The following is a 228,194-nucleotide window of genomic DNA, read 5'->3' as shown; positions in this document are numbered from 1 at the left end:
CCCAGCAACAGTCACCGTTCAATCGCCTGCACAAGCCCAAGGCCGGCGGGGTGGCCTTTGTGCTGGCGGCGATGGGTGAACAGCTGGACGCGATTCTCGATGTGACGGTGGTTTACCCGCAGCAGAAGATTCCGGGGTTCTGGGACTTGATCAGCGGCAATGTGCCGAGGGTCATCATCGATATCCAGACCCGCGAACTCGACCCGGCGCTGTGGCAGGGCGATTACGAAAACGATCCGCTGTTTCGTGAAAAAACCCAGAACTGGGTCAACCAGCTCTGGATCGAAAAGGATCAGCGCATCGACGCCCTGCGCGCCGGGCGCCGCTGAATCAACTGCCGGTGCCGGCACCCCAGATCCCGCCCAGGCTGCTCAGCAGCGAACCGCCGACGCCCTGCTGGCCGAGGTATTGCAGGAGCACCGGGGTAAACAGGCCGATCATGCCGCTGTCCATGCCCAGGGCGCTGAAGGCGTTGTTCAGGTCGTTGGTGTTCTTGACGTTACCCAAGGCATTGCCCAGTCCTGCAGCTTTGCCGCTGGAGCCGAGCAGACCGGCCAGTGCACCCAACTCACCGCCGCCCGAGAGCATGTCGATGCCCGGTACGCTTTTGGCCAGTTCCGAGTAGTCTGTCGGACTCAACTGGTTCTTCGCCAGCCCCAGCATCGCCCCGGCGCCGCCGATGGCTTGTTGTGGCGTGATGTTCAATTCACTGAGGGTGCTTAGCAGGTCGGCTGTCTGCGGCGCCGGTGCGGCAGTCGCGGTCGCGTCACCGCCCTTCATGCCCGAAATCGCATTGGCCGCGTCGTTCAGGCTGAACTGTGCAAAGGCCGGGCTGGCGGACAGTGCCAACAGCGAAGCCAGTGCAATACCGCGTGAAATCTTCATCCAGACATCCTCTTGTGCCATGAAACCATCCGAAAACCGGCGGTAAAACTCCCGATTCGACCGGGCATCCTCAATCATGTTCCTTGCCGCGCATCCGTTTTTACACAGGCCACGTATAAGAAACGTGAATCCCTGGATGCCACACGATGAATGGCACGACCGGGCAGCCGGTTGGAAAAGATATCCAAACAAAAACGGCGACCCGAAGGTCGCCGTTTTGTTTGGCCTGCAGTCTTACGCCGCGCTGAACATCTTGTGCGGATCGATCACAAACTTCTTCGGCACGCCGGCATCGAACTCGCCATAGCCCTGCGGCGCCTGATCCAGGCTGATCACCTGAACACCCACCACTTCGGCGATGTTGATGCGGTCCCACATGATCGCCTGCATCAACTGGCGGTTGTACTTCATCACCGGGGTCTGGCCGGTGTGGAAGCTGTGGGATTTGGCCCAGCCCAGACCGAAGCGGATGCTCAGGCTGCCCATTTTCGCGGCAGCGTCGACGGCGCCCGGGTCTTCGGTCACGTAGAGGCCGGGGATGCCGATCTTGCCTGCCACACGCACCACGCCCATCAGCGAGTTGAGCACGGTGGCCGGGGCTTCGTGTTTCACGCCGTCATGGCCATGGCCACGGGCTTCGAAGCCTACGGCGTCGATGGCGCAATCCACTTCCGGTTCGCCCAGCAGTGCGGCGATCTGTTCGTGCAGCGGGGTATCGAGTGACAGGTCGGCGATTTCGAAACCCTGCGCCTTGGCGTGGGCCAGGCGAACGGTGTTGACGTCACCGATGATCACCACCGCCGCACCCAGCAGGCGAGCGGATGCGGCCGCCGCCAGACCGACCGGACCGGCACCGGCGATGTACACGGTGCTACCCGGGCCGACACCAGCGGTCACTGCGCCATGATAGCCGGTCGGCAGGATGTCGGAGAGGCAGGTCAGGTCGCGGATTTTCTCCATGGCCCGGTCGCGATCCGGGAGTTTCAGCAGGTTGAAGTCGGCGTACGGCACCATGGCGTATTCGGCCTGGCCACCGGTCCAGTCGCCCATGTCGACATAACCATAAGCACCGCCCGGACGCGCCGGGTTGACGCTCAGGCAGACACCGGTGTGCATTTCTTTGCAGGAACGGCAGCGCCCGCAAGCCACGTTGAACGGTACGGACACCAGGTCGCCGATATTCAGGTTCTCGACGTCGCTGCCCTTCTCGATCACTTCACCGGTGATCTCATGGCCCAGCACCAGGCCGGTTTGCGCCGTGGTACGCCCGCGCACCATGTGCTGGTCGGAACCACAGATGTTGGTGGATACCACACGCAGGATGACAGCGTGTTCAATCTTCCTGCCGCGCGGGTCCTGCATTTTCGGATAGTCAATACTCTGCACTTCGACCTTGCCAGCGCCGAGATACACCACACCACGATTGCCAGACATGCTTTCACCTCGCTGTTGTTTTTATGGAACCGCGTTGCCCAGGCAGGCAGCGCGTTAAGTACTCGGGTTATTGCCTGTGTGTCTTGTGTTGTCTGTTATGCCGCCATCACGAGCAGGCTCGCTCCCACAGTTGATCTTTGGTGTGAATGAGATTTGTGTGCTGACACAAATCCCTTGTGGGAGCGAGCCTGCTCGCGAAAGCTATCTAGAGAACGACTGTTCTGTTCGCGTTCAAAAACACGCGTCTTTCAATGTGATACCCCACCGCCCGCGCCAGCGTCAGCCCTTCGATATCCCGCCCCTTGGCGATCAGGTCTTCCGGGTAATGGCTGTGGTCCACCGCCTCCACGCCCTGGGCAATGATCGGGCCTTCATCCAGGTCGTTGTTGATGTAATGCGCGGTGGCACCCACCAGTTTCACGCCCTTGTTGTAGGCCTGGTGATAGGGCTTGGCGCCCTTGAACCCGGGCAGTAGGGAGTGGTGAATGTTGATCGCCTTGCCATCGAGCTTGCGGCACAGCTCCGGCGACAGCACTTGCATGTAGCGCGCAAGGATCACCAGTTCCGCACCGGACTCTTCAATGACCTGCCATACCTGACGTTCCTGGGACGGCTTGTCGTTCGGATCCAGCGGGAAGTGGTAGTACGGAATCTGGTGCCAGTCGGCCAGTGGCTTGAGGTCCGGATGGTTGGAGACCACGGCGGCGACGTCCATCGACAACTGGCCGATGCGCTGGCGATAGAGCAAATCGTTGAGGCAGTGATCGGCCTTGGAGACCATGATCACCACTTTCGGCCGATAGTTCGGCGCGGTCAGTTCGAAGATCATGCCGAAGGCTTCACCGCGCTCGGCCAGGCCCGCGCGGAACGACTGCTCGTCGAAACCGTCAGGCTGGCGGAATTCCACACGAATGAAAAAACGGCCCGAGAGCCGGTCATCGAAGGAATGGTGCTCGGTGACGTAGCAGCCCTGCTCGAACAGAAAGCGGGTCACCGCGTCCACGGTGCCGAGCACGCTGGGGCAGTCGGCGGTCAGAATCCATGTGTCTGGGGCGCGGCTCATAGTGCGGTGACTCCTGTTCGAAAATACCTACGCGACTGCGAAGACCTGTGGCGAGGGAGCTTGCTCCCGCTGGGTTGCGAAGCGACCCCAAAATCGCATTCCTTCAGGAAGAATGCGGACTCAGGTTTACGACTGCTTCGCAGCTGAGCGGGACGGTGCGGCGATCCGACAAGCTCCCTCGCCACAAAAGCAGTCATGACACGACACTGAGTTACGCCTGTACGCTCAGGCCATACTCGGCAGAAGCATCCTGCAACCACAGCCACCAGTAATCCGAGAAGCTGCGACGAATAAGCAGTTCCCAGGTGTCTTCGGCGGTGTGACGGATCATCAGTTGCGACTTGGCGAATACCGTGCCGACGGCTTTGCCCACCGGGAAGTTGTTCGGGTGCACGTCGTAGCTGGTGGACTTCATCAGCACCTGGCGTACGTTCGGGCCGCTCAGTTCGAGGAGTTGCTGGCCGCCGCTGACGTTGACGATTGCAATGTGCAAATCGCCCAGCGCTTTGCGCAGTTTTTGCTCAGCGGCAAGTTCCTCACCGGTCGGCACAATCAGCAGCCACTCATCCGGCCCCATCCATTGCAGGCTGGTTTCACCTTTGACGATGACGGTCAGCGCACCCGGCAATTCGATGCCGAGGGCCTTGTGCACACCGGCGGCAAACGCGGCATCGTGGCCATCGCCCCGGATGGTCAGGTGGCCGAGGAGTTTTTTCTCACGCACGGTCACGCCGGCGTTCTTGCGGCCCTTGCCCACCAGGCTGGCGAGGTCGGCGTGATGCAGCGACGACTCGGCCTTGGCCCCGGAGGTTGGGCGTTGTTGGTAAACATTGGCTGCGGTCATAAAGCACCTTTCCTGAATTCTGTTGGTTCCGGCCTTGTGGTGGCTGCACTACCGCCTTCGCGAGCAAGGCGAATCGTCGCACCGCCGCTCCCACATTTGACCGCATTCCCCTGTGGGAGCGGGCTTGCTCGCGAATGGGCCGACTCGGTGTCATTGCCCACTCACAAGCCTTGAAGCCATCAAACGTTCTGGCGTTCGCCCTTCGGATCGAAGAACACCGAAGAAACGATTTCCGCCTCGATCACGCTGCCGTCGGCCAGCGGAGCGAACACTCGCTCGCCCATCCGCTGCAACCCGCCCTTGACCACGCCCATGGCGAACGAATAGCCCAGGGAGTTGTGCAGGTAACTGGAAGTCACGTGACCAACCATGGTCATCGGGATGGCTTGCTTGGTGTTGAACACCAGTTGCGCGCCTTCCGGCAGCCATTTGTTCGGATCGATCGGCTTCAGGCCAACCAGCTGTTTGCGCTGATCACGCACACAGTCTTCACGGTTCATGCCACGCCAGCCGATCCACGAGAACGGTTTGGTGCGACCGACACACCAGCCCATATTCAGGTCGTCCGGGGTCATCGAGCTGTCAGTGTCCTGACCGACGATGATGAAGCCCTTCTCGGCCCGCAGCACGTGCATGGTTTCAGTGCCGTACGGGGTCAGGTTGTACTTCTTGCCGGCATCGACGATTTTTTCCAGCACACCCATGGCGTAGTCGGCTTGCACGTTGACTTCGTACGACAGTTCACCGGTAAACGAAATCCGGAATACCCGCGCCGGCACACCACCCACCAGACCTTCTTTCCAGGTCATGAACGGGAAGGCTTCGTTGCTCAGATCGATGTCGGTGACTTCAGCGAGCAGCTTGCGGCTGTTCGGCCCGGACAGGGTCATGGTCGCCCAGTGGTCGGTGACGGAGGTGAAGTACACCTTCATGTCCGGCCATTCGGTCTGGTGGTACAGCTCCAGCCACTGAAGCACGCGAGCCGCGCCGCCAGTGGTGGTGGTCATGACGAAATGGTTGTCGGCCAGGCAAGCCGTCACGCCGTCGTCGAAGACCATGCCGTCTTCTTTGCACATCAGGCCGTAACGCGCCTTGCCCACATCGAGCTTGGTCCAGGCGTTGGTGTAGACGCGGTTGAGGAACTCACGCGTATCCGGGCCCTGGATGTCGATTTTGCCGAGGGTCGAAGCATCCAGCAGGCCGACGCTGTCGCGCACAGCTTTGCATTCGCGCTTCACGGCGGCATGCAGGTCTTCACCGGATTTAGGGAAGTACCATGGACGTTTCCACTGGCCCACGTCTTCGAACTCGGCGCCGTTTTTCAGGTGCCATTGATGCAGTGCGGTGTAACGCACTGGCTCGAAGATGTGCCCACAGTGGCGACCGGCTACGGCGCCGAAAGTCACCGGCGTGTAGTTCGGGCGGAACATGGTGGTGCCCATCTGCGGGATGGTCACGTTCAGCGAGCGGGCAGCGATGGCCAGGCCGTTGACGTTACCGAGCTTGCCCTGATCGGTGCCGAAGCCCAGCGCGGTGTAACGCTTGACGTGCTCGACCGACTCGAAGCCCTCGCGGGTCGCCAGTTCGATGGCGGCGGCGGTGACGTCGTTTTGCAGGTCGACGAATTGCTTCGGCGCCCGTGCGGTGTTCTTTTCATGGGGCACCTGGAACAGCGCCAGGGTCGGCTCTTCGAGACGGCTCAGGGCTTTGGGCAGCACGCCTTCAACCGACTGGAAGCCAGCTTCGGCAGCAGCGCGAACGCCACCTTCAAAACCGTCGGCCAGGGAATCGCCGAGGCCGTAGACGCCGTTGATGCCACCGACGCACACGCGTTTCTGCGGTGCTTCGCCCGGTACGAAACCGAGGATGTCTTCGCGCCAGGTCGGCTTGCCGCCCAAGTGCGAAGCCAGGTGAACCACCGGGCTGTAGCCGCCGGAGCTGGCCACCACGTCGCATTCAAGCCATTCGCCTGGGCTGGTCACCGTGTGGGCTTTGACATCGATGGCGGCCACACGGGCAGCGGTCACGCGTTTGCTGCCACGGGCCTCGATCACGGCGCTGCCGGTGAGGATACGGATGCCTTTGGCACGGGCTTCTTCCACCAGCGCACCACGCGGATTGCTGCGGGCGTCGGCGATGGCCACCACTTGCAGGCTGGCATCGAGCCAATCCAGGGCAACGCGGTAGGCGTGGTCGTTGTTGGTCGACAGCACCAGCTTCTTGCCCGGTGCCACGCCGTAACGACGCACATAAGTCGAGATGGCGCCGGCGAGCATGTTGCCCGGCACGTCGTTGTTGCCGTAGACCAGTGGACGCTCGTGAGCGCCGGTTGCCAGTACCACGCGATTGGCGCGGACCCGGTGAATGCGCTGACGCACCTGGCCAATCGGTGCGCGGTCGCCGAGGTGATCGGTCAGGCGCTCGTGAATGGTCAGGAAGTTGTGGTCGTGGTAGCCGTTTACTGTGGCGCGCGGCAACAGCAGCACGTCCGGGGTGTTCTTCAGCTCGTCGATGACGCTGGCCACCCACTCCATCGCAGGCTTGCCGTCGAGGCTTTCGCGGGAGTCGAGCAAGCTGCCGCCGAACTCTTCCTGTTCGTCAGCCAGAATTACACGGGCACCGCTGCGCGCAGCGGCCAGTGCAGCGGCCAGACCTGCAGGGCCGGCACCGACGATCAGCACGTCGCAGTGCTGGTTCATGTAGTCGTAGGTGTCCGGATCGTTCTCGGTCGGCGAGCGGCCAAGGCCGGCAGCCTTGCGGATGTACTTCTCGTAGGTCATCCAGAACGATTGCGGGTACATGAAAGTTTTGTAGTAGAAGCCCGGTGGCATCAGCTTGCCGCCGACCTTGCCGAGAATCCCCATCATGTCGTTGTTCACGCTCGGCCAGCCGTTGGTGCTGGTGGCGACCAGGCCCTGATACAGCGCCTGTTGCGTGGCGCGCACGTTCGGGATCTGCGTGGCTTCGGTGGCGCCGATCTGCAGCACCGCGTTCGGCTCTTCAGCGCCCGCAGCGAAGATGCCGCGCGGACGGGAATACTTGAAACTGCGACCGATGATATCGACGCCGTTGGCCAGCAGTGCAGCGGCCAGGGAATCGCCTTCGAAGCCTTTGTAGTTCTGGCCGTTGAAGGTGAAGGTCAAGACTTTGTTGCGGTCGATCCGTCCGCCATTGGACAGGCGATTGATCTGGCTCATACCTTCTCTCCCAGAGCCGTGCTGGCCGCTTTCGGGCTATCGGTCTTGTCGGTGAATTGTGGCTTGGTGCCGATCTTGTAGGTTTCGAGAATCTCGTAGGTCACGGTGTCGCGGGTGACGTTGAAGTACTGACGGCAACCGGCGACGTGATCCCACAGCTCGTGGTGCAGACCGCGCGGGTTATCGCGGAAGAACATGTAGTCGCCCCACTCCTCGTCGGTGCAGGTGTTCGGATCCAGTGGACGCGGGATGTGCGCCTGGCCGGATGCATGGAATTCCTCTTCGGAGCGCAGTTCGCCGCAGTGAGGACAGAAGATATGCAACATGGGGATTTCTCCTGTTAGTGGGCAACCGCAGCAGCGCCGTGTTCATCGATCAACGCACCGTTGTGGAAACGGTCGATGGAGAAAGGTGCGGCCAGTGGGTGCATTTCACCCTTGGCCAGGCTCGCAGCAAACACGTTGCCCGAGCCAGGTGTAGCCTTGAAGCCACCGGTGCCCCAACCGCAGTTGAAGAACATGTTCGGTACCGGGGTTTTCGAAATGATCGGGCAGGCATCCGGCGTGGTGTCGACGATGCCGCCCCACTGACGGTTCATGCGTACGCGCGACAGCACCGGGAACATCTCGACGATGGCCTGGATGGTGTGCTCGATCACCGGGTACGAACCACGCTGGCCATAGCCGTTGTAGCCGTCGATACCGGCGCCGATCACCAGGTCGCCCTTGTCGGACTGGCTGATGTAACCGTGTACGGCGTTGGACATGATCACGCTGTCGATAATCGGTTTGATCGGCTCGGACACCAGCGCTTGCAGCGGGTGGGATTCGATCGGCAGGCGGAAACCGGCGAGCTTGGCCATGTGCCCGGAGTTACCGGCGGTCACTACGCCGACGCGCTTGGCGCCGATGAAGCCCTTGTTGGTTTCAACGCCGATGCACACGCCGTTTTCCTTGCGGAAACCGATCACTTCGGTCTGCTGGATCAGGTCCACGCCGAGGGCGTCAGCGGCCCGGGCAAAGCCCCAGGCCACGGCATCGTGACGGGCCACGCCGCCGCGACGCTGGACGGTGGCACCCATCACCGGGTAGCGGGTGTTCTTGGAGCAGTCGAGGTACGGAATCTCGTCGGCAACCTGCTTGGCATCGAGCAGTTCACCGTCCACGCCGTTGAGGCGGTTGGCGCTGACCCGACGCTCGGAATCACGGATGTCCTGCAGGGTGTGGCACAGGTTGTAGACGCCGCGCTGGGAGAACATCACGTTGTAGTTCAGGTCCTGGGACAGGCCTTCCCACAGTTTCATCGCGTGTTCGTACAGGTGCGCCGATTCGTCCCACAGGTAGTTGGAACGAACGATGGTGGTGTTGCGCGCGGTGTTACCGCCGCCCAGCCAGCCTTTCTCGACCACGGCCACGTTGGTGATGCCGTGTTCCTTGGCCAGGTAGTAGGCCGTTGCGAGACCATGCCCGCCACCACCGACGATGACCACGTCGTAGACCTTTTTAGGGGTCGGCGTGCGCCACATTTTCTGCCAGTTTTCATGATGGCTGAGAGAGTGTTTGAAGAGGCCGAAGCCCGAGTAGCGTTGCATAGTCATTTACTCCAAAACCGCACTCAGCGATAAACCGGGAAGTCCGCGCACAGGGCTGCCACTTGCCCGGCGACATTGGCCTCGACATCGGCGTCGCCGAGGTTGTCGAGGATGTCGCAGATCCAGCCGGCCAGCGTGACGCACTGGGTCACCTTGAAGCCGCGCGTGGTGACCGCCGGGGTGCCGATGCGCAGGCCGGAGGTCACGAACGGCGACTGTGGATCGTTCGGGACAGCGTTCTTGTTCACAGTGATGTGGGCGCGACCGAGGGCGGCATCCGCCTCTTTGCCGGTCAGACCCTGACGGATCAGGCTGACCAGGAACAGGTGGTTGTCGGTACCGCCGGACACTACATCGTAGCCGCGTTTGATAAACACGCCGGCCATGGCCTGGGCGTTGTCGATCACTTGTTGCTGGTAAACCTTGAAGCCAGGCTCCAGCGCTTCCTTGAAGCACACTGCCTTACCGGCGATCACGTGCATCAGCGGGCCGCCCTGGGCACCCGGGAAAACTGCCGCGTTGAGCTTCTTCTCGATTTCTTCGTTGGACTTGGCCAGGATCAGGCCGCCACGCGGACCGCGCAGGGTCTTGTGGGTAGTGGTGGTGACCACATCGGCGTAAGGCAGCGGGTTCGGGTACAGGCCGGCAGCGACCAGACCGGCAACGTGGGCCATGTCGACGAACAGCAGGGCACCGACCTTGTCGGCGATCTGGCGGAAGCGCGGGAAGTCGAGGGTCTTGGAGTAGGCCGAGAAGCCGGCGACGATCATCTTCGGCTTGCACTCGACGGCCAGGCGCTCGACTTCGTCGTAATCGATCAGACCGGTTTTGGTGTCGATACCGTACTGCACGGCGTTGTACAGCTTGCCCGAGGACGACACTTTGGCGCCGTGGGTCAGGTGACCGCCGTGGGCCAGGCTCATGCCGAGGATGGTGTCGCCGGCTTGCAGCAGGGCCAGGTATACGGCGCTATTGGCTGAGGAACCGGAGTGCGGCTGCACGTTGGCGTAATCGGCGCCGAACAGTTGCTTGGCGCGCTCGATGGCCAGCGCCTCAACCTTGTCGACGTGCTCGCAACCGCCATAGTAGCGCTTGCCCGGATAGCCTTCGGCGTATTTGTTGGTCAGGCCGCTGCCTTGCGCTTCCATCACGCGCTTGCTGGTGTAGTTCTCCGACGCGATCAGCTCGATGTGATCTTCCTGACGTTGCTCCTCGGCATTCATCGCCGCCAGCAGTGCATCGTCGTAACCCTGGATCTGGTCTTGCTTGCTGAACATCGCGTCTCTCCCAGCGGCGGCGGTGCGCCATTCGTCTCGGTGAGGCACTGGTTTTTCGGCAGTGCCCTTTGAATGCGATGGTATGACTGGCTTGGAGTCGTCAAATGCCTATGGACGCCACGCAAAGGTGCGTTTACGACATGGCGGGAAATGGCTGGGCTGAGGATATCTCTGTGGCGAGGGGGCTTGCCCCCGTTCGGCTGCGAAGCAGTCGCAAATCCGGCAGGCGTGGTGTACCTGAAAAAAACGCTGTTTCAGCATTCGGGGCCGCTACGCAGCCCAACGGGGGCAAGCCCCCTCGCCACAAAAGCAGAGTCAGGCAATGAGTTGGCGCAGGGCTAGCAACAACAGGAAATGCACCGGATACAGCGCATACGCCCAGCGCCGCATCGGCGGTGGTTTTACGCCTGTTGCATGTCGCAACAAGAACAGCCCGAGCCATGGCGCAATCAGGCACGTGACCATGGCCGGAATCGCCGCGACATTGCCCAGGCGAGCCGCGTAATACAGCACCTGCCACTGATTGCCCGCCAGGCACACCAACCCCGCCATCAGCGCGAAGTACCAGGGCCGTTGCAGTACCAGCAGCATCGCCAGCGGTAACAGAACGCCAAAGAAACCGAACATCAATCGCTGGGAGAAAAACCCTGCCAGCAGCACCGCGCCCACCGCCAACAGGCGCGACACAAGCACCGGCTGCTGCCAGCCACGAACCACCAGCAAGCCCAGGGCAAGGGTGGGCAGCACGTTCAAGGTGTCCGGATTGGGAATGTACATCCGGTAAGGAATTTCACTCACCGCGCTAAACAGCAACAACCAGCCCAGATAGCGCCATTGGCCGCCGGTCGTCGTCCGCACGCGCGCCAGATTGGCCGCCATCGCCAGGCAGAACCACGGAAACGCCAAACGCCCCGGCACATACAACAGATCGGCGGAATAACCGACATATCGCAGGTGATCGATCACCATGCAGAGCAGCGCCAGCCACTTGAGCAGATCCAGTGCCCCGTCGCGCTGCTTTAAGTGCATAGTCACGTGCATAATTGCCCTTCGACTGTGTATGTTCCTGACAGCGACATCCTGTGCGCTCCACCTGACGATCTTGGGTACAGTGCGCACCCTCATTGACCACGGGACGCTTCACCATAGGCATCTCGACCACGGAAGCAGGCCATGACCGACAAGAGCCAACAATTCGCCAGCGACAACTATTCCGGCATCTGCCCTGAAGCCTGGGCGGCCATGGAACAGGCCAACCACGGCCACCAGCGCGCATACGGCGACGACGAGTGGACCGCCCGCGCGTCCGATGATTTCCGCAAACTGTTTGCAACCGACTGCGAAGTGTTTTTCGCCTTCAACGGCACCGCCGCCAACTCGCTGGCGCTGTCGTCGCTGTGCCAGAGTTACCACAGCGTGATCTGCTCGGAAACCGCCCACGTCGAAACCGACGAATGCGGCGCACCGGAATTCTTCTCCAACGGCTCCAAACTGCTGATCGCCCGCACTGAAAACGGCAAGCTGACCCCGGAATCGATCCGCGAGGTCGCGCTCAAGCGCCAGGACATCCACTACCCGAAACCTCGCGTCGTGACCCTGACCCAGGCCACCGAAGTCGGCAGCGTCTACACCCCGGACGAAATCCGCGCCATCAGCGCCACCTGCAAAGAGCTGGGCTTGAACCTGCACATGGACGGCGCACGGTTCTCCAACGCCTGCGCCTTCCTCGGCTGCACCCCGGCTGACCTGACCTGGAAGGCCGGCGTCGACGTGCTGTGCTTTGGCGGCACGAAAAACGGCATGGCCGTGGGCGAGGCGATCCTGTTCTTCAACCAAAAACTGGCTGAAGACTTCGACTACCGCTGCAAGCAGGCCGGGCAACTGGCATCGAAGATGCGCTTTCTGTCAGCACCCTGGGTCGGCATCCTGAAAAACGACACCTGGCTCAAATACGCCCGCCACGCTAACCACTGCGCGCAATTGCTGGCCGAACTGGTCAGCGACATTCCCGGCGTGGAACTGATGTTCCCGGTACAGGCCAACGGCGTGTTCCTGCAACTGTCGGAACCGGCCATCGCCGCACTGACCGCCAAGGGCTGGCGCTTCTACACCTTCATCGGCAACGGCGGCGCACGCTTCATGTGCTCGTGGGACACCGAGGAAGAGCGGGTGCGTGAATTGGCGAAAGATATTCGTGAAGTGATGAGCGCCTGAATCTGGCACCAGCAGCGGCAGGCGCATCCGGATTGCGTCGCGCCGCTCATCAGAACTGTTATTTCTGACAGTTCAACTACTCTGCAATGCTGGCGTATCGTCGGAACACCTGAAAAGGTTACGCAGTCTTTCAGGAACAAGGCCCGTCGAACATTCGGCGCAAACGCTGTTCCAGTAGAGAGCGATCAAAATGAACGATCAATCACAGGGTGTGCTTCTGACAAGTACTGCTACAGAAGTTGAAAGAGATGAATTTTTAAAGATTGTGAACATCGGCGACACAATTAAACATCACGACAATTCAGAATCCATTGTTGTAAAAAAGGTTTTCGTGCAACAGATGTCAAATAATTACAAAATCGAGGTCTCCTCAGAAAGGCCGTAAATTATCGCTCCAATGCTCCGCGTCAAAGCCCTCTAGACGCGGAGCCCATCAAACGTCTTCTACAGTAGACCCCTCCGTTTCACCTTACCCACTACAACACTTCGCGGATCCCGAAACGACCTCCGCCAAAGGGTGAAGGTCACTTTTGTCCGCTCGCGCCATCAGGCTTCGTCTACATTCTCTGTCGAGCTCGTCCGCTCATATAACAACAATCAGGAGCGTGTACATGTCATTGCAAGGCAAAACCCTGTTCATCACCGGCGCCAGCCGCGGTATTGGCCGCGAGATCGCGCTGCGGGCCGCACGCGATGGGGCCAACATTGTGATCGCCGCCAAAAGTGCCGAACCCCACCCCAAGCTGCCAGGCACGATTTTCAGCGTGGCCCAGGAAGTGGAAGCCGCGGGCGGCAAGGCTTTGGCCTTGCAGGTAGATGTACGTGAGGAGGATACCGTCCGTGAGGCGCTGGCCCAGGCCAACGAACATTTCGGCAGCATTGATGCACTGATCAACAACGCCGGGGCGATCAAGCTGACCGGGGTCCAGCACCTTGAACTCAAGCGCTTTGACCTGATGCACCAGATCAACACCCGCGCCGTATTGCTGTGCAGCCAGGCTGCGTTGCCGTACCTGAAGAAGTCCAGCGGCCACATCCTCAACCTGTCCCCGCCGTTGAACCTGGCCACCAAGTGGTTCGCCCAGTACAGCCCCTACACCGTCACCAAGTACGGCATGAGCATGCTGACCCTGGGCATGAGTGAGGAATTCAAGAACTATGGCATCAGCGTCAACTCGCTGTGGCCACAGACGATGATCGCCACCGCTGCCATCGAGTTTCAGCTGGGGTCGAGGGAATCGTTCAAGCATGCGCGCCTGCCTGCGATCATGGCCGATGCCGCGCATGTGATTCTGATCAGCGCAAACCGCAGCTTGACCGGGCGTTTGCTGATTGATGAGGAGATACTGCGGGAAAGCGGTGTGACGGAGTTCGAACACTATCGGTTCGCGCCCGACAGCAGCGACAAGCTGATGACGGATCTGTTTGTGGATTGAAACACCAATCATTGTAGGAGCGGGCTTGCCCGCGAAAGCGTCAGGTCAATCGACATCTTTGCGTCTGACATACCGCTTTCGCGAGCAAGCTCGCTCCTACAAGGGATCCCGAATCAATATTCGATCCGCACATCGCCTTTCGGCACGCTGCAGCACGACAGAATGAACCCATCCGCTTCGTCTTCTTCAGTGATCCCGCCGTTGTGATCCATCTCCACTTCACCACCCAGCTTCAACACCTTGCACGTCCCACAAATCCCCATGCCGCAGGCTTTGGGAATCATCAGGCCGACCTTGGCCGCCGCTGCATGCACGGTCTCACCCGGGGCCACGCGGATGCTCTTGCCGGAGGTGGTGAATTCCACTTGATGCAAATCCGCGGCGTCGACTTCCGGTGCCTCGGCCGCTTGTTCGGCGTGTTCCACGGCGTCAGCGCGCGCCTCTGGCGGGGTCGCACCGAAGGATTCTTCGTGATAACGCGACATGTCGAAGCCAGCGGCTTCCAGCAAGCGCTTGACCGCATTCATATACGGTGTCGGGCCGCAGCAGAATACTTCGCGCTCAAGGAAGTCAGGCGCCATCAATTCAAGCATTCTGTGGTTCAGGTAACCGCGATAACCGGCCCAGGGCTCACCCATACCGTGCTTCTCGCAGATCAGGTGCAGGCTGAAGTTGTCGATCCGCGACGCCATGTGTTCCAGCTCACGGTGGTAAATGATGTCTTTAGGCGAACGGGCGCTGTGGATAAACACCATGTCGACATTGCCGTTGGTGTCGTAGAACCAGCGCGCCATGGACATGACCGGCGTGATACCAACGCCGCCGCTTAAGTAGAGTACCTTCGGCGCGGTGAAGTCCATGGCATTGAACAGCCCGACCGGCCCGTGCACTGCCAGCTCCTGGCCTTCGTGCAGGGTGTCGTGCAGCCAATTGGACACCTTGCCGCCCGGCACACGCTTGATGGTCACCGAAAAGCTGTACGGCACCGATGGTGAGCTGGAAATGGTGTACGAACGCATGATCGGCTGGCCTTCAATCTCCAGCTCCAGGGTGACAAACTGCCCCGGTTTGAAGAAAAACAGGATCGGCTGGTCGGCCATGAAGCAAAAGGTGCGCACATCCCAGGTTTCCTGGATGACTTTGACGCAACGGACGATGTGTCGACCATTGGCCCAGGTCTGGGTGGTTACCGGATTCAGGAAACTATTGGACATGCTGATCTCCACGGCCGACTGTCGGCCTTCATGTTGGCGATTCTGCGTATAGCGCGAACCACCCATTTACCTATCTGCGACATTGACATGCTTATCGCGACCAGCCCCCAACGACCGGGGCTTGCGCGTCGGGAACAGATTGCACCATGTCGCCCATGGATAAGGTTCTGGCCAGCGCCGGCCCCACACTCGCCCCATACCAAGACACAACCATTACACCTTGCGTAGCAACCCTGATCAGCCACTTTCGCCGGCCACACAGAATGGCCTTGAGGATTAAATGATGGACGTCACTACTACCCTGAGCCTGGGCGATCCGCTGGAACCCGCACGCAAGGCCACCGCACAGATGCTGCAAGAGCGCGAGCGCACGTTCTCGCTGCCGCAGCCGTTTTACTCCGACGAGCGCCTGTTTGATATCGACATGCAGGAAATCTTTCAGAAAGAGTGGTTGATCGCCGGCATGACCTGCGAAATCCCTACCAAGGGCAACTACCTGACCCTGCAGATCGGCAAGAACCCGATCATCGTGATCCGTGGCGCCGAAGGCGTGGTGCATGCGTTCCACAACGTCTGCCGCCACCGTGGCTCGCGCCTGTGCACCAGCGACAAGGGCAAGGTCGCCAAGCTGGTTTGCCACTACCACCAGTGGACCTACGAACTCGACGGCCGCCTGCTATTCGCCGGCACCGAAATGGGCGCCGACTTCGACATGAAAGAGTACGGCCTCAAGCCGGTGAACGTGAAGACCGCCGGCGGCTACATCTTCATCAGCCTGGCGGAAAACCCGCCGGCCATCGATGACTTCCTGTCGACGCTCAACCACTACATGGAACCGTACGACATGGAGAACACCAAGGTGGCGGTGCAAACCACCTTGATGGAAAAGGCCAACTGGAAACTGGTGCTGGAAAACAACCGCGAGTGCTACCACTGCAACGCGTCGCACCCGGAACTGCTGAAAACCCTGCTGGAGTGGGACGACGTCACCGACCCGCGCGCCGACCAGGCCTTCAAGGACCACGTAGCCGCCTCCGCCGCTGCCTGGGAAGCCGAGAAGATCCCTTACGCCCACGCCAGCTTCGGCCTGCGTAACCGCATCGTGCGCATGCCGCTGCTCAAGGGCACCGTGTCGATGACCATGGACGGCAAGCAGGGCTGCGCCAAGCTGATGGGCCGCATCCAGAACCCGGACCTGGGCTCGATGCGCATCCTGCACCTGCCGCACTCCTGGAACCACTGCATGGGCGACCACATCATCGTGTTCACCGTGTGGCCGATCAGCGCCCAGGAAACCATGGTCACCACCAAATGGATCGTGCACAAGGACGCGGTCGAAGGCGTGGACTACGACGTGGAGCGCATGCGCCAGGTCTGGGACGCCACCAACGACCAGGACCGTCGCCTGGCCGAAGAGAACCAGCGCGGCATCAACTCCACCGCGTACCAGCCTGGTCCGTACTCCAAGACCTATGAGTTCGGCGTGGTGAACTTCGTGGACTGGTACAGCGAGCGTCTGCTGAGCAACCTGGGGGCCGAGCCTGCGCCGTACCTCAAGGGTGTCCCGGTTAGCGGCTAAACATCAAAAGCATCGCGAGCAGGCTCGCTCCTACAGTGGATCGGTGGTGTACACAAACTCTGTGAACGACACCAATCGAATGTAGGAGAGAGCCTGCTCGCGATGGCGCCCTCAGCATCAACACAGTCCTCACGGTAATTCCTCTCCCTATTAGAACTGTACGAAATATGACCTATCTCGTTCAGGCCTATGCCCGCCGCACCTCCCAGCCTTCCGCGAACAAGTTATCCACACCTCCACCCACAGCTATTGGGGACAACTGTGGAAAGACCGCAAAATTTCTCCACAAAACCCAAAGAAAAATCGTGACTTATCCAGAAGCATGCTTCCACGAGCGGTCTGATCATTTTTTGATCAGAAGCCTGAAAGGCACGGACTGCGTAGCTTTCAGAGGATGGCGAACACCTTATCCACAGAAGCGCCAACAGACTTTGGGGTTAACTTCGAAGACACTGTGGAAAACCGCTATAACCCGCAAGAAACCGGTGTTTGCGTGGAATTCTACGGCTCACAACCATCAATTGATCATTTTTTGATCGCAACCATGAAAGCCGCTGTTTATAAGGCCTACAGCCGAAAGCAAACATCTTATCCACAGAAGCGCCAACAGAGATTGGGGGCAAGTCTGCCCCCACAGCAGCACTTATCCCGTTGAAAAAGCTTGGAAAAACCACGGACAGGACTGGTTGTTTTTTGACCTAAGGCTTGCAGGGCCTGATTTATATGGGGTGTAGCGATGGGCGAACATGTTATCCACAGAACAACCAACAGGGATTGTGGGTAAACACCGAAGTTGTTCAGATTTTATTGAGACATGAGCGACCTGAATCCAGATCCAGGTTCAATTCAAAGTCTTTGAACGCGTGCCATCCGAGCAATATCGACGGGACGTATTGCCCGCCGATCAGCGACGGCGGGATGGTAAAGCCCGGGTAGTATTTGTAGGTGACCGCCATGGTGTTGCCTTGCAGGGCCAATACGCCGTCGAAGCGTTGGAAGCGTTTGTTGTTGCCGGTGTAAACGTTCGAGCCTCCCGGTGTCAGCGCCTGCACAACGCTGACTTGCCTGCCGGGCGACGAGGCCGTCAAGTAGTCGACATTTCCGGTATCGATGATGGCCTGCGTTGCCCGGCGATCCAGCTGTGCGGCCACCACCAACCGTTGATTGAGATCCAGGCGGCTAATGGCAATCGGCGCATCACAGCGTGTGGCCGGCGGCGGATTCAGCTCCAGTGTTCTGCTGGTGATCTTCAAGCGCCCCAGCTTGCTGATCAGATCCAGCCCCAACAGATTGTCCCGGTCGCTGACAAAGACCAGGACATTCCTGAACTCGCGGGTGCCGACTTTCAGCGACCCGAGAACTCCCAGCCTCGCGGCCAAGCCTTTTTCGCCATAAAACGTGCTATAGCGATAAAAAGCATCGGGCAACAACCTGATGCCCATCTGTTTCGCAGTGTCGATGTTGACCCGGGTTTGCGGTGCACCCGTGTCCAGAACAAAACGCGCCGAGACACCATTGGCCGCGCCGACCTCGATAAATGGCAGCACTTGTTCAGCGTTGTAGAAGTCGTCGGCATACGGATAGAGCGGCAGCACCTCATACCGCGTCGAACCGTTGACCGTGAAATCGCCGGTCGCCGCCAGGACAGCCAGTGATTTGCTGCCAAACGTGGAGAACAGCGGCTTCAGATCGGCGCTGGCCGCAATCGCCCGGGCATGCCTGGCCTTGATCGCCAGGTAGTACTCGGGGATTTGATTGGCGGCCTTGGCTTCGAGCAATCTGGCGAAGACCGTCACCGAGCAGCTGAGGTGTCTGTCGGCATCCAGTACCTTGTCGCACTGTTGCCGCAGTTGCGCCAGGGACGCGTTGCGGCCTTGTTCGGAGTCTATCCAGCGGTAAAAATCCTGATCAGCCTCGGACGCCTTTGTCTGGGCGGCAGAGATCAAGCCTGTGGATAACCACATGGCCGATGCACAGAGCGCCAGAAGAGCGAAAGTCTTCATATTCAGGCCAGTCATAAAAACAGGGTTTTATGAGTCAGCGCTGAATGTCTGAAAGCTCCCGAAAACGTGCCGCACCCTTGATCAGCGCATGGAAAACATTAGCTCACCGGGCTGACGGGTGTGGTGCGGGACGAAGAGATCCTGTGGGAGCGAGCTTGCTCGCGATGACGGAGTATCAGTCAACATCAATGCCGCCTGATACCACGCTTTCGCGAACAAGCCGCCCCCACAGTGTTTGTTATCGAACCACACCTTCTTCAATCAGCAATTTGAGGATGGCCTCGGCCCCGGCTTGCGCCGTCACGCCCTTGAGTACCTGCCCGCCTCCACCACTGGCCTTGGCCGTCGCGGCTTTCATGCGGTCGGCACCGCTCTTGGCCTTGATCACCTTCAGACGCTTTGGCCGTGGCTTGGCCGGTTGCAGGGTGGCGACCGCGAGCAATTCATCGTCGATGACCTCGACGTCCTGCGCTTGCAGCACGCCGCGCCGGGCCGGGCCGTAAGCGCTCTGCCGAGGCTTGGGTGCAGCGTTATCCACCGTCGCCAGAAACGGCAGGCGTACCTTCAGCCGACGACGTTGACCGCGGGGCAAGGCTTGCAGCACCAGCGCCGAACCGCCATCGATGGACTCGACCTGCGCGAGCCCCACCACCAGCGGCCAGCCCAGGCTTTCGGCCAGCAGGAAGGGCAACATGCCCGAGCCTTCACCGGTTTCCGCCTGGCTACCGGTCAACACCACCTGCGCCCCGGCATCGCGCAAATAGTCGGTCAGCGCCGGTAGCGCGTCGGCGCCTTGCGGTTGTTCCAGCACATGCAGTTGCTCAAGCCCCATGCCCAGGTAAGCGCGCAATGCAGGCTCGGAAATGTCGCCGGCATGCAGCACCTGCAAGTTATCCCCAGCCAATTGCAGGCCCAGTTCAACCGCCCGCGCATCCTGCTCCGCGCGACGCGGCCGACCGGATGTCGGGTGGGCGCCGATGGACACCAGGCTGATGATTTTCGTGCTCATAACCCTTTCCTTCCCTTAAGCCGCATCGCGCTTGGCGTCGTTGCGGTAAGCCTCTACCGCCTCGATCAAGGCTTGAAGAATCTCCGCGCTCTCGCCGATCACCGAGAGGTCTGCGCGCTTGATCATGTCGCAGCCAGGGTCGAGGTTGATCGCCACCACCTTGTCGCAGGCACCAATGCCTTGCAGGTGCTGGATCGCCCCGGAAATCCCCACCGCCACATAGACCCGTGCAGTGACCCAGGTGCCGGACGCGCCGACCTGGCGGTCGCGGGCCATGAAGCCGTCGTCCACCGCCACCCGCGATGCGCCTTCGGTCGCGCCGAGGGCTTCGGCGGTCCTGTGGAAAAGTCCCCAGTCCTTGACCCCGTTGCCACCGGAGAAAATGAACTCGGCTTCGGCCATTGGAATTGCCGCCGGATCGACGGCCACCGCGCCCAGATCTTCGATCCGCGACAGGCTGCGCGCCACAGTTGTGGATAACTCCACGGCCAAGGCTTCGTGACGGGTTTCGCTGACCGGTTCGGCGCACTCGACTGCCGCCAGAATCAATCGCGCCAGCGGACGGGCAAGGTCTTGCAGACCCGCGCCAGCACGGCCGATGCACTCCTGATCCTTGACCTGCCAGACCCGCGTGGCCGGGCGCTCGCCCAGTGCCGCAGCAAAACGTCGGCCGAGTTCGCCACCGCCACTGCGGCTGTCCGGCAGTAACCAGTGACGCGGGCTGAACTGGTTATCCACAGCCCGCAGGCCCTGGACCCGTTGCTCCGGTGCATAACCGTTGAATTCTTCACCTTCCAGCACCAGCAGACGGTCGACACCCGCCGTGGCGAAAGCGTTTTCCTTGTGTTCACCGAACACCACGGCCAGCACCGCGCCGTCCTTGCCGGCCAGTTGATGGGCCAGGCCCAGCAGGTCGCGGTCGTGACTGCTCAAGCGACCGCCGACCATGTCCGGCACCACGCTGATGTAAAACGCCGGCGCGGCCACTTGATGCAGCGGCAATTGCACTTCGACGGCGGCCGAGCGTTTGGTCGCCCCGCCCTGCTGGGCGCCGCTGCGGTCGATGCGTTTGATGCCGTTGGGACCAATGAAACCGATGCCATGGGGATTCTTGCGAATGACGCCGTTAGGCCCCATCCAGCTGTGCTGCGCCGGCTGCATGGCTGCGTGCAGCGGGTGCAGACGGTTGCGGGCAATCCATTCGGCCCGCGGGTCGCGGCGGATAATGTCGCTCATCAGTGGGCCTCCGCTGGTTCACGTTGGGCCGGCGTAGAGGGTTTGGAGGCGGCTTCTTCCAGCAACGCGTCGGCCACCAGCTCGGCAATGTCCTTGATCATCGGCCGGGGTTCGACCACGCCTTCGAGCATCGCGGTGCATTGTGGGCAACCCACGGCCACCAGTTCGGCGCCGGTTTCGCGGATGTCTTCCATGCGCATGTCGGGAATGCGTTGCTTGCCGGGAATGTCGGTGATCGGCGCGCCGCCACCACCGCCGCAGCAGCGCGAGCGGAAGCCGGAACGTTGCATCTCTTTCACTTCGATCCCGAGGGCGCGCAACACCTGACGCGGCGCCTCGTATTCGCCGTTGTAGCGACCGAGGTAGCACGGATCGTGGTAGGTCACGCTGTCGCCTTTGTGCTGTCCGAGATTGAGTGCGCCAGCATCGATGATTTCCGCCATGTAGGTGCTGTGGTGCTGCACCAGGTAGTTGCCATCGAAAGCGCCATACTCGTTTTTCAGCACGTGGAAACTGTGCGGATCGCAGGTGACGATGCGGTTGAAACTGTATTTGGCCAGAGTCTGGATGTTGCGCTTGGCCAACAGCTGGAAGGTCGCTTCGTCGCCCAGGCGCCGAGCCACGTCACCGCTGTCGCGTTCTTCGAGGCCGAGCACGGCGAAGTCGATTTTCGCCGCCTTGAGCACTTTGACGAAGGCGCGCAGGGTGCGCTGGTTGCGCATGTCGAAGGCGCCGTCGCCGACCCAGAACAGCACGTCGGTGGATTTCTTTTCGCTGAGCAGGTTGAGGTTCAGGTCAGCCGCCCAGTTCATCCGCCCGCCCGGCGCGAAGCCGCCCGGGTTGTCGGTAGCGATCAGGTTTTCCAGGACTTCGGCACCCTTGTTCGGGGTCGCGCCTTTTTCCAGGGTCAGATGACGGCGCATGTCGACGATGGCATCGACGTGCTCGATCATCATCGGGCATTCCTCGACGCAGGCACGGCAGGTGGTGCACGACCACAGGGTCTCGGCATCCACCAGACCGTTGACGATCGGCTGATGCGGATTACCGGCGTGTTCACCGATGGGTTTGCCTGGGTACGGGCTGCCGGCGAACTTGGCGTCGGTGCCACCGGCCAGGCCGACGACCATGTCCTGAATCAGTTTTTTCGGGTTCAGCGGCTGGCCGGCAGCGAAGGCCGGGCACGCTGCTTCGCATTTACCGCACTGCACGCAGGCGTCGAAGCCGAGCAATTGGTTCCAGGTGAAATCCTTGGGTTTTTCCACGCCTAGTGGCGCGGTCGGGTCGCTCAAGTCTAGAGGCTTGAGGCCCGTGGAACGACCGCCACCGAAGCGCTCGGCGCGACGGTGCCAGGCCAGGTGCAGCGCACCGGCGAAGGCGTGCTTCATCGGCCCGCCCCAGGTCATGCCGAAGAACAGCTCCGACACGCCCCACAACACGCCAACCCCGAGAACCGCCGCCAACAGCCAGCCACCGAAGTTTTCCGGGAGGATCCCGGCCACCGGCAGGGTCAACAGGAAGAACGAGGCCGAGAACGCCAGCAGGCTTTTCGGCAGGCGCATCCACGGGCCTTTCGACAGACGCGACGGTGGGTTGCGTCGACGCAGGTAAACAAAGATCGCGCCAACGAACATCACTGCCGTCATCAGCAGCAGCGCATAGCCGAGGAAGCGGTTATGCAGGCCGAAACCATGCACCAGAATCGCCAGCACGATGGACGCCACCGCACCGCCGGCCGTGGCGACGTGGGTGTTGGCAATGTATTTGTCCCGCGCGACCACATGGTGCAAGTCGACCATGTAGCGCTTGGGCATGGCGAACAGGCCGCCGATCAGGTCGACTTTCGAAGCCCGGCCCCGGCGCCACATGGCCACCCGCCGCAACGCGCCCAGGACACCAAGGCCCAGGGCTGCGAACAACAGGATTGGAAGAAGGGTGTTCAACATGGTGAAGCTCCCAAAGACCTCGGGTCTTGCAAGGGTTCATGTGCTTGCCGTTAAAGGCCTGACACCGACCTGTGGCGAGGGGGCTTGCCCCCGTTCGGCTGCGAAGCAGTCGTAAATCGGTCAAATGCATTTTTTACTGACAGACCGCATTGACTGATTTTGGGGCCGCTTCGCAGCCCAACGGGGGCAAGCCCCCTCGCCACAGTGATGGTGGTGATACTGTTAGAAATCCTTGCACAACCGCAGCGCGTCGTAGATCGCGGCGTGTGTATTACGCTGAGCCACGCAATCGCCGATACGGAACAGCAAGTAGCCGTCGCCCGTGGTGCTCAACGATGGTTGCGGCTTGATCGCGAACAAGGCTTCGATGTCCATCTGGCCTTTGTTGCGCGAGCCTTCCTTCAACGCGTAGTAGATTTCTTCGTCCGGACGCACGCCGTTTTCCACCACCACCTGGTCGACCACCCGCTCCTCTTTGGCGCCGGTGTATTCGTTTTCCAGCACCGCCACCAGCTTGTCGCCTTCGCGGTAGACCTTCTCCAGCATCATGTCGCCGGTCATGATCACTTCTTTGGGGTACATGCTGCGGTAGTAAGTCGGGAACGACGTACCGCCGATGGCCACGCCCGGTTTGATGTCGTCGGTGACGATCTCGACCTGGCTGCCCTTGTCGGCGAGGAAGTCGGCCGTCGACATCCCGGTGAACTCGCAGATGGTGTCGTAGACCAGCACGTTCTTGCCCGGCGCAACCTTACCGTCAAGGATGTCCCAGCTGCTGACCACCAGGCCTTCAGCCGCGCCCCAGTGTTCGTTCTGCTCCAGGAACGGATGACCGCCGACGGCGAGTACCACCACGTCCGGACGCAGGTCGAGAATGGTCGCCGCATCCGCCGCCACGCCCAGGCGCAGATCGACTTTCAAGCGCGCCAGTTCCAGTTGGAACCAGCGGGTGATACCGGCGATCTGATCCCGCTGTGGAGCTTTCGACGCGGTAGTGATCTGCCCACCGATGAATTCTTTCTTCTCAAACAGGGTCACGTCGTGGCCACGTTCGGCCGACACGCGAGCCGCTTCCATCCCGGCAGGACCGGCACCGACCACCACGACTTTGCGCTTCACACCGGTCGATTTCTCGATGATGTGCGGCACGCCCATGTATTCACGGGAAGTCGCGGCGTTCTGGATGCACAAGACGTCCAGGCCCTGGTACTGACGGTCGATGCAGTAGTTGGCGCCGACACACTGTTTGATCTGGTCGACCTGGCCCATTTTGATCTTGGCGATCAAATGCGGGTCAGCGATGTGGGCGCGGGTCATGCCGACCATGTCGACGTAGCCGCCCTCCAGAATACGGGTCGCCTGGTTCGGGTCCTTGATGTTCTGCGCGTGCAGCACAGGTGCCTTGACCACTTCCTTGATACCGGCCGCCAGATGCAGGAACGGCTCCGGTGGATAACTCATGTTGGGGATAACGTTGGCCAGGGTGTTGTGGGTGTCGCAACCCGAGCCGACCACACCGATGAAGTCGATCATGCCGGTGTCGTCGTAGTACTTGGCGATCTGCTTCATGTCCTCATGGGACAAGCCATCCGGGTGGAATTCATCACCGCACAGACGGATGCCGACGCAGAAGTCCGGACCCACTTCCTTGCGCACAGCCTTGATCACTTCCAGGCCGAAACGCATGCGGTTCTCGAAGCTGCCGCCCCATTCGTCGGTACGCTTGTTGACCCGCGGGCTCCAGAACTGGTCGATCATGTGCTGGTGCACGGCCGACAATTCGACGCCGTCCAGGCCACCGGCCTTGGCCCGCGCCGCAGCACTGGCGTAGTTGCCGATCACCCGCCAGATTTCTTCCGGCTCGATGGTCTTGCAGGTCGCACGGTGCACCGGCTCACGGATGCCCGACGGCGACAGCAGGGTTGGCCAGTGCTCGCCGTCCCAACGGGAACGACGGCCCATGTGGGTAATCTGGATCATGATCTTGGCGCCATGCTTGTGCATGGCATCGGCCAGGTTCTGGAAGTGCGGAATGATCCGGTCGTCCGCCAGGTTCACCGACTTCCACCAGCCTTGCGGGCTGTCGATGGCCACGCTGGAGGAGCCGCCGCAAATCGCCAGGCCGATCCCGCCCTTGGCTTTCTCTTCGTAATACTTGACGTACCGGTCGGTGGTCATGCCGCCGTCGGTGGCATAGACCTCAGCGTGCGCGGTGCTGAGCACGCGGTTGCGGATGGTCAGTTTGCCAATTTGAATTGGCTGGAACATTGCTTCGAAAGCCATGGCGGGTTCCTCGACTTACAACGGCTTGACGGTGAACAAGCCGTCTTCGTGGCCCTCTTCGGAGCCACCGTAGACTTGTTCGGCCACGGTGCGGATCTTGCTGCCGCGAGCGGCGAGGATCTGGTCCATGGCCCCTGCAAACCAGCCGGTGAACATGTAGTCGACCTTGCGCCCGACCTTGCCGTACACATAGACGAATGCCGAGTGTTCGAGCTTGACGCTGGCGGTGCCTTTGTCGAGGTCGATGTCCTGGATCTTGAACAGGCCCCAGCCGCGCTGCGACAGGCGCTTCATGTAGTGCTCGAACACCGCGACGCCTTCCAGGCCGTGGCATTCGGCTTCTTTTTCACACCAGTGCCAGGCGGACTTGTAGCCGGCCTTGTAGAGGATTTCGGCGTAGGCTTCAGCGCCCAGCACTTCCTCGATGCCCATGTGGTTGTTGACGAAGAAATGCCGTGGCACATACAGCATCGGCAGGGCGTCGGAGGTCCAGACACCGGTTTCGCTGTCGACTTCGATTGGCAATTGCGGGGCGATCTTGGCCATGGAAACTTAACTCCAGAAAATTCGTTGTGTTGCCCGCTGCACGGACGGCAGCGGGAAATGATTCAGAAGTGCGGCGGCTTATTCGCCCCAGACATCTTTCAAGACGTTCACCCAGTTCTCGCCCATGATCTTGCGTACCACACGCTCGGAGTGGCCGCGCTTGAGCAGGGTCTCGGTCAGGTTCGGGAACTCGCCCACGGTGCGGATGCCCAGCGGGTTGATGATCTTGCCGAAGCTGGTCAGACGGCGGGCGTAGCCCTTGTCGTGGGTCAGGTATTCGAAGAAGTCCTGGCCATGGCCCTGGGTGAAGTCGGTGCCGATGCCAATGGCGTCTTCGCCGACGATGTTCATTACGTACTCGATGGCTTCGGCGTAGTCGTCGATGGTCGAATCGATGCCCTTGGCCAGGAACGGCGCGAACATGGTCACGCCGACAAAGCCGCCGTGGTCGGCAATGAACTTGAGTTCTTCATCGGACTTGTTGCGCGGGTGCTCCTTGAGCCCCGACGGCAGGCAGTGGGAGTAGCAGACCGGCTTCTTCGATTCGAGGATGACTTCTTCGGAAGTCTTGGAGCCGACGTGGGACAGGTCGCACATCACGCCAGCCCGGTTCATCTCGGCAACGATTTCGCGACCGAAGCCCGACAGGCCGCCGTCACGCTCGTAGCAACCGGTGCCCACCAGGTTCTGGGTGTTGTAGCACATCTGCACGATACCGACGCCAAGCTGCTTGAAGACTTCGACATAGCCGATCTGGTCTTCAAAGGCGTGGGCATTCTGGAAGCCGAAAAGGATGCCGGTCTTGCCCTGCTCCTTGGCTTTACGGATGTCGGCGGTGGTGCGGACCGGAATCACCAGGTCGCTGTTCTCGCGGATCAGCTTCTGGCTCGCGGCGATGTTGTTAACGGTGGCCTGAAAGCCCTCCCACACCGACACGGTGCAGTTGGCCGCGGTCAAACCGCCCTTGTGCATGTCTTCGAACAGTTCACGGTTCCACTTGGCAATAATCAGCCCGTCGATAACGATGCTGTCGGCGTGCAATTCGGCTGGGCTCATCAGGCTGTCCCCTTATTAGCGATTCATGCGCCGAATCGTCTGCCGGCGCTTTGGGGCCAGCATATGCCTAGGTGCCTAAGCAGCCGGGTGCAAAAACGACAGGGGAATTGCCGAAAGCGTCAATCCGCGACAAAGGGTCGTCGCCAGGCACAATCACCGACCTGTTCAAGGCCTTCGGCTTGGGCCAGAATTCGCCGAATCAATGGAATAGAGCGGCGACCTGAATGAAATCCATCCTTCTGGCTTTGGCACTGATTGCGACCGGCGTACACGCAGCCGAGGTGTCCGACGACAACCCGTGCGACAAAGTCGAAAACGACGTCCAGACCCTGGAATGCTCGGTCTTCAGCAAAACCACCGCCGAAGACCTGCTCAAGGAAAACCTCCAGGGCCTGACCGAGCGCATGCAGTCGCAGTACGGCAAAAACCCGTCGCAACTGGCCGACATCACCGCCAAACTCAAGGCCGCCCAACAGCAATGGCTGAAGACCCGCGACGCAGACTGCGCCGTCGAAGCCTTCCCGGCCACCTCTGGCAGCAAGGCATTCACCATTGCCCAGAACGATTGCATTGCGCGAATGAGCGACGAGCGGTCGGAGTTTTTGGAGTCGATTGGGCAGGAATAGTCCTGAATGTCCCGCTGAAAGCTGGCACTACCACCAGCTTCCAATCGCCAAAAAACCCTTTTCCTACAAAGCACTCTGATCTGACCTACAGCTCCTGTCCAAGGCCGCTGCTCTGCGGACTTTTCACGCAACATGCCGACAAATGTTGTTGATGGCCAACCATAAAAATATAAGTAAATATTCGCAAATCTTATAAAAGACTTATATTATTCCATGAACAGCATTCACTGGACTCGAAAGGCCGTTAAGCAACTCTTGAGATTGCATTCCGTTCACCAAATTCAGGTTCGTGATGCCATCACGGCGCTCGCTGACATGCCTGACGTGAGTCAGGTCAAGGCACTCGTTGGTCATGACTTCGCTTATCGACTGCGCGTCGGTAACTACAGGGTCATGTTCAACTGGGATGGCGCGATCAAAGTGGTCAGTATTCAAGAGGTCAAAAAACGCGATGAACGCACCTACTGACGTTCAAATCATCAACGACGAAAACGGCAACCCCGCATTCGTGGTCATCCCCTATGCGCAATATGTCGCGCAAAGGATTGAGCCAGACCTGATCCCCCACGAGGTGGTCAGCCGTATCGTCGATGGAGCCACGCCCATCCGCGCCTGGCGCGAACACTTGAACCTTACCCAGGATGAAGTGGCCAAACGCATGGGTATTTCTCAACCCGCATTCGCCCAACAGGAAACAGTCGCCAAGCCCCGTAAAGCCACTCGCGAAAAAATCGCCTCGGCATTTGGCATCACCGCCAGTCAACTCGAGCTGTAAGCTGCATGCCATCAGCCAGTAAAGGGATTCAACATGAAAGTCTGCGGCATCGAAATCAAAGGCAGCGAAGCGATCATCGCCCTCGCCTCACTCGACTGCCTGGCGCTCGGCCACGTGGCCCTGGCCACCAAGAAAATCGCCTTGGACGATGACGACGAAGCCGCCAACGTCAAAGTGTTCGCCGCTCAGGTCGCTTCGTTTGTCCGTGAGAATTCCATCGACCGCATTGCGATCAAGAAGCGCAGCAAGAAAGGCGAGTTCGCTGGCGGGCCGACCACGTTCAAGATCGAAGGGGTTTTCCAGTTGCTGGAGAATTGCGAGGTGACCTTGCTGTCGCCGCAGACCATCAATGCCCAGGCCAAGAAGCACAATTTTGAGCTGCCGGGGACGCTGAACAAGTATCAGCATGAGGCGTTCAAGGCGGCGTGTTCGGCTTTGATGAAGAAGTAAGCAGATTCAAAAAGATCCATCCGGCGCCAGATCCACGCTGGCGCCCTTTTGTACCTTCCCCCACCGCTGCTCTTAAACAGACACAACCCTGTCATTTATGAGAGTTAGCAGGCTAAAAACCAAGCGCATACATTGGAACTTTCCTTAAGCGCTCGACAATCACATGACCGACCTCCTGCAGACCAACATTCACCATGCCACCCCAACCCTGATGGCACAGGACCCGCGCCGCCAGTCGATTCGTAGCGTGGCCTACTACCGGGCCCACCTGGAACAAACGCCTGAACCGCATATCAATCGCCAGGCTTACAACCCGAACGGGCACCTGAGCGCCGGCTGGGACCCACGACTATGGCCAACGCAAGGCCAGCCTAATCTGACCATGGTGTACGGCCTCTCCGGCGAGCCATTACTGAACAGCAGCGTTGATGCCGGCTGGAGAGCAAGACTGCCGGGGGCCAGAGGCGAGATTCGATTCGAGTGGGATGGTCGACAAAATCAACGTCAGATCGAGTACGACAACCTGTTACGCCCGATCGCCATCTCAGAGCAAGCTGTCAACGCTGCCTCTGCCACGACTGAGCGGATGGTCTATGCCGATAGCCACGCCGAGTACAGCTCACATAATCAGTGCGGACGCCTGATTCGCCACGACGACACGGCTGGCTGCCTGCATCTCAATGAATACAGCCTTGCGGGCACCCGGCTAAGCGAATCCCGGCAATTCATGAACGACCTGTCAGTTGCCAGTTGGCCAGAGCGCTTGACTGACCGCGACAGCAAACTCGAAGCCGAAAGTGAAACCACCCAATGGCGCTTCAACACCCTGGGCGACCTGTTGACCCAGACCGATGCACGGGAGAACCAAAGACAATTGGGCTATGACGTCGCAGGCCAGCTCACACAGGTAATCCTCAAACGCAGACATCTGCCGGTCAAAACGCTACTCAGGAACAGGCGCTACAGCGTCAGTGGTCAGATCAAACAAGAAATCGCGGGTAATGGTGTGACGACAACCCGCCGTTATGACGTTCAAAGCGATCGCCTGTTGCAACTCACCGCAAGTCGTCCAGGCCATGCGCTCCAGGACCTTGCCTACACCTACGATCCTGTCGGCAATATCACCCGGATCCGGGACTCGGCCACAGCTATACGCTACTTCAGGAACCAGCGTACTGACCCCGCCAACCACTATCGATATGACACGCTTTCTCAATTGGTAGAGGCAAGCGGTCGCGAATCCGTTGCCGCGAGCCAGGGTCCCTTAACGCGCCCGTCGCAATCGACAGTGACAAGTAGCTACAAACAGACATTCTCATATGATCCCGCAGGAAATCTACAAACCCTCGTCCATGAAGGTCTTCGAGGTTACACCCGTGAGATGGTGACCAAGTCTTCAAGTAACCGCAGCTTGCCCAAACCGCCGGCAGGTGAGCCGGACTTCATCAGGAGCTTCGACAGCAACGGCAACTTGCTGGTCCTGTCACCCGGCTCACAGGCCATGCATTGGGATAGCCGCAACCAATTGAGCCAGGTCATCCAAGTCATCAGAGATGGGGTACCGAATGACGATGAATGCAATCGCTACGATGCTCACGGCCAGCGGCTACGCAAGGTGCTCCATCGCAAAGCAAAATCTGTGACCTTGGCCAGCGAAGTACGTTATCTGCCCGGGCTGGAGATCCATTACAACGGTCGCGAAGAAGTACGGTATGTCGTGAATGTTGACGCTGGAGATTGCAACGCGCGGGCTTTGCATTGGCACGACGATCCGCCCGAAGGCATTGCCAACGGCCAGATCCGTTACAGCCTGGGCGATCACTTTGGATCCTGCACGCTGGAACTGGACGAGGATGCCGCGCTGATAAGCCAGGAGGGTTACTACGCTTTTGGTGGCACCGCTTGGTGGCTCGCTCGAAGTGACGCCGAGGCCAATTACAAGACAATCAGGTACTCCGGAAAAGAACGGGATGCCACCGGACTTTATTACTATGGACTTCGTTATTACGCACCCTGGTTACAGCGCTGGATCAACCCGGATCCGGCGGGTGACATCGATGGGCTCAACCACTACAGGATGGTTCGAAACAATCCGCTGCGATTCAAGGACAGCCAAGGCCTTGCGCCGGTTGAGCCCGTCAATGAATACGAAAGGAAAATGGTCGCTGCTGGGCAGGCGATACTTTATCGGCGTGCCAACGACTTGCCCGAGGACCAGCGACGCGAATTCCAGAACGACTTTTCAGCCATGGTCGACTTTACAAAAAATGCGATTTCAGCGCTCGCAGGTCCAGATCGGACACCTTCGACTCAAGAAAAATTAAGAAATATTTTCGGCCCCAGCATGGATGAGGAACACCTGAACATCGCGGCAGATGCAGCCAGGAAAAAACTTAAGAAAAACCTTCGTGGTGCATTAAAGGATCAAGCTAAAGGTGTTCGATTTGTCTTTACCGATAACAATCCGCTAAAACCTGAACAGCGGGCGCATTGGGAAAAATCAACGTCTCAAGGGATTAACGCTATCTATTTGAACCTCAATGGCCGTGAACAATCACCACCACTTAACGCTGCGACAATTTTTCACGAGCTCAGCCATGTTCATGCCAAGACAAAAGACTTCTGGTACTTGTTTTCCGACTCATCACCTGGCGATACAGGAGAGATGATTGATGCAAATATCAATGCGGCACTTCGGAGATCTTTAACGATTGCCACAAACGGTCCCGATTTATCAAAAATCAAACAAAAGAGCCGCCATGTAGCGGCGAAGCTCATCGAACGGGAACAAATAGAATCCCGGTCACTAGAAAGTCAGGCATGGAATGCACAAATAGCAATCACCACTCACAACGCTGACAGTCTGACCGCTCTAGCCCTCCAGTTCAGGTCCCCGCAGTTGCACTAAACAACCGGCGCCTCTGTGGGAGGGGGTTGCGGCACATCGGCACCTTGCCGACCGCCAACACTGCGCCGATCCTCCCGCGGACAGCGCTCATACTTCGCCCGATAACTGCGGGTGAAGTACGACGGCGATTCAAACCCGCAGGCAATGCTCACCTCCAGCACGCTCATGTCGGTCTGGCGCAGCAACTGCCGGGCTTTTTCCAGCCTCAGTCGCAGGTAGAAATTGCTCGGCGTGTCGTTCAGGTGCAAACGGAATAAACGCTCCAGCTGCCGCCGCGTCACCTTGATCGATTCCGCCAGTTCCAGCGTGCTCAGGGGCGGTTCGCTGTGCTGTTCCATCTCGCCGATTACGTGCACCAGTTTCTTGTTGCTGATGCCATAGCGCGTGGCGACTTCCATGCGCTGGTGGTCTTTGCGCGGGCGGATGCGGCCGAGCACGAATTGTTCGCTGACCTGGATCGCCAGTTCCGGGCCGTGGGCCTGGGCGATCAGATCCAGCATCAGGTCAATGGAAGCGGTACCGCCGGCGGAGGTGATGCGGCGGCGGTCGATCTCGAACAGCTCCTGGGTGACGCTGAGTTGTGGATAGGATTCCTTGAAGGCGTCGATGGCTTCCCAGTGCAGGGTCAGGCGATGGCCGTCGAGCAGGCCGGCTTCGGCGAGGATGAAACTGCCGGTGTCGATGGCGCCGAGGGTCACGCCTTCGTTGTCCAGGCGGCGCAGCCAGTGTTCCAGCGCCGGGGTGGTGAACTTCAGGGGTTCGAACCCGGCGACCACCAGCAGTGTCGCGCCTTTCTTGAGCGGCTCCAGCGCCGCATCGGCGTTGACCGACATGCCATTACTGGCCAGCACCGCCCCGCCATCGGCGCTCAGCACATGCCAGCGATAGAGCTCGCCGCGAAAGCGATTGGCGACCCGCAACGGCTCGATGGCCGAGATAAATCCGATGGCCGAGAAACCCGGCATCAACAAGAAGTAGAAATCCTGGGACATGGAGCGCACTCGCTTAGCAGGTAACAAGAGGCCAGGTAACGAGAGGGCGGGCAGCGTAGGGATGTTGATACGCCAGTTGCGAGCGGCATTCAAGAGCACAGGTCGCTGCAGTGCAAGAGCTGGTCGCCGCAGTGCGCTTTCATCGGTGCTTTGCTGCGTAACTTGGCATCACCGGCGCATCAGACACCGGAACTCACAATAAACGAACTGCCGAGGAACCTGAGATGAAACGACTGATCAGCAGCTGTGTTCTTGCACTCAGTGGTACCGCTTTGCTGAGCGCCAGTGTCATGGCCGCCGAACCTGCCGCGTGCCAGAACGTGCGCATGGGTGTAGTGAACTGGACCGACGTGATCGCCACCAGTGCCATGACCCAGGTATTGCTCGATGGCCTCGGCTACAGCACCAAACAAACCAGCGCCTCCCAGCAAATCATCTTCGCCGGGATCCGCGACCAGCGTCTGGACCTGTTCCTCGGCTACTGGAACCCGCTGATGACCCAGACCATCACCCCGTTCGTCGACGCCAAACAGGTCAAGGTGCTTGAAGCGCCAAGCCTGCAGGACGCCCGCGCGACCCTCGCCGTGCCGACCTACCTCGCCGACAAGGGCCTGAAAACCTTCGCTGACATCGCCAAATTCGAAAAAGAACTGGGTGGCAAGATCTACGGCATCGAGCCTGGCTCGGGCGCCAACACCCAGATCAAGGCGATGATCTCCAAGAACCAGTTCGGCCTCGGCAAGTTCCAGTTGGTCGAGTCCAGCGAAGCCGGCATGCTCGCTGCCGTGGATCGTGCCGTGCGTCGCAACGAAGCTGTGGTGTTCTTCGGCTGGGCGCCGCACCCGATGAACGTCAACGTGAAAATGGCCTACCTCACCGGCAGTGAAAACGCCCTTGGGCCGGACGAAGGCAAGGCCACGGTGTGGACCGTCACTGCGCCGACATACGCCGAGCAATGCCCGAACATCGGTCGCCTGCTGAGCAACCTGACGTTCACCGCCGAAGACGAGAGTCGGATGATGCAGCCACTGCTGGATCACAAGGACGCTTTCGAGTCGGCCAAACAATGGATCAAGGATCACCCGCAGGACAAAAAGCGCTGGCTTGAAGGCGTCACCACCTTCGATGGCAAACCGGCCGCTGAAAACCTGCAACTGACCAGTAAATAAACCCGATAGAACCACCGACTCGCAGCCCCAACGGGCTGCGAACGGGACCACCACGCCCGGCCAAAACCAAAAACTCGCCTGTAAGGAACTGCCTCATGAACCACGACGTCATCATCACCTGCGCACTCACCGGTGCTGGCGACACGACCGCCAAGAGCCCACACGTGCCGGTCACCCCGAAACAGATCGCCGCTGCCGCCGTGGAAGCCGCCAAGGCCGGCGCCACCGTGGTTCACTGCCATGTGCGTGACCCGCAAACCGGCAAGTTCAGCCGTGACGTGGCGCTGTACCGCGAAGTGATGGAGCGCATCCGCGAGGCGGACGTGGACATCATCGTTAACCTCACCGCCGGCATGGGCGGCGACCTGGAGATCGGTGCCGGCGAGAACCCGATGGAGTTCGGCCCGAATACCGACCTGGTCGGCCCGCTGACCCGCCTGGCCCACGTCGAAGAACTGCTGCCGGAAATCTGCACCCTCGACTGCGGCACCCTGAACTTCGGCGACGGCGACACCATTTACGTCTCCACCCCGGCGCAACTGCGTGCCGGTGCCAAACGCATTCAAGAGTTGGGCGTTAAAGCCGAGCTGGAAATCTTCGACACCGGCCACCTGTGGTTCGCCAAGCAGATGATCAAGGAAGGCCTGCTCGACAACCCGTTGTTCCAGCTGTGCCTGGGCATCCCGTGGGGCGCGCCGGCGGACACCACCACCATGAAAGCCATGGTCGACAACCTGCCGGCGGACGCGGTCTGGGCCGGCTTCGGTATCGGTCGCATGCAGATGCCGATGGCGGCGCAAGCGGTGTTGCTCGGCGGCAACGTGCGGGTCGGGCTGGAAGACAACCTGTGGCTGGACAAGGGCGTGCTGGCGACCAACGGCCAACTGGTCGAGCGCGCCGGCGAAATCCTCAGCCGCCTCGGCGCCCGCGTCCTGACCCCTGCTGAAGGCCGGGCAAAAATGGGCCTGACCAAGCGCGGTTGACCCTTACACACTTTCCCCCTGTGGGAGCGAGCCTGCTCGCGATAGCGGTTTACCTGCCTCAATTGATGCATCGGATGTACCGACGCCATCGCGAGCAGGCTCGCTCCCACAGTTTTTTCCGAGCCAAATTCAGGAAGTCGCCATGAGCTTTATCACCGAAATCAAAACCTTCGCAGCGCTGGGCAGTGGTGTCATCGGCAGCGGTTGGGTGTCCCGTGCCCTCGCCCATGGTCTGGATGTAGTGGCCTGGGACCCGGCCCCCGGCGCCGAAGCCGCCTTGCGCAAACGCGTCGCCAATGCCTGGGGCGCGCTGGAGAAACAAGGCCTGGCGCCGGGTGCATCGCAGGATCGCCTGCGTTTTGTCGCGACCATCGAAGAGTGCGTGCGCGATGCCGATTTCATCCAGGAAAGCGCCCCGGAGCGACTGGAGCTGAAACTGGACCTGCACAGCAAAATCAGCGCCGCAGCCAAGCCCAATGCCTTGATCGGTTCCAGCACCTCCGGCCTGCTGCCGAGCGAGTTCTACGAGAGTGCCACGCACCCTGAGCGTTGCGTGGTCGGTCACCCGTTCAACCCGGTTTACCTACTGCCGTTGGTGGAAGTGGTCGGCGGCAAAAACACCGCCCCTGAAGCGGTGCAAGCGGCCATGAAGGTCTATGAATCCCTGGGGATGCGCCCGCTGCACGTGCGCAAGGAAGTGCCGGGTTTCATCGCCGACCGCCTGCTCGAAGCGCTGTGGCGTGAGGCGCTGCACCTGGTCAACGACGGCGTGGCGACCACCGGCGAAATCGACGATGCAATCCGTTTCGGCGCCGGCTTGCGCTGGTCGTTCATGGGCACCTTCCTGACCTACACCCTGGCCGGTGGCGATGCCGGCATGCGCCACTTCATGGCGCAGTTCGGCCCGGCATTGCAATTGCCGTGGACCTACCTGCCGGCGCCGGAGCTGACCGACAAGCTGATCGACGACGTGGTCGATGGCACCAGCGATCAACTGGGCAAACACAGCATTTCGGCGCTGGAGCGCTATCGTGATGATTGCCTGCTGGCAGTGCTGGAGGCGGTGAAGACCACCAAAGAGAAGCATGGGATGGCCTTCAGCGAGTAATCAGTCAGCAGGCCCGGCCCCTTCGCGAGCAGGCTCGCTCCCACAGCTTATGCGCGGTCCTTGTGGGAGCGAGCCTGCTCGCGAAAGCGGCAGTCCAGTCACTCTAAAAATTGGATCAAAACCATGCCCACCCTCACCACCTACCAAACCACCATCATCCCCGACTGGGTCGACTACAACGGCCACCTGCGCGACGCCTTCTACCTGCTGATTTTCAGCTACGCCACCGATGCCCTGATGGATCGCCTGGGCCTGGACAGCAACAGCCGCGACGCCAGCGGCAACTCACTGTTCACCCTCGAACTGCACCTGAACTACCTGCACGAAGTGAAGCTCGACGCCCAAGTCGAAGTGCACACCCAAATCATTGCCCACGACAGCAAGCGCGTGCACCTCTATCACAGCCTGCATCTGGTCGGTGATGCCCAGGAACTTGCTGGCAACGAACAGATGCTGCTGCACGTGGATCTCGCCGGGCCGCGTTCGGCGCCGTTCAGCGAACAGTCCTTGAGCCGGCTGCAAGCCATCGTCGCCGAACAGGCGGACCTGCCAACGCCCGACTACATTGGCCGAGTGATCGCATTACCCCCAAAAAAATAACAAGGAGATCGCCATGAACACCGCCGCAGCATTTGCCGACTTTCGTACCTATCCGTTGATCAGCGCGCTGACTGGCGTGCAGACCCTGGCGGACCGTGTTCTCGTGAAATGGGCCGACAATCGCGTCAGCCCTTTCCACCATCAATGGCTGCGGGATAACTGCCCGTGCCCGCAGTGCGTCTACACCGTGACCCGCGAGCAAGTGCTGGAAATCGTCGATGTGGCTCAAGATCTGATGCCCGATAACGCCAGTATCGACGGCGATGGCTGTTTGTCGGTTGATTGGCAGGACGGCCACTCAAGCCGTTTCGACCCTGGCTGGCTGCGCGCCCATGCCTATGACGACGAATCCCGCGCCGAGCGTCAGGCACGCAAGCCTAAAGCCAGGCTCTGGCACAGCGATTTGCAGTTGCCGGTGTTCGAGTATCAAGCGCTGATGAACGACTCCGATGCCTTGTTGCAATGGTTGTTGGCGGTGCGAGATGTCGGATTGACCCAGGTCCGTGGCGTGCCTACCGAGCCCGGTTCCCTGAAGCTGATCGCCCAACGGATTTCCTTCATCCGCGAGAGCAATTTCGGCGTGCTGTTCAACGTGCAATCCAAGGCCGACGCCGACAGCAACGCCTACACCGCCTTCAACCTGCCACTGCACAGCGATTTGCCGACCCGGGAGCTGCAACCGGGGCTGCAGTTTTTGCATTGCCTGGTCAATGACGCCGAGGGTGGCGAGAGCATTTTTGTCGATGGTTTTGCCATTGCCGACGCCTTGCGCCGGGAAGATCCGGAGGCTTTCAAAAGCCTCTGCGAAATCCCCGTGGAGTTTCGCAACAAGGACCGTCACAGCGACTACCGCTGCCTGGCACCGATCATTGCCCTGGATGCGTTGGGGCAGGTGTCGGAAATCCGCATGGCGAACTTTTTGCGCGGACCGTTCGATGCCTCGGTGGAGCAGATGCCCAAGCTGTATCAGGCCTACCGGCGCTTTATCGCGATGACCCGCGAGCCTCGATTCAGGTTGATGCAGCGGCTCAATCCCGGTGAGCTGTGGTGCTTCGACAACCGCCGCACCCTGCATGCCCGCAACGCCTTCGACCCCACCACAGGCGCCCGGCATTTCCAGGGCTGCTATGTCGACCGGGATGAGTTGTTGTCGCGGATTCTGGTGTTACAGCGCTAGACCGCGTCATCGTTCTTCGCGAGCAAGCCCGCTCCCACATTCGATCGCATTCCTCTGGGAGAACTCGCTCAACTGTGGGAGCGGGCTTGCTCGCGAAGGCGGTATATCAATCAACACAAAACCCACTGAATCACAGACAAAAAAAGCCCCGATCAAGCCGTGACAGGATCGAGGCAGAGGGTACTGTTGAGGAGCTGCCGTGCGAGGGTGACCAAACCTTCGTGAAGCGAGCTGAGTCCAGTGTGCCCACTCCCCCGCGGGCCAGGTTAGCCGAAAACGACATGTTCATAACCAATTGAGCCATTGCGACAATTCGTCCTTGCCGACACCCGGCACCCCTACCAGAATCGAACCACGACACCGTTCCCTGAAGAAGGATTGCGTCATGATGCACGCCGATTTGATAGACCAGGAAGACCTGTTGGGCCAGCTCAAGTCGTTGGGGTTCAACGTGCCCAGTGGAGCCACCGCCGAGCAGGCTTGCGAGTGCGTGGTAAGGGGCTTGGACGATGCCCGGGCGTATGAACTTCGCAAGATGGTCAAGGAGATGTACACCAGTAGCGCGACGATCCTGCCAGCAGTGCGCCAGGCCATCGACAAACAATTGCTGCCGGCGTTGTCGGAGTACCAGCAAAGCCATCGCACTTGAGCGTTTGCTAGAGTGTCGGCCTGTTTGGCAACTGCGAGCAAACGCTGATGTTTCGAATCCAACACTGCCAGTCCAGCGAACAAGCGGGCTGGCTGCTTTTGCGTCAGGCCCTCTGGCCGGATGCTTCCGAACAGGAGCATCGGGATGAGATCGGCCACCAGCTGAGCGAGCCGCAACGCTACATCAACTTCATTGCTTACGACTGTCGGGAGCAACCCGTTGGATTGGTCGAAGCCTCATTGCGTCGCGACTACGTAAATGGCACCGACAACTCTCCGGTGGTGTTCCTGGAAGGTATCTACGTAGTGCCCCAGCAGCGCCGCCAAGGCTTGGCCGCACAGCTAATCGACATTGTGGCGCAATGGGGACGAGAACAGGGCTGCGTACAAATGGCCTCCGACACCGAGCTCGACAATCTGCTGAGCCAGAAGACGCACAAGGCGCTCGGTTTCGAGGAAACCGAGCGCGTCGTATTTTTCAAACGCCAGCTCTGACTAGAGCCTTACACTGGCAAACGTCGACTCATTGCGCGCCTGGCTCAGCGCCGACAACGGCCCGGACAACGGTGACAGCACCAGCGCTTGCGGCAAAGGCATCATCGCCACTTGTTGGGTGGTGTTGGACCCTACGCGTTCGTCACGCGGCGGAATGCCGAAGTATTCGCGGTAGCACTTGGAGAAGTGCGGCGTGGACACGAAGCCACAGACCGACGCCACTTCGATGATCGACATCGGCGTTTGCTTGAGCAGCTGGCGCGCGCGGATCAAGCGCAGCTTCAGGTAGTAACGCGACGGCGAACAGTGCAAGTATTTCTGGAACAACCGCTCGAGCTGACGACGGGACACCGCGACATACACCGCCAGTTCGTCGAGGTCGATCGGCTCTTCGAGGTTGGCTTCCATCAACGCGACGATTTCCTGCAACTTCGGCTGGTTGGTGCCGAGCATGTGCTTGAGCGGCACACGCTGGTGATCCTGCTCGTTGCGGATGCGCTCGTAGACGAACATTTCCGAAATGGCCGCCGACAGCTCACGGCCGTGATCGCGGCTGATCAAGTGCAGCATCATGTCCAGCGGCGCGGTACCGCCGGAGCTGGTGAACCGGTTACGGTCGAGGGTGAACAAGCGGGTGCTCATCGCTACACGCGGGAAAGCTTCCTGCATCGCCGCCAGGCATTCCCAGTGCACGCTGCAATCAAAACCGTCGAGCAGGCCGGCGCAGGCCAGGGCCCAACTGCCGGTGCACACCGCGCCGAGGCGGCGGGACTGGCGGGCCTGGCTTTGCAGCCATGACACGTGTTCGCGGGTAACAGTGCGCTGGATGCCGATGCCGCCGCACACGATGACGGTGTCCATTGGCGGGGCTTTGTGCATGGAGGCGTCGGGGGTGATCTGCAGGCCGTCACTGGCCCAGACCTGGCCGCCATCGACGGTGAGGGTGGTCCAGCGATACAGCTCGCGACCGGACAACTGGTTGGCCATGCGCAGGGGTTCCACTGCGGAGGCCAGAGAAATCAGCGTGAAATTGTCCAGCAGCAGAAAGCCGATGGATTGAGGCGCACGGTTCTGGGGTTGGGCCCCGGAGTTGAACGTCGTCATCGCGGTATCTCCTCACACAAAGCGGGTGATGGCCTCAGGCGGAGGCTCTTTTTATTGCCATCGTTCTCGCGTGGGAGACGGGCTTTGTAATGACAGAGCAATTGCCATGCCTAAATTTGAATGCGCGTTCAATAACTCCTAAAAACGACGTCGGAATGTGTCTATATATGTCTTGCAAGGCGTGGGGATTTAAATGGCCATCAGGACTGGCAAGCACCCCGGCCCACAAGCTGTGAGCAATTCGGTAGCACTTGTGGGAACGGCGTTGCGCCGCGATGGAAAAGAGTGTCACCGCAGGCACGGGTGACGGGCGGTCGAAGGCTGGTTGGCTCTCGATCAGTGGCAAGACAATTTATCTGTGAGCGACGCGCTAAAAGGTGGCGCGTTTTCGAGCTGGTGTTCACTTAGCGCGCAGTTTTGACTGGTCTGGCGCTATCGCGAGCAGGCTCGCTCCCACATTTGGAATGCGCTCCACCTGTGGGAGCGAGCCTGATCGCGAAGAATGCGACTCGGTACTACTGACTCAACACTCCACCGCACTCACCGCCAACCCACCCCGCGATGTCTCCTTATATTTGTCATGCATGTCGGCACCGGTATCGCGCATGGTGCGGATCACCCGATCCAGCGAAATAAAGTGCTGGCCATCACCGCGCAATGCCATTTGCGCAGCGTTGATCGCTTTCACCGCGGCAATCGCGTTGCGCTCGATGCACGGCACCTGGACCAGCCCACCCACCGGGTCGCAGGTCAGGCCGAGGTTGTGTTCCAGACCGATCTCCGCCGCGTTGCACAGTTGCTCTGGTGTAGCACCAAGGATTTCCGCCAGCCCGGCCGCCGCCATGGCGCAGGCCGAACCTACTTCGCCCTGGCAACCGACTTCGGCACCGGAGATCGAGGCGTTCTTCTTGCACAGGATTCCCACTGACGCCGCGCCGAGGAAGTAGTCGACGACATTGGCGTCGGTCACGACCTCGCTGAATTTCATGAAGTAGTGCAGCACCGCCGGAATGATCCCCGCCGCGCCGTTGGTCGGTGCCGTAACCATGCGCCCGCCGGCGGCGTTTTCTTCGTTGACCGCCAGGGCGAACAGGTTGACCCATTCCATGGCGCTCAAGGTCGAGCCGATCACGTTGGGTTTGTTCAGCTCCTGCAGGCTGCGATGCAGTTTCGCCGCACGCCGGCGCACGTTCAGCCCGCCGGGCAGGATGCCTTCGTGTTTCAGGCCCTGTTCAACGCAATCCTGCATGGCGCGCCAGAGCTTCATCAGGCCGCTGCGGATTTCGTCCTCGCTGCGCCACACCCTCTCGTTAGCCATCATTAACTCAGCCACGCGCAGCTTGTGTTTTTTGCACAGTTCCAGCAGCTCGGCCGCACTGGAAAAGTCATATGGCAACACAGTGCGGTCGAGGTCGACGACACCGCTGGAGGCCTGAGCCTCATCGACGACAAAACCGCCGCCGACCGAATAGTAGGTGTCGCGATACAACTCGCCGTCATCACCCTCGACAATCAGGGTCATGGCGTTGGGATGGAATGGCAGGTTCTCATCGATCAGGCGCATGTCCCGGGCCCAGATGAAGGGCACCGGCAAGCGACCGTCGAGCAGCAGCGTATCGGTCTCACGCAGGGTGGCGATACGAATGCCGATTTGCGACGGATCGATCGCATCCGGCCACTCGCCCATCAGGCCCATGATCACGGCATTGTCGCTGCCGTGGCCGATACCGGTGGCCGACAACGAGCCGAACAGCTGGACTTCGACACGCCGCACCTGCTCCAGCAATCCGCGCTCGCGCAAGCCCTGCACGAACAACGCCGCCGCCCGCATGGGCCCCACGGTGTGAGAACTGGAAGGGCCGATGCCGATTTTGAACAGGTCGAAAACACTGATAGCCATTACTGCCGAACTCCTGAATGGGCCCACTGCGCACGCAAAAACGCACGGTGACGGAGCTGCTACGCTCAAGCTGCAATCCGCCGAGATGACCGCATCATCAAGCTTTTATCCAGTTGTTCGACGTCTCTAACCGACGCACTCATGCCCACCAGCGCCGCGTGTCTTTTACGCCGTGTTTTCACCGTTTTTTTGCGGTTCAGAGGGGGAAAACGGGCTGAAAAAATCTGTAAACGACGTCACCGACACTGGATGCGACCATCCCTGTACTGGATACGACGCACCCTGTAGGCGTCAGATTTTCACTGGTACATGATCATATCGACTCGATTGCAAGGCGCAGTGGTAGAGCTGTCTCCAGAACGCCATCCAACCGCAACCTATAAGTGCGGTGGTCCAGTCGGAACACTGCCAAAAAAAACACCAAGGAGTCCATCCATGAAAGGTTCCCCGTCGTTGTTGTTGGCCGCCATGCTTAGTCTGCCGGTTCTGGCGCAAGCCGCAGAACCGGCGCAGTGCAGCACCGTAAACTTCTCCGATGTCGGCTGGACCGACATCACCGCGACAACCGCGACTACCAGCGTCGTGCTCAACGCCCTCGGCTACAAGACCAAGACCACCATGATTTCCGTGCCTGTGACCTACAAGTCCCTGGCCGACGGCAAGAACATGGACGTGTTCCTGGGCAACTGGATGCCGACCATGGAAAACGACATCAAGGCCTATCGCGATGCCGGCACCGTGGAAACCGTGCGTACCAACCTCAAGGGCGCCAAGTACACCCTCGCCGTCCCTCAAGCGCTGTACGACAAGGGGCTGCATGACTTCGCCGACATCGCCAAATTCAAGAAAGAGCTCGACGGCAAGATCTACGGCATCGAACCTGGCAACGACGGCAATCGTCTGATCCAGAGCATGATCGACAAGGATGCCTTCGGCCTGAAGACCGCCGGTTTCAAAGTCGTCGAATCCTCCGAAGCAGGCATGCTGTCGCAGGTCGACCGCGCGCAGAAACGCGACACCGCCGTGGTGTTCCTCGGCTGGGCGCCGCACCCGATGAACAAGCGTTTCAAAATTCAATACCTGACCGGTGGTGATGACTTCTTCGGCCCGGACTTCGGTGCCGCCACCGTGGCGACCAACACCCGCAAGGGCTATGCGCAGGAATGCAGCAACGTCGGCCAGTTGCTCAAGAACCTGGAGTTCACCGTCGACATGGAAAGCTCGCTGATGGGCAACATCCTGGACGACAAGATGAAGCCTGACGCGGCTGCCAAGGCCTGGCTGAAAAACAATCCACAGGTGCTCGATACCTGGCTCGCTGGCGTGACCACCATTGACGGTAAACCAGGCCTGGAGGCCGTGAAAGCCAAACTGGCCAAGTAATCGCTTATGCCGGGCGGCCTCGGCCGTCCGGGCTGTTTATTTCCTTGCATGCGGACGTTCACTACCATGCTGATTGATCAGAAAATCCCTTTAGGCCAGTACATCGCGAGCTTCGTTGAATGGTTGACGCAACACGGCGCCAGCACCTTCGACGCAATCGCCGTGACACTGGAAACGATGATCCACGGCGTGACGTTTGCGCTGACCTGGTTCAACCCGCTGGCACTGATCGGCCTAATCGCACTACTGGCACACTTCATTCAACGCAAATGGGGTCTGACCGCGTTTGTCGTTGCCTCCTTTCTGCTGATCCTCAATCTGGGGTACTGGCAGGAAACCATGGAAACCCTCGCCCAGGTGCTGTTCGCCACCCTGGTCTGCGTGGTCATCGGCGTGCCGCTGGGCATCGTCGCCGCGCACAAGCCGATGTTCTATACTTTAATGCGTCCGGTACTCGATCTGATGCAGACCGTACCGACCTTCGTGTACCTCATTCCTACCCTCACCCTCTTCGGGCTGGGTGTGGTCCCGGGCCTGATCTCCACGGTGGTGTTCGCGATTGCCGCGCCTATCCGCCTGACCTACCTGGGTATCCGCGATGTTCCGGAAGAATTGATGGACGCAGGCAAAGCCTTTGGCTGCTCGCGACGTCAGCTGCTCTCGCGAATCGAACTGCCCCACGCCATGCCAAGCATCGCGGCCGGTATCACCCAGTGCATCATGCTGTCCCTTTCGATGGTGGTGATTGCGGCACTGGTGGGCGCCGATGGCCTGGGCAAACCGGTGGTCAACGCACTGAACACTGCTGATATCGCCCTGGGCTTCGAAGCAGGCCTGGCGATCGTACTGCTGGCGATCATGCTCGACCGTATCTGCAAACAACCCGACGCCAAAGTAGGGGGTGACGCATGAGCATTATTCGCTTCGAGAACGTTGACGTTATCTTCTCCAAGGATCCACGCGAGGCGCTCAAGCTGCTGGATCAAGGCATGACCCGTAACGAGATCCTGAAAAAGACCGGGCAGATCGTGGGGGTCGAAAAGGCCAGCCTGGATATCGAAAAAGGTGAAATCTGCGTACTGATGGGCCTGTCCGGCTCCGGCAAGTCCAGCCTGCTGCGCTGCATCAACGGCCTCAACACCGTCAGTCGCGGCAAGCTGTTCGTCGAGCACGAAGGCAAGCAGATCGACATTGCCTCGTGTACGCCGGCAGAACTGAAAATGATGCGCACCAAGCGCATCGCGATGGTGTTCCAGAAGTTCGCCCTGATGCCCTGGTTGACCGTTCGCGAAAACATCAGCTTCGGCCTGGAAATGCAGGGTCGTCCCGAGAAAGAACGCCGCAAGCTGGTGGACGACAAGCTTGAGCTGGTGGGCCTGACCCAGTGGCGCAACAAGAAACCCAACGAGCTGTCCGGTGGTATGCAACAACGCGTGGGCCTGGCCCGTGCCCTGGCGATGGACGCCGACATTCTGCTGATGGACGAACCGTTCTCGGCACTCGACCCGCTGATCCGCCAGGGCTTGCAGGACGAGCTGCTGGAACTGCAACGCAAGTTGCACAAGACCATCGTCTTCGTGAGCCACGACCTTGATGAAGCGCTGAAACTCGGCAGTCGTATCGCGATCATGAAAGACGGCCGGATCATCCAGTACAGCAAGCCGGAAGAAATCGTCCTCAACCCGGCGGACGACTACGTGCGGACCTTCGTAGCCCACACCAACCCGCTGAACGTGCTGTGCGGCCGCAGCCTGATGCGCAGCCTGGACAACTGCAAACGCATCAACGGTTCGGTATGCCTGGATCCAGGTGGCGATTCGTGGCTGGACCTGGCCGAGGGCAACACCATCAAGGGCGCTCGCCAGAACGGGTCTGCGCTGGACTTGCAGAACTGGGTACCGGGTCAGGCCGTTGAAGGCCTGGGTCGTCGACCAACCCTGGTGGACTCGAACATCGGCATGCGCGATGCGCTGCAGATTCGTTATCAGACCGGCAACAAACTGGTGCTGCACGATAACAACCATGTGGTGGGGATTCTTGGCGACAGCGAGCTGTATCACGCACTGCTCGGCAAGAACCTGGGGTAAGGCAACAGATGCAAAAACGCCGCGAGAGAATCGCGGCGTTTTTGTTAGTGCAGATATAAGACTTGGAATACTGACAACTGTGGCGAGGGAGCTTGCTCCCGTTCGGCTGCGAAGCAGTCGTAGATCCGGATAGTGCGTTCTGCCTGAACTACCGCAGTCTCTGGTTTTGGGGCCGCTTCGCAGCCCAACGGGAGCAAGCTCCCTCGCCACATAAGATCTGCGGTGCAACTGACGCCACCGCAGACCTCACAACTCAGCTATAAACCCGGCCAAGGAGCTGCCGATGGCTTTCAAACTGATCGAGCACGTCACGGGTGATCTGATCCTGGGTGAAACCCATCAAGTCGTAGTCCTGGCTGCCGTTGTGCAGGTACACCTCGGCGCGATAGAAACGCTGACGCGCTTCATCGGCCCGCACCTCATCGATCTGCGCCGACTCGGTCGGCGTGGCCAGGTAGCCATCCAGGCTCACTTCGTAGACGAAAGGGTTGCCCTCTTCCATCTCCACCCGTACGCCCATGCAACGCTTGGACTTGCCCAGCAGCGTCTGCACTTGCAGGCCTTGAGCACGCATTTGCGCCGTCGCATCTTCCAGCGCCGGGCTCACGTGCTTGTCCATGAAGCGCTGCACCACCGACTGGCTTGGTTGCAGGTCCAGTTGGGTCAAGCGCTCACTGAAACCACGACGACCGCGTGCCGCCAGTTCCGCTTGCTCCTGTTCGATCTGCACGTCCTGGCGCATGGCCTTGTGCAAGCCGAACATGAAGAACACCAGCACCACCGAGAACGGCAGGCCGGCCAGCACCACCATGGTTTGCATGGCTTCGAAGTTGCCGGCAAACAGCAGGCCGATGGTCACCAGGGTGATCACTGCCGACCAGAAGATCCGCAGCCAGTGCGGCGCGTCTTCGTCGACGTTGCCGCCCTTGCACGAAAGGTTGGCCATCATCACCGCGCCGGAGTCCGCCGGGGTCAGGAACAGCACGAAACCGACAAAGATCGACACGCCGATCACAACCTTCGACGCCGGGTAATGCTCAAGCAACTGGTAGATCGCCATGGACGGCTGTTCCAGCGCCGTCTTCCCGAGCGCCACCGCCCCATGGTTCATCACCAGGTCCAAAGCCGAGTTACCGAAGATCGACAACCACGCCAGGGTGAAGCCCAGCGGAATCAGGAGCACGCCGGCCACCAGCTCACGCACGGTGCGACCACGGGAAATACGCGCGATGAACATGCCCACGAATGGCGCCCAGGAAATCCACCAGGCCCAGTAGAACAGGGTCCACAGGCCCAGCCAGCGGTCGGACTTCTCGCTGTCGCCTTCGTACACATACAGATCGAAAGTCTTCAGCACCACGCCGTTCAGGTAGTCACCGACGTTCTGTACGAAGCCGTTGAGCAGGTGCAAGGTCGGGCCGAACAACAGGACGAAAATCAGCAGGCCGCTGAACAGCACGATGTTGAGGTTGGACAAACGACGGATGCCGTTTTCCACGCCCGACACAGCGGCGATGGTCGCCACGGTGCTCATCACGATGATCACGATCAGCAGGTTGGTGTTGCTGTGCTCCATGCCGAACAGGTTTTCCAGCCCCGACGACACTTGCAGCGAACCGATCCCCAGGTTCGTCACCAGCCCCAGCAGGGTGACGAACATGCCGAAGCCGTCCACCGCATGCCCGGCCGCGCCCTTGACCCAACGCTCGCCCACCAGCGGATACAACGCCGAACGCAACGCCAGCGGCTGGTTATGCCGGTAGGCAAAGTACGCCACGGCCAACCCCACCAGCGCATAGATCGCCCAGCCATGCAGGCCCCAGTGCAGGAACGTCAGCTGCACCGCCTGACGGGCGGCAAGGTTGCTGGCGGATACGCCTTCCGGCGGGTTGAAGTAGTGGTCCAGCGGCTCGGACGCGCCGAAGTACAGCAGCGAAATGCCGATACCCGACGAGAACAGCATCCCCGCCCAAGCGCCGTAGCTGAAGTCCGGGGTGTCGTCCTTGCTGCCCAGTTTCAGTTTGCCGTAGGACGAAAACGCCAGGCCGACGACAAAAATCAGGTAGGCGGCAATCACCACCATGTAGTACCAGCCGAAGCTGCGGGACAACCAGGCTTGCGCCGTACCCAGCATTCTGCCGGCCTCTTGCGGGGCGATGATCAGAATGGCGGTCAACAACAGAATCAACGCGGTAGAGGTGTAGAACACCCAACCGTTGACCGTCACCTTCTCGGGTGGGGTCTTTATTAGCGAGGCAGAACTCATGGCACAGATGCTCCGGGCAGTGCGAGAGAAGAACGCAAGACAAACGAGTTACCCGACCAATCGGTTAGTGGGCAGCCGACCGGCGGGTGATATAAAGACAGCCCGAAAAAAGCCCGAAACCCCTGGAGCGCCGCAGCGCGTAGGTTTCGAGCAGTTTCGGAAGTCGTTTTTTCCGCAGCTACATGTAGGAAAAATCTGTAGGCAGCGACGATTTGTCGCAGATCTTATTCTTTGTTGATTGAACGTTCAATCAAAACAAAATAGACTGGCCTTCAACCCGGTAGCCGTTCCACGCCCACCGGAAGGCCTAAGGAGATGTGCAAGATGCCCAAGGTCGGTATGCAACCCATCCGCCGCCAGCAATTGATCGAAGCCACTTTGCAGGCAGTCGATCAAGTCGGAATGGGAGACGCCAGCATTGCGCTGATCGCCCGTTTGGCCGGTGTCTCGAATGGCATCATCAGTCACTACTTTCAGGACAAGAACGGCCTGATTGCCGCCACCATGGGGTACCTGATGACCGTCCTCAGCGAGAACGTCACCCTGCGCCGACAGGCGCTGACAGATGGCAGCCCGCGGGCACATCTGCAGGTGATCATCGAGGGCAACTTCGACGCCAGCCAGGTCAATGGCCCGGCAATGAAAACCTGGCTGGCCTTCTGGGCCACCAGCATGCACCAGCCGTCTTTGCACAGGTTGCAGCGGATCAACGATCACCGCCTGTATTCCAACCTGTGCTGCCAGTTCCGCCGCGTGCTGCCGCTCAATGATGCGCGCAGTGCCGCCCGAGGCCTGGCAGCGTTGATCGACGGCTTGTGGTTGCGCGGTGCGCTGTCGGGAGACGCTTTCGACACCGGGCAGGCGCAACAGATTGCTTACGAATACATGGATACCCAACTGGCCAAGCGGGTGAGTTAGAGCACACATAAACGCTCAACCACCGAACCGCGCCAGCCACTTAATGCTCTTGCGAGGACTTTATGGCCCGTTTCGAACTGCAAAAACTCTACATCGATGGCGCGTACAGCGACGCCAGCAGCGACGCCACTTTCGAAGCCATCAACCCGGCTAACGGTGAAGTCCTCGCAAAAGTGCAACGTGCGACCAAGGAAGACGTCGAACGCGCCGTCGTCAGCGCCGAAAAGGGCCAGAAGATCTGGGCCGCCATGACCGCCATGGAGCGTTCGCGCATCCTGCGTCGCGCCGTGGAAATCCTGCGTGAGCGCAACGACGAACTGGCCGCCCTGGAAACCCTGGACACCGGCAAGGCCTACTCCGAAACCCGCTACGTCGACATCGTCACCGGCGCCGACGTGCTGGAGTACTACGCAGGCTTGGTACCGGCCATCGAAGGCGAGCAGATCCCGCTGCGCACCACTTCGTTCGTCTACACCCGTCGCGAGCCGCTGGGCGTCGTGGCCGGTATCGGCGCGTGGAACTACCCGATCCAGATCGCCCTGTGGAAATCCGCGCCAGCCCTGGCGGCCGGTAACGCGATGATCTTCAAGCCAAGTGAAGTCACCTCGCTGACCACCCTGAAACTGGCCGAGATCTACACCGAAGCCGGCGTGCCAAACGGCGTGTTCAACGTCCTGACCGGCAGCGGCCGTGAAGTCGGCACCTGGCTGACCGAACACCCGCGCATCGAGAAAGTCTCGTTCACCGGCGGCACCGACACCGGCAAGAAAGTCATGGCCAGCGCTTCGAGCTCTTCGCTCAAGGACGTGACCATGGAACTGGGCGGCAAGTCGCCGCTGATCATCTGCGACGACGCCGACCTCGATCGCGCTGCCGACACCGCGATGATGGCCAACTTCTACAGCTCCGGTCAGGTTTGCACCAACGGCACTCGCGTGTTCGTACCGGCTCACCTGAAGGCCGCTTTCGAAGCCAAGATCGCTGAGCGCGTTGCACGCATCCGCATCGGCAACCCGCAAGACGAAAACACCAACTTCGGTCCGCTGGTCAGCTTTGCGCACATGGAAAGCGTGCTGGGCTACATCGCCAAGGGCAAGGAAGAAGGTGCCCGCCTGCTGTGTGGCGGTGAGCGCCTGACCGACGGCGAATTCGCCAAGGGTGCGTTCGTGGCGCCGACCGTGTTCACCGACTGCACCGACGACATGACCATCGTCCGCGAAGAAATCTTTGGCCCGGTGATGGCGATCCTGTCCTACGAAACCGAAGAAGAAGTGATCCGTCGCGCCAACGACACCGACTTCGGCCTGGCCGCCGGTATCGTCACCAAGGACCTGAACCGCGCCCACCGCGTGATCCATCAACTGGAAGCCGGTATCTGCTGGATCAACGCCTGGGGCGAGTCCGACGCGAAGATGCCGGTTGGCGGCTACAAGCAGTCGGGTGTCGGCCGTGAGAACGGGATCAGCTCGCTGAACAACTTCACCCGCATCAAATCGGTACAGGTCGAGCTGGGCGAGTACGTCTCAGTATTCTGAGAAGCCTCTAGCGGCAAGCTTCAAGCTGCAAGTTAAAAGCAGTTTGGTTTGCCGCCCCCCCTTCTTCTATGCACCGCTCGCTGCTCTTACTCGCAGCTTGAAGCTTGCAGCTTGAATCCCCCCGGAGGGCCTATGTCCCAAGAATTCGACTACATCATCATCGGTGCCGGCTCGGCCGGTAACACCCTGGCGACCCGTCTGACCGAAGACGCAGGCGTCACCGTCCTGTTGCTCGAAGCGGGCGGCCCGGACTACCGTTTCGACTTCCGCACGCAGATGCCGGCCGCTTTGGCGTTCCCGCTGCAAGGCCGTCGCTACAACTGGGCCTACGAAACCGATCCTGAGCCACACATGGACGGTCGTCGCATGGAATGCGGGCGCGGCAAGGGCCTGGGCGGTTCCTCGCTGATCAACGGCATGTGCTACATCCGCGGCAACGCCATGGACTACGACGGCTGGGCGAAACTGCCAGGCCTTGAGGACTGGTCGTACCTCGACTGCCTGCCGTATTTCCGTAAAGCGGAAACCCGCGACATCGGCCCGAATGACTACCACGGTGGCGAAGGTCCGGTCAGCGTGACCACGCCGAAAGCCGGCAACAACCCGCTGTTCCACGCCATGGTTGAAGCCGGCGTGCAGGCCGGTTACCCGCGCACAGAAGACTTGAACGGCTACCAGCAGGAAGGCTTCGGCCCCATGGACCGCACCGTGACGCCGAAGGGCCGTCGTGCCTCCACCGCCCGCGGTTACCTGGACGTGGCCAAGAAGCGCTCGACCCTGACCATCGTCACCCACGCCCTGACTGACAAGATCCTGTTCGAAGGCAAGCGTGCGGTCGGTGTGCGTTACCTGGTCGGCGCTGCCGAAGAGCGTGTTGAAGTCAAAGCGCGCAAGGAAGTGCTGCTGTGCTCCGGCGCCATCGCTTCGCCGCAGATCCTGCAACGTTCCGGCGTCGGCCCGGCCGAGCTGCTGAACAAGCTCGACATTCCGGTGGTCCACAACCTGCCGGGCGTCGGTGAAAACCTGCAGGATCACCTTGAGCTGTACCTGCAATATGCTTGCACCCAACCGGTCTCGCTGTACCCGTCGCTGCTCTGGTACAACCAGCCGGCCATCGGTGCCGAGTGGCTGTTCAACGGCACCGGCATCGGCGCCAGCAACCAGTTCGAAGCCGGCGGTTTCATCCGTACCCGTCCGGAATTCGAATGGCCGAACATCCAGTACCACTTCCTGCCGGTGGCGATTAACTACAACGGCAGCAACGGCGTGAAAGAGCACGGCTTCCAGGCGCACATGGGCTCCATGCGTTCGCCAAGCCGCGGGCGCATCCAGGCCAAGTCCAAGGACCCGCGCCAGCACCCGAGCATCCTGTTCAACTACATGGCCACCGAACAGGACTGGCAGGAATTCCGCGACGGCATCCGCCTGACCCGTGAAATCATGCAGCAGCCTGCACTGGACGCCTTCCGTGGTCGCGAAATCAGCCCGGGTATCGACGTGCAGAGCGACGCGCAACTGGACAAGTTCATCCGCGAACACGCGGAAACCGCGTTCCATCCGTCCTGCTCGTGCAAGATGGGCACCGACAAGATGGCTGTGGTCGATGGCGAAGGTCGCGTGCATGGCATGCAAGGCCTGCGGGTGGTCGATGCGTCGATCATGCCGATCATCACCACCGGCAACCTCAACGCACCAACGATCATGATGGCCGAGAAAATCGCCGACAAGATCCGTGGCCGCAAGCCGTTGCCGCGTAGCACTGCCACTTACTATGTGGCGGGTGAAGCGCCGGTGAAGGGCAAGCCGGTGCGGGAAGTGAGCCAGATCGCTTAACAACCGTTACACCGCGGTGCGGCCTTCGTCGGAACGCCGCCCGGAGCAAGCCCGCTCCCACACTTGATCTCCAGTGGACACAGATTTTGTGAACACCCGGGATTAAATGTGTGCGGGCTTGCTCGCGAAGGGGCCCTGTCAGCCACCACCCCTCCCAAAGTATCCACCGCTCTAGACCGCTCCATCCTTGATCCCTCCCCCCTTGCAGGCCTAATCTAGCGCCACGCAATCGTTTCACCCCTCCCCTCGCAGCACCGCTCCACCGCCACTCCATACCCAGGAGGTTCACGAATGTTCGATTTCTACCCCCAGCTCAAGCAGCGCTTCGCTGCCTTGCGCACGGGTGCCGAATTCTTTTCCCTGCGTTATGTGCGCGAATCCGGGCAGTACCTGTCGGTGCGCAAGAACGTCGCCGAACCGCCAAGCCTGAGCCGAGACGAAGGGGCGATGCTGACCGTACGGGTCAATGGCGTCGAGGCCTATGCGGCCACCAACGATCTGTCGCAACAAGGCCTGCAGGCCGCCCTCGAACGCGCCGAACTCCAGGCCCGTCGACTCAAGCCCCACGCCTTGCTGGACCTGCGCGAGCAGGCTGTTTCCAGCGACCGCGCCGATTACTTTTCGCCCAACCTCGACCAGGCCTTCCCGTCCCTGAGCGACTGCTTCCAACTGCTTGGCACCGAGTCGGCCGCCGTGCCCAAGGACGAGCGCCTGGTGAACTGGCAGGTCAGCCTCGGCATCACCCACGCCGAGCAGATCTACCTCAACAGCGCCGGAGCCGAACTGCGCCAGGCCCAACGTTTTGTGTACCCTGGCCTGGACGTCACGGCCTACGACGGTAACGACAGCCAGACCCGCAGCCTTGGCCGCGAGAACTTCGGCCAGCAAGGCGCGGCGGACGTCATCAGCCGCTGCGGCCTGATCGGTGCCGGTGCCCAGGTGGCCGATCAGGCCCTGCAATTGCTCCTGGCGCCAAACACCCCGCAAGGCAAGCGCGACCTGCTGCTGATGCCCGACCAGATGATGCTGCAAATCCACGAGTCCATCGGCCATCCGCTGGAGCTGGACCGCATCCTCGGCGACGAGCGCAATTACGCGGGCACCAGTTTCGTCAAAGCCAGTGATTTCGGCCGTCTGCAATACGGTTCCGGCCTGCTCAACGTGACCTTCGACCCGGACATCCCCGAGGAGCTCGCCAGCTACGGCCATGACGACGACGGCACGCCCGCCAGCAAGCAGTTCCTGATCCGCGAAGGCCTGCTGCTACGTCCGCTGGGCGGTGCGTTGTCGCAATTCCGTGCCGGCATGGACGGCGTCGCCAACAGCCGCGCCTGCGGCTGGAACCGCCCGCCGATCGACCGCATGGCCAACCTCAACATCGAGCCAGGCGATCAGTCCATCGAACAGTTGATCGGCAGTATCGAACACGGAGTGCTGATGTCGACCAACCGTTCCTGGTCGATCGACGATGCGCGCAATAAATTCCAGTTCGGCTGCGAATGGGGCCAACTGATCGAAAACGGCGAACTCAAGGGCGTGGTGAAGAATCCCAATTACAGGGGCATCTCAGCGCAGTTCTGGAAGAGCCTCAGCGCCGTCGGCGATGCCAGTACCTTCAGGGTCCTCGGCACACCGAACTGCGGCAAGGGCGAACCGAACCAGGTGATCCGCGTCGGCCACGCGTCACCGGCCTGCGTGTTCAGCAACATTGATGTATTCGGAGGAGACGCCTGATGAATCCTTCAAACAGTCAGTCCACGTCGTTCAGGGCGCTGGTCAACAGCCTTCGTGCAGCGCTTCACGAGCCCGAGCAGTTCACCCTCAGCTACGCCGCCGAATCGTCGGCCTTCGTGCGTTTCAACCACGCCAAGGTGCGTCAGGCCGGTCAGGTGCAGCAGGCGAGCATCGGCCTGAAACTGATCAACGAAGGCCGCCATGCCGACCTGCACATCACCCTGGCCGGCGATCCGCAGGTGGATGCGCAGCGCCTGAGCGAAGGCCTGCAACAGTTGCGCGAAACCCTGCCGCTGCTGCCTCCGGACCCGTACCTGTTGCTCAACCACAACGGCTGGCAGAGCAACAACGTGCAGTCGCATCCGCTGCCGGACACCGAACAGGTGGTCGCACAAATCACCCAGGCCGCCGAAGGCCTGGATCTTGTCGGCTTCTACGCTGCCGGCCCGATCAGTCGTGGCTTTGCCAGTTCTTCGGGCGCCTTCGGTTGGCATCAGGCCAACAGTTTCAATTTTGACTTCAGCCTGTTCCACGAGAACGGCCAGGCCGTGAAAGCCAGCTACGCCGGGCACGACTGGAACAGCGAAGGCTTTGCCAGACGCTTCCAGCAAGCCCGCGAGCAGCTTGAGCTTTTGGGCCGGCCGCTGCGCACTTTGCCGCCCGGCCAGTACCGCGCCTACCTGGCACCGGCGGCGCTGGAAGAAATCATGGGCATGCTGTGTTGGGGTGGATTCTCGGCACAGTCGATTGCCAGCAAAAGCAGCCCGCTGCAGAAGCTCTACGGTGGCGACAGCGCGTTCAGCCCGCTGGTCTCGCTGGATGAAAAAGTCAGCGGCTCGCTGAGCCCGGCATTTTCCGATGAGGGTTATCCACGCAGCGATCTGGGGTTGATCGTCGATGGCAAGGCCGGGGCACAGCTGGTCAGCTCGCGCAGCGCCGCGGAATACGGTTTGACCGCCAATGGCGCCAGCGGCGGTGAATCGCCGAGCGCGCTGAACATGAAAGCCGGGGCATTGCCTGACGCGGACATCCTCAAGCAACTGGGCACGGGGCTGTACATCAGCAACCTGTGGTACCTGAACTTCTCGGATCAACCGGCCGCACGCCTGACCGGCATGACCCGGTTTGCCACGTTCTGGGTCGAGAACGGCGAGATTCAGGCACCGGTCAGCACCATGCGTTTTGATGACAGCGCTTTCAGCCTGCTCGGTTCGCAACTGGAAGCGTTGACCGAGGAGCGGGAGTTGTTGTTGTCGGCGAGTACCTACAGCCAGCGGGCGACGGCTTCGGCGTTGTTGCCGGGGGCATTGGTCAGCCGATTGACCCTGACGCTGTAAACACAAGTCTCAAGAGCACAGCAAACCTGTGGGAGCGGGCTTGCTCGCGAATGCAATCTTTCAGCTGATCTATTTGGTGACTGATACACCGCCTTCGCGAGCAAGCCCGCTCCCACATGAATCTCGACCCGCCATGACCTTGCATTAACTTCATCAATCTAGAGGTCCCATGCCCAACCGCCCACCTCTCGACGCTGTAACAGCCCGCTGGATACCGTGGGTTGTCGCCATTGCCTTCTTCATGCAGTCCCTCGACGGGACGATTCTCAACACTGCCCTGCCGGCCATGGCCCGCGACCTGGCCGAAGACCCATTGCGCATGCAGGGCGTGATCATCGCCTACATGCTCACCGTCGCGTTGCTGATTCCCGCTTCGGGCTGGATCGCCGATCGCTTCGGCACCCGGAAAATCTTCTTCAGTGCGATTTTGCTGTTCAGCCTCGGCTCGCTGCTCTGCGCATTGTCGAGCAGCCTGAGCATGCTGATCGGCGCCCGGGTGATCCAGGGCCTGGGCGGCGCGTTGATGTTGCCGGTCGGGCGGCTGGTGGTGTTGCGCGCCTACCCGCGTTCAGAGCTGGTGCGGATCATGGGCTTCATCACCATTCCCGGGCTGCTCGGCCCCTTGATCGGCCCGACCATGGGCGGCTGGATGGTGCAATACCTGACCTGGCACTGGATCTTCCTGATCAACCTGCCGGTGGGGCTGGTCGGTTGCTACGCCGTGTGGAAATACATCCCGGACCTGCGTGGAACCGAACGCACGCGTTTCGATAGCCTGGGCTTCGTGCTGTTCGGCGCGGCGATGATTCTGATCACCATCGCCATGGAAGGCTTGGGCGAATTGCACCTGCCGCACCTGCGGGTGATGTTGTTGCTGTTCGGTGGCATGGCGTGCCTGGCGGCGTACTGGCTACGCGCCGGTCACATCGAGAACCCGTTGTTTGCGCCGTCGCTATTCAAGACCCGGACCTTTGCCGTGGGCATTCTCGGCAACCTGTTCGCCCGCCTCGGCAGCGGCGCCCTGCCGTTCCTCGTGCCATTGCTGCTGCAAGTGGCGCTGGGCTATTCGCCGTCCCAGGCCGGGATGAGCATGCTGCCACTGGCGGCGGCGGCGATGATCGCCAAGTGGGTGGCGCGGCCGCTGATCGAACGTCTGGGTTACCGCATCGTGCTCACCGGCAATACCCTGGCGCTGGGGATCATGCTGGCGAGCATGGGCCTGGTCAGCGAGCAGACGCCGTACTGGCTGTTGCTGTGCCTGCTGGCGATCCTTGGCGCGATCAACTCCTTGCAGTTCACCGCGATGAACACCGTGACCCTGATCGACCTCGATGACGCCAGCGCCAGTAGCGGCAACAGCCTGCTGTCGGTGGTCGCGCAATTGTCCCTGAGCCTGGGGGTTGCGTGTGCCGGTGCATTGCTCGGTGGCTTTACGGCGGAGATTGGCAATGATGGCGTGGACACGGTTCTGGGGGCATTCCAATTGACCTTCGTGACCGTAGGAATCATGGCGATGCTGGCCGCTACGATCTTCTCGCAACTGTCAAAAAATGACGGACGGCGAGTTAAGCGTCCGGAAGAACACATAGAGCCTTAGGGCGAATGGCCACCGGACTGGTACACTGCGCGACATTTTGTTTTGCAGGCCAGTCCCGTGACCACCATCGCCACCGAATTTAATACTTTGCCGCTGTCCGCCGCCATGCTGGCTAACCTCGACTCCCTCGGTTATGCCCAGATGACGCCGATCCAGGCGCAAAGCTTGCCGGTGATCCTCAAGGGGATGGACCTGATCGCCCAGGCCAAGACCGGCAGCGGCAAGACCGCCGCCTTCGGCATCGGCCTGCTGAATCCGATCAATCCGCGTTACTTTGGTTGCCAGGCGCTGATCCTGTGCCCGACCCGCGAACTGGCTGACCAGGTCGCCAAGGAAATCCGTCGCCTGGCCCGTGCCGAAGACAACATCAAGGTCCTGACCCTGTGTGGCGGCGTGTCCCTCGGCCCGCAGATCGCTTCGCTGGAACACGGCGCGCACATCATCGTCGGCACCCCTGGACGCATCCAGCAGCACCTGCGCAAGGGTTCGCTGGTACTCCACGGCCTCAACACGCTGATTCTCGACGAAGCCGACCGTATGCTCGACATGGGCTTCTACGATTCCATCGAAGAAATCATCATGCAGGCCCCGGAACGTCGCCAGACCCTGCTGTTCTCCGCCACCTACCCGGTAGGCATCAAGCAGTTGGCCTCGAAGTTCATGCGCAACCCGCAGCAAGTGAAGGCCGAGGCGTTCCACGACGACACGCAGATCGAGCAGCGCTTCTACGAGATTTCCCCGGATGACCGCATGAGTGCGGTGACCAAGGTGCTTGGCCACTTCCGCCCGGCCTCCTGCGTGGCTTTCTGCTACACCAAGCAGCAGGTTCAGGAAACCGTCGACCACCTGACCACCAAAGGCATTTCCGCCGTCGGCCTGCACGGCGATCTGGAACAGCGTGACCGCGACCAGGTGCTGGCGATGTTCGCCAACCGCAGCACTTCGGTGCTGGTGGCGACCGACGTCGCAGCACGCGGCCTCGATATCGATTCCCTGGACATGGTGATCAACGTCGAATTGGCCCGTGATTCGGAAATCCACATTCACCGCGTTGGTCGTACTGGCCGTGCCGGTGAGAAAGGCCTCGCCATCAGCCTGGTGGCGCCGTCCGAAGCGCAGCGCGCCCAGGCTATCGAGCAATTGCAGAAGACACCACTGACCTGGGACCAGGTGGACAACCTCACCTCCAAGGGTGGTGGCCCGCTGTTGCCGCAGATGAGCACCCTGTGCATCGCTGCCGGCCGTAAGGACAAGGTTCGTCCGGGCGACATTCTTGGCGCACTGACCGGTGACGCCGGCATCCCCGGTGCCCAGGTCGGCAAAATCGCGATTTTCGACTTCCAGGCCTATGTGGCCGTGGAGCGCGGCGTTGCCAAGCAGGCCTTGCAGCGCTTGAACGACGGCAAGATCAAAGGCCGTTCGTTGCGCGTTCGCATTTTGTAAGCGATCTTCGACCCAACGAAGATCCCCCTGTGGGAGCGGGCTTGCTCGCGAAAGCGGCTTATCAGTCGACATTGATGTTGAATGTGATGGCCCTTTCGCGAGCAAGCCCGCTCCCACATTGGTTTTGTGGTGATACATCAAGAGGACACCGTTTTGCGCTCTACCGAAGTCGTGATCATTGGCGCTGGCGCCGCAGGGTTGATGTGTGCACTGACCGCCGCCGGGCGTGGGCGCAAAGTGTTGTTGCTCGACCATGCCAACAAGGCCGGCAAGAAAATCCTGATGTCGGGCGGTGGCCGCTGCAATTTCACCAACATGTACACAGAACCGAGCAATTTCCTCTCGCAGAATGCACACTTCTGCAAATCCGCCCTGGCTCGTTACACCCAGTGGGATTTCATCGGCATGGTGGCCAAGCACGGCGTGCCATATCACGAGAAAAAACTCGGCCAGCTGTTCTGCGATAACAAATCCAGCGACATCCTGGAAATGCTGCTCAACGAGTGCGATCAGGTCGGCGTCAGCCTGCACCTGGACACCTCGATCCAGACCATCGAGAAGCTTGAGAAAGGCTATTTGCTGGACACCACGCTCGACCAGATAACGTGCGAATCGCTGGTGATCGCCACCGGCGGCCTGTCGATCCCGACCCTGGGCGCCACCGGTTTCGGTTACCAGGTGGCCAGGCAGTTTGGCCACGAGCTACTGCCGACCCGCGCCGGCCTGGTGCCATTCACCATCACCGATCAGCTCAAGGCCTTGTGCACTGAGCTGTCCGGTACGTCGGTGGATTGCCTGGTGAGCTGCAACGACCAGAGCTTCCGCGAGAACATCCTGTTCACCCACCGCGGCCTCAGCGGTCCGGCGATTTTGCAGATTTCGTCGTTCTGGGAGTCCGGCGATACCGTCGAGATCAACCTGCTGCCGGATCACGACGTGCCGGACTGGCTGCAACAGCAGCAAGCCGAACGTCCCAACAGCGAGCTGAAAACCCTGCTCGGTGAAATCTTCACCAAGAAAATGGCCAACCTGCTGGCGGACAACTGGTTCGTCTCCAAACCGATGAAGCAGTACACCCACGCGGAACTGGCCGATATCGCGGAGAAACTGGCGAGCTGGAAAGTCGTGCCCGCCGGCACCGAAGGCTATCGCACCGCCGAGGTGACCCTGGGCGGCATCAACACCAATGAAGTGTCGTCCAAGACCATGGAATCGCTGAAAAGCCCGGGGCTGTACTTCATAGGTGAAGTGCTGGATGTGACCGGACATCTGGGCGGGTTCAATTTCCAGTGGGCGTGGGCTTCCGGTTACGCCGCCGCGCAGTACGTCTGATAAACACAAATCAAAATGTGGGAGCGGGCTTGCTCGCGAAGGGGCCATAACACTCAACATCAATGTTGATTGAAAGGACGCTTTCGCGAGCAAGTCGGATCGCCGCACCGCCGCTCCCACATTGGATCTGTGATGATTTGCAGATTGTATTCGCACAAGGAAGGAACAGATTTTGCTGTCTGATGTGATCGACGCCATTGCGTCGGCGTCATTAGTGGCTCAATTTAGCGTCATTGCCTCGGAAGGCCTTCGCATTTCATGTCATCGACTTCGTTCCGCCAGTCTCTGCGTCGCCTTTGGGCGCTGGATAAATTCAGCTACAGCGTGCGGGTATTCATTGCCCTGACCGGCACCATGGCGCTGTGTTGGTATCAGGATGAAATGGGCCTGCTGATCCCGTTGTTCCTGGGGATTATCGCCAGTGCCCTGGCCGAAACCGACGACAGTTGGCAGGGCCGTATCAACGCGCTGGCCGTGACGCTGGTGTGTTTCGCGGTTGCCGCCCTGTCTGTCGAACTGCTCTTCCCCTACCCCTCGCTGTTTATCATCGCCTTCGCCCTGGCCGCGTTCTGCCTGACCATGCTTGGCGCCCTCGGCGAGCGCTACGGCGCGATTGCCTCGGCGACGCTGATTCTGTCGGTCTACACCATGATCGGCGTGGACCAGCGTGGCGGCGCGGTCACCGATGTCTGGCACGAGCCGTTGCTGCTGGTGGCCGGTGCTGCCTGGTACGGGTTGCTGTCGGTGTTATGGCAGGCGCTGTTTTCCAATCAGCCGGTGCAGCAGAGCCTGGCGCGCCTGTTCCGCGAGCTGGGCTTTTACCTGAAGCTCAAATCCTCGCTGTTCGAGCCGATCCGGCAGATGGACGTGGAGGCGCGGCGCCTGGAATTGGCCCAGCAGAACGGCCGGGTAGTGGCGGCATTGAACGCCGCCAAGGAGATCATCCTGCACCGGGTCGGCAACGGTCGCCCGGGGTCGAAAGTCAGCCGCTACCTCAAGCTGTACTTCCTCGCCCAGGACATCCACGAACGCGCTAGCTCATCGCACTACCCGTATAACGCCCTGGCCGACGCCTTCTTCCACAGCGACGTACTGTTCCGCTGCCAACGCCTGTTGCGCCAGCAAGGCAAGGCCTGCCGGGCCCTGGCCGAGTCGATCCAGATGCGCCAGCCGTTCACCTATGACGCCAGTTTCGCCGAGGCCCTGAGCGACCTCGATGCCTCTCTCGAACACCTGCGCATCCAGAGCAACCCGGCCTGGCGCGGTTTGCTGCGTTCACTGCGGGCACTGGCGGCCAACCTCGGCACTCTCGACCGCTTGCTCAGCGATGCCAGTAACCCCGACGCCCTGGCCGACGCCACCGACAGCAGCCTGCTCGACCGTTCGCCGCGCAGCCTCAAGGACGTGTGGCTTCGCTTGCGCACGCAGCTGACGCCGACCTCGCTGCTGTTCCGCCATGCCCTGCGATTGCCCCTGGCCTTGAGCATCGGCTACGCCATGGTGCATTTGATTCACCCGTCCCAAGGCTACTGGATCATTCTCACTACGCTGTTCGTCTGCCAACCGAACTACGGCGCCACCCGCCGCAAACTTGGTCAACGAATCATCGGCACCGCCATCGGCCTGACCCTGGCCTGGGCGCTGTTCGACCTGTTCCCGAACCCGCTGATCCAGTCGTGTTTCGCTATTGCCGCCGGCGTGGTGTTCTTTACCAACCGCACCACCCGCTACACCCTGGCGACGGCGGCAATCACCTTGATGGTGCTGTTCTGCTTCAACCAGGTGGGCGACGGGTACGGACTGTTCCTGCCACGGTTGTTCGATACCTTGCTCGGCAGCCTCATTGCCGGGCTGGCGGTGTTCCTGTTCCTGCCGGACTGGCAGGGCCGACGCCTGAACAAAGTGCTGGCCAACACCCTGGCCTGCAACAGCATTTACTTGCGTCAGATCATGCAGCAATACGCGGCAGGCAAAAGCGACGACCTGGCTTACCGCCTGGCCCGCCGCAACGCGCACAACGCCGACGCGGCGCTGTCGACCACGCTGGCCAACATGCTGATGGAGCCGGGACACTTTCGTAAGGAAGCGGATGTGGGCTTCCGCTTCCTGGTGCTGTCGCACACGCTGCTCAGTTACCTGTCGGGCCTGGGCGCGCACCGGGAAACCCAACTGCCGGCGGACGTGCGCGAGCATTTGATCGATGGGGCCGGGGTGAAACTGGCCGCCAGTATCGACGAGATCGCCCAAGGGCTGGCGAGCAAGTCTTCGATTGCGATTCAGAGCGATGAAGAAGAAGCACTGGCCAATGAACTGGAACAGATGCCTGATGAAATCGATGAGGGGCAGCGGTTGGTGCAGACGCAACTGGCGTTGATTTGTCGGCAGTTGGGGCCGTTGCGGACGTTGGCGGCGCATCTCATCAAGGACACCAGTGAAGATTGAGATCTCTTGTGTCTGGGCGGGCCCCTTCGCGGGCAAGCCCGCTCCCACAAGAAACTTCGCCGCGCCAAAGATCAACTTATAGCTTGATGCTTGCGGCTTGAAGCTGCCCCTCTACATCCCATGCTGCCTCATCAACTTGTCATAACTCCCGTCCGCCTTCATCGCCGCGATCTCGCGGTCGAAACCGGCGACGATCCGTGCATGCTCGGGATTCTTCAGGCTGACCATAATATGCAGGCTGTTCTCGCTTAATGGTTTGGGCAGGAATTCCACGGCGTTTCGCACCTTGGGTGACTCACGGGCCAGGTAGTAGCGGGCGACGAATTCATCTTCCAGCGTCAGCTTGACCCGGTCGGCCGCGAGCATGCGCACCGCCATGGCGAAACTGTGTACAGGGATTTTCTGCAACGAGTCGTCGTTGTCGAACGCGGGCGAATACGCGTATCCACGCACGATAGCGATCGGATAAGTGTGCAATTGCTGCAGGTTATTGAATTCGATGGGCTCGTCTTTGCGCTTGAGAAAGCGCACGCGATTGAGCAGGTACTCGCCGGAGAACTGGCCAAGCCTGGTCCGCTCCTCGGTGTACCAGGCGTTGACCAGCACGTCGTATCGGCCCTCACCCAATCCCATCAAGGCCCGTGCCCAGGGCACCTGCTCGAACTCACTGGCATAGCCGGCCCTGGCGAGCGCGGTACTGACAATGTCCGTGGCCAAACCACCATTGACGAGCGTGGCGTCGGTAAAGGGCGGCCAGGCATCAGCGACCAACCGCAGTTTTTCTGCCGCCGCTCCCTGAACCAGCAACAGCAATCCAATCAAGGCCAAAGCTCGATGCAATCGCGGCATGCTAGAAAATCCTTAGCGGGCGGGTTGCCCGACGTGTTTTCAGCCAAAACCCCAAGGCCCCTGTACCGGCAAGACCCGGGTACTCAACATTAGCTCATCGACGCCACAGCACAGCGCTTCGATCCAGATTACACAAAGAAGACATCTGCGCGAGAAATGAATGATGGCATTTTGGCCTTTGTCACAGATTCTTCCACCATAAAGACTTCTGACGTGAGTGCGCTTAGTATCGGAACGACGTTTTCAGGGAATCAAAACATGACAGTCGATTGGATCTGCAAACACCACAGCGACCTGGGCAAGGAGCAGCTGTACGCCATTTTGCAGTTGCGTGCAGAAGTGTTCGTCGTCGAGCAGCAATGCGCTTATCAAGACGTGGATGGCCAGGACCTGGAAGGTGACACTTGCCACTTGATGGCCTGGGACGGCAATCAACTGGTGGCCTATCTGCGGCTGCTCGACCCGGAACTGCAAGGCGGGGACGTAGTGATCGGTCGGGTGATCATTGCTCCACACGCACGAGGCGCCGGGCTTGGACATGAGTTGATGGACCAGGCGTTGAAACAGATTGAAGAACGCTGGCCGGAAACGCCGATCTACCTCTCGGCCCAGACGCATTTGCAGGGGTATTACGGGCGGTACGGGTTTGTCGTGACGGGCGAGGAGTTTGTCGAGGATGGCATTCCACACATCGGGATGCGTCGTTCCTGAAGCCCCTTTCGCGAGCAGGCTCGCTCCCACACTGGATTGCGTTCACAACCAAAATCAACCGTGGGAGCGAGCCTGCTCGCGAAGGCGTCAGCTCAGTCACCACTGGCGTCAGGGATACTCCAGCACCGCCTTGATCTGCCGCAGATTACGCTCGATCCACCCGCGATCAATCGCCCCCCACTCGCGAATCCGATAGCGCCCCGCATGGTTGCGCGCGCCCTCTTCCTGCTCGAACTCACAAATGATATCCAGATCCGCCAACGCCGCGATGGTGTCCTGTGCCGTGCGCCGGGGCATGCCGGTGACCTCGGTCAGCGCCGGGACACTGCTGGCCAGCCCGCTGTCGATCAGGTACGCCACGTACAACCGACGATAGAAGCTGCTCTTGGTCTTGCTCACGTCCATCCACACACTCCTTGTTGCGATTCTCGGCGGCGATAGCTATTGCATGTCCCGCCACGTCAGGTATACCCGCACATCAAACTCCACCTGGTGATAACCCGGCAGCATGTGTTCGCACAGTTTGTAGAATGCCTTGTTGTGGTCCGATTCCTTGAAGTGCGCCAGTTCATGCACCACGATCATTTTCAGGAACTCGCAAGGCGCTTCCTTGAACAGCGACGCGATGCGGATTTCCTTCTTGGACTTGAGTTTGCCGCCCTGCACCCGGGAAATCGTGGTGTGCAGGCCAAGGGCACGGTGGGTCAGGTCCAGGCGGTTGTCGAACAGCACCTTGTCGATGGCCGGGGCATTACGCAGGAATTCCTGCTTGAGGTCCAGGGCATAGGTGTACAGCGCCTTGTCGCTCTGCACCCCGTGCTTTTGCGGGTAACGCTGGCTCAGGTAATCGCCCAGCCGACCGTCGGCGATCAGCTGGCGCACCTGATCCTGCAAGGTAGCGGGATAAGCCTGGAGATATTTCAACACGGTCATCGGGGCGGCAATACAGGTCACTAAAAGGTCGCCAGTGTAGCGAATTCAGCGGGGCAGCGCGCTCCAGTCAAACGGCTGGACAAAGACCCCGGTGTCTTCGGCCATCATCGGCCGGGCCACCAGAAAACCTTGCACATATTCACAGCCATTGGCTTGCAGCCATTCAAACTGCGCGGCGGTTTCCACCCCTTCGGCAATCACCAGCATCCCGAACTGTTTGCACAGGTCGATCACACTGCGCACCAGCGCCGCATCCCGTACCGACTCTGGCAACCGGGCAATCAAATGGCGATCGATCTTGAGGGTATCCAGCTCCAGGTCGCGCAAGTGCGTCAGGGAGCAGGGGCCGGCCCCGAAGTCATCCAATGCCACTCGTACGCCCAGATTGTGCAGCAGGCGCAATTGCTTGCGGGTTTCTTCGGGGTTGAGCATCAAGGCCTCTTCCGTGACCTCGACTTCCAGATGACGCGGTTGCAAGCCATGGCGCTCCAGCACCTGGCGCAACTCGGTGACCAGGTTGGGCATGCCGAACTGCGTACTGCTCAAGCTGACGCCGAGCACCAGGTCCTCGGTAAACAGAGCCCCCCAGGCTTTGCGTTGCCCGATGCCGCGATGGTAAATCCAGCTGCCCAGGCGACTGATCAACCGCACCTCCTCCAGCAATGGCAAAAACAGCCCCGGGGGGACATCGCCAACGCTCGGATGCTGCCAGCGCAACAGGGCCTCGAAGCCACGAGTCCGCCCGTCGACAATCGCAACCTGAGGCTGATACACCAGATTGAATTCCCGGTTCTCGATGGCCGTGCGCACACTTTCTTCCAGCATCAGTCGCGAGCGCGCCCGACCGTTCATTTCATGATCGTAGAAGCGATATTGCTGGCGGCCGGCACGCTTGGCTTCGTACATGGCGATGTCGGCCGCCCGCAGCATCCCGTCGAGGTTGGCGCCACAATCAGGGAACGTGGCGATGCCGATGCTGGCACCCAGGGCGATATCGAAGCCGTCGATCTGCTGACAGATCGACACTCGCTCGATGAGCTTCTCGGCAATCTTCGCCGCCTGCTCGGGGAACTCCAGATCCAGCAACGCAATGAATTCGTCGCCGCCCATCCGCGCCAGAATGTCGAAGGGCCGCAGGCAAGCCTTCAACTGTTCGCAGACCCAGCGCAGCACCCGATCGCCGGCATCGTGCCCGAGCGAATCATTGACTCGCTTGAAGCCGTCGAGGTCCAGGTACATCAAGACCCAGGAACTGTCGGAACGCTCACCGCGCAACAGCAGGTTCTCTACGGTCTGGTAGAGCCCCCGGCGGTTGAGCAATCCGGTCAGCGGATCGGTGACCGCCTGAAACTCCAGTTGCTGATGCAGATGGCGCACCACCGACATGTCCAGCACGGTCACTACCATCGCCTGTTGCTCGGCGGGCAATGGCGCGCAGGACAAGGCCACCGGTACCTGCTGGCCGGGCGCCGTTCGTAGCAGGGCATCGTGCAGGCGCAGGGTTTCACCGCGTTTGTATCCGGCCAGCAACTCGGAATCGGCCCAGATCGGGATATGCGGTTTTTGCAGGTAGTCCACAAACTCCTTGCCTTGCAGTTCCTGCACCGTGGCATTGAGCAAGCGTGACATCGCCGGATTGGCAAAACGAATCAGACCGTCCTCACCCAATACCAGAATGCCTTCGGCAGCGTTATCCAGCACCGACGCATTAAAGGCACGAGCGGCTTCCAGATCATGACTCAGGCGCTGCAAGACTCGGCGGTTACGCTGGTGTTCGAGTAACGCCTGGACCTTGGGCGTGAAGACCTGTGGATCGAACGGCTTGAACAGGTAATCCACCGCACCACTGGCATAACCCTTGATCACGGCGTCCCGGGACTGTTCGTTGGCGGCCAGGAAAATGATCGGCGTGAGACGGGTCCGCTGGCTACCGCGCATCAGGCGCGCCACTTCATAGCCGTCCATGCCCGGCATCTGCACATCCAGCAGCACCAGGTCGATGTCGTGTTCAAGTAACAAGCCGAGGGCCTCGAAACCCGAGGCGGCAGTAATGACCCGCCAGTCCTGGCGCTGTAACAACGCGCGCATGCTGATCAGGTTTTCAGGGTAATCGTCGACGACTAAAAGGGTCGAGCCGCCTTCTACTGGCGTGGGTTGCGCGCATTCCATGCTGCCTCTCTAATTGCGGGGGTGTCAGGCCGGCTTCTCGTGAAAACCGGACAAATACGGTGCCATCACTCTAGACCCGGTTCTGCAAAAGCAGAAGGTGTCAGTAAGCCATCATATAATCATTGTGTCTTTTTACCGACTAGCGGTCGATGGTTCAGTTCCATGAAAACCGGGAAGATGGCATCTTAGACAGGATGTTGACGTCAACCACCCGTCAGACAAGCGTTAACAAAATATCCCGCTACGCTTATAAAGGCCGCCCCAAAGGTGCGGTCTAGAGCTTCTGGCACGCCCGTTCAGCATGAATCGAGTGGAAGAACCGACATGATCGATCTCGCAAGCTGGAACCTCAGCGTTCCCGTTGGCAACCCGCCGTACACCGTCGAAACCGCCAAACTGGTGGATGGCTTCAAGGATCAATACTTCCACTCCGACACCGGCACGTTGTTTTTCTGGACGCCCGTGACCGGCTCCCGTACCGAAAACGCGATTTACCCACGCACCGAATTGCGTGAAACCTACAGCAACGGCACGTTGAAAAACTGGTACTACCCCGACGCTGACAACTCCCTGCATGCGACCCTTTCGGTCAGCCAGGTACCCAGCTCGGGCAAGATCGTCATTGGCCAGATCCACGCCTATAACAGCCAGAAGCCCATGGTGAAGGTCGAGTATCAATACAAAACCTACAGCTCGACCGGCAACATCGTCGCCAAAGTCCGCATGCACCCCGACGACACCCCCCGAGTCATCACCATCGCCACCGGCGTGAAACTCAATCAGGAATTCTCCTACCTCATCCACCTCAGCCCCGGCGGTGCATTGGGCATCAGTGCGGCGGGCTATCAGTGGAATACCGATATCAGCGCGATGTGGCGTGATAAGCCGCTGTACTTCAAGGCCGGCGTCTATGTGCAGGACAACACGGGGTACACAAGCGAAGGCGGGGAAGTGACGTTCAGCAAGCTGGATATTGATCACAATCAATAGCCCGAACCCTTTGTGGCGAGGGAGCTTGCTCCCGCTGGGCCGGTCCGCGTTCGGGCGAAGCAGCCCCAACGCCGAAGGCGAGAGCTTCGCTCTCGAACGGGAGCAAGCTCCCTCGCTACAAAAGCCCGCGTCATATATTTCTCTCGCCCACAAAAAACCCGCCTCTCGGCGGGTTTTTCATCAAGGCAGTTTAACGCTCAGGCTTAGTTGACCTTGGCGTTCAACTCACCTTTCAGGTAACGCTGATACATGCCTTCCAGCGAGATCGCCTTGATCTTCGAAGCGTTGCCGGCAGTGCCGAAGGCTTCGTAGCGAGCGATACACACGTCGCGCATGGCTGTGACTGTGGCGCCGAAGAATTTACGTGGGTCGAACTCGCTCGGGTTGGTAGCCATCAGGCGACGCATTGCGCCAGTGGATGCCAGGCGCAGGTCGGTGTCGATGTTGACCTTGCGCACGCCGTGCTTGATGCCTTCGACGATTTCTTCAACCGGTACGCCGTAGGTTTCCTTGATGTCGCCGCCGTACTGGTTGATGATCGCCAGCCACTCTTGCGGAACCGAAGACGAACCGTGCATCACCAGGTGAGTGTTCGGAATGCGCTTGTGGATCTCTTTGATGCGGTCGATGGCCAGCACGTCGCCGGTAGGCGGTTTGGTGAACTTGTACGCGCCGTGGCTGGTACCGATGGCGATTGCCAGGGCATCAACCTGAGTGCGTTTTACGAAGTCAGCGGCTTCTTCCGGGTCGGTCAGCATCTGGCTGTGATCCAGAACGCCTTCGGCGCCGATGCCGTCTTCTTCACCGGCCATGCCGGTTTCCAGCGAACCCAGGCAGCCCAGTTCGCCTTCTACCGAAACGCCGCAGGCGTGAGCCATGGCCACGGTTTGTTGGGTAACACGCACGTTGTAGTCGTAGTCGGTCGGGGTCTTGCCGTCTTCGCCCAGGGAACCGTCCATCATCACCGAGCTGAAACCCAGTTGAATGGAGCGCTGGCAGACGTCAGGGCTGGTGCCGTGGTCCTGGTGCATGCACACCGGGATGTGCGGGAATTCTTCGATGGCTGCCAGGATCAGGTGACGCAGGAACGGTGCGCCGGCGTATTTGCGAGCACCGGCCGAAGCCTGGACGATCACCGGGGAGTCAGTCTTGTCAGCGGCTTCCATGATGGCGCGCATCTGCTCAAGGTTGTTGACGTTGAAGGCTGGAACGCCGTAGCCGAACTCGGCTGCGTGGTCCAGCATCTGGCGCATGCTGATAAGTGCCATTGTGTATATCTCTCCCGGTTGAGGGTCGTTAATCGTGCCAGCCTGCCGTAGCGGCGGCGGCTATTCAAGTTTTTGCAGATCGGGGGTTGGCCCGGACTGCGGATTCGGGTGTTGCAAAAATCTCAAGAACTACACAGAACCACTGTGGGAGCGGGCTTGCTCGCGAATGCGGTTTCACATTCAACAGTGATGCAAGCTGATCAACCGCTTTCGCGAGCAAGCCCGCTCCCACATTTTGACCTCTGCGTATCAGATAAATCGTGTTACTGCGCTTTACAACCGCGGCCGATCAAATCATTGGTGGCGACCCAGTAAACCAGGCCTTCCTCACCTTTTATGTGAAACGCCAGCATGTCATTGCTGTACAGCGAACCTGATGCACCCGGTTCCTGCTTCAAGCGGTAGACCTGATCGGCACCACCCAGGCGCACGTCGACTTCCCTGCGGCTGTCGTCGGTGTAGCGCCACAGCACCTTGGCCTGGCTGTCGCAGGTCCAGGTGGTCCAGTTATCCACAGGCGCGGACGACTGGAACAGGTTCAACTGAGCACAACCCGCCAACAACGCCAATGCCGCAACTGCGATAAAACCTTTCATCCGTGCCCCTCGACTGACGGCGCACGCCGCCAGCCCTGAGTAATGAGTCAGACCCGTCAAGGGCAGCCATGTTCCTTGGCGGGTGCCTGGGTCTCGTATTTGTCCAGGCCTTCCGGCCCGGAACGCTTGTTGAGCACCGGGTTGGTTTCGGCCTGCCAGTCAGCCTGGTAGCAGCCTTTGTCCGACTCGGACGGCGCAGATTCCGGGGTGGCCTTCGGGTTACTCCCGCACGCCACCAACGAACCTGCGACGATCAACAGCGCTAACGTCTTGACCATTTCAACACTCCCTTGCCTGGTCAAACGGGCGACCCTCAGGCCTTGGCCCGACTTTCCAGGACTTCAACGGCTGGCAGGACCTTGCCTTCGACGAATTCGAGGAACGCGCCACCGCCGGTAGAAATGTAGGAGATCTGCTCGGCAACGCCATATTTGTCGATGGCCGCCAGAGTGTCGCCGCCGCCAGCGATGGAGAACGCCGCGCTGTCCGCGATGGCCTGGGCCAGCACTTTGGTACCGTTACCGAACTGATCGAATTCGAACACGCCGACCGGACCGTTCCACAGGATGGTTTGCGACGACTTCAGCAGCTCGGCGAAATTCGCCGCGGTCTGCGGGCCGATGTCCAGGATCATGTCGTCGGCAGCGACGTCAGCGATCAGCTTGACGGTCGCGGCGGCGCTTTCAGCGAATTCCTTGGCAACCACCACGTCCACTGGCAGCGGTACGCTGACCTTGGCGGCGATGGCGCGAGCGGTGTCCAGCAGGTCTGGCTCGTACAGGGATTTACCGACCGGGTGACCGGCCGCCGCCAGGAAGGTGTTGGCAATACCGCCGCCAACGATCAACTGGTTGCAGATCTGGCTCAGGCTGTTCAGCACGTCGAGTTTGGTCGACACCTTGGAGCCGGCGACAATGGCCGCCATTGGCTGGGCCGGGGCGCCCAGGGCTTTGCCCAGTGCGTCCAGTTCAGCGGCCAGCAGCGGGCCGGCAGCAGCGACTTTGGCGAACTTGGCCACGCCGTGGGTCGAACCCTCGGCACGGTGAGCGGTGCCGAAGGCGTCCATCACGAACACGTCGCACAGGGCGGCGTATTGCTGGGCCAGTTCGTCAGCGTTCTTTTTCTCGCCTTTGTTGAAGCGCACGTTTTCGAACAGCACGATGTCGCCCGCTTTCACGTCAACACCGCCCAGGTAATCGGCCACCAGCGGCACTTCACGCCCCAGAGCCTTGCTCAGGTAGTCGGCGACTGGCTGGAGGCTGTTCTCGGCCGAGAACTCGCCTTCGGTCGGACGGCCAAGGTGCGAGCAGACCATCACGGCCGCGCCTTTTTCCAGGGCCAGCTTGATGGTCGGCAGCGAGGCCAGGATACGCGCATCGCTGGTGACAACACCGTCCTTGACTGGGACGTTGAGGTCTTCGCGGATCAATACGCGCTTACCTTGCAGATCGAGGTCGGACATCTTCAACACGGTCATGGGTCGCACTTCCTACGGTTTTTTTGAAATTGCTGTTTGCAGATAGTGTTCTGCAACGTCCAGCATTCGGTTGGCAAAACCCCATTCGTTGTCGAACCAGGCCAGGATGTTCACCAGCCGAGGGCCGGAAACGCGGGTCTGACTGGCATCGACGATGGCCGAATGTGGGTCATGGTTGAAATCACAGCTTGCGTGGGGTAGCTCGGTATAGGCCAGCAGGCCTTTGAGCGGGCCGCTGGTGGCGGCTTCGCGCAGGATCCGGTTGACCTCGGTGGCGTCGGTCGCTGTGGCGGTCTGCATCGTGATATCGAGGCAGGACACGTTGACCGTCGGCACCCGCACGGCTTTGGCCTGAATTCGCCCGGCAAGTTCCGGCAACAGGCGCTCGATACCTCGCGCCAGACCGGTGGACACCGGAATCACCGACTGGAACGCCGAACGGGTGCGGCGCAGGTCTTCGTGGTGATAGGCATCGATGACCGGCTGATCGTTCATCGCCGAATGAATGGTGGTGATCGACACGTAGTCCAGGCCAATGGCCTGATTCAGCAGGCGCAACAGCGGCACGCCGCAGTTGGTGGTGCAGGACGCGTTGGACACCAGCAACTCGTCACCGGTCAGGCAATCCTGGTTCACGCCATAGACGATGGTTGCGTCGACGTCCGTCTCGCTGGCCATCGGCTGGGAAAACAGTACACGCGGGGCGCCGGCGTCGAGGAAACGCTGGCCGTCTTCGCGGGTGTGGTAAGCGCCGGAGCACTCCAGCACCAGATCGACGCCCAGGGACGCCCAATCGATGCCTTCGGGGGTGGCACTGCGCAGGACCTTCACGCAGTCGCCATTGATATGCAGACAATCGCCGTCGACCTTCACTTCACCGGGGAACCGGCCATGGGTGGAGTCGAAGCGTGTCAGGTATTCGATGCTGGCCATGTCCGCCAGATCGTTGATCGCGACAATCTCGAACCCAGCCTTGTCGCCTCGCTCGAACAACGCACGCAAGACGCAACGACCAATCCGGCCGTAGCCGTTGAGTGCAACTTTGTAGGGACGCGGTTGAGGCATGGGGTTCTCGATTACCGTGGTGAATCCATCAGTTTTGTGTCGTTTGAACCGACGCTATCGCGAGCAGGCTCGCTCCTACATGGGCGATGTAGAACCCTGTAGGAGCGAGCCTGCTCGCGAAGGCATCAGCCAAGACAACATCACTGTCGGACTTAGTCTTCCAGCAGCTCTTCAGCCTGACCCAGGATGTTTTCCAGGGTGAAGCCGAACTCTTCGAACAAGGCCGACGCAGGCGCCGACTCGCCGTAGGTGGTCATGCCGATCACGCGGCCTTCCAGGCCCACGTACTTGTACCAGTAGTCCGCATGGGAAGCCTCGATGGCGATACGGGCGCTGACCTGCAACGGCAGGACCGATTGCTTGTAGCCGGCTTCCTGGGCATCGAACACGCTGGTGCATGGCATGGAAACCACGCGAACCTTGCGGCCTTGCTCGGTCAGTTTGTCGAAGGCTTGAACAGCCAGGCCGACTTCCGAACCGGTAGCGATCAGGATCAGCTCAGGCTCGCCCGCGCAGTCCTTGAGCACATAGCCACCACGGCTGATGTCGGCGATCTGGCCGGCATCACGGGTTTGGTGCTGCAGGTTCTGACGCGAGAAGATCAGGGCCGAAGGACCGTCCTTGCGCTCCAGCGCGTACTTCCAGCTAACCGCCGATTCAACGGCGTCGGCTGGGCGCCAGGTGTCGAGGTTCGGCGTGCAGCGCAGGCTGGCCAGTTGCTCGATTGGCTGGTGAGTCGGGCCGTCTTCGCCCAGACCGATGGAGTCGTGGGTGTAGACGTGGATCACACGCTGCTTCATCAGGGCTGACATGCGCACCGCGTTGCGCGCGTATTCCATGAACATCAGGAAGGTCGCGCCGTAAGGCACCAGGCCGCCGTGCAGGGCAACGCCGTTCATGATCGCGGTCATGCCGAACTCGCGCACGCCGTAATACATGTAGTTGCCGCTGGCGTCTTCGGCGGTGACGCCTTTGCAACCTTTCCACAGGGTCAGGTTGGAACCGGCCAGGTCAGCCGAACCGCCGAGGAACTCAGGCAGTAACGGGCCGAATGCGTTCAGGGCATTCTGACTGGCTTTACGGCTGGCAATGGTTTCGCCCTTGGCGGCCACTTCGGCGATGTAGGCCGAGGCTTTTTCCGAGAAGTCAGCCGGCAGATCGCCGCTCAGACGACGTACCAGTTCGCTGGCTTCGGCAGGGAATGCTGCGGAGTAGGCAGCGAAACGCTGATCCCACTCGGCTTCCACGGCGCGACCGGTTTCCTTGGCGTCCCACTCGGCGTAGATATCGGCCGGGATTTCGAACGGGCCGTGATTCCATTTCAGCGCCGCACGGGTCAGGGCGATTTCCGCGTCACCCAGCGGGGCGCCGTGGCAGTCTTCCTTGCCTTGCTTGTTCGGCGAACCGAAGCCGATGGTGGTCTTGCAGCAGATCAGGGTTGGCTGCGCGCTCTTGCGGGCCGTCTCGATCGCAGTCTTGATCTCTTCCGGGTCGTGACCGTCGACATTGCGGATCACTTGCCAGTTGTAGGACTCAAAACGCTTCGGCGTGTCGTCGGTGAACCAGCCTTCGACTTCGCCATCGATGGAGATGCCGTTGTCATCGTAGAAGGCGATCAGCTTGCCCAGGCCCAGGGTACCGGCCAGGGAAGCGACTTCGTGGGAAATGCCTTCCATCATGCAGCCATCACCCAGGAACACATAGGTGTGGTGGTCGACGATGTTGTGGCCAGGACGGTTGAACTGCGCTGCCATGACTTTTTCAGCCAGGGCAAAACCCACGGCGTTGGCCAGGCCCTGGCCCAGTGGACCGGTGGTGGTTTCCACGCCCGGGGTGTAGCCGAGTTCCGGGTGGCCCGGGGTACGGCTGTGCAGTTGACGGAACTGCTTCAGGTCGTCGATCGACAGGTCGTAGCCGGTCAGGTGCAGCAGCGAGTAGATCAACATCGAGCCATGGCCGTTGGACAGCACGAAGCGGTCACGGTCGGCGAACGATGGATTGCTCGGGTTGTGCTTGAGGTAGTCGCGCCAAAGTACCTCGGCGATATCCGCCATACCCATCGGGGCACCGGGATGGCCGCTGTTGGCTTTTTGCACGGCATCCATGCTGAGGGCACGAATGGCGTTGGCACGCTCACGACGGCTAGGCATCGCTGTTCTCCTGGGGGCTTGAATAAAACGAAACGGAAAAAAGGCGAGCATTTTCCCTCACCGGGACACCTCGGGGCAATGACAGATAGTCATCTGAAGGCGTTTTTCCAATGGATAACGGCGGTTTCGTTTGGTGAAACCTTTCCGCCGCCCGTTTGTTGACTGAAGCTAACGTTAAAAACGTGCCATCTATCGAGCAATATCAAAACTTTTTGATATTGCTCTTGCGATGCCTTCGACCCGTGACTAGACTGCCGGCCTTATGAATTTACGCGTGCCCTCCATTCAACATGACGATTGCGATGAGCTGGCAGCCTTGTGCAAGGCTGGCGGCGATCCCCTGCGGTTGAATGTCTTGCGCGCACTGGCCAACGACTCGTTCGGCGTACTGGAACTGGCACAGATCTTCGGCATCGGCCAGTCAGGCATGAGCCACCACCTCAAGGTACTGGCCCAGGCCGACCTGGTGGCGACGCGCCGCGAAGGCAATGCGATTTTCTACCGTCGCGCCCTGCCCCACACCGAACTGCTGGGCGGAAAATTGCACGCAGCCCTGCTCGAAGAAGTGGACAACCTGACGCTGCCGACTGACGTACAGTCGCGCATCACCCAGGTCCATGGGCAACGGGCGGCCGCCAGCCAGGACTTTTTCTCACGGGTTGCGGAGAAGTTTCGCGCCCAGCAAGACTTGATCGCCGGCCTGCCGCAATACCGCGAAAGCGTGGTGGCCCTGCTCGACAAGCTGAGCTTCGACAAAGACGCCACGGCCATTGAAGTCGGCCCCGGCGATGGTGCATTCCTGCCGGAACTGGCGCGCCGCTTCGCGCAAGTCACGGCGCTGGATAACAGCAGCGCGATGCTCGAACTGGCGCGCCAGGTCTGCGAACGCGACAAGCTGACTAACGTTAGCCTGCAATTGGCCGATGCATTGAACGGCGTCAGCCTCAAGGCCGATTGCGTGGTACTGAACATGGTGCTGCACCATTTTGCCGCGCCGGCCGATGCGCTCAAGCATATGGCCAATTTGCTGCAACCAGGCGGTAGCCTGTTAGTGACAGAGTTATGTAGCCACAACCAGAGTTGGGCCAAGGAGGCCTGCGGTGATCTCTGGTTGGGGTTTGAACAGGACGATCTGGCCCGTTGGGCCACCGCTGCGGGACTCGTTCCCGGGGAAAGCCTCTATGTAGGCTTACGTAATGGTTTCCAGATCCAGGTCCGCCATTTTCAGCGGCCGGCTGGCGACACTCACCATCGGTAATTTCAGGAAAACATCGAGATGAGCGAATACTCCCTTTTCACCTCCGAGTCCGTGTCTGAAGGGCATCCGGACAAAATCGCCGACCAGATTTCTGATGCGGTGCTGGACGCCATCATTGCTGAAGACAAGTTCGCCCGTGTGGCGTGCGAGACTCTGGTGAAAACGGGCGTGGCGATCATCGCCGGCGAAGTCACCACTTCCGCCTGGGTTGACCTGGAGCAGATCGTTCGTGACGTGATCACCAACATCGGCTACACCAGCTCCGACGTTGGCTTCGACGGCGCGACCTGCGGCGTGATGAACATCATCGGCAAGCAGTCCCCGGACATCAACCAAGGTGTCGACCGTGCCAAGCCTGAAGATCAGGGCGCCGGCGACCAGGGCCTGATGTTCGGCTACGCCAGCAATGAAACCGACGTGCTGATGCCAGCACCGATCACCTTCTCGCACCAGCTGGTACAGCGCCAGGCCGAAGCCCGTAAATCCGGCCTGCTGCCTTGGCTGCGTCCGGACGCCAAGTCGCAAGTGACCTGCCGTTACGAAAACGGCAAGGTTGTCGGTATCGATGCTGTCGTTCTGTCGACCCAGCACAACCCGGAAGTGTCGTACAACGACCTGCGCGAAGGCGTGATGGAGCTGATCGTCAAGCACGTGCTGCCTGCCGAACTGCTGAGCAAGGACACCCAGTTCCACATCAACCCGACCGGCCAGTTCATCATTGGCGGCCCGGTGGGTGACTGCGGCCTGACCGGTCGCAAGATCATCGTCGACAGCTACGGCGGCATGGCCCGTCACGGCGGCGGCGCGTTCTCCGGCAAGGATCCATCGAAGGTTGACCGTTCGGCGGCCTACGCCGGTCGTTACGTGGCCAAGAACATCGTTGCCGCCGGCCTGGCCGAGCGCTGCGAGATTCAGGTGTCCTACGCCATCGGCGTTGCCCAGCCGACTTCGATCTCGCTGAACACCTTCGGCACCGGCAAGATCAGTGACGACAAGATCGTCAAACTGGTCCGCGAAGTGTTCGATCTGCGTCCATACGCGATCACCACCATGCTCGACCTGCTGCACCCGATGTATCAGGAAACCGCTGCGTACGGCCACTTCGGTCGCACCCCGGCGACCAAGACCGTTGGTGACGACACCTTCACCACGTTCACCTGGGAAAAAACCGACCGCGCCGACGCTCTGCGTTCTGCTGCCGGCCTGTAAGATTCCCCCGCAACACCCGAAGCCCCGCACGGTTCGCGCCCTGCGGGGCTTTTTATTGGGATTCGCTTTACACCGCGTCGCGGCCTTCGCGGGCTTGCCCGCGAAGAGGCCAGCACAACCACCAGAAATACCCGGCAAAATACCCCCTCTCCGCGCCACCCAATACTGACCTAGCCTTCAAGCACCTCACCGAGCAAGGATGCTCAAGATGCTTCCCGACCTGCGCCTGTTTTTTGCCGCTCTACTGACCTTTACCTGCCTGACCGCCAGTGCCGCCGAGTGCCCGGACTGGCCATCCGAACGCGCCCTGAACGAAGTCGGCAAACTGCAACAGCAAATCGACTACTGGGACGACAGCTATCACCGTCAGGGACGCTCATTGGTTGCCGATGAACTCTACGACCAGTCCCGCGCGCAACTCATCCAATGGCGCCACTGCTTCAACCTGAGCCCGCCCGCAGACCCCTTGCGCACTGCGCGCGGCACGCTGCCCCACCCCATCTCCCACACCGGCCTGGACAAACTGCACGATCGGCCCGCCGTGGAAAAATGGCTGCGTGACCGGGTGGACGTCTGGGTCCAGCCTAAAATCGATGGTGTGGCGGTGACCCTGGTTTACCGCAACGGTCTGTTGGCCCAGGCAATCAGCCGCGGCGACGGCGAGAGCGGTCAGGACTGGACGGTTCCTGCGCGGCAGATTCCGGCCATCCCGCAACGGCTATCGCAGGCCCGGGACTTGATCGTGCAAGGCGAACTGTATTGGCGCCTGACCGATCACGTGCAGGCCCGGGCCGGTAGCCTCAATGCTCGTGCCTCGGTGGCAGGCCTGATGGCGCGCAAGGTGTTGAGCGCCGAACAGGCCGCCGGCATCGGCCTGTTTGTCTGGGACTGGCCCCAAGGGCCGGCGAGCGTGTCCGCACGTGCCGCGGCGCTGACTGCGCTGGGCTTCCCGAGTACCACGGCATACAGCCAGCCCATCGCCTCCGTCGTCGATGCCGAACGCTGGCGCGAATACTGGTATCGCTCCCCCCTGCCCTTTGCCAGCGATGGCGTGGTCCTGCGCCAGAACCAGCGCCCGGCCGCCGAACGCTGGCAGGCCAAGTCACCCTACTGGGCCATCGCCTGGAAATACCCCTTCGCACAGGCACTGGCCGAAGTCCGCCAGGTTCACTTCAGGATCGGCCGGACCGGGCGGATCACCCCGGTTCTTGAACTGACCCCGGTGAAGCTCGATGACCGGCAGATCAAACACGTCAGCGTCAGTTCGTTGCAACGCTGGCAGGCGCTGGACATACGCCCGGGTGATCAGGTCGCCATCAGCCTGGCCGGGCTGACCATTCCCAGGCTCGATAGCGTTGTATTGCGCAGCAGCGTACGCGCCGAATTGAACGTGCCGGTGGCAGAGGACTTTCATTCATTGAGTTGCTGGCAACCGACTCCGGGCTGCGAGAGCCAGTTTCTCGCGCGCCTGACCTGGCTCAGCAGCAAACAGGGCCTGGCGCTGCCCAATGTGGGTCCGGGCACCTGGGAAAAACTTCTTGCAACAGGTCGCCTGAACGGTCTGCTGGATTGGTTGACCCTCGATGCCCAAGAGCTTGCTACCATTGACGGTTTCGGCGAGCGCAGTGCGGCTCGCCTTGCCGACAGTTTCAATCAAGCCCGGCAACGCCCGTTCGCGCACTGGCTGAAAGCCCTGGGATTGCCGCCGACAGGTCAGGCGCATCTCGGCGATGCATGGCAGGCACTGGCGCAGCGAGACCTCGAACAATGGCGGGCCGAGGCCGATATCGGGCCAGGGCGCGCGGCGCAACTGAACGCTTTTTTCCGCGATCCGCAGGTCCTGGCCTTGAGTGAAACGTTACGTGATGCGGGGATTGACGGCTTTTAGCTGTCGGCCCTGCGCCCACCGGGAACCCCAGGGGACCGCTGGGCTCCAACAAGCCATTGCCACACCGGCCCGCTTGCTTTCTTCCATGGAGCTTTTATGAAATTTCTTTCACCGCTCGCCCTGTTGACCCTTTGCAGCGTGCTGGCCACCCCGTTGATGGCGGACGAGGAAGCGCCGGGGCTGACCGGTTGCGCCGCCAAGAAGCAAGGTATCGTCAACCAGATCGAATTGGCCAAGGTCCACGGCAACGCCGACCAGCAGGCAGGCCTGGAAAAGGCCCTGAGCGAAGTAGAAGCGAACTGCACCGACGCCTCGCTGAAGAAGGAACGGGAAAACAAGGTGCTCGACGCCAGGCACGAAGTCAGCAAGCGTCAGGCGGATCTCGACAAGGCCATGAGCAAAGGCGACCCTGACAAAATCAACAAGCGCAAAGACAAACTCGCCGATGCCCGCAAGGAATTGCAGAACGCACTCGATGAGCTGGATAAGTAACGCAGCAGTTTTTTGTGGCGAGGGGGCTTGTCGGACCGCCGCACCGCCCCGTTGGACTGCGAAGCAGTCCCAAAATCGCTGAATCGAACTCAGTCAGATATTCCTGACTGCTCAAACAAACGACGGCTACGTCGTCGAACGGGGCGGTTCGGCGGTCCGACAAGCCCCCTCGCCACAGGTTATGCGTAGCGCCGAATCAATGATCCCGAAACGCCTTATGACACGCACTGCAAGCATCTTCGACTTTCTGCACCGCCGGCCCCAGGTTGCTGGCCTTGTAGGGTTGAACCTGGCTGGCGATCACCAATTCACCGGTGGCGCTTTCAAGGTCACGGGCCATGGACTGGAAGCGCGCCTGCTGCTCCCAGACATCGCTCTTGGCGCTGGTGTGATCTTCTTCGCGGACCTGCGGAAAGTGTTGCCACGGCTCACGGGACAGCGCATCGAGTTTCACCGCGCCTTCGGCGAACTTCGGGCCATCGAACGCAATGCGTCCACGCAACATGCCGCCCAGGTCTTCGCCAGTATTGAGCATCTGCTTGAAAATGGCCTTGCGCTGGCCGAGCGGCGAGTTGGGGTCGATGCCGCCACAAGCGGACAACGTCAGGCAGGCCAGCAATACAACAGAAAGTCTTTTAAGAGTCATGGTGGCTTCAGGTCACGGGAAACGGCGGCCAGTATCCTCGCGTCATCGGCAAAGACCAATAGCCCTATTATCAACAAGGGTTGTTTGAACGCATGGAGCGCTCAGGCAACCGGCAAAGGAATCACTCCATGAACAGCCGTTTCAAGGCATGGCGTCACAGCCTGGCCTGGACCCTGCCGATGGTGGCCCTGCTCGCAGGCTGCACCGGTGGCGACAACCAACAACCGAAAACCCACGCCCTGGCCACCTACTCCAGTGCCACATGGGAAGCGCTGCCGGCGGTGTCCGACAGTGACCTGGTCGCCGGTTTCGGTTCGTGGCGCAGCGCCTGCACCCGACTCAAGGCCGACCCGGTCTGGGGTGGCACCTGCGCCGCGGCTACCAACGTGCCGCAAACCGCCAGCGACATTCGCGGTTTTCTCAAACAGAACCTCGATGTCTATGGTCTGCGCGCCGCCAACGACAGCCCCAACGGCTTGATCACCGGCTACTACGAACCGGTCTATCCCGGGAGCCTGACCCAGACCAGCGCTGCCAGTGTCCCGGTCTATGGCGTGCCCGAGGACATGATCATCGTCGCCCTCGACAGCATTTACCCGGAACTCAAGGGCAAACGCCTGCGCGGTCGACTCGAAGGTCGCGTGCTCAAGCCGTACGACGATGCGGCAGCCATCGAAACCAAAGGGGTCAAGGCGCCGGTCGTGGCCTGGCTGACCGATCCGATGAACCTGCAGTTCCTGCAAATCCAGGGTTCGGGTCGTATCCAGCTCGACAATGGTCGCCAGTTGCGTATTGCCTACGCCGATCAGAACGGCCATCCGTATCGACCGATCGGCCGCTGGCTGGTGGAACAGGGCGAGCTGAAAAAAGAAGACGTGACCATGGGCGCCATCAGCACCTGGGCCAAGGCCAATCCGTCGCGGATTCCCGAACTGCTCGGCAGCAACCCCAGCTATGTGTTCTTCACCCGCAACCCGGACAGCAACGAAGGTCCGCGCGGTTCGCTGAACGTACCGTTGACCGCCGGTTACAGCGCGGCGGTGGATCGCAAGGTGATTCCGCTGGGCAGCCTGTTATGGCTGTCCACCACCAAACCGGACGGCACAGCCCTGGTTCGCCCCGTGGCAGCACAGGACACCGGCGGCGCCATTGCCGGCGAGGTTCGGGCGGATCTGTTCTGGGGCACCGGCGATGCGGCCGGGCAACTGGCCGGGGACATGAAACAGCAGGGGCAGATCTGGATGCTCTGGCCCAAAGGTGCGGCGCTGCCACAAGTACCGCAGGTGGCGGATGCAGAGAAGACAAAACCCTAAACCAGCGGTGGCTGCCAGATAGCTATCGCGAGCAGGCTCGCTCCCACATTGGAACGCACACTCCTGTGTGCGAGCCTGCTCGCGATGAGGCCCGCAAAAACCCTGAAGATTTTTAGACCGACACCACAAAAAAACTCACGATCAACGCCATCCCCACGAACCACACCAGCGACCGCAGCGTCGCCCAGTCCGCCAGGTAGCAAATGATGTAGAGCAGGCGGCTGGTGATGAACAACACCGACAGCACATTGATCGTCACCAGTTCGGCATTGCCTGCCAGGTGCGCTACGATCACTGCCGCAGCGAACGCCGGGGTCACTTCAAAGCTGTTCAGTTGCGCCGCATTCGCGCGCCTGCCCAAGCCTTCCAGCGAATCGAGAAAATCCCGGGGGTCATGGTTGTCTCTCAACCTGAACCCGCCACTGATCTTGGCGACCCACGTACACACATACGGCAGGAAAATCGCGATCAAAATGCACCACAGAGCAACCGTCATAAAGCAGTCCCTTTTTCACGTTTCAGAACAGTCAAAATTTCATGACCAATATACCGATCAGCACCAGCCCACAGGCCAAGAGGCGCGGCCCGCCAAAAGGTTCTTTGAGGTAACGCATACCGAACAGCACCACCAGAATCACACTGATCTCGCGCAGCGCCGCTGCCTCGGCAATCGAACCCAGCTGCATTGCCCACAGCACCAAAGCGTAGCTGAACAACACGCAGAACCCGACGGCCAGACCCAGCCGCCACTGCTCGCGCCAGAACAACATGAACGCGGGTCGTTTGCGCACCAACGCCAACAACGGAAACGGCCAGGCACTGAGCAAGGTGACCCAGATCAGGTAATCCAGTGGATGGGACCAGCGCCGCAATGCCTGCCCGTCGATGTAGGTGTAGCAACCGATGCACAGGCCGATCAGTGCCACCACCGGTAGCATCGACCATGGAAGGCGCGCTCCGCCGCCGCCCTGCCAGAGCAGGCACAGCATGCCGAACGGGATCAGCAGGATTCCGAAGATCTGCTGATGGGTCAGCACCTCCCCGGCAAAGATCAGCGTTAGCGCCAGCACCACCAACGGTGACAGGCCGCGCATCAACGGATAGACCAGCCCGAGGTCGCCGACCCGATAGGCCTGGATCAGCAAATAGCGATAGAGCAATTCGAACGCCGCCGATGCCAGGATCCACGGCCAGATCTCCAGTGGCGGCACGCTCAGGAACGGCAACATCAGCACGACAAAGAGCAGCGCCACGCTGTCCATGCAGGCCACCACCAACAGCCGCTCCGCACTGAACTTGATCAGGGTATTCCACGCCGCATGCAACAGCGCCGCCACCAACACCAACGCCGTCGCAAGCACGGCCTACTCCTTTTGTTGTCTCCACGATCCGGCAAAATCCGCGCAGAGAATTGATTCGCCATATGTCAGTGGCTGTTTATACTGCAAGCGACCACGCCGCACTCAGTTGCGCACAGACTAACTCCTATAAAAATTCTGCCCGGCCCGCTCTCGTCGAGAACGGTCGTCGGCCTGCGTATGCCTGATCACAGCGTCAAGACTACCGACAGAGACCTTGCGCATGCCACTCGCTTTGCTTGCCCTCGCTGTTGCCGCCTTCGGCATCGGCACCACTGAATTCGTCATCATGGGTCTTTTGCCCGATGTCGCCCGCGACCTCGGCGTGAGCATTCCCGATGCCGGATTGCTGATCACCGGCTACGCCCTGGGCGTGGTGTTCGGTGCACCGATCCTCGCGGTCGGCACCGCCAACATGCCGCGCAAGGCCACGCTGTTGGGCATGACGCTGATGTTCATCCTCGGCAATATGCTCTGCGCGCTGGCGCCGAACTACGCCACGTTGATGGCCGCGCGCGTGATCACGGCACTGTGCCATGGCGCATTTTTCGGCATCGGTTCGGTGGTGGCTGCCGGGCTGGTGGCACCCAACAAACGGGCTCAGGCGATTGCCATGATGTTCACCGGCCTGACCCTGGCCAATGTGCTCGGTGTACCGCTGGGCACTGCACTCGGGCAATACGCAGGTTGGCGCTCGACCTTCTGGGCGGTGTCGGTGATCGGGGTACTGGCGGCGATTGCCCAATGGGTCTGGCTGCCGAAAAACATTGCGATGGATAAAGCCAACCTGGCCAGCGAGTTCAAGGTACTGGGCAAGGCCAATGTACTGCTGGCCCTGGGCATGAGTGTGCTGGCCTCGACCAGCCTGTTCAGTGTGTTCACTTACATTGCGCCGATCCTGCAGGACATCACCGGCGTCAGCCCCCACGGCGTCACCCTCATGCTGCTGTTGTTCGGCGTTGGCTTGACCGCCGGCAGCATGCTCGGTGGTCGTCTGGCGGACAGCCGCTTGCTGCCTTCGCTGGTGGGCATGGCGCTGGCGGTGCTGGTGGTGCTGGCGGCATTCACGCAAACCAGTCACTCGATGATCCCGGCTGCGATCACGCTTGTGCTGTGGGGGACTTTCGCCTTTGCACTGTGCCCGATCCTGCAACTGCTGATCATCGATCAGGCCCACGAGGCGCCGAACCTGGGTTCAACCTTGAACCAGAGCGCCTTCAATCTCGGCAACGCCGCCGGGGCATGGATCGGCGGCCTGGTGGTGGCCAGTGGCGCGGACCTGGCGGATTTGCCGTGGACGGGTGCACTGGTCAGTGGGTTGACCGTGTTGACTGCACTGTTCTTCATCTATCGCCAGCGGCGCGGTGCGGCTGCGCTTGATGTGGCGGGCTGAGCATCAACTTGATTGTATGCTCGCGAAGGTGGCGCCACCGATCTCACTGAGTGGCGTCATCATCCTTGAACTGGTCTTTGACGTACTTGATCTCGGTCCGGCCGTGAGGCGCCGGCAAGCCGTCTTCACCGAGGTTTACGAACACCATTTTTTCAACAGTGAGGATGCTCTTGCGGGTGATCTTGTTGCGCACTTCACACGTCAGGGTGATCGAAGTGCGGCCGAACTCGGTCGCCGTGATGCCCAGTTCGATGATGTCGCCCTGGCGCGAGGCGCTGACGAAGTTGATTTCGGAAATGTACTTGGTCACTACGCGCTGATTACCCAACTGGACGATGGCGTAGATCGCCGCCTCTTCGTCGATCCAGCGCAGCAGGCTACCGCCGAACAACGTGCCGTTGGGGTTGAGGTCTTCGGGTTTTACCCATTTGCGGGTGTGGAAATTCATATTCACTCCTGACCATCCTGCCGACTGATGCCCGGCATCATGGCAGAGCCCGGGCTAGAGCTCTATTAGGCTTCGACTATGGTCGCGATTACCGTTCGGACATTGACCGACAGAAACGCTTTGGAAGATCAGCATAGCCCGCTATAATCGCCACCGTTTCAAAACGGTAACCTCTACTTGATACCGTTTTCCCGCCACCTGTCCGAGGGGCGCTGCAGCAGGTTCGACCTGTCAGGCTCGGATGGGGCGTTGCCTGGCCTTCACTGGCTGGACACTAAACGCACAACGGCGCCCATTCGCATACATTACGAATGGAGGCTCTTCATGAGCGCTGTTATCACGCCTGCAGATTTTAACGATTACAAAGTCGCCGACATGTCCCTGGCTGCCTGGGGCCGTCGCGAGACCATCATCGCCGAATCCGAAATGCCAGCCCTGATGGGTCTGCGTCGCAAGTACTCCGAAGAGCAACCGCTCAAGGGCGCGAAGATCCTCGGCTGCATCCACATGACCATTCAGACTGCCGTGCTGATCGAAACCCTGGTTGCCCTGGGTGCCGAAGTGCGCTGGTCGTCCTGCAACATTTTCTCGACTCAGGATCAGGCCGCCGCGTCCATCGCCGCTGCCGGCATCCCGGTTTTCGCCTGGAAAGGTGAAACCGAACAAGAGTACGAGTGGTGCCTGGAGCAGACCATCCTCAAAGATGGCCAGCCATGGGACGCCAACATGATCCTCGACGACGGCGGCGACCTGACCGAGCTGCTGCACAAGAAGTACCCAGCCGTTCTGGACCGCGTCCACGGCGTGACCGAAGAAACCACCACCGGCGTTCACCGCCTGCTGGATATGCTGGCCAAGGGCGAGCTGAAAATCCCGGCCATCAACGTCAACGACTCGGTGACCAAGAGCAAGAACGACAATAAGTACGGCTGCCGTCACAGCCTGAACGATGCGATCAAGCGCGGCACCGACCACCTGCTGTCCGGCAAGCAAGCGCTGGTCATCGGCTACGGCGACGTGGGCAAGGGCTCCGCTCAGTCCCTGCGCCAGGAAGGCATGATCGTCAAGGTTTCCGAAGTCGACCCGATCTGCGCCATGCAAGCCTGCATGGACGGTTTCGAACTGGTTTCGCCGTTCATCGACGGTATCAACAACGGTACTGAAGCAAGCATCGACAAGGCGCTGCTGGGCAAGATCGACCTGATCGTGACCACCACCGGCAACGTCAATGTTTGCGACTCGAACATGCTCAAAGCCCTGAAGAAGCGTGCTGTTGTCTGCAACATCGGTCACTTCGACAACGAAATCGACACCGCTTTCATGCGCAAGAACTGGGCATGGGAAGAAGTGAAGCCGCAGGTTCACAAGATCCACCGTACCGGCGCTGGCGATTTCGATCCGCACAACGACGACTACCTGATCCTGCTGGCCGAAGGCCGTCTGGTTAACCTGGGTAACGCAACCGGCCACCCGAGCCGCATCATGGACGGTTCGTTCGCCAACCAGGTTCTGGCTCAGATCTTCCTGTTCGGCCAGAAGTACGCCGACCTGTCGCCAGCCCAGAAGGCCGAGCGCCTGACTGTTGAAGTACTGCCGAAGAAACTCGACGAAGAAGTGGCCCTGGAAATGGTCCGCGGCTTCGGCGGCGTAGTGACTCAACTGACCAAGACCCAGGCCGACTACATCGGCGTGACCGTCGAAGGTCCGTTCAAGCCGCACGCTTATCGCTACTAAGAGCAGCTGCAAGCTTTGAGCTTCAAGCGGCAAGCACAGGCCAAAAGCCGATCTTGCCGCACGAAGCCCGCAGCTTTGCCCCAATTTGCCAAAACAGTGTCAGGCAGCAAGTTCCAGGCACAAGAGACGAGCGCACCTCCGCTTCTCTTGCAGCTTGTGGCTTGCAGCTTGTAGCTGGAGGTTCCCTCCATGTCCCAAGATCGTCGCTACAGCTTCGAGTTCTTCCCTACGAAGACCGATGCTGGGCAAGAAAAGCTGCTCGCCACTGCTCGCCAGCTGGCCGCCTACAACCCCGATTTTTTCTCCTGCACCTACGGCGCCGGCGGTTCGACCCGTGATCGCACGCTGAACACCGTGTTGCAGCTCGAAAGCGAAGTCAAAATCCCTGCCGCTCCGCACCTGTCCTGCGTGGGCGATAGCAAAGCTGACCTGCGCGGCCTGCTGGCCCAGTACAAGGCCGCCGGCATCAAGCGTATCGTCGCCCTGCGCGGTGACCTGCCTTCGGGCATGGGCATGGCCAGCGGTGAAATGCGCCACGCCAATGACCTGGTTGAATTCATTCGTGAAGAAACCGGTGATCATTTCCACATCGAAGTCGCCGCTTACCCGGAAATGCATCCGCAAGCTCGCAATTTCGAAGACGATGTCGCCAATTTCGTGCGCAAGGCCAACGCTGGCGCCGACAGTGCGATCACCCAGTACTTCTTCAACGCCGACTGCTACTTCTACTTCGTGGAACGCGTGCGGGCGTTGGGCGTGAACATCCCGATCGTACCGGGCATCATGCCGATCACCAACTACAGCAAGCTGGCGCGCTTCTCCGATGCCTGCGGTGCGGAAATCCCGCGCTGGATCCGCAAGCAACTGGAAGCCTACGGTGACGACACCCAGAGCATTCAGCGCTTTGGCGAACAGGTCATCACCGAGATGTGCGAACAACTGCTGCAGGGTGGCGCTCCAGGGCTGCACTTCTACACACTGAACCAGGCTGAAGCGAGCCTGGCGGTGTGGAAAAACCTGAAGTTGCCACGTTGAGGCAGCTACAAGCTGCAAGTTGAAAGCTACAAGCAAGATCAAAGGATCGCATTCTTCGGCAGCTCCTGTAGGAGCTTTCGCAGGCTGCGATCTTTTGCTTTCAACGCACTATTAATGTGCGGCTATCCACGGAGTTAGAGCATCTGCGGTCAGTTTCTGGCTCTTTCCGGTTTCTCGTCGTAATCTCAAGCCCATGCCTTTGATCACGCAGCTAATCGCCGTGCTTGTCTTCACTTGCCTGAGCTTCACCGCCCGAGGCGAGAAGCTGCGCATTGTCACGGAGCCGTGGGCGCCTTATGTGTACGAAGACAACGGCAAATCGCTGGGCCTGGACTACGAAACCACCGCCATTGTCTTCAAGCGCCTGGGCATCGAAGTGGAGTGGCAGTTCCTGCCCTGGAAACGCTGCCTGTCGATGCTTGAATCGGGCCAGGCCGATGGCGCGCTGGACATCTTCCACAGCGACGAACGCGATGCGACCCTGCTCTACCCCAGCGAACCACTGTCTGAAGTCCAGTTCGTGATGTTCTACGCCAATGAACGGCCCCATCCGTTTCGCACCCTCGATGACTTGCAAGGCCTGACCATCGGCACCTCGCCGGGTTACCTGTACAGCAAGGATTTCAGCGATTCGACGCTGTTCACCCGCGAGCCGGCCCCCACCCATGAAGCCAACTTCGGCAAACTGGTACGCGGGCGGATTGACCTGCTGATCACCGACCGCCGGGTCGGCCAGCATCTGCTCGACGAGCTGGGCATCCGCGACAAGATCACCGAAAACCCCACGATCATCAGCCAGCAAAGCCAGTTTCTCGCGGTGCGGCGCAATGCGGGCATGGATCTGCTGGTGCAGCGTTTCGGCGCCGAACTCAAACGCTTCAAGCGCGAGCCCGCCTACGCTGAACTGAGTGCCCGCTACGGCGCGGAACCGGCAGCCAACGTGAAGACTGAAAAGACCACGGCCGCCACGGAAAAAACCGTTGAGCAGCAGGAAAGCGGCGCACAGTGATTGCTCTGTTATACTCCGGCCTTCCCGCCAGGCTCACGCCCGGACGCCCGGAATCGTTAAAGGCATCTCAACCCCGCTACTGCGCAGCTTTCAGCCCGCGCGAGCGCTTGCAGACGAGCCTTCGAGACCCAGCAGGACCGGACGGGATTGCGTCCTCTTAAACGCCATTCGCGCCAGGCAAGACTCCCATTGGGCCAAGCCCTAACTTAAAACAGGATTACTCATGTCCTTTGCTTCCCTCGGTCTCTCCGAGGCTTTAGTCCGCGCCATCGAGGCAGCGGGCTATACCGAGCCTACTCCGGTGCAACAGCGGGCCATTCCCGCCGTGTTGCAAGGTCGCGACCTGATGGTCGCGGCACAGACAGGTACTGGTAAAACCGGCGGTTTCGCCCTTCCGATCCTGGAGCGGTTGTTCCCCAACGGTCACCCGGACAAATCCCAGCGCCACGGCCCGCGCCAGCCGCGCGTACTGGTCCTGACCCCGACTCGCGAACTCGCCGCACAAGTGCATGAAAGCTTCAAGGTCTATGCCCGTGACCTGAAGTTCGTCAGCGCCTGCATCTTCGGCGGTGTCGGCATGAACCCGCAGGTTCAGGCCATGTCTCGTGGCGTAGACGTGCTGGTGGCCTGCCCTGGCCGCCTGCTCGACCTGGCCGGCCAAGGCAGCGTCGACCTGTCCCACGTGGAAATCCTCGTGCTGGACGAAGCCGACCGCATGCTCGACATGGGCTTCGTCCATGACGTGAAAAAGGTCCTGGCCCGTCTGCCGGCCAAACGCCAGAACCTGTTGTTCTCGGCGACCTTCTCCAAGGACATCACCGACCTCGCCGGCAAGCTGCTGCACAACCCGGAACGCATCGAAGTCACGCCGCCGAACACCACGGTCGAGCGGATCGAACAGCGCGTATTCCGCCTGGCCGCCAGCCACAAGCGTTCGTTGCTCGCGCACCTGATCACCGCTGGCGCCTGGGAACAGGTGCTGGTGTTCACCCGCACCAAGCACGGCGCCAACCGCCTGGCCGAGTACCTGGACAAACACGGCCTCACCGCCGTCGCGATCCACGGCAACAAGAGCCAGAACGCCCGCACCAAAGCCTTGGCCGACTTCAAGGCCGGTGAAGTGCGCATCCTGGTCGCCACCGACATCGCCGCTCGCGGCCTGGACATCGACCAGTTGCCTCACGTGGTCAACTTCGAACTGCCGAACGTCGATGAAGACTACGTGCACCGCATCGGCCGTACCGGCCGTGCCGGTCGTTCGGGCGAGGCGATTTCGCTGGTCGCCCCGGACGAAGAAAAACTGCTGAAAAGCATCGAACGCATGACCAAGCAGAAAATCGCCGACGGCGACCTGATGGGCTTCGATGCGAGTGCCGTGGAAGCCGAGAAACCTGAAGTACGCGAGCGTCCGGATATGCGTAACCCGCGCAATCCACGCGGCCCGCGCGGCGACGGCCCGAACGGCAGCGGTGGTGGTGGCGGTCGCAAGGACAAAGGCAAGGACAAGGGCAAGGAAAAACCGGCCGGCGAACGCGGCGAGCGCCCTGCCCGTCAGCAAAAGCCACGTGAAGGTACTCCGGCTCGCGAACAGCGTCCGTCGCAGCCTCCTCGTGCTGCCTCTGATCGTGCCCCGGACGAGTTCCTGGACGACGATATCGATAACTTCGGTAACCGCGTCGACTACGTGCCGCAGCAGAAACCCGCGCAAGGCCGTGGTCGCCGTCCGGGTGCTCCGGCACAAGGCACTGCGGCAGGTTCGGGCGCTCCACGTTCCGGCAAGCCACAAGGTCGCCAGAACGGTCCGCGCAACAGCGATGGCGCCAGCACCGGCACACCACCGGCCAAGCGTAGCGGCCCTCGCAGTGGCGCACCGCGCGACGGCCAGGCCCGCCGCGAAGATTCGCGCAATCGCCGCCCGGCCCGTGACGACCAGCCGCTTTCGGAACCTGCCGTACAGAACCCGCGCGGCCCCGCGCCGAAGATCATGCACAAGGAGTCGAAGGCTGACCGCTTCCCGACACCTGAGCAGCTGGATCAACTGCCAAGCCGCCCTCGTGGTGAGAAACCAGCGCTGCTGACCCGCAATCGCTGAGTTATCGCCGCAATAAAAAACGCCCCTGACCGCAAGATCAGGGGCGTTTTTTTGTGTCAGGCGCGAAAATTACTTCGCTTTCACACCTTCAAACGTCACGTACAGCTCGACCGCATCGGACGCTGGACCCAGGTTTTTTTGCTTGCCGAAATCGGAACGCTTCAGGTTGGTAGTACCTTCGAAACCGGCACGGTAGCCGCCCCATGGATCCTTGCCTTCTCCCAGGAAAGTGGCCTTGACCACGATCGGCTTGGTCACGCCTGCCATGGTCAGATCACCGGCTACGTCAGCAGTGTCTTTGCCAGCAGCATTTTTACCCGTTGGTGTGACGCTGGTGGAAACGAAGGTGGCTTTGGCAAATTTGCTCGAGTTCAGGAGATCATCATCGCCGGATATGTGCTTGTCGCGCTCAGCATTGTTGGTGAAAACGCTGGCGGTGTTCACGTTGAACTCGATCTTGCTGTCTTCAGGCTTGGCAGCGTCGAAGCTGAACTTGCCGTCGATGTCCTTGAAGGTACCGGTGATGAAGCTGTAGCCCAGGTGGCTGATCTTGAAGTTGACGAAGGCGTGCTGGCCTTGTTTGTCGACGGTGTAGTCAGCCGCCATCACGTTGGCGGACAGCAGAGCAGAACCGATTGCCAGAGCGGCGAGAGTCTTTTTCAACATGCTTTTTTTCCTTGGGAGTCGAGGTTGAACTTCAGGCTTTGCGACCCAGCATTCGCTTGAGGGTCACATCACGGTCGATAAAGTGGTGCTTCAATGCTGCCAACGCATGGAGTACGGAAAAAATTACCAGCACCCACGCCAGGTAGAGGTGAATCGCACCGGCGTTATCTGCCTGGTCCGGTAGTCCGGAAATCAGGGCAGGCACTTCGAACCAGTCAAACACCGGAATCCCGGCACCTTCTGCGGTGGAAATCAGGTAACCGGCAATCATCACAGCGAACAGACAGAGATACAGAAAGGCATGGCCGAACATGGCACCCAGACGCGTCATGCGGCTGTAGCTGGCCAGGGTTGGCGGCGGCGGGCTGATGAAACGCCACAACACGCGCAATACCATGACCCCCAGCAGGATCAAACCGATGCTCTTGTGCAGATCCGGCCCTTCCTTGCGCCATGGGTCGTAATAGTCGAGGCCAACCATCCATAGCCCAAGGGCGAACAAACCGAACACGGCCAGTGCCACGCCCCAGTGCATGAAGATGCTGACCCAGCCGTAGCGGGAGGTAGAGTTACGTAGCTGCATTGCCTAGATCCCTGTAAGTGCTGGCCCAAGACTATCGAGTTATCTGTCGAATTAAAGCGGAAAGTTTTACTTTGAAATATCGAGAAATACGGTCAAGAGTCTGAAACAGGCGAATTAAGGAAAGATTAAAGTCGAAAGTGTCAGGAAAAGTGAATACAAACCGAAGAACACCTGTATCAAATGTTTTATTCGATTTTTGCTCCCGGCTTTTTTCAGGCATAAAAAAACGCGGCATTTACGCCGCGTTTTTTTGCTCCCAGGGCTTACTGCGCCTTGGTATCCGTTGCCAGGGTTGCCGCAGGTTTGACTGCCGGCTTCTTCACCGGTTCGGCTTTCTTCACCGGTGCCTTGGCCGGGGCTTTTTTCGCCTCGGTCTTGGCAGCTGGTTTCGCCGGAGCCTTCTTGGCCGGCTCGGCTTTTGCCGGGGTTGCTGGCTTCGGTGCTTCGACCGGAGCCGGTGCAACGGCCGGGGCGGGTGCTGGCACAGGAGCAGGTGCTACCGGCTCAGGTGCCTTGACTGGCTCTGGCTTCTTCTCGTCATCCGAGCCGCCGAACAGGTTGCTGAAGAAATTGCCTTTCTTCGCCACCACCGCACCAGCGCCCACCGCTGCGGCGGCCGGACCCACTTTCGCCGGTTCGAACGACTTGCCCGCCGCCAGGTCTTCAACCTGACTGGCTGCACGTTGACCGGTACGCAGCGCGCCTTCCAGGGTGCCGGGATACAGGGTATCGGTGTGTTCGCCAGCGAAGGTTACGCGCTGAATCGGGCGTTCCCACAGGCGCCAGAACTTGCTGATCTGGCCCGGACCGAAGGCCAGGTAGGCGCCGCCAGTCGACGGGTCGGTGCTGTAGCGACGGATTTCATAACCGGTGAACGAGCCACGCGCCTGTGGATAGAACGTGTGCAGACGGATCAAGACCTGATCGACCATCTGCTTGTCGCCAAATGCCTGCATCACCCGCGCGTTGTCGCCGGACAGGTTGATCACCACGTTGGCACCACCCTTCAGGGCAGGCTCGATCCACAACATGCCCAGGCCGGTGTTGCTGAAGATCTCACCGGACATGCGCGCCTTGGGCTCCCATACCGGCGTCTTGAACTTCAGCATGATCTGGTCGCGCCAGCCGTAGTTGGTGCCCTTGATCGCTGCCAGGTGCTGGGCGTCCAGCGCCGGGGACATCTGGATCTTGTTCAGGGCGCGCAGTGGCACGGCCAGCACCACGTAGTCAGCTTGATAGCTGACGCTGTCGACTTTGACGGTCACGCCATCCTTGTCCTGAATGATCGACGAGACCCGGGAATTGGTCTTGATGGTTTTCAGCTGTTTGACCAGGGCCTGGGCCAGCACCGGGCTGCCACCGACCAGGCGCGAAGCACGCAGGTCACGATCGGAGACGCCGCGGTAAACGCGGCTCTGCTGCGCGAAGTACAGCAGCGACAAGCGCGAAGGTTCGTCGTAGCGGGTACGGATCTGCTGGTTGATCAACTGGCGAGCGGTGGCCGGCAGGTTCTGCTTGTCGAGCCAGCTCGACACGTTCATCTGGTCCAGCGCATGCAGCGTGTTGTTGGCGGCCGGGTTCTGCGGGTCGTCGATCGAGCGCGCCAGATCGTCCACGGTCTTGTCGAAGCGCTTGAGCGCCTCGGCGGTGGCCGGCTGCTTGGTCGCCAGATCGGCGGCAGAGAAATACTCGCCATCGATCAGGTAGCCTGGGGTCCGCACGAATTCAGGGGCTGGCGTGGTGCTCAGCTTGAAGTTCGATACGTACTTGTTCAGCACCGGTTGGACCTTGTCGTTGCCGATCCACTCGCTGGTGGCCATGCCGGAACGGCCGCCCAGGCTTGACTTGGCTTCCAGCAGGGTGACCTGCCAGCCCTTGTTCTGCAGCTCATACGCAGCAGTCAGGCCCGACAGGCCGCCGCCGATCACGATCGCGGTTTTATCCTTGGCCAGCGCAGACACGCTGAACAGCCCCAACATCACCAGCGCACAGGCGCGCAGCCAACCGACAGACATTCAGCGAACTCCGGAATCACACGAGGAAAACAGCAGTTTTTGCGAGCCAGACGGCTCAAGAACCGCGAAGGATACGTCAGCCTTCAGACGCCCGCCAGCAACGTCTATCGGCCTGTACAAAGTAGCTCATTCGACACAATGGGTTGTCCCCACGGCACGCATTGCATAGGCTTGCGCGATTGTTTGTCCGCGCCGGTCACGGACCGCCTCCAGGAGAGTGAAAATGGGCCTGAATAATCAGTGGATGCAACGCGATCTCGCCGTGTTGTGGCATCCCTGCACCCAGATGAAAGATCACGAACAACTGCCGCTGATCCCGATCAAGCGCGGGGAAGGCGTGTGGCTGGAAGACTTCGAAGGCAAGCGCTACCTCGATGCGGTCAGCTCCTGGTGGGTCAATGTGTTCGGCCACGCCAACCCGCGGATCAACCAGCGCATCAAGGACCAGGTCGACCAGCTCGAACATGTGATCCTTGCCGGCTTCAGTCATCAACCGGTGATCGAGTTGTCCGAGCGCCTGGTGATGATGACGCCGGAAGGCCTGACCCGGTGCTTCTACGCCGATAATGGCTCGTCCTGCATCGAAGTCGCGCTGAAAATGAGCTTTCACTACTGGCTCAATCGCGGTCAGCCGAACAAGAAGCGCTTCGTCACCCTGACCAACAGCTACCACGGCGAAACCATGGCGGCGATGTCGGTGGGTGACGTGCCGCTGTTCACCGAGACCTACAAAGCGCTGTTGATGGACACCATCAAGGTGCCGAGCCCGGACTGCTACCTGCGCCCCGAAGGCATGAGCTGGGAAGAGCACTCGCGCAACATGTTCGCGGCCATGGAGCAGACCCTGGCCGAAAACCACGACACGGTCGCGGCGGTGATCGTCGAGCCGCTGATCCAGGGCGCCGGTGGCATGCGCATGTACCACCCGGTGTACCTCAAGCTGCTGCGAGAAGCCTGCGACCGCTACGGCGTGCACCTGATCCACGACGAAATCGCCGTCGGCTTCGGCCGCACCGGGACAATGTTCGCCTGTGAACAGGCCGGCATCCGCCCTGATTTCCTGTGCCTGTCCAAGGCCCTGACCGGCGGCTATCTGCCGCTGGCGGCGTGCATGACCACAGACGACGTCTACAGCGCGTTCTACGACGACTACCCGACCCTGCGCGCCTTCCTGCACTCCCACAGCTACACCGGCAACCCGTTGGCGTGCGCGGCGGCCCTGGCGACCCTGGATATTTTCGAAGAAGACAACGTCATCGAGAACAACAAGGCCCTGGCGCAGCGCATGGCTTCTTCCACCGCGCATCTGGTCGACCACCCGAACGTGTCCGAAGTGCGCCAGACCGGCATGGTACTGGCCATCGAGATGGTCAAGGACAAGGCCAGCAAGGAAGCTTATCCATGGCAGGAACGTCGTGGTCTGAAGGTGTTCCAGCACGCCCTGGAGCGCGGTGCTTTACTGCGTCCATTGGGTAGCGTGGTGTATTTCCTGCCGCCGTATGTGATTACCCCGGAACAGATCGATTTCCTTGCCGAAGTCGCCAGCGAAGGGATCGACATTGCAACCCGTGACAGCGTCAGCGTGGCAGTGCCGAAGGACTTCCACCCGGGGTTCCGTGATCCGGGCTGACAGTCACTGATTACCCTGTGGCGAGGGGGCTTGCCCCCGTTGGGTCGCGTAGCGACCCCAAATCCGGCAACCCGGTTTCCCCGGATCAATCGCATCAGCAGAATTTGCGACTGCTTCGCAGCCGAACGGGGCGGTGCGGCGGTCCGACAAGCCCCCTCGCCACAAAAAGCTACTTCGACACATTTACTATGCCGAACATTAGATTCAGTAGAGACCCAGCATGAGACTGTCCCGCTTCTTTATCGACGCCCCCCTGAGCATCGGCGAGCACGAGTTGCCCGAAGCCCAGGCCCATTACATCAGCCGCGTGCTGCGCATGGCCGAGGGCGATGCGTTGCAGTTGTTCGACGGTTCGGGCCAGGAGTTTCGCGCCAGGCTGGTCGAAGTCGGCAAAAAACGCGTGGTGGTGCTGATCGATGAAAGCTTCGCCGGGCAGGTCGAGTCGCCGCTGCAAATCCATCTCGGCCAGGGCCTGTCCCGAGGCGAGCGCATGGACTGGGCAATTCAGAAAGCCACGGAACTGGGCGTCACTGAAATCACCCCGATCTTCACCGACCGCTGCGAAGTCCGGCTCAAGGACGAGCGCGCCGATAAACGCCTGCTGCACTGGCGCCAGGTGGCGATCAGCGCATGCGAACAGTGCGGGCGCTCGCGAGTGCCGGTGATTCATCCGCCAATGCTGTTGGCCGACTGGCTGAAGCAAACACAAGCCGAGTTGAAACTGGTACTGCACCCGGTGGCCGAACCGTTGGTGAGCCACGCCAAACCTTCAAGTCTGGCATTCCTGATCGGTCCGGAGGGTGGTTTGTCGAACGCCGAAGTCGATCAGGCCAAGGCCAGCGGCTTTCATGCCGCCCGCCTCGGTCCACGGGTGCTGCGCACCGAAACCGCGCCGGTTGTTGCACTGGCGGTGGCCCAGCAACTCTGGGGTGATTTCTAGGCCCCATCGCGAGCCTGCTCGCGATGGCAGCACCCAAGTCTGGCGCTACTGCACCGGATCACTCACCGGTTTGGCAATGATCGCCTTGAGTTCGCTGGTCATCGGGAACTCAAGGTTCAAACCCTTCGGCGGGATCGGCTGCTCGAACCAGCGCTTGTAGATGCCATTGATCTCGCCCGAGCTGTACAGATCCGCCAACGCGCCGTTGACCAGCGCCAGGAACTGCGGATCGTCCTTGCGCACCATGCAGCTGTAGATCTCCCGCGATTGCTCCTCCCCGACCACCACCCACTTGTGCGGGTCATTGGCCTTGGCGCGCTCGCCGTAGAGCAGCGCGTCGTCCATGTAGAACGCCACCGCCCGGCCCGATTGCAGCATCTGGAAGGCTTCGCCGTGGTCCTTGGCGCTGATCACGAACATGTCGATCTTGTGATCGACGTTGTAGCTTTTCAGGAAGCGCTCGTTGGTGGTGCCGGCGGTGGTCACCACGTTCTTGCCGCGCAGGTCGGCGAAGCTCTTGATCCCGCTGTCCTTCGCGGTCAGCAACTGGCCTTTGACGTAGATGAAGCCATAAGAGAACGCCACCTGCTTCTGCCGTTCGGCGGTCACGCCGGTGGAGCCGCACTCCAGGTCCACGGTGCCGTTCTGCACCAGTGGAATGCGGGTCTGCGAGGTCACCAGGTTGTACTTCACCTTCAAGTCCGGCAGCGCCAGTTGCTGCTGGATGCGCTCGACGATCTTGCCCGCCAGATCCACCGAGTAACCCATCGGCTTGCCGCTGTGATCACCCACGTAGGAGAACGGCACCGAAGCATCGCGATAGCCCAGGGTGATGCTGTTGGCGCTGGCGATCTTGCTCAGGGTGCCGGTCAGCGGCGCTTCATTGGCCTGAACCTGACTGCCGAGCAACAGGCCAAGCGTACAAGCGAGCAACGTGATTTTTTGCATTGTTATTCTCCGTTGTGGGTGTTGGTTTATCAGACGCGTGCAGCGATGACGGTGATTTCCACCAGCACCTGCGGACGGGCCAGTTCGGCCTGCACGGTGGTGCGGCTCGGTGCCTGCCCCGGCGATAGCCAGGCCGACCAGACCTCGTTCATCGCGGCGAAATCCTCGGTGATGTTCTTCAGGTAAATGGTCACGCAGAGCAGATGATCCTTGTCGCTGCCCGCCTCGGCCAGCAAGGTATCGATTTTCGCCAGCACTTCGCGGGTCTGGCCGCTGGCATCCAGGGCATCGCCCGGCACCTGCCCGGAGAGAAACACCAGGTCACCAAAGGTCACGGCGCCAGACAGGCGCGGGTTGCTGTGCAGTCGGGTAATGGTCATTGCGGTCTCCTCTTCAGAAATCGGTGTTCAGGCGGCCCGGTGGTTGAAACCGCGCAGGTCGATGGAAGGCCGGCGCTCGCCGATCAGCTCGCTGAGCAAGCGCCCGCTGCCGCATGCCAGGGTGAAACCCAGCGCGCCGTGGCCGAGGTTGAGCCACAGGTTGCGATACGCCGTCGCGCCCAGTAACGGCACGCCGCTGGGGGTGGCCGGGCGCATGCCGGCCCACTCGACAGCTTCGTCATAGGCGCCGGCATTTGGAAAGGTGTCATGGGCATGACGCTTGATCAGCGCCAGGCGCTTGGGGTCCAGCGCAGGGTCGAAGCCGACGATGTCGACCATCGCCGCCACTCGCAATTGCTTGCCGATGCGGGCATAGACGATCTTGCGGTCGTAGTCGGTGATGCTCACATCTGGCGCCCGGTGACCGGCGACGATTGGCACGGTCAGGCTGTAGCCCTTGAGCGGATAAAGCGGCAGTTGCAGCCCGGGAAGCGCCAACAGCGGACTGCGGTGACCGGCGGCGATCACCAGTTGTTCGACCGGTAGCACGTGTTCGCCCAGTTCGATGGCATTGACGCTGCCGTTGCTGTGGCGAATGCCGGTCACCGCTTGCCCAAGACGAAACTCGCAACGGCCGGACGCTTGCAGCCGGGCGGCCAGTTGCTGGCAAAAGCCGTGGCAGTCGCCGACCTCTTCGTCCGGGGTGTAGATCGCCCCGACAAAGGGCGCATCGATCAGCGCCGGTTCCAGTTGCGCGCATTCGGCCGGCGACAACACCTGCTGTTGCTGCGGGTCGGCCAGGCCCTGGCGCGCATGCTCGAAGCTGCTGTTCTGGCGGAAAGTCACCAGTTTGCCATTGCGCCGCCACTGGAATCCCGCCAGTCCATCGTCCTCGCGCCAGGACTTCAAAGTGTCCTGGCTGAACAGCGCCAGGCGCAGCAAGTGCGCGGCGTTCTCGCGGTTGACCGAGCGACGGCAGGCGCCGAGGAACGACGCCATCCAGCGCCACTGGGCCGGGTCGAAGCGCGGGCGCAGCTTCAACGGTGAGTCGCCGCGCAGCATCCAGCCGATGGCTTGCAAAGGCACACCGGCGTCGGCCAGGGGCGCGACATAGCGATAGGACAACTGGCCGCCGTTGGCGAAGCTGGTTTCGCTGCCCAGCGAGTCCCGTGACTCGACCACCGTCACCTCAAAGCCGTCGCGCACCAGCGCATAGGCCGTTGCCAGGCCAATCACGCCGCCACCGATGATGCACACACGCTGAGCCATGTCCGTCCTTAAAACCGTTGTGAAGACGAGATCAAGGTTAGAGCCAGGTGACAGACGTTGAACAATGCATAAAGATGGCAAACCCATAAACAAAGGTTATGGACTTGCCATGCGCCTTCGCCATATCGAGATTTTCCAGGCCATCCGCCAGACCGGTTCGATCAGCGCTGCCGCGCAATTGCTGCACGTCTCGCAGCCGGCGGTGAGCAAGGTGTTGCAGCACGCCGAGCAACAATTGGGTTTCCCGCTGTTCCTGCGGGTACGCGGCAAGTTGCAGGCGACGCCGGAAGCGCTGGAACTGGAGCGCGAAGTGGACAAGGTCAGCGAAAGCCTGCAAGGCGTACGACGCCTGGCGCAGAGCCTGCGTCGCGAGCCTGGCCACAGCCTGCGCATCGGTGCCACCCCGGCGCTGGCCCTGTCATTGCTGCCGCCGGCCATTCACGAATGGACCGGGCGTTACCCGGACATCGCTTGCGAACTCTCCAGCGCCCACAGTCGCGAACTGGTGCAGAACCTGTTGATGCGCGAAGTGGATGTCGCCCTGACCCTGCAACGCCCGGATCACCCGGGGCTCAAGGCCCAGGCGCTGGCGTCCGGCGTGCTGGTGGCGCTGGCGCCGAGTGGTTACTGGCCCCAGGAAGAGGTGGGTAAACCGTTGCCGCTGATGGCGCTGGCGGATGCGCCGCTGATCGGATTATCCAGCGCCGATCCACTGGCCGCGCGGCTCGACAGTTACCTGGAAGCGGTCGAACCGCCGCCTCGGGTACGCATCGCCGTGCAAACCTACTCACTGGCACGGGCGATGGTGGAATCTGGCGCGGGCCTGGCGGTGATCGATCCGTTCACCGCCCTTGGCGCCTCTCCCGCCACCACAACGATCCGCCCTCTGGCACCGCCGCTACCCATCACCCTGTACGCAGTGACCCGCGCCGCCGAACCACCGCCCCACACCTTGAACGACCTGTTGCAGGTATTCAGCCGTCGAGCCCGGGAGCAGCTGGATCGCCTGGTCCCGGTACAGCCTTAAAGGACATAAAAGAAAATCGCCACAAAGTGCAGCAAACTCCCGGCAATCACGAACAGATGCCAGATCCCGTGGGCATGGCGCAGTCGATGATCGAGGGCAAAAAAGATAATCCCGACGGTGTACAGCACCCCGCCCGATGCCAGCCACGCAAACCCGACGCCACCCAGCGCCGCGAGCAGTGGCTTGACCGCCACCAGCACGATCCAGCCCATCACCGCATAAATCACGATCGACAGAATCCGCGCTTCCGAACGCGGCTTGATCTCTTGCAGGATGCCGATCAGCGCCAGCCCCCAGACAATCCCGAACAACGTCCAGCCCCACGGCCCGCGCAGGGTCACCAGGCAAAACGGCGTGTAGCTGCCGGCGATCAACAGATAGATCGAAAAGTGATCGACCTTCTGCATGATCGCTTTCTTGCGCCCGCGCACGCTGTGGTACACGGTCGATGCGCTGTAGAGCACCAGCAAGGTAAAGGCGTAGATCGCCATGCTGACAATCTTCCACGGGCTGCCGTCGAGACTGGCCAGCACAATCAGCCACACCCCGCCGATAAACGCCGCCACAGCCCCGACCAGATGCGTCCAGGCGTTCAGTTTTTCCCCGTGATACATGCGTTGCTTACCTCGCATTTCATTGCCGCAGAGCGCAAGGCTCAGGCTTGGAGCGTAAAAGCGCAATGTTTCTGTACGACGGGCCCGGTGTAATTGGGCACAATCGAGTCATTCCAAAAAGAGTCCGCCCCATGCTGATCGATGAAGAGTTGACCCTGAAAAAACTCGAGGTGTTCCTGGCCTTCATGCGCACCGGCAACCTGGCGCGGGCCGCTGCCGAGTTGCAGACCAGCAACGTCAGCGTGCATCGGGCAATCCATTCCCTGGAAAGCGCCCTGCGCTGCCCCTTGTTCAAGCACGAAGGCCGCAGCCTGACGCCGCTGGAAAGCGCTTATGTGCTGGAGGAGCGGGCGCAGAAGCTGATTCAGGACGTGGTCGAAAGTGTGCGCCTGACCCGCGAAGCCGCCGGGTTCTCGGCCGAACGTTTCAAACTGGGCTCGCTGTATTCACTGACGGTGAAGACCGTGCCGCAACTGATCATGGGTTTGAAGATCCGCCGCAGCGAGCTCAACATCGACCTGATTCTGGGCTCCAATATCGATCTGCTCTACAAGCTCAAGAACATGGAAGTCGATGCGGCCCTGGTGTCGCTGGACGAGAGCGTCAACGATCCGGATTGCGAGCAGATCCCGCTGTTTTCCGACGACATCTTCCTCGCCACACCCGCCGACTCGAAGTTTGCCCAGCGCACCGAAGTCGACCTGGCCGAGGTTCGCGACGAAACCTTCATCACCCTGACCCAGGGCTTCGCTACTCATCAGGACGGCAAGCGGGTATTCGAGCAGGCAGGGTTCGAACCGAAGGTAGCGATGCAGGTCAACGACATCTTCACCCTGCTGAGCATGGTCAGCTCGGGCGTGGGTTATGCGTTGCTGCCGGGGCGGATTGCGGCGGTGTACGAGAACCGGGTGAAGCTGATCCCGTTACAGGAAAAGTACCGGCTGCAGCAGCACATTGGCGTGGTGTTCCTGAAAGCCAAGGAGCGTGATCCGAATCTGCTGGCGTTGCTGGCGGAGTGTCGGATGTATGCCAATCGGCAGGCTTGAAATCGAGTCGCGCCCTTCGCGAGCAAGCCCGCTCCCACATTCGACCGCATTCCAAATGTGGGAGCGGGCTTGCTCGCGAAAGCGTCAGACCCGACAACTCAGCCCCTGAACCTAGCCGACAATCCCGCGAACAATGAAGAACAACAGCGAAGGCCCGAGCAAGCAGCCAAGCCCGGTGTGGAAGGTCGCAGTCAACGCGCCATAAGGCACCAGGCGCCGATCCGTTGCAGCCAAACCGGCGGTCACGCCACTGACCGTCCCGGCCAGCCCACCGAACACCATCGCCGAGCGCGGGTTATCCAGGCCCATCCAGCGCGCCGCCATCGGCGTGCCGACCATCACCAGAATCGCCTTGATCAGGCCGGTGGCAATCGACAGCGCCACCACATCGGAACTGGCGCCAATAGCCGCGCCGGTCACTGGCCCGACGATGTAAGTCACCGCACCGGCGCCAATGGTGGTCATGCTCACCGCATCGCGGTAGCCGAATGCCCAAGCCATACACGCGCCGACAATAAACGGCAGCACCGTGCCCAACAACAGCGCGATCACACCGATCAAGCCGGCCTTTTTCGCTTCCGTGGCCTGCACCTCAAATGCCGTGGCGACGATGGCGAAGTCCCGCAGCATGGCGCCGCCCATCAGCCCAATGCCGGAAAACAGCGTCAAATCCGCTAGGCCTTTTTGCCCGCCGGTCATCGTGCCGCCGACCCAGGCCAGTACCAGGCCGATGACGATGGCAATCGCCGAGCCGTGGATACGCCCGAAGGTCAGGCGTTTGGAGATCACCACTGACACCCACATGATCACGCCGACGAAGGCGAATGCGGTGACCAGACCGTTGTGCTCCAGACCGTTCTTGATGAGATCCCACATATCAGCGACCTCCTGCCGGTGCGCCAACCGGCGTTACATCCACCGGTTCATCGGGCAAGGGTTCGCCTTTGTGGGTCCGGCTGATCAGGGCAATGGTGCAGCCGCAGATCACCACCGAACCGATCGCCGCCAACACCGCCACCGGGCCACCGTGCAGCGCCGTGACTACGTTTTGTTGCGCGGCCATCGCCACCACCACCGGAATGTACATCGCGCCCCAGAAGCCGACGCCCAGCTCGCAATCCTTGGTCATGCCGCCACGCTTGTGCATCCACAACCGTGCGCAGATCAGCAGGATCATCGCGATCCCGACGCCGCCGACGTTTGACTTCACTCCCAGCAACACACCGAGCATGTCACCCATGATCACCCCTGCCAGCGTACAGATCGCCAACAGCGCCACACCGTAAATAATCATTGTTGTAGTCCTCAAAGTGCATTTCGAATGTTGTTTTTGTTGTTCGAAGCCTGGGGGCGCTCTCAATTAGTTTCACCACCGCGCCGGGTTGTGCCTTAAAGCGGGCCAGGCTGCGTTGCAGGCCTTGGAAAGGGAACAACCATTCCCAGCGGCCTGCGCCTTGCCTGGCCCGCTTTAAGGCGACAACGCGGTGGGGAAACTAATTAAGAACGCCCCCTGAGTCGGTTTTAGGAGTGGCGACTTCCCTCCTCACGCATCAGCGCCTGCAAGGTATCGAGCCGGGCACCGTCGAAGGCAATCACGGTGCCCTGCTCGAACACCCGGCGCGCCAGCCCGGTCAGCACCGCACCGGGCGGCAGTTCGATCTGTAGACGCACGCCGCGCTCGTAGGCGCTTTGTACCGTGCCGCGCCAATCGACGATGCGGCACATGTTGAAGGCCAGGTCGTCACGCAAGGCTTCAGGCTTGATCAGCGGACGCGCGCGACTGCCGCTCAGGTAACCGATCTTCGGGGTTTGCAGCGGCACCTTGGCGAAGGCTTCGGCCAACCGTTGTGCAGGCACCTCAAGCAATGGGCAGTGGGACGGCACGCTCACTGCCAGACGCTTGGCCAAGCCAGCCCCGCAACCTTTCGCCAACTCGGCCACCGCTTTCATCGCCGCGTCGCTACCGGCAATCACCACCTGGTTATCGGCGTTGATATTGGCCAGATAAGCCGGCATTTGCGCGCTGTGCACCCGGGCCAGTAATCCTTCCACCGTGGCCAGGTCCAGACCGATGATCGCAGTCATGCCGTAGCCTTGTGGATAAGCCTGCTGCATCAATTCACCGCGCAGGCTGACCAGATGCAACGCATCGCTGAAATCCAAGGCGCCAGCCACCACTGCTGCCGGGTAAGCGCCGATCGACAAGCCGGCCACGTAGTCTGGGGTCATGCCCAGCTGGCGTGAAGCGGCGACACCGGCGATCAGCAGGCAAAGCTGAACCGCCCTCGTCGACTGCAACGCCTCCGCAGAATCCAGCTGCGTCACATCTTCACCGAGCAGGTCGCTCGCCTCGTTCAATGTTTCCCGAGGTAAACGCGCCAGCATCCCGGGTTGTTGCGCGCCCTGGCCGGGGAACACCAGCAAGCGGCTCACGCGGCTTGCTCCTGCAAATTCCACGGGTCGGTAACCAGAGTGGCTTGAATGGCATTTTTCAGCAGGACCCGCGACGAAGTACCGGCCCATTCGCGCAAGGCAACAGCGCCCGACGGTGTCTGCAATTGCAGGTCCACGCGGCACACGGCGGCATCAAGAACGGCCACCAACGCCTGGGCGTCGGCACGACTCAACGGACGTGGCGTACGCAGGATCAGATCGAGGTCGCTGCCCTCGTGCAAAGCGGCAAACCCACAGGCCAACTCGAACCCGGCGCTGCCGCTGACACCCCAGACCCAACCACTGTCATCGAGGTGCGAGCGCAGTTGCGCCAAGGCGCGCAGCGCCGGGAAATCGCGCAGGCCTTGAACATGGCACAGCTCTTCCGGCCGCACCCGCCGCGTGATGGCGGTGACTTCCATCACCGCCGCATATCGCTGTTCGCGCAGCAGCCCGCGCACGCCCACCGCCACCTGCCCCGCCGCGCTCAAGGCGCGACGGACCACCACCGGCTGGCCGGCACTGATCGACGCGATCACCCAGGCAGGCGCATCCGCAGGCAACTGCTGCGGGGTCATGCCCCACAGCAGGTCGTGTGCCAATAGCGTGCTCACCACTGCGCTCTCAGCAATTGGCGAACCTTGCTCGACGCCGCCCGATTGGCCGCCCCCAGGCGACCGCTCAGATCACGGCCAGCGGCGGCCACATCGCCAATCGCCTGATGCAGGCACTCGGTCACCCGCGCCAGATCCGCCGCAGTCGGCTGCTCGATCTGCTCCACCGACAAGGTTTCCCACAGCAGCCCGAGGCTGGCATAGCTGTCGATGTCATAGGCCATCGGTGGCACGCTGGCAGCCAGGGCTTCGAGCTCTTCGACGCTGCGCAAGGTCACCCGCGCCGCCGACACCTTGCCCATGGCGTGCACCATCACCCCCGGATCGCGCAGGGCGATCAAGCGGTTGGCCTGATAGCCGTGGGCCAGAAACGCCCCGGACATTGCCTTGCCCACCAGCAAGCCGATCACCGCATGACCGGCCAGACGGGCACGGGCATAACTGTCCGCCGCAGCGGCCAGCGCCAGATGAATGCCGAGGGCTTCTTCGCGTCGACCGTAAGCCTGGCTCGGCACGTCGACGATGGCGATCAGGGCGCGTTTGCGCGCCTTGTTCTGATCGGCGGCGATGACTTCATCCACGGCCTTGGCCAGGCCCCAGCCTTCGAGCAAACCCACCTCGCCGTTGCGGGCACGGACGAAGCGGTTTTCCGGGTCGGCCACCACCGCGATGAAGCGCACAGGCTGATCGCCCAGCGAACCGTCCGCGACCTTCAGCGAAGCCGGCAAACCTTCGACCGCTTTCGCCCCGGCACTCAAGGCGTTGAACCAGTTCAAGCCTCGCAGGGAATACGAACTCATGGGCGTTCTCCTTGGTACAGATCGCGAACCACAGACGGCTCGATTTGCGGTTCGGCGTCCAGACGCGCCAACCGTTGCAGGAACAGCTCGGCCTGTTGGCTACGTGGTTGCGCCGGCAAACCTAGCTTGAGCAATTCACCCACCTGTTGGCGGATCTGCGCCACATCGTCATCGACATAACGGTCCACCAGACCACTGGCGAAGCGCTGCTCGCCACCGGTCAGGCTCCAGATGAAGGGCCGGTCGCGGGAGTCGTATTCCTCGAGTCCGGCTTCCTGCTCGATCACCTGCGGGCCGTTCAGGCCTAGTCGCGCCTCCTGGGTCACCAACAGATAGCTGCACAACCCCGCGGCAATCGACATGCCGCCAAAGCAACCGACGCTGCCCGCCACCACCCCGACCACGGGTTGGTACTGCTGCAAATCGACAATCGCCGCGTGGATGTCGGCAATTGCCGCCAGGCCGAGGTTGGCTTCCTGCAAGCGTACGCCGCCGGTTTCCAGCAGCAGCACGGCGCGGGTCGGGATGCCGTTGCGATTGTCCTCAGCGGCCAGTTCCAGTGCACCGGCAATTTTTGCTCCGCCGACCTCACCGAGGCTGCCGCCCTGGAACGCACCTTCGATGGCCGCGATCACCACTGGCAAACCATCGAGATTGCCCTTGGCGATCACCACGCCGTCGTCGGCTTGTGGCACCACGCCCTGGCGCGACAGCCACGGCGACATGATCCGTTGAAAGGGGTCGAGCAGTTCGCGGAAGGTGCCGGCGTCGAGCAGGGCCTTGGCCCGTTGCCGCGCACCGAGTTCGACGAAGCTGTGCTTGTTGAGCAGGGATGCGCTGTCAGTCATGGCCGATCTCCTCGAAGCCTTGCTCCAGACGCAGGCGCACCACGCCGGGTGTCGCGCCGAAATCGTGGATATCAATGGCCATCGCCGGCGGCGTCTGGCCGTCGAACATCCGTGCGAACAGATGCTGCCAGCGTTGTTCGCTGCCATTGACCGAGGTCTGCACGTTGATCGTCAGCTTGCCGGCCTGACCCGGTTCGATCAGCACTTCCAGATCGCCAGAGCCGACACAACCCACCAGGGTGCGACCGCGTGGCGGCTGCCCGGCGGGGAATTCAAAGGATAAGGTTTCCATCAAAAAGCTCCCTGGATGAGGCCGTCGCCAGACGCGATACGGTCGATGAACAGGCAGGCTGCGAGCAGGTCGGCAGCGCCGCCGGGCGAGGCATTCAATGCGATGAGTTGTTGGTCCAGCTCATGCAGGCGGCGACGTCCGCCGAGGCTGGCACTGCCACCCGCATCGAGCACCGCCCGGGCGCCCAGTTGCATGGTGTTCAGGCCTTCTTCACCGGCGCGGTAAAGCACACAGGTGTCGGCCAGATTCGTCATGATCGCCAGCAGCGCATCGAGCCGGGCGTTCTGTTCGCCATGACCGTCGGCGCGGCTGCGCAGCAGTTGTGGCAGTGCACGTTGGGTCACCGCCGGAAAACCCAGTTGCGCTTCTTCACGAGCGCCGCGAGCGCCGTAGCGTTGGGCGACTTGCGCACCGTGACTGAGCGGACGTGGCGCAAAACGGTCGTCGAGCAGGGCCAACCGCGCAGCACGTAACGCCACGCTATTGGCGCTGCAGGATTGAGGCTCCAGTGCAGCGGCAGTGATCAACAAGCCCAAGGCCCAGATCGCCCCGCGATGGGTGTTCACCCCGCCGGTGGTGTCGAGCATGGCTTGCTCACCTTCGCGACCGATGCAGCCCACGGCTTCGCGCAGGGGCAAGCCGATCTCGCCGAACTCGATGGCGGCTTCCGCCATTTCCTTAAAGGCCGGCCACAAGGACAGCGCTGAAGCGTGCATCAGCCCCAGGTGCAAATCGGTGTGGGCGCCATTGCCGCGACGATCGACCAGTGCCGGTTTCGGCGACAGATCAGCCTCGTCGATCAGCGCGTCCACCGCCAGGTCCGCCAGCCGTTCGGCCAGGCTCAGGTTCTTGGGTTGCAGGTTAAGTGCGTGCATTACCAGCTCCTGAACTTGGCGGGCGGGTTGTAGAGGCCACCGGACCATTCCACCAGATCGGCCACGCTTTTCGCCGCGAGCAGTTCGCGAGTGGCATCGGTGCGGCGGATGCCGAGGTCTTCGGGCAAGGCGATCAGGCCTTCGCGGCGCATGCGCGCGGTGTCTTTGGGGTTGTGGCGCAGGCCGATGGCGGTCACCCCGGCGACGGCGGCGATCATCGCCTGGCGCTCTTCCAGCGAGCGCGCCTTGTACAGGTAGGCGATGCCTTCTTCGGTCAACAGGTGGGTCACGTCGTCGCCGTAGACCATGATCGGCGCCAATGGCATGCCGCTTTTCTTCGCCACGTCGACCGCATCGAGGGTTTCGACGAAGGTCGGTTTGCCGCCCTCCTGAAAAGTCTCGACCATCTGCACCACGAGCTTTTTGCCACGTTCGAGCATCGGCTCGGCCACATCGGTGTTGCGCATGTCGAGCCAGGCCGGAGTGCCGTGGCGACGACCGCGCGGGTCGTGGCCCATGTTCGGTGCCCCGCCGAAACCGGCCAGGCGCCCGCGCGTCACAGTGGAAGAATGACCGTCGCCATCGACTTGCAGGGTGGCGCCGATGAACAGGTCCACGGCGTATTGCCCGGCCAGTTGGCTGAACATCCGATTGGAACGCAGGGAGCCGTCGCGCCCGGTAAAGAACACATCCGGCCGCGCCGCAATGTAGTTCTCCATCCCCAACTCGGTGCCGAAGCAATGCACGCTTTCGACCCAGCCACTTTCAATCGCCGGGATCAGGGTCGGGTGCGGGTTGAGGGTCCAGTTGCGGCAGATCTTGCCTTTGAGGCCGAGGGACTCGCCGTAGGTCGGCAGGATCAGCTCGATGGCAGCGGTATTGAATCCGATGCCGTGGTTGAGCGACTGCACGTTGTGTTTTTCGTAGATCCCGCGGATCGCCATCATCGCCATCAGCACGTGCACAGGCTTGATGTGCCGAGGGTCGCGGGTGAACAGCGGTTCGATGTAGAACGGCTTGTCGGCCACCACCACGAAGTCGACCCAGGAGGCGGGAATGTCGACGCGTGGCAGGTCGCTGACGTCGTCCACCAACTGGTTGACCTGGACGATGACGATGCCGTCGCTGAAAGCCGCCGGCTCGATGAGTGCCGGGGTGTCTTCGGTGCTCGGCCCGGTGTAGATGTTGCCGGCGCGGTCGGCCATGAAACCGGCCGAAAGCACGACGTTTGGAATCAGGTCCACCACCAGCCGTGCGTAGAGTTCGATGTAGGTGTGGATCGCGCCGATTTCCAGCAGGCCGTCTTCGAGCAACTGACTGATGCGCAGGCTTTGGGTACCGGCGAAAGAGAAGTCGAGTTTGCGGGCGATGCCGCGTTCGAACAGGTCCAGGTGCTCGGAGCGTCCGACGCTGGGCATGATCATGTGCAGGTCATGCAGCTTCGCGGGGTCGGCCTTGGCCAGGGAGCGCGAAAGGAAATCCGCCTGCTTCTGGTTGTTGCCTTCGAGCACCACTCGGTCGCCGGGCAGGATCAGCGCTTCAAGCGCCGCGACGATGTTGTCGGTGGGCAACACCACACCGTCGGCAAGACCTCGCACCAGCTCGAGGCGCCGCTGCTTTTCGCTGCGCCGCCGCGTCCATCGCGAGTCGGGGGATATTGTTGTTGTCATGACCACTCCACGGGTTCGCTGTCGTGGGGTCACCTTAGGAGTGTTGGGTGGGGGTATCAATCAAGCAGAGTGGTGGATCGTTACGCTCAGGTTAATGATCGAGATCTGCGTCGTTCATGCGGGCCTCTTCGCGGGCAAGCCCGCTCCCACAGGGTTTTGTTTTCACCACAGATCAACTGTGGGAGCGGGCTTGCTCGCGAAGGGGCCGGTCAGATCACCGCTGAATCGGGATCAGTTGATTAACCCGGCATCCACCAACAACCCCTCCAGCGCCAACAGATCCGGCACCTTGGCCACCTGCTCGCCCACCTGCACCGCCGCCAGCTCCAGCGAACACAACGGCACATCCACGTAACTCAACTGGCTATCGAGCTTGCAGGAGCGCGGAATCCCCTGCACCAACAACGCGATGAATTTCAGCTCGGGGCGCCCGCCGAGGGCGTTGAGAATGACGATCCGCGCGCGTTCGCCGATGACGATTTTCTGCGCGCATGCGGACTCGAAACTCAACAGCGGAATCTGCCGGTCGCGCCACGTCACCAGGCCCAGGTACCACGGCGGTGTGTCGAGGTCGAACGTCCCCGGCTGCTGGTAATCGATCAGCTCGGCAACGGCGACGTTGGGCAGGATCAGGTTGCGGTCGACCAACGGCAGCAGCAGGCCGGTGAGGTTGCTGGTGCGGTGCTCAAGCATGGGTCTTGCTCCACAAGGCGATGCTTTCGAGCAGCACCGATTCCTGGTACGGCTTGCCAAGGTAGTCGTTGACGCCGATGGCCATGGCGCGGTCGCGATGTTTCTGCCCGGTGCGGGAGGTGATCATGATGATCGGCAGGTGTTGCAGGCGTTCGTCGTTGCGCACCTGGGTCGCGACTTCGAAGCCATCCATGCGCGGCATCTCGATGTCCAGCAGCATCAGGTCGGGCATGTGCTCTTCCAGCAGCAGCATGGCATCGACCCCGTCCTTGGCGGTCAGCACGTTCATGCCGTGGCGTTCGAGCAAGCGGCTGGTGACCTTGCGCACGGTGACCGAGTCGTCGACCACCATCACCAGCAGCGGGCGCTGCGGTTCGGCCTCGATCTCTTGCCCCGCCGGACGTTGGGGTACACGGGCCTGCATGGCGCGGATCGGCGCCAGCAAATCCAGAATCAGCACCACCCGGCCGTCCCCGAGAATCGTCGCCCCGGACACCCCTTGCACCGCCGCAAACTGCGGTCCCAGGCTCTTGACCACGATTTCGCGAGTGCCGGCCATGGCGTCCACCAGCACCGCGATGTGCCGTTCGTTGCACTGCACCAGCAACACCGGCAATGGCAGGCTCTGGCCCAACAGCTTCGGGCGCGGGCTGGTTTTCAGCAGTTCACCCAGGTAGCACAACTCGTAACGTTGGCCGGCGTATTCGTAGGTCGGCGAATCGAATCGGAAATACCCTTCGAGTTCATTGGGCAGGACGCGCACGATGCCGTCGATGGTATTGAGCGGGATCGCGTATTGGTCCTCACCGCACTGCACCATCAACGCCCGGTTGACCGATACGGTAAACGGCAGGCGAATGCGGAAATGCACACCCTGCCCGGGCACCGAGTCGATGCTCATGGTGCCGCCCAGCTGCCGCACCTCTTCGTGCACCACGTCCATGCCGACGCCGCGCCCGGAAATCTGGGTGATTTTTTCGGCGGTGGAAAACCCCGGTTGCAGGATGAACTGCAACACGTCGTGATCACTGATGACGCTGTCCGGGGCGAGCAGGCCTCGCTTGATCGCCTTGCGCCGCACCGCGTCCAGCGGCACACCGGCGCCATCGTCGCGGATGTCGAAAATGATGTCACCCCCTTCGCGCAGCAGATCGAGGGTGATCTTGCCCTTGGCCGGTTTCCCCGCCGCCAGCCGCACTTCGACGGACTCCAGGCCATGGTCGACGGCGTTGCGCAGCATGTGTTCCAGCGGCGCGGCCATGCGTTCGAGAACGTTGCGATCCATCTCGCCTTCGGCGTTATCGACGATGAAATCCACGTCCTTGCCCAGTTCGCTGGACACCTGCCGGACGATGCGCTGCAAACGCGGAAGCATGCGTTCGAACGGCACCATGCGCGTGCGCATCAGGCCTTCCTGCAGTTCGGTATTGATGCGGCCCTGCTGTTGCAGCAGGTTTTCCGTGTCCTGATTGCGTCGTTCGAGGGTTTCCTTGAGGTCGAGCAAGTCAGAGGCCGATTCGAACAGTGCCCGGGACAGTTGCTGCAACTGTGAGTGGCGGTCCATTTCCAGCGGGTCGAATTCCTCGTAGCCCAGGCGTTCGGCGTCGACTTGCTGGCGACTGAGGATTCGCCCCTGGGTCTCGGTATCGAGGCGGCGCAACTGGTCGCGCATCCGCTCGATGGTGGTCTCCATCTCATTCAGGGCGATATGCGCATCGTTGACCTGCTGTTCGATCCGGCCACGGAAGATCGAGGTTTCACCAGCCAGGTTGACCAGATCGTCGAGCAGCTCCGCCGAGACCTTGACCATGTCTGCGCCGGTATCGGACGGCGGCACCAGCGGCTCGGGCTTAGCCGTGGCCGGCGGCGCAACCGGCACGGGTGCTTCCGGCACGGCCGGGTGGCTGAAGTTCTTGATCGCATCGATCAAGCGGTCGGCAGGAGGCATCGGCTCACCGGCGCGGGCCGCATCGAGCATCTGTGCCAGGCGGTCATGGCTGCGCTGCAACAGCGCGAACAACGGCTCCGTCGGTTGCAGCACGCCGGTGGACAGGCCTTCGTAGAGGAACTCCAGTTCATGGGCCAGATCGCCGATCGCGGCGATTTCCACCATGCGCGCGCCACCCTTGAGGGTGTGCAGGTCGCGCAGCAGGGTTTCCACTTCCTGACGACTCGAAGGCTGGGCCTGCCAGCGTTCCAGCGCCGCCCCGGAGCTTTCGATGATGTCGAAACCTTCCTCGAGGAAGATCTCCAGCAATTCCGGATCGTGCGCAACCGAGTCGTTGCCGGTCGCCTGCCGGGCCGCCTCGGCGATACCCGCATGCCCTTGACGGTAGGCTCGGATGGCTTCGATCAGCTCACGGGAATCGCCCAGTGGCCGGTTGAGCTGCAACTGTTCGAGGTACAACGCCAGTCGCTCATGGCTCTGTTGCAGCAGCACCGCCAGTGAATCGCTGAAGGCATAACGACGGTCCACCAGGCCCTGGTAAAGGCTTTCCAGTTCATGGGCCAGATCGCCGACCGGCCCGACCTCGGCCATGCGCGCGCCGCCTTCGAGAGTGTATATATCCCGTTGCAGGGACGACAGCGGCGCGCCGTTGTCCGAGTCGCGCAACCAGCGCTGCAAGGCCTGACCGGCGCTTTCGAGGATATCCACCGCTTCTTCAAGGAAGATCGCAACGATTTCATCGTCCAGCCCTGGCGCCGTCGTACTCTGCTCAAGCTCGGCGGTGGCCGTACCCAATTCGCGGATGCTCAGGCTGCGGCTGCCATCGCTGCGGATCAGGCCCATGGCCGACGGGTCGAGGCTCTCGTCGAGCAATTCGCGCAAGGCCCTGATCCGTTGCGGCTGCGGGCCGACTTCCTGGCCGGCGGCCAGTTCGTCGAGCATGTTGATCAGCGCTTCATGGGCACCCTGTGCCTCATGGAAAAACCGCTCGCTGACCGCGAGGCTGCTTTCTTCCACGGCACCGTACAGGTCGAGCAACGCTTCGCACAGTTCATCCACCGGGTGCAGGTCGGCCAGATGGGCGCCTTCGCCGAGGGTGGTCAATTCGTCCAGCAGCGCGCTGAGCTCCTGACGTTCGCCGGGGTGTTGCTGCCAACGCTGCAGCAGGCTTTCGGCGTCCAGCAGGATGTCCATACCCTGGGCGAGGAAGTTGTTGATCAGTTGCGGATCGCGCTTGATCCGCAGCCCGGAGTTCGGTGTGCTCAGGAGGTTTTCCAGGCGCTCGGCCAGCAGCGCCCTGGCGCGCTCGGTCAAACCCCGGGCACCGGGAATTTCCGCCAGCGGATCGCGTTTGAGCTGGCGTAAGCCGAGGAGGAACAGCCCTTCTGCCTCCAGCAGCAGTTCAACTTCGTCCAGATCCAGCGCGATCAGGTGCGCCTTGTATTCCCGGGCCAGTTGATCCAGCGGTGCGGCCAGTTCGGCAATCGGCAACACACCGGCCATATAGGCGCTGCCCTTGAGGGTGTGCAAGGCGCGCTGCAATTCGTCGCTGGCCTGCAACGGCACATGTTCGGCGGCCTGATCAAGGAAGCGATTGAGGCTGCCCAAGTGGGTTTCGGCCTCTTTGCGGAAGATCTCCAGCAACAGCGGATCGAGGGCCGCGACATCTTGCGTATCCTCATCGGACACCGGTTCATCGCCTTTGGCCAGGGCGTGGGCACGGGCGGCCAACTGATCGACATCGTTGCGCTGACGCTGGGCATTGGCGGCATATTCAGCCACCAGCTCCGGCAGCAGGTGCAGCACATCGCCGATCAGTTGCTGCACCGTGGCGCCCGGCTCCACGCTGTCTTCCAGTACGCGATTGAGCAGGTTTTCCACGGCCCAGGCCAGCTCGCCCAGCACCAGAGCGCGCACCATCCGGCCGCTGCCCTTGAGGGTATGGAAGGCGCGGCGCAACTCACTCAGGGCCGAGCGGTTGTCAGGGTTGACCGACCAGCGCGGCAAGTACTCGCGCAGGATGTCCAGGACTTCGTCGGTTTCTTCGAGGAACACTTCGCGCAGCTCCTCGTCCACCGGCTCTTCGCCTGCGGGCGGCGGCAGCAGGCTGCCCGGGGTGTTCAGCGCGGGCGGGTTCAGAGTCGAAACCGGGCTGGCGAGCACATCGGCCAGGGTCTGGACGATCTGTGGATCATCCAGCTCCTGCATCATCTGCATGACCTGCGCTTCGGTCGGGTTGAGCACATCATCAAGCACTGGCACATGTTGCTCACTGGGAAAAAATCCGAGGCTCACCAGGCTTTTTTCCGCGGCATCGAGCAGGTTTTCACCCTGCGTTTGCGGGTCATCACTGAGGCGCTCGAGGTAGTACTCGATGCTGGTGATCACGTCGGCCAGGCTGTCCAGTTCCTGCCAGCCCGGTTGACCCGGCTCGAGCAACAGGTGCTCGCGGATAAAGTGATTGCAGGTTTCCACCAGGCTCGCCACCCGACTCAGCGGAATCATCGCCAGCGCGCCGCGCACCTGGGTCAGCAAGGCCGGCAGCGCCTGCAAATGCTGGCGGTCCCAATCGGCGTCGATGTAGTCGACGATCATGTCCTTGGCCTGCAGCAAACAGATTCGGGCCTCCTTGATCACGATCTGATGGATCTGCGTCAGGTCGGTGGTCGGCAGGCGGTTGTCGTCCTGGCTCTCCGGCTCCACGGTACCGACCATGCCGGCCAGCGTCGCTTCGACGTACAACAGGGCCCCGGCAACGTCCATGAGGATCGCATCGTTGGGTTCGCGCTGGCCCTGAGCGAGGCTGAGCACCACCGCCAATTGATCGATGATCACCTTGCGCGGCTGGCCGAAGCCCAGCACCGCCAGGGTGTCGGCGATTTGCCGCAGCGGCGCCAGCAGGCTGTCGAGGTCAGAAGTGTGCTGGCGATCGCTGCGCACGAACAGGTCCAGGCGCTCCTTGACCCGCACCAGCTCTTCGCACAGCGCAGCCAGCACCGAGCGCATGGCGTCACGGTCGGGACCGGCCAGCCGCGCGCGTTCTTCATCGACCATCGCACTGTCGGGCAGCGCGTCGTCCAGTGAGTAGCGTTCTTTCATGGTCAGCATCTGCCCGGTGGGATGTTCGGCCTTGGCAATGTAGAACAGCAAACTCTTGAGCAGCTCCGGCGGGGCCGGTTGATTGATGCCGGGCATGCCTTGTTCGAGCAGGCGCTTGAGTTCCTTGTCGGCATCTTTGAACAGGCTGCGCAAGGCCGGGCTGTTGGCGATCGCACCGCCCTGCATGCCTTCGACCAGCGCCGATGCCACCTGCCATAACGGGCTCAGGGGTGCGTTGGCGCACAGTGCTTCGAGGTGGGTGAAGACCTTGGCCAGGTAATCGAGGGTGGTGTCGTGGTCCTGTTCACGCAGGAATCCGACCAGCGCCATTTGCAGCATCTGCCGCAGCTTGCGCAGCACACTGGGCAATTCGGCCGGCTCCAGCTGCGCCAGCGTTTCTGCGTTCAGCGCCGGCAACTCGGGCAATTGCGGGCTGAACAGGCTGGTTTCCGACAGCAGGCTCTCGCCACGGGCGCTGCGCAGATCGTTGATCAGGGGCAACACCACCAGTGGCAAGTCGCGACGCGCGCCTTGCACCCGGTCGAGGTAGATCGGCAGCTGCCCGAGGGCCTGCATCAACAGGTGCAACGCCTCGTCGCGATGGCCAACACGGTTGCCCTGCAAGGCCATGGCAAGTTGTTCCATTTCTTCGGCGAGCAACGCCGCGCCGTAGAACTCGACCATCTGCAAACTGCCATGGACCTGATGGATGCATGCCAGGCAATCATCCAGCGCTTGCGTCGCCTGCGGGTCATCGAGCAGGTTTTCAATCGCGTGATGAGCCTGCTTCAGCGTTTCGGCAATCTCGCCCTTGACCCACTCGAGGGCCACATAGTCGTGCCGATCACCCATAACCACTCCAATCACCATTCAGATACCCATGGGCGGTTCAAGCTTTGTCCACAACCTGCGCCTTGGCATCCGGCAAGGTGAAACCGGACACCGAACGACGCAACTGACTGGCCATTTTCGCCAGGTTGCCGATGCTGTCGGCCGTGGCGGTGGAACCCGACGACGTCTGCGAGGTGATCTGCTGGATCACGTTCATCGTCAGGGAAATCTGACCGGCCGACGACGTCTGCTGTTGCGCGGCATTGGAAATGCTCTGGATCAACGCCGCGAGCGTCTTGGAGACGCCTTCGATTTCTTCCAGGGCCACACCGGCATCCTGCGCCAGACGAGCGCCACGCACCACTTCGGTCGTCGTCTGCTCCATGGAGATGACCGCTTCGTTGGTGTCGGTCTGGATCGCCCGCACCAGGGTTTCGATCTGCCGGGTAGCGGCGGACGAGCGCTCGGCCAGGCGCTGCACTTCATCGGCGACCACGGCGAAACCGCGACCGGCGTCACCGGCCATGGACGCCTGGATGGCTGCGTTGAGGGCAAGGATGTTGGTCTGGTCGGCAATGTCATCGATCAGGCTGACAATGTCGCCGATTTCCTGGGACGACTCGCCCAAGCGCTTGATTCGCTTGGCGGTGTCCTGAATCTGTTCGCGAATGTTGTCCATGCCGTGGATGGTGTTGTGCACCACCTCGTTGCCCTTGTTGGCGATCTCCACCGAGCGTTCGGCAACCGCCGAAGATTCCGCCGCGTTGGCCGACACCTGGTCGATGGACTCGGCCATGTCGTTGATCGCCATCGACGCTTCGGAAATCTGCTGGGCCTGGTGCTCAGACGCCTGCGCCAGGTGCATGGCAGTGGCCTGGGTTTCCTGCACGGCGGCGGCAACCTGGCCGGCAGTGAGGTTGATGGTCGCGACCAGATCGCGCAGTTGGTCGACGGAGTAATTGATCGAGTCGGCGATGGTGCCGGTAAAGTCTTCGGTCACCGAGGCCGTTACCGTTAGGTCGCCATCGGCCAGGTCTTCGATCTCGTCGAGCAGGCGCATGATCGCGTTCTGGTTTCGCTCGTTTTTCTCGGCGGTTTCGCGCAACTGACGATTGGTTTCGCGCACCATCACCATGCCGATCAGGATGATCGAAGCCAGCGCCAACAAGCCCAGCACATAACCGCCAATGGTGTCGGTGGTGCGCCCGCCGACCATGTTTTCGAAACCGCTGGCCAGGTGTGAGGCTTCGTCGAGCAGGGTTTGTGACAGGCTGAAAATGTTCGAGGCCGATTCGCGGACCTTGAACAGTTCCGGCGAGGTTTCGAGGATCTCGTCTACCGAGCCCGAGACGAACTCGAACAGCTCGGAAATTTCCGCGAGTCGCGCACGGGCGTCGCGGTCTTCGACCTGGCTGACCTTGAGCGCCGGGTCGCCCTGGAGCATGCCGTTGAGCACCTTGCCGAACTGAGTTGCGTCACGCCCGAACGCATCGGCGGCCTGCTGTGAATTTTCGTCGCCGGCCAACACCGTGTTGACCGCGCCGAGGATCCGTTCGGCCAGCAGCGATTGGCGCTGGGCCATGGCCACCTGAGCCGCCGGGGCGCCCCGTTGCAGGAGAATCTCGACGACTTTCTCGTACTCGACCTGCAATTGCGGCACAGTTTCGGCCAGGGTCGCGGCGACCTGATGCAGCGACAGTACGGTTTGCTCGCTGGAAAGAATCGCATCGGTGTTTTTCAGCAGGCGTTCCCAGTCCTGTTGCACCGCGCGCATCTCCGGACGCACGGTGGCGGGGGCCGGCGGCAGGCCGGTGGCCGGGTCGCCCTTCTTCAGATAACCCCAGCGCTGGGCAAAATCGTTGCGCGCATCGCTGAGCAACTTGAACGCGGCAGACTTGCCGGCAGCGGCTTCGGTGGCGTTCTTGGCGATTCGCTGGGACAGCACGCGCAGTTCGCCGGCGTGGCCGATGTACTGTTTGTCGTAGATAGCCTGGGTGTTGAGGTACGCGAAGTTGGCGAACAGCAGCATGATGAAGACGATCAGCGCGATGAACAGCACGATAATCTGCGACCGGCTGCGCGACCCTTCCAATGGCTTGCCTGCTTTTGCTTTTATCATCGGTCCTCGCCTGTTAACCCATTTCCGGGCCTGCCCGGGACCCTGTGGGAGCGGGCTTGCTCGCGAAAGCGGTAGATCAGCCAATATCAATGTTGAATGGACTGCCGCCTTCGCGAGCAAGCCCGCTCCCACATTGGATCTCTGTTGTTCCGCTTACACCGCGACGTTCATGAACCCCTGGGACTGCGTCAACGCAAACGGGCTGAACACCTGCCAGCACTGCTCGCGCTGAAACCGGCCTTTGACGAATGCCGCCACCGGCCCCTTCAACTCGTCTGCCGGCACCGGCTCCAGGCTGTCCTGGGCAAAGTGCTGGAGGCCGAAGACTTCATCGACCAGCAACCCGGCAAACACCTCTTCATGTTCCACCACCAACACCCGCCGTTGCCGGCGCGCCGCCGAAAGCTCGTGCCCGAAGAAGCCGCACAAGTCCATGACCGGCAACAAACGCCCGCGCAGGTTGGCGACACCCCTGACCCAGGGCTTGACCCCCGGTAGCTGAGTGGAGCGCGGCTCGTGCAAGACTTCGCTGACTTCGCTCATTGGCGCGACATACCAGTGTTCGCCCAGGCGAAAACCGATGCCGCTCCAGCTGTCCCGCCGGGCCGGCTGGGACGGCAAGTCCGCCGCCAGCAGACGACAGCGCTGGTCGATTTGCAGCAGCAGTTCGAAAGCCGTCAGCGACTCGTTCATAACCTGTCGATCAACCGGCCAGCACGTTGTTCAGGGTCTTGATCAGGGTGTCTTCATCGACCGGCTTGGTCAGGTAGTCCTTGGCGCCCTGGCGCGTGCCCCAGACCTTGTCGGTTTCCTGATCCTTGGTGGTGATGATGATCACCGGGATATGCCCGGTTTCCGGGTCCTTGGTCAACTGGCGGGTCGCCTGGAAGCCGTTGAGGCCGGGCATGACGATGTCCATCAGCACCGCATCGGGCTTTTCCTGGCGGGCCAGGGCCACGCCGTCGGCGCCGTTTTCGGCTTTCAACACTTCATGACCGTGCTTTTCCAGCATGCCGGTCAATTTGTACATTTCGGTCGGCGAGTCATCGACGATCAGAATACGTGCCATGGTCTTCCCCATTTTTGTCGACGCCGGGCCCGATGGCCGAGCGTCACTGTGCGTGTCCTACTGCGGCAAAACGGCGGCGAAGCCAGGAACATGGGCCTGGATCGCATCAAGCAATTCTTCCTTGCTGAACGGCTTGGTCAAAAACTGGTCGGAGCCGACGATGCGCCCCTTTGCCTTGTCGAACAGCCCGTCCTTGGACGACAGCATAATCACTGGCGTGGACTTGAACGCGCTGTTGTTCTTGATCAGGGCGCAAGTCTGATAGCCATCCAGGCGCGGCATCATGATGTCGACAAAGATGATGCCGGGGTGGTTGTCGACAATCTTGGCCAGGGCATCAAAACCATCGATGGCCGTGATGACCTCACAACCCACGTTCTTGAGCAGCGTTTCGGCGGTGCGACGGATCGTCTTCGAATCGTCGATCACCATGACCTTCAAGGCGCTGGGGTGCTGTTCCATAAAATGCTCTACCGTCGCCTTTGCGAAACAAATTGTCCGTTTGCCGGTTAACGCGGCTCGAAACCCTTGATGCTCAAGGGCCGGCACGACATGGCAGCCTTTTTAGCACAGTCTCCAAAACCAATCTATCGGCCGACCCGCAAGGTGGTTTTTCTTGACCGGGAACACACTCAGCGCCACTCTGACGCCACTTTTTTCATACCGATCCGGTAGCCAATTTTCGAGGAAAACCCAATGAGCGTTCGCGTCGGGATTGTCATGGACCCTATCGCCAGCATTTCCTATAAAAAGGATAGCTCGCTGGCCATGCTGCTGGCCGCGCAGAAGCGTGGCTGGGAACTGTTCTATATGGAGCAGCGCGACCTGTATCAGGGTGAAGGCCAGGCCCGGGCGCGGATGCGTCCGCTGCAGGTTTTCGCCAACCCGGAAAAATGGTTCGAACTGGGCGCCGAAAGCGACGCGCTGCTGAGCGATCTGGATGTGATCCTGATGCGCAAGGATCCACCGTTCGACATGGAGTTCGTCTACTCCACCTATTTGCTGGAGCAGGCCGAGCGCGCTGGCGTGCTGGTGGTCAACAAGCCGCAAAGCCTGCGTGACTGCAACGAAAAGCTGTTCGCCACGCTGTTCCCGCAGTGCACTCCGCCGACTATCGTCAGCCGTCGCCCTGACGTGCTGCGCGAATTCGCCGACCATCATGGCGATGTGATACTCAAGCCGCTGGACGGCATGGGCGGTTCTTCGATATTCCGCCACACCGCAGGGCATCCGAACCTGTCGGTGATCCTCGAAACCCTGACCCTGCATGGTCAGCAGCAAATCATGATCCAGGGTTATCTGCCGGCCATCGTCGATGGCGACAAGCGCATCCTGATGATCGACGGCGAGCCCGTGGATTACTGCCTGGCGCGAATTCCCGCGGCGGGCGAAACCCGCGGCAACCTGGCCGCCGGTGGCCGTGGCGAAGCGCGCCCGCTGACCGACAAGGACCGCTGGATCGCCGCGCAAGTCGGCCCGACCCTGCGTGAAAAAGGCCTGTTGTTCGTGGGTCTGGACGTGATCGGCGAGCACCTGACCGAGATCAACGTCACCAGCCCGACCTGCATTCGCGAGATCGATAATGCGTTTGGCACTGACATCGGCGGCATGCTGATGGAGGCCATTGAGAAGCAGCTGCAAGCCGCAAGCCGCAAGCCGCAAGCTTGAAGCTGATCCTCTTACAGCTTGTCGCTTGCAGCTTGAAGCTTGAAGCTAAAAACCAACATTGCGTTATCATGCCGGGCCCGTAAAAACGTGATGTTGGTTTTTGTGCCATGACCCTCCCGTCCGATCTGCCTGCTGAGCTCGCCCACCGTGGCGTGCGCCCGGCTGATCGCCTCGGTTTTACCCTGTTTCTGGCGGTGCTGATCCACCTGGCCTTGCTGTTGGGTGTCGGGTTTGCAGTGGTCGAGCCCAAACAGATCAGTAAAACCCTGGAAATCACCCTCGCCACCTTCAAAAGCGAAAAAAAGCCCGAGAAAGCCGATTTCCTGGCCCAGGAAAATCAGCAAGGCAGCGGCACCCTGGATAAAAAGGCGATTCCCAAGACCACCGAGGTCGCGCCATTCCAGGACAACAAGGTGCAAAAGGTCACGCCACCGCCGGCCGCCAAGCCTGAAATTCAGGAAGCCCCGCCCAAGGCTGCCGTGACCACCGTGGCGCCGAAGCCGAAAAAAGCCACCGCCAAGACCGAAGAGCCCAAGACCGAGGTCAAGTCCCAGGTCCAGGCGCCGACGTTTGACAGTGAGCAGCTGTCCAGCGACATCGCCAGCCTGGAAGCGGAACTGGCCGCCGAACAACAGTTGTACGCCAAGCGTCCACGCATTCACCGCTTGAGCGCGGCCTCGACCATGCGCGACAAGGGCGCCTGGTACAAGGACGAATGGCGCAAGAAAGTCGAGCGCATCGGCAATCTCAACTACCCCGACGAAGCGCGGCGCAAGCAGATCTACGGCAATTTGCGCCTGATGGTCTCGATCAACCGCGACGGTTCGCTGTATGAAGTGCTGGTGCTGGAATCTTCCGGGCAACCGCTGCTGGATCAGGCGGCGCAACGAATCGTCCGGCTGGCCGCGCCGTTTGCACCGTTTACCGGGGATTTGTCGGATATCGACCGGCTGGAGATCATCCGCACCTGGAAGTTTGCCCGTGGTGACAGGCTCTCAAGCAACTGACCACCACAGAACCCCTGTGGGAGCGGGCTTGCTCCGGGCGGCGATCCGACGAAGAGGCCGGTACATTTGGCATAAATGTCGACTGACCTGACGCCTTCACGGGCAAGCCCGCTCCCACAATGATCTGCATTGTCAGGGACAATCGGAGCATTTCCTGTGCATCCCCAGCTTGTCAGTTCGCCCCTCGAACGCCACACTAGCGGTCATGAAAAACGTCAGCCCCAGCTACCTCAAGCATCAATTCCTGATCGCCATGCCGCACATGGCCGACCCGAACTTTGCGCACACCTTGACCTACATCGTCGAGCACACGGCCAATGGCGCCATGGGGCTGGTGGTCAACCGCCCGCAAGATCTGAACCTGGCCGATATCCTTGAGCAATTGCGCCCGGAAATCGAACCGCCAGCGCTCTGCCAGCATGTGCCGATCTTCATCGGTGGCCCGGTGCAGACCGATCGCGGTTTCGTCCTTCACCCCAAGGGTCAGAGCTTCCAGGCGACCGTTGATCTGGAAGACGAGTTGGCCCTTTCGACCTCCCAGGACGTGCTGTTCGCCATCGCTGACGGCGTCGGCCCGGCAAAAAGCCTGATTGCCCTCGGCTATGCCGGTTGGGAAGCCGGGCAGCTTGAAGCCGAACTGGCGCAGAACGCCTGGCTGAACTGCCCGTTCGACGCCGACATCCTGTTCAATACCAGCAGTGAGTTGCGCCTGGAAGCGGCGGCCAAGCACTTGGGCGTCAACCTCAGCCTGTTGACCAGCCAGGCGGGGCACGCCTGATGGCCCTGAAGCTGATTCTGGGTTTTGACTACGGCACCAAACAGATCGGTGTTGCGGTCGGCCAGGTGATTACTGGCCAGGCCCGCGAGCTGTGCACCCTGAAAGCGCAGAACGGCATTCCTGACTGGAATCAGGTCGAAGCCCTCATCAAAGAGTGGAAACCCGATGCCGTGGTGGTCGGCCTGCCGTTGAACATGGACGGTACACCCAGCGACATGTGCGCCCGTGCGGAAAAGTTCGCCCGGCGTCTGAACGGCCGCTTCAACCTGCCCTTTTATACCCACGATGAACGCCTGACCACCTTCGAGGCCAAGGGCGAACGCCTGGCTCGTGGCGGCCAGAAAGGCAGTTACCGCGACAACCCGGTCGATGCCATCGCCGCCGCCCTGCTGCTGCAAGGCTGGCTCGACGAAAACACCGCACTGTTTGAATCCTGAAGAGCCGCTGTGCGTCTCTCTTAGCTACAACCCGAGCCACTTCCCGCACAGGCTGGCTCGGGCCCAAGAAGGAGCAACCATGAGCCTGCCCAATCCCGCCGAACTGATCAGCCAGATGGCGACCCGACTTGACGCCTATCTGGCCAAACGAGGCATCAGCGACCCGCGTTACATCGGCATTCGTACCGGCGGCGTCTGGGTGGCCCAGGCTCTGCTCAAGGAGCTGGGCAGCAATGAGCCCCTCGGCACCCTGGACGTGTCCTTCTACCGCGACGACTTCAGCCAGAACGGCCTGCACCCGCAGGTTCGCCCTTCGGCGCTGCCGTTCGAAATCGAAGGCCAGCACCTGGTGCTGATCGATGACGTATTGATGACCGGCCGCACCATCCGCGCCGCCATGAACGAACTGTTCGACTATGGCCGCCCGGCCAGCGTCACGCTGGTGTGCCTGCTGGACCTGAACGCTGGCGAACTACCGATCCGCCCGAACGTGGTTGGCGCGACCCTGTCGCTGGCGGCCCACGAACGGGTGAAGCTGTCCGGCCCGGAGCTCGCGCTCGAACTGCAAGACCTCGCCCTTTAATTCGCCCTATTGAGAGTCCCCCTTGCGATGACGCCTCTAGAAACCAAGCGCCCGCTGCAGCTCAATGATCAGGGCCAGCTGCGCCATTTCCTCTCGCTCGACGGTTTGCGCCGGGAGCTGTTGACGGAAATCCTCGACACCGCCGACTCCTTCCTCGAAGTCGGCGCCCGGGCCGTGAAGAAAGTCCCGCTGCTGCGCGGCAAGACCGTGTGCAACGTGTTCTTCGAGAACTCGACCCGCACCCGCACCACCTTCGAACTGGCGGCCCAGCGGCTCTCGGCGGACGTGATCACCCTCAACGTGTCCACGTCGTCGGCGAGCAAGGGCGAAACCCTGCTCGACACCCTGCGCAACCTGGAAGCCATGGCCGCCGACATGTTCGTCGTACGCCACGGTGATTCGGGTGCCGCGCACTTCATCGCCGAACATGTTTGCCCACAAGTGGCGATCATCAACGGCGGTGACGGCCGGCACGCGCACCCGACCCAGGGCATGCTCGACATGCTGACCATCCGCCGGCACAAGGGCGGGTTCGAAAACCTTTCGGTGGCCATCGTCGGCGACATCCTGCATTCGCGGGTCGCGCGCTCGAACATGCTGGCCCTGAAAACCCTCGGTTGCCCGGATATCCGCGTGATTGCGCCGAAAACCCTGCTGCCGATCGGCATCGAGCAATACGGCGTGAAGGTCTACACCGACATGACTGAAGGCCTGAAGGACGTCGACGTGGTGATCATGTTGCGACTGCAGCGTGAACGCATGACCGGCGGCCTGTTGCCGAGCGAAGGCGAGTTCTACCGCCTGTTCGGCCTGACCACCGCGCGCCTGGCCGGCGCCAAGCCCGATGCCATCGTGATGCACCCGGGACCGATCAACCGTGGTGTGGAAATCGAGTCGGCGGTGGCCGACGGCCCTCACTCGGTAATCCTCAACCAGGTGACCTACGGGATCGCCATTCGTATGGCCGTGCTGTCCATGGCCATGAGCGGGCAGACTGCCCAGCGCCAACTCGAGCAGGAGAACGCCCAGTGAAGCTCAGCATCCTCGGCGCCCGCGTGATCGATCCGGCCAGCGGCCTGGATCAAGTGACCGATATCCACATCGAAGCCTGCAAAGTCGTCGCCCTTGGCGCGGCGCCAGCCGGCTTTATCGCCGTCGACACGATCGACGCCAAAGGCCTGGTGGCCGCTCCCGGCCTGGTCGACCTCTACGTTGCCCTGCGCGAGCCGGGTTACAGCCGCAAAGGCTCGATTGTCAGCGAAACCCGCGCGGCGGCGGCTGGCGGCGTGACCAGCCTGTGCTGCCCGCCAAAGACCAAACCGGTGCTGGACACCTCGGCGGTGGCCGAACTGATCCTCGACCGCGCCCGTGAGGCCGGCAACACCAAAGTCTTCCCGATTGGCGCCCTGAGCAAAGGCCTGGACGGTGAACAGCTGGCCGAACTCGTGGCACTGCGCGATGCCGGTTGCGTGGCCTTCGGCAATGGCCTGGAGAGCTTCCGCAACACCCGCACCCTGTGCCGGGCACTGGACTACGCAGCGACTTTCGACCTGACGGTGATTTTCAACTCTCAGGATCACGACCTGGCCGAGGGAGGCCTGGCTCACGAAGGCCCGACTGCCAGCTTCCTTGGCCTGCCAGGCATCCCGGAAAGCGCCGAAACCGTCGCCCTGGCCCGGGATCTGCTGCTGGTTGAGCAGACCGGCGTGCGCGCACACTTCAGCCAGCTCACCAGCGCACGCGGCGTAGAGCTGATCGCCCAGGCCCAGGCCCGGGGCCTGAAGGTGACCGCGGATGTCGCCCTGTACCAGCTGATCCTGACCGACGAAGCCCTGATCGGCTTCAGCAGCCTGTATCACGTCCAGCCGCCGCTACGCACCCGCGCCGACCGCGAGGGCCTGCGCGCAGCGGTGAAATCGGGCGTGATCTCGGCCATCTCCAGTCATCACCAACCCCATGAGCGTGACGCCAAACTGGCACCGTTCGGCGCGACCGAGCCGGGCATCAGCAGCGTTGAACTGCTATTGCCACTGGCAATGACCTTGGTTGAAGACGGCTTGCTGGATCTGCCGACACTGCTCAAGCGCCTGAGCGCCGGCCCTGCCGAGGCCTTGCGCCTGCCGGCAGGCAAACTGGCGGTGGGTGGCGCGGCGGACATCGTGCTGTTCGACCCTGCGGCCTCGACCGTGGCGGGTGAAAGCTGGCTGTCGAAGGGCGAAAACTGCCCGTTCATTGGCCACAGCCTGCCGAGCGTGGTGCGTTACACCCTGGTGGATGGGCGGATCAGCCACCAGGCTTAAACCGCGTCGCTCCAATCGCGGGTAAGCCCGCTCCCACAGGATTGAGATGATCCCTGTGGGAGCGGGCTTGCCCCGGGCGGCGTTCCGACGATGGCGTCTTAGAAGGCGCCTCTGTTCTGCGTATTGCGAACAGAGATCTGATCATTAAGCATCCAGACGTCATACAGCCCTCCTCCCCCCTCCTCCGTCATCCACTGCCTCTCCCCTAACAGCACATCCGCATCAAGTACATCTCTACAAGCGATGGCGAATAAACCTATCCAATGAACAGAAATTTCTGACTCATCATCATTTGTGCGAAAAGAACTTCGCAACACACAGAAACATCCTACAAAGTTATTGAATGCGGATTCAACGCCTATCATCTAGCATAAAAACAGCACAAGGAAACATCACTACAAACACCATGAACACAAAGTACTAATAAGGAGCAACACATGAAAAATGGACTTACTCTACCTCCTATCGTGACGAAAGGAACAACGGGGAACTCAGGCGGCTTTACAGTTAATCCTGGGTTTACCTGGGGAACCTATGGGACTGCAGATTGGCAGGGCGCAGGTGAAGCCATCATCACCAACGACGGGCAAACTTACTCTCTGCCACTATGCGATGGCCCCGCCATCTCCTCAGCCGAAATGGACATGTTCCATGATTGGCTCGAAATGAAAAGTGGTATAAAAGCCTTTACTTATGAACTACAAATGGTGGGCAGAGCAATTAACAACGACGCCTTCGGCGCCATTAAAGACCTTTGGAAAATCACGGAGAGTGACAACTACCTACTAAACAACTCTTCGATCGTCACTCATGCCTATTTCAAGAACAAACTTGTAAATTTCAGTCTTGCCGACACCTTCGCAGCGCAACAAAAACTAAGCAACCTAGACGCCCTGATCAAAGTAGCATCGACAAGTCTGTACAACATCAAGTATGAAACACAAACAACCGAGCTATCAGGGGGAACATTTAGTCCTGTCAAAGCATTTGCTCACTACCTGTGGGGAAATGGAGAGAAGCTGCGAGTCGATATAAACAACATAGGCCTCAACGTACAGGCGAATGAAATTCCGCTGCTAGCCAACACCATAGCCAGCACCAGAGAATCCGGAAGGTATTATTTATCTGATCCAAAAGTACCTTACGCCACTGCTGACGACAGCAAAGCCACAGGATATTATCTAGGACGAATAACATTGAAAATTGAAGGAGAATTTACAAGAGAAATAAACGGATCATGGGTTTTTGATGGAACTGCAAAAGCTTATACGGACACATACGACTTTGACAAAAGTAACAGATCAACACTACTCGAAGCTTTAACCACAGCAGGCAGAGCATTCTCAGGAACGAAATATGAAATCGATATAACTGGAGAGCAAAAAATAAGACTAACCGGAACTGGCTTTCGGCCGGACCTGCATTAGATTAGTCTGTTAGGTTTTTAAACTATCTACTGCATTCAGGAAGAGCCGACATGAAGACTCTCTACAAGCACCTAAACTACGTCTACCCAGTGCTTTTAGCGATCACCTCCAGTGTAGCAATATTTATTTTAGCAAATAATTTGAGCACAGGCATTTACAACATAGACCGAGACTCAATTGGAATACCAATAGGTGCAATCCTGATTGCAGGCTTAATATTACTTACACTTCATCTATTGCAAATACTCTTATACAAGAAAGCCCGCACACACCGCACGAACGGAGCCTTAATAAAAGCATCAGCATTTATAGTTGCACTTGCATCACTTGCGATTCTTGCTGACAGCATAAATTACTGGGCTACTCCAAACCACCTCATCATTTCAACCTTATACAGCATCAGTACAATTGCATTTGCAACACTTCAACTTCAACTGCTAAAAGTATTTCAATAGTCATTCACAGGCTATGACTCAAGCAGACGAATAGCAGGATCAGTCACCAGGCGTAACACCCTGTGGCGGGGGGCTTGCCCCCTCGCCACATTTAATCAACGACTCTGCGCATTACGCAGCGACACCTGGTCATTCAACGTCCAGAAGTCATACAGCACCCCAAGAAAGAACAACCCACCCGTCAGCAGGTACAGCAACCCACTGATCCATTTCCCCTGATACATCCGGTGCACACCGAACACCCCGAGAAACGTCAGCAGGATCCACGCCACGTTGTATTCGATGGGGCCCGCGGTAAACCGCAAGTCAGCCTCGCGGTCCATCGCCGGAATCAGGAAAAGGTCGATCAGCCAACCGATCCCCAGCAAGCCGAAGGTGAAGAACCAGATAGTCCCGGTCACCGGCTTGCCGTAATAGAAGCGGTGAGCGCCGGTGAAACCGAAAATCCACAGCAGGTAACCGATCACTTTACTGTGGGTGTCTTGCTGCTGGACAGCCTGTTGATAGGGGTTCATGAATGACCTCGATTCACACGATAGATAAATATTCTTTAATTCTTTGTGACTTTTTTACAGGCATCCGACGTATGGCAAATGCTACCTTCACTCCCGTCAAAGCCTTGTAACACCGGACTCCTGTCCGACAATTGCGCCATTTTGCCGCTTTTTTGCCACCATTGCCCCCCGGATTGAATCGACCAACGGCCTCGGAGGCAGCAAAAAAGCTGTTATAAAGTTGCGCGCTAACTTATTAAGAGCCTTGCCTAATGCGTTCATTTTTCAAGACATGGCTAACCATTTGCCTTTTGATGCCACTGGCCGCCCACGCCACCAATCGTGAGCAACGTCTTCCAAACGTTAATGGTTACACCCCAAAATCCCATGCCTCTGCTCCTTCGAGCAAAGACAAAAAATCCGCTAAATATGCTCCAAGCCTGGCCAGCGACAAAAGCGGCCTGGTTCCACCGATGGGCACCAAGGAAAGCAGCGACGTGCTGAGCCGCGCCGTGAACGTCCTTGGCACTCCTTATCGTTGGGGCGGCAGCAGCCCAAGCAAAGGTTTCGATTGCAGCGGCCTGGTGAAATACGCGTTCAACGACACCACGTTCGACCTGCCACGCACCTCCAACGCCATGGCCAGCGGTCATGGGGAGAAAGTCGATCGCGACGACCTGAAGCCGGGCGACCTGATTTTCTTCAACATCAAAAGCCGTCGGGTCAATCACGTTGCCATTTACCTGGGCAACGACCGTTTCATCCACGCGCCACGTCGTGGCAAGTCGGTGTCCATCGATACCTTGAAGAAACCGTACTGGGAAAACCACTACGTGGTTGCCAAGCGGGTTCTGCCGAAAGAGCCGAATCAGTTGCGGGTTGTTCAGCGCTGATTGGCTAGCGCACCCCTCGCCACAGGTAACATTGCAATTCTCAAAAGTTATCCGGTGACCGCGCCTTCTCCCGCGCATGATCACGACTGATCAGCCCCTTGGTCATCAGGTCCTTCAAGCTCATATCCAGCGTCTGCATCCCCAACGACCCTCCCGACTGAATCGCCGAGTACATTTGCGCCACCTTGTCCTCGCGGATCAGGTTCCTGATCGCCGATGTCCCCAGCATGATCTCGTGGGCCGCGATGCGTCCGCCGCCGATTTTCTTCACCAGGGTCTGGGACACCACCGCCAGCAGCGACTCGGAGAGCATCGAGCGCACCATTGACTTCTCGTCCCCCGGAAACACGTCGACCACCCGGTCGATGGTTTTCGCCGCCGACGTGGTATGCAGCGTGCCGAACACCAGATGGCCGGTTTCGGCCGCGGTCAATGCCAGGCGAATGGTCTCCAGGTCGCGCAGCTCCCCCACCAGGATCACATCCGGATCTTCCCGCAGTGCCGAACGCAAGGCGGTGGCGAAACTACGGGTATCGCGATGGACTTCACGCTGATTGATCAGGCATTTGCGCGACTCATGAACGAACTCGATGGGGTCCTCGATGGTGAGGATGTGGTGATGACGATGGGTATTGAGGTAATCGATCATCGCCGCCAGCGTGGTGGACTTGCCGGAACCGGTCGGGCCGGTCACCAGCACCAGGCCACGGGGAGCGTCGGTCATTTTGCGGAACACGTCGCCCATGCCCAGTTCGTCCATGCTCTGCACCTTTGACGGGATTGTGCGAAACACGGCACCCGCGCCACGGTTCTGGTTGAACACATTGACCCGAAAGCGCGCCACGCCGGGCACGTCGAAGGAAAAGTCGGTTTCCAGATGCTTTTCGAATTCCACCCGCTGGGTGTCATTCATGATGGCATGGATCAGCGCCTGCACCTGCTGGTGGTCCAGGGGCGGCAGGTTGATGCGCCGCACATCGCCATCCACCCGAATCATCGGCGGCAGGCCGGCGGACAGGTGCAGGTCGGATGCGCCCTGTTTGGCGCTGAATGCCAGCAGTTCGGTGATATCCATAGCGTCTCTCAATTCCAGTAGAATGCCGCGAACCTTCAGACCGCTGGCGCCTCTTGATGTCCACCATAGCAGACAACATTCTCGAAGTTAGTTCGCGCATAAACGCCGCAACATTCGCCGCCAACCGCGCCGAAAACAGTGTCCAGTTGCTGGCCGTGAGCAAGACCAAACCCGCACAAGACCTGCGTGAAGCCTACGCTGCCGGCCTGCGCGACTTTGGCGAGAACTACCTGCAGGAAGCGTTGGGCAAGCAGCTGGAACTGGCCGACCTGCCCTTGATCTGGCACTTCATCGGCCCCATTCAATCGAACAAGACTCGTGCTATCGCCGAACACTTCGACTGGGTGCATTCCGTGGACCGTCTGAAAATCGCACAACGCCTGTCCGAACAACGTCCCGCCGATTTGCCGCCCCTGAACATCTGCATTCAGATCAATGTCAGCGGTGAAGCCAGCAAATCCGGCTGCACCCCGGCCGACCTGCCGGCTCTGGCCAACGCCATCAGCGACCTGCCGCGCCTGAAACTGCGCGGGTTGATGGCTATCCCTGAGCCGACGGAAGATCGCGTTGCCCAGGATGCTGCGTTTGCTGCCGTGCAAAGCCTGCAAGCCAGCCTGAACCTGCCGCTCGACACACTTTCCATGGGCATGAGCCACGACCTTGAGTCAGCCATCGCCCAGGGCGCCACCTGGGTCCGTATCGGTACGGCCCTGTTTGGCGCCCGCGACTACGGCCAGCCGTAAACATGGCTGACACACTTCTGAATAAGGACCTGACATGAGCAAGACACGTATTGCCTTTATCGGTGCCGGCAACATGGCCGCCAGTCTGATCGGTGGCCTGCGGGCCAAAGGTCTGGAAGCCGCACAGATTCGCGCCAGCGATCCGGGCGAAGAAACCCGCGCCCGCGTGAGTGCTGAACACGGCATCGAAACCTTTGCCGACAACGCCCAGGCCGTCGACGGCGCCGACGTCGTCGTCCTGGCGGTCAAGCCGCAGGCGATGAAAGCCGTGTGCGAAGCTCTGCGCCCAAGCCTCAAGCCCAATCAACTGGTGGTGTCGATTGCCGCGGGCATCACCTGCGCCAGCATGAACAACTGGCTCGGCGCCCAGCCAATCGTGCGCTGCATGCCCAACACCCCGGCGCTGGTGCGTCAGGGCGCGAGCGGCCTGTTCGCAACAGCCGAAGTGTCCGCCGAACAGCGTCAGCAGGCCCAGGAGCTGCTGTCAGCGGTCGGTATCGCCTTGTGGCTGAATGAAGAGCAGCAACTGGATGCCGTCACCGCCGTTTCCGGCTCGGGCCCGGCGTATTTCTTCCTGTTGATCGAGGCCATGACCGCCGCCGGCGTGAAACTCGGCCTGCCGGCGGACATTGCCGCGCAACTGACCTTGCAAACCGCACTGGGCGCCGCCCACATGGCGATCTCCAGCGACGTTGACGCCGCCGAGTTGCGCCGCCGTGTCACCTCGCCTGCGGGCACCACGGAAGCTGCAATCAAGTCGTTCCAGGCCAATGGCTTCGAAGCCCTGGTCGAAAAGGCACTCGGCGCTGCCGCGCATCGCTCGGCCGAGATGGCTGAGCAACTTGGCCGCTAATCAGCTCTTACAAAGGAATCAATAATGCTCGGACTCAATGACGCTGCCATTTTCATCATTAAAACCTTGGGCAACCTGTACCTGCTGATCGTGCTATTGCGCTTCATCCTGCAATTGGTCCGGGCAAATTTTTACAACCCGCTCTGCCAGTTCATCGTGAAAGCCACTCAACCACTGCTCAAGCCACTGCGCCGGTTCATCCCGAGCATGTTCGGTCTGGACATGTCGTCGCTGGTACTGGCGCTGATCGTGCAGATAGTGCTGATGGCGGTCATCCTGCTGCTCAAAGGCTTCCAGGTCGACTTGCTGCTGTTGGTGCCTTGGGCTCTGATCGCCCTTTTCTCGCTGTTTTTGAATGTACTGTTCTACGCGATGATCATCAGCGTGATTCTGTCCTGGGTTGCACCGGGCAGCCACAACCCTGGCGCAGAACTGGTCGCTCAGATCACTGAACCGGTCCTTGCGCCGTTCCGCCGGATCATCCCTAACCTGGGTGGTCTCGACATCTCGCCGATCTTCGCGTTCATCGTGATCCAGTTGCTGCAAAGCTGGCTGATCCCGCGCATTGCTTACCTTGCCTTCATGCCGCAAGGACTCGGCCTGATCTGATGAGCTACTTTCGCTGGGACGGTGACGACCTGATTCTGGAGTGTCACCTGCAACCGGCAGCCCGCAGTGATGATTTCTGCGGGCTGCACGGCGATCGCCTGAAGATCCGCCTGACCGCGCCTCCGGTCGAGGGTAAGGCCAACGCGTATCTGATGGCGTTTCTGGCCAAGGCCTTTGGCGTGTCCAAGAGCCAGGTCAGCTTGATCAGCGGCGAGTTGAACCGGCAGAAACGGGTGCGAATTTGCTCGCCGAAGAAGTTGCCGGACTTGCCTGGATTGACGCGACAAAACTGATATACCGAGGCGCTGCCTTCGCGAGCAAGCCCGCTCCCACAGGGGAACGCATTCCAATGTGGGAGCGGGCTTGCTCGCGAATGGTGTACCTCGGTCTTACTGAATGAAATCAGGCCCGGCCTTTGCTTGCCGCTAACCCCAGCGGTCTTTAGACTTACGCCTCATTTCAATGAGAGCAGGGTCGATGCCAGCTGCCTTTCCCCCCGATTCTGTTGGTCTGGTGACGCCGCAAGTGGCGCACTTCAGCGAACCCTTGGCGTTGGCTTGTGGACGTTCGCTCCCGGCCTATGACCTGATTTACGAAACCTACGGCACGCTCAACGCCACGGCGAGCAACGCCGTGCTGATCTGCCACGCCCTGTCCGGTCACCACCACGCCGCCGGCTACCACAGCGCCGACGACCGCAAACCCGGTTGGTGGGACAGCTGCATCGGCCCCGGCAAGCCGATCGACACCAGCAAGTTCTTCGTGGTCAGCCTGAACAACCTCGGCGGCTGCAACGGTTCCACTGGCCCGAGCAGCATCAACCCGGAGACTGGCAAGCCGTTCGGCGCCGATTTCCCGGTCCTGACCGTCGAGGATTGGGTGCACAGCCAGGCGCGCCTGGCCGATCGTCTCGGCATCGCCCAGTTCGCGGCCGTTATCGGCGGCAGCCTCGGCGGCATGCAGGCGATGCAATGGAGCATCACCTACCCTGACCGCATTCGTCACTGCCTGGCCATCGCCTCGGCGCCCAAGCTGTCGGCACAGAACATCGCGTTCAACGAAGTGGCGCGCCAGGCGATCCTCACCGACCCTGAATTCCACGGCGGTTCGTTCCAGGAACACAACGTGATCCCCAAGCGCGGTCTGATGCTCGCGCGGATGGTCGGGCACATCACCTACCTGTCCGACGACTCCATGGGCGAAAAATTCGGCCGCGGGCTCAAGAGCGAGAAGCTCAACTACGACTTCCACAGCGTCGAATTCCAGGTGGAAAGCTACCTGCGCTATCAGGGCGAAGAGTTCTCCGGACGCTTCGACGCCAACACGTACCTGTTAATGACCAAAGCGCTCGACTACTTCGATCCGGCGGCCAACTTCGACGATAACCTGGCGAAAACCTTTGAAGGTGCAAAAGCCAAGTTCTGCGTGATGTCGTTCACCACCGACTGGCGCTTCTCCCCTGCCCGCTCGCGGGAACTGGTGGACGCACTGATGGCCGCGCGCAAGGACGTCTGCTACCTCGAGATCGACGCTCCGCAAGGCCACGACGCCTTCCTGATTCCGATCCCGCGCTATCTGCAGGCATTCGGCAATTACATGAACCGCATTACGTTGTGAGAAAGCCATGAGAGCTGATCTGGAAATCATCCAGGAATGGATCCCCGCCGGCAGCCGCGTGCTCGACCTCGGGTGCGGCGATGGCGAACTGCTGACCTGGCTGCGCGACAACAAGCAAGTCACCGGTTATGGCCTGGAAAACGACGCCGACAACATCGCCGAGTGCGTGGCCAAGGGCATCAACGTCATCGAACAGGACCTGGACAAGGGCCTGGGCAACTTTGCCAGCAACAGTTTCGATATCGTGGTCATGACCCAGGCGCTGCAAGCGGTGCACTACCCGGACAGGATCCTCGAGGAAATGCTGCGCGTCGGCCGTCAGTGCATCATCACTTTCCCGAATTTCGGTCACTGGCGCTGCCGCTGGTACCTGGCGAGCAAGGGCCGTATGCCGGTTTCCGAGTTCCTGCCGTACACCTGGTACAACACGCCGAACATTCACTTCTGCACCTTCGCGGACTTTGAAGCCTTGTGTCGCGAACGTGAAGCGAAGGTCATTGATCGGCTGGCCGTGGATCAACAGCATCGGCACGGGTGGGCCAGCAAGCTATGGCCTAATCTGTTAGGTGAGATCGGCATCTACCGGGTCAGCAGCCCGGGACTTTCCGACCACAAGATCGCAGTCTGATCCACCCTATTTCAAGGAGAACGATCATGGGTCGTCTAGCGTTGTTTCTACTCACTGCCTGCCTGAGCGTCACCGCCATGGCCGCCGACGCCATCAAGAGCGAACGCAAGGAAACCTTCGGCGACGTGACAGTGCACTACAACACCTTCAACTCCACCTACCTGCTACCGGACGTTGCCAAGGCCGCCCAACTGACGCGCAGCAAGGATCAGGGCGTGATCAACATTACGGTGATCAAGGCCGGCACGCCGATGATGGCCGAGGTCAGCGGCACCGTCAAAGACCTGACCAGCCAAAGCTACACGCTGAACTTCAAACAAGTCACCGAGCAAGGAGCGATCTACTACATCGCCCAATACCCGGTACCGCAGCAGGAAATCCGCACCTTCGACATCAAGGTGCAGACCGGCGACAAGATCAACACCATTAATTTCAACCAAGAGCTCTTCCCCGGCCAATGATCAACTTCACGCAACTCGTATTGGCCAGCCATAACGCCGGCAAACTCAAGGAACTCCAGACCATGCTCGGCGAGTCGGTGCATCTGCGCTCGATTGGCGAGTTCAGCAGCGTCGAACCTGAAGAAACCGGCCTGTCGTTCGTCGAGAACGCCATCCTCAAGGCCCGCAATGCCGCGCGCATTTCCGGCCTGCCGGCGCTGGCCGACGATTCCGGGCTGGCGGTGGATTTCCTTGGCGGTGCGCCGGGCATCTACTCGGCGCGTTATGCCGACGGCAAGGGCGATGCGGCGAACAACGCCAAGCTGCTCGACGTGTTGAAAGACGTGCCTGAAGCCGAACGTGGTGCGCAGTTCGTGTGCGTGCTGGCATTGGTGCGCCACGCCGATGATCCGTTGCCGATCCTCTGCGAAGGTTTGTGGCACGGGCGAATCCTGACCCAGGCCAGCGGCGAACACGGCTTTGGCTACGACCCGCTGTTCTGGGTGCCTGGGCGCGACTGCTCCAGCGCCGAACTGAGCCCACGCGACAAGAACCAGATCAGCCACCGCGCCCGTGCAATGGATCTGCTGCGCCAGCGTCTGGGCTTGAAATGACCCGTGAATCATCCGCGTCGCCGCTGATCTTCGGCGGCGATGCACAATCGCCTCGGGCGGCCCTGCCTGTGCTGCCGCCGCTAGCGCTGTATATCCACATCCCTTGGTGCGTGCGCAAATGCCCTTATTGCGACTTCAACTCCCACACCGCCAGCCCGGTGCTGCCGGAAGAAGAGTACGTCGACGCATTGCTGGCCGATCTCGATCAGGACCTGCACGCCGTTTATGGTCGTGAGCTGAGCTCGATTTTCTTTGGTGGCGGCACGCCAAGCCTGTTCAGCGCTGATTCGCTGGGTCGCTTGCTCAAAGGCGTCGAACAGCGCATTCCGTTTGCCAGCGACATCGAGATCACGCTGGAAGCCAATCCGGGGACGTTCGAGCAAGACAAGTTCGTGGCGTACCGGAAACTGGGCATAAATCGCCTGTCGATCGGCATCCAGAGCTTTCAGCAAGAAAAGCTCGAGGCCCTGGGGCGGATTCACAACGGTGACGAAGCCGTACGCGCCGCCGGCATGGCGCGGCAGGCCGGGTTCGATAACTTCAACCTGGACTTGATGCATGGCTTGCCGAATCAGTCCCTGGACGATGCCTTGGCCGACCTGCGCACAGCCATCGCCCTGAAACCGACACACCTGTCGTGGTATCAACTGACTCTGGAACCGAACACGGTGTTCTGGAACCAGCCGCCGACGCTGCCGGAAGACGACACACTGTGGGACATTCAGGAAGCCGGGCAAGCGCTGTTGGCCGAACACGGTTACGCGCAATACGAAGTCTCGGCCTATGCCTTGCCCGGTCGCCCGGCGCGCCACAACCTCAATTACTGGAGTTTTGGCGACTTCATCGGCATTGGCGCGGGTGCCCATGGCAAGCTCAGCCATCCGGACGGGCGCATCATTCGCACCTGGAAGACCCGCCTGCCGAAGGATTACCTGAATCCGGCGAAGAGCTTCCAGGCTGGCGAGAAAGCGCTGGGCAACGATGAAATGCCGTTCGAATTCCTGATGAACGCGCTGCGCCTGACTGAAGGCGTCGAATCGCGGCTGTACCCGGAACGTACCGGCATGACTCTGGAAAGCCTTGCTGAAGGCCGCCGTGAAGCCGAACAAAGCGGCCTGTTGCAGGTCGAACCGTCACGTCTGGTAGCCACCGAGCGCGGACAACTCTTCCTCAACGACTTGCTGCAGAAATTTCTGACATAAGGAAATCGAATGGATTTGGTACTCGACCTGCTTGCCACCGTGTCTCGCTGGAGCCGCAGCAACCTCTCGGAAATCGCCCTGGCCCTGGTGGGCTGCCTGCTGGTGCTGTTCGGTGCGGATTTCAAAGGCTGGGTCGAGCAGCGCCTGGGCAGCATCGCCGGCGCCTTGCGCGTGCCGCTGATGTCCCTGCTGTGCATGATCGGCAGCGGCGCGGCGCTGATCTATGCCACGCCCTGGGTTGTGCGTGGCCTGAGCCAGTTCAACAACTACAGCCTGGCGCCAGTGTTGCTGGTGGTGCTGGTGTTGATTGGCGTCGTGGCAGACCGCCGCTGATCCTGCAGCACACACAAAATAAATGTGGGAGCGAGCCTGCTCGCGATAGCGGCTTTACAGTCAACATAGATGTTGAATGTTATGACCTCATCGCGAGCAGGCTCGCTCCCACAGTTTGTATTGCATGATGCTTAGGACTGCTTCTCGAACTTCAAATCCCACACCCCATGCCCAAGACGCTCGCCACGGCGCTCGAACTTGGTGATCGGCCGCTCGGCCGGGCGCGGTACGCACTTGCCGTCTTCGGCGAGGTTTCTGTAACCCGGCGCAACGTTCATCACTTCCAGCATGTACTCGGCGTACGGTTCCCAATCGGTGGCCATGTGCAGAATGCCGCCGACTTTCAACTTGCTGCGCACCAATTCGGCGAAGGACGCCTGAACGATACGACGCTTGTGGTGACGGCTCTTGTGCCACGGGTCCGGGAAAAACAGCATCAGGCGATCGAGGCTGTTATCGGCCACGCAGCGGTTGAGCACTTCGATCGCATCGCAATCGTAAACCCGCAGGTTGGTCAGGCCTTGCGTCAGCACGCCATTGAGCAGCGCACCGACACCCGGACGGTGAACCTCGACGCCAATGAAATCCTGATCCGGCGAAGCCGCTGCCATTTCCAGCAGCGAGTGTCCCATGCCGAAACCGATTTCCAGCGAGCGCGGCGCCGAGCGACCGAACACCTGGTCGAAATCCACCGGCGCGTCGGCCAGCGGCAGCACGAACAGCGGAGTGCCCTGCTCCAGGCCCTTTTGCTGGCCTTCGGTCATGCGCCCGGCGCGCATCACGAAACTCTTGATGCGGCGGTGTTGGCGCTCGTCGCCTTCTTCCGTCTGGATTGGCGTGTCGTTCGATTCAGTCATCAATGGCTCTTACTTGATCAGACCATCCAGCGGCGAAGAGGCGCTGGCATAGAGTTTTTTTGGCATGCGGCCGGCGAGGTAAGCCAGGCGGCCTGCGACGATCGCATGTTTCATGGCTTCAGCCATCATGATCGGCTGCTGGGCATGTGCGATGGCCGAGTTCATCAGCACCGCATCACAGCCCAGTTCCATGGCGATGGTGGCGTCGGAAGCAGTACCGACACCAGCATCCACCAATACTGGAATCTTGGCTTCTTCGAGGATGATCTGCAGGTTATACGGGTTGCAGATTCCCAGGCCGGAGCCGATCAGACCGGCCAGCGGCATCACCGCGATACAGCCGATTTCCGCCAATTGACGGGCGATGATCGGATCATCACTGGTGTAGACCATCACGTCGAAGCCTTCCTTGACCAGCGTTTCGGCGGCCTTGAGGGTTTCGATCACGTTGGGGAACAGGGTTTTCTGGTCGGCCAGCACTTCCAGCTTCACCAGGTTGTGGCCATCGAGCAGCTCACGGGCCAGGCGGCAGGTGCGCACGGCTTCGATGGCGTCGTAGCAACCGGCGGTGTTCGGCAGGAAGGTGTAGCGATCCGGCGACAGCACTTCGAGCAGGTTCGGCTCGCCCTCGATCTGGCCAAGGTTGGTGCGGCGCACGGCGAAGGTGACGATCTCGGCACCCGAGGCTTCGATGGCCAGGCGGGTTTCTTCCATGTCACGGTACTTGCCGGTACCGACCAGCAAACGCGACTGGTAAGTACGACCGGCCAGGACGAAAGGCTTGTCGCTGCGAACGATGCTCATGGGAAATCCTCTGTAGGAGTGAGGTACTTGCAGAATTCTGTGGCCACTCGGCCGAGGGTGCTAGCCGCCGCCGATGGCGTGCACCACTTCGACGTTGTCGCCGTCGTTCAACGCGGTGTCTGCATGCTGACTGCGCGGGACGATATCCAGATTGAGTTCGACCGCCACCCGGCGTCCGGTCAGGTCCAGACGGGTCAGCAGGGCCGCAACGGTTTCACCGTCGGGCAGTTCAAAGGATTCGCCGTTCAACTGAATGCGCATGCCGGATGCCGCCATCATTTTTAGGGGCTGGCATTCTAGCCCGATCATGACCTAAAGGTCAGCAACAAGCGTCAAGCGGTAAGCTGCAAACGCCAGGCGGCAAGTCCGAGGCAAAACCAGCCCACCAGGAAGGCCAGGCCACCGAACGGGGTGATGATGCCGAGCTTGCTGATGCCGGTCAGCGTCAAGATGTACAGGCTGCCGGAGAACAGCAGGATACCGATCGCAAACGATGCGCCGGCCCAAGTGGCGAGTCGACCGGGAATTTGCGAGGCCAGCGCTGCAACACCGAGCAACGCCAGGGCATGCACCAACTGATAGGTGACGCCCGTGTGGAAAATCGCCATGTACTCGGCACTCAGGCGGTTTTTCAGGCCGTGGGCGGCAAAGGCGCCGAGGCCGACACCGGTGAAGCCGAAAAAAGCGGCCAGCATCAGAAAGCCACGCAGCATGCAGAACTCCAGTCAGTTTCGATCCAAAGGGACTGTATAATGGCCTGCTCAACGGGTTCGGCCAAGCCATCACTATGCTGCGTATCTATTTCCGTCGTTTCACCAAGGCCGTGCTCTGGTTCATGGGTGGCAGCGTATTGCTGGTGCTGATCTTTCGCGTGGTGCCGCCACCGGGGACGACGCTGATGGTCGAGCGCAAGATCGAATCCTGGTTCGACGGAGAACCCATCGACCTGCAACGAACCTGGAAACCCTGGGACGAGATTTCCGATGACCTGAAAGTCGCGGTGATTGCTGGGGAAGACCAGAAATTCCCGGAGCACTGGGGCTTCGATATCGGCGCGATTCAGGCGGCGTTTGCCCATAACGAACGCGGCGGTTCGATCCGTGGCGCCAGCACCCTAAGCCAGCAAGTCTCGAAAAACCTGTTCCTGTGGTCTGGCCGCAGCTGGCTGCGCAAAGGCCTGGAAGCCTGGTTCACCGGACTGATCGAAGTGTTCTGGCCCAAGCAGCGGATTCTTGAGGTGTACCTCAACAGCGTCGAGTGGGATGACGGCGTGTTTGGCGCCGAAGCGGCGGCCCGGCATCACTTTGGCGTGAGTGCCAAAGGTCTCAGCCGCCAACAATCGAGCTTGCTGGCGGCCGTTCTGCCCAACCCGCGAGTATGGAGTGCGAGCCATCCAACCGCTTACGTGGCGCGACGTGCAGGCTGGATTCGGCGACAGATGAGCCAACTGGGTGGCGACAGCTATCTGGTCGGGCTGAACGATTCGCGTCGGGCGCCCTGGGCCCAATAACACCGAAGATCCCCCCTGTGGTGGATCTGAAATGTCACCACAAACAAAAACGCCCCGATCAATGACCGGGGCGTTTTTTATTGCCTGCTCGCCAGTTAAGCAGCGATCGACAACTTGAGCTTGTTCATCGCGCTCTTCTCGAGTTGGCGAATACGCTCGGCCGACACGTTGTACTTCTGCGCCAGGTCGTGCAGCGTGGCCTTTTCTTCCGCCAGCCAGCGCTGGTAGAGGATGTCACGGCTGCGGTCGTCCAGCACTTCCAGGGCTTCGTGCAGGTTGTGGTTGGAGTTGTCGCTCCAGTCGGCATCTTCCAGTTGACGGGCCGGGTCGTACCGGTGGTCTTCCAGATAGTTGGCCGGCGACTGGAAAGCACTGTCGTCGTCCGCTTCGGCAGCCGGGTCGAAGGCCATGTCATGGCCGGTCAGGCGGCTTTCCATCTCGCGCACTTCCCGAGGCTCTACACCGAGGCTTTCCGCCACACGGTGGACTTCCTCGTTGTTCAGCCAGGCCAGACGCTTCTTCTGGCTGCGCAGGTTGAAGAACAACTTGCGCTGGGCCTTGGTGGTCGCGACTTTCACGATGCGCCAGTTGCGCAGGATGAACTCGTGGATTTCCGCCTTGATCCAGTGCACGGCAAAAGACACCAGGCGCACGCCCATTTCCGGGTTGAAGCGCTTCACGGCCTTCATCAGGCCGACGTTGCCTTCCTGGATCAGGTCAGCCTGAGCCAGGCCGTAGCCGGAATAGCTACGGGCGATATGTACGACAAAACGCAGGTGGGCGAGCACCATCTGCCGAGCCGCCCCCAAATCCTGCTCATAATAGAGACTCTCGGCCAGTTCACGCTCCTGCTCCGGCGACAGCAATGGAATGCTGTTGACGGTGTGCACATAGGCCTCCAGGTTCGCACCCGGGACCAAAGCATATGCAGGTTGCAAAGAATTGGTCATACGAAAAAACCTCCGACTTACATAACTCGTGCAGTTCAGCACTGCGAAAATTGACCGGAAACCGAAAGACAAGTTCCCAAAAACCCAAAAACGCTGAAAGGTCAATACGAGCAAAATGATACTACTTAGGCGCAAGCTCCCTCAGGTGGCGTGCGACTGCAATCCATGCACCGATATACCCCAACAGCACCGCGCCAAGCAAGAGAGACAGACCGTCGGCAACTGGCACTCCAGCCAGCGCAAAATCACTGCCGTACAAACCGGCCAGCCCCACCACCGCGTCGTTCAGCCAGTCAAGGCCGAACGCCAGTACGCCCCAGGACAGAATCCCCGCACCGAAGCCATACAGCGCACCCATATACAGAAAGGGCCTGCGTACATAGCTGTCAGTGCCGCCGACCAGTTTAATCACTTCTATCTCTGTGCGGCGGTTTTCAATATGAAGACGAATGGTATTGCCTATCACCAAAAGTAATGCAGAAACCAGAAGCACGGTCAGACCGAAGACAAAACGGTCACCCAGCTTGAGGATGGCTGCCAGACGCTCGACCCAGACTAAATCAAGTTGCGCCTGTTGTACCTTCGGCAGCTCGGATAGTTTTTGTCTTAATGCTTCAAGGGCCGGCTTGTCGACTTCGGCCGGCGTCACCAGGACCACGCCCGGCAGCGGGTTCTCCGGCAACTCCTTGAGCGCCTCGCCCAGCCCGGACTGTTGCTGGAACTCTTCCAGCGCCTGCTCCCGGCCAACGTACTCGGCATCGGCGACGCCAGGCATGCCCTTGATCTGATCACGCAGCGATTCGCCTTCGGCCGGTTTGGCCTCAAGGTCCAGGTACAGGGAAATCTGCGCCGCGCGCTGCCAGGAACCGCCCAAGCGCTCGACGTTACCTAGCAAAAGTGACAGGCCCATGGGCAAACTCAGGGCCACCGCCATCACCATGCAGGTGAAAAAACTGCCAATGGGCTGCTTGCCCAGGCGGCGCAGGCTATCCACCAGACTGGCTCGATGGCTTTCGATCCAGGCGCGGAACAACGTGGCAAAGTCCGGCCCGTCGTCATCATCGCGTTTTTTCTTTTGCGGCTGCTGATCGGCGGCCTTCGGGGCCACTCGCTCGGAAACCTTGGGACTACGTGTTGCACTCATACCGCGGCCTCCCCGTCGCCGATCAATCGACCACGTTGCAAGGTCAGCATGCGGTGGCGCATGCGGGCGATCAGGGCCAGGTCGTGACTGGCGATCAGCACGCTGGTACCCAGGCGATTGATGTCTTCGAACACACCCATGATCTCGGCGGCCAGACGCGGGTCGAGGTTACCGGTCGGTTCGTCCGCCAACAGCAAGGCCGGACGGTGAACGATGGCGCGTGCGATGCCGACGCGCTGCTGCTGACCGGTGGACAGGTCGCCCGGGTACAGATCGGTTTTATCCGACAGCGCCACGCGCTCCAGTGCCGAGTCCACGCGCTTGGCGATCTCGGCCTTGGACAGCCCCAGGATCTGCAAAGGCAACGCGACGTTATTGAACACCGTGCGATCGAACAGCAACTGGTGATTCTGGAACACCACGCCGATCTGCCGGCGCAAGAAAGGAATCTGCGCGTTGCTGATGGTGCTCAGGTCTTGCCCGGCGAGCAGCAGCTTGCCGCTGGTCGGGCGCTCCATCGCCAGCAACAGGCGCAACAGTGTGGATTTACCGGCACCGGAATGGCCGGTGACAAACAAGAACTCGCCACGACGGACTCGAAAGCTCAGCTCATGCAAGCCGACGTGACCGTTCGGGTAGCGCTTACCGACCTGTTCGAAACGAATCATGAACGCTCCCGCTCGGCAAACAATGCCTGGACAAAGGGTTCTGCTTCAAAGGTACGCAAATCGTCGATGCCTTCACCGACGCCAATGTAGCGGATCGGCAGGCCGAATTGCTTGGCCAGGGCGAAAATCACCCCACCCTTGGCAGTGCCGTCGAGCTTGGTCAGCGCCAGGCCGGTCAGTTCGACGGTCTGGTTGAATTGTTTGGCCTGGTTGATGGCGTTCTGGCCAGTGCCAGCATCAAGCACCAACAGCACTTCGTGAGGTGCGTCGGCGTCGAGCTTGCCGATCACCCGGCGAACCTTTTTCAGCTCTTCCATCAGATTGTCTTTGGTGTGCAGGCGGCCGGCGGTGTCGGCGATCAGCACGTCGATGCCACGGGCCTTGGCGGCCTGCACGGCATCGAAGATCACCGAGGCCGAGTCAGCGCCAGTGTGCTGCGCAATCACCGGGATCTTGTTGCGCTCACCCCAGACCTGCAATTGCTCCACTGCCGCGGCACGGAAGGTGTCGCCAGCGGCAAGCATGACTTTCTTGCCTTCCAGCTGCAGTTTCTTCGCCAGCTTGCCGATGGTGGTGGTCTTGCCGGCACCGTTGACGCCGACCACCAGAATCACGAACGGCTTGTTCTGCGAGGTGATTTTCAGCGACTGCTCGACAGGCTTGAGCATCGCTGCCAGCTCGGCTTGCAGGGATTTGTACAAGGCGTCGGCATCGGCCAGCTCCTTGCGGGCGACCTTCTGCGTCAAACGCTGAATGATCACCGACGTGGCTTCGACACCAACGTCGGCTGTCAGCAAACGGGTTTCGAGGTCTTCGAGCAGTTCGTCATCAATAACCTTTTTGCCCAGGAACAGGCTGGCCATGCCTTCGCCGATACTGGCGCTGGTCTTGGACAGGCCCTGCTTGAGGCGGGCGAAGAAACCGGCTTTGGTTTCTTCGGTGCGTACGGGTTCTACCGGGGTTTCGACGGGCGCCGCGATCGGCTCAGGAATCGGAGCGGGGGCAGGCGCTTGAGCAACCGGAGCAACCGGAGCAACCGGAGCAACCGGAGCAACGAATACCGGAACCTCTGGCTGGCTGACAACGGGCACGGGCTCAGCCACAACGACTGGCGCCACCACCGGCTCGATCACAGGTGCTTGAACCGGCGCAGGCGCGAACGCTGCCGGAGCCGGAATCGGTGGTGTCACGTGAGGAGCCAGGTCATTCTCGACCAATGCCACGGGCTCTTCGGCTACCGGCAGGGTCAACCACGGTTCGGCCGTCGGGGCCGGCGGCTGTTCGATGACGATTTCGCTGACTGGTTCAGGAGCGGCTTCAACCTTGGGTTGCAGCAACGGCTCGGCAATCGGCAGAACAACCGGCGCGGGCGCTTCGTCTATTACCGGGACCGGCATCGGCGCTGGTTCAGGAATGGCTTGTGGCTGTTCGACGACGGGTTCCTGCGGCTTTTTGCGCAGCCATCCGAACAGGCTTTTTTTCTCGCCAGCCGCAGCTGGGGTCTTCTTGTCGTCGTTGGAACCAAACATGGAGGACGGCTATCTCACGGTAGCGACGCGCCAATGGCGCCCCGGCAAATAAATATTCGATGCAGAACAGACTGTGTTTCACCCAGCTTGTTCACGCGCAACATTTTGTCGAGGTGCTCGTCGGCGCCTCAAGGAATCGATTTCTCATAGGACTAAAGCAGCAAAATCGGCGAAAACGCGGAATTCAGTTGATAAACATCCACCTTCCGTCGCAAACCCATTCAACCTGATCAAGCATAAAGGCCTGATAGGCGTGGCCGCCGCTAAAACGGATCAGTATCCTAGGGCGTGTCATCAATCATTACCAGTACCGCGTGGCCGCCTGAAAGCGGGCCAGACAAGGCGCAGGCCGCAGGGAATGTGCTTTCCTTGCCAAGGACTGCAACGCAGTATGGCCCGCTTTCAGGCGACCACCCGGAGGGCCGGGCCTGATAGTGCGCAGGGCTGCGTTGCTCGGAGTTTATTTGGAATACCAAACTACACTCCTCGCGCCTTGCCCTGCGCACTATCAGGCTCCGGCGCGGTACTGGTAATGATTGATGACACGCCCTACCTCTCGCCCGCTGACGCTAAGAACAAGCGGGCAGCCCCAAAGGTTTGAAAACGAATGAATGCTCTTGCCCGCCGCGCCGCTGGCCTGCTGCTCAGCACAGTTTGCCTGCCCCTTTCGGCCCTGGCTGCCGACCCGCAACCCACCCACGAATTCACCCTCGACAACGGTCTGAAGGTGGTCGTGCGTGAAGACCACCGTGCGCCAGTGGTGGTTTCCCAGGTCTGGTACAAGGTCGGCTCCAGCTACGAGACCCCGGGTAATACCGGCCTGTCCCACGCTCTGGAACACATGATGTTCAAGGGCAGCGAGAAAGTCGGCCCCGGCGAAGCCTCGCTGATCCTGCGCGACCTCGGCGCCGAAGAGAACGCATTCACCAGTGACGACTTCACCGCGTACTACCAGGTGCTGGCCCGGGATCGCCTGGGTGTGGCCTTCGAACTGGAAGCCGATCGCATGGCCAGCCTGCGCCTGCCGGCCGACGAGTTCGCCAAGGAAATCGAGGTCATCAAGGAAGAACGTCGCCTGCGTACCGACGACAAGCCGATGTCCAAGGCCTACGAGCGCTTCAAGGCCATGGCCTACCCGGCCAGCGGCTATCACACGCCGACCATCGGCTGGATGGCCGACCTTGAGCGGATGAAAGTCGAAGAGCTGCGCCACTGGTACGAAACCTGGTACGTGCCCAACAACGCCACGCTGGTGGTGGTTGGCGATGTCACCCCGGACGAAGTCAAAACCCTGGCCCAACGCTATTTCGGCCCGATCGCCAAGCGTGATGTACCCGCCGCGAAAAAGCCGCTGGAACTGGCCGAACCAGGCGAGCGCCAGATCACCCTGCACGTGCAGACCCAACTGCCTAGCCTGATGCTGGCCTTCAACGTGCCGAGCATCGCCACCGCCGAAGACAAGCCTCTGGTCAATGCCCTGCGCCTGATCTCGGCACTGCTCGATGGCGGCTACAGCGGACGCATCCCGACGCAACTGGAGCGCGGAGAAGAACTGGTGTCCGGCGGCTCGTCGAGTTACGACGCCTACACCCGTGGCGACAGCCTCTTCACCCTGTCGGCATCGCCAAACTCGCAGAAACACAAGACCATCGCCCAGGCACAAGCCGGTTTGTGGAAGCTGCTCGACCAGCTGAAAACCACGGCGCCAACCGCTGAAGAACTGGAACGCGTACGTGCACAAGTCATCGCCGGCCTGGTCTTCGAGCGCGACTCGATCACCAGCCAGGCCACGGCCATCGGCCAACTGGAAACCGTCGGCCTGTCATGGAAACTGATGGACACCGAACTGGCCGATCTGGAAAGCGTGACACCGCAAGACATCCAGAAAGCCGCCAAGCTGTATTTCACCCGCGAACGTCTCAGCGTCGCCCATGTACTGCCTCTGGAGACGACTCATGAGTGAGCGTAAACCCTCCCGTCTGGCCCTGATCGGCCTGGTCGCCGTCGCCGTTATCGGTTCCGCCGCGTTCTATTTGTCGCGCTCTGGCGAAACCAATGCCAGCGAAGCCCTGGACAAGGCCAAGGCCAGCCAGAAACTGCAATCACTGACCGAGCTCAACGGCAAGGCACCGGACCACCGCAAGCTGGACGTGCAGACCTGGAACACCACAGAAGGCACCAAGGTGCTGTTTGTCGAAGCCCATGAGTTACCGATGTTCGACATGCGCCTGATCTTCGCCGCCGGCAGCAGCCAGGACGGCGATGCACCGGGCGTGGCGGTGTTGACCAACGCCATGCTCAACGAAGGCGTGGCCGGCAAAGACGTTGGCGCCATTGCCCAGGGCTTCGAAGGCCTGGGCGCCGATTTCGGCAACGGCGCTTATAAGGACATGGCAATCGCTTCGCTGCGCAGCCTCAGTGTCAAGGACAAGCGCGAGCCGGCCCTGAAGCTGTTCGCCGAAGTCATCGGCAAGCCGACTTACCCTGCCGATTCGCTGGCCCGCATCAAGAACCAGATGCTTGCCGGTTTCGAATACCAGAAACAGAACCCCGGCAAACTGGCGAGCCTGGAACTGATGAACCGCTTGTACGGTGATCACCCGTACGCACACGCCAGCGACGGCACGGCGAAAACCGTCCCGGCGATCACCGTGGCCCAACTGCGTGCTTTCCACGAGAAAGCTTACGCCGCCGGTAACGTGGTGATCGCGCTGGTCGGCGACCTGTCCCGTGCAGAAGCCGAAGCGATTGCCGCGCAGGTTTCCAGTGCCCTTCCCAAAGGCCCGGCCTTGCCGAAAATTGCGCAACCGGTCGAGCCCAAGGCCAGCGTCGGCCATATCGAGTTCCCGTCCAAGCAGACCAACCTGATGCTCGCGCAACTGGGCATCGACCGCGACGACCCGGACTACGCAGCGTTGTCCATGGGGAACCAGATTCTCGGTGGCGGCGGCTTCGGCACCCGGTTGATGAGCGAAGTGCGCGAGAAGCGTGGCCTGACTTACGGCGTGTATTCGGGCTTTACCCCGATGCAGGCGCGCGGCCCGTTCATGATCAACCTGCAAACCCGCGCCGAGATGAGCGAAGGCACCCTGAAACTGGTGCAGGATGTACTGGCCGACTACCTTAAAACCGGCCCGACCGAAAAAGAGCTGGACGACGCCAAGCGCGAACTGGCCGGCAGCTTCCCGCTGTCCACCGCGAGCAACGCCGATATCGTCGGCCAGCTTGGCGCCATCGGTTTTTACAACTTGCCGTTGAGTCACCTGGAAGACTTCATGCAACAGTCCCAGGCCTTGACCGTCGAGCAGGTCAAAGCCGCCATGAACAAACACCTGAGCACGGACAAGATGGTCATCGTCAGCGCTGGCCCGACCGTGCCGCAAAAGCCGTTACCGGCCCCTACTGATAAACCTTCCGAGCAGCCGCTCGGGGTTCCGGAGCATTAATGGCCCATTCTAAAAAACCCGCCAAAAACGTCCATAACGGCGTGAATCAACTGCGCATCATTGGCGGTGAATGGCGCAGCCGCAAGCTGAGCTTCCCCGACGCCCCGGGCCTGCGCCCGACGCCGGACCGGGTGCGTGAAACCCTGTTCAACTGGCTCGCACCTTACGTGCCAGGCGCCAAGGTGCTCGACCCGTTCACCGGCAGCGGCGCGCTGTTCCTCGAAGCCCTGTCCCGTGGCGCAGCCATGGGCCAGGCGCTGGATGCCAGCAGTATCGCGGTGTCCAGTCTGAAGGAACACCTGGGCACATTGCGCTGCACCAACGGCCAGGTCCAGACCGCCGACGCCCTGCGCTATCTGGAAACCCAGACCGCAACGGCTTACGACCTGGTGTTCCTCGACCCGCCGTTCAACCAGAATCTGCTGCCCGCCGTTTGCAAGTTGCTCGAAGAGCGCCAATGGCTGGCCGAGGATGCCTGGGTGTACACCGAAAGCGAGTCCGCGCCTTCGACCCTGGGCCTGCCGCAGAACTGGCGCCTGCACCGGGAGCAAAAATCCGGGCGTGTGTATTACTCTTTGTGGCAGCGCTTCGCTGAAAAACCTGCTGAATAAAGCGCACGGGCAGGCCGGCGGCCTGCCCGGCACGATGGCTGTTTCTTAAAACGCAACACATCTGAGGTGGCTTGTTCCTCTGATCCTGGATCATCGTTGACGTGCGAAATGTCTCGCATGGATGCAATGAATGATTAATGGATGAACAAGCCAATGACTGAACGAACTCCACACCCCACCCATGACTTCACCCTCGACAATGGCCTCAGGGTCATCGTGCGCGAGGATCACAGAACCCCTCAGGTCGGACTCACACTGGTTTTTGCCGTAGGAACTGATGACGAGCGCCCCGAAGACTTCGGGGTCACACGTGTATTACAAAATGCACTGATGCCTGACTATGAGGATTTCATCAAAGAAACCGGAGCCACTCATCAAAACTTCGGTGGCCGTGAAAATCTGAGCGACCGTTTACTGATCGCCGCCGAACACCTGGAAAGCGCTCTCAAAATCCAGTCGACCATCATGACGGACGAAATATCGGATGAATGGCTGCGCACCTGTCTGGACGAAGAACTGCTGCGCAACAAGGAAGAGTCCCTGTTCATATCCGCGATCAGCTTCAGTCCGGAAATCGACGCCCTGATAAACACCGGCAACAGTTACTACAGACCAAACGAAGCGATTGCCGCCAATCTTGAACGCCTGACCTTTGAACATATCAGAAACTGGCGTCAGAGCCGGTATTGCCCCGGCAATGCATGCCTGGTGGTTGTCGGCGATGTCGAGGTCGAGGAGGCAAGACAATTGGTCGAGCGTCACTTCGGATCGAAAGACCAGCGCGCCGCCCCCTTCAGGCCCTTGATAAAAGGACCGTCAGAGCCCGGTTACCGCCAGATAACGCAACGTCTGGAAACCGAATACCCGCTGATGCTCGTCATATTCAATACACCGGGGATGGAAAACGCCCCCGATCCGCAATCCGTCAGGGCACTGGAAATACTGGATTCCCTGTTTGAATCCTCTGCACGCCTGAAGTCATTCGGGAATGACAACCGCTCGACAATTATTGCGACAACCTTTCGACTCAGTCGAGCCAGTAACCGATTCATCCTTGCGTTCCACTTCGAGGGTAATCCGCAGAAAGCCGAAGCCGATCTGTGGGCATTGCTGGATGACGTCAAGCGCGTGCCGTTCACTCCCGAGGAAATCGAGCCCGCCATCATGCAGGAAAGCACCACCCGGCAGGCGCTCTATGACACCCCTTTTGGGCTGTCGGGCAGCATCGGTCATCTTGTTGCAACTGCTCAGCCATGGCAGTTGATCGATCTTGAGGTCGCGCAATTACGCAGCGTCACTGCGCAGGATATTCAGTGGGCAGCCAACGAATACTTCACCCGCGAACGCGCAACCGTCGCTCATGTGTTTCCCATCGAGAACAATACCCCCGACGTAACCGGGCCCCCTGCCTGATCATCAGTTCCGGAAAACCGGCCCCGGCGCTCCCACCGCGCAGGGGCCTGCTTTCATCGGTCGCGAATCCACCTGGTTTGTGGCAAGTTAGCAACTTGCGGCGCGCACGACACGCCCCATTAATTCCTCTACATTTCGCGAGCAGCGGTCTGCAATTGAACAACATGCCTCACTACACGCCGCACTCCGATTTCCGATGAAAACCTTTACCCCCGCCTTCGGCCTCGGCAATCCGCACTTGCAAACCTTGTGGGGGCCGCTATGGCGTAAAACCGTGCACATCGGCCGCGAACGCGAACGCCTGTGGCTTGAAGATGGCGACTTTCTCGACCTCGACTGGCATGGCCCGCACAGCGCCGACGCACCGCTGGTGCTGGTGTTGCACGGGCTCACCGGCTCCTCGAATTCGCCTTATGTCGCCGGCATGCAAAAAGCCTTGGGCGACCGAGGCTGGGCCAGCGTCGCGCTGAACTGGCGCGGCTGTTCGGGCGAACCCAACCTGTTGCCGCGCAGCTACCATTCCGGCGCCAGCGAAGACCTGGCCGAAACCATCAGGCACTTGCGGGCCAAACGGCCTCTCGCTCCGCTGTATGCTGTCGGCTACTCATTGGGCGGCAACATCCTGCTCAAGCATTTGGGCGAGACCGGCAGCGACAGCGGCGTGACAGGTGCCGTGGCGGTGTCGGTGCCGTTCCGCCTGGACCAGTGCGCCGACCGCATCGACCAGGGTTTCTCAAAGGTCTATCAGGCACATTTCATGCGCGAGATGCTCGCCTACATCAAGAACAAGCAGCGGCAGTTCCAGCATGACGGACGCGAGGATGGCCTGGCCGCATTGGCCGCGCTTGGCTCGCTGGAAAAAATGCGCACGTTCTGGGACTTCGATGGCCGGGTTACCGCACCGCTGAACGGCTTTGTCGATGCCGAGGATTACTATCGTCGCGCCTCAAGCCGCTATTTCCTTGGCGAAATTCGTACGCCGACCTTGATGATTCAGGCCGCCGACGACCCCTTCGTGTTTCCCCACAGCCTGCCGCACGTCGATGAGTTGTCCGCTTGCACGCAATTCGAACTGCAAGCCAAGGGCGGGCATGTCGGCTTTGTCGACGGCACGCTCAGACAACCTGGTTACTACCTGGAACGGCGCATCCCCGAGTGGCTGGCCGCCACAGGGCGCACTTGAATCATGGACGCTGACCAAGGCGAGTCAATCCACTTCTGGCAAACCCCGCCGCTGGCCGGGGTCGAGTTGTTGTCCGCCCGCTACATCGATCATCGTTTCGCCCCCCACGTGCATGACGGCTATGTGATCGGCATGATCATGGCCGGCGCCCAGCGTTATCGTTATCGCGGTGCCGAACACCTGGCGGGCAGCGGCACGCTGGTACTGATCAATCCCGATGAATTGCACACCGGCCACAAAGGCACCGAGGATGGCTGGCTTTACCGGGCGTTTTATCCGGACAGCGGGCAGATAACCTCGCTGCTGGCCGAACTCGAATTGCCGACCCACCACTTGCCGGCCTTCGGTGCCACGCTGTATCGCGATCAGGATCTGGTGAACGGCTTCTGCCAACTCCACCGCCTGCTGGAAAGCCCCACCACCGCATTGCAGCAACAAACGCTCTGGCGCGAACTGGTGCTGTCGCTGTTGCAGCGTCATGCGGCGGTGCCCGATGCCGGTAAACCTGGCAAGGAGCATCGAGCCGTGAGCCTGGCCAAGGAATTGCTGCACGCGCAACTGACAGCACCGCCCTCACTGGAGGCGCTGGCAGCGGCGGTCAACCTCTCGCCATTCCATTTCGCCCGAGTGTTCCGCCGGGCCACCGGCATGCCGCCGCACACCTGGCTGATGCAACAGCGCATCGCCCGGGCTCGGGCGTTGCTGCAAAGTGGTTGTCTGCCGCTGGAAGTCGCGATGCAACTGGGGTTTGCCGACCAGAGCCATCTGAGCCGGCAGTTCAAGCAAGTGTATGGGGTTGGACCGGGGGCGTATCGCACAGCCCGGCAGTTACCCGGATCTTGATGAAGACGAAAAACCATTGTGGGAGCGGGCTTGCTCGCGAAAGCGGTGGTTCAGTCAACATCTTCTTTGACTGTCACACCGCTTTCGCGAGCAAGCCCGCTCCCACAGGGTTTACGGTGATTATTCGCCGGTGGCAATGCCTCGCGCAGGCTCGTTGATCCACTCGCTCCACGACCCGGCATACAACGAACCCAACGGATAACCGGCCAGACACAACGCAAACAGGTTGTGGCACGCCGTCACGCCGGAACCGCAGTACGCCACCAGATCATTCGGCGAACGAGCGCCCAGTTTCGCGGCGAAGCGCTGCTTGAGCTGATCGGCCGGCAGGAAGCGCCCGTCACTGCCCAGGTTGTCGGTAAACGCCGCACACTGGGCGCCAGGAATGTGCCCGGCAATCGGATCGATCGGCTCCACTTCACCCTTGAAACGCGGCAATGCACGGGCATCGAGCAGGGTCAGTTCCGGCCGCGCAAGGCGCTTTTGCAGATGCTCGGCATCGATCAGCAACGCCGAGTCAGGACTGCCGGTGAAGGAACCACGGGTAATCGCCGGCGCATCCAGGCTCAACGGCAAACCGGCCGCGTGCCAGGCCTTGAGGCCGCCATCGAGGATGAATACACCGTCGCGCTTGCCCAACCATGCCAGCAACCACCAGGCCCGCGCCGCATAGGCACCCGGACCGTCGTCATACAGAACCACCTCACTATCTGCGTTGATGCCCCAGGCTTGCAGGCGCTCGATCAGTTGCGCCGGCTCGGGTAACGGATGACGCCCGGTCACCCCCCTGACCACGGCGCCACTCAGATCACGCTCGAGGTCGGCGTAGCTCGAACCGGCGATGTGCCCTTCGGCATAGCTGCGCTGACCGTAATCCGGGTCTTCGAGGGCAAAACGACAATCCAGAATCACCAGCCCCGGCTGGTCCTTTTTCAGGTCCAGTGCTTGCGGGCTGATCAGTTGCGCAATGGGCATAGCGGGCTCCTGTGATTAAGTCGACCTTGATCCTACTGTACTTCTTCCAGTGCCTGGGCCAGGGGCACGTAAAACTCTTCGAACAACGCATTGACCGCATCGCGGGCCTGATCCGTGACAAACCCGGCTTCCAGCACCAGCACCTGATACACCCCGCGTTTAATGGCTTGCTCGCTGAGGTGGCTGGAGTTCTCTCGCGTGGTGCACAGGAAACGTACCCAGGACGTGAGGATGATCCAGGCATTGAGCGTCAGGGATTCGATCTGCACCTTGTCCATCTTCAGGATACCGGCGGCGACGAAACCTTCGTAGATCGCCGAACCCTGGATCAGGCAGCGCTGGGAAAAGCGTCGATAGCGGTCGGCAAGGTCCGGGTCGCTGTCGAGCAAATGCTCGAGATCGCGATGCAGAAACCGGTAGCGCCACATCGCCGACAGCAGCTCCTTGAGGTAGAAGCGTTTGTCTTCCACCGTGGCGGCACGGCCCTGGGGCGGGCGCAGGAAGCTGTCCACCAGGCTTTCGTACTCGCTGAACAGCACGGCGATGATCGCCTGCTTGTTCGGGAAGTGGTAGTACAGGTTGCCCGGGGAAATTTCCATGTGGGCAGCAATGTGGTTGGTACTGATGCTGCGCTCGCCCTGCTGGTTGAACAGCTCCAGGCTGTTCTGCACGATGCGCTCGCTGGTTTTGATCCGTGGGGCCATGGCTTGAGCTTTAATTCAGAGTGCGTTGACGGGCATCTTAGATCTATCCGCGAGCGGATAAAACAAAGCTGTTCCAGGATGTCATTTGACTTTCTAGAGCATAGACTCTAAAAAGTGCTTCATTACAATAAATCCGGAGCCGACCATGACTGCTGAAATTTCCTACCTGCAGAACCTACAGCAGCCGCTGGAAGAGCTTCAGGCCCTGTTCGACGCTCAGCGTGCCGCGTACGCCGCCAACCCGATGCCACCGGCCGCGCAGCGCCAGCAATGGCTCAAGGCGCTAAAGGATTTGTTGAACAATGAACGCCAGGCCCTGATCGATGCGATCAGCCAGGACTTCAGCCATCGCAGCGCCGATGAAACCCTGCTCGCCGAACTGATGCCCAGCCTGCACGGCATCCATTACGCCAGCAAACACCTCAAGGGCTGGATGCGAGCCTCACGACGCAAGGTGGGCGCAGCCTTCCAGCCAGCCTCGGCCAAAGTGGTTTACCAACCGCTGGGCGTGGTCGGAGTCATCGTGCCGTGGAACTACCCGCTGTACCTGGCCATCGGCCCGTTGGTCGGCGCGCTGTCGGCGGGCAATCGGGTGATGCTCAAGCTCAGTGAGTCGACCCCTGCGACCGGCCTGCTGATGAAGCAACTGCTCGCGCGAATCTTCCCCGAAGACCTGGTTTGCGTGGTCCTGGGCGAGGCGGATATGGGCGTGGCGTTTTCACGCCTGCCGTTCGATCACCTGCTGTTTACCGGCGCCACCAGCATCGGCAAACACGTCATGCGCGCCGCCGCGGAAAACCTGACCCCGGTGACCCTGGAACTGGGCGGCAAGTCCCCGGCCATCGTTTCCCGGGATGTACCACTCAAGGACGCCGCCGAGCGCATCGCCTTCGGCAAGACCCTGAATGCCGGCCAGACCTGCGTGGCCCCGGACTATGTGCTGGTGCCGGAGGATCGTGTCGGAAGTTTCGTCGAAGCCTATCGCTCCGCCGTCCGCGGGTTTTATCCGACGCTGGCCGACAACCCGGACTACACCGCGATCATCAATGAGCGACAACTGGCGCGTCTCAACGGTTACGTCAGCGACGCCACCAGCAAGGGCGCGCTGCTGATGCCGCTGTTCGAACAGGGCCAGGGCCGCCGCATGAGCCACAGCCTGCTGCTCAATGTCACGGACGAGATGACGGTGATGCAGGACGAAATCTTCGGGCCGCTGCTGCCGATCGTGCCGTACAAGGATCTGGACCAGGCATTTGCCTACATCAACCAGCGTCCTCGCCCACTGGCGTTGTATTACTTCGGCTACGACAAGCGCGAACAACAACGCGTGCTGCACGAAACCCATTCCGGTGGTGTGTGCCTGAACGACACCCTGCTGCACGTCGCCCAGGACGACATGCCGTTTGGCGGCATTGGTGCCTCGGGCATGGGCCACTACCACGGCCATGAAGGGTTCCTGACCTTCAGCAAGGCCAAGGGCGTGTTGATCAAACAACGGTTCAACGCCGCGAAGTTGATCTACCCGCCGTACGGCAAGTCGATTCAGAAGCTGATCCAGAAGCTGTTCATCCGCTAACGATCATCACCGTCGAGTAATAACAATAATGAACCCCAGCCTGTCCGATACACCCGCGCTGTCACGGCGCGGGTTGCTTAAGTTCAGCCTCGGCGCCACAGCTTTCCTCGCCACCGCCGGGCTCGGAGCCAGCCTCAGCGGTTGCTCGTCGAGCGTCCCGGCCAATGGTTTCGTCACGTTACGCAGCGGCGACCTGCTGTTTTTGCGGGCGTTGATCCCGGTCATGCTCGACGGTGCCGTGCCCCCCGAACGGATGCCCGAGGCTGTCGAGGGCACACTGAAAAGCCTGGATTACAACCTAGCCCACCTGTCGCCGGAAATGCTCAAGCTGACCCAACAACTGTTCGATGTGTTGGGCATGGCCGTGACCCGCGGACCGCTGACCGGGATCTGGGGCAACTGGGAAAACGCCAGCGCCAACGACATCCGAGCCTTTCTCGATCGCTGGGAAAACAGCTCGTTGAGCCTATTGCGCATGGGCCACAGTTCCTTGCTGCAACTGGTGATGATGGCCTGGTACGGCCGCAAGGAATCGTGGGCGCATTGCGGGTATCCCGGGCCACCAACGGTCTGAGACCGTGGCGACCAAATCGCGAGCAGGCTCGCTCCCACAGGAGATTGCATAACCCTTGTGGGAGCGAGCCTGCTCGCGAAGGCGATCTTGTTAACACCACCAAACATAATAAAAAAGAGAACCCGAAGATGCCCGTACCCGATCCGTTCCGCGAAGGCATGGCCCGAGGCTGGAAAACCTACAACGGCTCGCAACTGACCCAGGACCTGACACTCGAAGCGGACGTGGCGATCATCGGCAGCGGCGCCGGCGGCGGCACCACCGCCGAAATCCTCAGCGCGGCCGGCTACAAGGTGCTGCTGATCGAGGAAGGCCCGCTCAAGACCAGCAATGACTTCAAGCTGCTCGAAGACCAGGCCTACGCCAGCCTTTATCAGGAAGGCATCGGCCGCATGAGCAAGGACGGCGCGATCACCATCCTCCAGGGCCGGGCGGTGGGTGGCACCACGCTGATCAACTGGACTTCCAGTTTCCGCACCCCGGAGCCGACCCTGGAACACTGGGCCAAAGAGCACAGCGTCAAGGGCCACAGCCCGGCGGAAATGGCGCCGTGGTTCGAGAAAATGGAGCAGCGCCTGGGTGTCGCGCCGTGGATGGTGCCACCCAACGCCAACAATGATGTGATCCGCAAGGGCTGCGAAGCACTGAATTACTCATGGCACGTCATCCCGCGCAACGTTCGCGGCTGCTGGAACCTCGGATACTGCGGCATGGGCTGCCCGACCAACGCCAAGCAATCGATGATGGTCACCACCATTCCAGCGACCCTGGAAAAAGGCGGCGAGCTGCTTTACCTGGCCCGCGCCGAAAAACTCACGATCAACGGCGACAAGGTCACCGGCCTGCAATGTTCGGCGATGGATGAACGCTGCGTCGCACCGACCGGGCGCACCATCACGGTCAAGGCGCGGCATTTCGTGCTGGCCGGTGGCGGCATCAACAGCCCGGCCTTGCTGATGCGCTCCGAGGCACCTGACCCGCACAAGCGCCTGGGCAAACGTACGTTCCTGCACCCGGTAAACATGTCCGCCGCGTTGTTCGACGAAGTGGTCAACCCCTTCTACGGCGCGCCGCAGTCGATATATTCCGACCATTTCCAATGGCAGGACGGCACCACGGGCAAGATGTCCTACAAACTGGAAGTCCCGCCCCTGCACCCGGCGCTGGCCACCACATTGCTCGGTGGTTTCGGTCAGGAAAACTCGCAGCACATGGCCAATCTGGCCCATACCCACGCCATGCTGGCGTTGCTGCGGGATGGTTTTCACCCGGACAGCCCCGGTGGCAGCGTCGAATTGCGCAGCGATGACACGCCGGTGCTGGATTACCAGCTATCGCCCTACGCCTGGGATGGATTGCGCCGGGCATTCCATACCATGGCCGAGATCCAGTTTGCCGGTGGCGCCAAGGCCGTGATGCCGATGCACGCTGACGCCCGCTACGTGAAGACCCTCGCCGAAACGCGCACGCTGATCGACGGCCTGAGCCTGGAGTTGTATCGCACACGCCTGGGCAGTGCCCATGTGATGGGCGGTTGCGCCATGGGTGAAGACCCGACAATCGCGGTGGCCGACAGCCTCGGCCGGCATCATCAACTGGGCAATCTGTCGATTCACGACGGCTCGCTGTTCCCCACCAGCATTGGTGCCAATCCGCAGTTGTCGGTCTACGGACTGACGGCGCAACTGGCGACATCCCTGGCCGAACGTTTAAAAAACCCATGAAAATAACGATAATTCCCATCGTCTATAGTGCTTTCTTACCCAACAGGCGACTTGGCCGACCGGGAAGGCTGCGATACCATCCGACTCCCCAACGGATTCCCGCCAGGACGACGCGATGAACCGAGTGTTGTACCCAGGTACCTTCGACCCTATTACCAAGGGCCATGGCGATCTGGTCGAACGCGCCTCGCGCCTGTTCGATCACGTGATCATCGCCGTCGCCGCGAGCCCGAAGAAAAACCCGTTGTTTCCTATGGAACAACGGGTAGAACTGGCGCGCGAGGTCACTAAACATCTGCCGAACGTTGAAGTCGTCGGCTTCTCGACGCTGCTGGCGCACTTCGCCAAAGAGCAGAATGCCAACGTGTTCCTGCGTGGTTTGCGCGCGGTGTCGGACTTCGAATACGAATTCCAGCTGGCCAACATGAACCGCCAGCTGGCGCCGGACGTGGAAAGCCTGTTCCTTACCCCGTCCGAGCGCTACTCGTTCATTTCCTCGACGCTGGTCCGTGAAATCGCAGCCCTGGGCGGCGATATCACCAAGTTCGTGCACCCTGTGGTGGCGGACGCACTGACCGAACGCTTCAAGAAGTAGGAGCTGCCACAGGCTGCGATCTTTTCAGCTTTCGCAGCCTGCACCTCTCTGCACTTGATCGCGCCCGCGTGCACTGCGGGCGCCAATGCGGCACAATTGTACGCATTGGTTTATTGCGCCCGGGCTTGCCGCCCCGGCTGGAGTTAGCATGTCCCTGATCATCACCGACGATTGCATCAACTGCGACGTCTGCGAACCCGAGTGCCCGAACGCCGCCATCTCCCAAGGCGAAGAGATCTACGTGATCGACCCGAACCTGTGCACCCAATGTGTCGGTCACTACGACGAACCGCAGTGCCAGCAGGTCTGCCCGGTGGATTGCATTCCACTGGACGAAGCTCATCCGGAGACTGAAGAGCAGTTGATGGAGAAGTACCGGAAAATTACCGGGAAGGCTTAAGCCATTCGGCGACTTTTAGGATGCCTTCGCGAGCAGGCTCGCTCCCACACTGAATTTGCGCCACCCACAAATCCCTTGTGGGAGCGAGCCTGCTCGCGAAGGCGTCATCAGCCTCACTGAAAATCTAACTGACTTTCAGCTCTGACAACGCGGGCAAAAAACGCTGGCGCGCTGCCCGAGCTTCACTTCCCGCAGGCCCGTGCCACAGACCTTGCAGTGTTCACCGCCACGGCCGTACACGAACAACTCCTGCTGGAAATAACCAGGCTGACCGTCACCACCGATAAAGTCCCGCAACGTGGTACCGCCGCGCTCGATAGCGGCTGCCAGGATGCGCTTGATCTCGATGGCCAGCTTCAAGTAACGCGCACGGGAAATGCTCTTGGCTTCGCGGCGCGGGTCGATCCCGGCGGCGAACAACGCTTCGGTCGCGTAGATATTGCCCACGCCCACCACCACCGCGTTATCCATGATGAACGGCTTGACCGCCATCGAACGTCCACGGGACTGCTGGAACAGGCGTTCACCGTCGAACAGGTCGGTCAGCGGCTCAGGCCCCAGGCGTATCAGCAATTCGTGATTGAGCGGATCGAGGCTCCAGAGCATTGCGCCAAAGCGCCGCGGGTCGGTGTAGCGCAGGGCCAGGCCCGACTCCAGTTCGATGTCCACATGCTCATGCTTGGCCGCCGGCAGCCCGGCCTCCACAAGACGCAAATTGCCTGACATGCCCAAATGGCTGATCAAGGTGCCGACTTCGGCATTGATCAGCAGGTACTTGGCACGCCGCTCCACCAGCACGATTCGCTGCCCGGACAACCGCACATCGAGGTCCTCTGGAATTGGCCAGCGCAAGCGACGCTCACGCACGATCACCCGGCTGACCCGCTGGCCTTCCAGGTACGGCGCGATACCGCGACGGGTGGTTTCGACTTCTGGCAATTCAGGCATGGTGCTCTCGGCTCAGGCGCATGGCCTGAAAGGTTCCGACACTCAGCGATGAGTGCCGAGGTCGCGGATCGTCTGCTTGAGGGTCTCGAAGTCGTAGTCCGAGAGGCCGACATAATCGAGCACCAGCGGTGCGATGCTGTTCCACTCGTGATCTTCGGTCTGATTGCCCAGCACCCGGTACGATGCGCAAATGTGTTCGGCCATTTTCAGGATCGCCAACAGGTTCTTCAACGAACTGTTGCGCGAAGATTCATCGCTGAATATCGCCAAGGCATTGTGGTGATTGGCGATCGCAGCGCCCACGTGTTCCGGCAGACGCCAAGACTTGGCCGTGTAATACCCGACCACCGAGTGATTGGTATTGAACACCTGATTCTCCGTATCCACCACCCGGCATTCGGCACTGGCGTTGGCATAGGCCTGCTCCAGAACGCCCATGTAGTCGGGGAAACGCTGGAGCATCAAGGGCACGCCGCAGTCGTGGAACAGGCCCAGGGCATACGCTTCATCGCCATTTTCAATACCGATGCGCTTGGCCAGGGTCAGGCAGGTCATGGCCACGTCCTGAGCGGTGTCCCAGAATCGGTTCAGGGTGACAATGGTGTCGTCATTCATCTCGCCCTTGATCGACTGTGCATTGATCAGGTTGATGATCGAGCGGCTGCCCAGCAGATTCACCGCGCGCTGGATCGAAGCAATCTTGTTGCTCAGCCCGTAATACGGCGAATTGACGATCTTCAGCAGGGAACCGGAAAGCCCCGGATCCTGGGAGATCAGCTTGGCAATGACTTCCAGATCCGGGTCGGGCATGTACTGCTCCATCTGCAAATCCACCATGATTTGCGGCTGGGCCGGTACGCTGATGCCCTGCAGGGCTTGCTGGATCTGTTCGGAAGTCAGCTCTTGGGACATTTGTGCACACTCTGGGTCAGACGGTGATTCTAACCTTTATGAAGTTGGATCCGACATACCAAATCGCAAGGCAAGTCTTTGTGGCGAGGGGGCTTGCCCCCGTTCGGTCGCGAAGCGGCCGCCAAGCAGGCGAATGGGATGTGTCTGACATACCGTAGTTGCAGATTTCAGGGCCGCTTCGCGACCCAACGGGGGCAAGCCCCCTCGCCACATGTCCATTCGCAGGCCTACCCGGGATCTCAACACGCTATACTCCCGCTCTTTTTTCCGGAGCGACGACATGTCCCTGCCTAGCCTGCGCCTCAAAGCCAACGCCGACCGTCGTCTGCGCAACGGTCACTTGTGGGTCTACAGCAACGAAATCGATGTAGCCGCTACACCTTTGCACGGTTTCAAGGCCGGCGACCAGGCGATCCTCGAAGCCGCCGGCGGCAAGCCGCTGGGCATCGTTGCCATGAGCCCGAACAACCTGATCTGCGCCCGTGTGCTGTCGCGCGACATCAAGTTGCCGCTGGACAAGTCGCTGCTGGTACACCGCCTGAACGTGGCCCTGTCCCTGCGCGATCGCCTGTTCGACAAGCCGTTCTATCGCCTGGTCTACGGCGACTCCGACCTGCTGCCAGGCTTGGTGGTAGACCGTTTCGGCGACATCCTGGTGGTGCAGATCGCTTCGGCTACCATGGAAGCCCATAAAGACGACGTGATTGCAGCGCTGACCCAAGTGCTCAAGCCAAGCGGCATTCTGTTCAAGAACGACTCCGCTGCCCGTGACGCCGAAGGCCTCACCCGCTACGTCGAAACCGTATTCGGCCTGGTGCCAGAGTGGGTTGCCCTCGAAGAGAATGGCGTGAAATTCGAAGCGCCTGTCATCCAGGGTCAAAAGACCGGCTGGTTCTACGACCACCGCATGAACCGCGCACGCCTGGCGCCGTACGCCAAAGGCAAACGCGTGCTCGACCTCTACAGCTACATCGGCGGCTGGGGCGTGCAGGCTGCCGCGTTCGGCGCCAGTGAAGTGTTCTGCGTCGATGCGTCGGCCTTCGCCCTCGATGGCGTAGAGCGCAACGCCGCACTGAACGGCTTCGCCGAGAAAATGACCTGCATCGAAGGCGACGTGTTCGAAGCCCTCAAAGAGCTGAAAGCCAGCGAAGAACGCTTCGACGTAATCGTGGCCGACCCGCCGGCGTTCATCAAACGCAAGAAAGACATGAAGAACGGCGAAGGCGCCTACCGCCGCCTGAACGAGCAAGCCATGCGCCTGCTCACCAAGGACGGCATCCTGGTCAGCGCCTCCTGCTCGATGCACCTGCCGGAAGACGACCTGCAGAACATCCTGCTGACCAGCGCCCGCCACTTGGACCGCAATATCCAGATCTTGGAACGTGGCGGTCAGGGTCCGGATCATCCGGTGCATCCGGCGATTGCCGAGACACGGTATATCAAGAGCATTACTTGCCGGTTGTTGCCTAACAGCTAAAACCGCAAACCACTGTAGGAGCGAGCTCGCTCGCGATGGTCGTCAACGATAACGCGGGGAACCTGATACCCCGCGGCGTCTCTGAATTCATCGCGAGCAGGCTCGCTCCTACAGGTGCAGGACACATCCTGATCCACTGCCGAAGCGACAACCTCCCACCCCACGCCTACCGTTTTCTCTTCCCCATCACCGAAGAGGACAACGGAATGTCCAACACGCCAAAAGCCCATCGATTACGCACAGGTCGGCACTCGCAATCCGGTCGCATCTATCACCTGACCGCTGTCACCCATGAACGACAACCATTCTTCCAGGATTGGCGCACCGGCCGCTTTTTGGTGCACGAGTTCAGAAGGGCTCAGGAAGCCGGCAATGCCACGTCTATAGCCTGGGTAGTCATGCCGGATCACTTCCACTGGCTGATTGAATTGCACAACGGTGACTTACCGAAACTAGTGCAAGCCACCAAATCTCGCTGCACACGCCTCATCAATCAGAAACGAGATCTAAATGCTCCTGTATGGCAAAAGGGCTACTTCGACCGAGCCCTGCGTCGCGAGGAAGATCTGAAAGCCATCGCCCGATACATCATCGCCAACCCCCTACGCGCAGGCCTCGTCGACCATATCGGCGATTACCCGCTCTGGGACGCTATCTGGCTCTAATACACACCTACCCCTGTAGGAGCGAGCATGCTCGCGATGGTCGTCAACGATAACGCTGGCATCCTGACACCCCGCGGCGCTCTCAGGTTCATCGCGAGCAGGCTCGCTCCTACAAGGATTGCGTCTTTCCACACGTCTCGTGAATGCTTGCGGCCATTCCCTCCAGCCGCCAGCCGTGTAGAATCGCGAACATTCATCGCCAGTCATCCCCGGCGGGTTTATGAGCTCAAGCTGAAGCGCGCGGCGATCCCGCAAAGTTATCGGCAACTTCCGGACACGCGGCCATTTCTGAGTGTTCCAGACGTCAATAGAAGCTCACTTCCCTTTTGATACCTGATTAGCCGCCCGGAGTGCTTCATGCCTGATTACCGCTCGAAAACATCCACCCACGGCCGCAACATGGCCGGTGCCCGCGCACTGTGGCGCGCCACGGGGATGAAAGATGACGACTTCAAGAAGCCGATCATCGCCATTGCCAACTCGTTCACCCAGTTCGTACCGGGCCACGTGCACCTCAAGGACCTGGGCCAACTGGTCGCCCGCGAGATTGAACGCGCTGGCGGCGTGGCGAAGGAATTCAACACCATCGCTGTCGATGACGGCATCGCCATGGGCCACGACGGCATGCTCTATTCGCTGCCGAGCCGCGAGATCATCGCCGACTCCGTCGAGTACATGGTCAACGCCCACTGCGCCGATGCGATCGTCTGCATTTCCAACTGCGACAAGATCACCCCTGGCATGCTGATGGCGTCCCTGCGCCTGAACATCCCGGTGATCTTCATCTCCGGCGGCCCGATGGAAGCCGGCAAGACCAAACTCGCCTCCCACGGCCTCGACCTGGTCGACGCCATGGTGATCGCCGCCGACTCCAGCGCTTCTGACGAGAAAGTCGCCGAGTACGAGCGTAGCGCCTGCCCGACCTGCGGCTCGTGCTCCGGCATGTTCACCGCCAACTCGATGAACTGCCTGGTCGAAGCACTGGGTCTGGCATTGCCGGGCAACGGTTCGACCCTGGCCACCCACAGCGACCGCGAGCAGCTGTTCCTGCAGGCCGGCCGCACCATCGTCGAGCTGTGCAAGCGTTACTACGGCGAGAACGACGAGTCGGTATTGCCGCGCAACATCGCCAACTTCCAGGCGTTCGAAAACGCCATGACCCTGGACATCGCCATGGGCGGGTCCACCAACACCATCCTGCACTTGCTGGCCGCTGCCCAGGAAGCCGATATCGATTTCGACCTGCGCGACATCGACCGTCTGTCCCGTCACGTGCCGCAACTGTGCAAGGTCGCGCCGAACATCCAGAAGTACCACATGGAAGACGTGCACCGCGCTGGCGGCATCTTCAGCATCCTCGGTTCGCTGGCCCGTGGTGGCTTGCTGCACACCCAGCTGCCGACCGTGCACAGCCGCAGCATGGAAGAAGCCATCGCCAAGTGGGACATCACCCAGACCACCGACGAAGCCGTGCACCACTTCTTCAAGGCCGGTCCTGCGGGCATCCCGACGCAAACCGCGTTCAGCCAGTCGACCCGTTGGGAAACCCTGGACGACGACCGTGAAAACGGCTGCATCCGCAGTGTCGAGCACGCTTACTCGCAAGAAGGCGGCCTGGCCGTGCTCTACGGCAACATCGCGCTCGATGGTTGCGTGGTGAAAACCGCCGGCGTCGACGAGTCGATCCACGTGTTCGAAGGCAACGCCAAGATCTTCGAAAGCCAGGACAGCGCCGTGCGCGGCATCCTTGCTGACGAAGTGAAAGAAGGCGACATCGTCATCATTCGCTACGAAGGCCCGAAAGGCGGCCCGGGCATGCAGGAAATGCTCTACCCGACTTCGTACCTGAAATCCAAAGGCCTGGGCAAAGCCTGCGCCCTGCTCACCGACGGCCGTTTCTCCGGCGGTACCTCGGGCCTTTCCATCGGCCACGCTTCACCTGAAGCAGCTGCCGGCGGCGCGATCGGCCTGGTACAGGACGGCGACAAGGTGCTGATCGACATTCCGAACCGCTCGATCAACCTGTTGGTCAGCGATGAAGAACTGGCTGCACGCCGGGTCGAGCAGGACAAGAAAGGCTGGAAACCGGTGGAAGTGCGTCCACGTAAAGTGACCACCGCACTGAAAGCCTACGCCCTGCTGGCCACCAGTGCCGACAAGGGTGCTGTGCGTAACAAGGCGATGCTTGATGGGCTGTAAGGCTTAATCGTCGAACATGAAAATGCCCCGCCAAGTGCGGGGCATTTTTTTTGGCTCAATTATCAGCCGATTACATCCCTCCTTGTGACCTCTAACTTGCCAACGCAAAATTCCATATTCCAAAGAGGCAAGTCTCAAGGTTGAGCCAAAAGCAAAAAATCGTCATTTTCCGGAGCAGGAAATCCGCGCAACTTGCCACATATAGTGGAGTGCCAGCAGTGTTGGCCCCAGAATTGCCCAGCTAATCCATATTTCGTGGTCGGGGTATGTGAACAAAATCAGCAGCAGAGGAGACATAGCTAGCAATCCCATCATTAACATTGCTGTTATAGCCAGCCTACGTCGTGACTCGGTAGTAGTGGGTCTGTTTAACGCCGCCAAAACAAGTCCGCAGGTTCCTAACCATGCGAGCGTGCTGAGCAACATGTAAAAAACTTCACCAGACCCCATAAAAAACAGGCTGAGCAGGGCCAATCCAAAGGCAGGCAGAACACCTCCAACTACATACATAGCTGACCGAAGAATGCGTATCACCATGTATATCTACTCCCTTAAAATATTTCTTGAGCTGAATAAACTCTCGGACTGATTGATGACTCATAACGCAAACCCACATCACCCAGGCCTTCGATGCGTGAAGTCAAGGATTTACCCACGGCTTGGCAACTTGTAGCTTGATAAGATAACGCTCATCTGTAGGACGCTTGTCGTCTCTAAAGCGATTGACCACCAGCATCACTTGATACTGATTACCCGCTTGCCAAGTAGACGTGCCACCTTTGTTCACGTCTCGCAATCGAGCCCGCCATTCGGGAGTGTCAGCAAATGGTGGATCGTCGATGACCCGAATGGGTATCCAGCCACCGTGGCGCCACTGCTTCTGCAGGTTAAGAACTATTTCAAGCGTCTCATCGAGTAATAGCGGCTCGATTTGAGGGGACATACGGACACTTCTGACTAACTCATCACTATCAAAACTAACCGTGAAAAAACGAGCTAGTGGTGTCACGAATCCGAACTGAGGATCCAGGAAACGAAGACGAGCATCCGATCTCGGTAATCTCCCCCAAAAATGCCCAGGAATGGCCGGACCAATGGCCGCGCTTGAGCGCTGACGCATGACTTCCCAAGGCTCGCCAATCGCCAGGGCAATCTCCGGCTCATCCGATAGTGCTCGGACCGCTGCCACTATCAACAGAGTCGCCACTGCGAGTGACAATATCCTGCGTCGCCAATCTATACGTTGCAGCAGACTCATCGCACGCCCCGACCTGCGGCAATGTCGAGAATCGCCTGCTCAATCAGGTGGCGATCAGAGCGCCGCAGCAGCTCATCAAACTGTGTCGCGGCTTTGAGCACAAAGGGCATGCGCTGATGGATATCGGCTAGGTTGGCAAAGTAATCGCTGCTGAAGCCAACGGTGCGTCCGTCTTCGCTGGGAAGGCACTGGCTAGCCAGGGTCAGCTCGACGGCTGCAGCAGCGCCGGAGGGGAAGTTCGTGACATAGGCGAAATGATTGCCACGTAGCAGAAGTACCAGTTGTACGTCGCTGTACATTGCTGATTGCAGAATGTTCTGTTGTTCGTGCCAAGCCAGATGCGCAACGCTTTCGGCAATGTTGCCAGCCTCAATGGCCGCGAAGGCTTGAAGTATTTCCTCATGGTAAGTGCCAAACTCCAGTTTTTCCTGCTCGATCGGCCACAACACAGGTTGTTGTACATGCCCAAATATGTTTTTTCGTGAAGCGAGGCATGTCTTGAGCGCCGACAACCCACGCTCCTTGTAAAAAGCATGCAGCGGAAATACATCCAGAAACAGCGTGGTATTGCCCAGCGCCAGCATGTCGTGCACGTACTGGAGTTGCCTCTGCACGTACGACAATGATTCACCTTCGAACCTGGGACCGCTGGGCAGCGGGTTATTGCGGCTGGCTTGTTCGTATTCCTGTTGCGCTTGTTCACGACGTTGTGAGCTTTGCTGCCGTTCACGCTCGCTTCGCTTGTCGAACAACCCGGAGAATCCTCTGCGGATCGCATCCCTCCAGCGTAATTGCGCTTCATGTTCGCCCTGGATCTTTTCGATCGAATCAGCCGCATGCAACAACCCACAACCCACCTGCTTGGAGGCGAACGCCGCTAGGCCCGCCCATTGGAAGCGCTGATCCTCCAGCCACAATCGGGCGTATGCCGCGTTGATCGCGCGATTACGCGCCTTTGGGTCGGCGATCAGGATGCCGCCCGGCGCCACGATGGCTTCGGCTCTTTGCTGATAGCTGCGCCAAAGGTTCTGGCAGACCTGTCCCGACTGCTCGCTATAGCTCGTTACAGGACGGCTCGTCGGCGGGGTGAAGCTGGAGGGGCGTGGCTCGGCTGTCGGTTGTCGTGCTTCGGCCGGCGTAGCGGGTTGCGCGGTGGCTCGGGCAGACGGCGCAACATTGCCGGTTTCTATCCGCTGGCTCCTGAAAGTCTGGTTGGCAATCAGCTTGGGCGGCGGGTCGCACTTGCACTTGCACAGGTCGTCGTGCAGGGCGGGCTTGCGTCCTTCCCACTCCTCCGACAGACGTGGACCGACGCAGATAATGGTCCCGGTGCTGTCGCATTCCGGGCATTTGACTTCATCGCCTTCGCGGGCCATGGCCTGGCCATTGATACTGCCGCGATGCCAGCCGCTGACGACGGTTCCCTTGACGGTGGTTTTGGCCCCGACGGTGATGTAGTAGCGCCTCATGCGAAATATGTCCTTGTCAGATCGAAAGGACGCACGCTAGAAGAGGCGAAGTGGAGGATAAATCAGACGTTTCCTTGATTGATGTAAGTCAATTCTGAAATGAGACTGGATATGGACATCTGTGTACTCGCGATAACCGTCGAATATGAAAATACCCCGCCAAGTGCGGGGCATTTTTTGTCCGCGCTATTCCTGCGGGTCGAGGTTATCCAACGCCTGATTCACCGCCAGCTCGCCCAACATGATCACCTGCGCAATCCCCAGCATCGTGCTGCGTTGCGAGCCTTCCAGCAGGCCGGCGAAATCGCTGGCCATCACATTGGCCGAGGCGAGGGATTCGCAGGCGTGGGCCAACAGGGTTTCGGTGTCGAGGCCAGGCGCGATCAAGAATGTTCGGCTGGGTTTGCGCGGGGTGGTGTTGATGTGGGCGCAGAGGTTGTCGGTATTTGGGGGATCGGGGGTAATTTTGAGCATAGATAAAACTCCCTACACATTAAGACAAGGAGCCATCACCCTCGCTACCAAACGAAGGGTGGCGGCCATGCGCAGGTTGGTAGACCGGGGTGTAAGGAAACCGGCGCGCCCGAAAGCGCCCTGTGCATGACCACCATAAAATGCAGAGACGTAAGAACGCCTGCAAATCATGATGCTTTGCACCCTACACAGCCGGGCTACCAAACCCGATCGCTGATGTTCAGCGACAAGTAGACGGTAGAGCCCGGGAGCAAGGCGCACAAGCCGGCGGATTCTGGCGTAGTCGTAGTCCATTACGCAAGAATGCGTAGGTTGCGACTGTCAGGAGATGTCGTTCAAGCGGAGGCTTTCATTGCACCGATTGGCCTCATCGCGAGCAAGCTCGCTCCCACAGGGGATCTTCGGTGTTCACACGGTCTGTGTTTCACCCGAGATCTTTGTGGGAGCGAGCTTGCTCGCGATGGCGGCGCCGCGGTCTTACTGGATGTCTTCAGGCTTCACGATCACCCAGTTCTTGTCCGCAGTCACCGTCAACCCTTCCTTGGCCTGGGCCGCGGCGTTCTTGGCCATCATGCCGTTGATCTGGGTCATGTACTTGTCCTTGCGGTTGACCCACAGGTGGATGCCGCCCTTGGCCACGTCAACACTGTGGAACAGCATGTAACCATCGCTGCTTGGGGTGTCGCCGCCCACCAGCACCGGTTTTTTCCACTCGTCGATGTAGGTCAGGATCGCCGCCTGCTTGCCGGCCATCCAGGTCGCCGGGGTCCACAGGTACGGGGTCAGTTCCAGGCCGAGGTTGGCCTTCTCGTCATATTTGCCGGCGGTGACCTGCTTGCGCGCGGTGGTCAGTTCGCCAGTCTTCGGGTCCTTGAGCAGCAGCGACACGCCGATCACGTTCTGCGGTTTGACGTTGTAGCCGTACTTGGGATCGGCCGCGACCATGCGCACCAGTTCTTCGGAGGCGGCGGTCATCACGTAGACCTCGATGCCGTTCTCCATCAGTTTGTTGTACAGCTCTTGCTGGCCGGTGAAGATTTTCGGCGGGTTGACGTCGAGTTTCTTGACCACGTCGCCTTCGTAATACGTGGCCGGCACCGGTTTGCCGGACGCCATCATCTCGTCGACATAGCCCTTGAGTTCCTTGAGCGTGAAGCCGGAGAACACTTGGGCGACCCATGGATAGCAGACCATGTCGTCGACTTCGCAGAGGCGGTAGTAGTAGCTGAACAGGCTTTCCTTGTGGTCGGCGGTGTCCTTGAACGGCATCAGTTTCAGGGAGGGATCGAGCTTGTCGCGGGTGATCAGGCCCTTGTTCTCCATGAACGGCAGCAACGACTCTTCGAGGTCGTAGCGGTAACTGGTGTTGTCCATGTCGAACACCGCGTAGTTACCTTTGTTGGCGTTGGCGGCGATCATCGCGTCCAGCGCCTTGGCCTGATCGGCGGGCCAGTGTTTCAGATCCGTTGCAAGCACCTGGCCGGCAAGGCCCAGGCAAAGTGCTGCTGCCAGCAATTTCGGTGCGAACTTCATTGGCATGCTTCCCTTATAAAAAGACCCTGAATGAAAGAGATCGACGCTAACAAATAAGTGTGACAGTCCTCGTCTGTCAGCGACCGCCTTCGTCCCTTTCGCGCCAGTTGCATTTCTGACAGCGACATCCGCTTATTCCAAAAACGACGGAAACCATGCGTTTTTGATATTAATTCATTAATTTTCAAGCTGTTAGGCTTGCCGGTTCGCAGCTACCCCGGATGGTAGCTGGCACAAGTCTCACTCGGAGTTCTCATGAATCTGCCGCTGATTCTCAATCTGCTGGTGTTCCTCGCCCTGCTCCTGGGCTTGGCGCAAACCCGCCACACCACATGGAGCCTGGCGAAAAAAGTCCTGCTCGCGCTGGTGCTGGGCGTGGCGTTCGGTGTGGCGTTGCACACTGCCTACGGTGCCGGCAACCCGGTGCTGAAAACCTCGATCGGCTGGTTCGATCTGGTGGGCAACGGTTATGTGCAGCTACTGCAAATGATCGTGATCCCGCTGGTGTTCGCCTCGATCCTCAGCGCCGTGGCCCGTCTGCACAATGCTTCGTCTCTGGGCAAGATCAGCTTCCTGACCATCGGCACGCTGCTGTTCACCACGGCCATCGCGGCCTTGATCGGCATCGGCCTGACCAACCTGTTCGGCCTGACCGCCGAAGGCCTGGTGGCCGGCACCCAGGAAATGGCGCGCCTGCAAACCATCCAGACCGATTACGCCGGCAAGGTCGCCGACCTGAATGTGCCGCAGCTGTTGCTGTCGTTCATTCCGCAAAACCCGTTCGCCGACCTGGCGCGGGCCAAGCCGACGTCGATCATCAGTGTGGTGATATTCGCGGCGTTCCTGGGTGTCGCGGCCCTGCAATTGCTAAAGGATGATGCCGAGAAAGGTCAAAAAGTGATCAACGCCATCGACACCCTGCAAACCTGGGTGATGCGCTTGGTGCGCCTGGTGATGAAGCTGACCCCATACGGCGTGCTGGCGCTGATGACCAAAGTGGTCGCAGGTTCCAACCTGCAAGACATCATCAAGCTCGGCAGTTTCGTGGTGGTGTCCTACATCGGCCTGGGTCTGATGTTTGTAGTGCATGGCGCGCTGGTGTCGGCCGCCGGGATCAATCCGCTGCGCTTCTTCCGCAAGATCTGGCCGGTGCTGACGTTTGCTTTCACCAGCCGCTCGAGCGCCGCGACGATTCCGTTGAGCATCGAGGCGCAGACCAGTCGTTTGGGCATTCCGCAGTCCATCGCCAGTTTCGCCGCTTCGTTTGGCGCAACCATTGGCCAGAACGGTTGTGCCGGCTTGTATCCGGCGATGTTGGCGGTGATGGTTGCACCGACTGTGGGCATCAACCCACTGGACCCGCTGTGGATCGCGACGCTGCTGGCGATTGTCACGCTGAGTTCGGCCGGTGTGGCCGGGGTGGGTGGCGGCGCGACCTTTGCCGCGCTGATCGTGCTGCCGGCGATGGGCTTGCCAGTGTCACTGGTGGCGTTGCTGATTTCGGTCGAGCCGCTGATTGATATGGGGCGTACGGCGTTGAATGTCAGTGGGTCGATGACGGCGGGGGCGATTACCAGTCAGGTGATGCAGCAGACTGATAAAGAACTGCTGGATGCGGATGAGCATTCGGCGTTGGCGCACGCTTAACGATCGAACAACTTTGTGGCGAGGGAGCTTGCTCCCGCTGGGTCGCGAAGCGGCCCCAATTTGGCCTGATGCAATCTTTCAGTAAGAATGCAGTGCAGGGTTTTGGGGCTGCTGCGCAGCCCAGCGGGAGCAAGCTCCCTCGCCACAGGTTTAGGCTTTTTCCCAGACTTCGAAGTTGTACGCCGGTTTGTCGCCTTCGGCCGGGTTCGGCACATTCGACACCAGTTTCCACTGGTTCAAATCAAACTCCGGAAACCACGCATCCCCTTCCGGGCTCAGCGCCACGCGAGTCAGGTATAGCCGATCAGCCTGCGCCAGCCCTTGCGCATACAACTGCGCACCACCAATCAGCATCAGCTCATCAACGCCCTGTTCCTTCGCCCATTCTTCGGCGCGAACGACGGCGGCTTCCAGCGACGGATAAACCTCCGCGCCTTCCAGCACCAGATCCGCCTGACGGCTGACCACGATGTTCAACCGGCCCGGTAGCGGGCGACCGAGGGAGTCCCAGGTCTTGCGGCCCATGATGATCGGCTTGCCGAGCGTAGTGGCCTTGAAATATTTGAAGTCCCCCGGCAAGTGCCAGGGCATGCTGTTGTCGACGCCGATCACACGGTTTTCACCGAGGGCTGCGATCAGGCTGAGGGGGAGTGATTTAGTCATGCCGGCGAGGATACCAGAGCCTCGCTTTCGCCGATAAGCGCCACAGCGGTTATGCTCACAGCTCAATTAAGCGACGGGATGCCGCGTGACTGAACTGAATAACCTCTGGCTGACAGAAACCATCCGCCTGCGCGAAGAGTACGCTGGCCCTCTGGAAGACGTTGAAGCCAACCGACTGGCCCGCAGCGCCGGCGGCGATTTGCCGTTGCGCATTCAACGCCGGGCCCTGTGGCTGGCCGAGCGCGATGGCCTGGCCGATGCCCTCAAGCACTGGCTGCAAGGCGCGCGACTGGCGCTGATCGTCATGGCGGTGCTGGCGGTGATCAGCGGCGCCGGCCTGGCCTTTGCTGCAATGGGCGACGGCCTTTACCCGGTGAATGTGTTCTGGGCCTTGGGCAGCCTGCTCGGGCTCAACCTGATCCTGCTGCTGAGCTGGGCCCTGGGCCTGGTGTTTGCCGGCGAACACGGCGCCAGCCTCGGACGCCTATGGCTGTGGCTTAGCGAAAAGCTCGCCCGGGACGCCAAAGCCGCACAATTGGCACCGGCCCTGCTGTTATTGCTGCAACGCCAGAAACTCAATCGCTGGGCGATCGGCGTGCTGGTCAACAGCCTGTGGTTGCTGGCGATGGTCAGCGCGCTGGTGATCCTGCTGACGTTGATGGCGACCCGGCGCTACGGTTTCGTCTGGGAAACCACCATTCTCAGTGCCGACACCTTTATCGCCGTGACCCAGGCCCTTGGCGCGCTGCCGGCCCTGCTCGGTTTCAGTGTGCCGACCGAGGAGATGATCCGTGCCAGCGGCGACGCCGCACTGAACATAGAAAGTGCCCGTCAGGCCTGGGCCGCCTGGTTGGTAGGTGTGTTGCTGGTTTACGGCGTGGTGCCGCGCCTGCTGCTCGCACTGTGTTGCCTGTGGCGCTGGAAGACGGGTCAAACGGCGCTGCGTCTGGATTTGAACCTGCCCGGTTACGCGCAACTGCGCGAACGCTTGATGCCCACCAGCGAACGTCTCGGCATCAGCGATGCGGCGCCTGAGCAATTGCATCGCGTGGAAAGCGGCGTCAGCGAACAACAAAGTGATGGTGCTCTATTGGTCGCCATCGAGCTGGACGACGACCGCCCGTGGCCGCCGCAATTGCCGAAAAACGTCAACAACGCGGGCATTCTCGACAGCCGCGAATCGCGACACAAACTCCTCGAACAACTGAGCCGCTTTCCCCCGGCGCGCCTGGCCATTGCGTGCGATCCACGGCGCTCGCCGGATCGCGGCAGCCTGGCCTTGATTGCCGAACTGGCCCGCAGCGCCAGCGCCACCCGCGTGTGGTTGTTGCAGGCGCCCCCCGGTGAAGCGCTGGACGCCGAACGCCTGGGCGACTGGCACGTGGCGCTGCAACAGCTTGAGTTGCCGTTTGCCGATTGCGCACCGATGAACTGGCTGGAGTCCGGTCATGACTGACACCTGGAAGCAGCCCCTGAAACTCGCCGTGGTCGGCCACACCAACGTCGGCAAAACCTCGTTGCTGCGCACCCTGACCCGCGACGTCGGCTTCGGTGAAGTGTCCCATCGCCCCAGCACCACGCGGCACGTCGAAGGCGCACGGTTGTCGGTGGACGGCGAGCCCTTGCTCGATCTCTACGACACCCCGGGCCTGGAAGACGCCATCGCCCTGCTCGACTACCTCGAACGCCTGGAGCGTCCCGGCGAACGCCTCGACGGCCCGGCGCGGCTGGCGCGTTTCCTTGATGGCAGCGAAGCCCGGCAACGCTTCGAACAGGAGGCCAAGGTGCTGCGCCAGTTGCTGGCGTCGGACGCCGGGCTCTATGTGATCGACGCCCGGGAGCCGGTGCTGGCCAAGTATCGCGATGAACTGGAAGTGCTGGTCAGCTGCGGTAAACCGCTGCTGCCGGTGTTGAATTTCGTCAGCAGCGCCAACCACCGCGAGCCGGCATGGCGAGAAGCGTTGGCACGGCTGGGCTTGCATGCCTTGGTGCGCTTTGACAGTGTCGCGCCGCCGGAAGATGGCGAGCGTCGACTCTATGAAAGTCTCGCCCTGCTGCTGGAATCTGCCCGGCCGCAACTCGAACGCCTGATCGCCGATCAGCAAGCCCAGCGTCTGGCTCGCCAGCAAAGTGCGGCGCGGTTGATTGCCGAATTATTGATCGATTGCGCGGCTTGTCGGCGCAGCGTGGTCAGTGAAGCCGAACAGGAACAGCAGGCGATCAGCGAACTGCGCAAAGCCGTGCGTCAACGGGAGCAGCGTTGCGTCGAGGCCCTGCTCAAGCTCTACGCCTTCCGCCCACAGGATGCCGCCGCCAGTGATTTGCCGCTGCTCGACGGCCGTTGGGGCGATGACCTGTTCAACCCGGAAACCCTGAAGCAACTGGGCGTGCGGGTCGGCGGCGGAATCGCCGCGGGTGCTGCCGCCGGGGCAGGGGTTGATCTGCTGGTCGGTGGCATCACCCTCGGCGCCGCCGCACTGGCCGGGGCCATCGCCGGCGGCGCGCTGCAAACCGCGCGCAGTTATGGCAGCCGCTTGCTGGGCAAGATCAAGGGCCAGCGCGAACTGACGGTGGATGACAACGTGCTGCGCCTGTTGGCGCTGCGCCAGCGGCAATTGCTGCAAGCACTCAATACCCGTGGGCACGCTGCGATGGACAGTATTCAGGTCGCCACGCCACAGGATAAAACCTGGCGCGAAGGCAAACTGCCCGAAGCGCTGAACAAGGCGCGGGCGCACCCGCAGTGGTCGTCGCTCAATCCTCATCCAAAGTTGAATCAGGCGGAGCGGCAGGAGCAGGTTGAGGTTTTGGCACAGCAGCTGTAGTCACCTGAACATTTATGTTGTTTGAACTGCTCGCGATGGCCGCGACTCGGTGCCAGCGCTTTACGCCGCCAACAGCCGCACCGCTTTGTCCTTCAACACCGCCAGATCAATCACCGGCACATGCATCTCTTTCGCCAGTTCATCCCATTGGCGCATGCGCAAACTCACGGCACACACCGGGTCCTGCTCGAACGCCTCAGCCTCTACAGCCGTCATCACACCGCCCTGGTATTCCAGGGTCCGGCGGCTGGCTTCACTCAAACGCTCGTAGTATCCCGGCTCTTTGAGCGTCAGATAACGCTTGGCCTGCACGTGGTACTCCACCAGCCGCGCCATGCGTTCGCTAAAGCCGGCTCGACGCAGGTAGTCGGCACCGAGCCGCTCATGGCTGACCACACCGAAGCCGCCCATGTTCTCCGCACTTTCAGCGCAGATATGCCCGATGTCATGGAAGAACGCTGCCAGCACCACTTCATCGTCGAAGCCTTCTGCCATGGCCAGCTCCGCCGCCTGGGACATGTGCTCAATCTGCGACACCGGCTCGCCGATGTAGTCGCTGTCGCCAAAACGCTCGTACAGGGCGAACACTTCGGCAATCACTTGCTCTTTTCGCTCCATCAGATTTCTCCCAATACCGTGGCAACGTTGCGTTCAGCTATTGCCGGCCCGACGCTCATGCCGACACCGGTGTGCATCAACGCCGCGCTCAGGCCTTTTACCGGGCGCAGGAACGAGAACGGTCCCGGCCCCCGAGAACCATAGACGCCTTGCCAGCGTTCGATCACTTGCACCTTGCAGCCCAGGGTCTGCTCGGCCAGTTCGATCATCCAGTCGTCGACCTGCTCGGCATTGAAGGGCGACGGATCACTGCCGTAGTGGTGCGAATCGCCGATGATCAATTCGCCATAGGGCGTCGGGCTGATCAGCAGGTGGATGCCGTTTTCGTGCAGGTGCGGCGCGTGGCGCAGAATGTCTGCCTGCACCGCTGCGGCCTCGGGCAAGTCGGCGAAGGCGCCGTAGTGCACGCAGCTCAAACCAGTGAGCAACGCATGTTGCAGGTTGAGGTTGATTTGCGGTCGGGCGCGGAGCATTTGCAGGCGACAGATTTGCGGCTCGAGTTCGGCGATCTGCTCGGCCAGCAATGTCTGATAATCGTGGCCGGAGCAGACGATGATCTGCTCGGCACTGAAGCTGCCGGCGGTGCTGTGCAAACGACCCGGCTCGATATCGCGCACCAGGGTGGAGAAGTGAAACTCGACGCCCAAGTCGCGGCGCAGAAAATCGATCAACGCCGGAATCGCTTCGCGCGAATACAACTGCTGGTCGTCCATGCCATGCAAGGCCGCGCGGTGATGGCGGAACTGGCCGCCGTACAAATCACGCAGCGCAGCGCCGCGCAACAGGTCGACGCGGTAACCGTGCTCCACCGCGCGGCCGTCGCAAAAGGCTTCCAGCAACTGCTCTTCCGCCTCGGTGCGGGCGAACAGGTACGAGCCATTGCGCTTGAGTTGCAGGCCGGCGAGCTGCGCCCAATCGCCCCAGATTCCGCGACTGGCGCGGGCGAGTTCCAGCATCGGACCCGGTGGTTGGCCGGTGACCAGTGCCTGGCCGAAGTTGCGCACCGAAGCGCCGACAGGCGTTTCGCTGCGCTCGAAAACCGTGACCTTCAGACCGCGCTTGGCGGCGGCATACGCGTGGGACAAACCCAGGATGCCGGCGCCGACGATCAGCATGTCGTTGTGGTGTGTCATGGAGTTTTGTCCTGAATTCGAAACCGCCATCGCGAGCAAGCTCGCTCCCACATTGGTTTTGTGTTCGACGCACATCCCCTGTGGGAGCGAGCTTGCTCGCGATGAGGCCCTGTCAGCCGATAAAGACCTTACTTGGCCGCCACTTTCTCGGACTTGCCGTCATAGCGCTTGCGCCATTCGGTCAGGATCTCGTCGCGGTTCTTCGAAGCCCAGGCAAAGTCGTTCTTGATCAGGCGCTGTTCGTAGTCGGCCGGCAGTTCGGTCTGTGGCTTGGCGATGCCAGGCTGAGCGAGCACGGCGAAGTTTTCTTTGTAGAGATCCATCGCCTCAGGGCTGGCGGAGAAGTCAGCCAGTTTCTTCGCCGCTTCTTCGTGGGCAGTGCCCTTGATCACCGCAGTCGCTTCGATCTCCCAACCCAGGCCTTCCTTCGGCAGGATGATGTCCAGCGGTGCGCCCTGGCGCTTGAGTTGAACAGCCGGGTATTCGAAGGAAATACCGATCGGGAATTCGCCAGCCGCCGCCAGTTTGCAAGGCTTGGAGCCGGAGTGAACGTACTGGCCGATGTTCTGGTGCAGGCCGTCCATGTACGCCCAGCCCTGCTTCTCGCCGAAGGTTTGCAGCCAGGCGCTGACATCGAGGAAACCAGTGCCGGACGAGGCCGGGTTCGGCATGACGATCTTGCCTTTGTACTCAGGCTTGGTCAGGTCCTGCCAGCTCACGGGCTTGGTCAGGCCCTGCTTCTCGGCTTCGACGGTGTTGAAGCAGATGGTCGCAGCCCAGACGTCCATGCCGACCCAGGCTGGCGGGTTGGCCGCGTCGCGGTAGTTCGCGCCGATCTTGCCCAGGTCTTTCGGTGCGTAGCTTTGCAGCATGCCTTGCTGATCGAGAATCGCCAGGCTGGAAGCAGCCAGCCCCCATACGGCGTCAGCCTGTGGACGGGCTTTTTCGGCCAGCAGTTTGGCGGTGATGATGCCGGTGGAATCACGCACCCATTTGATTTCGACGTCCGGGTTGGCCTTTTCGAAAGCTTCTTTGTAGGTCTTCAGTTGTTCGGCTTCGAGGGCGGTGTACACCGTCAACTCGGTTTTCGCCGCAAAGGCGTTCAGGCTGAAAGCGGTGAGGACAGCAGCGGCCAGGGCCATAGGCTTGAACATGATCTTTTCCTGTTTTTTGAGTTGAGGGGTTGTGCAGATTCAATGACCGGGTGCGGTCTGCCGCCAGGCCTGCGAGCGGCGCAGCAAACCGCGCGAGGCCCAGGCCAGCAGCAGGGACACGCCCGCCGAGGTAATCAGGATCAGGGTCGACATCGCTGCCGCGCCGCCGACGTTACCGGCGTCGTCCATGTTCAGCACCGCCACCGCCGCGAGGATGGTGTCGGGGCTGTAGAGGAAGATCGCCGCCGAAACGGTGGTCATGGCCGAGACGAACAGGTAGCGCACGATGTCCAGCAGCGCCGGCAGGCAGATCGGCACGGTGACTCGCAGGTAGTGGCGGTACAGCGGCGCCTTGAGCGACAGCGCGGCGGCTTCGAACTCGGCGTCGAGTTGACGCAGCGCGGTGGTGGCGGTCATTTGCGCAGTGGTCAAATAGTGAGCAATGGTGCAGACGATCAGCAGTGTCATGGTCCCGTAGAGCACATGCAGCGGGTTGCCAGTAAGGTTGAAGAAGAAGACGTAACCCAGCCCCAGCACCAGGCCCGGCACCGCCATCGGGACGAAACTGAGCATGCGCAAGGTCAGGTTCAGGCCGCGCTGGCCCTTGGTTTTTTCCATCAGGTAGGCGCCGGTGAAAATCAGCAAGCTGCCAATCAACGCCGTGCCCAGGGCCATCTTCAAGCTGTTGCCGTAGGCCAGCCAGCCACCGCCGGCGGTTTCGTTGAACTGATAATGGTTGAGCGACAGCGACAGGTTGTACGGCCAGAACTTCACCAGGGACGAGAACACTGCCATGCCGAACACCATCAGCAACGCGGCGCAGATCAGCAGGACAATGGCCAGGTAGCAACTGTCGCGCAGCTTCGACGGCGCGGGCTTGAACACCTGGGCGCGACCGCTCATGGAGTCGCCGTGACGACGACGCAACCAGGCATCGACGCCGAAGCTGAACAGCGCCGGCAGCAACAGCACCATGCCGATCAACGCCCCGCGACCGAACTGTTGCTGGCCGACCACCGCCTTGTAAGCTTCCAGCGCCAGCACCTGATAGTCGCCACCGACCACCACCGGCACACCGAAGTCAGTGATGGTCAGGGTGAACACCAGACAGAACGCGGCGAACACAGCCTGACGGGTCGCCGGCCAGGTGATGCTGCGGAAGGCTTTTGCAGGACTCGCGCCCATGCTGGAGGCGGCATCGAACAGTCGCGCATCGGCCAGGGACAGGGCCGACAGAAGAATCATCAAGGCGTGCGGGAAGGTGTAGATGACTTCACCAAGCACAATGCCCCAGAAGCCGTAGATGTTGTCCGAGAGCAGGCCACGCAGCATGCCCTGGTTGCCGAACAGATAAACCAGCGCGATGCCCGGCAACATCGACGGCGCCATCAATGGCAGCAGCGAAATGCCACGCCAGATGCCTTTAGCCGGAATCAAGGTGCGTTGCAGCGCGTAGGCAAACAGGTAGGCCAGCGGTACGACAATGGCCGCGACGCTGAGGGAAACCTTCAGGCTGTTACCGAGCAACCAGTGGAAGTTCTCGCTGGTCACCAGTTCTTTGGCGGCAATCCAACCACCACCCTGCCCGGCTTCGGCGCTGAAGCCGCGCCAGAAGATCGCCAGCAATGGCATCAATACGGCAACACCCAACAACACCAGCATGAGGACTTTGCCGCCGACCACGAACAACCGGTCACCGATCTCGGCGCGGGTGGTCTGCCGAACCTGCTTGTGCGGCAGCGGCAGCGCGATGTTCGCGCTCATCAGGCAAACACCTGCAGGCTGCGCGGCGGCAAGGCGACCATGATCTGCTGGGCGCCAAGGCGTGGCATGGCTTCCGGTGCCAGCTCCGCCAACAGCGCATGGCCCGGCAATTGATCGAGTTCAAAGCTCATGCGGCAGCGGTTGCCGAGGAAGGTGATTTCACGAACCTTGGCCGGGAACAGGTTTTCCTCGTGCACCAGCGGGTTGACGTTGATCGCTTCCGGACGGCAGAACAAACGGCCCGACGCGGTCTTGGCGCTGCCTTCGGCCAGGCGCATGTTCAGCCCGCCGACCTGGGCGTGGCTGTCACTGCTGCGCTGGAACGGCAACCAGTTACCCTGGCCGACGAACTCCGCCACAAATGGCGTGGCCGGGCGGTTGTAGATTTCCTGCGGCGTGGCGTACTGCTCGACCTTGCCGTTGTTCATCACGGCGATGCGGTCGGCCATCAGCATGGCCTCGTCCTGGTTGTGGGTGACCATCAGGGTGGTGATGCCGAGGTTGCGTTGCAGTTGGCGCAGTTCGGTGCACAGATGCTCGCGCACCCGGGCATCGAGGGCCGACATCGGTTCGTCCAGCAGCAATAGCGAAGGTGCCGGGGCCAGGGCGCGAGCCAGTGCAACCCGCTGCTGCTGGCCGCCGGACAACTGGCCGGGATACTTTTTCTCGCTGCCGCTCAGGCCGACCAGTTCCAGCATCTGACCGACACGACGGCGCACCTCGTCGCGACCGCTGCCGGCGAGGCCGTAGGCAATGTTCGCTTCGACGGTGAGATTGGGGAACAACGCATAGGACTGGAACAGAATGCCGTAGTCCCGCGCCTGGGGTGCGAGGTGGGAAACGTCGCGATCGCCCAGGTACAACTCGCCGCGGTCCTGCTTCTCCAGACCGGCGATGCAACGCAGCAAAGTGGTTTTGCCGCAGCCCGACGGGCCCAACAGACACACCAGCTCACCGGCCGCCACGTCGAGGGAAACGTTGTCCAGCGCGGTGAAGGCGCCAAAGCGTTTCTGTACGCCGCGCACTTTCATCGGTGCGCCGGGGTTGGTCAGGGCAGTTGCGATCGAGTTGTTCATGGACGGACCTCATCTGGCAGATGGGGCCATCCTAGAGTTGTAATGAGTCCGTCATGTGGCAGTAAGGCAAAAACTGCCGATAGTGGTATTCGGGATTTTTGGTTATTGGACAATAACTAACTTGTGGCGAGGGAGCTTGCTCCCGCTGGGCTGCGAAGCGGCCCTAAAAATGGGACTGCTGCGCAGTCCAACGGGAGCAAGCTCCCTCGCCACAGAGTTCTACACAGGGGCCATTTCCTGCGCCAACCCGAGAAACGCCGCCGGTAGTCGCGCGCTTTTACGCTCCTTGAGGCAGTACAGGTATTCCGGAATCTGCGGCGCATTCTCGATGGTCAGCACCCGCAGTTGCGGATCATGGGGCACTTCCTGCCGGGCAATGATGCTGATGCCGATGTTGCGCAGTACCGCTTCGCGGATCGATTCGCGGCTGCCGATCTCCAACAGCGGACCGAAACACACACTGGCGCTGGCCAGCAGCTCCTCGGTCAGGCGGCGGGTGGTCGAGCCCGGTTCGCGCATCAGCAGGGTGTGCCCGGTCAAGGCGCCGAGCGGCACGTGATCGTGAACCGCCAGTGGATGATTGCGATGTACCGCCAGCACCAGCGGATCGCTGCCGAGCACCCGGCGAATCAGCCGCGCGTCTTCGAGCAACTGCGACGACGCTGCGACATCGACCCGGTAATCCTCCAGCGCTTCGAGCACTTGCTGGGAGTTGCCGATTTCCACCGAAACCTCAACCTGCGGCAGACGCTCGCGGAACGCTTTCACCAGGTCGAGGATGTAATACGGCGCCGTGGCGGCAATACGCAATGTGCCCTGGACCTGGCCGCAGTTGCGCAGGAAAAACTCGATGTCGGCTTCCTGCTGCATCAGCACCTTGACCATCGGCAGCAGCCGCGCGCCCTCCTCGCTGACGCTGAGACGCCGGCCGCCACGGTAGAACAGTTCGACCGAATACTGACTTTCGAGGTTGCGGATTTGCGTCGTCACCGTCGGCTGGCTCAGGCCGAGCTTTTTGGCAGCCTGGGTAATGCTGCCCAGGCGGGCCACCATGTAAAACGCCTTCAGCTCCGCACTCAGCACAACCGTCCCTCATCCTTTACTTGCGCAGCAGGCGCAAACCGTTGAACACCACCAGCAGACTCACGCCCATGTCGGCGAACACCGCCATCCACATGGTAGCGACCCCGGCGAAGGTTACCCCAAGAAAGATCGCCTTGATGACCAAAGCCAGGGCGATGTTCTGTTTGAGGATGCTCGATGTCTGTCGCGACAGGCGAATGAATGCCGGAATTTTGCGCAGATCGTCGTCCATCAGGGCGACATCGGCGGTTTCGATAGCGGTATCGGTACCTGCAGCGGCCATGGCGAAACCGATCTCGGAACGCGCCAGCGCCGGGGCGTCGTTGATGCCATCGCCGACCATGCCGACCCGATACCCCTGGGCATAAAGAGCCTCGATGGCCTGCAATTTGTCGCCTGGCAACAGGTCGCCCTTGGCTTCGTCGATGCCGACTTGCGCGGCAATGGCCTGCGCGGTGTGGACGTTATCGCCAGTGAGCATCAGGGTTTTGATACCCAGGTCATGCAGCTGCAGGATGGCTTCGCGGCTGGACGTTTTTACCGTATCGGCGACGGCGAACAGCGACAACGGGCCGGTTGAATCAAGCAGCAGCACCACCGACTTGCCTTGTTTTTCCAGGGCAAACAGCTTTTCTTCCAGCGCCGGCGAACACAGGCCCAGATCCTCTACCAGTCGATGGTTGCCCAAATGGTAGAGCTGGCCGTTGATCTCGCCGCGCACACCGCGCCCACCCAGCGCTTCGAAGTTATCCACAACCAGCGTCGCGGTTTGGTTATCCACAGCCGCTTTGGCGATGGCCAGAGAAACCGGGTGATCCGAGCGCCCGGCCAGCGCGGCGGCAATGGCGGGCGCCGATGCGTCGGCGGTCGGGTCCAGCGACAGGTAATCGGTCTGCACCGGTTTGCCGTGGGTGATGGTGCCGGTCTTGTCCAGGGCCAGGTAGTCGAGCTTGTAACCGCCCTCCAGATAGACGCCGCCCTTGACCAATATGCCTTTGCGCGCAGCCGCCGCGAGGCCGCTGACGATGGTCACCGGCGTAGAAATCACCAGCGCACACGGGCAGGCCACCACCAACAGCACCAGCGCCCGGTAGATCCAGTCGAACCACAACGCGCCCATGAACAATGGCGGGATCAACGCCACGGCCAGGGCCAGGATGAACACCGCCGGGGTGTAGATTTTCGAGAAACTGTCGACGAAACGCTGGGTCGGCGCCCGCGCGCCCTGAGCCTGCTCGACGGCGTGGATGATGCGGGCCAGGGTCGAGTTATCCGCCGCGGCGGTCACCGCGTATTCCAGGGAACCGGCCTGATTGATGGTGCCGGCGAAGACTTTGTCGCCGACGGTTTTTTCCACTGGCAGGCTTTCACCGGTGATTGGCGCCTGGTCGATGGTCGAGCGACCGGACAGCACTTCGCCGTCCAGGCCGATACGCTCGCCGGGGCGCACCCGTACCCGCACGCCGAGCCCAATACTTTTGACATCCTGCTCAAGCCAGCTCCCGTCAGCCTGCAACACCGTTGCCGTGTCCGGGGTCATCTGCATCAGGCCGCCGATGGCATTACGCGCACGGTCTAGGGATTTGGCCTCGATCAACTCGGCCACGGTAAACAGGAACATCACCATCGCCGCTTCCGGCCACTGGCCGATCAGCACCGCGCCGGTCACGGCAATGCTCATCAGGGCGTTGATGTTCAGGTTGCGGTTTTTAAGGGCGATCCAGCCTTTTTTGTAAGTGCCGAGGCCACCACTGAGGATCGAGACCAGCGCGATAACCGCCACCACCCAGTTCGGCGCGAAACCGGTGAAGTGGATAACCTCTGCCAGCAATGCACCAACACCGGACAGCGCCAAGGGCCACCACGGCTTTTTCCGGGGCGCCGGCGTCGGGGTTTCAGCACCCTGATCCATCGGTTCGGCCTGCATGCCCAAGGACTTGATGGCTTCGACGATCGGCTCGATACCGGGCAAATCGTGGGTCACGCCGAGCACCCGATTAATCAGATTGAACTCTAGCTGCTGCACGCCGGTCAGTTTGCTTAGCTTATTTTGGATCAGTGTCTGTTCGGTCGGGCAGTCCATCGCCTCGATGCGAAAACTGCTCACTCGGGCCCCGGGCGTCGGCGATTTGCTCAGTTTTATCAACGCGGGTGCCGTCGCCCTGGATGAACAGCAGGCGTCGCCATGACCGCCGTGGTCATGTTTTTGCACGGGTTTGAGCTTGTGGCTGTGCTCGTATTCAGCCCCGGGTTTGCGGGAATGCAGGGAATCGCTCATTGGTTACGTCCATAAGAGTGCCTGTTGCCAAGTAAAGACCCTGTAGCCACTATAGGGTCAAGCACCCTTTCTGGAGTTTTGGAGATTGGCGTCATGAAAATTGGAGAATTGGCGAAACTCACGGACTGCGCCGTGGAAACGATCCGCTACTACGAGCGCGAGAACCTGCTGCCGGAACCGGCCCGCAGTGATGGCAATTATCGCGTCTATACCCAGGCCCACGCCGAGCGCCTGACCTTCATCCGCAACTGTCGCACCCTCGACATGACGCTCGAAGAAATCCGCAGCCTGCTGGCGTTTCGCGACAGTCCGCAGGACCAGTGCGAAAGCGTGAATGCGTTAATCGACGAGCACATCCACCATGTAAAGGCGCGGATCGACGGCTTGCTGGCCTTGCAGTCGCAACTGCTCGACCTGCGCCAACGCTGCGGCGAGGGGCCGGGGGTCGATCAATGCGGGATTTTGCAGCGGCTGGAAGTGAGCGGCGGGGTTGTGGCGACGGAGGTTGAGCATTCCCATGTCGGCCGTAGTCACGGGCACTAAGCACACCGCAAAACCAAATGTGGGAGCGGCGGTGCGACGATTCGACTTGCTCGCGAAGGGGCCGTGTCAGCTGATAGAAATATCACTGACAGACCGCTTTCGCGAGCAAGCCCGCTCCCACATGGGTTAAGCGTTGTGCTTCAGACCGCCATCGGCGCGGTCATCGGCGCGTGGTGCTCGTACCCTTCCAGCGAGAAATCGCCCGGCTCCACCAGCTCCAGCCATTCCGGCTGGTAAATACCCGTCTTGGCAAACTCCGGCACACGGTCGGAAATCACCAGTTTCGGCATCGGGAACGGCTCGCGCTTGAGCTGTTCGTTGAGCATGTCCAGGTGGTTTTCGTACACGTGGGCATCACCGATGAAATAGGTGAACCAGCGCGGCGTGTAACCGGTCAGGCGACCGATCAGGCTCAGCAGCGCAGCACCTTCGGTGAGGTTGAACGGCGTGCCCAGGCCCAAGTCGTTGGAGCGGATGTAGAGGGTCAGGGAAATCTCTTTGGTCTCGACATTCGGGTGGAACTGGTACAGCAGGTGGCACGGCGGCAACGCCATTTCATCGAGCTGGGCGCAGTTCCAGCCGTGGAACAGGATGCGGCGGCTGCCCGGGTCCTTGATGATGGTGTCGACGCACTGGCGAACCTGGTCGATCGCCTTGTACAGCACCACGTAGGCCTGGCCGGCATCGGAGCCTTCGGCAATCTGGCGGTAGCCTTGCTTCAGGGTCTGCTCGATGGCAGCCGGGTTGCTGACCGGGATCTGCTTGTACGCCGGCCATTTGCGCCATTGCACGCCGTAGATCTCACCAAGATCGTCTTCGCCCTGACGGAACGGGTTGGCCAGCCACTGTGCGTTTTCGTTGGCGTTCTGGTCCCAGACCTTGCAGCCCAGGGCACGGAATTCGGCAGCGTTGTTCACGCCACGCAGGAATCCGCACATTTCGCCGACGGCCGATTTGAAGGCCATCTTGCGCGTGGTGATCGCCGGGAAACCTTCCTGCAGGTCATAACGCAGCATCGCACCGGGAAAACTGATGGTGTTCACGCCGGTACGGTTGGCCTGTTTGGTGCCGTTCTTGATGACGTGGGCGACCAGTTCGAGATATTGCTTCATGAATTACCTGTGTCCTTGAACCCGGGACCAAAGCCCCGGGGTTCGAATTTTATACGGCTGCCGCTGGAGTCGCCGGGGCGCGGTGATACGCCAGCCAGATCAGGAACAGCCCGCCGACGATCATCGGCACGCACAGCACCTGGCCCATGGTCAGCCAGTTCCATGCCAGATAGCCCAGTTGCGCGTCCGGTACGCGGACGAACTCGACGATGAAACGGAAGATGCCATAGAACAGCGCGAACATCCCCGATACCGCCATGGTCGGCCGCGGCTTGCGCGAGAACAGCCAGAGGATCAGGAACAACGCCACGCCTTCGAGGGCGAACTGGTACAGCTGTGACGGGTGACGCGGCAGCTGCGCCGGATCGCTGAACGGCGGGAAGATCATCGCCCATGGCACGTCGGTCGGCTTGCCCCACAGCTCGGCGTTGATGAAGTTGCCGATACGCCCGGCACCCAGGCCAATCGGCACCATCGGTGCGACGAAATCCATCAGCTGGAAGAACGACTTGTTGTTCTTTTTGCCGAACCACAACGCCGCCAGCATCACGCCAATGAAACCGCCGTGGAACGACATGCCGCCCTTCCACACTTCGAAAATCAGCGTCGGGTTGGCCAGGTAAGCGCTCAGATCGTAGAACAGCACATAACCCAGTCGCCCGCCGACGATCACCCCCATCGACATCCAGAACACCATGTCGGAGAGTTTCTCCTTGGTCCAGGTCGGGTCGAAGCGGTTCAACCGGCGGGAGGCCAGCAGCCAGGCGCCGCCGATGCCGATCAGGTACATCAGACCGTACCAGTGGATTTTCAGCGGACCGATGGCCAGGGCCACCGGGTCGATCTGCGGGTAAGGCAGCATTGCGACTCCTCGTTAGAGTTCAAATCTTAAAAATTCCCGGGCGACGCTGCCACCACAGGATTAAGCCAGGATTGCGCTGCCCGTCAGAGCAGGAAGTTCAGGCCGACGCAGAACAGCAAAGCGGCAAACAGCCGTTTCAGCAACTTTGGCGACAGGTTGTGGGCCAGTCGCGCACCGAAGCGGGCGAAGACCATGCTGGTCAGGGCAATGCCCAGCAACGCCGGCAAGTAAATGAAACCGAGACTATGGGCCGGGAGCAACGGATCGTGCCAGCCCAGAATCATGAAACTTAGTGCACTGGCCAGGGCAATCGGCAGACCGCAGGCCGATGAAGTGGCCACGGCTTGCTGCATCGGCACGCTGCGCCAGGTCAGGAATGGCACGGTCAACGAACCGCCGCCAATGCCAAAAATCGCCGAAGCCCAGCCAATCACGCTGCCGGCCACGGTCAGACCGAGTTTGCCCGGCACGGTTCGGCTGGCCTTGGGTTTGACCTCCAGCGCCAGCTGAGCGGCGATCACCAGGGCGAATACACCAATGAGCTTCTGCAGGTTGGGGCCAGAAATCGCTTCCGCCGTCAGGGCGCCGAACCCGGCACCGATCAGAATGCCGACGGTCATCCACATGAAGATCGGCCAACGCACGGCGCCTCGGCGGTGATGCTCACGCACCGCGTTGACCGAGGTAAAGATGATCGTCGCCAGGGAGGTACCCACTGCCAGATGCGTGAGGATCGACGGATCGAACCCTTGGGCCTTGAAGCTGAACACCAGCACCGGGACGATAATGATCCCGCCGCCTACGCCAAACAGCCCGGCGAGCACACCTGCACAGGCGCCGAGCGCCAGATAGAGCAGAAATTCCATGGTCGTCCCGCCCGCCTCCCCAAAACCGGAGCGGCATGGTAACGGATGCATGGCCTCAAGCTCCACTGTGCAAGGCAATGGATCGATGAGCGATGTCTGCGTAGAGTGAGCAAAAAACACACAAGGACTGCCTTATGTGCCTAATTGTTTTTGCCTGGCGCCCGGGTCATGCCCAGCCGCTGGTCGTGGCGGCCAATCGCGATGAATTCTACGCCCGCCCCAGCCTGCCTCTGGCGCCATGGCCCGAAGCGCCGCATGTGCATGCGGGGCGCGACCTCGAGGCTGGTGGCACCTGGCTCGGTGTCGGTGCCCACGGACGATTTGCGGCGCTGACCAATATTCGCGATCCCCATCGACCGCCGGGGCGCAAGTCTCGTGGGGAGCTGGTGGCGCGGTTTCTCACCGGGGAAATGCCAATTGACGACTATTTAGCCGATGTTGTCGACCGCTCGCTGGAATATGGTGGCTTTAACCTGCTGGTCGGCAATACCAATGAGCTCTGGCACGTCAATCAACGGGAATCGGAAGCGCTGATGCTGGCCCCGGGGGTCTACGGGCTATCCAATGCCGGGCTGGATACGCCATGGCCAAAGTTGCTCAAGGCCAAGGCTGCATTGAGCGAGGTGCTGGATGATCCGCAGCCTCAGGCGCTGCTGGCGTTATTGAGCGATGCGCAGACCGCGCCATTTGCCGAGTTGCCGGATACCGGAGTGGGGCTTGCCACTGAAACGCTGTTGTCGAGCGTGTTCATTGCCAGCCAGAGCTATGGAACGCGGGCGAGTACGGCATTGATTGTGCAGGCGGATGGGACGCTGCATATGGTCGAGCGCAGTTTCGGGCCGTATGGCGGGCATCTTGGGGAAGTGGAAATCAGGCTTTAGTTTTGTGTTGCCAGCACAGGCCTCATCGCGAGCAGGCTCGCTCCCACAGGGGATTTGCGTCGTTCACAGATCCAATGTGGAAGCGAGCCTGCTCGCGAATGGGGCGCCGCAGATCTAGTGGGGCTTGATCGCCGCCGGATTGATCATCCGCGCCAACCCGAGGTTCTTCAGCGCCAATTGCAATGAGCTATGAATCACTTGCGGGTTGTCGATGGTCATCAGCTCGGCCAGCAATTCCTTGGCCTTGCTCAGGTTGATCTGACGCAGCATCCACTTCACTTTCGGCAGGTTGGTGGCGTTCATCGACAAGCTGTCAAAACCCATCGCCATCAACAGCACGGCCGCCGCCGGGTCACCGGCCATTTCACCGCAGATGCTCACCGGCTTGCCTTCGGCATGGGCGTCGCGCACTACGGTTTGCAGGGCTTGCAGCACCGCCGGGTGCAAGTAATCGTAAAGGTCGGCGACCCGCGGGTTGTTGCGGTCCACAGCCAACAGGTACTGGGTCAGGTCGTTGGAGCCGACCGAAAGGAAGTCCACCTGCCGCGCCAGTTCCCTGGTCTGATACACCGCCGCCGGAATCTCGATCATCACACCCACTGGTGGCATCGGCACGTCGGTGCCTTCGTCGCGCACTTCGCCCCAGGCACGGTGGATCAGGTGCAGGGCTTCTTCCAGCTCGTGAGTGCCGGAGATCATCGGCAGCAGGATGCGCAGGTTGTTCAGGCCTTCGCTGGCCTTGAGCATGGCGCGGGTCTGCACCAGGAAGATTTCCGGGTGGTCGAGGGTGACGCGAATGCCGCGCCAGCCGAGGAACGGGTTGTCTTCCTTGATCGGGAAGTACGACAGCGCCTTGTCGCCGCCGATGTCCAGGCTGCGCATGGTCACCGGCTGCGGGTGGAACGCGGCCAGCTGTTCGCGGTAGATCGCCAGTTGTTCCTTTTCGCTCGGGAAACGCTGGTTGATCATGAACGGCACTTCGGTGCGGTACAGGCCCACGCCTTCGGCACCGCGCTTCTGCGCGCGCGCCACGTCCGCCAGCAGGCCGGTGTTGACCCACAGCGGCATGCGGTGGCCATCGACTGTCACGCACGGCAGATCGCGTAGCGCATCGAGCCCGAGGGCCAGTTGTTTCTCTTCCTCGACCACCTCGGCGAACTGCTTGCGCAGCACTTCACTCGGGTTGGTATAGACCTCGCCGTGGTAGCCGTCGACGATCATCTGGATGCCGTCGACCTTGGAGTACGGCAGGTCGACCAGGCCCATCACAGTCGGGATGCCCATGGCGCGGGCCAGGATGGCGACGTGGGAGTTACCGGAACCGAGCACCGACACCAGGCCGACCAGCTTGCCTTCCGGCACCTCGCCGAGCATTGCCGGCGTCAGTTCTTCGCTGACCAGAATGGTGTTGTCGGGGTAGACCAGGGTTTGCTGGCGTTCTTCCTGCAAATAAGCCAGCAAGCGACGGCCGAGATCCTTGACGTCCGAGGCACGCTCACGCAGGTAAGCGTCGTCCATCAATTCGAAACGGTTGACGTGATCGGTGACCACCTGGCGCAACGCGCCCTGGGCCCACTGGCCGGTCTTGATCACGGTGGTGACTTCGCTGCCCAGCGCGGCATCGTCGAGCATCATCAGGTAGACGTCGAACAAGGCCCGCTCTTCCGGGCGCAATTGCGTGGCGAGTTTGGCGGACAACGTGCGCATGTCGGCGCGTACGCCCTCGATGGCGGACTTGAACAGTCCGAGTTCGGCATCTATGTCAGCGATGGTCTTGTCCGGCACCACGTCCAGATCGGCCGGTGGCAGCATGACCACCGCCGTACCGACCGCCGCACCCGGCGAGCCCGGCACGCCGATGAACTTGGCTTCCTGGATGCCTTTGCCCTGACGGCCGAGACCACGGATCGAACCGGTGGCTTCGGCGTGGGCGATAACACCGGCGAGCTGCGCGCTCATGGTCACGAGGAAGGCTTCTTCACCTTCATCGAACTGGCGACGTTCTTTTTGCTGGATGACCAACACGCCGACGACGCGGCGGTGGTGAATGATCGGCGCCCCGAGGAATGAGGCAAAGCGTTCTTCACCGGTCTCGGCGAAGTAGCGGTAGCGCGGGTGGTCCGCAGCGTTTTCGAGGTTCAAGGGTTCTTCGCGCGTACCGACCAGGCCAACCAGACCTTCGTTGGGTGCCATGCTGACCTTGCCGATCGAGCGCTTGTTCAAGCCCTCGGTGGCCATCAGCACGAAACGGTTGGTCTCTGGATCAAGCAGGTAGACCGAGCAGACCTGGCTGCCCATGGCCTCTTTGACGCGCAACACAATAATCCCCAACGCCGCCTTGAGATCCTTGGCGGAGTTAACTTCCTGGACGATCTTGCGCAGCGTATTGAGCATGGCTCGGGGTCGAACTCCGTCGTCAGTCGCGCGCTAAAAGGCGCGGGGCAAGCTCTTTGAGAGCGCGTCGATACACCTCGCGCTTGAATGTCACCACCTGGCCCAACGGATACCAATAGCTGACCCAACGCCAGCCATCGAATTCCGGTTTACCGGTCAAATCCATCCGCACCCGCTGCTCGTTGGAGATCAGGCGCAGGAGAAACCATTTCTGTTTCTGGCCGATGCACAGCGGTTGACTGTGGGTACGTACCAGACGTTGCGGCAAACGATAGCGCAACCAGCCCCGGGTGCAGGCGAGAATTTCAACATCTTCGCGCTCCAGGCCTACTTCTTCGTTCAACTCGCGGTACAAGGCGTCTTCCGGCGTCTCTTCGGGGTTGATTCCACCCTGCGGAAACTGCCAGGCATCTTGATTGATTCGGCGAGCCCATAGCACCTGGCCGGCGTCATTCGTCAGAATGATCCCGACATTGGGGCGAAAACCATCGGGGTCGATCACGGCAACAACCTCGCAAACGCATGTCGCCGCATTGTTCCACAAAGGTTGGGAGGGCGGCAACGAAGGTTCCTACCTTATGTGCACTCTTGTGAAAAGACCGTATTCTTGTCGCCTTTTTACTGACTTTTCAGCGGGTAACTGCAATGCGCCTGGCTTTATTCGATTTGGACAACACCCTTCTGGGCGGTGACAGCGATCACGCTTGGGGCGATTACCTGTGCGAGCGTGGCTTTCTCGACGCCGTCGCCTACAAGGCACGCAACGATGCGTTCTACCAGGATTACCTGGCCGGCAAACTGGATAACGCCGCGTACCTGAACTTCTGCCTGGAAGTCCTTGGCCGCACCGAAATGGCCACGCTGGATCAGTGGCACAGCGATTACATGCGCGACTGCATCGAACCGATCATGCTGCCCAAGGCCATCGAACTGCTGGCCAAGCACCGCGCGGCCGGCGACAAGCTGGTGATCATCACCGCCACCAACCGCTTCGTCACCGGGCCGATTGCCGAGCGTCTGGGCGTCGAAACCCTGATCGCCACCGAGTGCGAGATGGTCGACGGCCGCTACACCGGGCGCAGCACCGACGTGCCGTGCTTCCGTGAAGGCAAGGTGACACGCTTGAATCGCTGGCTGGAGGAAACCGGGTTTACGCTGGAAGACAGCTACTTCTATAGCGACTCGATGAATGATTTTCCGTTGCTGGAGCAGGTGACCCATCCAGTGGCGGTCGATCCTGACCCGAATCTGCGGGCCGAGGCCGAGAAGCGGGGTTGGCCGGTGATCAGTCTGCGCGGCTGATTACCGAACTGTAGGAGCGAGCTTGCTCGCGAAAAATTCAAGGACGCCGCGGGGAGTCAGGCGCCCTGCGTTTTCGTTAACGACCATCGCGAGCAATCGAGCGTCGACCGGCTGCTCCTACACTGGCTTGGCACCCATCAACCCGGCAATGGCGACAAAACAGACAAAACTGAACAACGCCAAGGCAAAGGTGAATTTCCCCACACCACCCGGCGTCTTGCGCAGTTTGTTCAGCCGCACCAGCAGCCAGAACCACGCCAGCGCCGCCACGGTGTACAGCACGCTGGAGGCCAGCAGCCAGGTCTGCCCCAGCGGCCAGCCCACCAGATGCACCATCCACCAGCCAGTAAACGGCATGCTCAGCAGCGCCAGGCCCATCAGCAGCCAGATAAACACCCTTGGCCGCTGCAAGGTGCGACTACCCGCCGTCGCGTCACCCTTGCGCCGCGCAAGCAAAACCCAGACTCCCAGCCCCAGCGCACAGGCCAGCAGTACAACAGTTGCCACCATGTGCGCCGCTTTCAGGGCAGTTAACGCTTCCATTGTCAGATTTCCTTATTGCCTTGCCCGTCAGCGTAGCTGTTCAGCCAAGAAACAGCTGATAGGCCGGGTTGTCGCTTTCGTCCCAGTACGGGTAACCGATTTCTTCCAGCGCCGCCGGCACCAGGTGACGCTCGTCGTGGGGCACTTGCAGGCCCGCGACGACCCGGCCATCCGCCGCGCCATGGTTGCGGTAGTGGAACATCGAGATGTTCCAGCGCCCGCCGAGCTTGTTGAGGAAGTTGAACAGCGCCCCCGGACGCTCCGGGAATTCGAAACGCAGGATCACTTCATCGACCACATGCGCCGCACGCCCGCCCACCATGTGGCGGATGTGCAGCTTGGCCAGTTCGTTGTCGGTCAGGTCCAGCACCGGGAAACCTTGCTCGCTCAGGCTGGCGATCAACGCGCTGCGCGGGTCGTTTTCCGGGTGGGTCTGCACGCCGACAAAGATGTGCGCTTCGCTGCTGGTGTTGTAGCGATAGTTGAATTCGGTGATCTGGCGCTTGCCGATGGCCTCGCAGAACGCCTTGAAGCTGCCCGGTTTCTCAGGGATGGTCACGGCGATGATCGCTTCGCGGCCCTCGCCCAGCTCCGCACGCTCGGCGACGTGGCGCAGGCGATCGAAGTTGACGTTGGCCCCGGAGTCGATGGCCACGAAGGTCTGGCCGCTGACGCCGCGCTGCTCGACATACTTTTTGATCCCGGCCACGCCTAAGGCGCCGGCAGGTTCGGTGATCGAGCGGGTATCGTCGTAGATATCCTTGATGGCGGCACAGATTTCGTCGGTGCTGACGGTGATCACTTCATCGACATGGTCTTTGCAGATATCGAAGGTGTGCTGACCGATCTGGGCCACCGCCACACCGTCGGCGAAGATGCCCACAGTTGGCAACACCACACGCTCGCCCGCCGCCATGGCGGCTTGCAGGCAATTGGAGTCATCCGGCTCGACGCCGATGATCTTGATGTCCGGGCGCAGGTACTTCACGTAGGCCGCGATGCCGGCGATCAGGCCGCCGCCGCCCACCGGAACGAAAATCGCATCCAATGGCTGAGGGTGCTGGCGCAGAATCTCCATCGCCACGGTGCCCTGCCCGGCAATGGTGTGGGGGTCGTCGTACGGGTGAATGTAGACGTAGCCTTTTTCGTCGACCAGTTTCAGCGAGTAGGCCAGGGCTTCCGGGAACGAATCGCCATGCAGCACCACTTTGCCGCCACGGGAGCGCACGCCTTCGACCTTGATCTCTGGGGTGGTCTTGGGCATGACGATGGTCGCTTTCACGCCCAACACCTTTGCCGCCAGGGCCAGGCCCTGGGCATGGTTGCCCGCCGACGCGGTGACCACGCCGCGAGCGCGTTCTTCGTCGCTCAACTGGGTCAACTTGTTGTAGGCGCCACGAATCTTGAACGAGAACACCGGCTGCAAGTCTTCGCGCTTGAGCCAAATGCTGTTGCCCAGCCGCTCGGAGAGCTGGCGGGCAGTCTGCAGCGGGGTTTCTACGGCAACGTCATAAACGCGCGAGGTGAGGATCTTTTTGACGTACTGTTCAAGCATCGGAAAGCATCACTGAGCGGGTTGGGCAGGACCAAGGAGTCTAACCCGGCTTTCAGCCACACGACCACACTAAACCGGTGGTTTCAGGCACCATTGAACCATTGTGGCGAGGGAACTTGCTCCCGCTCGGCTGCGAAGCGGCCGCAAAACCTGTGCATACGGTACATCCAGAAGAAAGCAGGGGAGCGCTTCGCACTCCAGCGGGAGCAAGCTCCCTCGCCACAAAACCTTGTTCGCCCAGACATACCGTCGCACCCGCCAATCGGGCAATGACCTTCCCCGCCCCGAGGCCTATAATGCCGGCCTTTCGTTCCCTCCTCGGCACCTCGGAGCCCGCATGAACCAGGATCAACTCAAACAGGCAGTAGCTCAGGCCGCCGTCGACTTCATCCTTCCGAAACTCGACGACAAGAGCATCGTCGGGGTCGGCACCGGCTCCACCGCCAACTGCTTCATCGATGCCCTGGCCAAGCACAAGGGTGCATTCGATGGCGCCGTCGCCAGTTCCGAAGCCACCGCCGCGCGCCTCAAGGGCCACGGGATTCCGGTGTACGAACTGAACACCGTCAGCGACCTGGAGTTCTACGTCGACGGCGCCGATGAAAGCGACGAACACCTGAACCTGATCAAGGGCGGCGGCGCAGCCCTGACCCGCGAGAAGATTGTCGCGGCCGTGGCCAAGACCTTCATCTGCATCGCCGATGCCAGCAAGCTGGTGCCGGTCCTCGGCACTTTCCCGCTGCCAGTGGAAGTGATCCCGATGGCCCGCAGCCACGTGGCCCGTGAACTGGTGAAGCTCGGCGGCGACCCGGTTTACCGCGAAGGCGTGCGGACCGACAACGGCAACATCATCCTCGACGTGTTCAACATGCAGATCACCAATCCGGTGGAACTGGAGACGCAGATCAATGCGATCGTCGGCGTGGTCACCAACGGTTTGTTCGCGGCACGTCCGGCGGATCTGTTGTTGCTGGGTACGAGCGAGGGCGTGAAGACCCTGCGCGCGGAGTAAGCCAATCTGCCCACCTATTTGTGGAAAGATGAAATACCTGTAGGAGCGAGTCTGCTCGCGATAGCGGACTGTCAGTTGAAATCAATCTCGACTGATACACCGCTTTCGCGAGCAGGCTCGCTCCCACATTTGCTTTGTGGTGTTGGTCAGGGTTGTGCCGGTTTCTTGAACACGTAGAACAGATTCGGCTCGCTGACGATATACAGCGTACCGTCGTCATCCATGGCGATCCCCTCCGCTTGCGGCACGGCTTTTTGCAGGCCCTGGCGCCCCTTGCTCAGGGACATTGTGCTCAACGGCCGCCCATCCACATCCAGTTCCAGAATCAATCGCGACTCATCCGACAGCGCGAGCAAATGCCCGCTGCGCTCGTCGTATTGCAGACTCGACAGATCCCGCACAAACATCCCGGCATCACGCTTGGGGTCGTTGATCACGTGCACCGAGTAGGATTCTTCAGGATTGAAGCGCGGAAAACCGTGCACCTCGTAGATCAGCATCGGGTCGCGCTCCTTGGCCACGAACAGGCGTTTGCTCACCGAATCGTAAGCCAACCCCTCGAAGCCCTTGTTGCTGCCCATGTGTACGCCAACGGTCATCTGTTCGGCGTCTGCCGCATCGACGAACGTGGTGTCCTGCTCCAGATGAATCTTGATCAGCCGCTGCTGGCTTTCATCAGCAACCACATAGGTGTCTGCGCTGATGAACTCCACCGCCTCCGGATCACCGAAACCGACCAGCGCCACGCGGCGTAAAATCCTGCCGTCGAGGGACAACTCGATCAGCTCGCTTCGTTTGTTGGTAACGGTGAACAGGCTTTTGCGCACCGGGTCGTAGGTCAATGCTGAAATGTTGTCAGCCTGGTCATCGATCACCTGCGCCTCGGTCACGACCTGGTATTGGTCCAGCCCCATGGACCGGGAGCTCACCGGCTGCCACAGCGCATGCAGATTGAACCAGGCGCGCTCGAACAGGCGCTGGTATTGGGCGATTGCCATCAACGCAATCAGTGAGACCACCGACAGGATCAGAATCAGGGATTTGACGCGGGCAAATCGACGCATTCGGGTGGGCTCAGGGTCAATACAGTCGGATGAAATATCACGCCTGTCTGAACTGCAGCTTAATGGCTGCTGGCCTTTTACGTACAGGCAATCAGCGCAGGCGCTGGTTACTTCTGTTTTTCGAAGCGATAAAACAGGTTCGGTTCACTCACCATGTACAGCGTGCCCGCCTCATCCATGGTCACGCCTTCGGCACGCGGAATGGTATTTTTCAGGCCGTTGAAGCCACGCAGCAGAGTAATGAAACTGACCTGCTCACCCTTCTTGTCCAGCTCCAGCAACAGGTGCGATTCGGCGGACAGCACCAGCATGTGGCCAGTCCGCGGGTCGATGGCCAGTGCCGACAGGTTGCGCATGTCCAGTGCATGGCTGGCCAGCTTCAACTTGTCGCCGGTAAGGACCTTGCCATCACCTTTCCAGGCAAACAATGCCGGCGGGCGCTCTTCGCCCAGCAGCAGTTGCTGATTGCGCGGATCCCAGGTGACACCCTCGAACGCCTTGTTCTGGTCTTTGGAAGGCCCGAGGTCGTATGTCGGGAAATCGGTGATGTTCAGCTCGCGAGTGTCGGCATCGACCTTGACGATAGCGATCAAATGCTCGCGCTCATCGACAATGGCCAGTCGGCCGTCGCCCAGCACGGTGACGCCTTCAGGGTTGCTCCAGCCGACCAACGGCATTTTGCGCAGCACATCGCCCTGCAAGTTCAATTCGACCAGGAACGGGTTCTTGCCCATGACCGAAAACAGGGTCTTGGTCTGGGGGTCGTAGGCCAGGTCCGAAGCTTCATCCTTCTCCATGCCCGACAACGGCTTGGCATCGATCACCGCCCGATAGTCCGGAAGCCAGATGCTCGCCTGGCGCTCGGCCGGGCTTTTGAATTGCTCTTTCACCCAGAGCACGCCCCGTGAATCCCAGTGCATGGCGAATGCAACACCGTAGGCGACAACGGCCACCAGCAGAAGCCAGGTGTGCCAACGCAGGGCGAAGCGCGAGCGGCGGGCAGGTTTAAACGTGGAAAGCGGAGGAGTGGCCATTGGGGAATGCGTTCCAGAAATTCAGGCTAGGGGTAATAGCACAGTTTGGGGCCGGCTCAGAGGCCAATAGCCCTGAAATTATCCAGACTGGATGTGAAAAAAACGGGAAATGACAGGGTGAGCCTTTTACAGGCCACGGAAAAACCAATGTGGGAGCGAGCCTGCTCGCGATTGGGGCGTGTCAGCCAACAAAGATATTGGATGACACACCGCTATCGCGAGCAGGCTCGCTCCCACAGGGTTTGGCGGTGTCTGGACTAGCGAACGCTGCTGGTGAAACTGCTTACGCCCGGCAACTCCAGTACGATCTCATCACCGACATTCAGCGGACCAACGCCCACTGGCGTGCCAGTGAGGATCACGTCCCCGGCCTGCAGCGAGAAGCAGCCGGCCATGTGCTGGATCATCGGCACGATCGGGTTGAGCATTGCGCTGCTGTTGCCGTCCTGGCGCACTTCACCGTTGATGGTCAGGCGGATGCCGATGTCGGTCAGGTCGGCAAACGAGCTGCCGGACACGAACGGAGCAAGCACTGCCGCGCCGTCGAAGGACTTGGCGATTTCCCAGGGCAGGCCCTTGGATTTCAGCTCGGCCTGCTTGTCGCGCAGGGTCAGGTCCAGGGCTGGAGCAAAACCGGAGATGGCGTCGAGCACTTCTTCACGGCTCGGTTTGGTCGACAACGGCTTGCCGATCAACACCGCGATTTCCGCCTCGTAATGCACCGAACCGCGCTCGGTCGGAATGCTGAAACCGCCTTCCAGCGGCACCACGCAACTGCCCGGCTTGATGAACAGCAGTGGCTCGGTCGGCACCGGGTTATCCAGTTCCTTGGCATGTTCGGCGTAGTTACGGCCGATGCACACCACTTTCCCCAGCGGGAAGTGAATGCGCGTACCGTCGACATACTGGTGCTGATAGCTCATTACCGACTCCTGCTTCGTTGGCTCTTAAAGTTCGAAAATCAAACAGCGAAAATCTTGCCCGGGTTCATGATGCCGTTCGGGTCGAACACCGCCTTGACCGCTTTCATGTACTCGATCTCGACCGGTGAACGGCTGTAGGTCAGGTAGTCACGCTTGGTCATGCCCACGCCGTGCTCGGCGGAGATCGAACCGTTGTACTTCTCGACGGTTTCGAACACCCACTTGTTGACAGTGGCGCACTTGGCGAAGAACTCATCCTTGCTCAGGTTATCCGGCTTGAGGATGTTCAAGTGCAGGTTGCCGTCGCCGATATGGCCGAACCAGACGATTTCGAAGTCCGGGTAGTGTTCGCCGACGATCGCGTCGATTTCCTTCAGGAACGCCGGGACTTTCGATACGGTGACCGAGATGTCGTTCTTGTACGGCGTCCAGTGGGAAATGGTTTCGGAGATGTATTCGCGCAGCTTCCACAGGTTCTGCAGCTGGGTTTCGCTCTGGCTCATCACACCGTCCAGAACCCAGCCCTGCTCGACGCAGTGCTCGAAGGTTTCCAGGGCGTGGTTGGCCACTTCTTCGGTGGTCGCTTCGAATTCCAGCAGCGCGTAGAACGGGCAGTCGGATTCGAACGGCGCCGGTACATCGCCACGGGCCATGACTTTGGCCAGGGCCTTGTCGGAGAAGAACTCGAAGGCGGTCAGGTCAAGCTTGCTCTGGAAGGCGTGCAGCACCGGCATGATCGAGTCGAAATCGGCGGTGCCGAGAACCATCGCGGTGAGGTTTTTCGGTGCGCGGTCCAGGCGCATGGTCGCTTCGACCACGAACCCGAGGGTGCCTTCGGCGCCGATGAACAGCTGACGCATGTCGTAGCCGGTGGCGTTCTTGATCAGGTCCCGGTTCAGTTCCAGCACGTCGCCCTTGCCGGTGACCACTTTCATGCCAGCGACCCAGTTACGGGTCATGCCGTAGCGAATCACCTTGATTCCGCCGGCATTGGTGCCGATATTGCCGCCAATCTGGCTCGAACCCGCCGAAGCGAAGTCCACCGGGTAATACAGGCCTTTTTCTTCGGCGACGTTCTGCAAGTGCTCGGTTACCACGCCCGGCTGGCAAACGGCCGTGCGGTCAGTGAGGTTCACGTCGAGGATCTGGTTCATGTAGTCGAACGACACGACCACCTCGCCATTGGCCGCCACCGCTGCTGCGGACAACCCGGTACGACCGCCGGAAGGCACCAGCGCCACCTTGTGTTTGTTGGCCCACAGGACAATGGCCTGGACCTGCTCAGTGGACTTGGGGAACACGATAGCGGTCGGGGCCGGGGCGAAATGCTTGGTCCAATCCTTTCCGTAAGCATTCAGGGAGTCGGCATCGGTCAGCACCTTGCCAGGCTCAACCAGGGTCTTCAGCTCTTCAATCAGGGCAGGATTGGTCATCGACAGAACTCTCGAACAATTCATGGTCATCCTGAGAACGCTTCACGTCGCAGGAATGAGTGTTTAGCGGGGTGCATATGCTAGCATAACGACCCCGCAGGATAGTGCCCAAGGGCTGTTCTGCGGTGACGGCTTTCCTGCCGTGCGGGTCAGCTCCGGGCTGCTCCCTTTCCTGCCATTTTTCTCCGGGATACAGGTTTACGCAGATGAGCAAGACTTCTCTCGATAAGAGCAAGATCAAGTTCCTTCTTCTCGAAGGCGTCCACCAATCGGCTGTCGACGTCCTCAAGGCGGCGGGCTACACCAGCATCGAGTACCTCACTGGTTCTCTGCCGGAAGCCCAGCTCAAGGAAAAGATCGCTGATGCTCACTTCATCGGCATTCGCTCCCGCACTCAACTGACCGAAGAGATCTTCGATCACGCGAAGAAGCTCGTGGCTGTAGGGTGTTTCTGCATCGGCACCAACCAGGTCGACCTGAGTGCTGCCCGCGAGCGCGGCATTGCCGTGTTCAACGCGCCGTACTCCAACACCCGTTCCGTAGCGGAACTGGTGCTGGCCGAAGCGATCCTGCTGCTGCGCGGCATCCCTGAGAAGAACGCTTCCTGCCACCGTGGTGGCTGGATCAAGAGCGCGGCCAACTCCTTCGAGATCCGTGGCAAGAAGCTGGGTATCGTCGGTTACGGCTCGATCGGTACTCAACTGTCGGTCCTGGCTGAAGGTCTGGGCATGCAGGTGTACTTCTACGACACCATCACCAAACTGCCATTGGGTAATGCTACTCAGGTAGGCAACCTGCACGAGCTGCTGGCGATGTCCGACATCGTTTCGCTGCACGTACCGGAAACCGCCGCCACCCAGTGGATGATGGGCGAGAAGGAAATCCGCGCCATCAAGAAAGGCGGCATCCTGATCAACGCCGCCCGCGGCACCGTGGTCGAACTGGACGCCCTGGCGGACGCGATCAAGGACAAACACCTGATCGGCGCGGCCATCGACGTATTCCCGGTGGAGCCACGCTCCAACGACGAAGAGTTCGAAAGCCCGCTGCGTGGCCTGGACAACGTGATCCTGACCCCGCACATCGGTGGTTCTACCGCTGAAGCCCAAGCCAACATCGGTCTGGAAGTGGCGGAAAAACTGGTCAAGTACAGCGACAACGGTACTTCGGTATCGTCCGTGAACTTCCCGGAAGTGGCCCTGCCGGCTCACCCTGGCAAGCACCGCCTGCTGCACATCCACGAGAACATCCCGGGCGTGATGAGCGAGATCAACAAGGTCTTCGCCGAAAACGGCATCAACATCTCCGGTCAGTTCCTGCAGACCAACGAGAAGGTCGGCTACGTGGTGATCGACGTCGACGCCGAGTACTCGGACCTGGCGCAAGAGAAGCTGCAACACGTCAACGGCACCATCCGTAGCCGGGTGTTGTTTTAAGAGCAGCTACAAGCTTCAAGCTTCAAGCGGCAAGTGAGGTTCGCTTTGCTTTGACTTGAAGCTTATAGCTTGCAGCTTGCAACTATAAAAAAGGGAGCCCCAGCGAAGCGGGCTCCCTTTTTTATTTCACATTGACGGTGATCTTCTCGGAAACGATCGGCGGATCGAACGGTATGTGGTTGCTATCGCCCAGTTCAAGCTGCAAGGTGTGTTTGCCCGGGGTGAGCGTTATTTCAGCCTGAGTCTGCGCACCGCCGAAATGCAGGTGGTTGGCATCCTTGGGGATCGGCGCACCGGCGGCTGGCAGCTCATCGACGTCGATCAGCACATGGTGATGACCGGTGTTCTTGGTGGTATCGCCCGCCGGTGCCAGGGCAATGTTCTCGACCGCGAACTTGACGACGACTGTCTGTGGAATCGTCGCACCGTCCGTGGGAGAAACAATGGACACTTCGGCGCCTTTCGGCGCCGGCGTTGCACTGGCCAGCACCGAAACACCCATCAACAGGCCAGCCAAAGCAGCACGTGACATAAAGGTTTTCATTCTCTTCTCCAGTTTTTCCGTAAAATTCGCGTGGCCATGACAACTTCATGGCCATTCGTTGTCGAAGGCACTCGACAACCATAGCAAAGCGAGCCTGAATCAGAGGGTCCGCGATAATAAATTCAAAGGAGTGACCATGCGCTTTCTGCCTGGCCTGATCTGCCTGCTACCCCTTTTGAGCCCTTTGGCTCATGCCGAACTGATTGATGACGTCAACGACCGGGGCGAATTGCGCATTGCCGTTGAAGCCAACACCCCCCCATTCAATTTCAAGGATGACGACAAGCTCACCGGCTTCGAAGTCGAGCTGGGCCAACTGCTGGCAAGTGAACTCGATGTCCGGGCCGACTTTGTCGTCACCGACGGCAGCGATCTGCTGACCGGTGTCGAAAGCGGCAAATACGACATCGCCATCAACCACATAGCAGCGACCCCGGATCTCCAGGATCGTTTCGACTTCAGCGAACCCTACATTCAAACCCATACGCAATTGATCGCGCAGAAAGAAGAGCCGCGTTCCATTCTGCTGGTGCAGTCGCTGACAGAAGAGAAGCCCGAAACCAACCCGGCCGTAAGCTTGGCGATTCCGTTTCAGAAGGGTAATCCGGCGTTCCATGCCAGCCTGGAAAACGCCTTGCAGCGGATCAAGGATGACGGGCGACTACAAGCGCTGGAGCAGAAGTGGTTGGGGGCGGATGCGGGCGTGGTGCCGAAGCCTTGAAGATGATTGAGATCCATTGTGGGAGCGGGCTTGCTCGCGAAGACGGTGTGTCAGGCAAGATTAATATCGACTGACCCGGCGCATTCGCGAGCAAGCCCGCTCTCACAGGGGGTTTGTGTTGGTCAGTCCTGCGCAGACAATGCCTGAGCCGCTTCAGCCAGCTCCAGCTCACTGAACACCTGCACCCCGTGGCGCTTGAGTAGCGCCGCTGTCACGCCCTCGCCACTGACCTTCACGCCGCTGAACATCCCGTCATAGGTCAGCAGATTGCCGCAGGACGGGCTGTTGGCCTTGAGGACGGCGATGCGGATGCCATGCTTTTGCACCAGCTCCAGTGCCTGATACGCCCCCGACAGAAACTGCGCACTGACGTCCTCGCCCTCGGTGGTGATCACCAACGCCTGGCCATCGAGGACTTGCGCGCCCTGCCCGCCAGGGATTTCCGCCGCCGCCCGTGGCGTTGGCAAACCACCGGCCACCTCCGGGCACAGCGGCACGACCCGACCTTCATCCAGCCACTGCTGAAGTTGATCGAACGGCCCGCTGGCCCCGCCGTCGTAACGGACGCGGTGGCCCAACAGGCAGCGGCTGACGAGAATTTTCTGCATGATCAGAACGGCTCGTTGCCGCGCCGGCGGAACCAGCCGGTCAGCGAGAGGCGATCGCGGGTTGCGGGCAGGACTTCGTGGGGAACCTCACCGGAGAGAAACACCACCAGGCAGCCGCCGATAGGCTGCACGTCGTGGACGCGATCATTGTCGAGGTACATGCGCAACTGGCCGCCGTGTTCGGGAAGCCAGCCGTCATTGAGGTAAACCACCGCCGAAACCATGCGCCGGTCATCATCGCGAAAGCGGTCGACGTGCTTCAGGTAGAAGGCTCCGGGCGGGTACATCGCAAAATGGCTTTCGAAATCCTCCAGGCCGAGAAACAGACCGCGATTGATCGCCTCGCGCAGGCTGTCCATCAAACTCAGGTAGCTGTCGCAAGCCTCGGCCTGGCCGGGGTCGATCCACTGGATATGGTCGCCACGAATCCCTTCGCGGATCTCCGATGACGGCCCACGGCCCACGGCGGCCGGAGCCAGTTCACCCTCGGCAGCACGCTTGCGACACTCGGCCGCCAGCGCTCGGGTCAGATCCAGAGGCAGGAAAATATTCTGCTGCGACCAGCCGTGCTCGGCCAGGTCGTCGACGATTCGTAACAGCAGCGGGTGATCGGAGGATATTTGCATGCCGCGCATAGTATTCCTGTGCCCGAAAATCCGACAGAGCTGCGCAGCGGGTTGATACGAATTCTCGACAAGCAGGGATGCCGCACGGAGAATAGTCGCCTGCTGACTGGAGTCCCTATGCGCCGTTTGCTTTTATCACTGCTGATGTTCTGCGTTTTGCCCGCCTGGGCAGACGGCCACGACCAGTTGTACAAGGTCGCCGGCTGGCCGGAACAACGCGCGCATTTCAACGACGCCCTCTCGGCCGCTCAGCAACGCTACCAGGGTAGCCTGCCTCCGGCGGTGTTTCAGGCACTGGTCAGTAACAGCAATCAGCGTTTTTCCGCCCGGGCCGTGGATCAGCGCGCCGAAGCACAATTGCGCAAGAACCTCGCCAACCCCAAACCCGCGCTGACGTTTTTCCAATCGCCCCTGGGCAAGAAAATCGTTGCCGCCGAGCTGCTGGCGACCCGTCGCGACCAACTGGCGAAGAACGCCAAGGGCCTGCCGAAGATGCAGGCCAGCGACAGCCGCATGCTGATCATCGGCCATTTGGCACAAGCCCTGCCCGCACGCGAGGCCGGCGCGGAAGTCAGCCTGGCGATTGCTGGCGTCGCCGCCGATAGCTTGAGTTCGATGATCCCGGGGTTGCTCGGTGCCGGTCAGGCCCAGGGCATGCTCAACGGCCAGCGTCAGCGCCTGATGGACCAGATCGGCAGCGACCTGAACAACACGCTGCTGTATGTCTATCGCGACCTGTCGGACAACGAACTGGAAGAGTTCGCGACCTTTGCCGAATCGACGGAAGGCCAGGCTTATTATCAAGCGGCGCTGACGGCGATTCGGGCGGGGTTGGCGGTGGGGCAGAGCAATTCGAACCTGACCCAGTGATCTTCAGCGACTGATAGGCCTGCTCGCGATGGGGCCGGAACAGACGTTAAGGATTCCGGCCCTTGATCCGCTTGGTCAAGAACCCGAAATACTCCTGCCGCATCACCAGCGTCTCATTCGCCAGATGATGCCGTGCCTCGGGCAGCATCAGCACCTGCGGCCGATCAAACTTGCCCCGCAACACTTCCAGGTTGTGCTCCCAATCCACTGTCATGTCGGCCTGCCCCTGCACGATCAGTGGCCGGCGGGTACTCATGGGGGCGGCCTCGATGCGTTTGATCCAGCGCGCCAATGCACCCACCCAGGCTGTCGGCAGGCGCAGCGGCTGCAACGGATCGGCTTGCAGGAACGGTAGAAAGTCCGGGTCGTTGGAGTTCTCGCTGAAACGCCGGGCGATGGCTTTGACGAAAGGCTTGAGTACGTAATAACTCAGTTGCGACCAACCCCACGCCCGCGGCCGCACCAGCGGCGACAGCAGAATCACCTGGCCCTGGGCCGGGCTGTTCGCCCCCGCATTCAACACATGATCAATCACGATCGCCCCGCCGGTACTCTGCCCGCACAGGTGCCACGGCTGCGGCAAGTCGAGGGATTGCGCCTCACTGAACAAGCCTTGCAACGCGTCCTGATACTCGGCGAAATCCTTGATGCTCGCCCGTTCGCCGCTGGACAGGCCGTGCCCCGGCAAGTCACAGGCAATCACCGCAAAGCCCTGGTCCAGCGCCCATTCGATCACATGCCGGTAGAGCCCGGTGTGATCGTAGAAACCGTGGATGACAAACAGCGTGGCCTTTGCTCGCTCAGGCCACCAGAACTGGCTGACCAGCTCATAACCGTCGACCTCGAATCGCCCAAGACCACTGCGCACCTGACGCTGGGCAAAATCCAGCCCGTAGAATCGCTGGTAAGCCTGTGCCTGCGCCGACAACGGCTGCCCGACCGCCAGTGGCAGCAGGCTTGCACGCAGAAGATCGGGGTCGAAAGTAGCCGGCATGGGCGATTCCAGAATCGTGAAACGGACTTTATAGGCCTGCGATATTCTTCTGTCGCGGCAAGCATGGCAAGCTAGCCGACCTTCGAGGATTGAACCGATGCGCTCGCCCTTTCGCGCCACCCTGTTTGCCTGCCTGCTCGCCGTGGTGTGTGCCGGCGTATTGTGGGCGGCCTACGACTGGTTCCAGGGGCGTTACCTGCGGGCGTTCAGCGAGCACACCGCGATGTTTTCCGGCGATCCGCTACGCCTTCCCGAATCCCTTGCCGGCCCTGGCGCCATCCGCCTGGTGCATTTCTGGGACCCGGCCTGCCCGTGCAATGTCGGCAATCAACAACACCTGACCGAACTCGTCGAGCGCTACGTTCCCCATGGCGTGGAATTCTATGTCGTGCAAAAACCCGGTAGCCACGGCCAGCTGCCGGGCACCTTGAGCAGCCTAAAATCCATCGACATCCTGCCCGGTTCCGAACAGATCCCCGCCAGCCCGGCCGTGGCGATCTGGGATCGCAGCGGCAAACTGGCGTACTTCGGTCCCTACAGCGAAGGCCTGACCTGCAACTCCAGCAACAGCTTTATCGAACCGATCCTGCAAGCGCTGGATGAAGGCCGTGCGGTGAGTGCCACGCACACACTGGCAGTGGGGTGTTACTGCCCGTGGATTGACAATGAATGAGCCCATCGCTAGTCAGCCGATAAAAGAAATGGTCTTGCCGTTAACAGACGGCAAGACCATTTCTTTGAATCAAGAGTTTAAACCGTCTTAAATCCTGGCTTACCGTTAGCAGCCCGCCACGCTTTCACCTCTGCCACTACCGCCGCCGGCCCACTCTTCCCGGCTTCCGGATAAAACAACAAATCGGAACCAGATGGGTGTTCGGCCAGGGCCTTAAACTCTAAAATCGCGTCAGTATGCTCTTCTTCCGTATCATATTCATCATTATATACTTTCGTAACAAACCTAAAAAACTCAGCCTCTGACATCTCACTTATTAACTTACTCATTTTTTGCCCCCTTATGAGTTTCAATATGATTCTTCGGAGTAACTGCATTAATATTGTCAATATCATATACACCACCGCCTTCGGAGATATACTTCTTATGATGCAGTTCAAACCTCACTCGCCTACCCACCTGCTCACTCTCTTTTGCAACAGGTGCTCGACCCTTCTTCATTGTAGCCAAAACACCAACATCAAATTGTTTAGCTAACTCAGGATCATTAGAGACCGCTTTCCAAAAAGTCTCTCGAAACGCCCTGAAATTTTTAAACTCCCTGCCCCTCAGCTGATCGGCAATTTGCGACGGAACAGGTGCGCCTTCACCCTGCGATGCAGTCCCCAGCCAGATCCCCGATACAGGCTGACCAAAACCTGTCGCAACACCCGGATCTTCTCGCCGATCCCGAAACATTGTATAGACCGGTGGCAGGCCAGAATCCACCGGGAAAACCGTAATAAAATCATCAAAGCCGGCTTCGGAAACCGAAGGGAATGTATCGATCCGTCCCTCAACCGGTATCACCGCTGCCCCAGTGTAAACCGGTGGCACTGGCTGTTCGGCAGGTGAGGTCGTCGAACTATTCCCTGGATTGACGACAGGGGTCCACGTAAAGGTTCGTGGCGGTACATCCGAAGTGGCCGCGGTATAGACGTTCTGTTCGGCATTATAAGTGGCAGCAACTACGCCAACTTTTGACGGAACAGTCAGGCCATCCGTCATGACGACAAACAGTTCTGACTGTCCATCTGCTGCAGTCTTTGAACTGATGCGATAAGGCAAATCAACAGCTCCGCCAGCAGCAGCGACGGCGTTTAAATCTTGCCCGATGTCATGAACAAGGTCCGAGAGCGGCGTACTGAAAGCATAACGTTCCGGCAATTCACCATTACCCAGCTTCGATGAGTAAAACAGTGCCGAAACACCTACAACAACCCCAGCCCCAACACTTGCAACCATCCCTCCCACTGCCGTAATTGCCGCACGGATAGCCGCTTGCAGAGTGACCGAAGCTGCCTCAATAACAGCAACGGTTCCCGCCGAGGTCATAAACAACGGTCCTGCCGCTGACGCAGCACCTGAGACACGGAACGCGTTGGCGCTTTGAATAGCCTCTGCCGCTGCACGCGCCTGCTCTTCAGCAATACGCTTGGCTTCAGCTTCTGCCGCAATACGGGCTTGTTCAGCTGCTACATGCCTGGCTTCAGCCTCTGCCGCAATACGAGCTTGTTCAGCCGCTATACGCCTGGCCCCAGCCTCTGCCGCAATACGAGCTTGTTCAGCCGCTATACGTCTTGCCTCTACCTCTGCCGCAATACGAGCTTGCTCAGCAGCTACACGCCTTGCCTCAGCTTCTGCCGCAATTCGGGCTTGTTCAACTGCTACACGCCTGGCTTCAGCCTCTGTCGCAATACGAGCTTGTTCAGCAGCTACACGCCTTGCCTCAGCTTCTGCCGCAATACGAGTTTGTTCTTGTAGATAACGAACTTCCTGCTCCGCTGCGATACGTAACTGCTCTTCCAAGCGCTCCGCTTCCTCGGCGCGAGCGATCAGCCCCGAAAAGGCATTTGTTGTTTCCCATAAATATCGAAGATTTTCTGCGTGAAGAAGTGTTACATGGTAATCTTGCCAGCGTGTTCCAATATTCGTATTAGCCTGCAAGTCCACCAGATTATTAAGCGCCTCAAGTTCAGGCTTGCTTAATGGTGCATTTATATTTGGGTTTGCCTTTACGTAAGGGTGGACAGCAGCCCACTCAGAATTAAATATCTGATCTGTTGCCATTTTATAATGGATAAGCGATTGAGAGAGGCTACGCTCTCCTGTCGTACCTGCTACTGCGACAATTCTCTCAGCGAGAAATACAGGTAACAGTTGAAATCGGATGTTGGTTTCCAGGTTAACAACTGAAAGTCTTTCCGCCGCAAGATACCTCTGGCCTTCTCCGCTGGTCGGAACTCCGGCATTTGCCTGGTCTTTTCTCATAGACAGTTCTGGGAGCTGATTGGCCAGAACATGCATCCCCAACGAAAGACGTTTAAGCTCTAACGCTGCACGATATGCCTTGTCTATTGCATCATAGGCACCCATGAAATTTGGATGATTCAAGTCCAGGCTTTCATGGAGCTTTTTGAAGGACAACTCCTTCATCAAAAAAAATGGATTGTGACCGTAAAGCGAGTGCGTGATTTCGTTTTGGGCTCGGTACTCTGCTGCTTTTGAATGGATCGCATTAATAGTTGTTTCCTGATCTATTTTGGCCGTTTCCGCTAACGAGAGAGCGTGCCCCCCTTGGCTGCTTGTTTTTCTTGCTCTATTTCTCTGATAGCCGTTTCTGTAAGTCTGTTGAAAATTTCTACGTATTCACTGTCGATGTATTCCTGATTTACTCTCTGCTCCAACATCAGGTCATCCCATATGAAAGGAGTAATCGGACGGAGCTTTCCAGAGCCAGCACTGGTGCCTCTATGGGGGCCTTCATACGGCCCCCAAGACCCTTTGAAAAAACCACCGATATCCTGTCGTGATGGTTCCTTGTCTCTGATATATACAGGGCCAATTTCGAATGAGCCCGGTCCTATTTTCCTATGAAACCCTAAATATTTTTCAGCATCATTCATATGACTTATCCATGTCAGTTTCTTCATTGTTAATAACGTATTTAGTACGCTTCTTACAGTTCCTTGATGGTCTTTGTCAGATTTTACAGACGGCCCAGCAGGGCAACATGCTGCGCCCTTGTCACGTCATGATTTCGCGATTAAAAAATGCAGAGTTACATTGATCGACGAAGTGACGTGATCGTTAATACAGCTGGGCTTTAGTCTGCTAGGGCATCAAATTAACGTATTTTTTCGCGACAGATGCGATATATATTTATCGCTAAACAAATAAAACCATTAAAACTAGAGCCAGCCACACCGAGTCAACTGACACTCTGAGGCGTCTTTATAGGTTGTAGCTGCAAAACCTTGCAACACCACTTCTGTAGTGCAACTCCTAGAAGCTTGAAGGAAATTTCCTATTCATAAAATACTGTGTTATTAATTCTCAAAGCACTATTATCGACAAAATCAAAACTATAAACTTTCTTCCCAATAATTCTAACAACATGGAACGGACTCTTATGAAACGCAGCCTGACCGCTCTCGCTCTGCTGATCGTCGTGCTGGCCGCCGGGGCCGGCGGATACCTCTACAGCAAGCAGCCGTCACGCCAGGGCATGGTGGAACTGCAACACCTGCAAGGCTCCGTCACCGTGCGCTACGACGAGCGCGGCGTCCCGCACATCCGCGCCGACAACGAAACCGACCTGTACCGCGCCCTCGGCTATGTGCATGCCCAGGACCGCCTGTTCCAGATGGAAGTCCTGCGTCGCCTGGCCCGTGGCGAACTGGCTGAAGTGCTCGGGCCGAAACTGCTCGATACCGACAAACTGATGCGCAGCCTACGCATTCGCGAACGCGCCGAAACTTACTTCGCGAACCTCGACAAGCAGTCGCCCTCCTTCATCGCCATGCAAGCCTATCTGGACGGCATCAACCAGTATCAGGACAGCCACGCCAAACCCGTGGAGTTCGACGTGCTGGGTATTCCAAAGCGCCCGTTCACGGCCCAGGACACCATCAGCATCGCCGGCTACATGGCCTACAGTTTTGCCGCGGCATTTCGTACCGAACCCTTGCTGACATTCGTGCGCGATCAACTGGGGCCCGAATACCTGAACATCTTCGATCTCGACTGGCAGCCCAAAGGCGTGCTCAACGGGACCGACACCCCATTGGCCAGCGCCGACTGGAAAGACCTCAACGCCCTCGCCCGCCTCAGCGAACAAGCCCTGGCTGACAACGGCCTGCCACAGTTCGAGGGCAGCAACGCCTGGGTCGTCGCGGGCAGCCGGACCCAAAGCGGCAAGCCGCTGCTGGCGGGTGATCCACATATCCGTTTTTCCGCGCCGTCTGTGTGGTACGAAGCGCAGCTCTCGGCGCCGGGCTTTGAACTCTACGGCCACTATCAGGCTCTGATGCCGTTTGCGTCGCTGGGCATGAACCGCGACTTCGGCTGGAGCATCACCATGTTCCAGAACGACGACCTCGACCTGATCGCCGAGAAGGTCAACCCGGACAACCCCAACCAGGTCTGGTATCGCGGCAAGTGGGTGGACATGACGACCAGCGAGCAGCAGATCGCGGTCAAGGGCCAGGCACCGGTGACGCTAGTGCTGCGCCAGTCGCCCCACGGTCCGATCGTCAACGATGCCTTGGGCAACGGCGTCGGCAAGACACCGATTGCCATGTGGTGGGCGTTTCTCGAAAGCCAGAACCCGATCCTGGAGGGTTTCTACCAGCTCAATCGCGCCGACACCCTGGCCAAGGCCCGTGGTGCCGCGGCGAAAATCCAGGCCCCGGGCCTGAACGTTGTCTGGGCCAATGCCAAGGGTGACATCGGCTGGTGGGCGGCGGCGCAACTGCCTAAACGCCCGGCGGGTGTACACCCATGGTTCATCCTCGACGGCAGCACCGCCGAGGCAGACAAGGATGGCTTCTACCCGTTCACGGCCAACCCTCAGGAAGAAAACCCGGCCCGGGGCTACATCGTCTCGGCCAACTTCCAGCCGGTTTCGCCGACCGGCATGGAGATTCCCGGCTACTACAACCTTGCCGATCGTGGCCAGCAACTCAATCGCCAGCTCAGCGACAAAGCGGTCAAATGGGACCTGGAAAACAGCCAGAAGCTGCAACTGGGCACCACCACCGCCTACGGCCCGCGTCTGTTGGCACCGCTGTTGCCAGTGTTGCGCGAAGTGGTGAGCGATCCCGCCGAACTCAAACTGCTGGAGCAACTGGTCCAGTGGCAAGGCGATTACCCGCTCGACTCGACCAGCGCCACGCTGTTCAACCAGTTCCTGTTCAACCTGGCTGACGCGACGATGCGCGATGAGCTGGGTAACGACTTCTTCGAAACGCTGCTCTCGACCCGGGTGATCGACGCCGCGCTCCCCCGGCTGGCCGCCACTGCCGATTCGCCGTGGTGGGACAACCGCAACACCCAGGGCAAGGAAACCCGTGCCGATACGGTGAAGGCCGCCTGGCAAGCCAGCCTCGCGCATCTCAAGAGCACCCTCGGTGCAGACTCCTCGCAATGGCAGTGGGGCAACGCGCACACGTTGACCCATGGCCACCCGCTCGGGCAGCAAAAGCCTCTGGACCTGTTCTTCAATGTTGGTCCCTTCGCCGCACCCGGCAGCCATGAAGTGCCGAACAACCTCTCGGCGAAAATTGGCCCGGCACCCTGGCCCGTCACCTACGGCCCCTCGACCCGGCGCCTGATCGACTTCGCCGACCCGGCCCACAGCCTGACCGTCAACCCGGTTGGTCAGAGCGGCGTACTGTTCGACAGCCACTATGATGATCAGGCCGAGGCCTACATCGAGGGGATGTACTTCCAGGCGCACTTCAATGATGAAGAGGTCACAGCCAATACGCGCAGTACGTTGAAGCTGTTGCCGGCGCGGGCTATGCCATAATTCGGTGTCGGCAGGACTGGCCTCTTCGTCGGAACGCCGCCCGGAGCAAGCCCGCTCCCACACTGGTTTTGGGTTGGCCACAGAATTGTGCCCAACCCTATTTCAGACTCAAGCCGCTTCCGGTGCCTGCGCGCGACGCACGTCCGGCTGTTTCCACGAGTCGGCTGCCGCTTCTTCGATCGCCTGCTGGATCGCACGACGACGGCTTTCTTCGGCGCGACGGCTGAAGAACCAGACCATGAAGGTCACGATCGACACTGCCAACAGGATCAGGCTCGCCACGGCGTTGATCTCGGGTTTGACCCCCAGACGGACCGCCGAGAACACTTCCATCGGCAGGGTCGTTGAACCCGGGCCCGACACGAAGCTCGCCAACACCAGGTCATCCAGCGACAACGCGAAGGACATCATGCCGCCCGCCGCCAGCGATGGCGCAATCATCGGGATGGTGATCAGGAAGAACACCTTCCACGGCCGTGCACCGAGGTCCATGGCCGCCTCTTCGATGGACAGGTCCAACTCGCGCAAGCGCGCCGAGACCACCACCGCCACATAGGCCGCACAGAACGTGGTGTGGGCGATCCAGATGGTGACGATACCGCGTTCCTGCGGCCAGCCGATCATCTGCGCCATGGCCACGAACAGCAGCAACAGCGACAGACCGGTGATCACCTCGGGCATCACCAACGGCGCAGTCACCAGGCCACCGAACAGGGTACGGCCCTTGAAACGGGTGATGCGCGTCAGGACGAACGCCGCCAATGTACCCAGTGCCACCGCCGCGATGGCGGTGTAGCAGGCGATTTCCAGCGAGCGTACCACCGAGCCCATCAGTTGGCTGTTGTCGAGCAGGCCGACGTACCACTTGATCGACCAGCCGCCCCACACCGTTACCAGTTTGGAGGCGTTGAACGAGTAGATCACCAGGATCAGCATCGGCAGGTAGATGAACAACAGACCCAGTACCAGCATCAGGCTGGAGAAACGGAAGCGCTTCATTCTTTACCCTCCATTTCCTTGGCCTGACTGCGGTTGAACAGGATGATCGGCACAATCAGGATCGCCAGCATCACTACCGCCAGGGCAGACGCCACCGGCCAGTCACGGTTGTTGAAGAACTCTTGCCAGAGCACTTTACCGATCATCAGGGTTTCCGGACCGCCGAGCAGTTCCGGGATCACGAACTCGCCCACCACCGGGATGAACACCAGCATTGCGCCTGCGATGATGCCGTTTTTCGACAGCGGCACGGTGATTTTCCAGAAGCTGTTGAAGGTGCTCGAACCCAGGTCCGACGCAGCTTCCAGCAGGCTATGGTCGTGCTTCACCAGGTTGGCGTACAGCGGCAGGATCATGAACGGCAGGTAGGAATAAACCACGCCGATGTAGACCGCCAGGTTGGTATTGAGGATCTGCAGCGGCTCGTCGATCCAGCCCATGCTCATCAGGAAACCGTTGAGCAGGCCGTTGTTGCTGAGGATGCCCATCCACGCGTAAACGCGGATCAGGATCGCGGTCCAGGTCGGCATCATGATCAGCAGCACCAGCACCGTCTGCACTTCCTTGCGGGCAACGGAGATGCCGTAGGCCATCGGGTAGCCGATCAGCAGGCAGAGGATGGTGCTGAACAGCGCCATCTTCAACGAGCCGAGGTAAGCGGCGATGTACAGCTCGTCACCGGCCAGCATCGCGTAGTTGCCCAGGTTAAGCAGCAACTGCAGCTTCTGCTCGGCGTAGCTGTAGATTTCGGTGTAGGGAGGAATGGCCACGTCGGCTTCGGCGAAGCTGATCTTCAAAACGATGAAGAACGGCAGCATGAAGAACAGGAACAGCCAGATGAAGGGAACCCCGATGACCATCTGACGGCCACCGGGAATTATTCGATTGAGTCGACGTTTGAATTTGCGCATGTTCATGAGCGAAGCACCACGCCGCTGTCGTCTTCCCAGTACACATAGACCTGATCACCCCAGGTCGGACGCTGCCCGCGACGCTCGGCGTTGGCCACGAACGACTGCACCAGCTTGCCGCTTGGCAGTTCGACGTAGAACACCGAGTGCCCGCCCAGGTAGGCGATGTCGTGGACCTTGCCGCTGGACCAGTTGTACTGGCAGGTCGGCATGTCGGCGGTGACCAGCAGTTTTTCCGGACGGATCGCGTAGGTGACCGACTTGTCCTGCACCGAGGTGCTGATGCCGTGACCGACGTAGATCTGACGATCCAGGTCCTTGCAGGTAATGGTCGCGTGGCCTTCGGCGTCGTCGATCACTTCGCCTTCGAAGATGTTCACGTTACCGATGAATTCGCAGACCAGGCGGCTGGTCGGGGTTTCGTAAATGTCGATCGGGCTGCCGATCTGGGCGATCCAGCCCAGGTGCATGATCGCGATGCGCTCGGCCATGGTCATGGCCTCTTCCTGGTCGTGGGTCACCATGACGCAGGTTACGCCGACGCGCTCGATGATCTCCACCAGCTCCAGCTGCATTTGCGAACGCAGCTTCTTGTCCAGCGCACCCATCGGTTCGTCGAGCAGCAACAGCTTCGGTCGCTTGGCCAGGGAACGGGCCAGGGCCACGCGCTGACGCTGGCCACCGGACAACTGATGCGGCTTGCGCTTGGCGTACTGGCTCATCTGTACCAGCTTGAGCATGTCGGCCACGCGGGCGTCGACTTCAGCGGCCGGGATCTTGTCCTGCTTGAGGCCGAAGGCGATGTTCTGCGCCACGGTCATGTGCGGGAACAAGGCGTAGGACTGAAACATCATGTTGATCGGCCGCTCGTAGGGCGGCATGTCAGTGATGTCTACGCCATCGAGGAAAATGCGTCCCTCCGTGGGCCGTTCGAAACCTGCGAGCATGCGCAGCAAAGTGGATTTGCCCGATCCCGAACCGCCGAGCAGGGCGAAAATTTCGCCTTTCTTGATTTCCAGGGACACATCGTCCACGGCAATCGTCTCGTCGAACTTCTTCGTGACCCGGTCGATTTTGACCAGCACCTGTTTAGGTTGCTGGTCGCCCTCGAGGGCTTTCTTATAGGCGCCGGAGGCAACTGCCATTTACGAAACTCCCAGAAAAAAAGAGTGCAGTTCGCTCAAGGTGAGCCAACCTTGGATAGTTTGAGCCTTGAAGCTATTTACCCGACTTGACCTTGGTCCAGCTGCGGGTCATCAAACGTTGAATGTTCGGTGGTAACTCGACCGACACGTAGGTCTTGTCGAGTACCGCTTGCGGTGGATACACCGCTTCGTCGGTGCGAATGGACTGTTCCATCAGTTTGTCCGAACCCGGGTTAGGGTTGGCATAGCCGACGTAATCACTGACCTGGGCAATCACCTCAGGCTTCAGTAAATAGTTGATGAAAGCGTTGGCCTGCTTGACGTTGGCCGAGTCTTTCGGAATCGCCAGCATGTCGAACCAGAGCGCGCCGCCTTCCTTGGGAATCGAGTAGGCGATGTTCACGCCTTTCTTGGCTTCTTCGGCGCGGTTCTTGGCCTGGAAGATGTCGCCGGAGAAACCGATCGCCACGCAGATATCGCCGTTGGCCAGATCCGCGATGTACTTGGAGGAGTGGAAGTAGGTCACGTAAGGCCGCACGGCCAGCAACTTATCTTCGGCCTTTTTGTAATCTTCAGGGTTGGTGCTGTTGGCATTCAGGCCAATGTAGTTGAGCACTGTCGGCATCATTTCATCGGCGGAATCGAGGAACGCGACGCCACAGCTGTGCAGTTTCTTGATGTTTTCCGGCTCGAACAAGACGCCCCAGGAATCGATCTTGTCGACGCCCAGCACAGCCTTGACCTTGTCGACGTTGTAACCGATACCGTTGGTGCCCCACAGGTACGGCACGGCGTACAGGTTGCCCGGATCGTTCTGTTCCAGACGCTTGAGCAGCACCGGGTCGAGGTTCGAATAGTTCGCTAGCTGCGACTTGTCGAGCTTCTGGAATGCTCCGGCCTTGATCTGTTTGCCAAGGAAGTGGTTCGACGGCACGACCACGTCGTAGCCGGTACGCCCGGCCAGCAATTTACCTTCCAGGGTTTCGTTGGAATCGAAGACGTCATAAACCGGCTTGATACCGGTCTCTTTCTGGAAATCAGCCAGGGTGGTCTCGCCGATGTAGTCCGACCAGTTATAAATATGCACGGTGCCGGCGGCCTGGACACTGACAGCAATCGTCAGCCCGGCGCCGACCAGCATGGCATTGCGCAAGAAAGAAAAAATAGGCAAGTGGAGGTCCTCTGAAATTAGTTGGGCCCAAGTTGCCCCGCGCTACATGACAACCGAGGTTGCCCGGCAACAAAACCGGCGCGCAACTTACCCTCGAAAAACCGTTCCAGCAAAACTTTCTGTCATTTAATTACACCTGTTGTCGCCACCGCGCGGGTGACGACAACAGGTTGTTGCATCAAACCGGCTTATTTACCGGATTTTATCTTGGTCCAGCTGCGGGTCATGATCCGCTGGGTCGCGGCCGGCAAGTCGGCAATCGCGTACAGCTTGGCCAGCACGTCCGCTGGCGGGTAAATACCCGGGTCAGCGGTGATTTCTTTATCAACCAACGGAGTGGCGGCCGCGTTACCGTTCGGGAAGCGTACGGCGTTGGTAATTTCAGCCATGATTTCCGGCTTCTGCAGGAAGGTCATGAACTTGTAGGCACCTTCGACGTTTTCGGCATCTTTAGGGATGGCGACCATGTCGTAGAAGCTGCCGGCACCTTCTTTCGGAATGTTGTAGCTGACTTTCACCTTGTCGCCGGCTTCAGCAGCACGGGACTTGGCCTGGTAAATGTCACCCGAGTAACCCACGGCTACGCAGATGTTGCCGTTGGCGAGGTCGGAGATGTACTTGGACGAGTGGAAGTAGGCGATCGAAGGACGGACCTTCATGATCAGCGCTTCGGCCTTGTCGATGTCTTCTTTCTTCTGGCTGTCGGTTGGCAGGCCCAGGTAGTGCAACGCCACCGGAATCATCTCGGTTGGCGAGTCCAGCAGGCTGATCCCGCACGCCTTCAGCTTGGCGGCGTTTTCAGGCTTGAAGATCAGGTCCCATGAATCGGTCGGTGCGTCGGCACCCAGTGCAGCCTTGACTTTCTCGGCGTTGAAGCCGATACCGATCGAGCCCCACATGTACGGGAAGGCGTGCTCGTTGCCCGGGTCGCTGACCGAGACGGCCTTGAGCAGGTCGGTGTTCAGGTTCTTCCAGTTAGGCAGCTTGGACTTGTCCAGCTTCTGGTAGACGCCAGCCTTGATCTGCTTGGCCAGGAAGTTGTTCGACGGTACAACGATGTCGTAACCGGACTTGCCTGCCAGCAACTTGGCTTCCAGGGTTTCGTTGCTGTCGAAGACGTCATAGACAACCTTGATGCCCGACTCGTCTTCAAACTTCTTGACGGTGTCCGGTGCGATGTAGTCGGACCAGTTGTACACGTGCAGTACTTTGTTATCGGCCTGAACCGCGCCCGCCATCAAACCCATCACGGACATGGCAAGCAGAGTCTTGCCAGCGAGCTTTTTACCTAGTGCCTTCATGCGTAATGCTCCAAATTTTTCTTTTTTGAACCACTTGTTCAGCGACCGAACCCGGGCAACTGGAACCGCGGCTAGTCTGGCAAGATCCACATCGGTCTTTCAAGGAAACGGCCACGCTTTCTGACAGTTCTGAGCGAAAGTTCCTACTTCATATGCAGAACTTTGGACTTCCGCTCAGAGCCTAGCACTTAGCCCTGCAATGCACTCAGGGTCAGGTCAAGACACTTGCGAGCCTTGGTCACCAGCTCATCGATTTCCGCCGGTGTAATCACCAGTGGCGGAGCGATGATCATGGTGTCGCCGACGGCACGCATGATCAGGCCGTTATCGAAGCAGAACTGACGGCAGATCATGCCGACGCCCTTGCCCTCGTAACGCTTGCGCGTGGCCTTGTCCTGGACCAGTTCGATGGCCCCCAACAGCCCAACCCCACGAACTTCACCCACCAGCGGGTGATCGTTCAGTTCCCGCAGACGCTTTTGCAAATACGGTGCCGTTTCTGACTTCACGCGCTCGACAATTTTTTCGTCGCGCAGGATACGGATGTTTTCCAGCCCCACAGCCGCCGCCACCGGGTGCCCGGAGTAGGTGAAACCGTGGTTGAAGTCGCCGCCCTCATTGAGCACGTCCACCACTTCATCACGCACGATCAGGCCGCCCATCGGGATGTAGCCCGAGGTCAGGCCCTTGGCGATGGTCATCATGTCTGGCTTGAGGTCGTAGAAATCGGCACCGAACCACTCGCCGGTACGGCCGAAACCGCAAATCACTTCGTCAGCCACGAACAGAATGTCGTACTTGGCGAGGATTTCCTTGATGCGCGGCCAGTAGGTCTCTGGCGGAATGATCACGCCACCGGCACCCTGGATCGGCTCGGCAATAAAGGCACCGACGTTGTCGACGCCGACTTCCAGAATCTTTTCTTCCAACTGGTTGGCCGCCCAGATACCGAATTCTTCCGGGGTCATGTCGCCGCCTTCGGCGAACCAGTACGGCTGGGCAATGTGGACGATGCCCGGGATCGGCAAGTCGCCCTGTTCATGCATGTAGGTCATGCCGCCCAGGCTCGCGCCGGCCACGGTGGAACCGTGATAGCCGTTCTTGCGGCTGATGATGACTTTCTTGTTCGGCTGGCCCTTGATCGCCCAGTAGTGACGAACCATGCGCAGCATGGTGTCGTTGCCTTCGGAGCCGGAACCGGTGAAGAACACATGGTTCATGCCTTCTGGCGCGATGTCGGCGATGGCCTTGGCCAGTTCCAGTACCGGCGGGTGCGCGGTCTGGAAGAACAGGTTGTAGTACGGCAGTTCGCGCATCTGTTTGCTGGCGGCATCGGCCAGTTCATCGCGACCATAACCAATCGCGACACACCACAGGCCGGCCATGCCGTCGAGGATCTTGTTGCCTTCGCTATCCCAGAGGTAAACGCCCTTGGCGTTGGTGATGATCCGCGGGCCTTTCTCTTTCAGCTGCTTGAAGTCGCTGAACGGAGCCAGGTGGTGGTCATTGCTCAGGATTTGCCATTCACGGGTTTGCGGATTGTTGCTGGTCATACGAATCTCCTAAAAAAATCAGGTGAAAGCGCCACCAGACAGCGGTGGCGCCCGGCGTATCAGACGGCAAAGAGCAGGAATTCCCTTTCCCACGAACTGATCACGCGCTTGAAGTTTTCATGCTCGGCCCGCTTGACCGCAACGTAGCCAGTGATGAAATTTTTGCCCAGGTACCGCTCGATGGTTGCGCTGTTTTCCATGCGTTCCAGCGCGTCTTCGATGGTCAGCGGCAGGCGCAGGTTGCGGCGTTCATAGCCACGCCCCACCACCGGCGCACTCGGGTTCAGGCCTTCGACCATGCCGATGTAACCGCAGAGCAGGCTCGCGGCAATCGCCAGGTACGGGTTGGCATCGGCGCCCGGCAGGCGGTTTTCCACCCGACGGTTTTGCGGCCCCGCATCCGGCACCCGCAGGCCCACGGTGCGGTTCTCTTCGCCCCACTCCACGTTCACCGGCGCCGAGGTATCCGGCAGGAAGCGGCGGAACGAGTTGACGTTGGGTGCGAACAGCGGCAACAGCTCGGGAATGAGTTTCTGCAAACCACCGATGTGGTGCAGGAACAACTGGCTCATGGTCCCGTCTTCATTAGAGAAGATGTTCTTGCCGGTCTCGATGTCGATGATGCTCTGGTGCAAGTGCATGGCACTGCCCGGCTCGCCGGTCATCGGCTTGGCCATGAAGGTCGCAGCGACGTTGTGCTTGAGCGCGGCCTCGCGCATGGTGCGCTTGAACACCAGGATCTGGTCGGCCAGGGACAGGGCATCACCGTGACGGAAGTTGATTTCCATCTGCGCCGTGCCGTCCTCGTGGATCAGCGTATCGAGGTCCAGGTCCTGCAGTTCACACCAGTCGTAGACGTCTTCGAACAGCGGATCGAATTCGTTCGCCGCTTCAATGGAGAACGACTGACGACCGGTTTCCGGGCGACCGGAGCGGCCGATCGGCGGCTGCAACGGGTAGTCAGGGTCGTCACTGCGCTTGGTCAGGTAAAACTCCATTTCCGGCGCCACGATCGGCTGCCAGCCTTTGTCGGAATAGAGTTTCAGGACTTTCTTGAGCACGTTACGCGGCGACAGCTCGATCGGGTTGCCTTGCTTGTCGTAGGTATCGTGGATGACGATGGCGGTCGGCTCGATGGCCCACGGCACCAGGTACACCGCGCCCTGGTCGGGACGGCAGATCATGTCGATGTCGGCCGGGTCGAGCAGTTCGTAATAGATGTCGTCTTCGACGTAATCGCCGGTCACGGTCTGCAACAGCACACTTTCTGGCAGGCGCATGCCTTTTTCGGCGATGAATTTGTTGGTCGGCGAAATCTTGCCCCGGGTAATCCCGGTCAAGTCGGCGATCATGCATTCGACTTCTGTGATCTTGTGGTTTTTCAACCAATCGGTGAGCTGGTCGAGGTTGTTACTCATAAATGCCTCTAGGCTTGAGTTGTCTGACCGTTTTAAGGTCAGGCGTTGTTTGACGCATCGGCGTCGCGTTGTAGAGCGTTTGCGCGGCAGATTATCGTGCTTGCCAACACGGCTGCAGAGGCCGGGCGTGCAGAATCGCGAGCGGTGCCCTGAACGATGGTCAGGCCGCTATTGTGAATCGGTTCTATATTGAATGGAGTAACCGTAATGGGGGTGCCATCGCGACCGTCCAGAATATCGGACGGGGACGGTCGAACCGTCACGGATGGGAGGATCACCGGAACCGCTGAGGCCACGGAACGGACGGACGTGTCATCACTGTTGTGATAAACATGCCGACCGACCTGTCTTGAGCAGTCGGTGACGCCGATTATCGGCAGGCGAGACATGAAGCACCCCGGTATTATTGCTGTTATGGGTTTGATTCGAGCTTAGCCTTGTTCATTTTTTTACACAACACCCCCGTAAAAAATACAACACGGCCCGCTCAAGCCTGCGGGCGCCATAGAGGCCAAGGGCATAAAAACGCCCCAAAGTGCCTCAAAAAAGCCACACGAGTGCTTTTTTAGGGCAAAAAAGGCCTCGCTTGACTTCGGCATGCCGTTCGGGTTGACTGGAATCTGAAAAGATCAATGATTGATATTTTTAACAACAAAGGTGTTGCATCATGTCGGTACCCCCGCGTGCCGTTCAGCTTAACGAAGCGAACGCGTTCCTTAAGGAACATCCTGAGGTTCTGTACGTTGACCTTCTGATTGCGGATATGAATGGTGTGGTGCGCGGCAAGCGCATTGAACGCACCAGCCTCCACAAGGTTTACGAGAAAGGCATCAACCTGCCGGCCTCTTTATTTGCTCTGGATATCAATGGCTCGACGGTGGAAAGCACCGGCCTGGGCCTGGACATCGGTGATGCTGACCGAATCTGCTATCCAATCCCCGATACCCTATGCAACGAGCCATGGCAGAAGCGCCCGACCGCGCAACTGTTGATGACCATGCACGAACTCGAAGGCGAGCCATTCTTCGCCGACCCGCGTGAAGTGCTGGCCAATGTGGTACGCAAGTTCGACGAAATGGGCCTGACCATCTGCGCCGCGTTCGAACTGGAGTTCTACCTGATCGACCAGGAGAACGTGAACGGTCGTCCGCAACCACCTCGCTCGCCGGTTTCCGGCAAACGTCCGCACTCGACACAGGTCTACCTGATCGACGACCTCGACGAATACGTCGACTGCCTCCAGGACATTCTGGAAGGTGCAAAAGAGCAAGGCATTCCGGCCGACGCCATCGTCAAGGAAAGTGCCCCGGCGCAGTTCGAAGTGAACCTGCACCACGTGGCTGACCCGATCAAGGCCTGCGACTACGCGGTCCTGCTCAAGCGCCTGATCAAGAACATCGCCTACGACCATGAAATGGACACCACCTTCATGGCCAAGCCTTACCCAGGCCAGGCGGGTAATGGTCTGCACGTCCACATCTCGATTCTCGACAAAGACGGCAAGAACATTTTTGCCAGTGAGGATCCCGAGCAGAACGCCGCACTGCGTCACGCGATCGGCGGTGTGCTCGAGACCCTACCGGCGCAGATGGCCTTCCTCTGCCCGAACGTCAACTCGTACCGTCGTTTCGGCGCACAGTTCTACGTGCCGAACTCGCCGTGCTGGGGCCTGGATAACCGCACTGTGGCGATTCGCGTACCGACCGGTTCCTCCGACGCCGTGCGCATCGAGCATCGTGTAGCCGGCGCCGATGCCAACCCGTACCTGCTGATGGCTTCGGTTTTGGCGGGCGTGCACCACGGCCTGACCAACAAGATCGAGCCTGGCGCCCCGGTCGAAGGCAACAGCTACGAGCAGAACGAGCAGAGCCTGCCGAACAACCTGCGTGATGCACTGCGCGAGCTGGACGACAGCGAAGTCATGGCCAAGTACATCGATCCGAAATACATCGATATTTTCGTGGCCTGTAAAGAGAGCGAGCTGGAGGAGTTCGAACACTCCATCTCCGACCTCGAGTACAACTGGTACCTGCATACCGTGTAAGCGGTTGCAGTAAAAAACGCCGCCGGCCTCACAGCCGGCGGCGTTTTTTTTGCTCGCCATTTGTTATGAAATGCTTGTTAGCAGAACCAAGGAAAATTCCTACGGATTCGCCAGACACTGACTACATCTGCACCCTGACCACAACCTCACACTCCGGATGCCGGGATTCTTCCCGTTTTCCTACCCGCGTATGAGAACGACTATGAAAAAACAACTATTGGGCGCAACCATCACTCTGATTGTCGCCGGTTTGTGCTCGACTGCCTTGGCAGCAGCCGGTGACACGCCCGCATGGAGCTATTCCGCCCCCACCGGTCCACAAAACTGGGGTGAACTGAAAAGCGAGTACAGTCTCTGCTCATCGGGTAAGACACAGTCGCCTATCGATATTCGTGACGCGATCAATACTGACTTTAAGACCCTGAACGTTACTTATCAGCCAAGCAAAGCCACAGTGTCGAACAACGGCCATACAATTCAGGTAACGCCGGTCGACGCCGGAGTTATCACCCTGGACTCCGGTCACTACTCATTCGTGCAAATACATTTTCATACGCCAAGTGAAGAAATGATCCAGGGGCGCACCTATCCTCTGGACGCGCATCTGGTTCACCGCAACTCTGCAGGCGAACTGGCCGTGGTGGCCTTGCTGTTTGAAGAGGGTGCACACAATCCGACCCTGGAGCCAATCCTGGCAGCCATGCCAAAGCACACGGGCGGTAGTGCGCATCTGGACACGGTAAACGTTGCCCAACTACTACCTGCGAACCTCAACGCCTATTTCTACATGGGCTCCCTGACAACCCCCCCTTGTACCGAAGGCGTGCGCTGGAATGTGCTGACCACTGCGGTGCAATTGTCGCGAGCGCAATTGGAGGCGTTCCAGGCGCTGTATCCAATGAATGCACGCCCGGTTCAACCCTTGAACGGCCGGAGTGTACACGTCGGTGGCTAAGCGGTTTTGATCGCCGGGCTGGGCAGCGGAGCCCATACAGACAAGGTGCCACCTGCCTCGTACAATGCCCGCTGCCCCGCAGGAGACTTACATGACACGCGTAGCCACCCCCCGCAAACCCCGCGCACGCAGCCAGGCCCGGATCGATTCGATACTCGATGCGGCCCGCACGTTGTTGGCCGCCGAGGGTGTGGCCAGTCTGTCGATCTACAGCGTCGCCGAGCGCGCGGAGATTCCGCCCTCCTCGGTCTACCACTTCTTCGCCAGCGTACCGGCGTTGCTTGAAGCCTTGACCGCCGACGTCCATGCCGCCTTCCGCGCCTGCCTGCAAGCCCCCATCGATCACCTCGCCTTGAACGGCTGGCGCGACCTGTCGCGACTGGTGGAACAACGCATGCTCGACATCTACGCAGAGGACGCCGCCGCCCGCCAACTCATTCTGGCCCAGCACGGCCTGACCGAAGTCACCCAGGCCGACCGCCAGCACGACATCGAACTGGGCGACCTGATGCACAAGTTGTTCGACCATCACTTCGAGCTGCCGACATTGCCGAGCGATATCGATGTGTTCGCCCTGGCCATGGAACTGGGCGACCGGGTGTATGCGCGCTCGGTGCAGCAGCACGGGCAGATTACGCCGCGCATGGCTGAAGAAGGGATGCGGGTATTTGATGCTTATGTGGGGTTGTATTTGCCGCCGTATCTGCCCAAGCGCAGCGTTCCAGCCTGAGATATTTATTGGTCACACCGGCCTCTTCGCGAGCAAGTCGAATCGTCGCACCGCCACTCCCACAGGGGAATGCATTCCAAATGTGGGAGCGGGCTTGCTCGCGAAGGCCGCGCCGCGAATCTCGCTGATACACACGCACAAAAAACCCCGAAGGGCTCAAACCCTTCGGGGTTGTTGTTTACGCACACGGCTTACAATTTGGCGATCGACACCTCGGTGGATTTCACAAACGCGATTACTTCACTGCCGACCGCCAGTTCCAGCTCTTTCACCGAGCGCGTGGTGATCACCGAAGTGACAATGCCGGAAGCGGTTTGCACGTCGATTTCCGAGAGCACGTCGCCGAGGACGATTTCCTTGATGGAGCCTTTGAACTGGTTGCGAACGTTGATGGCCTTGATCGTCATGATGTTGATTCCTGTCGTTGGGTAAGACTTGAGTTATTGAGCCCAGCGCAATTGCGTAGGCAAGGGTGAAACAGGTTCCGGTTCCGGCGGTTGGCCGGGCAGCGCCAGCACGCGATTGAGGACTTCGGTTTCCAGCGCCGCCAACCGATGGGAGCCACGAACGCGAGGGCGCGGCAGTTCCACGTGCAGGTCGAGGCCGACTTCGCCGTCTTCGATCAGGATCACCCGATCGGCAATCGCCACCGCTTCACTGACGTCATGGGTCACCAGCAACACCGTGAAACCGTGCTGTTGCCAGAGCCGTTCGATCAGTTGCTGCATTTCAATTCGGGTCAGGGCATCCAGCGCCCCCAAGGGTTCGTCGAGTAACAGCAGGCGCGGCTGATGAATCAACGCACGGGCCAAAGCCACGCGTTGCTTCTGTCCACCGGACAGCGCGGCCGGCCACTCGTGGGCGCGATCGGCCAGGCCCACCGCTTCCAAGGCTTCAAGCGCTTGCGGCCGCCAGTTACCCTTGAGGCCCAGGCCGACGTTGTCGATGATCTTTTTCCAAGGCAGCAAACGCGCTTCCTGGAACATCAGCCGCGTGTCCTCCCGCGCGTCGCTCAATGGCGCGGCACCGGCGAGCAACTCGCCGCCGGTTGGTTGATCGAGGCCGGCGAGCAAGCGCAGCAAGGTACTTTTGCCGCAGCCACTGCGACCGACCACGGCGACAAACTGGCCCGCCGGAATGTGCAGGTCGATCTCGCGCAGCACCCGCCGCGAGCCAAAGGTTTTTTGGAGCTTGCGCACCGCCAGCGGAATACCGCGCAGCAGGCGTGGAGGTTGCTCCGCGATCATGCCGCACCTCCCTTGGCAACCTGATACGCCGGGTGCCAGCGCAGCCACACTCGTTCAAGTCCACGGGCCGCGAGGTCGGCCAGTTTGCCGAGCACCGCGTACAACAGAATCGCCAGCACCACCACGTCGGTCTGCAAGAATTCCCGGGCATTCATTGCCAGATAGCCGATGCCGGAACTCGCGGAGATGGTTTCCGCCACGATCAATGTCAGCCACATGAAGCCCAGGGCGAAGCGCACACCGACCAGAATCGAAGGCAGCGCCCCCGGCAGAATCACCTGCCAGAACAGACCGAAACCAGACAAGCCGTAACTGCGCGACATCTCCACCAGCGCCGGGTCGACGTTACGGATGCCGTGATAGGTGTTGAGGTAGATCGGGAACAACGTGCCCAGCGCCACGAGGAAAATCTTCGCCGACTCGTCGATACCGAACCACAGGATCACCAGCGGAATCAGCGCCAGGTGCGGCACGTTGCGGATCATCTGCACCGAACTGTCGAGCAGGCGCTCGCCCCACTTTGACAGGCCGGTGATGAAGCCAAGCGTCAGGCCGATGCCGCCACCGATGGTGAAGCCCAGCGCGGCACGCCAGCCACTGATGGCCAGGTGTGTCCAGATTTCGCCGCTGCGCACCAGGCTCACGCCGGCCTCGATCACGGCAATGGGTGCCGGCAGGATCCGTGTCGACAACCAGCCCGCCGACACACTCAACTGCCACACCGCCAGCAGCAACACCGGCAACGCCCAGGGCGCCAGCCTGTGGATGATTTTCTTCATGACCGCGCCTCAGCTCTGGGACGCGGCTTTGGGCAGAATGTCGTTGGCGACCATCTCGCCGAACGGGCTGACGTATCCGGCGCTCTTCGGCAGTTCAGGACGCTCGACATCGAGGTGCGGGAACAGCAACTCGGCCACCCGGTACGACTCTTCCAGGTGTGGATAACCAGAGAAGATGAAGGTATCGATGCCCAGGTCCGCGTACTCCTTCACGCGGGCGGCCACGGTCGGACCATCGCCCACCAGCGCCGTACCGGCACCGCCGCGCACCAGACCGACGCCGGCCCACAGGTTAGGGCTGACTTCGAGGTTGTCTCGGTTGCCGCCATGCAATGCGGCCATGCGTTGCTGACCGACCGAATCGAAACGCGCCAGCGAAGCCTGGGCACGAGCGATGGTCTCGTCGTCGAGATGGGAGATCAGCCGATCCGCGGCTTTCCAGGCTTCATCGTTGGTTTCGCGCACGATCACGTGCAGGCGAATGCCGAAGCGCACGGTGCGTCCGAGCTTGGCGGCCTTGGCTCGGACCTGTTCGATTTTTTCCGCGACGGCGGCCGGTGGTTCGCCCCAGGTCAGGACCATTTCCACCTGTTCGGCGGCCAGGTCCTGCGCGGCTTCCGAGGAACCGCCGAAGTACAGCGGCGGACGCGGTTGCTGGATCGGCGGATAGAGCAATTTCGCCCCCTTCACGCTGATGTGCTGGCCGTCGTAATCGACGGTTTCGCCTTCCAGCACCCGACGCCAGATGCGGGTGAATTCCACCGAGGCCTGATAACGTTCTTCGTGGCTGAGGAACAGTCCATCGCCCGCCAACTCTTCCGGATCACCGCCCGTCACCAGATTGAACAGCGCACGACCGCCGGACAGTCGATCCAGGGTCGCAGCCTGTCGCGCCGCCACCGTCGGGGAAATGATCCCGGGGCGCAGGGCGACAAGGAACTTCAAGCGCTGGGTCACCGGAATCAGCGATGCCGCCACCAGCCACGAGTCTTCGCACGAACGGCCGGTAGGGATCAGTACCCCGCCGAACCCCAGGCGATCCGCTGCCTGTGCGACTTGTTGCAAGTAACCGTGATCGACGGCGCGTGCGCCTTCGGCGGTGCCAAGGTAATGGCCGTCGCCGTGGGTAGGCAGGAACCAGAAAATATTGAGGCTCATGGAGTGGTCTCCTTGGGGAATCGATTTATTGGGCTTTGGCAACGGCGGCCGGCGGCGTCCAGATCACGTCTTTGATGCTCAACTGCTTGGGAATCAATTTGAGCTGGTAGAAGCTGTCGGCGATTTTCTGCTGTGCGGCGACCACTTCCGGGGTGAGGAACAGCGCGCCATAGCCCTGGCGTTTCACTGAGGTCAGGGTGATGTCTGCTGGCAGGCCGAGCAGCGGTGAAACCTGTTGAGTCACCTCTTGCGGGTTAGCCCTGGACCACTCGCCCACCGCGCGCACTTCTTCCACCAGGGTCTTGATCACCTCGGGATTTTTCTGCGCATAAGGTTTGGTCGCCAGGTAGAACTGATGGTTGTCGACGATGCCCTGGCCATCGCGCAGGGTGCGCGCTTGCAGCTGTTGTTCGGCGGCGGCCTGGTACGGGTCCCAGATCACCCAGGCGTCGACGCTGCCACGCTCGAACGCGGCGCGGGCATCGGCCGGTGGCAGGAATACGGTCTGGATGTCGGTGTATTTGAGGCCGGCGTCTTCCAGCGCACGCACCAGCAGGTAGTGCACGTTGGAGCCCTTGTTGAGCGCGACTTTCTTGCCCTTGAGGTCCGCCACCGACTTGATCACCGAGTCCTTCGGCACCAGGACCGCCTCACTGTGCGGCGCCGGCGGTTCATAGGCGACGTAGAGCAGATCAGCACCCGCTGCCTGGGCAAACACCGGAGGCGTTTCACCGGTGACACCGAAGTCGATGGAGCCGACGTTCAGGCCTTCAAGCAGTTGCGGGCCACCGGGGAATTCAGTCCATTGCACGTCCACGCCTTGGGCGGCGAGGCGTTTTTCCAGGGTGCCTTTGGCTTTGAGCAGCACCAGGGTGCCGTATTTCTGATAGCCGATTCGTAGTGTCTCGGCCTGAGCTTGAGTAATGGCGCCGAAGGTGACAGCCGCAGCAAACAGAGCGACCAGACCGCGACGCAAAATGACAGGGCGCATGGCGCTCTCCTTTTTGCAGTTGGGTTTTGGCTGCACCTGCTTGCCCGTTGGCGGGCGAGTAAGGCCAGTACTTCAATTTTTCGGTGAGGCTCAAATGCTCCAGCGAGCACTCAACAAGCGATCATTCAACAGGTTCGGATCGAGCGGCTTGGGCCGTCGCGCCATGGCGCTGAAAAACAGCTCCAGCGATTCATTCAGTCGTTGTTCCAGCTCCGGCGCCAACTGCGCCAGGGCGCTGCCTTCGCCGTAGGCGATCTGGCTGTCGACGGCGAAAATGCCTTGCAGCATTTCCTGGGCCTTCAATGCCGACAGCACCGGCTTGAGCGCGTAATCCACCGCCAGCATGTGAGCGATGCTGCCGCCAGTGGCCATCGGCAAAACCACCTTGTGGCTCAAGGCGCGTTCGGGCAGCAGATCCAGCACGACTTTCAGTGCTCCGGAAAACGATGCCTTGTAAACCGGTGTGGCGATCAGCAGGCCATCGGCGTTTTCAATCTGTTGCAACAGGTCGATCACCTTGGGGCTGTCGAAGCGTGCGTGCAGCAAGTCTTCGGCCGGGAAGTCCCGTACCTGATAACTCACCACTTCCACGCCCTGCCCTTGCAACCAACGCTGGGAGCGATCCAGCAGCACCCCGGAACGAGAGCGCTGACTGGGACTGCCACCGAGTGAGACAACCAACATTCAGACGATTCCTTGCACGGTGTTGGCGATTCGCGGCTTGCGATCTCGCTTCGATGGAGTGACCTTAACAGCTGATTTATATATCCATAAATCATATTTATTCATTTGGTTATTCGCTAAAGAAATATATAAACCGGTTTCTTCCAGGCATCGGCATAGGGGACGGCCTTCATAGACCGTACCCCTGCCACACCACCCGGCATGCGGGTCCGCACCGGGCGGTTCGAGGGATTGAGGTCAGGAGAGACGTGGAAGTCCCAAGCGATCAAACCACGC

Annotated in this window: 210 protein-coding genes, 2 pseudogenes and 1 riboswitch (1 of these 213 running past the window's edge); of the genes and pseudogenes, 95 read left to right on the top strand and 117 right to left on the bottom strand. The window is 60.4% G+C overall.

The features are described from left to right. Positions 1-329, top strand: the 3' end of a protein-coding gene (locus KGA85_RS18935; RefSeq protein WP_223460414.1) for an acyltransferase. Its footprint begins 559 nt before the window's first position; only the last 329 of its 888 coding nucleotides appear in the window; the start codon falls outside the window, past its left edge; its stop codon occupies positions 327-329. 1 nt (position 330) lies between these two features. Here the strand turns inward: KGA85_RS18935 and KGA85_RS18930 are convergent, their stop codons facing one another. From KGA85_RS18930 to KGA85_RS18890, 9 genes are all read right to left on the bottom strand, one after another. Further along, positions 331-885, bottom strand: a complete 555-nt coding sequence (locus tag KGA85_RS18930; protein ID WP_223460416.1) for a DUF2780 domain-containing protein — start codon at positions 883-885, stop codon at positions 331-333. Positions 886-1,119: 234 nt separating this feature from the next. Next, on the bottom strand, positions 1,120-2,319 hold the full coding sequence (gene fdhA / locus KGA85_RS18925) for a formaldehyde dehydrogenase, glutathione-independent (RefSeq protein ID WP_223460418.1): 1,200 nt from the start codon (positions 2,317-2,319) through the stop codon (positions 1,120-1,122). A gap of 205 nt (positions 2,320-2,524) precedes the next feature. Further along, positions 2,525-3,382: a formyltetrahydrofolate deformylase gene (gene purU, locus KGA85_RS18920; protein WP_007981374.1), complete on the bottom strand. Its 858-nt coding sequence runs from the start codon at positions 3,380-3,382 to the stop codon at positions 2,525-2,527. A gap of 211 nt (positions 3,383-3,593) precedes the next feature. After that, entirely contained in the window at positions 3,594-4,226 is a 633-nt protein-coding gene (locus tag KGA85_RS18915; protein ID WP_126047958.1) for a sarcosine oxidase subunit gamma, read from the bottom strand. A 179-nt stretch (positions 4,227-4,405) separates the two neighbouring features. Next, positions 4,406-7,423 carry a sarcosine oxidase subunit alpha gene (locus tag KGA85_RS18910; RefSeq protein ID WP_223460420.1) on the bottom strand — a complete coding sequence of 1,006 codons (3,018 nt, stop codon included), beginning with the start codon at positions 7,421-7,423 and terminating at the stop codon, positions 4,406-4,408. Then, entirely contained in the window at positions 7,420-7,749 is a 330-nt protein-coding gene (locus KGA85_RS18905) for a sarcosine oxidase subunit delta (RefSeq protein WP_046039383.1), read from the bottom strand. The genes KGA85_RS18910 and KGA85_RS18905 overlap by 4 nt, the downstream gene beginning before the upstream one ends. A 14-nt stretch (positions 7,750-7,763) precedes the next feature. Continuing rightward, positions 7,764-9,014 carry a sarcosine oxidase subunit beta gene (locus KGA85_RS18900; RefSeq protein WP_007947735.1) on the bottom strand — a complete coding sequence of 417 codons (1,251 nt, stop codon included), beginning with the start codon at positions 9,012-9,014 and terminating at the stop codon, positions 7,764-7,766. Between the two features lie 23 nt (positions 9,015-9,037). Next, a complete protein-coding gene (glyA, locus tag KGA85_RS18895) occupies positions 9,038-10,291 on the bottom strand; it encodes a serine hydroxymethyltransferase (RefSeq protein WP_223460422.1) in 1,254 nt (417 codons plus the stop codon). 315 nt (positions 10,292-10,606) lie between these two features. Continuing rightward, complete coding sequence (locus KGA85_RS18890; protein ID WP_223460608.1) at positions 10,607-11,320, bottom strand: TraX family protein; 714 nt, start codon at positions 11,318-11,320, stop codon at positions 10,607-10,609. A gap of 144 nt (positions 11,321-11,464) precedes the next feature. On the opposite strand from KGA85_RS18890, the gene KGA85_RS18885 reads away from it, so the two are divergent. Both KGA85_RS18885 and KGA85_RS18880 read left to right on the top strand, forming a co-directional pair. After that, positions 11,465-12,505: a low specificity L-threonine aldolase gene (locus KGA85_RS18885; RefSeq protein ID WP_223460424.1), complete on the top strand. Its 1,041-nt coding sequence runs from the start codon at positions 11,465-11,467 to the stop codon at positions 12,503-12,505. A 611-nt stretch (positions 12,506-13,116) separates the two neighbouring features. Then, positions 13,117-13,941: an SDR family oxidoreductase gene (locus KGA85_RS18880; RefSeq protein ID WP_223460426.1), complete on the top strand. Its 825-nt coding sequence runs from the start codon at positions 13,117-13,119 to the stop codon at positions 13,939-13,941. A 113-nt stretch (positions 13,942-14,054) separates the two neighbouring features. Here the strand turns inward: KGA85_RS18880 and gbcB are convergent, their stop codons facing one another. Then, on the bottom strand, positions 14,055-15,155 hold the full coding sequence (gbcB, locus tag KGA85_RS18875; protein ID WP_223460428.1) for a glycine-betaine demethylase subunit GbcB: 1,101 nt from the start codon (positions 15,153-15,155) through the stop codon (positions 14,055-14,057). Between the two features lie 283 nt (positions 15,156-15,438). Between gbcB and gbcA the strand changes: the two genes are divergently transcribed. Then, entirely contained in the window at positions 15,439-16,734 is a 1,296-nt protein-coding gene (gene gbcA, locus KGA85_RS18870; protein ID WP_046039375.1) for a glycine-betaine demethylase subunit GbcA, read from the top strand. Between the two features lie 797 nt (positions 16,735-17,531). On the opposite strand, the gene KGA85_RS18865 is transcribed toward gbcA, so the two are convergent. The 7 genes from KGA85_RS18865 to KGA85_RS18835 all read right to left on the bottom strand — a co-directional run bounded on the left by KGA85_RS18865 (position 17,532) and on the right by KGA85_RS18835 (position 26,813). Next, on the bottom strand, positions 17,532-18,698 hold the full coding sequence (locus KGA85_RS18865) for a retropepsin-like aspartic protease (protein ID WP_411741635.1): 1,167 nt from the start codon (positions 18,696-18,698) through the stop codon (positions 17,532-17,534). Between the two features lie 277 nt (positions 18,699-18,975). Further along, complete coding sequence (locus KGA85_RS18860; protein WP_046039371.1) at positions 18,976-19,746, bottom strand: electron transfer flavoprotein subunit beta; 771 nt, start codon at positions 19,744-19,746, stop codon at positions 18,976-18,978. A gap of 15 nt (positions 19,747-19,761) precedes the next feature. Beyond that, positions 19,762-20,982 (bottom strand): electron transfer flavoprotein subunit alpha/FixB family protein, encoded by a 1,221-nt coding sequence (locus tag KGA85_RS18855; RefSeq protein WP_223532930.1) that lies wholly within the window; start codon positions 20,980-20,982, stop codon positions 19,762-19,764. Next, complete coding sequence (dgcB, locus tag KGA85_RS18850; protein WP_223532928.1) at positions 20,982-22,928, bottom strand: dimethylglycine demethylation protein DgcB; 1,947 nt, start codon at positions 22,926-22,928, stop codon at positions 20,982-20,984. The genes KGA85_RS18855 and dgcB overlap by 1 nt, the downstream gene beginning before the upstream one ends. A gap of 222 nt (positions 22,929-23,150) precedes the next feature. Beyond that, complete coding sequence (dgcA, locus tag KGA85_RS18845) at positions 23,151-25,211, bottom strand: dimethylglycine demethylation protein DgcA (RefSeq protein WP_223460436.1); 2,061 nt, start codon at positions 25,209-25,211, stop codon at positions 23,151-23,153. A gap of 15 nt (positions 25,212-25,226) precedes the next feature. After that, on the bottom strand, positions 25,227-25,757 hold the full coding sequence (locus KGA85_RS18840; RefSeq protein ID WP_008048169.1) for a DUF5943 domain-containing protein: 531 nt from the start codon (positions 25,755-25,757) through the stop codon (positions 25,227-25,229). A 78-nt stretch (positions 25,758-25,835) separates the two neighbouring features. Then, a complete protein-coding gene (locus KGA85_RS18835) occupies positions 25,836-26,813 on the bottom strand; it encodes a dipeptidase (RefSeq protein WP_223460438.1) in 978 nt (325 codons plus the stop codon). Between the two features lie 224 nt (positions 26,814-27,037). Here KGA85_RS18835 and KGA85_RS18830 point away from each other — a divergent pair, with 224 nt between their 5' ends. The 5 genes from KGA85_RS18830 to KGA85_RS18810 all read left to right on the top strand — a co-directional run bounded on the left by KGA85_RS18830 (position 27,038) and on the right by KGA85_RS18810 (position 31,572). Continuing rightward, positions 27,038-27,439, top strand: coding sequence for a lysozyme inhibitor LprI family protein (locus KGA85_RS18830; RefSeq protein ID WP_223460440.1), 402 nt, complete (start codon positions 27,038-27,040; stop codon positions 27,437-27,439). 213 nt (positions 27,440-27,652) lie between these two features. After that, complete coding sequence (locus KGA85_RS18825; RefSeq protein ID WP_223543302.1) at positions 27,653-27,907, top strand: type II toxin-antitoxin system RelE family toxin; 255 nt, start codon at positions 27,653-27,655, stop codon at positions 27,905-27,907. Continuing rightward, a complete protein-coding gene (locus KGA85_RS18820; RefSeq protein ID WP_223460444.1) occupies positions 27,891-28,214 on the top strand; it encodes a helix-turn-helix domain-containing protein in 324 nt (107 codons plus the stop codon). The genes KGA85_RS18825 and KGA85_RS18820 overlap by 17 nt, the downstream gene beginning before the upstream one ends. Positions 28,215-28,247: 33 nt before the next feature. Then, positions 28,248-28,664, top strand: coding sequence for a DUF3010 family protein (locus KGA85_RS18815; RefSeq protein ID WP_223460445.1), 417 nt, complete (start codon positions 28,248-28,250; stop codon positions 28,662-28,664). A gap of 163 nt (positions 28,665-28,827) precedes the next feature. Further along, entirely contained in the window at positions 28,828-31,572 is a 2,745-nt protein-coding gene (locus KGA85_RS18810; RefSeq protein WP_223543301.1) for an RHS repeat domain-containing protein, read from the top strand. Here KGA85_RS18810 and KGA85_RS18805 read toward each other — a convergent pair. Continuing rightward, complete coding sequence (locus KGA85_RS18805) at positions 31,569-32,564, bottom strand: GlxA family transcriptional regulator (RefSeq protein WP_223460449.1); 996 nt, start codon at positions 32,562-32,564, stop codon at positions 31,569-31,571. The two genes, KGA85_RS18810 and KGA85_RS18805, sit on opposite strands and share 4 nt — an antisense overlap. 224 nt (positions 32,565-32,788) lie before the next feature. Between KGA85_RS18805 and choX the strand changes: the two genes are divergently transcribed. The 7 genes from choX to aac(6') all read left to right on the top strand — a co-directional run bounded on the left by choX (position 32,789) and on the right by aac(6') (position 38,744). After that, positions 32,789-33,733 carry a choline ABC transporter substrate-binding protein gene (choX, locus tag KGA85_RS18800; RefSeq protein WP_223460451.1) on the top strand — a complete coding sequence of 315 codons (945 nt, stop codon included), beginning with the start codon at positions 32,789-32,791 and terminating at the stop codon, positions 33,731-33,733. A 95-nt stretch (positions 33,734-33,828) separates the two neighbouring features. Continuing rightward, entirely contained in the window at positions 33,829-34,716 is an 888-nt protein-coding gene (locus KGA85_RS18795) for a 3-keto-5-aminohexanoate cleavage protein (RefSeq protein ID WP_008048151.1), read from the top strand. A gap of 142 nt (positions 34,717-34,858) precedes the next feature. Next, complete coding sequence (locus KGA85_RS18790) at positions 34,859-35,824, top strand: L-carnitine dehydrogenase (protein ID WP_095964145.1); 966 nt, start codon at positions 34,859-34,861, stop codon at positions 35,822-35,824. A 123-nt stretch (positions 35,825-35,947) separates the two neighbouring features. Further along, entirely contained in the window at positions 35,948-36,424 is a 477-nt protein-coding gene (locus KGA85_RS18785) for a thioesterase family protein (protein WP_223532926.1), read from the top strand. Positions 36,425-36,437: 13 nt separating this feature from the next. Then, on the top strand, positions 36,438-37,601 hold the full coding sequence (locus KGA85_RS18780) for a gamma-butyrobetaine dioxygenase (protein WP_223532924.1): 1,164 nt from the start codon (positions 36,438-36,440) through the stop codon (positions 37,599-37,601). 385 nt (positions 37,602-37,986) lie between these two features. Beyond that, complete coding sequence (locus KGA85_RS18775; protein ID WP_223532922.1) at positions 37,987-38,250, top strand: hypothetical protein; 264 nt, start codon at positions 37,987-37,989, stop codon at positions 38,248-38,250. Between the two features lie 47 nt (positions 38,251-38,297). After that, the gene (gene aac(6') / locus KGA85_RS18770; protein WP_223532920.1) at positions 38,298-38,744 is read left to right on the top strand and encodes an aminoglycoside 6'-N-acetyltransferase; all 447 of its coding nucleotides are present in this window, start codon (positions 38,298-38,300) and stop codon (positions 38,742-38,744) included. Here the strand turns inward: aac(6') and KGA85_RS18765 are convergent, their stop codons facing one another. Both KGA85_RS18765 and KGA85_RS18760 read right to left on the bottom strand, forming a co-directional pair. Next, the gene (locus tag KGA85_RS18765) at positions 38,745-39,848 is read right to left on the bottom strand and encodes a GlxA family transcriptional regulator (protein WP_007975492.1); all 1,104 of its coding nucleotides are present in this window, start codon (positions 39,846-39,848) and stop codon (positions 38,745-38,747) included. 523 nt (positions 39,849-40,371) lie between these two features. Beyond that, complete coding sequence (locus KGA85_RS18760; RefSeq protein WP_223460457.1) at positions 40,372-41,748, bottom strand: L-serine ammonia-lyase; 1,377 nt, start codon at positions 41,746-41,748, stop codon at positions 40,372-40,374. 435 nt (positions 41,749-42,183) lie between these two features. Between KGA85_RS18760 and KGA85_RS18755 the strand changes: the two genes are divergently transcribed. From KGA85_RS18755 to choV, 3 genes are all read left to right on the top strand, one after another. Next, entirely contained in the window at positions 42,184-43,131 is a 948-nt protein-coding gene (locus tag KGA85_RS18755; protein ID WP_223460459.1) for a choline ABC transporter substrate-binding protein, read from the top strand. Positions 43,132-43,197: 66 nt separating this feature from the next. Beyond that, positions 43,198-44,043 carry a choline ABC transporter permease subunit gene (gene choW / locus KGA85_RS18750; protein ID WP_110662211.1) on the top strand — a complete coding sequence of 282 codons (846 nt, stop codon included), beginning with the start codon at positions 43,198-43,200 and terminating at the stop codon, positions 44,041-44,043. Then, positions 44,040-45,218: a choline ABC transporter ATP-binding protein gene (gene choV, locus KGA85_RS18745; RefSeq protein ID WP_223460461.1), complete on the top strand. Its 1,179-nt coding sequence runs from the start codon at positions 44,040-44,042 to the stop codon at positions 45,216-45,218. Before choW ends, choV begins: the two co-directional genes overlap by 4 nt. A gap of 253 nt (positions 45,219-45,471) precedes the next feature. On the opposite strand, the gene KGA85_RS18740 is transcribed toward choV, so the two are convergent. Continuing rightward, positions 45,472-47,427 carry a BCCT family transporter gene (locus KGA85_RS18740; RefSeq protein ID WP_223460610.1) on the bottom strand — a complete coding sequence of 652 codons (1,956 nt, stop codon included), beginning with the start codon at positions 47,425-47,427 and terminating at the stop codon, positions 45,472-45,474. A gap of 381 nt (positions 47,428-47,808) precedes the next feature. Here KGA85_RS18740 and betI point away from each other — a divergent pair, with 381 nt between their 5' ends. From betI to yccS, 9 genes are all read left to right on the top strand, one after another. Further along, the gene (betI, locus tag KGA85_RS18735; protein ID WP_223460462.1) at positions 47,809-48,402 is read left to right on the top strand and encodes a transcriptional regulator BetI; all 594 of its coding nucleotides are present in this window, start codon (positions 47,809-47,811) and stop codon (positions 48,400-48,402) included. A 62-nt stretch (positions 48,403-48,464) separates the two neighbouring features. Next, complete coding sequence (gene betB, locus KGA85_RS18730) at positions 48,465-49,937, top strand: betaine-aldehyde dehydrogenase (RefSeq protein ID WP_223460464.1); 1,473 nt, start codon at positions 48,465-48,467, stop codon at positions 49,935-49,937. 132 nt (positions 49,938-50,069) lie between these two features. Beyond that, positions 50,070-51,770 carry a choline dehydrogenase gene (betA, locus tag KGA85_RS18725; protein ID WP_223532918.1) on the top strand — a complete coding sequence of 567 codons (1,701 nt, stop codon included), beginning with the start codon at positions 50,070-50,072 and terminating at the stop codon, positions 51,768-51,770. 291 nt (positions 51,771-52,061) lie between these two features. Further along, positions 52,062-53,504 carry a TldD/PmbA family protein gene (locus KGA85_RS18720; RefSeq protein WP_223460468.1) on the top strand — a complete coding sequence of 481 codons (1,443 nt, stop codon included), beginning with the start codon at positions 52,062-52,064 and terminating at the stop codon, positions 53,502-53,504. Continuing rightward, complete coding sequence (locus KGA85_RS18715) at positions 53,504-54,841, top strand: TldD/PmbA family protein (protein ID WP_223460470.1); 1,338 nt, start codon at positions 53,504-53,506, stop codon at positions 54,839-54,841. The genes KGA85_RS18720 and KGA85_RS18715 overlap by 1 nt, the downstream gene beginning before the upstream one ends. A 169-nt stretch (positions 54,842-55,010) precedes the next feature. After that, positions 55,011-56,438 (top strand): multidrug transporter subunit MdtD, encoded by a 1,428-nt coding sequence (gene mdtD, locus KGA85_RS18710; protein ID WP_223460472.1) that lies wholly within the window; start codon positions 55,011-55,013, stop codon positions 56,436-56,438. A 105-nt stretch (positions 56,439-56,543) separates the two neighbouring features. After that, a complete protein-coding gene (dbpA, locus tag KGA85_RS18705; protein ID WP_263287191.1) occupies positions 56,544-57,881 on the top strand; it encodes an ATP-dependent RNA helicase DbpA in 1,338 nt (445 codons plus the stop codon). 153 nt (positions 57,882-58,034) lie between these two features. Further along, complete coding sequence (locus KGA85_RS18700) at positions 58,035-59,213, top strand: NAD(P)/FAD-dependent oxidoreductase (protein WP_223534129.1); 1,179 nt, start codon at positions 58,035-58,037, stop codon at positions 59,211-59,213. A gap of 258 nt (positions 59,214-59,471) precedes the next feature. Next, complete coding sequence (gene yccS / locus KGA85_RS18695; RefSeq protein ID WP_223532914.1) at positions 59,472-61,655, top strand: YccS family putative transporter; 2,184 nt, start codon at positions 59,472-59,474, stop codon at positions 61,653-61,655. A gap of 111 nt (positions 61,656-61,766) precedes the next feature. Here the strand turns inward: yccS and KGA85_RS18690 are convergent, their stop codons facing one another. Further along, on the bottom strand, positions 61,767-62,504 hold the full coding sequence (locus KGA85_RS18690; protein ID WP_223460479.1) for a substrate-binding periplasmic protein: 738 nt from the start codon (positions 62,502-62,504) through the stop codon (positions 61,767-61,769). A 258-nt stretch (positions 62,505-62,762) separates the two neighbouring features. Between KGA85_RS18690 and KGA85_RS18685 the strand changes: the two genes are divergently transcribed. Next, entirely contained in the window at positions 62,763-63,215 is a 453-nt protein-coding gene (locus KGA85_RS18685; protein ID WP_223460481.1) for a GNAT family N-acetyltransferase, read from the top strand. A gap of 108 nt (positions 63,216-63,323) precedes the next feature. Here the strand turns inward: KGA85_RS18685 and KGA85_RS18680 are convergent, their stop codons facing one another. The 3 genes from KGA85_RS18680 to KGA85_RS18670 are packed head-to-tail and all read right to left on the bottom strand — an operon-like array spanning position 63,324 to position 66,317. Continuing rightward, entirely contained in the window at positions 63,324-63,620 is a 297-nt protein-coding gene (locus KGA85_RS18680; RefSeq protein ID WP_090178776.1) for a helix-turn-helix domain-containing protein, read from the bottom strand. 36 nt (positions 63,621-63,656) lie between these two features. Next, positions 63,657-64,148, bottom strand: coding sequence for a YgjP-like metallopeptidase domain-containing protein (locus tag KGA85_RS18675; RefSeq protein ID WP_223460482.1), 492 nt, complete (start codon positions 64,146-64,148; stop codon positions 63,657-63,659). Between the two features lie 45 nt (positions 64,149-64,193). Beyond that, entirely contained in the window at positions 64,194-66,317 is a 2,124-nt protein-coding gene (locus tag KGA85_RS18670; protein WP_223460484.1) for a putative bifunctional diguanylate cyclase/phosphodiesterase, read from the bottom strand. A gap of 324 nt (positions 66,318-66,641) precedes the next feature. Here KGA85_RS18670 and KGA85_RS18665 point away from each other — a divergent pair, with 324 nt between their 5' ends. Beyond that, a complete protein-coding gene (locus tag KGA85_RS18665; RefSeq protein WP_223460486.1) occupies positions 66,642-67,307 on the top strand; it encodes a polysaccharide lyase family 7 protein in 666 nt (221 codons plus the stop codon). A 203-nt stretch (positions 67,308-67,510) separates the two neighbouring features. Here the strand turns inward: KGA85_RS18665 and fba are convergent, their stop codons facing one another. From fba to tkt, 6 genes are all read right to left on the bottom strand, one after another. Beyond that, positions 67,511-68,575: a class II fructose-bisphosphate aldolase gene (gene fba / locus KGA85_RS18660; RefSeq protein WP_007981624.1), complete on the bottom strand. Its 1,065-nt coding sequence runs from the start codon at positions 68,573-68,575 to the stop codon at positions 67,511-67,513. 263 nt (positions 68,576-68,838) lie between these two features. Then, the gene (locus tag KGA85_RS18655; RefSeq protein WP_223460488.1) at positions 68,839-69,171 is read right to left on the bottom strand and encodes an MliC family protein; all 333 of its coding nucleotides are present in this window, start codon (positions 69,169-69,171) and stop codon (positions 68,839-68,841) included. Positions 69,172-69,227: 56 nt separating this feature from the next. Further along, a complete protein-coding gene (locus KGA85_RS18650) occupies positions 69,228-69,449 on the bottom strand; it encodes a hypothetical protein (protein WP_223460491.1) in 222 nt (73 codons plus the stop codon). Positions 69,450-69,484: 35 nt separating this feature from the next. After that, positions 69,485-70,648 carry a phosphoglycerate kinase gene (locus KGA85_RS18645; protein ID WP_223460493.1) on the bottom strand — a complete coding sequence of 388 codons (1,164 nt, stop codon included), beginning with the start codon at positions 70,646-70,648 and terminating at the stop codon, positions 69,485-69,487. Between the two features lie 12 nt (positions 70,649-70,660). Beyond that, positions 70,661-71,713 carry an erythrose-4-phosphate dehydrogenase gene (gene epd / locus KGA85_RS18640; RefSeq protein WP_150725095.1) on the bottom strand — a complete coding sequence of 351 codons (1,053 nt, stop codon included), beginning with the start codon at positions 71,711-71,713 and terminating at the stop codon, positions 70,661-70,663. Positions 71,714-71,865: 152 nt separating this feature from the next. Then, a complete protein-coding gene (tkt, locus tag KGA85_RS18635; protein ID WP_223460494.1) occupies positions 71,866-73,863 on the bottom strand; it encodes a transketolase in 1,998 nt (665 codons plus the stop codon). A gap of 262 nt (positions 73,864-74,125) precedes the next feature. Between tkt and KGA85_RS18630 the strand changes: the two genes are divergently transcribed. The 4 genes from KGA85_RS18630 (at position 74,126) to KGA85_RS18615 (ending at position 78,710) form a co-directional block, all read left to right on the top strand. After that, the gene (locus KGA85_RS18630; protein ID WP_046039312.1) at positions 74,126-75,121 is read left to right on the top strand and encodes an ArsR/SmtB family transcription factor; all 996 of its coding nucleotides are present in this window, start codon (positions 74,126-74,128) and stop codon (positions 75,119-75,121) included. Positions 75,122-75,139: 18 nt separating this feature from the next. After that, the gene (gene metK / locus KGA85_RS18625) at positions 75,140-76,330 is read left to right on the top strand and encodes a methionine adenosyltransferase (protein WP_008050251.1); all 1,191 of its coding nucleotides are present in this window, start codon (positions 75,140-75,142) and stop codon (positions 76,328-76,330) included. Positions 76,331-76,538: 208 nt separating this feature from the next. Then, the gene (gene ligB / locus KGA85_RS18620) at positions 76,539-78,218 is read left to right on the top strand and encodes an NAD-dependent DNA ligase LigB (RefSeq protein WP_223460498.1); all 1,680 of its coding nucleotides are present in this window, start codon (positions 76,539-76,541) and stop codon (positions 78,216-78,218) included. Between the two features lie 96 nt (positions 78,219-78,314). After that, entirely contained in the window at positions 78,315-78,710 is a 396-nt protein-coding gene (locus tag KGA85_RS18615; protein ID WP_223460500.1) for a DUF1090 domain-containing protein, read from the top strand. 196 nt (positions 78,711-78,906) lie between these two features. Here KGA85_RS18615 and KGA85_RS18610 read toward each other — a convergent pair whose 3' ends face one another. After that, positions 78,907-79,356, bottom strand: a complete 450-nt coding sequence (locus KGA85_RS18610; RefSeq protein WP_223460502.1) for a c-type cytochrome — start codon at positions 79,354-79,356, stop codon at positions 78,907-78,909. Positions 79,357-79,484: 128 nt separating this feature from the next. Between KGA85_RS18610 and KGA85_RS18605 the strand changes: the two genes are divergently transcribed. Next, positions 79,485-80,669: a murein transglycosylase A gene (locus KGA85_RS18605; RefSeq protein ID WP_223460504.1), complete on the top strand. Its 1,185-nt coding sequence runs from the start codon at positions 79,485-79,487 to the stop codon at positions 80,667-80,669. Between the two features lie 112 nt (positions 80,670-80,781). Here the strand turns inward: KGA85_RS18605 and KGA85_RS18600 are convergent, their stop codons facing one another. Both KGA85_RS18600 and KGA85_RS18595 read right to left on the bottom strand, forming a co-directional pair. Beyond that, positions 80,782-81,165 (bottom strand): MAPEG family protein, encoded by a 384-nt coding sequence (locus KGA85_RS18600; RefSeq protein WP_223460506.1) that lies wholly within the window; start codon positions 81,163-81,165, stop codon positions 80,782-80,784. A 31-nt stretch (positions 81,166-81,196) separates the two neighbouring features. Then, complete coding sequence (locus KGA85_RS18595) at positions 81,197-82,030, bottom strand: EamA family transporter (RefSeq protein WP_223533049.1); 834 nt, start codon at positions 82,028-82,030, stop codon at positions 81,197-81,199. A gap of 220 nt (positions 82,031-82,250) precedes the next feature. On the opposite strand from KGA85_RS18595, the gene KGA85_RS18590 reads away from it, so the two are divergent. Then, entirely contained in the window at positions 82,251-83,420 is a 1,170-nt protein-coding gene (locus KGA85_RS18590; RefSeq protein WP_223460510.1) for an MFS transporter, read from the top strand. Positions 83,421-83,463: 43 nt separating this feature from the next. Here the strand turns inward: KGA85_RS18590 and KGA85_RS18585 are convergent, their stop codons facing one another. Then, the gene (locus KGA85_RS18585) at positions 83,464-83,868 is read right to left on the bottom strand and encodes an acyl-CoA thioesterase (protein WP_317848678.1); all 405 of its coding nucleotides are present in this window, start codon (positions 83,866-83,868) and stop codon (positions 83,464-83,466) included. 198 nt (positions 83,869-84,066) lie between these two features. After that, a riboswitch (S-adenosyl-L-homocysteine riboswitch) is annotated at positions 84,067-84,169 on the top strand. Between the two features lie 23 nt (positions 84,170-84,192). On the opposite strand from KGA85_RS18585, the gene ahcY reads away from it, so the two are divergent. The 4 genes from ahcY to KGA85_RS18565 all read left to right on the top strand — a co-directional run bounded on the left by ahcY (position 84,193) and on the right by KGA85_RS18565 (position 89,738). Next, a complete protein-coding gene (ahcY, locus tag KGA85_RS18580; protein WP_223460512.1) occupies positions 84,193-85,602 on the top strand; it encodes an adenosylhomocysteinase in 1,410 nt (469 codons plus the stop codon). 189 nt (positions 85,603-85,791) lie between these two features. After that, positions 85,792-86,637 (top strand): methylenetetrahydrofolate reductase [NAD(P)H], encoded by an 846-nt coding sequence (gene metF / locus KGA85_RS18575; RefSeq protein WP_223460514.1) that lies wholly within the window; start codon positions 85,792-85,794, stop codon positions 86,635-86,637. Positions 86,638-86,830: 193 nt separating this feature from the next. Continuing rightward, positions 86,831-87,646 carry a substrate-binding periplasmic protein gene (locus tag KGA85_RS18570; RefSeq protein WP_223460515.1) on the top strand — a complete coding sequence of 272 codons (816 nt, stop codon included), beginning with the start codon at positions 86,831-86,833 and terminating at the stop codon, positions 87,644-87,646. Between the two features lie 223 nt (positions 87,647-87,869). Then, positions 87,870-89,738, top strand: a complete 1,869-nt coding sequence (locus KGA85_RS18565) for a DEAD/DEAH box helicase (protein ID WP_223460517.1) — start codon at positions 87,870-87,872, stop codon at positions 89,736-89,738. Positions 89,739-89,807: 69 nt separating this feature from the next. Here KGA85_RS18565 and KGA85_RS18560 read toward each other — a convergent pair whose 3' ends face one another. From KGA85_RS18560 to KGA85_RS18550, 3 genes are all read right to left on the bottom strand, one after another. After that, positions 89,808-90,404 carry a YceI family protein gene (locus KGA85_RS18560; protein ID WP_223460518.1) on the bottom strand — a complete coding sequence of 199 codons (597 nt, stop codon included), beginning with the start codon at positions 90,402-90,404 and terminating at the stop codon, positions 89,808-89,810. A gap of 31 nt (positions 90,405-90,435) precedes the next feature. Continuing rightward, positions 90,436-90,987: a cytochrome b gene (locus KGA85_RS18555; RefSeq protein WP_223460520.1), complete on the bottom strand. Its 552-nt coding sequence runs from the start codon at positions 90,985-90,987 to the stop codon at positions 90,436-90,438. Between the two features lie 263 nt (positions 90,988-91,250). Next, entirely contained in the window at positions 91,251-93,002 is a 1,752-nt protein-coding gene (locus KGA85_RS18550) for a flavin monoamine oxidase family protein (RefSeq protein WP_223460522.1), read from the bottom strand. Between the two features lie 223 nt (positions 93,003-93,225). Here KGA85_RS18550 and KGA85_RS18545 point away from each other — a divergent pair, with 223 nt between their 5' ends. Together KGA85_RS18545 and KGA85_RS18540 are read left to right on the top strand one after the other, a co-directional pair. After that, positions 93,226-94,632 carry an adenosylmethionine--8-amino-7-oxononanoate transaminase gene (locus KGA85_RS18545; RefSeq protein ID WP_223460524.1) on the top strand — a complete coding sequence of 469 codons (1,407 nt, stop codon included), beginning with the start codon at positions 93,226-93,228 and terminating at the stop codon, positions 94,630-94,632. Positions 94,633-94,852: 220 nt separating this feature from the next. After that, positions 94,853-95,572: a 16S rRNA (uracil(1498)-N(3))-methyltransferase gene (locus KGA85_RS18540; RefSeq protein ID WP_223543300.1), complete on the top strand. Its 720-nt coding sequence runs from the start codon at positions 94,853-94,855 to the stop codon at positions 95,570-95,572. 45 nt (positions 95,573-95,617) lie between these two features. Here the strand turns inward: KGA85_RS18540 and KGA85_RS18535 are convergent, their stop codons facing one another. From KGA85_RS18535 to KGA85_RS18525, 3 genes are read right to left on the bottom strand one after another with little or no spacing between them, the layout of a single operon-like run. Continuing rightward, positions 95,618-96,520: a transporter substrate-binding domain-containing protein gene (locus tag KGA85_RS18535; protein WP_007975438.1), complete on the bottom strand. Its 903-nt coding sequence runs from the start codon at positions 96,518-96,520 to the stop codon at positions 95,618-95,620. A 29-nt stretch (positions 96,521-96,549) separates the two neighbouring features. After that, positions 96,550-96,900 (bottom strand): RidA family protein, encoded by a 351-nt coding sequence (locus KGA85_RS18530; protein ID WP_223460528.1) that lies wholly within the window; start codon positions 96,898-96,900, stop codon positions 96,550-96,552. Positions 96,901-96,927: 27 nt separating this feature from the next. Continuing rightward, positions 96,928-98,169, bottom strand: coding sequence for a D-amino acid dehydrogenase (locus KGA85_RS18525; protein ID WP_223543299.1), 1,242 nt, complete (start codon positions 98,167-98,169; stop codon positions 96,928-96,930). Between the two features lie 109 nt (positions 98,170-98,278). Between KGA85_RS18525 and KGA85_RS18520 the strand changes: the two genes are divergently transcribed. Next, a complete protein-coding gene (locus KGA85_RS18520; protein ID WP_223543298.1) occupies positions 98,279-99,196 on the top strand; it encodes a LysR family transcriptional regulator in 918 nt (305 codons plus the stop codon). Here the strand turns inward: KGA85_RS18520 and trhA are convergent. Then, positions 99,193-99,810, bottom strand: coding sequence for a PAQR family membrane homeostasis protein TrhA (gene trhA / locus KGA85_RS18515; protein WP_223460612.1), 618 nt, complete (start codon positions 99,808-99,810; stop codon positions 99,193-99,195). The two genes, KGA85_RS18520 and trhA, sit on opposite strands and share 4 nt — an antisense overlap. A 131-nt stretch (positions 99,811-99,941) precedes the next feature. On the opposite strand from trhA, the gene KGA85_RS18510 reads away from it, so the two are divergent. Next, positions 99,942-100,856, top strand: coding sequence for a LysR substrate-binding domain-containing protein (locus KGA85_RS18510; RefSeq protein WP_223460534.1), 915 nt, complete (start codon positions 99,942-99,944; stop codon positions 100,854-100,856). Positions 100,857-100,967: 111 nt separating this feature from the next. On the opposite strand, the gene madM is transcribed toward KGA85_RS18510, so the two are convergent. The 15 genes from madM to pilG form a co-directional block, all read right to left on the bottom strand. After that, on the bottom strand, positions 100,968-101,732 hold the full coding sequence (gene madM / locus KGA85_RS18505) for a malonate transporter subunit MadM (protein WP_103396750.1): 765 nt from the start codon (positions 101,730-101,732) through the stop codon (positions 100,968-100,970). A 1-nt stretch (position 101,733) separates the two neighbouring features. Further along, positions 101,734-102,150 carry a malonate transporter subunit MadL gene (madL, locus tag KGA85_RS18500; RefSeq protein ID WP_160386103.1) on the bottom strand — a complete coding sequence of 139 codons (417 nt, stop codon included), beginning with the start codon at positions 102,148-102,150 and terminating at the stop codon, positions 101,734-101,736. Between the two features lie 227 nt (positions 102,151-102,377). Next, positions 102,378-103,289: a malonate decarboxylase subunit epsilon gene (gene mdcH, locus KGA85_RS18495; RefSeq protein ID WP_223533052.1), complete on the bottom strand. Its 912-nt coding sequence runs from the start codon at positions 103,287-103,289 to the stop codon at positions 102,378-102,380. Next, on the bottom strand, positions 103,286-103,906 hold the full coding sequence (locus KGA85_RS18490) for a malonate decarboxylase holo-ACP synthase (protein ID WP_223460538.1): 621 nt from the start codon (positions 103,904-103,906) through the stop codon (positions 103,286-103,288). The genes mdcH and KGA85_RS18490 overlap by 4 nt, the downstream gene beginning before the upstream one ends. After that, positions 103,900-104,703, bottom strand: coding sequence for a biotin-independent malonate decarboxylase subunit gamma (mdcE, locus tag KGA85_RS18485; RefSeq protein ID WP_223460540.1), 804 nt, complete (start codon positions 104,701-104,703; stop codon positions 103,900-103,902). Before mdcE ends, KGA85_RS18490 begins: the two co-directional genes overlap by 7 nt. Continuing rightward, positions 104,700-105,551 carry a biotin-independent malonate decarboxylase subunit beta gene (locus KGA85_RS18480; RefSeq protein ID WP_223460542.1) on the bottom strand — a complete coding sequence of 284 codons (852 nt, stop codon included), beginning with the start codon at positions 105,549-105,551 and terminating at the stop codon, positions 104,700-104,702. The genes mdcE and KGA85_RS18480 overlap by 4 nt, the downstream gene beginning before the upstream one ends. Further along, positions 105,544-105,843, bottom strand: coding sequence for a malonate decarboxylase subunit delta (locus tag KGA85_RS18475; protein WP_008001147.1), 300 nt, complete (start codon positions 105,841-105,843; stop codon positions 105,544-105,546). Before KGA85_RS18475 ends, KGA85_RS18480 begins: the two co-directional genes overlap by 8 nt. Further along, positions 105,843-106,718 carry a triphosphoribosyl-dephospho-CoA synthase gene (locus tag KGA85_RS18470; protein WP_223460544.1) on the bottom strand — a complete coding sequence of 292 codons (876 nt, stop codon included), beginning with the start codon at positions 106,716-106,718 and terminating at the stop codon, positions 105,843-105,845. The genes KGA85_RS18475 and KGA85_RS18470 overlap by 1 nt, the downstream gene beginning before the upstream one ends. Continuing rightward, positions 106,718-108,388: a malonate decarboxylase subunit alpha gene (gene mdcA / locus KGA85_RS18465; protein ID WP_116579621.1), complete on the bottom strand. Its 1,671-nt coding sequence runs from the start codon at positions 108,386-108,388 to the stop codon at positions 106,718-106,720. The genes KGA85_RS18470 and mdcA overlap by 1 nt, the downstream gene beginning before the upstream one ends. Positions 108,389-108,619: 231 nt before the next feature. Beyond that, positions 108,620-109,081, bottom strand: a complete 462-nt coding sequence (locus KGA85_RS18460) for a chemotaxis protein CheW (protein WP_223460546.1) — start codon at positions 109,079-109,081, stop codon at positions 108,620-108,622. After that, positions 109,074-114,980: an Hpt domain-containing protein gene (locus KGA85_RS18455; RefSeq protein ID WP_223460547.1), complete on the bottom strand. Its 5,907-nt coding sequence runs from the start codon at positions 114,978-114,980 to the stop codon at positions 109,074-109,076. Before KGA85_RS18455 ends, KGA85_RS18460 begins: the two co-directional genes overlap by 8 nt. A 37-nt stretch (positions 114,981-115,017) precedes the next feature. Beyond that, the gene (locus KGA85_RS18450; protein WP_223460548.1) at positions 115,018-117,078 is read right to left on the bottom strand and encodes a methyl-accepting chemotaxis protein; all 2,061 of its coding nucleotides are present in this window, start codon (positions 117,076-117,078) and stop codon (positions 115,018-115,020) included. Between the two features lie 153 nt (positions 117,079-117,231). After that, on the bottom strand, positions 117,232-117,771 hold the full coding sequence (locus tag KGA85_RS18445; RefSeq protein ID WP_223460550.1) for a chemotaxis protein CheW: 540 nt from the start codon (positions 117,769-117,771) through the stop codon (positions 117,232-117,234). A 10-nt stretch (positions 117,772-117,781) separates the two neighbouring features. Continuing rightward, positions 117,782-118,147: a twitching motility response regulator PilH gene (gene pilH / locus KGA85_RS18440; protein WP_007897961.1), complete on the bottom strand. Its 366-nt coding sequence runs from the start codon at positions 118,145-118,147 to the stop codon at positions 117,782-117,784. A gap of 57 nt (positions 118,148-118,204) precedes the next feature. Continuing rightward, positions 118,205-118,609 carry a twitching motility response regulator PilG gene (gene pilG / locus KGA85_RS18435; protein WP_090451937.1) on the bottom strand — a complete coding sequence of 135 codons (405 nt, stop codon included), beginning with the start codon at positions 118,607-118,609 and terminating at the stop codon, positions 118,205-118,207. A 234-nt stretch (positions 118,610-118,843) separates the two neighbouring features. Between pilG and gshB the strand changes: the two genes are divergently transcribed. From gshB to KGA85_RS18390, 9 genes are all read left to right on the top strand, one after another. Continuing rightward, a complete protein-coding gene (gene gshB / locus KGA85_RS18430; RefSeq protein WP_223460551.1) occupies positions 118,844-119,815 on the top strand; it encodes a glutathione synthase in 972 nt (323 codons plus the stop codon). A 107-nt stretch (positions 119,816-119,922) separates the two neighbouring features. Then, a complete protein-coding gene (locus tag KGA85_RS18425) occupies positions 119,923-120,822 on the top strand; it encodes an energy transducer TonB (RefSeq protein WP_223543297.1) in 900 nt (299 codons plus the stop codon). Between the two features lie 205 nt (positions 120,823-121,027). Further along, positions 121,028-121,600, top strand: coding sequence for a YqgE/AlgH family protein (locus KGA85_RS18420; RefSeq protein ID WP_057712922.1), 573 nt, complete (start codon positions 121,028-121,030; stop codon positions 121,598-121,600). Continuing rightward, positions 121,600-122,037: a Holliday junction resolvase RuvX gene (gene ruvX / locus KGA85_RS18415; RefSeq protein ID WP_056726497.1), complete on the top strand. Its 438-nt coding sequence runs from the start codon at positions 121,600-121,602 to the stop codon at positions 122,035-122,037. The genes KGA85_RS18420 and ruvX overlap by 1 nt, the downstream gene beginning before the upstream one ends. A gap of 79 nt (positions 122,038-122,116) precedes the next feature. Then, positions 122,117-122,620 carry a bifunctional pyr operon transcriptional regulator/uracil phosphoribosyltransferase PyrR gene (gene pyrR / locus KGA85_RS18410; RefSeq protein ID WP_223460555.1) on the top strand — a complete coding sequence of 168 codons (504 nt, stop codon included), beginning with the start codon at positions 122,117-122,119 and terminating at the stop codon, positions 122,618-122,620. 27 nt (positions 122,621-122,647) lie between these two features. Further along, positions 122,648-123,652: an aspartate carbamoyltransferase catalytic subunit gene (locus tag KGA85_RS18405; RefSeq protein WP_223460556.1), complete on the top strand. Its 1,005-nt coding sequence runs from the start codon at positions 122,648-122,650 to the stop codon at positions 123,650-123,652. Then, positions 123,649-124,920 carry a dihydroorotase gene (locus KGA85_RS18400; protein ID WP_223460558.1) on the top strand — a complete coding sequence of 424 codons (1,272 nt, stop codon included), beginning with the start codon at positions 123,649-123,651 and terminating at the stop codon, positions 124,918-124,920. The genes KGA85_RS18405 and KGA85_RS18400 overlap by 4 nt, the downstream gene beginning before the upstream one ends. A gap of 437 nt (positions 124,921-125,357) precedes the next feature. Next, positions 125,358-126,347 (top strand): lipid II-degrading bacteriocin, encoded by a 990-nt coding sequence (locus KGA85_RS18395; RefSeq protein WP_223543296.1) that lies wholly within the window; start codon positions 125,358-125,360, stop codon positions 126,345-126,347. A 50-nt stretch (positions 126,348-126,397) separates the two neighbouring features. Further along, positions 126,398-126,802, top strand: a complete 405-nt coding sequence (locus KGA85_RS18390; protein ID WP_223460562.1) for a hypothetical protein — start codon at positions 126,398-126,400, stop codon at positions 126,800-126,802. 95 nt (positions 126,803-126,897) lie between these two features. Here KGA85_RS18390 and KGA85_RS18385 read toward each other — a convergent pair whose 3' ends face one another. Next, positions 126,898-127,317 carry an NINE protein gene (locus KGA85_RS18385; protein WP_223460564.1) on the bottom strand — a complete coding sequence of 140 codons (420 nt, stop codon included), beginning with the start codon at positions 127,315-127,317 and terminating at the stop codon, positions 126,898-126,900. Positions 127,318-127,568: 251 nt separating this feature from the next. On the opposite strand from KGA85_RS18385, the gene KGA85_RS18380 reads away from it, so the two are divergent. Further along, entirely contained in the window at positions 127,569-128,189 is a 621-nt protein-coding gene (locus tag KGA85_RS18380) for a C40 family peptidase (protein WP_223460566.1), read from the top strand. Between the two features lie 40 nt (positions 128,190-128,229). On the opposite strand, the gene KGA85_RS18375 is transcribed toward KGA85_RS18380, so the two are convergent. Continuing rightward, the gene (locus KGA85_RS18375) at positions 128,230-129,264 is read right to left on the bottom strand and encodes a type IV pilus twitching motility protein PilT (protein ID WP_223460568.1); all 1,035 of its coding nucleotides are present in this window, start codon (positions 129,262-129,264) and stop codon (positions 128,230-128,232) included. Positions 129,265-129,320: 56 nt separating this feature from the next. On the opposite strand from KGA85_RS18375, the gene KGA85_RS18370 reads away from it, so the two are divergent. The 10 genes from KGA85_RS18370 to KGA85_RS18325 all read left to right on the top strand — a co-directional run bounded on the left by KGA85_RS18370 (position 129,321) and on the right by KGA85_RS18325 (position 136,303). After that, on the top strand, positions 129,321-130,007 hold the full coding sequence (locus tag KGA85_RS18370) for a YggS family pyridoxal phosphate-dependent enzyme (RefSeq protein WP_223460570.1): 687 nt from the start codon (positions 129,321-129,323) through the stop codon (positions 130,005-130,007). A gap of 34 nt (positions 130,008-130,041) precedes the next feature. Continuing rightward, positions 130,042-130,860, top strand: a complete 819-nt coding sequence (proC, locus tag KGA85_RS18365; RefSeq protein ID WP_223543295.1) for a pyrroline-5-carboxylate reductase — start codon at positions 130,042-130,044, stop codon at positions 130,858-130,860. Positions 130,861-130,884: 24 nt separating this feature from the next. Beyond that, positions 130,885-131,469, top strand: a complete 585-nt coding sequence (locus KGA85_RS18360) for a YggT family protein (RefSeq protein ID WP_223460574.1) — start codon at positions 130,885-130,887, stop codon at positions 131,467-131,469. After that, positions 131,469-131,762 carry a DUF167 domain-containing protein gene (locus KGA85_RS18355; RefSeq protein WP_223460576.1) on the top strand — a complete coding sequence of 98 codons (294 nt, stop codon included), beginning with the start codon at positions 131,469-131,471 and terminating at the stop codon, positions 131,760-131,762. The genes KGA85_RS18360 and KGA85_RS18355 overlap by 1 nt, the downstream gene beginning before the upstream one ends. Positions 131,763-131,946: 184 nt before the next feature. Beyond that, on the top strand, positions 131,947-133,086 hold the full coding sequence (gene metX / locus KGA85_RS18350; RefSeq protein WP_223445322.1) for a homoserine O-succinyltransferase MetX: 1,140 nt from the start codon (positions 131,947-131,949) through the stop codon (positions 133,084-133,086). A gap of 7 nt (positions 133,087-133,093) precedes the next feature. After that, positions 133,094-133,714 (top strand): methionine biosynthesis protein MetW, encoded by a 621-nt coding sequence (gene metW, locus KGA85_RS18345; protein ID WP_223460578.1) that lies wholly within the window; start codon positions 133,094-133,096, stop codon positions 133,712-133,714. Positions 133,715-133,740: 26 nt separating this feature from the next. Then, complete coding sequence (locus tag KGA85_RS18340; protein ID WP_223460580.1) at positions 133,741-134,175, top strand: DUF4426 domain-containing protein; 435 nt, start codon at positions 133,741-133,743, stop codon at positions 134,173-134,175. Further along, positions 134,172-134,768: an RdgB/HAM1 family non-canonical purine NTP pyrophosphatase gene (gene rdgB, locus KGA85_RS18335; protein WP_223460582.1), complete on the top strand. Its 597-nt coding sequence runs from the start codon at positions 134,172-134,174 to the stop codon at positions 134,766-134,768. Before KGA85_RS18340 ends, rdgB begins: the two co-directional genes overlap by 4 nt. Continuing rightward, positions 134,765-135,970 (top strand): radical SAM family heme chaperone HemW, encoded by a 1,206-nt coding sequence (hemW, locus tag KGA85_RS18330; protein WP_223533056.1) that lies wholly within the window; start codon positions 134,765-134,767, stop codon positions 135,968-135,970. Before rdgB ends, hemW begins: the two co-directional genes overlap by 4 nt. 9 nt (positions 135,971-135,979) lie before the next feature. Continuing rightward, positions 135,980-136,303, top strand: a complete 324-nt coding sequence (locus tag KGA85_RS18325; RefSeq protein ID WP_007987827.1) for a DUF3392 domain-containing protein — start codon at positions 135,980-135,982, stop codon at positions 136,301-136,303. Positions 136,304-136,434: 131 nt separating this feature from the next. Here KGA85_RS18325 and trmB read toward each other — a convergent pair whose 3' ends face one another. The 4 genes from trmB to KGA85_RS18305 form a co-directional block, all read right to left on the bottom strand. Then, the gene (gene trmB, locus KGA85_RS18320) at positions 136,435-137,160 is read right to left on the bottom strand and encodes a tRNA (guanosine(46)-N7)-methyltransferase TrmB (protein WP_056726481.1); all 726 of its coding nucleotides are present in this window, start codon (positions 137,158-137,160) and stop codon (positions 136,435-136,437) included. Between the two features lie 9 nt (positions 137,161-137,169). Continuing rightward, entirely contained in the window at positions 137,170-137,964 is a 795-nt protein-coding gene (locus tag KGA85_RS18315; RefSeq protein ID WP_032884143.1) for a thiazole synthase, read from the bottom strand. Positions 137,965-138,024: 60 nt separating this feature from the next. Further along, positions 138,025-138,225 carry a sulfur carrier protein ThiS gene (gene thiS / locus KGA85_RS18310; RefSeq protein WP_050562648.1) on the bottom strand — a complete coding sequence of 67 codons (201 nt, stop codon included), beginning with the start codon at positions 138,223-138,225 and terminating at the stop codon, positions 138,025-138,027. Positions 138,226-138,296: 71 nt separating this feature from the next. After that, the gene (locus tag KGA85_RS18305) at positions 138,297-138,677 is read right to left on the bottom strand and encodes a DUF423 domain-containing protein (RefSeq protein WP_223533058.1); all 381 of its coding nucleotides are present in this window, start codon (positions 138,675-138,677) and stop codon (positions 138,297-138,299) included. Positions 138,678-138,751: 74 nt separating this feature from the next. Between KGA85_RS18305 and mtgA the strand changes: the two genes are divergently transcribed. After that, positions 138,752-139,474: a monofunctional biosynthetic peptidoglycan transglycosylase gene (gene mtgA / locus KGA85_RS18300; protein ID WP_223460590.1), complete on the top strand. Its 723-nt coding sequence runs from the start codon at positions 138,752-138,754 to the stop codon at positions 139,472-139,474. Between the two features lie 95 nt (positions 139,475-139,569). Here the strand turns inward: mtgA and rpoH are convergent, their stop codons facing one another. From rpoH to ftsY, 4 genes are all read right to left on the bottom strand, one after another. Beyond that, positions 139,570-140,424 (bottom strand): RNA polymerase sigma factor RpoH, encoded by an 855-nt coding sequence (rpoH, locus tag KGA85_RS18295; protein WP_007975386.1) that lies wholly within the window; start codon positions 140,422-140,424, stop codon positions 139,570-139,572. Between the two features lie 121 nt (positions 140,425-140,545). Beyond that, positions 140,546-141,568: a permease-like cell division protein FtsX gene (gene ftsX, locus KGA85_RS18290; RefSeq protein WP_223460592.1), complete on the bottom strand. Its 1,023-nt coding sequence runs from the start codon at positions 141,566-141,568 to the stop codon at positions 140,546-140,548. Then, positions 141,565-142,236: a cell division ATP-binding protein FtsE gene (gene ftsE, locus KGA85_RS18285; RefSeq protein ID WP_007975383.1), complete on the bottom strand. Its 672-nt coding sequence runs from the start codon at positions 142,234-142,236 to the stop codon at positions 141,565-141,567. Before ftsE ends, ftsX begins: the two co-directional genes overlap by 4 nt. Next, complete coding sequence (gene ftsY, locus KGA85_RS18280) at positions 142,233-143,765, bottom strand: signal recognition particle-docking protein FtsY (protein ID WP_223543294.1); 1,533 nt, start codon at positions 143,763-143,765, stop codon at positions 142,233-142,235. The genes ftsE and ftsY overlap by 4 nt, the downstream gene beginning before the upstream one ends. A 607-nt stretch (positions 143,766-144,372) precedes the next feature. On the opposite strand from ftsY, the gene KGA85_RS18275 reads away from it, so the two are divergent. From KGA85_RS18275 to KGA85_RS18250, 6 genes are all read left to right on the top strand, one after another. Then, positions 144,373-145,728 carry a M16 family metallopeptidase gene (locus tag KGA85_RS18275; protein WP_223460596.1) on the top strand — a complete coding sequence of 452 codons (1,356 nt, stop codon included), beginning with the start codon at positions 144,373-144,375 and terminating at the stop codon, positions 145,726-145,728. Continuing rightward, on the top strand, positions 145,721-147,211 hold the full coding sequence (locus KGA85_RS18270) for a M16 family metallopeptidase (RefSeq protein WP_223460598.1): 1,491 nt from the start codon (positions 145,721-145,723) through the stop codon (positions 147,209-147,211). The genes KGA85_RS18275 and KGA85_RS18270 overlap by 8 nt, the downstream gene beginning before the upstream one ends. After that, positions 147,211-147,822, top strand: coding sequence for a 16S rRNA (guanine(966)-N(2))-methyltransferase RsmD (rsmD, locus tag KGA85_RS18265; protein ID WP_223460600.1), 612 nt, complete (start codon positions 147,211-147,213; stop codon positions 147,820-147,822). Before KGA85_RS18270 ends, rsmD begins: the two co-directional genes overlap by 1 nt. 141 nt (positions 147,823-147,963) lie before the next feature. Continuing rightward, complete coding sequence (locus KGA85_RS18260; protein WP_223543293.1) at positions 147,964-149,235, top strand: M16 family metallopeptidase; 1,272 nt, start codon at positions 147,964-147,966, stop codon at positions 149,233-149,235. A 196-nt stretch (positions 149,236-149,431) separates the two neighbouring features. Then, positions 149,432-150,418: a hydrolase gene (locus KGA85_RS18255; protein ID WP_223460604.1), complete on the top strand. Its 987-nt coding sequence runs from the start codon at positions 149,432-149,434 to the stop codon at positions 150,416-150,418. A gap of 3 nt (positions 150,419-150,421) precedes the next feature. Beyond that, complete coding sequence (locus tag KGA85_RS18250) at positions 150,422-151,261, top strand: AraC family transcriptional regulator (protein WP_223534182.1); 840 nt, start codon at positions 150,422-150,424, stop codon at positions 151,259-151,261. 120 nt (positions 151,262-151,381) lie between these two features. Here KGA85_RS18250 and KGA85_RS18245 read toward each other — a convergent pair whose 3' ends face one another. Together KGA85_RS18245 and KGA85_RS18240 are read right to left on the bottom strand one after the other, a co-directional pair. Then, positions 151,382-152,236 carry a sulfurtransferase gene (locus tag KGA85_RS18245; RefSeq protein WP_223543292.1) on the bottom strand — a complete coding sequence of 285 codons (855 nt, stop codon included), beginning with the start codon at positions 152,234-152,236 and terminating at the stop codon, positions 151,382-151,384. 32 nt (positions 152,237-152,268) lie between these two features. Beyond that, positions 152,269-152,940 carry a TetR/AcrR family transcriptional regulator gene (locus KGA85_RS18240; RefSeq protein ID WP_223543291.1) on the bottom strand — a complete coding sequence of 224 codons (672 nt, stop codon included), beginning with the start codon at positions 152,938-152,940 and terminating at the stop codon, positions 152,269-152,271. Between the two features lie 145 nt (positions 152,941-153,085). Here KGA85_RS18240 and KGA85_RS18235 point away from each other — a divergent pair, with 145 nt between their 5' ends. The 5 genes from KGA85_RS18235 to KGA85_RS18215 all read left to right on the top strand — a co-directional run bounded on the left by KGA85_RS18235 (position 153,086) and on the right by KGA85_RS18215 (position 157,809). Then, positions 153,086-154,516 (top strand): coniferyl aldehyde dehydrogenase, encoded by a 1,431-nt coding sequence (locus tag KGA85_RS18235; protein ID WP_223455916.1) that lies wholly within the window; start codon positions 153,086-153,088, stop codon positions 154,514-154,516. Between the two features lie 28 nt (positions 154,517-154,544). After that, positions 154,545-155,090 carry a twin-arginine translocation pathway signal protein gene (locus KGA85_RS18230; protein WP_223455915.1) on the top strand — a complete coding sequence of 182 codons (546 nt, stop codon included), beginning with the start codon at positions 154,545-154,547 and terminating at the stop codon, positions 155,088-155,090. 128 nt (positions 155,091-155,218) lie between these two features. Then, the gene (locus KGA85_RS18225) at positions 155,219-156,814 is read left to right on the top strand and encodes a GMC family oxidoreductase (RefSeq protein WP_223455914.1); all 1,596 of its coding nucleotides are present in this window, start codon (positions 155,219-155,221) and stop codon (positions 156,812-156,814) included. A 115-nt stretch (positions 156,815-156,929) separates the two neighbouring features. Further along, entirely contained in the window at positions 156,930-157,409 is a 480-nt protein-coding gene (coaD, locus tag KGA85_RS18220) for a pantetheine-phosphate adenylyltransferase (protein WP_223455913.1), read from the top strand. 148 nt (positions 157,410-157,557) lie between these two features. Then, entirely contained in the window at positions 157,558-157,809 is a 252-nt protein-coding gene (locus KGA85_RS18215; RefSeq protein WP_003195146.1) for a YfhL family 4Fe-4S dicluster ferredoxin, read from the top strand. Between the two features lie 135 nt (positions 157,810-157,944). Here the strand turns inward: KGA85_RS18215 and mutM are convergent, their stop codons facing one another. Beyond that, positions 157,945-158,757: a bifunctional DNA-formamidopyrimidine glycosylase/DNA-(apurinic or apyrimidinic site) lyase gene (mutM, locus tag KGA85_RS18210; protein WP_007995486.1), complete on the bottom strand. Its 813-nt coding sequence runs from the start codon at positions 158,755-158,757 to the stop codon at positions 157,945-157,947. Positions 158,758-158,799: 42 nt separating this feature from the next. After that, a complete protein-coding gene (locus KGA85_RS18205; RefSeq protein ID WP_223455912.1) occupies positions 158,800-159,669 on the bottom strand; it encodes an HDOD domain-containing protein in 870 nt (289 codons plus the stop codon). Positions 159,670-159,949: 280 nt separating this feature from the next. Here KGA85_RS18205 and KGA85_RS18200 point away from each other — a divergent pair, with 280 nt between their 5' ends. From KGA85_RS18200 to ilvD, 4 genes and pseudogenes are all read left to right on the top strand, one after another. Continuing rightward, positions 159,950-161,146 (top strand): class I SAM-dependent rRNA methyltransferase, encoded by a 1,197-nt coding sequence (locus KGA85_RS18200; RefSeq protein WP_046039197.1) that lies wholly within the window; start codon positions 159,950-159,952, stop codon positions 161,144-161,146. A 206-nt stretch (positions 161,147-161,352) separates the two neighbouring features. Further along, the gene (locus tag KGA85_RS18195) at positions 161,353-161,811 is read left to right on the top strand and encodes an REP-associated tyrosine transposase (protein WP_223455921.1); all 459 of its coding nucleotides are present in this window, start codon (positions 161,353-161,355) and stop codon (positions 161,809-161,811) included. Positions 161,812-161,838: 27 nt separating this feature from the next. Next, positions 161,839-161,925 (top strand): annotated as a pseudogene (locus KGA85_RS18190) (outer membrane lipoprotein carrier protein LolA); the annotation flags it as partial. A gap of 243 nt (positions 161,926-162,168) precedes the next feature. Next, entirely contained in the window at positions 162,169-164,010 is a 1,842-nt protein-coding gene (ilvD, locus tag KGA85_RS18185; RefSeq protein WP_223543290.1) for a dihydroxy-acid dehydratase, read from the top strand. Positions 164,011-164,172: 162 nt separating this feature from the next. Here the strand turns inward: ilvD and KGA85_RS18180 are convergent, their stop codons facing one another. From KGA85_RS18180 to KGA85_RS18160, 5 genes are all read right to left on the bottom strand, one after another. Continuing rightward, positions 164,173-164,547, bottom strand: a complete 375-nt coding sequence (locus tag KGA85_RS18180) for a hypothetical protein (protein WP_223455910.1) — start codon at positions 164,545-164,547, stop codon at positions 164,173-164,175. A 103-nt stretch (positions 164,548-164,650) separates the two neighbouring features. Further along, positions 164,651-165,268 carry a hypothetical protein gene (locus tag KGA85_RS18175; protein WP_223455909.1) on the bottom strand — a complete coding sequence of 206 codons (618 nt, stop codon included), beginning with the start codon at positions 165,266-165,268 and terminating at the stop codon, positions 164,651-164,653. After that, positions 165,265-166,737 (bottom strand): PAAR domain-containing protein, encoded by a 1,473-nt coding sequence (locus tag KGA85_RS18170; protein WP_223455908.1) that lies wholly within the window; start codon positions 166,735-166,737, stop codon positions 165,265-165,267. Before KGA85_RS18170 ends, KGA85_RS18175 begins: the two co-directional genes overlap by 4 nt. A 186-nt stretch (positions 166,738-166,923) precedes the next feature. After that, positions 166,924-167,211, bottom strand: coding sequence for a DUF6124 family protein (locus tag KGA85_RS18165; protein WP_223455907.1), 288 nt, complete (start codon positions 167,209-167,211; stop codon positions 166,924-166,926). 477 nt (positions 167,212-167,688) lie between these two features. Next, positions 167,689-168,744 carry a phosphorylcholine phosphatase gene (locus KGA85_RS18160; RefSeq protein ID WP_095945314.1) on the bottom strand — a complete coding sequence of 352 codons (1,056 nt, stop codon included), beginning with the start codon at positions 168,742-168,744 and terminating at the stop codon, positions 167,689-167,691. 255 nt (positions 168,745-168,999) lie between these two features. Here KGA85_RS18160 and KGA85_RS18155 point away from each other — a divergent pair, with 255 nt between their 5' ends. Next, a complete protein-coding gene (locus KGA85_RS18155) occupies positions 169,000-170,391 on the top strand; it encodes an L-cystine transporter (RefSeq protein ID WP_223543289.1) in 1,392 nt (463 codons plus the stop codon). Positions 170,392-170,541: 150 nt separating this feature from the next. On the opposite strand, the gene KGA85_RS18150 is transcribed toward KGA85_RS18155, so the two are convergent. Then, positions 170,542-171,054, bottom strand: a complete 513-nt coding sequence (locus KGA85_RS18150) for a dihydrofolate reductase (RefSeq protein ID WP_096817529.1) — start codon at positions 171,052-171,054, stop codon at positions 170,542-170,544. 85 nt (positions 171,055-171,139) lie between these two features. Here KGA85_RS18150 and KGA85_RS18145 point away from each other — a divergent pair, with 85 nt between their 5' ends. Then, entirely contained in the window at positions 171,140-172,510 is a 1,371-nt protein-coding gene (locus tag KGA85_RS18145; RefSeq protein WP_223455905.1) for a DUF2868 domain-containing protein, read from the top strand. Further along, on the top strand, positions 172,503-173,879 hold the full coding sequence (locus tag KGA85_RS18140; RefSeq protein WP_223455904.1) for a GTPase/DUF3482 domain-containing protein: 1,377 nt from the start codon (positions 172,503-172,505) through the stop codon (positions 173,877-173,879). The genes KGA85_RS18145 and KGA85_RS18140 overlap by 8 nt, the downstream gene beginning before the upstream one ends. Positions 173,880-173,939: 60 nt before the next feature. Here KGA85_RS18140 and KGA85_RS18135 read toward each other — a convergent pair whose 3' ends face one another. The 7 genes from KGA85_RS18135 to KGA85_RS18105 all read right to left on the bottom strand — a co-directional run bounded on the left by KGA85_RS18135 (position 173,940) and on the right by KGA85_RS18105 (position 182,985). Next, a complete protein-coding gene (locus KGA85_RS18135) occupies positions 173,940-174,497 on the bottom strand; it encodes a phosphonate degradation HD-domain oxygenase (protein WP_223455903.1) in 558 nt (185 codons plus the stop codon). Beyond that, positions 174,497-175,630: a TIGR03364 family FAD-dependent oxidoreductase gene (locus KGA85_RS18130; protein ID WP_223543288.1), complete on the bottom strand. Its 1,134-nt coding sequence runs from the start codon at positions 175,628-175,630 to the stop codon at positions 174,497-174,499. The genes KGA85_RS18135 and KGA85_RS18130 overlap by 1 nt, the downstream gene beginning before the upstream one ends. Positions 175,631-175,758: 128 nt before the next feature. Further along, the gene (locus KGA85_RS18125; RefSeq protein WP_046039177.1) at positions 175,759-176,784 is read right to left on the bottom strand and encodes a putative 2-aminoethylphosphonate ABC transporter substrate-binding protein; all 1,026 of its coding nucleotides are present in this window, start codon (positions 176,782-176,784) and stop codon (positions 175,759-175,761) included. A gap of 39 nt (positions 176,785-176,823) precedes the next feature. After that, on the bottom strand, positions 176,824-178,548 hold the full coding sequence (locus KGA85_RS18120) for a putative 2-aminoethylphosphonate ABC transporter permease subunit (protein WP_223455901.1): 1,725 nt from the start codon (positions 178,546-178,548) through the stop codon (positions 176,824-176,826). Continuing rightward, positions 178,548-179,624: a putative 2-aminoethylphosphonate ABC transporter ATP-binding protein gene (locus KGA85_RS18115; protein ID WP_223455900.1), complete on the bottom strand. Its 1,077-nt coding sequence runs from the start codon at positions 179,622-179,624 to the stop codon at positions 178,548-178,550. Before KGA85_RS18115 ends, KGA85_RS18120 begins: the two co-directional genes overlap by 1 nt. A gap of 219 nt (positions 179,625-179,843) precedes the next feature. Then, positions 179,844-180,707 carry a LysR family transcriptional regulator gene (locus KGA85_RS18110; protein ID WP_223543287.1) on the bottom strand — a complete coding sequence of 288 codons (864 nt, stop codon included), beginning with the start codon at positions 180,705-180,707 and terminating at the stop codon, positions 179,844-179,846. A gap of 16 nt (positions 180,708-180,723) precedes the next feature. Then, positions 180,724-182,985, bottom strand: coding sequence for a heavy metal translocating P-type ATPase (locus KGA85_RS18105; RefSeq protein ID WP_223543286.1), 2,262 nt, complete (start codon positions 182,983-182,985; stop codon positions 180,724-180,726). A 93-nt stretch (positions 182,986-183,078) separates the two neighbouring features. On the opposite strand from KGA85_RS18105, the gene cadR reads away from it, so the two are divergent. Further along, entirely contained in the window at positions 183,079-183,528 is a 450-nt protein-coding gene (cadR, locus tag KGA85_RS18100; RefSeq protein ID WP_223455897.1) for a Cd(II)/Pb(II)-responsive transcriptional regulator, read from the top strand. Between the two features lie 140 nt (positions 183,529-183,668). Here cadR and KGA85_RS18095 read toward each other — a convergent pair whose 3' ends face one another. From KGA85_RS18095 to KGA85_RS18085, 3 genes are all read right to left on the bottom strand, one after another. Beyond that, positions 183,669-184,640: a thymidylate synthase gene (locus tag KGA85_RS18095; RefSeq protein ID WP_223455896.1), complete on the bottom strand. Its 972-nt coding sequence runs from the start codon at positions 184,638-184,640 to the stop codon at positions 183,669-183,671. Between the two features lie 49 nt (positions 184,641-184,689). Then, positions 184,690-185,502, bottom strand: a complete 813-nt coding sequence (gene lgt, locus KGA85_RS18090; protein ID WP_047534642.1) for a prolipoprotein diacylglyceryl transferase — start codon at positions 185,500-185,502, stop codon at positions 184,690-184,692. An 83-nt stretch (positions 185,503-185,585) separates the two neighbouring features. Next, positions 185,586-186,368, bottom strand: a complete 783-nt coding sequence (locus KGA85_RS18085; protein WP_223455920.1) for a sulfite exporter TauE/SafE family protein — start codon at positions 186,366-186,368, stop codon at positions 185,586-185,588. Between the two features lie 134 nt (positions 186,369-186,502). Between KGA85_RS18085 and KGA85_RS18080 the strand changes: the two genes are divergently transcribed. Next, positions 186,503-187,249 (top strand): NRDE family protein, encoded by a 747-nt coding sequence (locus KGA85_RS18080; protein WP_223455895.1) that lies wholly within the window; start codon positions 186,503-186,505, stop codon positions 187,247-187,249. 114 nt (positions 187,250-187,363) lie between these two features. On the opposite strand, the gene ptsP is transcribed toward KGA85_RS18080, so the two are convergent. Then, positions 187,364-189,643, bottom strand: a complete 2,280-nt coding sequence (ptsP, locus tag KGA85_RS18075; protein WP_223543285.1) for a phosphoenolpyruvate--protein phosphotransferase — start codon at positions 189,641-189,643, stop codon at positions 187,364-187,366. Between the two features lie 22 nt (positions 189,644-189,665). Beyond that, positions 189,666-190,145: an RNA pyrophosphohydrolase gene (locus KGA85_RS18070; protein WP_003229203.1), complete on the bottom strand. Its 480-nt coding sequence runs from the start codon at positions 190,143-190,145 to the stop codon at positions 189,666-189,668. Between the two features lie 143 nt (positions 190,146-190,288). Here KGA85_RS18070 and KGA85_RS18065 point away from each other — a divergent pair, with 143 nt between their 5' ends. After that, positions 190,289-190,945 (top strand): HAD family hydrolase, encoded by a 657-nt coding sequence (locus KGA85_RS18065; RefSeq protein WP_223455893.1) that lies wholly within the window; start codon positions 190,289-190,291, stop codon positions 190,943-190,945. Positions 190,946-190,951: 6 nt separating this feature from the next. Here the strand turns inward: KGA85_RS18065 and KGA85_RS18060 are convergent. The 3 genes and pseudogenes from KGA85_RS18060 to ilvA form a co-directional block, all read right to left on the bottom strand. Continuing rightward, positions 190,952-191,032 (bottom strand): annotated as a pseudogene (locus tag KGA85_RS18060) (outer membrane lipoprotein carrier protein LolA); the annotation flags it as partial. Between the two features lie 30 nt (positions 191,033-191,062). Then, positions 191,063-191,488 carry a DUF2269 domain-containing protein gene (locus tag KGA85_RS18055; protein WP_223455892.1) on the bottom strand — a complete coding sequence of 142 codons (426 nt, stop codon included), beginning with the start codon at positions 191,486-191,488 and terminating at the stop codon, positions 191,063-191,065. Positions 191,489-191,528: 40 nt separating this feature from the next. After that, a complete protein-coding gene (gene ilvA, locus KGA85_RS18050) occupies positions 191,529-193,043 on the bottom strand; it encodes a threonine ammonia-lyase, biosynthetic (protein WP_223455891.1) in 1,515 nt (504 codons plus the stop codon). A 337-nt stretch (positions 193,044-193,380) separates the two neighbouring features. Here ilvA and rpiA point away from each other — a divergent pair, with 337 nt between their 5' ends. Continuing rightward, positions 193,381-194,055, top strand: coding sequence for a ribose-5-phosphate isomerase RpiA (rpiA, locus tag KGA85_RS18045; protein ID WP_223532991.1), 675 nt, complete (start codon positions 193,381-193,383; stop codon positions 194,053-194,055). 146 nt (positions 194,056-194,201) lie between these two features. Here the strand turns inward: rpiA and KGA85_RS18040 are convergent, their stop codons facing one another. The 4 genes from KGA85_RS18040 to KGA85_RS18025 all read right to left on the bottom strand — a co-directional run bounded on the left by KGA85_RS18040 (position 194,202) and on the right by KGA85_RS18025 (position 198,509). After that, positions 194,202-195,119, bottom strand: a complete 918-nt coding sequence (locus KGA85_RS18040; RefSeq protein WP_223455890.1) for an SdiA-regulated domain-containing protein — start codon at positions 195,117-195,119, stop codon at positions 194,202-194,204. A 107-nt stretch (positions 195,120-195,226) separates the two neighbouring features. Next, on the bottom strand, positions 195,227-196,153 hold the full coding sequence (locus KGA85_RS18035) for an SdiA-regulated domain-containing protein (protein WP_223532989.1): 927 nt from the start codon (positions 196,151-196,153) through the stop codon (positions 195,227-195,229). Positions 196,154-196,410: 257 nt separating this feature from the next. Next, entirely contained in the window at positions 196,411-197,076 is a 666-nt protein-coding gene (locus KGA85_RS18030) for a fumarylacetoacetate hydrolase family protein (protein WP_150755054.1), read from the bottom strand. 38 nt (positions 197,077-197,114) lie between these two features. Further along, on the bottom strand, positions 197,115-198,509 hold the full coding sequence (locus KGA85_RS18025; protein ID WP_223455888.1) for an FAD-binding oxidoreductase: 1,395 nt from the start codon (positions 198,507-198,509) through the stop codon (positions 197,115-197,117). A gap of 206 nt (positions 198,510-198,715) precedes the next feature. Here KGA85_RS18025 and serA point away from each other — a divergent pair, with 206 nt between their 5' ends. After that, the gene (serA, locus tag KGA85_RS18020) at positions 198,716-199,945 is read left to right on the top strand and encodes a phosphoglycerate dehydrogenase (RefSeq protein WP_223455887.1); all 1,230 of its coding nucleotides are present in this window, start codon (positions 198,716-198,718) and stop codon (positions 199,943-199,945) included. Positions 199,946-200,066: 121 nt separating this feature from the next. Here the strand turns inward: serA and KGA85_RS18015 are convergent, their stop codons facing one another. Then, complete coding sequence (locus KGA85_RS18015; protein ID WP_223455886.1) at positions 200,067-200,489, bottom strand: DUF4399 domain-containing protein; 423 nt, start codon at positions 200,487-200,489, stop codon at positions 200,067-200,069. 136 nt (positions 200,490-200,625) lie between these two features. Between KGA85_RS18015 and KGA85_RS18010 the strand changes: the two genes are divergently transcribed. Further along, entirely contained in the window at positions 200,626-201,210 is a 585-nt protein-coding gene (locus tag KGA85_RS18010) for a transporter substrate-binding domain-containing protein (protein WP_223455885.1), read from the top strand. A 122-nt stretch (positions 201,211-201,332) separates the two neighbouring features. On the opposite strand, the gene KGA85_RS18005 is transcribed toward KGA85_RS18010, so the two are convergent. Next, positions 201,333-201,818: a DUF523 domain-containing protein gene (locus tag KGA85_RS18005; RefSeq protein WP_223455884.1), complete on the bottom strand. Its 486-nt coding sequence runs from the start codon at positions 201,816-201,818 to the stop codon at positions 201,333-201,335. 2 nt (positions 201,819-201,820) lie between these two features. After that, a complete protein-coding gene (locus KGA85_RS18000) occupies positions 201,821-202,453 on the bottom strand; it encodes a 2OG-Fe(II) oxygenase (RefSeq protein WP_223455883.1) in 633 nt (210 codons plus the stop codon). A 108-nt stretch (positions 202,454-202,561) separates the two neighbouring features. Between KGA85_RS18000 and KGA85_RS17995 the strand changes: the two genes are divergently transcribed. After that, on the top strand, positions 202,562-203,314 hold the full coding sequence (locus tag KGA85_RS17995) for a DUF2059 domain-containing protein (RefSeq protein WP_223455882.1): 753 nt from the start codon (positions 202,562-202,564) through the stop codon (positions 203,312-203,314). Positions 203,315-203,360: 46 nt separating this feature from the next. On the opposite strand, the gene KGA85_RS17990 is transcribed toward KGA85_RS17995, so the two are convergent. Continuing rightward, positions 203,361-204,308: an alpha/beta hydrolase gene (locus tag KGA85_RS17990; RefSeq protein WP_223455881.1), complete on the bottom strand. Its 948-nt coding sequence runs from the start codon at positions 204,306-204,308 to the stop codon at positions 203,361-203,363. Between the two features lie 97 nt (positions 204,309-204,405). On the opposite strand from KGA85_RS17990, the gene KGA85_RS17985 reads away from it, so the two are divergent. Beyond that, positions 204,406-204,981, top strand: a complete 576-nt coding sequence (locus KGA85_RS17985; protein WP_223455880.1) for a DUF6436 domain-containing protein — start codon at positions 204,406-204,408, stop codon at positions 204,979-204,981. Positions 204,982-205,058: 77 nt separating this feature from the next. On the opposite strand, the gene KGA85_RS17980 is transcribed toward KGA85_RS17985, so the two are convergent. The 3 genes from KGA85_RS17980 to KGA85_RS17970 all read right to left on the bottom strand — a co-directional run bounded on the left by KGA85_RS17980 (position 205,059) and on the right by KGA85_RS17970 (position 207,926). After that, positions 205,059-205,310, bottom strand: coding sequence for a bacteriocin immunity protein (locus KGA85_RS17980; RefSeq protein WP_223455879.1), 252 nt, complete (start codon positions 205,308-205,310; stop codon positions 205,059-205,061). Then, complete coding sequence (locus KGA85_RS17975; protein ID WP_223455878.1) at positions 205,303-207,456, bottom strand: S-type pyocin domain-containing protein; 2,154 nt, start codon at positions 207,454-207,456, stop codon at positions 205,303-205,305. The genes KGA85_RS17980 and KGA85_RS17975 overlap by 8 nt, the downstream gene beginning before the upstream one ends. Positions 207,457-207,575: 119 nt before the next feature. Then, positions 207,576-207,926: a hypothetical protein gene (locus tag KGA85_RS17970; RefSeq protein WP_223455877.1), complete on the bottom strand. Its 351-nt coding sequence runs from the start codon at positions 207,924-207,926 to the stop codon at positions 207,576-207,578. Between the two features lie 506 nt (positions 207,927-208,432). Here KGA85_RS17970 and KGA85_RS17965 point away from each other — a divergent pair. Next, on the top strand, positions 208,433-210,832 hold the full coding sequence (locus KGA85_RS17965; RefSeq protein WP_223455876.1) for a penicillin acylase family protein: 2,400 nt from the start codon (positions 208,433-208,435) through the stop codon (positions 210,830-210,832). A 108-nt stretch (positions 210,833-210,940) separates the two neighbouring features. On the opposite strand, the gene KGA85_RS17960 is transcribed toward KGA85_RS17965, so the two are convergent. The 8 genes from KGA85_RS17960 to KGA85_RS31450 form a co-directional block, all read right to left on the bottom strand. Continuing rightward, complete coding sequence (locus KGA85_RS17960; RefSeq protein WP_223455875.1) at positions 210,941-211,831, bottom strand: ABC transporter permease subunit; 891 nt, start codon at positions 211,829-211,831, stop codon at positions 210,941-210,943. Then, positions 211,828-212,709, bottom strand: a complete 882-nt coding sequence (locus KGA85_RS17955; RefSeq protein ID WP_317850335.1) for an ABC transporter permease subunit — start codon at positions 212,707-212,709, stop codon at positions 211,828-211,830. The genes KGA85_RS17960 and KGA85_RS17955 overlap by 4 nt, the downstream gene beginning before the upstream one ends. Before the next feature lie 35 nt (positions 212,710-212,744). Then, on the bottom strand, positions 212,745-213,887 hold the full coding sequence (locus KGA85_RS17950; protein WP_223455873.1) for an ABC transporter ATP-binding protein: 1,143 nt from the start codon (positions 213,885-213,887) through the stop codon (positions 212,745-212,747). A 73-nt stretch (positions 213,888-213,960) separates the two neighbouring features. Next, the gene (locus tag KGA85_RS17945; RefSeq protein WP_317850312.1) at positions 213,961-215,058 is read right to left on the bottom strand and encodes a polyamine ABC transporter substrate-binding protein; all 1,098 of its coding nucleotides are present in this window, start codon (positions 215,056-215,058) and stop codon (positions 213,961-213,963) included. A gap of 188 nt (positions 215,059-215,246) precedes the next feature. Next, positions 215,247-216,359, bottom strand: coding sequence for a polyamine ABC transporter substrate-binding protein (locus KGA85_RS17940; protein WP_223455872.1), 1,113 nt, complete (start codon positions 216,357-216,359; stop codon positions 215,247-215,249). A 188-nt stretch (positions 216,360-216,547) separates the two neighbouring features. After that, positions 216,548-217,912, bottom strand: a complete 1,365-nt coding sequence (locus KGA85_RS17935; protein ID WP_223455871.1) for an aspartate aminotransferase family protein — start codon at positions 217,910-217,912, stop codon at positions 216,548-216,550. A gap of 59 nt (positions 217,913-217,971) precedes the next feature. Then, the gene (locus tag KGA85_RS17930) at positions 217,972-219,330 is read right to left on the bottom strand and encodes a glutamine synthetase family protein (RefSeq protein WP_223455870.1); all 1,359 of its coding nucleotides are present in this window, start codon (positions 219,328-219,330) and stop codon (positions 217,972-217,974) included. Between the two features lie 38 nt (positions 219,331-219,368). Then, on the bottom strand, positions 219,369-219,719 hold the full coding sequence (locus KGA85_RS31450) for a gamma-glutamyl-gamma-aminobutyrate hydrolase family protein (protein WP_411741636.1): 351 nt from the start codon (positions 219,717-219,719) through the stop codon (positions 219,369-219,371). Between the two features lie 278 nt (positions 219,720-219,997). Here KGA85_RS31450 and KGA85_RS17925 point away from each other — a divergent pair, with 278 nt between their 5' ends. From KGA85_RS17925 to KGA85_RS17915, 3 genes are all read left to right on the top strand, one after another. Continuing rightward, positions 219,998-221,374, top strand: coding sequence for a glutamine synthetase family protein (locus KGA85_RS17925; protein WP_223455869.1), 1,377 nt, complete (start codon positions 219,998-220,000; stop codon positions 221,372-221,374). A gap of 202 nt (positions 221,375-221,576) precedes the next feature. Then, positions 221,577-222,329, top strand: a complete 753-nt coding sequence (locus KGA85_RS17920) for a carbonic anhydrase (RefSeq protein WP_223532983.1) — start codon at positions 221,577-221,579, stop codon at positions 222,327-222,329. Between the two features lie 91 nt (positions 222,330-222,420). Beyond that, positions 222,421-223,059, top strand: a complete 639-nt coding sequence (locus KGA85_RS17915) for a TetR/AcrR family transcriptional regulator (protein ID WP_223455867.1) — start codon at positions 222,421-222,423, stop codon at positions 223,057-223,059. Positions 223,060-223,250: 191 nt separating this feature from the next. Here KGA85_RS17915 and KGA85_RS17910 read toward each other — a convergent pair whose 3' ends face one another. From KGA85_RS17910 to ssuE, 6 genes are all read right to left on the bottom strand, one after another. Next, positions 223,251-223,466, bottom strand: a complete 216-nt coding sequence (locus KGA85_RS17910) for a molybdopterin-binding protein (protein WP_007967989.1) — start codon at positions 223,464-223,466, stop codon at positions 223,251-223,253. Positions 223,467-223,499: 33 nt separating this feature from the next. Further along, positions 223,500-224,306, bottom strand: coding sequence for an aliphatic sulfonates ABC transporter ATP-binding protein (gene ssuB / locus KGA85_RS17905; protein WP_223455492.1), 807 nt, complete (start codon positions 224,304-224,306; stop codon positions 223,500-223,502). Beyond that, positions 224,303-225,085 (bottom strand): aliphatic sulfonate ABC transporter permease SsuC, encoded by a 783-nt coding sequence (ssuC, locus tag KGA85_RS17900; protein ID WP_223455491.1) that lies wholly within the window; start codon positions 225,083-225,085, stop codon positions 224,303-224,305. Before ssuC ends, ssuB begins: the two co-directional genes overlap by 4 nt. A 9-nt stretch (positions 225,086-225,094) precedes the next feature. Further along, positions 225,095-226,243: an FMNH2-dependent alkanesulfonate monooxygenase gene (gene ssuD / locus KGA85_RS17895; RefSeq protein ID WP_090452041.1), complete on the bottom strand. Its 1,149-nt coding sequence runs from the start codon at positions 226,241-226,243 to the stop codon at positions 225,095-225,097. 25 nt (positions 226,244-226,268) lie between these two features. Next, positions 226,269-227,234, bottom strand: coding sequence for a sulfonate ABC transporter substrate-binding protein (locus tag KGA85_RS17890; RefSeq protein WP_223543283.1), 966 nt, complete (start codon positions 227,232-227,234; stop codon positions 226,269-226,271). A 90-nt stretch (positions 227,235-227,324) separates the two neighbouring features. Then, positions 227,325-227,918, bottom strand: coding sequence for an NADPH-dependent FMN reductase (ssuE, locus tag KGA85_RS17885; RefSeq protein ID WP_007993145.1), 594 nt, complete (start codon positions 227,916-227,918; stop codon positions 227,325-227,327). Positions 227,919-228,194 lie beyond the last annotated feature (276 nt).

This window comes from Pseudomonas sp. GL-B-12 (assembly GCF_019955895.1).
In the GTDB taxonomy this organism is placed as follows: Bacteria; Pseudomonadota; Gammaproteobacteria; order Pseudomonadales; family Pseudomonadaceae; genus Aquipseudomonas.
The sequence above is the reverse complement of the archived record's forward strand: the minus strand, read 5'-3'. Positions and strand labels throughout refer to the sequence as shown.

What these genes read in the sequence shown, in the direction of transcription:
- KGA85_RS18930 (WP_223460416.1), bottom strand. Translation starts at nt 885, where the DNA reads ATGAAGATTTCACGCGGTATTGCACTGGCTTCGCTGTTGGCACTGTCC.
- fdhA (WP_223460418.1), bottom strand. Translation starts at nt 2,319, where the DNA reads ATGTCTGGCAATCGTGGTGTGGTGTATCTCGGCGCTGGCAAGGTCGAA.
- purU (WP_007981374.1), bottom strand. Translation starts at nt 3,382, where the DNA reads ATGAGCCGCGCCCCAGACACATGGATTCTGACCGCCGACTGCCCCAGC.
- KGA85_RS18915 (WP_126047958.1), bottom strand. Translation starts at nt 4,226, where the DNA reads ATGACCGCAGCCAATGTTTACCAACAACGCCCAACCTCCGGGGCCAAG.
- KGA85_RS18910 (WP_223460420.1), bottom strand. Translation starts at nt 7,423, where the DNA reads ATGAGCCAGATCAATCGCCTGTCCAATGGCGGACGGATCGACCGCAAC.
- KGA85_RS18905 (WP_046039383.1), bottom strand. Translation starts at nt 7,749, where the DNA reads ATGTTGCATATCTTCTGTCCTCACTGCGGCGAACTGCGCTCCGAAGAG.
- KGA85_RS18900 (WP_007947735.1), bottom strand. Translation starts at nt 9,014, where the DNA reads ATGCAACGCTACTCGGGCTTCGGCCTCTTCAAACACTCTCTCAGCCAT.
- glyA (WP_223460422.1), bottom strand. Translation starts at nt 10,291, where the DNA reads ATGTTCAGCAAGCAAGACCAGATCCAGGGTTACGACGATGCACTGCTG.
- KGA85_RS18890 (WP_223460608.1), bottom strand. Translation starts at nt 11,320, where the DNA reads ATGCACTTAAAGCAGCGCGACGGGGCACTGGATCTGCTCAAGTGGCTG.
- KGA85_RS18885 (WP_223460424.1), top strand. Translation starts at nt 11,465, where the DNA reads ATGACCGACAAGAGCCAACAATTCGCCAGCGACAACTATTCCGGCATC.
- KGA85_RS18880 (WP_223460426.1), top strand. Translation starts at nt 13,117, where the DNA reads ATGTCATTGCAAGGCAAAACCCTGTTCATCACCGGCGCCAGCCGCGGT.
- gbcB (WP_223460428.1), bottom strand. Translation starts at nt 15,155, where the DNA reads ATGTCCAATAGTTTCCTGAATCCGGTAACCACCCAGACCTGGGCCAAT.
- gbcA (WP_046039375.1), top strand. Translation starts at nt 15,439, where the DNA reads ATGGACGTCACTACTACCCTGAGCCTGGGCGATCCGCTGGAACCCGCA.
- KGA85_RS18865 (WP_411741635.1), bottom strand. Translation starts at nt 18,698, where the DNA reads ATGTGGTTATCCACAGGCTTGATCTCTGCCGCCCAGACAAAGGCGTCC.
- KGA85_RS18860 (WP_046039371.1), bottom strand. Translation starts at nt 19,746, where the DNA reads ATGAGCACGAAAATCATCAGCCTGGTGTCCATCGGCGCCCACCCGACA.
- KGA85_RS18855 (WP_223532930.1), bottom strand. Translation starts at nt 20,982, where the DNA reads ATGAGCGACATTATCCGCCGCGACCCGCGGGCCGAATGGATTGCCCGC.
- dgcB (WP_223532928.1), bottom strand. Translation starts at nt 22,928, where the DNA reads ATGTTGAACACCCTTCTTCCAATCCTGTTGTTCGCAGCCCTGGGCCTT.
- dgcA (WP_223460436.1), bottom strand. Translation starts at nt 25,211, where the DNA reads ATGGCTTTCGAAGCAATGTTCCAGCCAATTCAAATTGGCAAACTGACC.
- KGA85_RS18840 (WP_008048169.1), bottom strand. Translation starts at nt 25,757, where the DNA reads ATGGCCAAGATCGCCCCGCAATTGCCAATCGAAGTCGACAGCGAAACC.
- KGA85_RS18835 (WP_223460438.1), bottom strand. Translation starts at nt 26,813, where the DNA reads ATGAGCCCAGCCGAATTGCACGCCGACAGCATCGTTATCGACGGGCTG.
- KGA85_RS18830 (WP_223460440.1), top strand. Translation starts at nt 27,038, where the DNA reads ATGAAATCCATCCTTCTGGCTTTGGCACTGATTGCGACCGGCGTACAC.
- KGA85_RS18825 (WP_223543302.1), top strand. Translation starts at nt 27,653, where the DNA reads ATGAACAGCATTCACTGGACTCGAAAGGCCGTTAAGCAACTCTTGAGA.
- KGA85_RS18820 (WP_223460444.1), top strand. Translation starts at nt 27,891, where the DNA reads ATGAACGCACCTACTGACGTTCAAATCATCAACGACGAAAACGGCAAC.
- KGA85_RS18815 (WP_223460445.1), top strand. Translation starts at nt 28,248, where the DNA reads ATGAAAGTCTGCGGCATCGAAATCAAAGGCAGCGAAGCGATCATCGCC.
- KGA85_RS18810 (WP_223543301.1), top strand. Translation starts at nt 28,828, where the DNA reads ATGACCGACCTCCTGCAGACCAACATTCACCATGCCACCCCAACCCTG.
- KGA85_RS18805 (WP_223460449.1), bottom strand. Translation starts at nt 32,564, where the DNA reads ATGTCCCAGGATTTCTACTTCTTGTTGATGCCGGGTTTCTCGGCCATC.
- choX (WP_223460451.1), top strand. Translation starts at nt 32,789, where the DNA reads ATGAAACGACTGATCAGCAGCTGTGTTCTTGCACTCAGTGGTACCGCT.
- KGA85_RS18795 (WP_008048151.1), top strand. Translation starts at nt 33,829, where the DNA reads ATGAACCACGACGTCATCATCACCTGCGCACTCACCGGTGCTGGCGAC.
- KGA85_RS18790 (WP_095964145.1), top strand. Translation starts at nt 34,859, where the DNA reads ATGAGCTTTATCACCGAAATCAAAACCTTCGCAGCGCTGGGCAGTGGT.
- KGA85_RS18785 (WP_223532926.1), top strand. Translation starts at nt 35,948, where the DNA reads ATGCCCACCCTCACCACCTACCAAACCACCATCATCCCCGACTGGGTC.
- KGA85_RS18780 (WP_223532924.1), top strand. Translation starts at nt 36,438, where the DNA reads ATGAACACCGCCGCAGCATTTGCCGACTTTCGTACCTATCCGTTGATC.
- KGA85_RS18775 (WP_223532922.1), top strand. Translation starts at nt 37,987, where the DNA reads ATGATGCACGCCGATTTGATAGACCAGGAAGACCTGTTGGGCCAGCTC.
- KGA85_RS18765 (WP_007975492.1), bottom strand. Translation starts at nt 39,848, where the DNA reads ATGACGACGTTCAACTCCGGGGCCCAACCCCAGAACCGTGCGCCTCAA.
- KGA85_RS18760 (WP_223460457.1), bottom strand. Translation starts at nt 41,748, where the DNA reads ATGGCTATCAGTGTTTTCGACCTGTTCAAAATCGGCATCGGCCCTTCC.
- KGA85_RS18755 (WP_223460459.1), top strand. Translation starts at nt 42,184, where the DNA reads ATGAAAGGTTCCCCGTCGTTGTTGTTGGCCGCCATGCTTAGTCTGCCG.
- choW (WP_110662211.1), top strand. Translation starts at nt 43,198, where the DNA reads ATGCTGATTGATCAGAAAATCCCTTTAGGCCAGTACATCGCGAGCTTC.
- choV (WP_223460461.1), top strand. Translation starts at nt 44,040, where the DNA reads ATGAGCATTATTCGCTTCGAGAACGTTGACGTTATCTTCTCCAAGGAT.
- betI (WP_223460462.1), top strand. Translation starts at nt 47,809, where the DNA reads ATGCCCAAGGTCGGTATGCAACCCATCCGCCGCCAGCAATTGATCGAA.
- betB (WP_223460464.1), top strand. Translation starts at nt 48,465, where the DNA reads ATGGCCCGTTTCGAACTGCAAAAACTCTACATCGATGGCGCGTACAGC.
- betA (WP_223532918.1), top strand. Translation starts at nt 50,070, where the DNA reads ATGTCCCAAGAATTCGACTACATCATCATCGGTGCCGGCTCGGCCGGT.
- KGA85_RS18720 (WP_223460468.1), top strand. Translation starts at nt 52,062, where the DNA reads ATGTTCGATTTCTACCCCCAGCTCAAGCAGCGCTTCGCTGCCTTGCGC.
- KGA85_RS18715 (WP_223460470.1), top strand. Translation starts at nt 53,504, where the DNA reads ATGAATCCTTCAAACAGTCAGTCCACGTCGTTCAGGGCGCTGGTCAAC.
- mdtD (WP_223460472.1), top strand. Translation starts at nt 55,011, where the DNA reads ATGCCCAACCGCCCACCTCTCGACGCTGTAACAGCCCGCTGGATACCG.
- dbpA (WP_263287191.1), top strand. Translation starts at nt 56,544, where the DNA reads ATGCTGGCTAACCTCGACTCCCTCGGTTATGCCCAGATGACGCCGATC.
- yccS (WP_223532914.1), top strand. Translation starts at nt 59,472, where the DNA reads ATGTCATCGACTTCGTTCCGCCAGTCTCTGCGTCGCCTTTGGGCGCTG.
- KGA85_RS18690 (WP_223460479.1), bottom strand. Translation starts at nt 62,504, where the DNA reads ATGCCGCGATTGCATCGAGCTTTGGCCTTGATTGGATTGCTGTTGCTG.
- KGA85_RS18685 (WP_223460481.1), top strand. Translation starts at nt 62,763, where the DNA reads ATGACAGTCGATTGGATCTGCAAACACCACAGCGACCTGGGCAAGGAG.
- KGA85_RS18680 (WP_090178776.1), bottom strand. Translation starts at nt 63,620, where the DNA reads ATGGACGTGAGCAAGACCAAGAGCAGCTTCTATCGTCGGTTGTACGTG.
- KGA85_RS18675 (WP_223460482.1), bottom strand. Translation starts at nt 64,148, where the DNA reads ATGACCGTGTTGAAATATCTCCAGGCTTATCCCGCTACCTTGCAGGAT.
- KGA85_RS18670 (WP_223460484.1), bottom strand. Translation starts at nt 66,317, where the DNA reads ATGGAATGCGCGCAACCCACGCCAGTAGAAGGCGGCTCGACCCTTTTA.
- KGA85_RS18665 (WP_223460486.1), top strand. Translation starts at nt 66,642, where the DNA reads ATGATCGATCTCGCAAGCTGGAACCTCAGCGTTCCCGTTGGCAACCCG.
- fba (WP_007981624.1), bottom strand. Translation starts at nt 68,575, where the DNA reads ATGGCACTTATCAGCATGCGCCAGATGCTGGACCACGCAGCCGAGTTC.
- KGA85_RS18655 (WP_223460488.1), bottom strand. Translation starts at nt 69,171, where the DNA reads ATGAAAGGTTTTATCGCAGTTGCGGCATTGGCGTTGTTGGCGGGTTGT.
- KGA85_RS18650 (WP_223460491.1), bottom strand. Translation starts at nt 69,449, where the DNA reads ATGGTCAAGACGTTAGCGCTGTTGATCGTCGCAGGTTCGTTGGTGGCG.
- KGA85_RS18645 (WP_223460493.1), bottom strand. Translation starts at nt 70,648, where the DNA reads ATGACCGTGTTGAAGATGTCCGACCTCGATCTGCAAGGTAAGCGCGTA.
- epd (WP_150725095.1), bottom strand. Translation starts at nt 71,713, where the DNA reads ATGCCTCAACCGCGTCCCTACAAAGTTGCACTCAACGGCTACGGCCGG.
- tkt (WP_223460494.1), bottom strand. Translation starts at nt 73,863, where the DNA reads ATGCCTAGCCGTCGTGAGCGTGCCAACGCCATTCGTGCCCTCAGCATG.
- KGA85_RS18630 (WP_046039312.1), top strand. Translation starts at nt 74,126, where the DNA reads ATGAATTTACGCGTGCCCTCCATTCAACATGACGATTGCGATGAGCTG.
- metK (WP_008050251.1), top strand. Translation starts at nt 75,140, where the DNA reads ATGAGCGAATACTCCCTTTTCACCTCCGAGTCCGTGTCTGAAGGGCAT.
- ligB (WP_223460498.1), top strand. Translation starts at nt 76,539, where the DNA reads ATGCTTCCCGACCTGCGCCTGTTTTTTGCCGCTCTACTGACCTTTACC.
- KGA85_RS18615 (WP_223460500.1), top strand. Translation starts at nt 78,315, where the DNA reads ATGAAATTTCTTTCACCGCTCGCCCTGTTGACCCTTTGCAGCGTGCTG.
- KGA85_RS18610 (WP_223460502.1), bottom strand. Translation starts at nt 79,356, where the DNA reads ATGACTCTTAAAAGACTTTCTGTTGTATTGCTGGCCTGCCTGACGTTG.
- KGA85_RS18605 (WP_223460504.1), top strand. Translation starts at nt 79,485, where the DNA reads ATGAACAGCCGTTTCAAGGCATGGCGTCACAGCCTGGCCTGGACCCTG.
- KGA85_RS18600 (WP_223460506.1), bottom strand. Translation starts at nt 81,165, where the DNA reads ATGACGGTTGCTCTGTGGTGCATTTTGATCGCGATTTTCCTGCCGTAT.
- KGA85_RS18590 (WP_223460510.1), top strand. Translation starts at nt 82,251, where the DNA reads ATGCCACTCGCTTTGCTTGCCCTCGCTGTTGCCGCCTTCGGCATCGGC.
- KGA85_RS18585 (WP_317848678.1), bottom strand. Translation starts at nt 83,868, where the DNA reads ATGAATTTCCACACCCGCAAATGGGTAAAACCCGAAGACCTCAACCCC.
- ahcY (WP_223460512.1), top strand. Translation starts at nt 84,193, where the DNA reads ATGAGCGCTGTTATCACGCCTGCAGATTTTAACGATTACAAAGTCGCC.
- metF (WP_223460514.1), top strand. Translation starts at nt 85,792, where the DNA reads ATGTCCCAAGATCGTCGCTACAGCTTCGAGTTCTTCCCTACGAAGACC.
- KGA85_RS18570 (WP_223460515.1), top strand. Translation starts at nt 86,831, where the DNA reads ATGCCTTTGATCACGCAGCTAATCGCCGTGCTTGTCTTCACTTGCCTG.
- KGA85_RS18565 (WP_223460517.1), top strand. Translation starts at nt 87,870, where the DNA reads ATGTCCTTTGCTTCCCTCGGTCTCTCCGAGGCTTTAGTCCGCGCCATC.
- KGA85_RS18560 (WP_223460518.1), bottom strand. Translation starts at nt 90,404, where the DNA reads ATGTTGAAAAAGACTCTCGCCGCTCTGGCAATCGGTTCTGCTCTGCTG.
- KGA85_RS18555 (WP_223460520.1), bottom strand. Translation starts at nt 90,987, where the DNA reads ATGCAGCTACGTAACTCTACCTCCCGCTACGGCTGGGTCAGCATCTTC.
- KGA85_RS18550 (WP_223460522.1), bottom strand. Translation starts at nt 93,002, where the DNA reads ATGTCTGTCGGTTGGCTGCGCGCCTGTGCGCTGGTGATGTTGGGGCTG.
- KGA85_RS18545 (WP_223460524.1), top strand. Translation starts at nt 93,226, where the DNA reads ATGGGCCTGAATAATCAGTGGATGCAACGCGATCTCGCCGTGTTGTGG.
- KGA85_RS18540 (WP_223543300.1), top strand. Translation starts at nt 94,853, where the DNA reads ATGAGACTGTCCCGCTTCTTTATCGACGCCCCCCTGAGCATCGGCGAG.
- KGA85_RS18535 (WP_007975438.1), bottom strand. Translation starts at nt 96,520, where the DNA reads ATGCAAAAAATCACGTTGCTCGCTTGTACGCTTGGCCTGTTGCTCGGC.
- KGA85_RS18530 (WP_223460528.1), bottom strand. Translation starts at nt 96,900, where the DNA reads ATGACCATTACCCGACTGCACAGCAACCCGCGCCTGTCTGGCGCCGTG.
- KGA85_RS18525 (WP_223543299.1), bottom strand. Translation starts at nt 98,169, where the DNA reads ATGGCTCAGCGTGTGTGCATCATCGGTGGCGGCGTGATTGGCCTGGCA.
- KGA85_RS18520 (WP_223543298.1), top strand. Translation starts at nt 98,279, where the DNA reads ATGCGCCTTCGCCATATCGAGATTTTCCAGGCCATCCGCCAGACCGGT.
- trhA (WP_223460612.1), bottom strand. Translation starts at nt 99,810, where the DNA reads ATGTATCACGGGGAAAAACTGAACGCCTGGACGCATCTGGTCGGGGCT.
- KGA85_RS18510 (WP_223460534.1), top strand. Translation starts at nt 99,942, where the DNA reads ATGCTGATCGATGAAGAGTTGACCCTGAAAAAACTCGAGGTGTTCCTG.
- madM (WP_103396750.1), bottom strand. Translation starts at nt 101,732, where the DNA reads ATGTGGGATCTCATCAAGAACGGTCTGGAGCACAACGGTCTGGTCACC.
- madL (WP_160386103.1), bottom strand. Translation starts at nt 102,150, where the DNA reads ATGATTATTTACGGTGTGGCGCTGTTGGCGATCTGTACGCTGGCAGGG.
- mdcE (WP_223460540.1), bottom strand. Translation starts at nt 104,703, where the DNA reads ATGAGTTCGTATTCCCTGCGAGGCTTGAACTGGTTCAACGCCTTGAGT.
- KGA85_RS18480 (WP_223460542.1), bottom strand. Translation starts at nt 105,551, where the DNA reads ATGACTGACAGCGCATCCCTGCTCAACAAGCACAGCTTCGTCGAACTC.
- KGA85_RS18475 (WP_008001147.1), bottom strand. Translation starts at nt 105,843, where the DNA reads ATGGAAACCTTATCCTTTGAATTCCCCGCCGGGCAGCCGCCACGCGGT.
- KGA85_RS18470 (WP_223460544.1), bottom strand. Translation starts at nt 106,718, where the DNA reads ATGCACGCACTTAACCTGCAACCCAAGAACCTGAGCCTGGCCGAACGG.
- mdcA (WP_116579621.1), bottom strand. Translation starts at nt 108,388, where the DNA reads ATGACAACAACAATATCCCCCGACTCGCGATGGACGCGGCGGCGCAGC.
- KGA85_RS18460 (WP_223460546.1), bottom strand. Translation starts at nt 109,081, where the DNA reads ATGCTTGAGCACCGCACCAGCAACCTCACCGGCCTGCTGCTGCCGTTG.
- KGA85_RS18455 (WP_223460547.1), bottom strand. Translation starts at nt 114,980, where the DNA reads ATGGGTGATCGGCACGACTATGTGGCCCTCGAGTGGGTCAAGGGCGAG.
- KGA85_RS18450 (WP_223460548.1), bottom strand. Translation starts at nt 117,078, where the DNA reads ATGATAAAAGCAAAAGCAGGCAAGCCATTGGAAGGGTCGCGCAGCCGG.
- KGA85_RS18445 (WP_223460550.1), bottom strand. Translation starts at nt 117,771, where the DNA reads ATGAACGAGTCGCTGACGGCTTTCGAACTGCTGCTGCAAATCGACCAG.
- pilH (WP_007897961.1), bottom strand. Translation starts at nt 118,147, where the DNA reads ATGGCACGTATTCTGATCGTCGATGACTCGCCGACCGAAATGTACAAA.
- pilG (WP_090451937.1), bottom strand. Translation starts at nt 118,609, where the DNA reads ATGGAACAGCACCCCAGCGCCTTGAAGGTCATGGTGATCGACGATTCG.
- gshB (WP_223460551.1), top strand. Translation starts at nt 118,844, where the DNA reads ATGAGCGTTCGCGTCGGGATTGTCATGGACCCTATCGCCAGCATTTCC.
- KGA85_RS18425 (WP_223543297.1), top strand. Translation starts at nt 119,923, where the DNA reads ATGACCCTCCCGTCCGATCTGCCTGCTGAGCTCGCCCACCGTGGCGTG.
- KGA85_RS18420 (WP_057712922.1), top strand. Translation starts at nt 121,028, where the DNA reads ATGAAAAACGTCAGCCCCAGCTACCTCAAGCATCAATTCCTGATCGCC.
- ruvX (WP_056726497.1), top strand. Translation starts at nt 121,600, where the DNA reads ATGGCCCTGAAGCTGATTCTGGGTTTTGACTACGGCACCAAACAGATC.
- pyrR (WP_223460555.1), top strand. Translation starts at nt 122,117, where the DNA reads ATGAGCCTGCCCAATCCCGCCGAACTGATCAGCCAGATGGCGACCCGA.
- KGA85_RS18405 (WP_223460556.1), top strand. Translation starts at nt 122,648, where the DNA reads ATGACGCCTCTAGAAACCAAGCGCCCGCTGCAGCTCAATGATCAGGGC.
- KGA85_RS18395 (WP_223543296.1), top strand. Translation starts at nt 125,358, where the DNA reads ATGAAAAATGGACTTACTCTACCTCCTATCGTGACGAAAGGAACAACG.
- KGA85_RS18390 (WP_223460562.1), top strand. Translation starts at nt 126,398, where the DNA reads ATGAAGACTCTCTACAAGCACCTAAACTACGTCTACCCAGTGCTTTTA.
- KGA85_RS18385 (WP_223460564.1), bottom strand. Translation starts at nt 127,317, where the DNA reads ATGAACCCCTATCAACAGGCTGTCCAGCAGCAAGACACCCACAGTAAA.
- KGA85_RS18380 (WP_223460566.1), top strand. Translation starts at nt 127,569, where the DNA reads ATGCGTTCATTTTTCAAGACATGGCTAACCATTTGCCTTTTGATGCCA.
- KGA85_RS18375 (WP_223460568.1), bottom strand. Translation starts at nt 129,264, where the DNA reads ATGGATATCACCGAACTGCTGGCATTCAGCGCCAAACAGGGCGCATCC.
- KGA85_RS18370 (WP_223460570.1), top strand. Translation starts at nt 129,321, where the DNA reads ATGTCCACCATAGCAGACAACATTCTCGAAGTTAGTTCGCGCATAAAC.
- proC (WP_223543295.1), top strand. Translation starts at nt 130,042, where the DNA reads ATGAGCAAGACACGTATTGCCTTTATCGGTGCCGGCAACATGGCCGCC.
- KGA85_RS18360 (WP_223460574.1), top strand. Translation starts at nt 130,885, where the DNA reads ATGCTCGGACTCAATGACGCTGCCATTTTCATCATTAAAACCTTGGGC.
- KGA85_RS18355 (WP_223460576.1), top strand. Translation starts at nt 131,469, where the DNA reads ATGAGCTACTTTCGCTGGGACGGTGACGACCTGATTCTGGAGTGTCAC.
- metX (WP_223445322.1), top strand. Translation starts at nt 131,947, where the DNA reads ATGCCAGCTGCCTTTCCCCCCGATTCTGTTGGTCTGGTGACGCCGCAA.
- metW (WP_223460578.1), top strand. Translation starts at nt 133,094, where the DNA reads ATGAGAGCTGATCTGGAAATCATCCAGGAATGGATCCCCGCCGGCAGC.
- KGA85_RS18340 (WP_223460580.1), top strand. Translation starts at nt 133,741, where the DNA reads ATGGGTCGTCTAGCGTTGTTTCTACTCACTGCCTGCCTGAGCGTCACC.
- rdgB (WP_223460582.1), top strand. Translation starts at nt 134,172, where the DNA reads ATGATCAACTTCACGCAACTCGTATTGGCCAGCCATAACGCCGGCAAA.
- hemW (WP_223533056.1), top strand. Translation starts at nt 134,765, where the DNA reads ATGACCCGTGAATCATCCGCGTCGCCGCTGATCTTCGGCGGCGATGCA.
- KGA85_RS18325 (WP_007987827.1), top strand. Translation starts at nt 135,980, where the DNA reads ATGGATTTGGTACTCGACCTGCTTGCCACCGTGTCTCGCTGGAGCCGC.
- trmB (WP_056726481.1), bottom strand. Translation starts at nt 137,160, where the DNA reads ATGACTGAATCGAACGACACGCCAATCCAGACGGAAGAAGGCGACGAG.
- KGA85_RS18315 (WP_032884143.1), bottom strand. Translation starts at nt 137,964, where the DNA reads ATGAGCATCGTTCGCAGCGACAAGCCTTTCGTCCTGGCCGGTCGTACT.
- thiS (WP_050562648.1), bottom strand. Translation starts at nt 138,225, where the DNA reads ATGCGCATTCAGTTGAACGGCGAATCCTTTGAACTGCCCGACGGTGAA.
- KGA85_RS18305 (WP_223533058.1), bottom strand. Translation starts at nt 138,677, where the DNA reads ATGCTGCGTGGCTTTCTGATGCTGGCCGCTTTTTTCGGCTTCACCGGT.
- mtgA (WP_223460590.1), top strand. Translation starts at nt 138,752, where the DNA reads ATGCTGCGTATCTATTTCCGTCGTTTCACCAAGGCCGTGCTCTGGTTC.
- rpoH (WP_007975386.1), bottom strand. Translation starts at nt 140,424, where the DNA reads ATGACCAATTCTTTGCAACCTGCATATGCTTTGGTCCCGGGTGCGAAC.
- ftsX (WP_223460592.1), bottom strand. Translation starts at nt 141,568, where the DNA reads ATGAGTGCAACACGTAGTCCCAAGGTTTCCGAGCGAGTGGCCCCGAAG.
- ftsE (WP_007975383.1), bottom strand. Translation starts at nt 142,236, where the DNA reads ATGATTCGTTTCGAACAGGTCGGTAAGCGCTACCCGAACGGTCACGTC.
- ftsY (WP_223543294.1), bottom strand. Translation starts at nt 143,765, where the DNA reads ATGTTTGGTTCCAACGACGACAAGAAGACCCCAGCTGCGGCTGGCGAG.
- KGA85_RS18275 (WP_223460596.1), top strand. Translation starts at nt 144,373, where the DNA reads ATGAATGCTCTTGCCCGCCGCGCCGCTGGCCTGCTGCTCAGCACAGTT.
- KGA85_RS18270 (WP_223460598.1), top strand. Translation starts at nt 145,721, where the DNA reads ATGAGTGAGCGTAAACCCTCCCGTCTGGCCCTGATCGGCCTGGTCGCC.
- rsmD (WP_223460600.1), top strand. Translation starts at nt 147,211, where the DNA reads ATGGCCCATTCTAAAAAACCCGCCAAAAACGTCCATAACGGCGTGAAT.
- KGA85_RS18260 (WP_223543293.1), top strand. Translation starts at nt 147,964, where the DNA reads ATGAACAAGCCAATGACTGAACGAACTCCACACCCCACCCATGACTTC.
- KGA85_RS18255 (WP_223460604.1), top strand. Translation starts at nt 149,432, where the DNA reads ATGAAAACCTTTACCCCCGCCTTCGGCCTCGGCAATCCGCACTTGCAA.
- KGA85_RS18250 (WP_223534182.1), top strand. Translation starts at nt 150,422, where the DNA reads ATGGACGCTGACCAAGGCGAGTCAATCCACTTCTGGCAAACCCCGCCG.
- KGA85_RS18245 (WP_223543292.1), bottom strand. Translation starts at nt 152,236, where the DNA reads ATGCCCATTGCGCAACTGATCAGCCCGCAAGCACTGGACCTGAAAAAG.
- KGA85_RS18240 (WP_223543291.1), bottom strand. Translation starts at nt 152,940, where the DNA reads ATGGCCCCACGGATCAAAACCAGCGAGCGCATCGTGCAGAACAGCCTG.
- KGA85_RS18235 (WP_223455916.1), top strand. Translation starts at nt 153,086, where the DNA reads ATGACTGCTGAAATTTCCTACCTGCAGAACCTACAGCAGCCGCTGGAA.
- KGA85_RS18230 (WP_223455915.1), top strand. Translation starts at nt 154,545, where the DNA reads ATGAACCCCAGCCTGTCCGATACACCCGCGCTGTCACGGCGCGGGTTG.
- KGA85_RS18225 (WP_223455914.1), top strand. Translation starts at nt 155,219, where the DNA reads ATGCCCGTACCCGATCCGTTCCGCGAAGGCATGGCCCGAGGCTGGAAA.
- coaD (WP_223455913.1), top strand. Translation starts at nt 156,930, where the DNA reads ATGAACCGAGTGTTGTACCCAGGTACCTTCGACCCTATTACCAAGGGC.
- KGA85_RS18215 (WP_003195146.1), top strand. Translation starts at nt 157,558, where the DNA reads ATGTCCCTGATCATCACCGACGATTGCATCAACTGCGACGTCTGCGAA.
- mutM (WP_007995486.1), bottom strand. Translation starts at nt 158,757, where the DNA reads ATGCCTGAATTGCCAGAAGTCGAAACCACCCGTCGCGGTATCGCGCCG.
- KGA85_RS18205 (WP_223455912.1), bottom strand. Translation starts at nt 159,669, where the DNA reads ATGTCCCAAGAGCTGACTTCCGAACAGATCCAGCAAGCCCTGCAGGGC.
- KGA85_RS18200 (WP_046039197.1), top strand. Translation starts at nt 159,950, where the DNA reads ATGTCCCTGCCTAGCCTGCGCCTCAAAGCCAACGCCGACCGTCGTCTG.
- KGA85_RS18195 (WP_223455921.1), top strand. Translation starts at nt 161,353, where the DNA reads ATGTCCAACACGCCAAAAGCCCATCGATTACGCACAGGTCGGCACTCG.
- ilvD (WP_223543290.1), top strand. Translation starts at nt 162,169, where the DNA reads ATGCCTGATTACCGCTCGAAAACATCCACCCACGGCCGCAACATGGCC.
- KGA85_RS18180 (WP_223455910.1), bottom strand. Translation starts at nt 164,547, where the DNA reads ATGGTGATACGCATTCTTCGGTCAGCTATGTATGTAGTTGGAGGTGTT.
- KGA85_RS18175 (WP_223455909.1), bottom strand. Translation starts at nt 165,268, where the DNA reads ATGAGTCTGCTGCAACGTATAGATTGGCGACGCAGGATATTGTCACTC.
- KGA85_RS18170 (WP_223455908.1), bottom strand. Translation starts at nt 166,737, where the DNA reads ATGAGGCGCTACTACATCACCGTCGGGGCCAAAACCACCGTCAAGGGA.
- KGA85_RS18165 (WP_223455907.1), bottom strand. Translation starts at nt 167,211, where the DNA reads ATGCTCAAAATTACCCCCGATCCCCCAAATACCGACAACCTCTGCGCC.
- KGA85_RS18160 (WP_095945314.1), bottom strand. Translation starts at nt 168,744, where the DNA reads ATGAAGTTCGCACCGAAATTGCTGGCAGCAGCACTTTGCCTGGGCCTT.
- KGA85_RS18155 (WP_223543289.1), top strand. Translation starts at nt 169,000, where the DNA reads ATGAATCTGCCGCTGATTCTCAATCTGCTGGTGTTCCTCGCCCTGCTC.
- KGA85_RS18150 (WP_096817529.1), bottom strand. Translation starts at nt 171,054, where the DNA reads ATGACTAAATCACTCCCCCTCAGCCTGATCGCAGCCCTCGGTGAAAAC.
- KGA85_RS18140 (WP_223455904.1), top strand. Translation starts at nt 172,503, where the DNA reads ATGACTGACACCTGGAAGCAGCCCCTGAAACTCGCCGTGGTCGGCCAC.
- KGA85_RS18135 (WP_223455903.1), bottom strand. Translation starts at nt 174,497, where the DNA reads ATGGAGCGAAAAGAGCAAGTGATTGCCGAAGTGTTCGCCCTGTACGAG.
- KGA85_RS18130 (WP_223543288.1), bottom strand. Translation starts at nt 175,630, where the DNA reads ATGACACACCACAACGACATGCTGATCGTCGGCGCCGGCATCCTGGGT.
- KGA85_RS18125 (WP_046039177.1), bottom strand. Translation starts at nt 176,784, where the DNA reads ATGTTCAAGCCTATGGCCCTGGCCGCTGCTGTCCTCACCGCTTTCAGC.
- KGA85_RS18120 (WP_223455901.1), bottom strand. Translation starts at nt 178,548, where the DNA reads ATGAGCGCGAACATCGCGCTGCCGCTGCCGCACAAGCAGGTTCGGCAG.
- KGA85_RS18115 (WP_223455900.1), bottom strand. Translation starts at nt 179,624, where the DNA reads ATGAACAACTCGATCGCAACTGCCCTGACCAACCCCGGCGCACCGATG.
- KGA85_RS18105 (WP_223543286.1), bottom strand. Translation starts at nt 182,985, where the DNA reads ATGAGCGATTCCCTGCATTCCCGCAAACCCGGGGCTGAATACGAGCAC.
- cadR (WP_223455897.1), top strand. Translation starts at nt 183,079, where the DNA reads ATGAAAATTGGAGAATTGGCGAAACTCACGGACTGCGCCGTGGAAACG.
- KGA85_RS18095 (WP_223455896.1), bottom strand. Translation starts at nt 184,640, where the DNA reads ATGAAGCAATATCTCGAACTGGTCGCCCACGTCATCAAGAACGGCACC.
- lgt (WP_047534642.1), bottom strand. Translation starts at nt 185,502, where the DNA reads ATGCTGCCTTACCCGCAGATCGACCCGGTGGCCCTGGCCATCGGTCCG.
- KGA85_RS18085 (WP_223455920.1), bottom strand. Translation starts at nt 186,368, where the DNA reads ATGGAATTTCTGCTCTATCTGGCGCTCGGCGCCTGTGCAGGTGTGCTC.
- KGA85_RS18080 (WP_223455895.1), top strand. Translation starts at nt 186,503, where the DNA reads ATGTGCCTAATTGTTTTTGCCTGGCGCCCGGGTCATGCCCAGCCGCTG.
- ptsP (WP_223543285.1), bottom strand. Translation starts at nt 189,643, where the DNA reads ATGCTCAATACGCTGCGCAAGATCGTCCAGGAAGTTAACTCCGCCAAG.
- KGA85_RS18065 (WP_223455893.1), top strand. Translation starts at nt 190,289, where the DNA reads ATGCGCCTGGCTTTATTCGATTTGGACAACACCCTTCTGGGCGGTGAC.
- KGA85_RS18055 (WP_223455892.1), bottom strand. Translation starts at nt 191,488, where the DNA reads ATGGAAGCGTTAACTGCCCTGAAAGCGGCGCACATGGTGGCAACTGTT.
- ilvA (WP_223455891.1), bottom strand. Translation starts at nt 193,043, where the DNA reads ATGCTTGAACAGTACGTCAAAAAGATCCTCACCTCGCGCGTTTATGAC.
- rpiA (WP_223532991.1), top strand. Translation starts at nt 193,381, where the DNA reads ATGAACCAGGATCAACTCAAACAGGCAGTAGCTCAGGCCGCCGTCGAC.
- KGA85_RS18040 (WP_223455890.1), bottom strand. Translation starts at nt 195,119, where the DNA reads ATGCGTCGATTTGCCCGCGTCAAATCCCTGATTCTGATCCTGTCGGTG.
- KGA85_RS18035 (WP_223532989.1), bottom strand. Translation starts at nt 196,153, where the DNA reads ATGGCCACTCCTCCGCTTTCCACGTTTAAACCTGCCCGCCGCTCGCGC.
- KGA85_RS18030 (WP_150755054.1), bottom strand. Translation starts at nt 197,076, where the DNA reads ATGAGCTATCAGCACCAGTATGTCGACGGTACGCGCATTCACTTCCCG.
- KGA85_RS18025 (WP_223455888.1), bottom strand. Translation starts at nt 198,509, where the DNA reads ATGACCAATCCTGCCCTGATTGAAGAGCTGAAGACCCTGGTTGAGCCT.
- serA (WP_223455887.1), top strand. Translation starts at nt 198,716, where the DNA reads ATGAGCAAGACTTCTCTCGATAAGAGCAAGATCAAGTTCCTTCTTCTC.
- KGA85_RS18015 (WP_223455886.1), bottom strand. Translation starts at nt 200,489, where the DNA reads ATGAAAACCTTTATGTCACGTGCTGCTTTGGCTGGCCTGTTGATGGGT.
- KGA85_RS18010 (WP_223455885.1), top strand. Translation starts at nt 200,626, where the DNA reads ATGCGCTTTCTGCCTGGCCTGATCTGCCTGCTACCCCTTTTGAGCCCT.
- KGA85_RS18005 (WP_223455884.1), bottom strand. Translation starts at nt 201,818, where the DNA reads ATGCAGAAAATTCTCGTCAGCCGCTGCCTGTTGGGCCACCGCGTCCGT.
- KGA85_RS18000 (WP_223455883.1), bottom strand. Translation starts at nt 202,453, where the DNA reads ATGCGCGGCATGCAAATATCCTCCGATCACCCGCTGCTGTTACGAATC.
- KGA85_RS17995 (WP_223455882.1), top strand. Translation starts at nt 202,562, where the DNA reads ATGCGCCGTTTGCTTTTATCACTGCTGATGTTCTGCGTTTTGCCCGCC.
- KGA85_RS17990 (WP_223455881.1), bottom strand. Translation starts at nt 204,308, where the DNA reads ATGCCGGCTACTTTCGACCCCGATCTTCTGCGTGCAAGCCTGCTGCCA.
- KGA85_RS17985 (WP_223455880.1), top strand. Translation starts at nt 204,406, where the DNA reads ATGCGCTCGCCCTTTCGCGCCACCCTGTTTGCCTGCCTGCTCGCCGTG.
- KGA85_RS17980 (WP_223455879.1), bottom strand. Translation starts at nt 205,310, where the DNA reads ATGAGTAAGTTAATAAGTGAGATGTCAGAGGCTGAGTTTTTTAGGTTT.
- KGA85_RS17975 (WP_223455878.1), bottom strand. Translation starts at nt 207,456, where the DNA reads ATGAAGGAGTTGTCCTTCAAAAAGCTCCATGAAAGCCTGGACTTGAAT.
- KGA85_RS17970 (WP_223455877.1), bottom strand. Translation starts at nt 207,926, where the DNA reads ATGAATGATGCTGAAAAATATTTAGGGTTTCATAGGAAAATAGGACCG.
- KGA85_RS17965 (WP_223455876.1), top strand. Translation starts at nt 208,433, where the DNA reads ATGAAACGCAGCCTGACCGCTCTCGCTCTGCTGATCGTCGTGCTGGCC.
- KGA85_RS17960 (WP_223455875.1), bottom strand. Translation starts at nt 211,831, where the DNA reads ATGAAGCGCTTCCGTTTCTCCAGCCTGATGCTGGTACTGGGTCTGTTG.
- KGA85_RS17950 (WP_223455873.1), bottom strand. Translation starts at nt 213,887, where the DNA reads ATGGCAGTTGCCTCCGGCGCCTATAAGAAAGCCCTCGAGGGCGACCAG.
- KGA85_RS17940 (WP_223455872.1), bottom strand. Translation starts at nt 216,359, where the DNA reads ATGAAGGCACTAGGTAAAAAGCTCGCTGGCAAGACTCTGCTTGCCATG.
- KGA85_RS17935 (WP_223455871.1), bottom strand. Translation starts at nt 217,912, where the DNA reads ATGACCAGCAACAATCCGCAAACCCGTGAATGGCAAATCCTGAGCAAT.
- KGA85_RS17930 (WP_223455870.1), bottom strand. Translation starts at nt 219,330, where the DNA reads ATGAGTAACAACCTCGACCAGCTCACCGATTGGTTGAAAAACCACAAG.
- KGA85_RS31450 (WP_411741636.1), bottom strand. Translation starts at nt 219,719, where the DNA reads ATGTCTCGCCTGCCGATAATCGGCGTCACCGACTGCTCAAGACAGGTC.
- KGA85_RS17925 (WP_223455869.1), top strand. Translation starts at nt 219,998, where the DNA reads ATGTCGGTACCCCCGCGTGCCGTTCAGCTTAACGAAGCGAACGCGTTC.
- KGA85_RS17920 (WP_223532983.1), top strand. Translation starts at nt 221,577, where the DNA reads ATGAAAAAACAACTATTGGGCGCAACCATCACTCTGATTGTCGCCGGT.
- KGA85_RS17915 (WP_223455867.1), top strand. Translation starts at nt 222,421, where the DNA reads ATGACACGCGTAGCCACCCCCCGCAAACCCCGCGCACGCAGCCAGGCC.
- KGA85_RS17910 (WP_007967989.1), bottom strand. Translation starts at nt 223,466, where the DNA reads ATGACGATCAAGGCCATCAACGTTCGCAACCAGTTCAAAGGCTCCATC.
- ssuB (WP_223455492.1), bottom strand. Translation starts at nt 224,306, where the DNA reads ATGATCGCGGAGCAACCTCCACGCCTGCTGCGCGGTATTCCGCTGGCG.
- ssuC (WP_223455491.1), bottom strand. Translation starts at nt 225,085, where the DNA reads ATGAAGAAAATCATCCACAGGCTGGCGCCCTGGGCGTTGCCGGTGTTG.
- ssuD (WP_090452041.1), bottom strand. Translation starts at nt 226,243, where the DNA reads ATGAGCCTCAATATTTTCTGGTTCCTGCCTACCCACGGCGACGGCCAT.
- KGA85_RS17890 (WP_223543283.1), bottom strand. Translation starts at nt 227,234, where the DNA reads ATGCGCCCTGTCATTTTGCGTCGCGGTCTGGTCGCTCTGTTTGCTGCG.
- ssuE (WP_007993145.1), bottom strand. Translation starts at nt 227,918, where the DNA reads ATGTTGGTTGTCTCACTCGGTGGCAGTCCCAGTCAGCGCTCTCGTTCC.